This is a genomic window from Ligilactobacillus faecis, assembly GCF_029889745.1.
GTDB lineage: Bacteria > Bacillota > Bacilli > Lactobacillales > Lactobacillaceae > Ligilactobacillus > Ligilactobacillus faecis.
Map to the genome: position 1 here is coordinate 1,210,172 of NZ_CP123639.1, position 194,829 is coordinate 1,405,000.

A 194,829-nucleotide genomic window follows, 5' to 3' on the forward strand; every position below is an offset into this window, starting at 1 on the left:
TGTGTAAGAGACTTGCGAGTTTTAACTCATCTAAGCGCTCATAGAAGGCTTCTTCACCAGCGAGTAAAGTTTGTACGATCTTTTGCTCACTTTCTTTGATGTGTTCTGGTTCAGCAAACAAAGCTTTAGAAAGATGGCTGAACGTGATCGTTTTAGTTTGCTGGTCTAAAGCAAAATAGACATCTTTTAAACTGATCTGATCGATCGGCTTGGCTAATTGATAGCCACCTTGTTTACTAGCGCTAGCTTGAACAAGATCGGCATGCGAAAGTTTGGTCAAGATCTTTTTTAAATACGAATCAGAGACTTGCAAGTTTTGACTCAAAACCTGACTTTTAAGGGGACGGTGGTCTTTTTGGAGCGCTAATAATAAGAGGACATAGACGGCCTGTTCGACGCTTTTATTTAATTTCATAGTTACAAACTTCTTTCTAGAGCTTTTTTGCCTGCATCCAAGATCGTTTGGTAGAGTAGGCGGGCCATTTTACCGGCTAGATGGTCAAGGCGTTTTGAGCTAAAGGGTTTGACTGAAAGCTCGATCTGCCAAGTAACTTTTACTTGACCAAAACGAAGCTCAGTAAACATGATCCGAGTAAAATCTTGGCGCACCGGGGGAAATGAAGAAACGACGCGGTAGTCGATCTGTTGCTTGGAAACGACGGCTGTGATCTCTTCAAAATACCACCCAGCAAGCATAACGATATCACGTTTTGAGCCTGTTTGCCAGCGCTGTGAAGTGCGCCAAGAGGAGCGAAAAACGATCGGTGAAGCTTTAAAGTTCTCAGAACGGTAAAACCAAGCAAAAACTTCTGCTAAAGGAGCGTTGATCGTTTGGACAACTGTGACGGTCTCACTCATGATCTCACCAACTTATGCAATAATTCTTCAGTTACGTCATCAACATGGACTGGTTTGAATTTTTTAGAAAAGAGTCCAAAGCATTTTAATAGCGGAACAAATTTTGACATCGTATCGTTGCGATCATCTCCATAGACGATCGTTGGCGCTACGACTTCAGTCCTGATCAAGCTTTGGCGTAATTTAGTTGCGATCGCAGCTTTGCCTTTGACAAATGAACTTGGTCCTAAGATCCCGCCGATAAAGCCCATTGCTTTTGTTTGGTGAGTTTTGGCTAAAGTAAGCATCGTTTCAGCTGGCAGATCATTAACTTCTTTAAATTTGACAGGATCTTTTTCTGGCCGCCCCACGAGATCAACGATGTAATCGAGCTTGGCGGGTAAATATTTAGCGACTTGCTTGCTATCGGTGACATTTGCTGAAACGTTAATGATCCGGGGATCGGTGAGTTTATTTTTGCCTGAGCGCGAAACGACATAAAAAGTAGCATCTGGATCAGCTTTGAGCCAATGTTTGGTCAAATTACGTCCTAAGTAACCATTTCCCCCAAGTAAAACAACATTTGTCATATAACCATCCTTCTTTCTTACGATTATTTTTTATCTTAAGACAAAGATATATCGTAAGACGCTAAAAGTCAAATCGAAAAGATTTTATTTTGTAAAAAAATAAGCTATATTAGTCAAAAAAGGAGGGAAAGAAGATGAAACAGGGGAAAAATATCATACTTTATCACACCCTATCGAGTTTATATGCGCTTGGTCTCAGTCTTTGGGCGGGGACGATCTATCTTTATATGCATCAAGCTGGTTATAGCTATGGACAGATCAATTTATTTCTAGCTCTTTTTTGGTTAGTCACCTGTCTAACGGAGATCCCGTCAGGTTATTTGGCAGATCGCTTTGGCGCCTTGAAAATGACCTTTTATAGCGCTTTGTTTCGGGGGAGCGGGCTATTGCTCTTAGCCAGCGTGAGGCATGAGCTTATTATTTTAGTATTAAGTGCGTGTTTGACAGCACTTGGCGATTCGCTTTACTCGGGGACGTTGACTTCATGGATCGTAGAACAGACAAAAAACCAGAAGCTCGATCAAGGCAAATTATTCTCAAATAACTATGTCTTAGTTAGTGCAGTAAGCTTTGTTGGTGGATATTTTGGCGCCGATCTCTTAGGAAATATCGAACTGAAATTGCCACTGATCAGCGGGGCTGTGATCTTATTTTTAGTGGGGATCATCGCACTTTTTTGTAAAGATCGTGACCGTCTTGCTGACAAAAATAGCCCAAAGAAACTACCACATTTTACCTTTAAAGGGCTACTTTCCGAGCGAGAACTTTTGAAAACGATGGTCTTATTTTTACCACTGACGTTTATCACTGTTGGTCCGTATAATCAATGGCAGCTCTATTTTCAACACGGAAGAAAAGTCAAAACAGGTCTGATCTTAGTCGGGATCGATCTTTGTGGGATCTTAGGTGCAAGTCTCTTTCCCAAAGTCGCCAAACTAAAACTTTCGACTGAAAAATTGTTTTTAGCACACGTCTTAGTGATCGCTTTGAGTGTTTGCTTACTTGTTCTTAGTTCAAATTATTATTTAGCCGTAGCGTTTATGTGGCTTCATGTCGTTTTGTGTGCTTTAGCTGAGATCTTGCAGACGAAGATCTTACATGAACAGATCCACAATGAATTACGGACGACATGGATCTCAGTCAACAATACGTTAGAAGCGTTAGTTACCACAGCCGCGTTAGCTCTAAACGGCTTTATTGCTGATCGCTTTGGTCTAGGAAATGCGTGGCTTTTTTTGACATTACTTGGTTTCAGTGCCACCTTTATCTGGTACGGTTATCAAAAAAAGCATGCCTAAACAAAAAAACTTGATCTGAGACCCGTCAAGTGAACAACTAAATAATTAAAATTCTAGGCAGCCTGATTCCGGTATTCTTCTGGAGTCAGGCTGTTTAGTTTTATTTGGTAACGTTGGGTATTGTAGAACTTGATATAGTTTTCGATCATTTCTACAAGTTCTCCATATGTTTCACATTTTAGCCAATAATAACATTCTGTCTTGAAATGACTCCAAAAACTTTCCATTGGTGCGTTATCGATACATTTCCCCACTCGAGACATACTTCTTGTAACACCATGCCTTGAGGTCAACCGAAGATATTCCTTTGAAGTATATTGAAATCCACGATCACTGTGAAGAAGTAGATTAGCTTCATTTAAATGCGTGAATGCTTTTTCTAAAGTCTTCATGACAAGCCGATTATCATTTCTTTTACTAATTTCAAAACTTATGATAGATCCATCGTATAGATCTTTGATCGCACTTAAATAAGCTTTTTGTCCTAAGCCATATTCTAAATAAGTGACATCAGTCACCCACTTTTGATTAGGTCTAGTAGCGGAAAAATCACGACCTAAAGTATTTTCTTCGTAGTTTAAATGTTCTGAACGAGTACAACCTCGGCGTTTGCGACGAATTACTGAATATAAACCAAGGACTCTCATTAAGCGACGAATACGTTTGAAGTTATATTGTTTTTGATACTTTCGATTGATAAGAAGAGTCATTCTTCTAGAACCGTAAATTCCATTTAAAGCATGAAATTCTTTTTTTATGATCTCACTTAACCATTCATTTTCCAAAGTACATTGTGATTTTGGAGCAGTTAAATAACGATAATACCCTGAGCGCGATACATTTAAGATCGCACAAAGGATCCAGAGTTCAATTTGTGGAAACTCTTTAAGAACTTCCTGAATAGCTTTAAAACGCAGATTTTTAGGTATAAAGCTTATCTCCTCCTTTCGAGTTCGTCCAATTTTTTTAAAACGATATTTTCTGCTTCTAGATATTTATTACGTTCTTTCAAACGTAGGATCTCAAGCTTGAGACGCTCAGTTTCAGAAAGAGTCTTATAATCACGATCTTTAACTGTTTTACCACGATTATCGTATAATGCCTTTTCGCCATCTACTTCAAACTTTTTGACCCAATTATAGACTTGGGAATAAGAAACATTATATTTATCGATCGCTTTGTGATAATTCTTATTATTAGCAAGTGTATACTGAACTATTTCGAGCCGTTCCTTAAAAGTAGTTTTACGTCCATGTTTCATTCTATTACGACCTCCAATGGTAGCTTTAAAGCCTTTTCCATTAGTATACAAGTTGATCCATTTACGTAAAACCGAAACACTCGAAATATTGTATTTATCACAAATTTTCTTTGGTGAACGTCCATTTTCTAAATATTCTAGAACCGCAGTTGTTTTTAATTCAACTGAATATTCTTTCCAGGTTCTAGACTCTTTTAAGCCATCTAAACCGCCAGCTTTGTATTTTCTGATCCAATTATCAAATGTATTTTTAGAAATGGTATATTTCCGGCAGATAAAGTACTTACTATATTGTCCACTAAGATACTCGGAGACTGCCTGGTATCTTTCTTCAAGTGTATGTTTAGTAGTTCTTCTAGACATAAAAAATCCCCCTAGAGTGATCACAGAATCTTTATTATTTCCGTGTCCACTCTAGGGGAATCATATCAACTCGCCTAAATAGGCGAGCTTTTTTTGGATCAAAATTCGTAATCACTATCTTGCATAGCTTCAACGTTACCTAAGAGATAACCATTCCCGACTTGGGAGAAGAAATCATGATTCGAGGTAGAAGTCGAGATCCCGTTCATCACGACTGGATTGACGTCTTCAGCTGTGTCTGGGAAAAGGGGATCCATGCCAAGGTTCATCAAAGCTTTATTGGCGTTATAGCGTAAGAACACTAAAACATCGTCAGTCCAACCAACTTGATCATATAAGAGGTGGGTGTATTTTTCTTCATTTTCATAAAGATCATAGAGCGTTTCATACATCCATGTTTTGAACTCTTCTTGTTGAGCTTCTGAAAGTTCGTTGAAACCAAGTTGGAACTTGTAGCCGATGTAGGTACCATGGACCGATTCATCGCGTAAGATCAATTTGATGATCTCCGCTACGTTAGCCAGTTTATTATGCCCTAACCAGTAAAGTGGGGTATAAAAACCAGAGTAGAAGAGAAATGTTTCTAAAAAGACCGAAGCGACTTTCTTTTGGAGCGGTGTTCCGTTTTGGTAAAGATCATTGATCTTTTGGGCCTTGTATTGCAAGATCTCATTTGTATCTGTCCAAGCAAAGATCTCTTCGATCTCTTTTGGTGTGTTCAAAGTAGAAAAGATCGAAGAATAACTTTTAGCGTGGACAGATTCCATAAATTCGATGTTATTCAAAACAGCTTCTTCTTGTTGCGTGCGACTGTCAGCTTTTAAAGCTGACATCCCATCTTGTGATTGGAGCGTATCAAGCAGTGTCAAGCCCCCAAAGACTTTAGCCACCACATCTTTATCGGCCTCCGATAATGTCCGCCAGTCAGCAAGATCGTTTGAAAGTGGGATCCGCGTATCGAGCCAAAATTGCTCTGTCAGTTTTTCCCATGTCGCTTTATCGATCTGGTCTTCTAAGTTGTTCCAGTTGATCGCTTTATAATTTTCCATACTAAATAATCCCCCTTAGATCACACAGCTCTCGCATTCGTTGACGCCGACTTCATCTTGGGTATCGGTGAAGGTGCGCACGTAATAGATCGATTTGATCCCTTTATGGTGTGCATAATTACGTAAGATCGAAAGGTCACGTGTCGTCATCTTATCTGTACGACCTGCTTTCCAAGGATAAAGTCCTTCTGGGATCGAAGAGCGCATAAAGAGCGTCAGACTCATCCCTTGATCGACGTGTTCTTGAGCCGCTGCATACGTATCGATGACTTTGCGCATATCCATATCATAGGCTGGAGCATAGTATGGTAAAGTCTCATTTGAAAGATATGGCGCCGGGTAGTAGATCTTCCCGATCTGACGCTCTTGGCGTTCTTCGATCTTATTGATGATCGGATGGATCGAAGCTGTCGTATCGTTGATGTAGGAGATCGAACCGTTTGGTGCGACAGCTAAGCGATTTTGATGGTAAAGGCCATCGCGTTTGATCGCTTCTTTTAATTCTTCCCAGTCGGCTTTAGTTGGGATAAAGACTCCGGCAAATAAAGCTTTGACTTTCTCCGAAGTTGGCGCATAGTCGTGCGTCAAATATTTATCAAAATATGCGCCTGAAGCGTAAGCACTCTTGTAAAAATCAACAAAAGTTTCAGAACGCTCTTTGGCGATCTGATTGGAAGCTTTTAAAGTCCAATAGTTCAATAACATGAAGTAAGTACTTGTAAATTCAAGGGCTTCAGGTGAACCATAGTGGATCTGATTTTTAGCTAGAAAAGCATGTAAGCCCATCGCGCCTAGACCGATCGAATGGGCGGCTTTATTGCCAGCTTGGATCGAAGGAACAACATCGATATTGGAATTATCTGTTACAAAAGTCAAAGCCCGGACCATCGTTTCGACTGAATTTCCAAAATCAGGAGAAGCCATCAAATTGACGATATTTGTCGAACCAAGGTTACAACTAACGTCAGTACCTAAAACTTCATAATCTTGCGTATCGTTTATTTTGGATGGTGTTTGAACTTGTAAGATCTCAGAACAAAGATTGCTCATGATGATCTTACCTGCGATCGGATTAGCTTTGTTAGCAGTATCAATGTTGATCACGTATGGATAACCAGATTCTTGTTGGAGCTTTGAGATCTCTTCTTCAAGTAAACGGGCCGAGATCTTCTTTTTAGTGATCGTTTTGTCAGCCACTAAAGCATCGTATTCAGCTGTGATATCGACATATGAGAAAGGTTTGCCATATTTTCTTTCAACATCATAGGGATCAAAGAGGTACATCGCTTGATCGTTTTTAGCCAATTCGTAAAATTTATCGGGCACGATCACCCCTAAAGAAAGTGTTTTGACGCGGATCTTTTCGTCGGCATTTTCTTTTTTAGAGGCTAAAAAGTCGATGATGTCGGGATGAAAAACATTCAAATAAACGACACCAGCCCCTTGACGTTGTCCTAATTGGTTGGAATAAGAAAAACTATCTTCTAATAATTTCATGACAGGCACGACCCCAGAAGCAGCACCTTTGATCCCTTTGATCGGTGCTCCGGCTGAACGTAAGTTGCTCAATGTGATCCCAACGCCACCACCGATCCGTGAAAGCTGTAAGGCTGAGTTGATCGCGCGCCCGATCGAATTCATATCATCAGTCACTTGCAGTAAGAAGCAAGAAACCAGTTCGCCCCGACGGCTCCGACCGGCATTCAAAAAACTTGGTGTTGCTGGTTGGTAGCGTTGACTGATCAGCTCATCGGCTAATTTCAAAGCTAACGCTTCATCGCCATCGGCAAAATAAAGCGCGTTGACAGCCACACGATCGATAAAGTTTTCAAGATAGTACTGACCATCATCTGTCTTTAAAGCATATTGAGTGTAAAACTTATACGCTGCCATAAAGGTTTTGAAATGGAAATCAGCTTCTTTGAGGTGCGCATAGAGTTTTTCAATGAAAGAAAATTCGTATTTTTGGATAAAATCGGCTTCTAAATAATTATTTTCAAGTAAGTACTCAAAACGCTCTTTGAGTGAAGCAAAGCGCATCGTATTTGGCACGACATTTTGTTCTAAAAATGCTTTTAGTGCTGCTTGATCTTGATCAAGTTGGATCTGACCATTGAGGGGGATGTTCAAACGATTATTTAGGTCATAATACGTAACGTTATTGGTATCGAGGTCTTTAAGACTCAAGTTTATTCACCGCTTCCTTAAAATTTTCAACATCGCGAGGCGTACCGTTGAATTCAAAAGCATAAATGATCGGTGCTTTGAATTTAGCCGCCAAGTCCTTGGCTGTAAAAATAAATAATTCTGCAAAATTGCGATTACCAGTGCCCACGATCCCTTTTAAAAATTGGGCATTGTTGTTGTATTCTAAAAATTCAGTGACAGGGTAGGTGATCTCATCTTCATAAGTCGGAACGATCAAAACAAACGGTTCTGTCACTTCAATTAAAGGATCGACTGGAGTGATCTCAAACGCATCGACGTCTGGACCAAGTTTTTTGACAAAGCGCCGAGTCTGGCCGGTCACACTAAAAAAGGCGATCTTCATTGAATCGCCAGCTTCTTTAGGAGATCAGGTCGAAAACCATTGATGATCGGAGAATGGTCTTGTTCGATCACAGGCACAGTGCTCAAACCTTTTTCTTTTAAATAACTGATGTATTCAGGGTGATCAGAGATGTTATGTTCGCCAAATTCAATGTTATTTTCGAGTAAGAATTTTTTGGTCATCTTACATTGGATACAGTTATCTTTTGTATATAGATCTAAAGCCATTATTAAAAACCCCTTTGAATTGATTGTGTAATTTAGTATACCATAAATCAATAAAATTTCTACAATATCTAGTGCTTGTTTTGCACAACAGGTCGCAGATGTTGTGTTTTTGGCTTAAGGACGCAAAAAAGAGCTCGAAAAATTTTTTCGAGCTCGGTGTAATTATTTTAAATCTTAGTACCAACCGTTTGCAAGCCAAAATGACTTAGCTGCTTGCCAAGAACCGTAACGGTTAGACACATAGTTATCAGCGACACGTTCTTGATTTTCAGGAGAGTAGTCTCCGCCAAGATAAGAATCAGTCAATTGATATTTACCATAGTAGCGCCCGTTTTGCGCTGTGTAAGAACCACCTGATTCGACGTTTGCGATCCATGCTTTAGCACTTGCTTCTGCGTCACTAGCAGGTGCAACAGGTGCTTGCACTTGAGGAGCTTGTGTTTGTTGTTGTGGTTGAGCTTGTGCTTGTGCTTGTTGTGGTTGTTCAACTTCAGCTGTTGGTGTTTGAGCTTGTGCCTGAACTTGTTGCACTGGTTGTGAATTGAAGACGCCGTTGTTACCAACTTCTAAGCGTTGACCAACGAAGATCAAGTTAACGTTTTGCAGTTTGTTAGCTTGTTCGATCGCTTCGATCGTTGTGTTATGTTTTAAAGCAAGTTCAGAGACAGTATCTCCTGCTTGAACAACGATCTCATCAGCATTAACAGCAGTTTGTCCTAAAGTAACTAAGCCAGATAACGCGGCCGCTCCTGTAACAACTTTCTTCATTTCCATAAACAAAACTCTCCTTAAAATTTATACTTTATCTATTCACTGTTCTACTATTTCATTTCTTTACACTAAGCAGTATACCTTTTTTATATAACACATACATTCCGATAAAATTACAATTTGTCACGATTATGTGACAAATATTACGTTTGAAATTTTTAACATAAAAAAATTAATTAAATTTTCCTAGATCTAGCTACTTTTGAGAATCATTTTTTTCAGTTATACTTTTAAGTAAGTATGAAATGAAAGGAAGACTAGAGAAGACTCTAGAAGTATAAGTAGATGCCAAAAATTTTATTAATGAATGCTGGAAGCTCATCAGTTAAATGGAAGTTATTTGAATTGACGGATGAAAGCGTGGTCGCCAAAGGCTTAGTCGAACGGATGCTTGCTAAAGGTTCAAAATTTGAGATCAAATACGGGACTGAAGTTTATCAGGAAACAACGGATAACTTGACTTATGAACGTGCGGCAGAAATGATCTTAGAAAAATTGACTGCGTTAAAGATCACGTCGTTAGCTGATATTGCTTGCGTGGGCCACCGCGTTGTCGCTGGCGGACAAACTTTTAAAAAGGCTACGCGAGTTGATGCAGATGTGATCGCGCAGATCCTAGCTTTAAGCGATCATGCGCCTTTACATAATCCGATGGAAGCCAAATATATCGAATTGATGCAACAAGTTTTGCCAGATGTACCACAATATGCAGTGTTTGATAGCCAATTCTTTGCTCAGATGCCTGAAGAAAATGCGATCTTTAGCTTACCTTATGAATTGACTAAAGAATATGGGATCAGACGTTATGGTGAACACGGGATCAGTCATGAATATCTCGTGCATAAAGCAGCGCAACTACTTGAAAGACCTTTAGAAAAACTCAAATTGATCACCCTTCATTTAGGAAGTGGTTCGTCTGTTTCAGCTACAAAAGATGGTCAAGCTTTTGCCAGCTCGATGGGTTTTACGCCTTTGACTGGCTTGACGATGGGGACACGGGCTGGTGATGTGGATCCATCGTTAGTACCATTTTTGATGGAAAAACTTTCACTTTCAGCTAGCGAAGTTTTAGAATTGTTCAATGAAAAGTCAGGTCTCTTAGGTCTTTCAGGTTATTCTGATGACATGCGCGATATCAAAGAAAAGAGTGCTACTGATGCGCAGTGTCGTTTGGCACTTGACGTTTATGAAAATAAGATCGTTGGCTATACTGGCAGCTATTTTGCTCAACTAGGTGGGGCGGATGTACTTGTTTTTGCTGGCGGGATCGGTGAAAATAATGCTTGGTTACGCCAAGATATCTGTGCTCGTTTAGCTTGTTTAGGTGTTGAATTAGATCAAACGTTAAATGAGCAAGGGCAAGAAGGCGTGATCTCAACGAGCGCTTCCAAAGTCAAGGTCTTGTTGCTGCCAACAAACGAAGAGCTAGCAATGGTCCAACAGATCAAAGCGCAACTTGAAAAATAAGCCAAACAACGATTTTAGATATGCTATAATCATAGTGTGGTGGATAAACACCGGCAAAGACAGGGAACGAAACTGGAGGAAATTATGAAAAATAAGCAAGCAAACGGCCAACTCAAGTTGTTTGCGTTAAATTCGAACCAAGAGTTAGCGCAAAAGATCGCTGATCAGCTCGAAGTCAAACTTTGTGATGCTTCCGTCAAACATTTTAGTGATGGCGAGATCCAGATCAATATCAACGAAAGTGTGCGTGGGGATGATGTCTTTATCCTCCAATCTATTTCAGATCCAGTTAATGAGAATTTTATGGAATTGATGGTCATGATGGATGCTTTGCGGCGCTCAAGTGCTGGTTCGATCAATGCGATCATCCCTTATTATGGGTATGCTCGGGCCGATCGTAAAGCGCGCTCACGGGAACCGATCACAGCTAAACTGATCGCAAACTTCATTACTTTAGCCGGAGCTGATCGTGTGATCGCACTTGATCTCCATGCAGGACAACTACAAGGCTTTTTCAATATTCCAGTCGATCATTTATTAGCGATCTATGAACAAGCTGAGCATTTCAAACAAGCAGGGATCTGCCAAGATGTTGTCGTTGTTGCGCCAGACCATAATAGCGTCAAAGGCGCTCGTAACTTGGCCGATCTTTTGAAAGCTCCGATCGCGATCGTCGATAAACGGGATGAAAATCGGTTAGACATTGAAAATTCAACAGTTATCGGTGAAGTTTCAGGCCACAATTGTATCGTTTACGATGATATGATCGATACTGGCGCTAAGATGGCTGATGCCGCAGCTGCTTTAGCTAAGGCTGGGGCCAAAGATATTTATGCTTGTGCAACGCATGCTGTCTTTTCTGGTAATGCTGTTGAAGAACTCAAAGATTCGGCTTACAAAGAGATCGTTGTGACTGATACGATCGCCTTACCTCAAGCAAAGCAATTTGATAAATTAAAAGTTTTATCTGTGGCACCGATCTTTGCCAAAGCGATCGATCTGATCTATCATAACAATTCAGTCGATTCACTTTTTAACCAAAAAGATAATATTTGATCTATCATTAAGGCTTGCTCAGTGTATTTTGACACTAGCAAGTCTTTTTTTTGAAAAATGTTAAGCTAGTAAAAAATGAAAGGAAGGTCTGATAGATGAGTCTAGGATTTATTTTAGGAAAGGCTTCGACTGATCGCCAAGCGGTACTGCTAGAAGAGATCAGTAAATGTCAAAAAGAAGATCCAAAAGCTAAGATCTATTATTTAGTTCCGAATCATATCAAATTTGATTCAGAAGTTCGTATTTTAGAACATTTAGCTAAGCAAAATGAAGCCCACGATCTGTTTGCAACGACAGCACTCCAAGTTTTGTCATTCTCACGTTTAGCTTGGTACTTTATGAAAGATCGCCCCGAGTATCAAGCCCCGCGTCTTAGTCAAGCCGGTGCTAATATGCTCGTTTATAAAATTTTACGTGAGCAAAAAGAAAAGTTGACGCTCTTTTTCAGTGAACAAACGCGTCCGGGGTTTATCACGAAATTAGCTAAGCAGCTCTTAGAGTTGAGTACGTCTTTGATCACAAGTGAAGATCTAAAACAAAGTTATCAAGCATTGGAAAAAGAGATCTCAGAACAAGATCTTTTAGCTAAATTACATGACCTTTTTGTAGTCTACCATGAATTTGAACAGTTGAGTCAAGGTAAAGTTTTTGGGACAGCGCCGTTATTGGTCGCGCTAAAACAGCACCTTGAAAAAATGGATCTGAGCCATAGTTACTTTTTTCTAGATGGTTTCTCCCAATTCAATGCTAGTGAGATGCAAGTTTTAGAAAGCTTGATGTTACATGCTAAAGAAGTCAAAGTGGCTTTAGTTTTAGATAAAGCTTATGTTGAGAAGGCGCCTGAAACAAGTGAGCTCTTTTATCGAGCAGGCCTGACATATCATCGGTTATATCAAAGTGCGCGGAGTGCTCAAGTCCCAGTTTTACTTGATCAAAAAGCAAAAGTAACGCGGGTCAGCTCAGATCTAGTCGAATTAGAGAAATATTGGATCGCTTCCAATAAACTCATTGGCGCGCAAACACCAGCTGAGCTGAATGGAGATCTACAAGTGATCGCTGCCGATGACCGCGTCGAAGAAGTTCGCTATCTTGCAACGACGATCCGGCAACTTGTTTTAGAAAAAGGCTATCGTTATCGTGACATCTTAGTTTTGAGTCGCCATTTAGATCCGTATAAAAATATTTTAGAACCAACATTCAAGCAATTTGACATCCCAGTTTTTATCGATCTCCAAAAGAAAATGAGCGATCATCCGCTTGTTGAATTTTTAAATGCTTTATTATTAGTTGAGCAACGTGGTTATCGTTATGAAGATCTGATGCGCCTTTTAAAAACAGAGCTTTTGGTGCCTAAAGATCTATCCTTAGCTGAATTTCGTAATGACCTTGATCTAGCTGAAAACCAAGTTTTACGCTTTGGCTATCAAAAAAAAGGTTGGCTTGAAAAAGACTGGGTCTACTCACGGTTTATGACTAATTTAGGGACACGCACAAAACTTGAAGATGAGATCACTCAAAAGATCAATGTGATCCGGCGTTTTGTCAGTCAAGTGTTACCGCCATTTTATGAAAAATTAGCCACGGCCCAAAATGGGCAACAGGCAGCGGAAATTTTATTGGCGTTTTTACAGACAAATGGGGTCTTGGATCAATTGGAAAATTGGCGCCAAGCAGCGCTTGAAAACGACGATCTCAATGCATCTAGACGAGAAGAACAAGTTTGGGGCGTTTTTTGTGATCTATTAGATGAATATGTTGAAACTCTTGGAGAAGAACCATTTGTAGTCAATGATTTTTTAGAACTTTTAAAAGCTGGCTTTGAAGGGGCGACTTATAGTCAAGTTCCAACGACGCTTGATCAAGTCGTGATCTCAGAAACCGGAATGGTCCAACCAGAAGATAAAAAGATCGTTTTTCTTTTAGGTGCGACTGATCTAGTAATGCCAGATGTGGCAGTCAATGAGACGCTTTTAAGTGATAAAGAGCGAAGCGAATTAAGTACACGCCTGACGAACGAACAGTATTTAGCTGATAATACAGAGCAAATTTTAGCTAATGAACCTTTTTTGAACTATCTTGCCTTTTTAACGCCAACAGAAAAGCTCTATTTGAGTTATCCGTTGACGAGTGGCGATGAAGCTGAGTTAAAATGTTCACCTTATGTCGAACGGATCAAAGATGCGTTGGAGCTACCTTTACTGCGGGTCTCCTTTAACAATAGTTTTGAAAATGTCACTGCTCATTTAGGAACAAAGCGAACGACCTTGAGTGAGCTTTTAAGACTAGAACGTTTAGCTTATGAGAAAAGACAAGATCTCAGTGATGAGTGGCGGTATGTCCGTCAAAAGCTTCAGTCTGAGGATCTTTTTGAGCGCTTAGAAGAGAGTCTACGCTATAAAAATATTCCAGAACGTTTGAGTGCAGCAAGCGTCAAAGGTCTATATGGAACAAAGCTCAACACTTCGATCTCACGTCTTGAAGATTTTTATGCTGATCCATATGAATATTTCTTAAAATATGGGCTTGGTTTACGTGAACGTGAGATCTTTGAGCTCAATGCTGCTAATACAGGTGAGTATTTCCATACGCTGTTAGATACGTTCTTCAAGTTGCTTTTGCGCGAACGGCGTGAGTTGAAGCAGCTCTCAGCTAAAGAATTTGATCAGTATTTCACGCGTTCTTTAGAATCGATCGCGCAGATGCCTCAATTTGCGATCTTAGATAGCTCAAATCGCATGCGTTTTTTAACGCGTCAGTTGAATAAAACCGCTAAGCAAGTAGGCTATGCGATCAAGCAACAAAGAAATTATAATGATGTCCAAACACTTCAAACAGAAGTTTTATTTGGGCATATTGGACAAGAAAAAGGTCTAGCAGGATTAGAGTTTTTGACGCCAAGCAAAAAGCTCGTCCAAGTGCGCGGAAAGATCGACCGGATCGATGATCTTGTAGTTGAAGGTAAGCATTATTTGAGTTTAGTCGATTATAAATCAGGGGCCAAAAAATTCGAGCATGCTAAAGCTTACTTTGGTCTGGCCTTACAATTACTGACTTATCTGGATGCTTTAGCTAAAAACAAGCAACTTATCGTCTCAGAGACAGATCCAGACAAGATCGAGCTTGCAGGAGCTCTTTACATGCATTTATATGATCCAACTTTTAAACAAAAAGAGCTCTATACGCGTGACTATGCAACAGAAGTGCTGAAGAAAAATAAATACCAAGGTCTTTTAGTCGATCAAGCTGCAGTTTTAGAAAAATTAGATGCTAGATTGGTCGATGAGACTGGACCGTCTTTGATCTATCCGTTCCGTAAAAATCGGGATGGGACTTATAGAGGCTCAAGTGCTCAAAACCAGCTTTTGACGTTTGAACAACTGCAAGCTTTACTAACTCACAATGAAGAATTGATCAAACAAGCAGCTGAGATGATCTTTGCTGGGCGGATCGATCTAGCACCAGCTCGTTGGAGTGATGGCTCAGCCTTGACCTATAGCCCATATGAGGCGATCATGCAGTTTGATGCAATGTTACCAGAAAATAACTATTATCGGTTACCAACAGAAAATACGGCTGATATTTTACGCTTTTTAGCTGAAGAGCAAGGAAACCAGGAGGAAAAATAATGGCACAAATAACTTTTACGCCTGGACAGGAACGGGCGATCAAAGCGCGGGGACATGATATTTTAGTGGCCGCTTCAGCTGGTTCGGGAAAAACCCGTGTCTTAGTTGAACGTGTGATCGCTAAATTAAAAGAAGGCATCGAGATCGATTCGATGTTGATCTTGACCTTTACTGAAGCGGCTGCCCGTGAGATGAAAGAGCGGATCCAAAAAGCTTTACGTGTAGCCTTTAATGAAGAAAAAGATGAAGCAAAAAAGCATTTTTATTTGCGCCAACTAGCGAAAGTCAATTTGGCTGATATCAGCACGATCGATGCTTTTTGTTTGAAGATCGTCAAAAGTTATTACTATGTTTTAGATCTTGATCCTGATTTTCGTCTATTGACAGATGAAACTGAGCGAACGCTTTTGCGCGAAAGCGTTTGGGAAGATGTTCGGGAACGTTTATACGGAAAAAATGATCCACTTTTTGAACAGTTGACGCTCAACTTTTCAAATGACCGTAGTGATGAAGGTTTGACTGAACTGGTGATGGAATTATTTGATTTTGCCAATGTCAATCCTGATCCTAAAGCTTGGTTGAATAAATTAGCTGATAATTACACGCTAGTTGAAGATGATCTTGATCAAAGTCCTTTTTATTTGCAAGAATTTCAACCTTTTGTCGTTTACGAACTAAAACAGATCGTCGCTAAATTAGAACAAGCTAGCGCGCTTTTAGAAACTGCGCCAAATGAAAATGATAAATTGACTAAGTTGAGCGTCTTATATGCTACAGAAGCAGAAGAATTACTAACTTTGAGCCACCAAGTAAAACAAGGATGTGGTTTTGACGAACTCTACCAGCGCTTGAATGCAGTGAAATTCAAACGTGCTCCAGCTGTCCGGAATTTAGAAGCAGATCAGATCGAAGTAAAAGAGCAAGCAAAACTATTGCGCGATGAAGCTAAAGACCGCTTTACTAAACTATGTGAAACGTATTTTAATAGCGATAAAGCACAAGTGACGCAGACTTTTTCAGCCGCACAAAAATTAGCCCAAAAGGCAAGTGAGGTCGTGGCTTTATTTGCTAAAGCTTATCAGACTGAGAAAAAAAGACGTCATGTTTTAGAATTTAGTGACTTAGAGCATCTAACGTATCAGATCTTACAAACTGTCACAGAACAAACGAACGTTCGCCAATTACTTAAAGAAAAATACCAAGAGATCATGATCGATGAGTATCAAGATACAAATCAGTTGCAAGAAGCGATCTTAACAACGATCTCAAGTAATAATATGTTTATGGTAGGGGATGTCAAACAGTCGATCTATGCCTTTCGTTTAGCTGATCCGACCCTATTTTTAGGTAAATATCGGACATTTGCTTTGCCTGAGACGTCAGGTGAACGGATCATTTTAGCCGAAAACTTTCGTTCAGCTGAAAATATCACGCAAACGACAAACTTCATTTTTTCACAGATCATGGATGAACAGATCGGTGAGATGGATTATGATAAAAGTGCGCAACTTGTTTATGGTTTAAAAGATCACCCTAAACTGACACTTCCGACTGAAGTATTGTTATATACGTCAGAAGAAGATCCGCTTGTTAAAAAGAAAGATGCGCGCCCACAGATGCGTTGGGAGCATGACCCAGAGCAGCTGACAGAAACATTTGAAGTCAATAGTAATTTAGAAGGGCAGATCGCTTTAGTCGCTAAAAAGATCAAAGATCTCCACGATGAAGGCTATGAGATCTATGATCGTGAAACTGGAAAAATGCGCCCGCTAGATTATGGCGATATTGCGATCTTATCTGAGACCAGAAGTGAGCATTTATTATTATCAGAGGAACTCAAGCGTTTAAAGATCCCATTTTATGTGCAAAAATCACAAAACTATTTTCAAACGACTGAGCTACGGATCATGTTAGCCTTGCTTTCTCTCATCGATAATCCGTACCAAGACATCGAACTTGCAGCTGTTTTACGTTCGCCGATCGTTGGCTTAAAAGAAAACGAATTAGCTTATTTACGGATCAACGATAAAACGGGTGATTATTATCAAGCAGTCTTGAAGTTTTATCAAGATGAAAAAAATAAAGCAAAAGAACCTTTTGTGCAAGAGCTCTATCAAAAGGTCGCGCATTTTATGAAACAATTGACTTATTTTCGTGATTTAGCGCACCAAAATGAACTTGCCGAACTTATTTTAGCGATCTACACGGAAACTGGCTTTTTAGATTATGTTGGAGGAATGCCTGGTGGAGCCAAACGCCAAGCTAATTTGCATGCGCTCTATGAGCGGGCCGCTCAATATGAGCAAAGTAGTTTTAAGGGCTTATTTCAGTTTATTCGCTTTATCAAGAAGATGCAGGAGAAAAAAGATGATCTGGCTGAAGCAGTCACGAAAACGACAGATAATGCAGTCAATGTGATGACGATCCATGGAAGTAAAGGTTTGGAGTTTCCAGTCGTCTTTTTGATCGACGCTGCGAAAAAATTTAACACGCGTTTTCTTGATAGAAAATATCTTTTAAGTGAAAAAAGTGGCTTAGCTTTGACTTATCTTGAACCAGACAAACGGATCGAATATGAGACCTTGGTCAAATTACTAGCGCGTGAAGAAGCCAAGAAAAAAAGTGCAGCTGAAAAAATGCGTTTACTTTATGTTGCTTTGACACGAGCGCAAGAAAAACTCTTCATCGTTGCAGGCTATAAAACAAAAGAAGAAGCTGTAAAGGTGCTCGAGCAAGCCAAGCATTCAACGAACCGACTTTTAGACGATGAATTGCGGGCTAATGCTAAGAGCTTTATGGATTGGATCTTACCCGCATTATATCGCAAAAAAGAAATAACTGATGCACTAGCGCTACCAGAGGCTTATTTAACTGAAACTTTAGTCGCAGTAGAAGCTGAGCTGACTTTAAGCTTTAGCACTTATAATGATCTGGTATCTTCTGAGCTTGAAGCTAACAAACTGACACTTGATGAATGGCTCAAGTTACAAGTTCCAAGTAAGACTTATCCTAAGATCGATCAGATCTTAGGGGGGATCTATCCTAAACAAGTCGCAACGAAGACAACAGCTTATCAAGCCGTTTCTGAGATAAAACGTTTATTTGATGATCCTGATCTAGAAAAAATGCAACGCTTATCTTTAAATAAAGAAGCAGGGGCTTTACGTAAAGTCGGTGAATTTAAGACCCCTAAATTTATGACGACAAAAGTTCAAGTTACCCCTGCAGAAGTCGGGACAGCTGTTCATTTGATCTTGCAAAAAATGCCGTTGACAAAAGAGCCGACGCTCCAAAGTGTTAAAGGGCTCTTAGATGAATTAGTCAGAGGTCAGTTAATCAGCCCTGAAGTGGCCCAAAAGATCGAACTAGAAAAGATCGTCTTATTTTATCAAAGTGATTTAGGAAAACAGCTTTTAGCCTCACCCAAAGCAGTAGAACGTGAAGTGATGTTTTCGATGACTTTACCTGCAGGTCAAGTTTTTGCTGAACTTTCAGCCGATCTGACTGATCCGATCTTAGTCCATGGGATCATGGACGGCTATGTCATCACCCAAGATGATGAGGTGATCTTATTTGACTATAAGACTGATAAAGTTTTAGGCAAAACTGGGATCCAAAAGATCAAAGAGCGTTATCAAGGACAGTTGAACCTTTATCAGCTGGCATTGGAAAAGATCTTAGGCAAAAAAGTCACGCATAAATATCTTTATTTATTAGATAATGCCCAACTCGTAGAAATTTGAACATGAAAAAAGAGGCTGTGACATAAGTCTACAAAATAAAGCTGGATGTATGGAAACCTTCGTGTTTCATATATCCAGCTTTTGAATTATAATCAAAGAAAAAAGGTAGCCACGCCCGGCTACCTCACAATTACCCTCGAAAGGATAACATAAAATGATACACAGTCATTATAACATTAATCAGACTATTTTGAACATCTCTTTAGAATATATTCCTGAAAAAAATCATCCAGCTCTCTACATCAATGAACTTGTTGAAAGTTTAGAACTCAAGTATAACTATCAATTTGGACGCCCTCGTGAATATGATCTAGCTGCTATGCTAAAGCTCACTTTACTTGCTTATAGCTATGGTATCTTTAGTAGTCGAAAAATTGAGAGATTTGCTCGCGAAAATAAGCCTGCTGGTTGGTTGATCGCTGATCAAGTCCCTTCTTATCGAACTATTTGTCGTTTTCGGATCTCTGATGAGTTAGCTACCTTAACACAAGAGAGTTTAACTAAATTGACAGCTTTTCTAAAAAAACATAATCTGATTGATGACATTTCTTTCATTGACGGTACGAAGATCCTTGCGGATGCTAATAAGTATTCTTTTGTCTGGAAGAAAAATGTCGTTCGTTTTGATGAGCTCAATCGTCAAAAAGTTGTTGAACTTTTAGGCGAGCTCCACGAAGCTAAAGTTATCGGAAAGATCCCCAAAGGATCTGACCTGACTTTGGAAGCATTAGATGTAATAATTGCCAAGTTTGAAGATTATCTAGTTGCTTTAGATCAAAAAGTCGAAGAAACTAGACAAGTATCGCCGAACCCTGCGAAACAAGAACGTCGAAAATTAAAGGCAACCTACAAAAAACTATTAACGCGTAAAGAAAAAATGCAAAATCACCAAAAACAAAAAGACATCCTTAGAGAACGAAATAGTTACTCTAAAACTGACCATGATGCTACTTTTATGCGTGTAAAAGAAGATCCAATGTTAAACGGACAACTAAAACCTGCTTATAATCTTCAAATTGCTACTAGTAACCAGTTTATTACCGGGTATAAGTTATTTGCTAATCCAACTGATACAAGAACGCTTCCTACTTTTATTGACCATTTGAATGACAATGGCGTACTTGGTTCAACTATCGTTGCTGATGCTGGGTATGGTTCTGAGAGTAATTATCGTTTTTGTGACGATAATTACGGTGATCGCACCGTTTTGATCCCTTATGGGACAATGCTCAAAGAGAATAGTCGCAAATGGAAAACTGATGATCATAAAATCATGAATTGGTCTTATAATGAAAAAGATGACTATTATTTAGACCTTAACGGTGTTAGATTCAATTTTTCAAACTATTCTAAAAGAACTGATAAGTATGGATTTACTAGAGATTTTAAAGTATATACTGCTGAAAAATTTGATGATGATCATTTGATAGATCCCCGAGCCTTAACTAAAAGTGGACACGTAAGGAAGATCATGGTCAATAATGCCTGGGAATATTTTAAAGCACAACAACGAGCTTTACTTTCATCTTCTAATACTGGATCAATCTATGCACGGCGCAAAATTGATGTTGAACCTGTTTTTGGAAGATTGAAGGCTTCTTTGGGATTCAACCGATTCTCAGTTAGGGGGAGCGAAAGAGTCGAAAAGGAAATGGGCATTGTAGTTTTGGCAATGAATATCAACAAATTAGTCACAGTAGTGACCAAGATAAACAAAATACGTAAAGAAAAAGTATCTCAGAAATCAAATTTTCGATTTCTGAGATACTTTTCTCTTATAGAGACTACTTATGTCACAGCCTCTTTTTGATGATTAACGTTCATCTTGGTAGATAAAACGACGTTGGAAAAATTTAACGACTTCAACGATCAAGACCATCAAGACCCCAGCGCCTAAGACGATCAACCATTGTTGGAGCGCAAGCGTTGTTACGTGGAATGTTTGGTTGAAGGCGGGGACAAAGATCGTCATTGCTAGCAAAATAGCTGAGCTGATGACCGCTAAGTTGAAATATTTGTTATTGAATGTTTCTTTTCTAAAGATCGTTCCGTGGATCGATTTTGAGTTAAAGGCATGGAACAACTGTAAGACCCCTAAAGTTGCATAAGCCATCGTCAATGCATCGGCATGGATCTGAGCTGACGTATGGTGGAAAGGATAGTTAAGAGCGATCCAGTAAACACCAAGTGTCAAGAGACCTTCTAAAAGACCTTGATAGATGATACTTGAGCCAACGCCATTTGATAAGAAATTCGACTTACTTCCGCGGGGCTTTTGTTGCATGATGTTCTTTTCACCTTTTTCGACGCCTAATGCGATCGCAGGGAATGTATCGGTGACTAAGTTGATCCATAAGATCTGAACAGGAGCAAAGATCGACCAGTTGAGCATCGTCATCATAAAGAGCGTCAAAACTTCCCCTAAGTTAGCTGAGAGCAAGTATTGGATCGCTTTTTGGATATTAGCAAAGACTTTACGACCTTCACGGACCGCTAAGATGATCGTGGCAAAGTTATCATCAGCTAAAACGATATCAGAAGCATTTTTTGAAACTTCAGTCCCAGTGATCCCCATACCGACCCCGATATCAGCCGTTTTTAGAGCAGGGGCATCATTGACACCATCACCCGTCATCGCGACGATCTTGCCGTGGGCTTGCCAAGCTTTGACGATCCGCACTTTATGTTCAGGAGCAACACGGGCATAGACCGAATAACGGTCAACATTTTGTTTGAGCTCTTCATCTGACATCGCGTCTAGTTCGCGCCCCGTGATCACTCCAGCTGTATCTTCAGGTGTGATGATCCCTAAGCGCAGTGCGATCGCCCGCGCAGTATCTTTGTGGTCACCGGTGATCATCAAAGGTCTGATCCCAGCAGATTTTGCTTCAGCGACAGCATCTTTAACTTCAGGACGTTCTGGGTCGATCATACCGATCAATCCAACAAAGATCAGCTCATTTTCATAATTTTTAGCTGTTTTTTCTTTAGTTGTATCAGTCAAAGGTTTGTAAGCAAAGCCTAAAACTCGTAAAGCTTCTAAAGCTAGATCATGGTTGACTTTTAAGATCTTTTCTTTGTCTGCTTTTGTTAATGGTCGGATCTCGCCATTTTCTTCGATCTGAGTTGCTTGCCGTAAGATCTCATCGACAGCCCCTTTAGTCATCAAATAAGTTTGGCCGTTATTTTCAACTAAGGCAGACATCATCTTGCGCTCAGAATCAAAGGGGATCGAATCAACGCGTGGAAAAGCTTTTTGAACTTGTTTGATATCGAGCCCTCGATCAAGGTAATACTGGATCAAAGCTGTTTCTGTCGGATCGCCCACAAGACCATCTGGTGTTTCTTGGCTATCGTTTGCTAAGATCATGATCTGAGTCAATTTAGACTCTGGCGAGATCTCAAAGGCAGAAGCTTGGACAAGATCTGTTTGTGGCGTATAAAGCTGTTCGACTGTCATCTTGTTTTGAGTCAAAGTCCCAGTCTTATCAGAAGCGATGATCTCGGTCGTACCTAATGTTTCGACTGCAGGTAACTTACGAACAAGCGCATGCCGTTTAGCCATTGCTTGTGTTCCTAAAGCAAGTGTGATCGTTACGATCGCAGGGAGACCTTCTGGGATCGCTGCGACCGCTAAAGAGATCGCTGTAAGTAACATATCTAAGACCGATTCACGCCCAGTTACGACTCCAAAGACAAAGATCACAACAGCAATGACTAAGATCAAGACTGTTAAAACTTTACTCAAATGGGTAATATTTTTTTGTAAAGGAGTCACTGAATTATCGACTTCATCAAGCATCGTAGCGATATGTCCAACTTGGGTATTCATCCCAGTCGCAAAAACAACTGCTTCTGCAGTCCCATAAGTCACGCTTGTGTTCATAAAGCATAAGTTATGTTGTTCACCTAAAGGTGGTTCAGTCTCAGTCATAACAGCGGCATCTTTGTCGACTGGTACGGATTCACCTGTTAAAGCAGCTTCTTCAACTTTAAGTGAGTTAGCACTCAAGAGGCGCATATCAGCAGGAACGATATCGCCAGCTTCAAGTAAGACGATATCGCCAGGAACAAGTTCGTCACTTTTGACTTGTAAGATCTTACCGTTACGGCGGACACGTGAATATGGGGTGGTCATCTCTTGTAAGGCATCGATCGCATTTTCAGCTTTAGCTTCTTGAAAAACGCCAAAGACAGCATTCAAGATCACGACTAAAAAGATGATCAAAGCATCTGAGACTTCGCCCGCAAACATGGCAACTAAAGCAGCGACCATCAAGATCACGATCATGAGATCTTTGAACTGCGCAATGAATTTTTGGAGCAAAGTCGTATGCTTTTTAGCTTCTAAAACGTTAGGACCATATTGGGCTTGGCGTTCTTTAACTTGTGCCTCTGTGAGACCAGTTGCTTGACTAGTCAATTTTTCCAGTGTTTGTTCACTAGTAAGGTTATAATATTTTGTTTTCAATCAAAAGAGCCTTTTCTATAACATGTGAGTAAACATAGCCATGACTAGCAGTGTTTCAAGAAAGATCATAGATTTCCTTTCTTAAAAATAGGTGCTAAAACGAAATAATGCATTAAATATTCGACTCACATCAGAGCTTTCTTGCGAATATTTAGTCTGGCTATATACTATGGAACTGTTTTTGCAGTGAACGTTGACCCCTCCTTAAATTTTTTTTATCGTTTACAAAACAATCGTATCATAAGAAGGAAAGAAAGAGAAATTATCTGAAGGTAAAGAAAGTGTAAATTTAGTGTAAATGTAAGTAAAAAAATAAATCCACATGTGCACACTACTGACAGCGGCCCATGTGGAGCTATTGATATCCAATTAATTGAACTAAAGTTGAGTTATCGACGCAAAACGCGCGCATGCTTTCGCCGGATAAAGACAACTCAATTTTAAGCTCCACTTGGCGAAGTGCCTCGTGTTGCTCAATTATTTAGCAGCTTTTTCTGCTTCTTCACGTTCTTTTAAGAAACTCAAAACAGCTTGGTGTTCTGCACGACGTTTCTTCACGTTCTTTTGGTTAACTGGGCGACGGTCGTTACCTACGCCGACGTGTGTATTTTGTGACATGGACAGTTCCCTCCCTTTATTTAATCAATACATCTTTACATTTTAGCGAAAATTTCTTTAAGTTTCAAGGGTAAATCAAAAGAACCTGCTTGACAGATAGAAAAAGAGCTACTACGCTAAAAAAGTTATCCTTATAAAAATAGAAAGATTGAAGAAAGATGAGTATTTTAGAAGTAAGTGGCTTAACGATGGGATTTGCTGAAAAAGAACTCTATACGGATGCTTCATTTACTTTAAATAAAGAAGATCATATGGGGATCATCGGGCAAAATGGGGCAGGTAAATCGACTTTGATCAAATTGCTTACTGGTCAACTTTTAGCAGATGCTGGTCAGATCAAGTGGCAAAAAAAGACTAAGATCGGTTATTTAGACCAGTATGCTGAATCAGCACATGAACTAACGATCGGAGCTTTTTTGCGCAGTGCTTTTAACGAGCTTGATGAGATCGCTGAAAAACAAGCAAAATGTTATGCAGATTACGCGCAAACACTAGATGAACGTTTATTAGAAAAAGCCGGTAAGTATCAAGAACAACTCGAAGCTGGTGATTTTTATGCGTTAGATGTCCAGATCGAGCGGGTCATGACTGGTTTAGGGATCGATGCGTTAGGCAAAGAACGTCAAGTCAGTCAATGTTCTGGCGGACAACGCTCAAAGATCATTTTAGCTAAACTCTTGTTGGAAGAGCCAGACGTATTGCTTTTAGATGAACCAACGAACTATTTAGATACAGAACACATCGAATGGTTGATCGAATATTTGAATGCTTTTTCGGGGTGTTTTATGGTCATTTCGCATGATTATGATTTTTTAGAAAAGATCACCAATACGATCATCGATGTTTCTTTTGGTAAGATCACGAAGTATACTGGGAGTTTTAAAAAGGCACTCAAACAAAAAGAACTAAAAAAAGAAGTTCAGTTGAAAGCCTATGAAAAGCAACGACGCCAGATCGAAAAAGATGAAGCTTATATCAGAAAGAATAAAGCTGGCACAAGGGCAGCGATGGCGCGCTCACGTCAAAAACGCCTAGATAAGTTAGAACGATTAACCCCTCCAAGTGATAATCTTCAAGCTAAATTTAATTTTCCTTACATTGAACTACTTTCAGCTACGACGCTTAAAGTTGAGAACTTATCAGTTGGTTATGAACGTCCGTTGCTTTCACCAGTGACATTTTCATTAAGTCACGGAGAAAAAGTCGTTTTAAAAGGCTTTAATGGTATCGGAAAATCGACTTTGATCAAGTCGATCTTAGGTCAATTAAAGACTTTTGGAGGAACGGTCCAGTTTGTCGATGCGACTGTGATCAATTACTTTAACCAAGAGCTCAGCTGGGAAGATAAAACTTTGACGCCTCTGCAGCTTTTGCAAAATATATACCCTAAATTAGAACCAAAAACGATCCGGCAACGTTTAGCACGAGCAGGGCTAAATGCTACTAATATTTTGAAACCGTTAGAACTTCTAAGCGGGGGCGAACAAACAAAAGTCAAGTTGTGCTTGCTCGAACTAAAACCAAGTAATTTCTTGATCTTAGATGAACCAACGAATCATTTAGACGATGAAACTAAAGCGGCTTTGAAGCAAGCTTTGCTTGATTTCCCAGGAAATATTTTACTTGTGACCCATGAAGAGAGTTTTTACGCTGGATTAGCAGACAAAATTTTTGACGTTGAACAAGTCAGTTTGCGAAAGTGACTCGTTTGACAAGCTCAGCAGGTATCTGTATCTTAAGAAAGGGACGTAATTATTAGAAAGGATCTTGTGGATCTATGAAGAAAATCAAGTGGATGCAGTGGGGAGTAGCTGGTATTTTAGTTCTCCTTGCTGGGTATAGTATTTTGCATGTGCATCGCGCAGAACAAAAAAATGCGATCAAAGTTGAACGGCAGGCTAAAGTTCAGAAAAAGGAAGACAAAAAAGTCAAAGATCTAAAGAAAGAACAGGCTAAAAATATGCGTTTACCGATCGCATGGGATCAACCTTCTGAACTTTTACCATATCCAGATATCAAACAAGCAGTTCATTCAAAAAAGAAGGCCGAACGGATCTGGTTACTAGTTTCTCCAGAAAAACAACGTGTTTACGTACGTCAAGGACCATATACACTGTATACGATGTATGCTTCGATGGCTCAAAATTTTGCTAGTACCAAAGATTATCAACAAACGCCAACGGGTGAATTCAAATTACAAAAGCAACGTGGGGCAGAATATTTTGATGCGACAAGAAATTACGGGGCTAAATATTGGACTTCATTTAAAGGTCAAGGACTATATCGCTTCGAGTCTGTACCTTTTGATCAAGCAGGTCAGGTGCTCATGGCACAAGCTGAACGATTAGGGAAACGTCCAACAAAAAAGAAAAATATCGAAGCGTATGGAAGTATTCGCTTGAGTGTTCCAGATGCAGAGTGGATCATGAAAAATCTACCGCCAAACACGAAAGTCTTTATTGAAGAAAAGCATCCAAAGCATGACCCGTGGGAATTGATGAAAGACTAAAAAAAGCTTAGTGCACACTAAGCTTCAGAATGTAGACTAAGTCATCAGAGTATGTGCTCTGGTGACTTTTTTTGTATAATTAAAGAAAACGATTACGGAGGTATTTGTCATGCTTCGCAAGAGTGATCCCAATCTCAAACGCCGTGAATATGCTCGTACTTCTCTAGATGATTTGGTCCCAAAAGATCATTTACTCCGTAAAATTGATCAAATTATTGATTTCTCTTTTATTTATGATCTTGTCGAAGATTCCTATTGTAAAAATAACGGTCGTCCTAGTCTTGACCCTGTACTACTCATAAAGATTCCTTTGATTCAAAATTTATTTGGTATCCGTTCTATGCGTCAAACGATCAAAGAAATTCAAGTTAATGTCGCTTATCGATGGTTTCTAGGACTAGGTTTAAATGATCCTGTCCCTCATTTCTCTACTTACGGTAAAAACTATAAAAGAAGATTTGCTGAAAGCCATGTAATAGAAGCTATTTTTGCTCATATTTTGAAACTCTGCTTAGAAAATGATCTTATCGACACAACTGATATTTTTATTGATGGAACTCATTTGAAAGTTGCTGCTAACAGCCGTAAATATACTACTGAAGTTATTGAAACTAAGTCAAAATTTATGAGTGAAGATCTCGAAAAAGAAATAAATGTAGATAGAGCTAAACATCAAAAGAAACCCTTAAAAGAAGAAAAACCTAAAAAAAAACTAGACAAGTAAAAATATCTAAAACTGATCCTGATAGTGGATGGTTTCATAAGGGTGAACACAAACAGGTTTTTGCCTATAACGTTCAAGCTGCCTGTGATAAAAATGGGTGGCTCTTAGCTTATGTGGTCGGTGCGGGAAATATCCATGATACGCAACTTTTTCCTGAAATATTTGAAAAAGTACGGAAGTACGACCCACAATATATTATCGCTGATTCTGGCTATAAAACACCCACGATCGCACACTTTTTACTATCTCAAGGCATAATTCCCATTCTTCCTTATAAACGCCCAAGGGGCAAAGTTGGTACGCTTAGACCCAAAGATTTTGTTTATGATGAATATTATGATTGTTATTTATGTCCTGGCGATCAAATCTTAATGTACTCCACAACTAATCGAAGTGGTTATCGTGAATATAAAAGTGATCCTACAATCTGTGAAAAATGTCCTTTACTGCACAAATGTACACAAAGTAAAAATCATCAAAGAGTTATCGCTCGTCATGTTTGGCAAGATAGTATGGAAAAATGTGAGGATATCAGGCATCAAACTGGCTCAAAATTAAAGTATGAAGCGCGAAAGGAGACGATCGAAAGAAATTTTGGTTCGGCAAAAGAATATCACAACTTGAGATACGCCCGAGAAGTAGGAATTGATAAAATTCTAGCTAAAGTCGGGTTGATATTTGCGTGCCTAAATCTAAAAAAACTGGTAAAAATACTGGGGAAAAACCCTGTTATATTCGTATATTTCAAAGTATATAGTTATAAAAATACATAAAAAAACAAACTCTATCCGATTTGAATAGAGTTTGTCTACGTTCTGAAGCTTAGTGCACACTAAGCTTTTTTTAGTCTAATCTTTGACTACGACTTTTGTTCCAGTCGGTAGATTTTCACTCATCCATTTTGAATCAGGAACACTGAGACGGATACAACCGTGTGAAGCTGGTGTTTTGCCAAGCTTCTTTGCTTCTGTTACATTGTAATCACCATTAGCATCTGTTGGAACAGAATGGAATAGGTAGATGCCGTGATCTTTCCAAGAGATCCAGTTATTTGCGCCTTCATTCAATGAATTGTTGAAAAAAGAAGCACCACGTTCGGGTTCAATGTAAAATGTTCCTGTTGGTGTATAGCTGATAGTCTTTCCTGTTTCTTTGTCACGGTGGTAAGCACCACCAGAAGAATACATCGTGTAAATAACTTTATCGCCAGACATCAAATATGTTCGATTTTTCTTAAGTTCGACTTTGATCCAAAAGTCTTTGACTTGGCTGAGGTCTGGATAAGGCTTTGTTTCTGAGGATTTTTGCCAATCGATCGGAGTGCGCAACGTTGAGTTTTGAGACTTTTGTTTAGTTGCGGTCACTAAAACACTGTTATCTTTAGTCGTGGTAGCCGTTGTCGCCTCATGTGGCAAAGCAACACGATAGATCAAATAGCCACCACAAATGATGACGATCAGTGCTGCGATAAGATAAAAATAGGAACGACGTTGTTTCATGCTAAAGACCTTTCTTTTGTTTGCTAAGTTATTTTTATTATACAAATTTTAGAGACATTTGTCAGTGGCATAAAGAAAACTTAAAGTGTAGACTAGAAGCGAAAGTTCTTTTTCATGAAAGGAAATGATAGGATGAATGAAAGTGCTTGTACTTCGATCTTAGTTGGGAAAAAGGCGACGATCGATGGTTCGACAATGATCGCCCGTAATGATGATACGTTTTTACCTTTGACACCACAGCGGTTTATAATGCAATCAGCTTATCAGGATGAAAAAAGAGTGTGGGCTTCGACGCAAAATAATTTTAAAGCCGCTTTACCGACTTCAGGTCAAAGAACAACGATGACACCAAATGTTGATGTTTCTGGTCTTGGTTATTTTGGAGAAAGCTCGATCAATGAAAAAAATGTTGCGATGTCTGCAACTGAGTCGGTCTATGCTTCACCACGTGCTTTAGCCTATGATCCGTATGTCAAAGATGGGATCGCAGAAGATTCGCTCCAATCTTTAGTCGCTCCGTACATAGATTCTGCGCGCGCAGGGGTGCGTTATTTAGGTGAATTGATCCAAAAATATGGTTCTCCTGAAGGTAATGGGGTCTTATTTGCCGATAAAGATGAAGTTTGGTATATGGAGATCGTCACAGGTCATCATTTTGCAGCGACTCGGATCCCAGATGATGCGTATGTGATCACGGCCAATCAAGTCGCACAACAAGAGATCGATTTTAATGATCCAGAAAACTATATGTGGTCTGAAGGGCTAGCTGAATTTGTTGAGAAACACCATTTGAATCCGGCCAGCTCAGGGTTTGATTTTCGCAAGATCTTTGGGACAGATACTAAAAAAGATCGGCACTACAATACACCTCGTGTTTGGTACGGTCAACGCTATTTGAGTGGTAAACAAGACTTAGGTCCAACTTCAAGCGAGTTACCGTTTATTTGTCATGCTGATCGCTTATTGAGTGTAGCTGATCTAGAGTATGTCCTAGCTTCACACTATAACGAAACGCAATATGATCCTTTAGGAACAGGGAGTGAAGCTGATAAATCACGTTTTCGCCCGATCTCGTTGAACCGTACGCAAAATTCACATATTTTACAGATCAGAAACGATGTTCCAACTGAGCAAGCAGCCTTGATGTGGATCTGCTTAGGGATCCCATCATTTACACCTTACGTGCCCTTTTATACGAATGCAGATGATACTGATCCAAGCTATAGTCAAACTTCGCTTGAGTATGATATCAAAGATGCTTACTGGATGTATCGCACACTTTCAATGCTCGTTGAAGCTCATTACGATCATTTTTCTCAGAAAAATATCGATTACCTCACAAAATTAACAGAAGCTAAATATGCCTTTTTAGCTCAAAGTGATGCAGAAGCTAAAGTTCTTTCAGGGCAAGCTTTAACTGATCTATTGACTGAGAAAAACCATGAATTAGTTGCTTTGATGAAAAAAGAGACGATGCAAGCGATCGCTGAGCTAGTAACGTCTGGCTTAGAACTTTCTAAGCTTACTTTTGACATGGACAAAAATTTATAGTAAAGTGACCAGTGGATTTTTTGTAATTTACGCAACTTTTGTGTAGAATGTTGTCAAGATCAAAATGGGATGTGAGAAAATGGAGATCAAAGTTAGCGACTTTATTACGGCGATCACCGAAGAAAAGTACAAAAAAGATACGATCGTTGCTAAACTTGAACAAGTGGAAAAGTTCGGGCTAGCTGAGAGTTTAGCCCCGATCATTGAAAAAGAAAGTGAAGCGATCAAAGAAGCTCAGTTAGAACAAGCTGAGTTGATGCTCGAAACAACGACTGATCCGATCTATATCCGCTTGGAAACGGGGATCATCAATTTACCGTTTGAAAATATCAATCGGGTCAGCAATTTTTTCAATGATCCTGAACAAGAAGTTCCTGTTAATGTTTATCTAGTCGTCGTATCACCTGCATTAAATGCTTCTGGTTTACATATCATGCAGATCTGTCCTGCTAAAGATTTTGCGGCGGGACAGGGACAAGAAGCGGTTTTGATCGCAGTTGCTGAAAGTTTAAAAACGATCCAAGAAAATAATGCCGCCAAAACGCCGGCTGTTTAAAAAAGAATGCTAAAAAACAAGGTGAGGACTTAAAGATCATCTTGTTTTTTTAGTTAATAAATTTTTTTCTTTTTGAAAATTAATAATTATCATTTTTTATTTTGTGATAAAATCTTGAAAATAAAGGATTTTTGAACTGATTGGCTAGAAAAATTTTTGAAAAATTAAAAAACTGTATTGACAAATGAGATAATTAACGATAATATCAAAACAACAATAAATGAATAACTAAAAAACGTTGATGAGAAGAGTAGCTGTGTCGGAGTAGATTTAACAGAGACCTCTGGGAGCTGAAAAAGAGGATCGAAAAAACCAGTGAAGATGAGCTCGGAGTTTGATTGTTGGTGCAAGCTTGCGGTCCGTTTTAATGCGATATAATTTGAGACTACTGTCATTGAGGTAGTAGTTGATGAGCCTATTTTTGAGAAAAAATAGGAAAATAAGGTGGTACCGCGAGTTTTCGTCCTTTGTAGGATGAAAGCTTTTTTTTTGCTCTAATATCAAATAAATCATAGAAAGTAGTGGTCAAATGATTGAATTTAAAAATATCTCAAAAACATTTGCAACAGCTGAAGGACAAGTCACTGCTGTAAAAAATGTCGATCTGTCGATCAAAGCAGGTGAAGTTTTTGGGATAGTTGGGTTCTCAGGTGCTGGGAAAAGTACCTTGGTCCGCATGTTAAGTGGTTTAGAAGTCCCAACAAGTGGTGAAGTCATCATCAATGGAACGCGGACCGACAATTTAAAAGGGAAAGCATTGCGGGAACAACGCAAAAAGATCGGGATCATTTTTCAACATTTTAATCTTTTATGGTCTCGAACAGTGCTTGAAAATATCGAGTTCCCCTTGGAATTACTTGGAGTCGATAAAGTCACGCGACGTAAAAAAGCTACCCATTTGGCCCAACTAGTGGGACTAGGTGATCGCATCCATGCCTATCCAGCTCAATTGTCAGGCGGACAAAAACAACGCGTCGGGATCGCTCGTGCTTTAGCCAATGATCCCGATATCTTGATCTCAGATGAAGCAACAAGTGCGCTAGATCCCCAAACAACGGATGAAGTTTTAGATCTTCTCGACGAGATCAACCAAAAACTACAATTGACGATCGTGATCATCACGCATGAGATGCATGTGATCCGCCGTTTAGCAGATAAGGTAGCTGTGATGGAAGCTGGGCAAGTCATCGAAGAAGGACCTGTTTCAAAAGTTTTTACCCATCCACAACAAGAATTGACAAAGCGCTTTGTCAGTGCTGAAGTTGATCCTAAACAAACAGCTGATGTTCAACAAGTTGTGGCTAACTTGTTGAAAAAGAATCCTGAAGGTAAATTAGTAGAATTAAAATTTCATGGGCAAGAAGTTGAACGTCCAGTCGTCAATGAATTAAGTAAAAGATTTCCTGAATTAGAGATCAGTATTTTGGAGGGAAATATCCATCAATTAGCTGATAAAGGAACGATCGGTTCGCTCTTCGTTCAATTTGTCGGACCAAAAGAACAGATCAAGGAAGCATTAACGCTCGTAGAAGAATTTCAAGTGGAAGCGAAGGTGATCGAACATGAATGAACAAGGCTTAGCTTCATATTTCGATTTTAGTACCGTCAACTGGCCAAACATGTGGGCAGCGACGTGGGAGACGATCTGGATGACAGTCGTTTCAGTCGTGATCGTGGCGGTCTTAGGGTTACTGTTAGGACTATTGTTATATGAGACATCTGATAGTCAAAGTTTAGCTGTACGCGGCTTGAACTGGATCGTGGCCTTATTTGTAAATGTCTTTCGTTCGATCCCATTCATCATTTTGATCGTTTTACTTTTACCAGTAACACAAGTGATCGTTGGTGCGATCACTGGAGCTAAGGCGGCGATCCCTTCGCTTGTTATCTCAGCGGCTCCGTTTTACGCTCGGTTAGTCGAATTGGCTTTCCACGAGATCGATGGTGGAGTTTTAGAGGCAGCTGAAGCGATGGGCGCGACTAAATGGCAGATCGTCTACAAAGTTTTGATCCCTGAAAGCTTACCAGCCTTAGTTTCTGGGATCACAGTCACGGCGATCTCTTTGATCGGTTATACCGCGATGGCAGGAGCGATCGGTGCTGGGGGCTTAGGTCAGTTAGCTTATACAGACGGGTTCCAATCGTATAACAACGCGATAACTTTAGTTGCAACAGCAGTGATCGTCGTGATCGTCTTTATTTTCCAATTTATCGGTGATCGTTCTGTTAAAGCATTAGATAAACGTTAAAATTTAAAAGGAGGAATTATCATGAAAAATTTTAAAAAGATCTTAGGGGCTACTTTAGCCACAGCAGCAGTAGTTTTTGGGGGCGCGCTTTTTAGTCAACGTGCCCAAGCAGATACAACATTGACGGTGGGAGCTTCTTCTTCACCACATGCTAAAATTTTAGAACATGTCAAACCTGAGTTGAAAAAAGAAGGGATCGATTTAAAGATCAAAGTTTTCAACGACTACATTTTGCCAAACAAAGCTTTAGCTAATAAAGAATTAGATGCAAACTATTTCCAACATACACCATTTTTGACAAACTGGAACAAAAAGAACAATGGGACTTTGATCAATGCTGGTGGTGTTCACCTTGAACCGATCGGTGTTTATTCAAAGAAATATAAAAACCTAAAAGATCTCCCGAAAAATGCTACAGTTTATGTTTCAAGCAATGTCGCTGATTACGGTCGGGTCTTACAGATCTTTAAAGATGCAGGTCTGATCACTTTGAAAAAAGGTACTGATCTGACAAATGCAACTTTTGATGATATCAAAACAAATAAGAAAAATATTCAATTCAAGCATACCTTTGAAGCTAAATTGATGCCAAAACTTTATGAATCAAATGAAGCCGATGCTACAGTGATCAATGCTAACTATGCTGTACAAGCTGGGATCAATCCTGCTAAAACTGCGATCGCTCTAGAAAAGAAATCTTCACCATACGTCAACATCATTGCGGTACGTAAAGGCGATAAGAACAAAACAGCGATCAAAAAATTAGTCAAAGCACTTCAATCTAAATCAACACAAAAATGGATCGAAAAAGAATTTGACGGTGCTGTTTTACCTGCTAAAAGCACAAAATAAGTAGAAAAAGGCTAGGACGATCCTAGTCTTTTTTGTTTTTACTGGGAATATTTTTTCTTTTAGACAAAAGATGATATTATTATAGATAAGAAACCTAAGTTTAATTTTTGAAATGGGGATGGAAATATATGTCTAGTGGTCAGGCGTTAACCAATCTGATCATCATTTTAGTTGTTTTTTATTTTGCAGCCTTTTTTGTGGCGGCTGAATTTGCGATCGTCTCGGTCCGCAAAAGTGCGATCGAAAGTGCACTTGAAGCAGGAAACGGTAATAAGCGTAAGCTCAAGTTAGCCTTAAAGATGGTCACGAATATGAATGAGTATCTTTCAACGACCCAAGTCGGGATCTCAACAACAGGGATCATTTTAGGGTGGATCGGGGCTGATACTTTGACAAAGATCTTGACTGATCTTTTAGGTTTTATGCCGATCAATCATGCGACGACTGTTGCGATCAGTGCTGTTTTAGGGGTCGTGATCTTGACTTACCTTGAAGTGGTCGTAACTGAGATCGTACCTAAAAACATCAGTATCGATATGCCCCTTAAAGTGATGATGTTTATCGTCACACCGTTACATTATTTTCATGTTGCCTTTTATCCGTTTGTCTGGTTATTGAATGCTTCAGCTTCAGGGATCGTGCGCTTAGTTGGCTTAAAACCAGCTGGCGAGGGGCAAGATGTTTTGTCACAAAATGAGATCTTGAATATTTCACGGAATGCGGTAACTGGTGGGGCGATCGATAAAGATGATTTTGTCTATATGCAACGGGCTTTTGAATTCAATGATAAAGTTGCCAAAGATATCATGATCGATCGGACGAGTTTAGAAGTGGTCGATATCACCGATACGGTCCGGGATGTGATCAATAAGTATTTAGATAAAAAATATACTCGTTATCCAGTCGTGGCTAACAATGACAAAGATAAGATCTTAGGTTACGTTTATATCTACGACATGATCCGTCAAGCACAAGTTGATGATTCAGTTCGGATCAGTAAGTTGATGCGGACGATCATCACGGTACCTGAAGTAACTCCGATCCAGAAATTATTACAAAGTATGATCCAAAAGCAGACCCCGATCGTTGTCGTCCTTGATGAATATGGGGGCACTAGTGGGATCGTAACTGACCGTGATATTTATGAAGAACTCTTTGGAACAGTTCGTGATGAAGCTGATGATGTGATCGAAGAAGATATCGTCGATAATCATGATGGAACTTATCGGGTCTCAGGGAAGACGACATTGTATGATTTTGAACGTTACTTCAATGTTTCGATCAAAGATTTTCAAGAGGCTGAAAGTGTCACGATCGCTGGATATCTCTTAGAAAATTACAAGATCAAACTTGGAGCAGTTGTGACGTTAGGCGACTTAGAGATCAAAGTCACTGACTTTAGCCGCAATTATATCGAATGGCTCGAAGTCAAGAATCAAGCTCAAACAGAAGAAACAAAATAGTGTCAGATAAGTGTTCAAGTCAACTTGAGCACTTATTTTTTACTAGTAAAAAGAATAAACGATGAGGTAAAATAAGTTCAAAGACGAGCTATTTTAGATCGAGGAGGAAAAAAATGAAGCAAGTGGCCGCAGCAGTGATCGTTTCTGAAGGAAAGATCTTAGCAGCTAAACGTAAAAAAGAGCGTCTCGGTGGAGGCTTTTGGGAGTTTCCAGGCGGAAAAGTCGAATTGGGCGAGACGGCAAAAGAAGCTTGTAAGCGTGAAGTCAAAGAAGAGCTGGGCGATGAGTGTCAGGTCTATGGACGTTTACCTGTAAAGCGTACTTATCAAATGCCTTATGGAGAATTGACGATCGACTTTTTTTGGACAAAACTTTTGACAAAAAATTTACACTTAGTCGCAGCTAGCGAATATCGGTGGCTCAAACCGACTGAGTTAGCTGAAGTAAAATGGCTCGAAGCTTCTAAAGAAGCACTGGAATTGATCAAACAAACTGATCTAGAAAAGGTGATCTCAAATGGAAAATGAAGCTTTAAAAGAAGCACTTTTAGCAGGACTGATCGATAGCGAGCAGTATGAGGCTAACGATAATTATGGCCCTAAATTGATCACTAATAATGCGACCGAGACTGTGTGGGAATATTTACAGCAAGAACTTTTGACCTGTCAAAAATTTGTGTTAGCGCCTGCGTTTATCACAAGCGAGATGTTAGTTGCGTTAAAAATAACATTAGCGCAATTATCCCAAAAAGGCGTGCACGGGACGATCTTGACCTCGGACTATTTAGGTTTTAATACGCCTGAAATGTTTACGGAATTATTGAAACTGCCAAATGTGACAGTCAAGATCGTTCAGACCCCAGGCTTCCATGCTAAAGGTTACTTCTTTTGGCATAAAGATCATCAAACAGCGTATATCGGGAGTTCAAATTTTACCCGCCAGGCATTATTGAAAAATAGTGAATTGAACCTAAAGATCTCGAGTCAAACTAAAGGACGGTTGGCCCAAGAGATCTTTACCCAGTTAGCGAACTTTGAACAAGAAGCGCTTGTGCTCGATCAGACTTTTATTACAAATTATCGCAAAAATTACGTAGCTCCAGTGATCCAAAGGCCAAAACAGCGACCAAGCAAACTGGCGCCAAATAAAATGCAGACCGAAGCTTTGAAAAAACTCCAAATTTTGCGTACAAAAGAAAAGGCCAAAAAAGCTTTGATCATCTCAGCGACTGGAACTGGGAAGACTTATTTAGGTGCTTTTGATGTTAAAAATTATGCTCCAAAACGCTTTTTATATGTCGTTCACCGCGAACAGATCTTACACAAGACGTTGGAGAGTTTTCAAAAGGTTTTAGGGGGAGCTCGTTTTGATTATGGAATCTATGGTGGAGGACAGCATGAAAAAAAGACGAAGTATGTATTTGCAACGATCCAAGCATTAGCGCGTCCTGAAAATTTAGCGCAATTTGCTGCCGATGAGTTTGATTATATTTTAGTTGATGAAGCCCATCACGTTGGAGCAGCTAGTTATCAACGCTTGATGGCTCACTTTGAGCCAGCTTTTTGGCTAGGGATGACAGCAACACCAGAACGTATGGATGATTTTGATGTTTATCAAGCTTTTGATCATCAGATCGCTTACGAGATCAGTTTAGAAGACGCCCTTGCAGAAGAAATGTTGTGTCCCTTTGATTATATCGGAGTCACTGATTACGAATTTTTAGGGGAGACAGTGTCTGAAAAGGCGACTTTGAGCCAATTGACTGCCCCAGAGCGAGTCAAGCATATTTTAAAACAGCTTGCTTACTATGGAAACGAGACAAGTCGTGGAGGCCTTGTTTTTTGTAGTCGACAAGATGAGGCCAAAGCGCTGGCCAAGGCATTCTCTGCTCAAGGCTATCCGAGTTTAGCGTTGACTAATAATGATAGTTCAAGTGCTAGAAAAAAAGCCGTCCAAAAATTAGAAGCTGGACAACTTAAGTATTTGATCACAGTTGATATTTTCAATGAAGGGATCGATATCCCTTGTGTCGATCAAGTGGTCTTATTGCGTAATACGCAGTCAAAGATCGTTTTTGCCCAGCAATTAGGACGCGGGTTGCGACGTTTTCCTCAAAAAGAAAGTGTTCTCGTGTTGGACTTTATCGGTAATTATAAAAATAACTATTTGATCCCACAAGCTTTGACAAATGACCGTTTTTTAAATAAAGATCGGTTGTTAGCAGATCTGAAAAAGACAGTCGTCTATCACTTGGCAACGATCAATTTTGATCTGATCTCGCGTCAACGGATCTTTGAAGCGATCGCTAGCACTAAACTTGATGCGCTCAAACGCCTGCGTCAAAGCTATGAGCGCTTGAAAAAGAAATTAGGTCGGACTCCATGGCGTTATGATTTCTATCAAGAAAATGAGCTTGATCCGCAGATCTTTACGCAAAATCAAAATTTAAATGGATATTACGCTTTATTGAAACGTTTAAAAGTCGTTGCGGCGCTTCCGAAAAAAGCTGAGCAATATTTATATTTTTTGGAAAACGAACTTCTGAATGGGAAAAGAAAGCATGAATTACTTTTGCTAGAAGCGCTCCTAGCTAAAAATAGTCTTTCGCAAACAGAATTTAGGCAGCTTTTAAGGCAAAATAACTGTTATTGTGATGAACAAGTGCTCGCTTCAGTGCAAGAGATCTTATCTTTACGCTTTTTTGCAGTCAAAGCAGGGAAAACACTTCGGCAAGATCTTTACGGAAAAGAGCCACTGATCGTTGTAAAAGATGCGACTTATATGTTTAATGAAACTGTACGTAACTTTTTACAGCTAGAACTTTTTAAAACGCATTTTATAGATATCATCAAAACAGGTCTTGCTTTGAGTGCTGAATATGCAAGCGAGCGACGCTTCACATTGTATCAAAAGTATACGCGTAAGGATGTCTGTCGTTTACTTGATTGGCGTAAAGACATCAGCGCCCCACTGTATGGTTATCGCGTGGTCGCAGATGTTTGTCCGATCTTTATCACTTATCGACCGCAGACACTAAAGCATGGTTATCAAAATGAGATCACTAATAATGAACAGATCAAGTGGTATACGCGGAGTCCCCGTTCCTTGGCTTCTAAAGAAGTTCAAGAGCTTTTAGCACAAGATGAGCAAGGGCGGGCAAAAGTGCAACTTCCGCTATTTATCAAACCAACGGATGCCTTTCAAGCGGAATTTTATTATGTTGGGCAAGCAACGATCGATCCTAAGTCGGTCCAAGAAGAAGAGTTGCTCAAAAACGGAAAGAAACGTAAAGCAGTCAGCATGAAGTTATGCTTTGAAAAGCCATTGCCGTTATGGCTCCAAGCTGAATTAAAAGCAGCTGAACATCAAAGTCAAGATCGCAGTGATCACGAATATTAGAAAACGATTTTTATAAAATTAAAGATTTTTCCCCAAAATAATGAGTCAAAGGGTTGCAATCGTAAAGATTTTTTTGTAAATTATAAGACAATATCATATTTCAAAATAAAGGAGAGTCTACGATGTCCAATTGGGATACAAAATTTGATAAAAAAGGCTTGACGTTTGATGACGTCTTATTGATTCCGGCAGAAAGTAATATTTTGCCAAATGAGGTAGATCTTAGCGTGCAGTTAGCTAAGAATCTTAAGTTGAATATCCCAATCATCAGTGCTGGTATGGATACGGTGACAGAATCTTCGATGGCGATCGCTATGGCTCGTCAAGGGGGCTTAGGGGTCATCCACAAGAATATGTCGATCGAACGCCAAGCTGATGAAGTCAACAAAGTCAAACGCTCAGAAAGCGGTGTGATCATTGATCCGTTCTTCTTGACACCAACACACAGTGTGGCTGAAGCAGAAGGCTTGATGAGTAAATATCGGATCAGCGGTGTTCCGATCGTTGAATCATTGGATAGTCGTAAATTCTGTGGGATCATTACCAACCGTGACCTTCGCTTTGTCTCTGATCGCAGTGTTGAGATCGGTTCAGTTATGACAAAAACAAACTTGATCACAGCTCCAGAAGGAACTTCTTTAGAAAAAGCTGAGGCGATCTTACAACAACATAAGATCGAAAAATTACCGATCGTAAATGAAGTAGGGCAATTGACAGGGCTGATCACGATCAAAGATATCGAAAAAGTCGTTGAATTTCCTGATTCAGCTAAAGATGAACATGGACGTTTATTAGTTGCTGCTGCTGTTGGGGTAACAAGTGATACGTTTGAACGGGCAACAGCATTATTAGAAGCTGGAGCGGATGCTTTAGTGATCGATACAGCTCATGGTCACTCAGCTGGTGTTATCCGCAAGATCAAAGAGATCCGCGAACATTTCCCAGAGGCAACGTTGATCGCTGGTAATGTAGCTACAGCAGAAGCAACACGAGCTTTGTTTGATGTGGGCGTTGATGTCGTTAAAGTTGGTATCGGACCAGGTTCGATCTGTACGACACGGATCGTGGCTGGGGTCGGGGTACCTCAATTGACAGCGATCTATGATGCAGCTAGTGTCGCACGTGAATACGGCAAAACGATCATCGCCGATGGTGGGATCAAATATTCAGGTGAGATCGTTAAGGCGATCGCAGCTGGTGGGAATGCTGTCATGTTAGGTTCGATGTTAGCTGGAACAGATGAAGCTCCAGGTGAAACGATCATTTATGAAGGTCGGCGCTTCAAGACATATCGTGGTATGGGGAGTTTAGGTGCGATGGACTCAACTCATGGTTCTTCTGACCGCTACTTCCAAAGTGCTGTCAATGAAGCTAATAAGCTTGTGCCAGAAGGGATCGAAGGTCGCGTAGCTTATAAAGGTAGCGTTGCTGATATCGTCTATCAAATGGATGGTGGTCTTCGCGCTGGTATGGGTTATGTTGGAGCTGCTAACTTGAAAGAATTGAATGATAACGCACAATTTGTGCAGATCACAGGTGCAGGTCTACGTGAATCACATCCACACGATGTACAGATCACCAAAGAAGCTCCAAACTACTCAACTCGTTAATAATAAAGAGAGTCTCTGTCAAACAAGAGAGACTGGTAGATACTTCCTACAAAGTACTTTGTGGGAAGTATTTTTTTGTGTCCCGCCTTGATAGAAGCGATCAGGCTCAGGCGCTCAAAAAAGAGCTGTGATAACTTATCTGAGATTTACGATAATGAAGATAAGTTTTTCCAAGGCGCCATGCTTTCGCAGGAAAATTTTTTGAATATACGTTTCACATATGCTGTCATAAATGAGAAGTAACTTTTTTAGGAAAATTTCTGCTATATACTAGCTTCATAAAGTGAGCGAACAGATCAAAGAAATGAGGCAGATCAATATATCTAAGGTAGTGTGGTAGACGCTGCCTTTTTTTGTGGGAAAATTCCCAGCAGTTGAAACTTTGTTCTCCTACTTGAAAGGAAGTCTCACTTTTCTAAAAAATGCTGAAAGCGAATACATTAAATGCTATGCTTAGAGTGTCAAAGGAGTTAAAGCTTTTTAGGAAAGGTAGTGAGTTTAAATGATGGAGAAGATCCAACGCTTTGGGGGAGCGATGTTTACACCCGTGTTACTCTTTTCTTTTGCAGGGATCATGGTCTCGATCGCGATCGTTTTGACTAACCCGTTATTAGTTGGCACTCTCGCAACTAAGGGAACGCTCTGGTATAACTTTTGGAAGATCGTTGAAAATGGTTCGTGGACTGTTTTCAATAATATGGAGCTTTTGTTTGTGATAGGGTTACCGATCGGGTTAGCTAAAACAGCGAATGCACGCGCGGTCATGGAAGCAGTTGTGACGTATTTGACCTTCAATTATTTCATCAATACGATGTTGCAATTATCAGGGTCAAGTTTTGGCGTTAATTTCAAGCAAGCAGCTGGTGGAGACAGTGGCCTAAAGTTGATCGCAGGGATCAAAACGTTAGATACCGGGATCATCGGTGCGATCTTTATCTCAGCGCTAGTCGTGTATTTACACAATCGCTATTTTGAAAAGAAATTGCCAGATTTCTTAGGGATCTTTCAAGGATCGTCTTATGTTGTCGTGTTAGGTTTCTTCTTGATGTTGCCGGTTGCTTTATTGACTTGTTTTATCTGGCCAAAGGTCCAATTGGGGATCGGGTCTTTACAAGCGCTTTTAGCAACTTCAGGTGTCGTTGGCGTTTGGATCTATACTTTCTTAGAACGGATCTTGATCCCGACTGGACTACATCACTTTGTGTATACACCATTTGTTTTTGGACCAGCTGTCGTCGAAGGAGGGATCACGCAGTATTGGTTTGCACACTTAAATGAATTTTCACATTCAACGAAAGCCTTGAAAACTCTTTTCCCAGAAGGTGGCTTTGCCTTACATGGGAATTCAAAAGTTTTCGGTGCTCCTGGGATCGCAGCGGCCTTTTATTTCACCGCTCGGCCTGAAAATCGGAAAAAAGTGCTTTCGATGCTGATCCCTGTTACTTTGACGGCTGTCTTATCGGGGATCACCGAGCCACTTGAATTTACTTTCTTGTTCTTATCACCACCGTTGTTTGCGATCCACGCTGTCTTAGCGGCGACTTTAGCAGCGACGCTTTATACCTTTGGAGTCGTTGGTGATATGGGGGGAGGCTTGATCGATCTCTTGACTAGAAATTGGATCCCAGTTTTTTCAAATCACGCTGGGATGGTCGTGACCCATATCGTGATCGGTTTGATCTTTACGCTTATCTGGTTTGTTGTCTTTAAATTCTTGATCGAAAAATTCAATATCATGACGCCAGGACGTGACTTAGATCAAGAAGCAGATATCAAACTTTATTCCAAACAAGATTATAAAGATAAACAAGCTGGAAAAGCGCCAGCTAGTCAAAGTCAAGCTCAAAGTCCAAATGCGCAGTATCGAAAGCAAGCAGCGATCTATCTTGAAGCGGTCGGCGGAAAAGACAATGTCGAGAAGGTGAACAACTGTGCGACACGGTTACGTTTGACGGTCAAAGATCCAAGTTTAGTTGGATCTGATGCAGCGTTTAAAGCTGGCGGAGCTCACGGAGTGGTAAGAAAAGGTAATGCTTTACAAGTTATTGTTGGTTTAGATGTTCCACAAGTCAAAGAACAGTTTGAAGAATTAATGAAGATCAATGGATAATGGAGGAATAAAAAATGGATAAGAAATTTTCGATCGTGATCGCTGGTGGTGGGAGTACATTTACTCCGGGGATCGTTTTGATGTTACTGGAAAATCTTGATAAGTTTCCGATCCGCCAGATCAAATTTTATGATAATTTAGCTTCTAGACAAAAAGTCATCGCTGATGCATGCGAGATCATCTTAAAAGAAAAAGCGCCTGAGATCAAGTTTGTAGCGACGACTGATCCTGAAACCGCTTTTAGCGATGTCGATTTTGTAATGGCGCATATTCGGGTCGGGCTCTATGCGATGCGTGAAAAAGATGAAAAGATCCCGCTTAAATATGGCGTCATCGGGCAAGAGACTTGTGGCCCTGGTGGGATCGCATACGGGATGCGTTCGATCGGTGGTGTCTTAGAGTTGATCGATCATATGGAAAAATATTCGCCAGATGCTTGGATGCTCAACTACTCAAATCCAGCTGCGATCGTGGCTGAAGCTACGCGTAAATTACGCCCACAAGCTAAGATCATCAATATTTGTGATATGCCAGTCGGGATCGAAGAGCGCATGGCACATGCGATCGGGCTTAAATCCCGCAAAGAGATGGAAGTGCGTTACTATGGTCTAAACCACTTTGGTTGGTGGACTGGTATTTACGATCATGCTGGTAATGATCTGATGCCACAGATCAAAGAACATGTCGCGCAATATGGTTATTCATTGAAAGAAGAACTTGAAGATGAAAGTTCACAACATACTGATCCAAGTTGGATGCATACATTTGCCAAAGCACGTGAAGTTTACGCAGTCGACCCAACGACTTTGCCAAATACGTATTTGAAATACTATCTTTATTCGCAAGATGAAGTTGAACATGCCGATCCAAACTATACGCGAGCTAACGAAGTGATGGATGGACGCGAAAAACATGTTTTTGGTGAATGCGAAAAGATCGTAGCTAAACAAACCGCGGCTGAGACGAGTTTAGAAGTCGATGAACATGCAAGTTATATCGTTGATCTTGCTCGGGCGATCGCCTATAACACTCACGAACGGATGTTACTGATCGTGGAAAATAATGGGGCGTTGAGCAATTTTGAGCCAACTGCGATGGTCGAAGTTCCATGTATCGTGGGGAAAAATGGTCCTGAACCCCTCGTTCAAGGACCGATCCCTCGTTTCCAAAAAGGCTTGATGGAACAACAAGTTGCAGTTGAAAAATTAGTCGTTGAAGCTTGGGCAGAACATTCTTACCAAAAATTATGGCAAGCTTTGACACTTTCAAAGATCATTCCAAATGCAAGAGTTGCTAAACAGATCTTAGACGACTTGATCGAAGCCAATAAAGAGTTTTGGCCTGAGCTTAGTTAAGATAACTTTAGACGATCGTTAGTCTTATGCTATAATTTAGCATAGTCTTAATGATCGGGGGAAAAAGCATGACACTTGAGGAATTGATCACAGATCATCAGAAAAAGCTCGGCGATCTGGATAAAGTCATCTTACGTTATGTGTTAAATAATAAGGAAGTTGTTAGTCAGATCAGTATCACAGATCTGGCGAAAGCGACCTATACTTCGAAATCGACGATCTTGCGACTTGTACGCAAATTGGGTTTTGCTGGCTTTTCAGAATTTAAATATTTTTTAAAAGCTAGCGTCAAAAAAGAAAAGGCACCGACAGAGATGTTTTCTGAGTTGCAGTTAGCCGACATCATTCAGACGATCAAAGGGCTAGAACATGTCGAATGGGAAGCACTGACGGATCATCTGCGCAATGCGAGCACGATCTATTGTTACGGGACAGGTTTTGCTCAGCGAAAAGCGTTAGATGAATTTGCTAAAAATCTTTTACAGTTAGGGAAACGCGCTTTGACGATCCCGAATAAGACAGAACTAGATATGGCGATGGAGATGATCACAAAAGATGATGTCGTGATCATTGCTTCGCTCAGTGGTGAGACTGAAAATATCAAAGAAAATCTCTTTATGTGGACGTTAAAAAATGTCCCTGTGATGAGTATCACACGTTTTGGAGAAAATACTTTTGCTAACCACTCTGACTTTGCGCTCCACTACAAAGTAACACCTTTTTCCGTCTTCAAAGAAAAGAAAGTCGAGTCGTTAGTTGCATTAGCCGTAGTCGTCGATTATATTTTCCGTAAGTTGACAGAATCGATGTTAGAGAAATGAGGTGGAACAAATGCTCACAAGAACTTTTAAGCGCCCAGAATTTTTGCACAAACTTTTGTTAGGTTATTGGGTCACAACGAGTATCATTGATCTGAGACCCGTCAAGTGAACAACTAAATAATTAAAATTCTAGGCAGCCTGATTCCGGTATTCTTCTGGAGTCAGGCTGTTTAGTTTTATTTGGTAACGTTGGGTATTGTAGAACTTGATATAGTTTTCGATCATTTCTACAAGTTCTCCATATGTTTCACATTTTAGCCAATAATAACATTCTGTCTTGAAATGACTCCAAAAACTTTCCATTGGTGCGTTATCGATACATTTCCCCACTCGAGACATACTTCTTGTAACACCATGCCTTGAGGTCAACCGAAGATATTCCTTTGAAGTATATTGAAATCCACGATCACTGTGAAGAAGTAGATTAGCTTCATTTAAATGCGTGAATGCTTTTTCTAAAGTCTTCATGACAAGCCGATTATCATTTCTTTTACTAATTTCAAAACTTATGATAGATCCATCGTATAGATCTTTGATCGCACTTAAATAAGCTTTTTGTCCTAAGCCATATTCTAAATAAGTGACATCAGTCACCCACTTTTGATTAGGTCTAGTAGCGGAAAAATCACGACCTAAAGTATTTTCTTCGTAGTTTAAATGTTCTGAACGAGTACAACCTCGGCGTTTGCGACGAATTACTGAATATAAACCAAGGACTCTCATTAAGCGACGAATACGTTTGAAGTTATATTGTTTTTGATACTTTCGATTGATAAGAAGAGTCATTCTTCTAGAACCGTAAATTCCATTTAAAGCATGAAATTCTTTTTTTATGATCTCACTTAACCATTCATTTTCCAAAGTACATTGTGATTTTGGAGCAGTTAAATAACGATAATACCCTGAGCGCGATACATTTAAGATCGCACAAAGGATCCAGAGTTCAATTTGTGGAAACTCTTTAAGAACTTCCTGAATAGCTTTAAAACGCAGATTTTTAGGTATAAAGCTTATCTCCTCCTTTCGAGTTCGTCCAATTTTTTTAAAACGATATTTTCTGCTTCTAGATATTTATTACGTTCTTTCAAACGTAGGATCTCAAGCTTGAGACGCTCAGTTTCAGAAAGAGTCTTATAATCACGATCTTTAACTGTTTTACCACGATTATCGTATAATGCCTTTTCGCCATCTACTTCAAACTTTTTGACCCAATTATAGACTTGGGAATAAGAAACATTATATTTATCGATCGCTTTGTGATAATTCTTATTATTAGCAAGTGTATACTGAACTATTTCGAGCCGTTCCTTAAAAGTAGTTTTACGTCCATGTTTCATTCTATTACGACCTCCAATGGTAGCTTTAAAGCCTTTTCCATTAGTATACAAGTTGATCCATTTACGTAAAACCGAAACACTCGAAATATTGTATTTATCACAAATTTTCTTTGGTGAACGTCCATTTTCTAAATATTCTAGAACCGCAGTTGTTTTTAATTCAACTGAATATTCTTTCCAGGTTCTAGACTCTTTTAAGCCATCTAAACCGCCAGCTTTGTATTTTCTGATCCAATTATCAAATGTATTTTTAGAAATGGTATATTTCCGGCAGATAAAGTACTTACTATATTGTCCACTAAGATACTCGGAGACTGCCTGGTATCTTTCTTCAAGTGTATGTTTAGTAGTTCTTCTAGACATAAAAAATCCCCCTAGAGTGATCACAGAATCTTTATTATTTCCGTGTCCACTCTAGGGGAATCATATCACATCCTGTTTAGTTATCTCTTTTTACGCGCTGCTGAGCAAGGAAAAGAGCTGAGCATGTTATTAAAAACATTCCCTGAACTAGCTTTAGGAGTCCTTATGGCAGGGATCAATGTTCTTTTGGCAGCAGGACTGTGGCGGATCGCACCGAGTGAACGCCCACTATATTTAAGTTTAGCTTTGATCCAACAGGGGGTGAGCTTGAATTTCTTGGGAATTTTGTTGATCTACTTCTATCAGCGTCAAGCAAATTATCGTTTTTGGCAACGCCCAACTAAAGAGCAGCTGAGCTTATCCATAAGTTTTGGAGTGCTTTTACTACTGACGCTACTTGTTTTACTTTTGCGCTTACGCCTATTGTTAGCATAAGATCGTCCCATAAGTCTTTGGCTTATGGGATGTTTGTTTGCCATATTTTATCCGAAAACGGTTGAGTGTTGATTTGATCTCATGAGCTAGCATAAAATGGAATCAATAGATATATTTTCATTAAAAAGACTGCAGAGATAGAAAGGCGATAGGTACATGGCTAAAAAAGAGATCGGACATCACTTCTTAGCGCGCTTAGGCAAAAAACGTTTGCGCCCAGGTGGGATCAAAGCTACTGATTGGTTGATCGCACACGGTGGCTTTTCCAAAGAGAGTAAAGTTTTAGAGGTCGCATGCAATATGTGCACGACTTCGATCGAATTAGCACAGACTTACGGTTGTCAGATCATTGGTGTCGATATGGATAAAGAAGCTTTAAAAAAAGCTGAACAAAACATCAAAAAAGCTGGCTTGACTGAAAAGATCCACGTGCAACAAGGCAATGCTTTAAAGCTATCTTTTCCAGATAATTCATTTGATATCGTCGTCAACGAAGCGATGTTGACGATGCTTCAGGGAAAGGCTAAAGAAAAAGCGATCAAAGAGTATTTTAGAGTTTTAAAACCAGGTGGGCGGCTTTTGACCCATGATGTTTCGTATACAGCACAACAAACAGAGGCTAAATTACAGCAGTTGAGCCAAACGATCAATGTTCATGTCGAGCCGTTACACGTTGAGCAGTGGCAAAAACTCTTTTTACGAGCTGGTTTTTCGAGTGTGCAAGCGACTTACGGGAAGATGACTTTGATGTCACCAGCGGGGATGATCCGCGATGAAGGCTTGTTTGGAGCTCTTAAGATCGCGCGTCGTGGGCTGAAAAAAGAAAATCGTCCGCAATTTATGAAGATGTATAAATTCTTTAATAAAGTCGGTAAAGAACTGCGCTATATCGCGGTAGTCAGTGTTAAATAAGGCATAGCTGATAAATTGTGTTCAAGATAAAGCTCTTTAGAAAGGTTATTTGAAAATGGACATTATCATTATACTTTGGCTATGTTGGGCGCTACGATTATGATCAAGCAAAACGTCACGGGAAAGCTATTATTAATTTTCGCAAGCGCCGACGCAGGAATTGGATCAACGGGATCTTGATCTATATCATCTGTGTTTTAGGCTTATTTGCCTTTATTTTGTATAAATTTGATCCGATCGGACAGACATTGCGCTACTTTGAAGCGGTGCAACAAGAACAAGTCCAAGCTTCACAAAAAATGAGCGAACGACTCAAAAAAGAAAGTGAAAGTATCGAAAAAGCGCAACAAGAGCTTGAAGAAGCAAGCGAGGCACAAAACGACTATTATCCAGAAGAAACTGAATGATAAAAACGACTGGGAGCTCTTAGTCGTTTTTGGTTACTGATCAAGTTTGCATACTTTAAATTTGAAGTTACGACAATTTTCTCAAAAGGATACAAAGTAAACAAAAGTTGACTAGAAGTCTGCCAGACTTAGTCACAGGGATATCTGTGTCAATTGATAGCGCTTTATTGTAAAATGATAAGTGTTAGAAAGCAGAAAGTAGGATGTTATTTATGGATATTAAGCTGATAGCGATCGATATCGATGGCACATTAGTTGATTCGCAAGGAAAATTAACAAAAAAAGTGATCCAAACGATCAGACAAGCAAAGGAAAAAGGGATCAAAGTCGTTTTATGCACGGGACGCCCATTGCCAGGGGTCAAACCGTTACTACAACAACTAGGTCTAGACGATCAAGATGACCAATATGTTGTTTGCTTTGGTGGGGCAGTCGTTGAAACGACAAGTGGCAAGACGCTTTTCCAAAAAGGGATCACTTACGATGATTTTGTCGATCTAGAAGCGATCGCACGTAAATTGCAACTGCATTTTCATGCGATCAGTACCGATCGGATCTATACCTGTAATAAAGACCTTGGTTACTACACGCTTTATGAAGCCAATCTCGTTTCGATGGGGATCTCATACCGTACTCCAGATGAATTGCGTGACGTGCCCTTAGTCAAAGCAATGTTTGTGGAAGATGCTGCGATTTTAGACCCTGCGATCGCAAAACGTGAATATTTTGCTCCGCTAAGCGAGCGTTTAGATCTGATGAAAACAGCTAGTTTTTATTATGAAGCCTATGCAAAAGGTGTCAATAAAGGCAGTGCACTTGTAAAACTGTGTGAGATCTTAAAGATCACACGCGAAAATGTCATGGCGATCGGGGATGAAGAAAACGATCTGTCGATGCTTGAATTTGCCAAATTAGGAGTGGCGATGGAAAATGGTATCCCAGCCGTCAAAGAGATCGCCGATCAGATCACTGCTGACAATGATCACGATGGCGTTGCATTGGCGATCGAAACAGTTCTTTAGCGATAATTTAAGCGTCCTAGTAAAGGGCGCTTCAGAACGTAGACAAACTCTATTCAAATCGGATAGAGTTTATTTTTTTATGTATTTTTATAACTATATACTTTGAAATATACGAATATAACAGGGTTTTTCCCCAGTATTTTTACCAATTTTTTTAGATTTAGGCACGCAAATATCAACCCAACTTTAGCTAGAATTTTATCAATTCCTACTTCTCGGGCGTATCTCAAGTTGTGATATTCTTTTGCCGAACCAAAATTTCTTTCGATCGTCTCCTTTCGCGCTTCATACTTTAATTTTGAGCCAGTTTGATGCCTGATATCCTCACATTTTTCCATACTATCTTGCCAAACATGACGAGCGATAACTCTTTGATGATTTTTACTTTGTGTACATTTGTGCAGTAAAGGACATTTTTCACAGATTGTAGGATCACTTTTATATTCACGATAACCACTTCGATTAGTTGTGGAGTACATTAAGATTTGATCGCCAGGACATAAATAACAATCATAATATTCATCATAAACAAAATCTTTGGGTCTAAGCGTACCAACTTTGCCCCTTGGGCGTTTATAAGGAAGAATGGGAATTATGCCTTGAGATAGTAAAAAGTGTGCGATCGTGGGTGTTTTATAGCCAGAATCAGCGATAATATATTGTGGGTCGTACTTCCGTACTTTTTCAAATATTTCAGGAAAAAGTTGCGTATCATGGATATTTCCCGCACCGACCACATAAGCTAAGAGCCACCCATTTTTATCACAGGCAGCTTGAACGTTATAGGCAAAAACCTGTTTGTGTTCACCCTTATGAAACCATCCACTATCAGGATCAGTTTTAGATATTTTTACTTGTCTAGTTTTTTTTTAGGTTTTTCTTCTTTTAAGGGTTTCTTTTGATGTTTAGCTCTATCTACATTTATTTCTTTTTCGAGATCTTCACTCATAAATTTTGACTTAGTTTCAATAACTTCAGTAGTATATTTACGGCTGTTAGCAGCAGCTTTCAAATGAGTTCCATCAATAAAGATATCAGTTGTGTCGATAAGATCATTTTCTAAACAGAGTTTCAAAATATGAGCAAAAATAGCTTCTATTACATGGCTTTCAGCAAATCTTCTTTTATAATTTTTACCGTAGGTAGAGAAATGAGGAACAGGATCATTTAAACCTAGTCCTAGAAACCATCGATAAGCGACATTAACTTGAATTTCTTTGATCGTTTGACGCATAGAACGAATACCAAATAGATTTTGGATCAAAGGAATCTTTATGAGTAGTACAGGGTCAAGACTAGGACGACCATTATTTTTACAATAGGAATCTTCGACAAGATCATAAATAAAAGAGAAATCAATAATTTGATCAATTTTACGGAGTAAATGATCTTTTGGGACCAAATCATCTAGAGAAGTACGAGCATATTCACAGCGTTTGAGATTGGGATCACTTTTGTGAAGCATAATGAGCACCTCCGTAACCGTTTTCTTTAATTATACAAAAAAAGTCACCAGAGCACATACTCTGATGACTTAGTCTACATTCTGAAGCGTCCTAGTAAAGGGCGCTTTTTTATCAAAATAGTAGTTTACTCAATAAATAATTAAAGCATGTTGGAACTTAGCAACGAACTTTATGGATCTGAAAGAGATCTGGAAATTTTGTCGTGCTTGCGAAAAGATCAGGAAAATATATCACGATGTAGACACTATTCATTTAGATACTGAAATGTTAAGCTATGTAAAAAAGAAGGGAAACTGTGATGGCAAAAGTATCGATACGATCCTAGATTTCATGGAAAAACTTACTTGTCAGATCTTAAGCGTGATTTAAAGATGTTAGGGATCGATTCGAGAACTGTTTTTCCAGAGGTGGAAAATATATCGGATAGTATCATACCATCTTCAAGCACGCAAACTTCGCGCGATGATCTGCGTGCGATCTGTGAAAGAGCACAGTTGTCTGAAAAGAAGAGTTTTGAGGGGGAAATAAAATGACAGAAAAAGTTAATGTAAATTACGTAAAAGAAGTAATTCACGAATTGTACAACAGTTTAGCAGAACGTCCAGAAAAAAGTTCAGGATTATTAGATATTTTAGATGTATTGAGACAAGTCTATAAAAAGATCGATCAAGAAGAATATCCTGAATATCTAGTCGATCGGCTTGTCAAATATATATATATGGTCGGTTTTAATAACCGGATCCGCTTTTTAGGTGAAGATGGAAAGCTTTTGGTAAAGCTAAGTGATGTTGCTAAAAAGGCAGGTCTAAATAGTAGGTATAGAGCAGACTATTCGGATAAATCACAATTTTACGGTTTTTTTGAAGATTTTCCAAGACGATAAAAAAGCGCTTTGTCAACGGCACTTGGGTCCGTCAAGGATACTGTTTAAATAGAAAAATAGTTTATGCGGTTTGAAGTGAGGGAGAAATATAAAATTTATGATAGTTTAGAATAATATTAGTGATAAAGATTATTTAGAACTAGCAATTTACGCAGTATTAATAGGGAGATATATCATATGTTAAATTGGATTTCAGATAATGGTGATTTAGTGTCTACAGTAATTTTTGGTGTAGCTTCTGTAATTTTTGGTGTTGTTTCAATTCGTTTTTCTTCAAAAAGTGCTGAATTGCAGCGAGTGGCTAATGAGCTTGCTACTCAATCTAAGGAATTATCGGCTATTTCAAATAGCATTAGTGAGATAAGTGCTCCATTGATTGCTCAATTTAGTGATTTTTCGATATATAATATTAGGTATCATGGTGCTCCAATACAAAGGAAAAATATGGAAAAAGATAGGTATTATCAAATTAATTTAGAGTTATCTGGTTGTATACAAGTTAATCATGGTGAAATTGATACGATTTATATAGCTAATGTTTTTAATAATGGTATAGAACTAATAAATATAATTAAAGATAAAAATATTTATAATAATGATGGCATGTCAGTCACGCTAAACCATCTTGATGTTAATCTTAAAGACTTGTCAAGTAGTAAGGAAATAACGCAAATTGATTTTTATATTGTTATAGTAGATAAAACGATGAAAATCAGTATTTTTGCTGTGATTTTAAAAGTGGAAAGCTACATTCAAAAAGGTAAGCCAGAAAAAATCAATGAAAATACATTGCGATATACTACATCCTTTAAGATGCCAGAATCTTTGAATGACACCAATGTAAGTAAGAAAATAGATGAATTTATGTTAATAGAGGATAAATATTTAGTAGCTACAAACAATATTGAGTTTTGTTCAATTAAGGGAAGCAAATACAAGGAGCTGGATAGTATAGATAATATTGAGTATCTAAAAAAGATTTCTGCAATCAGAAAATTTATTAGTGCTAATTTTAAATAAAAGAACAAATAATAATTACAATTAGAGAGACTGTGACGTAAGTCTCTAAAAAACGGTCTCCTTGATGAGGCTGCGTTTATTGATAATATTAAAATCCTTGTTAATGCAATAAATTCTCGTTTGTTTGGAAGAAAAATACTATTATGTTTTGAGCCACAATCGGGTGTGACATGCCTAATGTGATCGAGGTGACGAGTTACGATTTAGACTTAGGCGATAGGCAAAATTAAATATCTGCCGTATCGCCTAGACCTAAAGAACTGGTAGATATGGTTTATGAATGAATTGGGGGATAAAGCTGCCAATAATATTTCCTTGCTGGATAGCCATGGGATGATGATCACTACTGATGACTTGCATCATGCACCTGCATCTTGGAAACGGTTGAATTGAGGGCTGAGATCGTATATAAAGAAGCTGTTTTTCAGGGATTGGGATTGTTGCAGAGATGTCGGTCTAAAGGAGTGGTTGTGGAATGGGAAAACTTGTGCTGGCTTCGGATAAAGTGGGGCAGTTTTTTAATCCCCAAACAAAATACTAGAGTAAGACCAATCATAAGGAATTCTCATGTTAAAAGATTGTGGATTTTGTTCTTAGTTTGTTTTGACAGTAATTATTCGGAGTTTTCTAGCTTGAACAAGAATGACATTATATAATAGTAATAGATTTATGAGCAAGCTCAAAGGTGAGGGGAAATTATGGAAGATAATAAAATTTTTTATGAAGTAAGTAGCTATTTGAGAGAATCTGATTCGTTTAAAAAAATTATTGAAAGAATCGAAGAAATACAATCTATACCTAAAGACAATATTTTTATAATAGATCGACCAATAATGGATTCGGGAAATTATGAATATTTATACGAATTAGGATTTTTAATACTTATAAAGAACTATAAGATTATGTTTGTGACTCTAGATAAAAATCCTAGTAATGATGGCTTTATTGAATATATAGAAGATTTTTTAGAAGATACAGGTGCATTAGCTAGAAAGTATTCTTACACACAATTAATTGGACGAACAAGAGACTGGAAAAAAAGGGGGGTCATAGATAGTTTTTCAATTAATGCTGATAATGTAAAGGAAGTAATAGAGGCAAATAAATTAGGGGATATTGAATCTAGAGTGTCAAATTTAATAATCTCATTATTAACGGGAAGTATCAATGATATATCAACCATCGATAGTAGTACTTTCGAGAGAAAGCAAACATTACTAGAATCTGTAAAAAATAGGATAACATTATTTGATACTAATCAAACCAGATTTGTCTATCAAGAAAATGAAAATCAAAAAGTTATTAGGATACAAGGCCTTGCAGGTGCAGGTAAGACAGAACTATTGTTGCACAAATTAAAGAAGATATATACGGAGAATAAAGATAGTAGGATAGCTTTTTCATGTTTTAATAAGGTTTTAGCCGATAAATTAAGAGGGAGAGTTCCGGAATTTTTTGACTATATGAAAGTTGACGAACAGATAAATTACAATAGGCTATTTATTGCCTCCAGTTGGGGATCGCGGAGTAATCCTAATAGTGGATTGTATACAAAGATATGTAGCCATTATAATTTACAATGGCAACCATTTTCACATATAAAATCAAAAAAAGAAATATGGGAAGATGCTATAGCCGAATTAGAAAAATTAGGGAAGATAGAACCGCTTTTCGACTATATTTTATTAGATGAGAGTCAAGATTTTGAAGATGAATATATAAAATTATGTGAATTAGTAACAAGAAAGAAAGTATATGTTGCAGGTGATATTTTGCAAGATATTTTTTCTATTAATAAAGGGATGGAGAATGCGGGAACAGATTTTATATTAAATAAAGTGTATAGAACAGATCCAAGAACTGTACTTTTTTCGCATGTTTTAGGCTTTGGTTTATACGAAAAAAGAGCAGTACGCTGGTTAAGCGAAAATGAATGGCGAATGTCGGGTTATGATATTAGGAAGTTAAATGAAGGTAAATACCATTTAAGTAGGGAACCGTTCAATAGATTTGGGGAAGATATGGAGGTAAGTAATTATAAGGCAGTTATAGTGAAACAAGTGGTTACAAACCAGATGGACTCCGTAATAGATACTATTGATAAGTTAAAAAATAAATATGAGGAAATCTTGCCGTCTGATATTGCTGTAATATATACAGAATTTGATAGAAATGTAGGTGAACAAGCCCTTGATCTAAAGAAAACTATATTTAAGAAATTTTCTTGGAATTCGGTGATTGCACCGTATGAAAAGAGAATAAATGAGGCTGATGAAGTTTTGATTACTAATATAAATAATGTAAAGGGGTTAGAATTTTCTTTCGTTATCATTGTCAATAATCGAAGAATTAAAGAAATAGATGATGAAACCCTTGCAACAGACATACGATATAGAAATGCGCTATATATGGCATTAACCAGATCTTTTGTCACTTCTACGATTATTTTTTCTAAAGATGATGTATCTAATACATATTTTGAGAAAATATGTAATTTAGCAGAGAAATTAAATAATGATGGGGCACAGCTAGAAATTTTAAAACCAGATAACATTATAAATGAAAAGGAATTATATAATTTAAGTGGTTTAAGAGTTAAGTCACAGTTGGATGTGATAGAAGAATGTTTTGATGAATTGGAAATTGCTAAAAACCTTAGGAACAAATATGCAGATATACTCCCTCAAAGTAAAAAAATTTCAAATGGAACTACTGATAAGGAGATTATTATGGGGGTAATAAAGAAACTTATTGAAGCAGGGGTATAGTGGAGATGCGATTTTATATACATGAAAAACAAAGTAACTTTATTAGAAGTTCGATTGTTAAAAATACATGCAAGACAGATATAAAGAAAAAATTAGATAAAATAAATAACTTCCACTTAAAAACAAAAGATGAAATAATTCTTTTTGTGTTGCATATTTATATTGTTTTATTTGAAGGAAGTTACAGTGGAGATATAAAAGATTCAGGATATAGTTTTGAAATTCTAAAAAAGCAAGGTAGGATTATTGTTTTTCTAAAAGATAAATATTTTTCAGTGCATCTTCCATTTAATATAATATTTGATGAATTTGATAAAATAAGTGATGTGAAAACTAGAGAAGAAAAAATTAGTATAGACATACATGTATTGAGAATATTGAAAATTTTTTGGGGAAAATTAATAGTTGAGGAAAATTTAGGAAAGACAATACTCAACTATAGTGCAACTGTTGAAGATGTTCATGGGGAGTATGTCAGGGATACTAAGTGTAATTGTAACTTTGATGATGTAGAAAAAGCTTTATTTGAGTTATTAGAGTATGATAGTTCGTATATAAGATTTGATATAGATTATGAGCGTGAAAAATACTATAATCATCCACCGTTTCATTTTGATACTGACTATAGGGATTATATTAGTTATAAGATTGGACTGGATAGGAAGATAGATGAAAAAAAATTTTTAGATTTGTTAGAAAAAGAAACGGATTGTCAATTTATATATATTGATAAAAAACCGCCTAAAAGGAATAACTGAAAGTATGATGGATCTAAGATATGTTGTTTGGAAGGGTGCATTAACTATTAGAGTTAAAAAGGTACTGTTTTTTGGAAATAACAGTTCAATAGAAATTGGGGATTGAGGAGAGCAAATGTTAAAAAATTTTAAGTTGTTAAAAACGAAGAAAATCATTGCAATTTTGATCGGTGATGAAGCATTAGATAGAATTGAACATAAGTAAAGGTTTTAGAACATATGAGATAGATTTGAGACTTCCATATTTATCAGGTAGGAATATTTGTGATGTTACGACTAAATTTGGAAAATATATAGATTATGGTAGTAGAAGTAGATGGGAGTATATGTATGAATTGATCATGGGATACAATCTAAAACTATATCGACCATAGTAGCCTATTTTTTCAGCAAGACTAACTTTACTGAACATGGAAAAGAGTATAATCAACTAAATAATAATAGAAGTCGTATGGAATATTACAATATAGCAACAAAGGAAGCTGTACTAAAAATCAATGAGCTACTGAGTCTTAGTGGGAGAGAGTTATTGTTATAAAATATGTAGATAGTGAAGTGGAGTTATCTATGGATAGTATTAAGGAAGTAGGACAGAATTATATAAAAAAACTTTCTGATAAAATAGATAAAAACTTAGTATGATATTGTGTTGACTCAATATAGAACTCTACTAGAAGAAATATTTATATACGCTCTTGAAAAACGAGGAGTTGAAGCAAATACTCGCGGTAATATACGAAGATTATATAGGTTGGTTAAACAAAATTATAATATGGATCAGCTAACTAAAGTCCCTTATTGACCAATCGTTCAGAGGTGACCCTATTTTTTAGTGATAAATCAAAAACTGCGTAATGAATAATATTACACAGTAAAAAGTATAGAGTCGCCCGACAACTTGTGTCAAAGCTGTGGAAGTCTATATGAAAGAAGGAAAAGGCCAAGCGATCGAGTGGCTCAGAACAAAAGATCGAAAGAATATCGAAAAACTTGGACGTATCGTAGTTGCTTGTGGGACTATATGGGAATAGGAAAGAGTGAAAACCAGCCGAGAAACTGGATTTTTTGGTAGAAAAATACTATTCGCTATGATGATTTAAATCGTCAAAAAGCTCAAAAATTATTGAAAGAGATCAAAGAATAGATCGGCAATATTGATTTTACTGATGATCTGACGGTCGATCATTTTGAGGAGATCTGTGCCCGATTAGAACAGCGGATTGAATATTTGAATGAAAAAGTCGAAGAGACTAAGAATGTTTCTCCTAATCCTGCGAAGCAGGAACGATGTACTGCCAAGAAATACTTAAAACAAACACGAGAGCGAAATAGTTATTCTAAAACTGACAATGACGCCACTTTCATGCGTATGAAAGAAGATTCAATACAAAATGGTCAAAACAAACCTGGCTATAATCTCCAAGTCGCTGCTAATAATCAATTTACTTTGGATTATACACTTGCGTCTAATTCAACTGATATGCGTACTTTGATTCCATTTTTAGAAAAGATGGATGCTGATGTTGTCCAAGGTACGATAGTCGCTGATGCTGGTTATGGGTTTGAACCTAACTCCGAGTTTATCGAAGATAAATTAGGAGTGCTTGATTATCTTATTCCATATAATACGATATTAAAGGAAGAAATCAAACGTTGGAGATCAGATGAGCGCAAAATGATGAATTGGCATTATAACGCTGAAGATGATTACTATATAGATCCAAATGTATTGACCAAAAAAGAAAACGTCAGAAAGATCTATATCAATCCACAATGGGAATGTTTCAAGTGGAAAGTAAAAACAAACTTTTCAAATATTGAAAAAAATAAGATCTATCGTAGAAGAAAGTATGAAATCGAACCTATTTTCGGTAATTTGAAGGCTTATTGGGGTTTTACTCGATTTACCGTACGAAGTAAGAAAAAGGTAAATCGTCAGATGGGAATAGCGTTAATAGCATTGAATATGTGGGAAATGTCCACTAGTAGTTCAAAAATATCACCAAATAATAAAAACAAAAAGAAGATCACTCGAATTTTTTGAAAAATTCGGGTATCCGTCAACTGATATGGATATTCCGATAAGCACTTCCTACAAGAAATTGTGGGAAGTGTTTTTTTACGCAAATATACAATCAATTCGTAAAAATAAAAATTGTTGATTAGCAAAACCGTAACAACTTCGTTTTAAGAGTTTGATCTTTCGATTGATACCGCTAAGGGACCATTAGAGTATTTTGAAGTTACACTATTTATTAGATAGATACGATTTTTACGGAAAGTACGAATGGTCGTATCCATCTCTGTATTGGTGCGCTCATAACTATCAAGAACCTCATTCAAAGTAGTAATGTCTTTATTCTTCAAAGCTAAGGTAATATCTTGGTAAGTCTGATAAACTATTTTGAATTCAGAAAATTTATTGATGATCAAGTCGATTGCATTCTGTTGAGTCATATATTCATTGATCCCCCTAAGATAGACAACATTTTTAGGGTCGATCTCATCAGATTTCTTATGGAATAAACGCCACTGTGATTTGAGAATCTTGTATTCTCGACTACGCTTATTGAGTGACCTAGTGAGAGCGATTCGACAACTGTCTAAAGCACGTCCGGCTAGCTGAACGATATGAAACCGATCAATAATAATCTTGGCATTCGGGAAAAGTTGGCGAATGAAGCGCTGGTATTGAGCGTTTAGATCAATGACGACCGATTCCACTTGATCACGTTCAAACTTTGAGTAACGATTTTCAAAATAATTGATAATGGTAGAAGATAGTCTATCTGGGAGTTTAACAACTAACTTATGAGTTTGTGCATCACAACAGATAAAAGAAGTTGTATTTTTAATCGAACGAAATTCATCAAAACAAAGATTCTTGGGCAAAACAGGCACTCGATATTGAGGTTTGATTCGTTCTACAATAGTTCTTCGAACACTACTAGCAGAGCAATGACAGATGCGAGCGATAAGTTCACCGTTCAAACCTTCCCTAGCCAATAACATGATCTGATTTTTTAGTTTACGAGAAAGAGTTTGATTAGGCTTAGTCAATCCAGAGGTCGCACCGAAAGTTGTGCGACAATTTTTACATTGATAGCGTTGTTTACGAAGGATCATTTCATAACGTATACCGTTTAAACTTGGCAAACGTACGTGAGCTTTGGCAAAACCATTTTTATTAACAGTGGCAAAGCCACAATTTCGACAACGATTGATAGGATAAGATAGTACAGCTTTGATCAAAACTAATTTCTCTGTGCCATTATATAAATTATCGATAACATCAATAACTTTGAGATTAGGGTCTTTAATATTTAGAAGTTTTAGTATACAATCGTTATGGGACATTTAAATTCTCTCCTTTACGTGGTTTGTGGTGAATTCATTGTATAACGAGAGGGCATTAAATGTCCTTTTTTTTGCGCAAAAAAACTGGCATGGATGAAAAATTCCATACCAGAAAGTGTATACCCATTTTCGCAGAGCTTCGTGTATCTTATTTTATTACGCAGTTTTTTTAATGTATCATTATCTGGATACATCAAAGAAGAGCCTTAGCGGTAGTTTTTCTTGTGTATCCTACCACGAAAATTCAATTAGAAAGTATAGTATCTATTATGTTTTCTTCGAATTATACTGCAAATTCAATTGATCCGCATCTTAAGTTTGGTGGCGGTTCTATTAGAGGTATCAAATATCTTATTTTTCCTGCTGCTATTGATTTCTTACCCTAAGAATTAGCTAGTTTTAGATGCCATAATTGTGGAGATACTGCTTCATATCGTAAAGGTTTTATTCCTAAACATTTTATAAGAGTTTCTTCTGTCAATGCGACATATCAAACTGCTATTGCTGCTCACTCTAATAGATTATGCTGTCGTAACTGTAATTCTACTTGCCACGTAGGTTCTGTTTGTTCAGTAAAAATATTTTGATCAATTGAAAAAATTGGGGATTTATTATAGGATGATTACTAAGCTAAAAAATGAAGAAATTGAACTAGGATATTATTGCAAATCAAATTAGTCGCAGTTAAGGAAAACTTGGAATTACTTTTATATTATCCAGTTGGAGAGGAATAGTGAACTAACGCTAAAGAATCGCATAATAGCAACAAATAAACCAGCTAAATTTGTCTTTGATGGTCAATTTTAGCTAGTTTTTTTATTTTATCGTTTAGAATTTTTCGGTGTATCATATTAACCTTTAAGGGTAGCTGATTTTACGCTAAAATATTAAACAAAGGAGGTCTAAAATGGTAGAGTTTACTCTTGGATCTCTTGCTAATGATACTTTTAAAATCTTTAAAAGAAAATCAAGTTGAAGTGAAAGTAGAACACTATATACCACTATCTCAACAAGAGATAGCAATATTAACCACATGTCTAAATTAAAGACAAATCGACTGCTGCGTGAATTGATCGAAGGAGGTTATGTAAGTTCCTATCAAAATAAGCGTGGTAAATATGTTATTACTGAAAAAGGTCATAAGGTACTGAGACTTTTTCAAAGAAGAAATGTGTGATAATAATATTTTAATGGGAAAGGTAAATGAATAAGATGAAAAAAGAATTAGAAAATCTCCTTACCCACCAAGAATTCTTGGTGGGTGGGAAACTCAATAAGAACAGACTGGCAGAGCTGGCAAGAACTTACAACCCAACTTTACTTAATGTTTTGATGAGTGATGATAATATCTCACAGCATTTTTTCAGTAAGTTGGAAAATGATGTCTTAGTATTCAAAAAAGATACATTTCTCCAGTTTCTTAATAATAAAGAATTTCTTCCAGACAGTTTTACAGCTTATAAAACTAAAATTGGGTTAGCTACAGAGAGTCAGTATCTTTTAGAAAATAAGAATGTTGTTCTTAATTTTCCTTACAAAGACTGTGTATTGGAAGGTGGGCAGAATAAGGAAGATGCAAAACGACAAGAAATTTTCTTTAATGAGACATTAGCACCAACAGAAATAAATCGACTATTAGATGACAAAGTCTTAACAAACTTCAAACGTTTTGATGAAAATGGGGAGCATAAGCTTGAAAATTTATCTGACACAGATAACCTCATTATCAAAGGAAATAATCTTATTGCTCTGCATAGTTTGAAAAAACGTTTTGCTAGTAAGGTTAAACTGATTTATATTGATCCACCTTATAATACAGGGAATGATAGCTTTAATTATAATGACAACTTTAATCATTCCACTTGGCTGACCTTTATGAAGAATAGGCTAGAAGTAGCTAGAGAGTTGTTGAGTGCTGATGGAATGATTTTTGTTCAAACTGACGATACAGAGCATGCTTATTTAAGAGTTTTAATGGATGAAATATTTGAAAAAAAATATCTCAATACAGTTGTTATAAAATCAAAAGCTTCATCAGGTGCAAGTGGTGGTGGTGAAGATAAAAGGTTGAAGAAAAATACAGAGTTTATTTTGGTTTATGCAAACAATGAAGCTCAGATTAAAATTCAACAAAAGCCGTTCCCGTTAGTTGATTATATTACTGAAAGAAAAGAGTCTGGAAGAACTTTTGCATATACCAATGTGCTTGTGAATTCTGGAGAGTTGGTAAAAATTGGAGAAACTGTAGATGGTCGAGGAGATGTTATTGAACTTTTTAATGTCAGAGGCTATGAAACTAAATCTGTCAAGAAGATAATGAAAGAAGAAAATATTTCTGAAGAAGAAGTTTATAAAAAATACTTGGATAGAATCTATACTACAGAAAATGCTCAAACTTCTATAAGGGATAGGGTAAGGGATGCAGTTGATGACAATGGTTATACAATCGCTAGGTATAGACCAGTATCTGGCAAGAATAGAGGGAAATTAATTGATGTTGGGTTTATTGGAACGACAAAACGATTAGTGAGCTTTTTGAAAGAAACAACATTTATCGATGAAGGAGTTGTTTATAAAACAGAAAAAGCTGGCACACTTTGGGAAGATATTTCTTGGAGTAGTATAAAAAATGAAGGTGGAGTTACGCTTGATAATGGAAAGAAACCTGAAAAATTACTTCAGAGAATCATTGCAAGTGCAACAGAAGAAAATGATATTGTATTAGACTTCTTTGGTGGTTCGGGTTCTACGGCAGCTACTGCTCACAAAATGGGACGACAGTATATCTCTATTGAACAAATGGATTATATTGAAGACAAAATTGTTGAACGTTTGAATAATGTTATTAAAGGTGATGCTACCGGTATCTCTAAAGATGTCGAATGGAAAGGTGGAGGTTCATTTGTCTATGCCGAACTAAAAAACGATGCACAGGATTTTAAAAATACCATCATAAACGTCACTACTACCGAAGAATTACTTGAACTATTTGAATTGGCTAAAGAATCTTCATTTTTGTCTTATCGTGTTGATCCTAAAAAGCTAAAAAAAGACGAGTTTGAAACCCTTTCTTTGGCTGAACAAAAACAAGTCTTGTCTGATATTATTGACAATAACAACCTTTATGTTAATTATTCTGATATTGACGATGGAGATTACCATATCTCAGAATACGATAAACGTTTAAATCATCAGTTTTATCAAGGAGGTCAATAAAATATGGCTTTTACTTATAAAATATATAATGTAGCTAGTGATAATGGTTTTATTGACTTTAAGAGGAACATTCCTGATGAAATAACGACAAACTTAAAGTACCCGCTTCGTCCTTACCAAAAAGAAGCTCTAGGTCGGTATCTTTATTATAAAGATGATGAGAAGCACCACACGGATCCTGAACAAGTCCTTTTTAACATGGCAACAGGTTCAGGGAAAACACTCTTAATGGCGGCTGTAATGCTTGAGAAATATCGCCAAGGAGAAAGAAATTTCATCTTTTTTGTTAATAACGACAATATTTTAACAAAAACAAGATCAAACTTTTTAGCAGGAAACGCCAATAAATACCTATTTGATGAAAAGATTGTCATTGATAATCAAATTGTTACTGTCCGAGAAGTTAGCGATTTCTCTGATAGTCGTGATGATAGTATCAATATTGTTTTTACTACAATTCAAAAACTTCATCAGGATTTAAATACACCTAGAGAGAATAGACTCTCTTTCGAACAGTTCAAAGATATTTCAGTCGTTCTATTGGCAGATGAGTCACATCACTTGAACGCTGGCTTGAATTCATCTGAAAAGGAAGATAACACAAGTTGGACATCAACAGTCGATAACATTCAAAGGGCAGCTAAGAAATCTAGTATATTTGAGTTTACGGCAACCGTTGACTTGACGGATATTAACATCGCTCAAAAATACGAAAAATCGCTTATATTCAAATATGACCTTAAGGAGTTTCGTTTAGATAAATATTCTAAGGATGTTCTTTTCCATCTTGTAGATGGTGATGCTAATAATAGAATGCTTCAAGCTATTCTTATTAGTCAGTATCGCAAGAAGATTGCCTTAAAAAATAATATCAATCTCAAGCCCTTAATTATGTTTAAGTCTAAAGTGAAAAAAGAAAACAAAGGAAACTTAGATAATTTTTTAGAACTTTTAGAGAGATTATCTGTTGAGCAAATCGCTAATCAAAGACAAATCATTAGAAATAATGACTTAGAAAAAGCAGGAATTCTTACAAAGGCGTTTGAGTATTTTGAAAATAATAATATTTCAGATCAGGATTTAATCGAAGAATTGAAAGATGATTTTCGCCAAGAACGTTTACTCTTACTTGACAGCGACAACAAGACGAAGGATAATTTAACGACTATTAACACATTAGAGGATCCACGAAATGAAATAAGGGCAATTTTTGCGGTTGATATGCTGAATGAAGGATGGGATGTGCTTAATCTCTTTGACATAGTTCGTCTTTATGACACTCGTGATGGGAAAATCACTAAAAAAGGGTTTAAAGCAGGAAAAACAACAAATGCAGAAAAACAACTAATTGGTCGTGGAGCACGCTACTATCCTTTTGTGATTGATGATAAAGAGGATGAAAAATATACTCGTAAGTTTGACGATAATGAAACTAAAGAATTACGTGTTATTGAACAACTCCATTACCATTCAGCAAACAACCCTCGTTATATTTCAGAACTAAAACAAGTTTTGAGAGAATCTGGTATTTTTGATGACATCACCCTTGTAAAACGAGAACTAAAGCTTAAAGACTCGTTCACTAAAACAAGGACCTATAAAGATGGTGTTGTATGGATGAATAAGAGACTTTCTCGTGAAGAATACTTAGAGGAAGTACAGGAAAGTTTAGATGAGGTTTATATTCCCAAATCTTTTGAAGTAGAACTTCCAACTTTATCTACATTTGATATTGAAGCTTTTGAAGAAGATGACAGGAACATAAATTCTACAACAGCTATTGATTTCAAACTTGAAAAAGTCATTCCTAAAAATATTGTTCGTACAGCTATCAATCGAAATAAGAAATTTACTTTTGATAATTTAAGAAAATATATTTTTGGTCTCGGTAGTATATCGTTGTTTATCAAGATGTTAAAAGATATTGATTTACGAGTAATTTGTCAGTATAAAAATCCGAAAGAATTAACAGCTGACGATAAACTCTATGTAGTTGAAAAACTTTTGAAATCAATTGAAAAAGATTTAATTCCAACAGAGGAACGTTTTTATGGTTCCGAAAAATTTGAAAAGACACCAATTAAGAAAGTGTTTGAAACATCGATTATTAGGAAATATAGTATTGATGAAAACAGTGAAGCTGAATTTGGTGTTTCTCAAAAAGACAGTAGTGAAACCAAAATCTTTGAAGACTTAGACACTTTAGATTGGTATGCTTACGATGATAATTTTGGAACTAGTGAAGAAAAATATCTTGTTCGCACAATCAAAAGTTTGATGTCTGATCTTGAACAAAAGTGGACGGACATTTACTTGTTAAGAAACGAAAAAGCTGTAAAAATATACAGTTTCGATAAAGGTCAAGCCTTTGAACCAGACTTTTTAATGTTTGCGAATGATAAGAAGACTGGGAATGTCTCTTGGCAAATCTTTATAGAACCAAAGGGACGGCAATTTTTAGACTCAAATCAAACGTTTGAAAATGGTAAAGAAGGTTGGAAATTGAAATTTTTACAACAAATTTCTGAACGAGATAATGCCCGCATACTTGTCGATGATGAGAAACATCGAATTATTGGGCTGCCATTTTACAATGAAGAGATTACTAAAGAAGAAGTTAAGACCACTTTACGAGAACTAGGTTCTTAATGAAGCACTAATAATATTCTGTAAACAAAAGGAATATCCTTTTGATTTCATCGCCTCCAAATCTTCTTCATCAATAAGATGGTCGCAGTCTTTTGCTAATTGTTGATAGAGAATATCTTGGATCTTATCTTATTTCAATATCAATGAAACTAAAGATCAGTGAACCAATCTCTTATAACATGGGATATGACATTCTTTTGCGATGGCATATAACCATGTTTTAGGCAAGACTAAGATGTATTCCCAGTACCGCATCTTTTCATTGAACTTGAAATAGGGATGTTTAATTGCTTTTCTAGCCATATCTGCTTCTTCTTTTAAGATTTCCAAATAACATGAACTTGGTTTTAGTAGTTACTCCAATTCTTTTTGCCTTACTTCGTTTGAAGTGAGGTTTTTCTTTGTTTTCAAAATCTCAATAAAGATATTTCCGACATCTGTTTGAGAAGTTGGAAAGTAACCATTGTGGACTCTCCAATTATGTATATACGTGAAGAAACTGATGTAGTACTGTAAATATTTAGTAGAAGCATTGGCCATAAATATACTGCTTAATCTCGTTGTGTAATGCATTAACACGACCAAGTGATAATGCATTCTGATATTTCAATTCAGAAAAAGTATTCAACAGTAAGTCACCTCTAATTGTTATTCGTTCAATCGTTTCTTCATAATAGAGATGTTCTGTAATTTTCTTGTTGATTATTTTCGCTAATTCAATGGTAGCTTGAATAATATATCAATTATCCGTAATAAATTTTAAGTAGTTAGACGGTTGGGATATTCCTCAATTGATAGTAATCTTCATAAATATTATCTGTATCACTACAAAGAAAAGAGATATTGGCAAAGTAGTTATCAAACAAATCAAAGAATAGCTCAGGAAAGAGTTTTTCAAGATTAGATACCTTACAAGTACGATAACTATGATTATCTATAGTTGTAACTACTGTAGCAAACTTGCTATTCACCACACCGAATTTAGAGGGATTTCTGGCATATCTTGGTTTACGTTCAATCTCTTTGTCAAGAGTTGATGTTAATTCACGGCTCTCTTTTTGTCTTTCACAGATAAAGGTTTCATCAACTTGAACAACACCGGTTAGCTTTGGTACAGGCATTGTTGTTAGGACATGGATTAATTTTAATTGTTACATCCAAACGTTTTTGGAATCAATTCCATCGCAACCATAGTCATTAGTCAGCACGTTAATGATGAGAAACTGTTAATCGTCATTTCAAGAACATTAGTCCAAGTCTCCCAATGCCGGCGTGTCTTCTCTAAGATGGTATCTGTAAAACGAGTAAATCTCCTTCCACACTCCTTCCACTTGAACTGTTGGATATTATTTTTAGTCCAGTTTTTTAACAATATTAAGATAATTAAAATTAGGACAGCTAGAATTCACTCCTAATTCGATCAAACGTAGTAATGGTTAATTTTTAACTCACTAGAAAAGTCTTTGTATTGAGCGATTAAATAGCGTTTAGCAATATTTTTGAATTGAACGAATGGTAAGTGTTCAATAAAGATGATAATATCGTCCAATTCCAAGGCCTTCTTAGACATAACTAGCCCCTCCTGACAATAAAAAGTTCGATTGGCTAAACCATAATTATGTTATAAAAATACCGTTAATTCACAACGAAAGAACTCATAAAATTGGAACAATTGTCTAAACTAGAGCTATCATATCAATATTTGTAACCATCACATCATTTTTTGATAATATAAAATTACTTCTAAGACTAAAAAGTTATTATCGAGATATGATACTATATGATTAGTATACATTAAAATGTTTTTAGGCTCTTTGTTAGCCGCCGTTGTGTGAAGAGTAAATTTTTCACAGGACTTCTTGTGTATTTTCCAGGATCGAATATGAACTATCTTTATGGAACACATCTGTGGAGATAAATCAGTAAATTTCGTCAGTTCTATCTGTGAGTGATGAATTGCTGTCAAAAAGGGATGATGTGGATATATAATATTCACGATCATTGATAGTATACGGTGTTTGGGTAAAACATACAAATACCTTAAATATATTAGTTCTAGAGCGTTAGCATCTTATTTACTACCACGATATTTCTTATCAGACAACTGGATCTTTTTCAGCTTTAGTAAAAGTATAGAGATAGTAATTGGAAGAATAATAATCTTTACTAAACTAGGCTATATCTTTTTACTTGAAAAATAGGGAATTAGTAAATAAGGAAATATGGAGATCTGGAATAGAAAAGGTATCTGAACAAAGGTAAAAAAACTAAGGTGAGATTAAAAATGACGCAAAAAGATATAGAACAGTAAATTTTCTTCAACTTAGCTAATATTATACTAAAGAAGTTGAAAAAAATGAGTATATTGAGGGCTTTTTCTTAGGGCCTGAATTGTCAAATCAAGTTAGAAAAAAACTACTTACTCATTCGTAATATACTTTATGAATACTTCTAGTGGGGTTCTATAGTTTAAACTTTTACGTGGAATATTGTTTCTATAGCTAGCTACTTGTTGGACATAGTCAGTGGGGAAATCACTGAGGTCCATATCTTTTCCTAGTCCATCTTTCCTAAGTAATCCATTCGTATGTTCATTTAGTGCGCGTTGGTTAGGAGCACCTACATCAGCAAAGTAAGTACTGATATCATGCTTATTAAAAATATCTTTCCACTTAGAAAATTCCTTACCATTATCAAAAGTGATCGATTTAAAGAGTCCTTTAGGAGCAACAGAAAGTAAAGCATCAAGTTTCTCAAAGATAGCTTTATCCGTCTTATGGCGTGTACTCAAAATGATGACAGCCTTAGACTTCCGTTCAACTAATGTCATTACTGCACCATGGTGGTTTTTACCTTGGATCGTATCAGCTTCAAGATGTCCAAATTCATTATGGTAGTTGGGATAGTCCTGATGCCGCTCTGAAAGGGACCGACCTAGTCGTCCAGCTTTTCCACGGCGTTCAACGTAACCATTTGGATGTCTTTTTCCTTTCATTGGAAGCAAGGTCACATCTAGAACGTTAGAGCGCTTGAAGATGCGATAAAGCGTACGCATTGAGCAACTGATATGTTTTTCATTACGTCCGATGATCGTATCAGGAGTCCAACCTAGACTAACTTTTTCCTTGATGTACTCAAGCTCATCACTAGGTAATACAATGGGTTTACGGCCGGCTCTAGATTTATTAGCCCGATAGTTTTCATAGTATTCAGAGATCGAATATCCAGCATCTAAGAAACGAAATACTCGATAAATAGTTTCAGCACTACGTTTTAAGTTTTTAGCTACAATATAGGCTTTAACACCTTGATTCCAAAAATTTTGTATGCAGGACAGTTCGCTTATGGTAAGACGATTATAGGTCATTTGTGATTTTCCTTTACTTTTGTTTGTCGATACTCAAAAGTCTATCACAAATGGCTTTTTATTTTTCTAACTTAATTTTACAAACTACGTAAATTTAATATTGTAATTTATGAATGGATAATGGCGATAAATTTTACCTGATGAAAGAATATTTAAAAGATATTGAATTCTTTTTTGGCTTAGCGGGGCATCAAAATGTCTATAAAATTTGGGAACATAATTATCTGATAAATTTCCAAAATTGAGTTTGTTAGCTGGGGTGTCCATATCTTAAATCTCCACTAAAAAATATAAAATAAATAGCGGAAAAATCGAGCTGCCGGACGCTTTAAATGATTTTTCCGCTAGATGTAGGTTGTATTTTCTGATAGGGGATCATACAACTATTAATGCCAAATGCCTAGAATTTTCCCTTTAATATCTAACATTTTTAAGATAAAATAATTACAGGACATAAATGTCACACTCCGTTATTGCTTGTGGTGAATTAATTGGATAACAGGAGGGCATCTGATGTCCTTTTTTTGCGCAAAAATTTTGCATATACCTAAAAATGTATATCTAGATAAACAGGGGATGGAGGGCTTGAAGTGGCGACGTATACCGTAACAGCAGGAAATAGAGTTGAAATAAATTTTAATGGTATTATTCCAGATGAAGCTACAAGAAATAAGATGAAAAGTGTTAAATTCAGGTGGGATCCGGGGCGAGGACTGTGGCATGGACCGTATAATGCTGAAACATTGGCTGTTGCAAAAGAAATATGTGGTATTGAACAAGTAAAGGATTTTAACGCGAGTAACTTCTCGAAGGAGTATGCTTTAAAAGTAAAGATAAGAGATATTATATCTGCTGATCAGAGACAATTGAAAATATGGGTAAAAACTCTTAGGGACAGTGTTAATGATGTAATGAGTGAGGATAACTCATCACGTACAGGTAATTCTGTAAGCCAAAGTCAGGAATCTGTATGGATGGACTGTTTTAAATTTATCGCACGTACACTGTCAGATCTGAATATGGCTGCTAAAGAATTTGAACTAGTCTTTGAATATAGTCTTCCAGGAACAGTTCATGAGAGGCCAGATGTATTTTTACTTACTGATAAAAAAGTAATTTCTTTAGAATTCAAACGAAAACCTGCTCCTCAAGTTGATAACAATAAAGATGATGTAGCTCAGGCTATTAGATACAAAGAATGGCTTATGAATCATCATAAGGTGACGATAGATAAAAAGTTAGAAGTTAAAAGCTATCTCGTGTGTACGCATAGAGATGCTAAACCTGGCGAATTGAGAGGAATAGATATTCTTACAGCTGATAATTTTTGCAGTACCATAGAGCATGAACTTAAAGGAGAATGGCCATGCCAATTTAGTGAAGAATGGCTTTCCTCTTCTAAGAGTGAAATGCCTGATATGCTTAAGGCGATTGAAATAATGTATCTTGAAGGAAGGATTCCATATATTTCAGATGCTAATAAAAATTGTCTTAAGAAGGTACTTTGGTATATTAGCGGTGCAAGGAAGAAAAATAAAAAATTACTTATTTTGATAAATGGTGTACCAGGTGCTGGAAAGACTGCGGTTGCTCAGAGCGTAGTATATGAAGCAAATAGAAATGGAAAAGCTAATGCAGTATATCTTTCTGGAAACGGCCCACTTATAGAAGTTCTTCAATATCAAATTAATCAGGTTGGAAATAATAGACATATGGGTGAGAATGCAATACAAGGTATGAAAGAATTTAAAGCAACCTTCTTTTATCCCAAAGTAGCAGCCCCTGAGCAATCTATTCTTATTTTTGATGAGGCGCAAAGAGCATGGGATGCAGAAAAACTAAGAAGAGGATTCACTGAGCCAGAAGGTCTATTTGAAGTTGGTGAAAAAATTTATAATAGGAGAGGATACGCGGTACTGATTGGGTTATATGGCAATGGACAAGTAATTTATACTGGAGAAGAGGCAGGACTTTCATTATGGGAAGATGCGCTTAATAAACATGGCGATTGGATTGTACTAGCTTCTGAGGAGTTAGCTGATAAGATTCAGGTAACTGGGGAAAGAAAGTTTGTTGATAATGATCTGCTTCTTCCGACATCTTTGAGAGCGGATTTTATTGATTGTAGTAAATGGGTAGAGGAAACTATTTGCTATACTCACACTAATTTGCCAAAAGCTAAGTCAGAATTTGAAAAATTACAACAAACGTCAATGAGATTTTGTGTGACTCGTGATTTTTCCAAGATTCAGGAGCGAGCAGTAGAGATTGATAAAGATCATCCAGAATGGAAGTATGGGATGTTGGTATCTAACTTTGCTGAGCAAAACATTATTAGTAAAGCGCTCCCGGGATGGAATATTGGTTTTAATGGACCCAATGCCGTTTCTGTGGGGGAGTATGGTTCGTGGTTTAATGGTGGTTGTAAAGAGTTAACCAAGGCATGTTCAGTTTATGGCAACCAAGGACTGGAACTTGATTGCCCGATTGTTGTATTTAGTGGTGATTATATTCGATATGGTAATAAGTGGATAACTAGAGGGTATCAGCGTAATAAACAACAAGTAAAATACAAAGATATAGATACTATTGTTGAAAATAACTACAGAGTTCTACTAACTAGAGCACGTAAAGAAATGATTATATTTATCCCAAGAGATGAAATACTTGATGAAACGTACCAATACTTCATCGATATGGGAATGGATGAATTGTAGTTAAATAATTTTAGAGAAGTTCCATGAAGATAGCTTAGACCATCTACATGGAACTTCTAAAAATTTTTAACTTTACACAGTGATTGACAAAGAGCCAAATGAATTTGGCAAAATTAGGATATATGTATTATATTTATACTAGAGTTGAGAGGTATTATAATTAAAGTGATTTTGAGGTGTAGAAAATGCCAATAAAACATATCAAAGTAGTCGGTGCAGCGATCATCGATGGTAACAAAGTATTGACAACAAAACGCAACTCAGATCGCGTTTTAGGTGATCTATGGGAATTTCCAGGTGGAAAGATCGAGCCAGGAGAAACACCACAACAAGCATTGAAACGTGAGCTAGAAGAAGAATTTAAAGACGAAATTTTAGTAGGGCCACAAGTTACTGAAACGGTGGAATATGAATACGATTTTGGAATTGTAGAGCTCACGGTATTTTATGCAAAATTACTAACAAATAATTTTGATCTAGTAGCACATAGTGAAGTTAAATGGCATACAGTTGATGAGCTAGCAAAACTTACTTGGGCCCCAGCTGATATTCCAGTAGAAAAAGCGATCGAGAAAGTTGATTTAAGGAGTATTAATTTTGAATAGTCAGCTAATTGAAAATATTTCAAATACGGTACTTAATAATTTTGTTGATCGGGATAAATATGCTGCAGTAGGTGGCCTCTCAGCTGCTTTAGTTGCAAACGAATCAGATAATACTAATGTTTATCGGATTCTAAAAAATGAATTGCAGACATGTAGTGATTTCACATTTGCAGTTGCTTTCATTACAGAGGCTGGTTTGTCAGGATTTTCGACTGTTTTTCAAGATCTAGCTAAAAAAGGAATCAAAGGACGAATTTTGACTTCAACATATCTTTGGTTCAATCAACCAAAAGTTTTTAAGATGTTAGCGAATATCCCTAATATAGAGGTCCGTATTTATACAGGTAAAGATCACCAAACAACTCAACCACTGCCATTTCACGCTAAAGGTTACATGTTTTCCTATGCAAGTGGTTATAATTCCGCAATTATTGGTAGCTCTAACCTCACTGAGGGAGCTATTTTGAAAAATTTTGAGTGGAATTTGCGAGTAACTTCGCTAGATAATGCGGAAATCACAAAAAATATTAGCGAGCAAATTGAGAATGAGTGGCGGAAAAGTCAACCATTAACGGAAGCATGGATTGAAGAATATGAGAAACTTTATGAAAAAAATCGGCCTAAGCTAGTTCCAGCTGATTTATCTGAAGATCCTGAAGCATACCAAGTAAATGAGCAAATAGTTCCCAATAAAATGCAAAAAGCTGCTCTTGATCAATTAACCGAATTGCGTCAAAGCGGTAAGCAAAAAGGACTAATTATTTCTGCAACAGGCACTGGAAAAACTTACTTAGGTGCTTTTGATGTTAGAAATTTTCAACCAAAACGCTTTTTATTTGTTGCACATCGAGAACAAATTTTACAAAAGTCGTTAGAAAGCTTTGTAAAAGTGATTGGTGGAAGTTCAAGTGACTATGGCATTTATAGTGGAAATAGTCGAGATGGCTTGAATAAAAAATATGTTTTTGCAACGGTTCAAACGCTGTCTAAACCTGAAAATCTAGCTCAATTTTCTAAAGCTGATTTTGACTATATTTTATTTGATGAGGCTCATCACTTAGGTGCAGCAATGCATCAACGCGTTTTTGAATATTTTACACCTAAATTTTGCTTAGGAATGACGGCAACGCCAGAACGAACCGATAATTTTAATGTTTATAAATTATTCAACTATGATATTGCGTATGAAATTCGATTGCAGGATGCTTTAGAAGAAAATATGTTATGTCCATTCCACTACTATGGGGTAGAAGACTACGAAATTAACGGTGAAGTTATTGATGACGCGACAGAATTAACGCGTTTAACAAGTGAAGAGCGCGTTAACTACATAATTAGGCAGACTAAATATTATGGTTACTCTGGTGACAAATTGCATGGCTTAATATTTTGTAGTCGTAAAGAGGAAGCTAAAGCTCTGGCAGAATTGCTAACTCAACGAGGTTATCGATCGGTAGCCTTGACGGGTGAAGATAGCATTGCTCGTCGCGATGAGATAGTTTTACAACTCGAACGTGGTGAAATTGATTATATTGTTACTGTAGATATCTTTAACGAGGGAATTGATATTCCTTGTGTCAACCAAGTTGTAATGTTGCGTAATACAGAATCAAGTATTGTTTTTATACAACAATTGGGACGTGGTCTACGTAAATTTAAAGATAAAGAATACGTCACAATCATTGATTTTATCGGAAACTATAAAAACAACTACTTAATTCCAATTGCTTTAACAGGGGATAAGACGCATAGTAAAGATAGTGCACGTGATTCGGTTGATTTAGAACCAATCTATGGAACTTCTATGATCAATTTTACAAAGATTGCTAAAGAGCGTATTTATAAATCAATCAGTCAATCAAACTTAACTTTGAAAAAGAAACTACATGACGAGTATATGAACGTCAAAAATAAACTAGGACGTATTCCTTTAATGTGTGATTTGCAACGAGATTCGATCGATCAAAGTGTAATTGCAAGTAAATACAAGCAGTACAACGCCTTTTTGTTAGCGATGGACGAAAAAGAATTTACTTTAACGTCTTTCCGAGAACAGTTACTTTCTTTTGTGACAGTTGAGCTTAGCAATGGCTTGCGTAAACATGAATTGCTGTTGCTAAATGCACTTCTTTGCGGCACAGTAACATTGGAGCAATATAACGAGATTTTAAAAGAAGCAGGTTGTTATATAGATGAGGCTGTTTTAGAGTCTGTTGATCGCATTTTAACGTTGGCCTTTTTTGATGATAAATCTAAGCCGAATAAAGTTAGCTACGGTGACACTGCTTTAATTTCACGTGATGCAATAGGTTATCAGTTAAGTAAACCACTGCAAGTAGAACTACAAAATAATGACTTTAAAGTGTTATTTGAAGATGCTATTAGAACTGGATTGCTTAAGGCAGAACAATACGATCCAAGCAAGCAATTTACGATTGGAAAACGGTATGAACGCAAAGACGTCTGCCGCCTTTTGAATTTTAAAAAACGTGTTCCGGGGCAAAATATTGGGGGCTACTTTATCGATAAAGAGCACAATACTTGTCCGATCTTTATCACATACCATAAGAGCGAGAATATTAGTGAAACGATCCAATACGGAGATTACTTTAAGAATCCAAGTGTAATGCATATGTATTCTAAAAATAAGCGTCGAATTGAAGGAACTGAAATTCAAAATCTCTATCGAGGTGTCGATGAAGGTAAACCAGCTTTAGCGATGGATATGTTTGTGAAAAAATCAGATGATGAGGGTACATCATTTATTTATCTAGGGCCATGTGAAATTATGAAGGGCTCCTTGAAACAAGAATTTTCAAAGCGCAAAGACGGTAAGGAAGATCCAATTGTTTCAATGGATCTAAAGTTAGCTACACCAGTTGATGCTGATCGATACTATATGTTGACAGAAAAATAATTATTTTAAGTCATAGATGTAATGTCCATGGCTTTTTACTGTGGTTTAGTAATTCATAGTGCGAAGATATTATATGATTCTTTAATGTTGGAATAAAAGTATGGAGAGAATACGATAAGTATGTTTACCTATATAGAACAATCAAATTTAATAGTTATTGAAAAATAATGATATAAATGATAGAATTGTGTCTTAACATGCGACTAGATTTTGGACTTGTGCGTTCGCAAGTATTGATTAAAATGGGGGATGATTTGCCTCATTCATATCGACCGTAAGAGAAGAATTAATCATATGGGTCATGCCAATTATCGGTTACTGTATAAATGTAAACTATATTGGTGGCATAATGAGTAGTCGCATGTTTTTTAGGAGGAATTATTGTGAGCGTTTTCGAAGGTGTTAAAAATAGAGATGATTTCTTTGAACAGTTAGGGATATCAAAACAACTTGCAACGTATCTACTATATGGAAAGGGAATTGATAATTGCTATAGTACGTTTGTTATTGAGAAGAGAAATGGTGAGCCTAGAGTAATTAATGCTCCCAATAAAGAATTGAAAAATGTACAAAAAAGATTGGTAAATGCTATTTTATTACGGCGTAGTTGTAATGATCAAAGCGAAAAATCTTTAAAAATAGCACATGCCTTTGAAAAAAATAAGAGTATTATTACTAATGCAAAAGTTCATAGAAATAAAAAATTTGTCTTGAATGTAGATTTAGAAGACTTTTTTACTAGTTTTCATTTTGGAAGAGTAAGAGGTTTCTTTGAAAAAGATAATACTTTTAAGGTTCCTAGAAAAGTTGCAACTGTTATTGCACAACTTACATGTTATAAGGGAGTTTTGCCACAAGGAGCACCTAGTTCTCCAATAATTACAAATTTAATATGTAAAATAATGGACCTTAGAATTTTAAAATTATCTAAAAAATTCAACCTAAATTACACAAGATATGCAGATGATCTATGTTTTTCAACAAATGATCAGAAATTTTTATTAAATGAGCAAGTGTTTTTAAGTAAATTAACTCGCGAAATTTGTAAGGCAGGTTTTAAGATAAATAATAAAAAAACGAGATTACAGTTTAGAGATTCCCGACAAAAAGTAACAGGACTAGTAGTAAATAAAAAATTAAATGTACCACGGGAATTCTACAAAAATACACGGGCCATGGCTAATAATTTATATTCAAATAATGAATTTAGTATTGACGGGAAAAAAGGATCAATTAATCAGCTAGAGGGACGATTTGCGTTTATAAATCAAATTGATAGGTGGAATAATTCTCTAGAATTAGAACAGTCAATAACAAATAATATGTTGAATTATCAAAAATTACTTTTACGGTCTAAATATCAAAATAAGGAAATTTTTGGAAAGTTAAATGCTCGTGAACGAGAGTATCAAAAGTTTCTATATTATAAATATTTTTATGGGAATGATAAACCTATAGTAGTTACAGAGGGAAAAACAGATATACTCTATATTAAAGCAGCGTTAAAAAATTTATATCAAAGTTATCCAGATCTTGTAGAAAAGATTGGTAACGATTATAAATTTAAAGTGTCTTTTTTTAAAAAGAGTAAAAATAATAAAGAGATTCCTAGGATAAAATATTTTTTGAATATACCTCAAGATGGTGCAGACTCAATGAAAAATTTATATAACTTTTTTTCGAATAAAAATCCATGTTATCCAAATTATCTAGATTATTTTCAGAAAAAATATAATTCTAAGCCGTTAAATCCCGTTATATTCGTATTTGATAATGAAATAGCAAATAATAAAAAGCCAGCGAAAAATTTTATTAACTATATAAAGATAAGAGGTGCACTTTCAGAATTAAAAGATAAGCAGAGACTTAGAATTATCGGTAATCTCTATATGATTGTTACTCCGCTAGTTAATTCGTTAGAAGAAACTGATATAGAAAGTCTTTTTTCTCCTCAAACTTTAGGACATAAAATTGATGGAAAATCATTTAATAGGAGTGGCGGGAACGAATATTACGGTAAGGAAATATTAGCACAATATGTGTCAAAAAATTATGAAAATATTGATTTTACTAATTTTAAGCCCTTATTAGATAACCTGAATAAAGTAATTATTGATTATAAGAACGGATAACCATATTTCAATAGGGGGTAGTCACAAAGATATATGAGATGAAAAATATATGGATGAAGAGGAAATATCTAATATTTTTTGAATAGCGAAAATTATTATGGGTTTAATTTTTACAGTGATATTTTATAGAGTTAAAAAATTTAACGTATTTATATTATACATGTATAAGGGGTAGGTGTTTTTAATCGGTATGCGAAGTTTTCGTAGTCACAAAGTATTACTGTGGATAAAATGAGACCTCTTAGAAGTGTGTTGATTTTAGTATCTCTTGTTTTAGTACTCGCAGCGTGTAATAGAAATAAAATTGAGAAAAGCCACCAAGAGGTACGACAGGAAAAAGTAGAGAAAGCAAAAAAAACAAGTCGAGAAAAAAATAAAAGATAAAAGTAGTGAAGAGAGTAGCGCTAATGAGCTCAAACCAGATAATGCAGATTCAAATGAGAGTGAAACAGCTAGCGAAGAACAAACAAACGATCAGTCAGAGTTAGCAGAGCAGACTGAAGAAACACGAAAAAGAGGTCGTTTTATGGCTCAGGGGCAAGAGATCCCTGCTCCTAAAGATGTTCCGCCAATTATTGAAAAACTGATCATGGACGGTAATGACGTTTACACAATGATTGACACTCATTTTGGATATCGGCTCTTTGAAACGACTGATGGGGATCTATACATTATTGAGACAGAACTAACAACGGATGAAGGACATGCGAATTTCGAAAAAATGTGTCGTAGTGACCCTAGTAAGTGTTTTGCAGATGGAAATTATCTAGTTTATAAAGAAAAATAAGATAGTTATATTATTGATCGATCTGTTAGAGTTCTTATCCATGAGCCTAAATTTTTCCATCAAAAAAGCAACTTACCGGGATATTTCCCGGGTAAGTTGCTTTTTGCTCATCAGCTTCCATAGCGTTCGTAAGTACACTCGGCCACATATCCTTGAGCTTTAGCCTCTTCAAGTGACATGGCAGTTCCACCACCATATCGATTTAAACCACGACAGTTAGGGTCTAAATGATAGCGCCCGGAGATCGACGAATTGACATAAACAGTTTGCCCACTATTTACGGCATGTGGCGGTTGATAGGCATACGAATAACTAGAGCATGCATCATTTTCAGGGCGTGTGTCAGAGCTCGCTGAAGTAGAGTTTTGCTCAACAGAAGTGGCAGAAGAGCTTGTCTCAGGAATAAAACTACTTTGAAGGCTAGTAGCAGTCCCACTTGTTGAAATTTCCTCAGAGCTACTCGATGTTGAACTTTCAACTTCAGATATATCAGTTTCAAAACTTTCTGACGGTTCACTTTCAACTTCTGTACTTACTTGAGAGTTTTTGACTATGTTTTGTCGCTGTGGTGCTGTTGGAACATGGTTGCCACAGATCAGCAGAAAAAGCGTAATGATACTAGTCAAGATCAACAGGCTACGGGTGATCTCATTAGGTGAAAAGATCCAAAACATAGAGACGCTCATCCAAAAAATGATCGCAATTATAATAAAAAAACTTAATAGCATTATCTATTAGGACTCCTTAGCTGATAATAAAAGACTATTTTACCTTAAATTGTTCACAACACGCAATTTAGTCCCAGAATTTAAGAAAGGGGAAAATTTATTTCATTTATCCAAAGGCGCTTCCCTTTTATTTGAAATAAAATTCTACAAAATATACAATGAAAGCGCAAACAAAATATAAAAAATTTGAACTAATGGAGGATAAACGATGATCGATCTAATGAATTTGACTACTGAAAAGAGAAATAAAGCAACATCTGGGTTGGATAAACTGAGCATTTTAGAAGCACTGCAGCAGATGAATTTTGAAGATCAAAAAGTTGCGCTTGCAGTCAACAAAGTACTTCCAAAGATCGAACCAGTGATCAGAGAAGTGATCAGTTCTTTTGAAGCAGGTGGGCGCTTGATCTATTTAGGTGCTGGGACAAGTGGGCGTTTAGGCGTATTTGATGCAGCCGAATGTGTGCCGACATTTGGTGTTCCTGAGACCCAAGTCGTCGGTTTGATCGCAGGCGGAGCTAATGCTTTGACACAGGCAGTCACAGGGGCTGAAGATGATGAAAAATTAGCGCAAAAAGATCTCGCTCAACTTAGCTTGACCGCTAACGATCTTGTTTTAGGGATCTCAGCCAGTGGGCGGACGCCGTATGTCATCAGTGGTCTAAAATACGCACATGACTTAGGCACTAAAACCGCTAGTTTAGCATGCAATCTAGATGCCAAACTCTCACGTTACGCAGAACATGCGATCGAAGTCGATTGTGGTCCTGAATTTTTGACTGGTTCTACCCGATTGAAAGCTGGGACTGCGCAAAAGCTGATCTTAAATATGATCTCGACGATCGCGATGATCGGGATCGGTAAAGTTTATCACAACTTGATGGTCGATGTTCGACCGACCAATGAAAAATTAGTTGAGCGAAGCAAGCGGATCATCATGCAAGCTACCGATTGTACGTATGAAGTAGCCGAAAAGACTTTACGTTTGGCAGGCCAAAATGTAAAATTAGCGATCGTGATGCTCTTAACGAATTGTTCAGCCAAAGAAGGGAGCGTTAAACTGCAACAAGCAAATGGCTTTGTGGGACGGACTTTAGCTTGATTTTGAAAAAATTTGACTATGGCTAAGCTAAGAAGTTTTTTCTCAATTGCAATAAAAGGCAGCTGCTTTGAAAAATTAGATCTTACTGAAACATAAACTCAAAGTACAAATACTAATTCAGCGATACGCAGTTGAGGGCTTATTTCTTTATCTAAAAAATTTAGAGCAGACGTAAAAAGCCAGTTGGACTCTGATCCAACTGGCTTTTGGGAGCTTAACGCAATGATTTACGGTAACCGGCTGCTTGAGCTTCAGCTTCGGAGTTGAAGTAGACCGCATTTTCAGAATTCATGCGGTAGCCGCGCTGACCTGGTACATGATAGATCTTGCTTCGTGAATTACCGACGATCACACCCTGGGCATTAGCATCTGCTGTATTGAGATCACCATTATTGACTGGTGGATTTGGATTAGTAGGTGCAGTCCCAGTGTTATCGTTATTTTGCGCAGGTGCTTGTGCAACGGTTTGGTTCTCACTTTGGGCTTGTGCTTGGCTAGCTGCTTGTTCGCTAGCTTCTTTAGCACTGCTTTCGCTGGCAGCTTTGGCTAGACTTTCGCTAGCAAGACGTTCACTTTCTTGTTTTTCAGACTCTTTTCGAGCACTGGCTTCAGAACTTGCTCGTGCTTCGCTTTCGCTTTTGGCCTTAGCGAGTGAAGCCTCTTTTTCAGATTCACTTTTAGCTTTGGCGCTTTCTTCTGACTCACGTTTAGAAGAAGCTTTAGCGCGCTCTTTTTTGACTGACTTGCTTGTTTTTGCTTGGTTCGTAGTCGTTTTTTCTGTTTTTTGAGGTAGCGCGCCGATGAGTAAAAATGAGAGGATCAAAACGGCGATACTTCCAGAAAGAAAACGTTTATTAGGCTTTTTTCTCCAAAAATACCAGCTAGAAAAAATGCTGGCTAAAAAAATAAGGGCTAAAAAACTGTCCATACTAAAAATAACTCCTTTATATAAATATATATTCTTAATTTTATCTTAAGTTGTTTATATGTATCAACTTTTATTAACAGAAATTTAAGAATAAAAAAGAGCTATTTTTGCGTATTTGATATATGTAAGCAAAAAGAGGCTGTGACATAAGTAGTCTCTATAAGAGAAAAGTATCTCAGAAATCGAAAATTTGATTTCTGAGATACTTTTTCTTTACGTATTTTGTTTATCTTGGTCACTACTGTGACTAATTTGTTGATATTCATTGCCAAAACTACAATGCCCATTTCCTTTTCGACTCTTTCGCTCCCCCTAACTGAGAATCGGTTGAATCCCAAAGAAGCCTTCAATCTTCCAAAAACAGGTTCAACATCAATTTTGCGCCGTGCATAGATTGATCCAGTATTAGAAGATGAAAGTAAAGCTCGTTGTTGTGCTTTAAAATATTCCCAGGCATTATTGACCATGATCTTCCTTACGTGTCCACTTTTAGTTAAGGCTCGGGGATCTATCAAATGATCATCATCAAATTTTTCAGCAGTATATACTTTAAAATCTCTAGTAAATCCATACTTATCAGTTCTTTTAGAATAGTTTGAAAAATTGAATCTAACACCGTTAAGGTCTAAATAATAGTCATCTTTTTCATTATAAGACCAATTCATGATTTTATGATCATCAGTTTTCCATTTGCGACTATTCTCTTTGAGCATTGTCCCATAAGGGATCAAAACGGTGCGATCACCGTAATTATCGTCACAAAAACGATAATTACTCTCAGAACCATACCCAGCATCAGCAACGATAGTTGAACCAAGTACGCCATTGTCATTCAAATGGTCAATAAAAGTAGGAAGCGTTCTTGTATCAGTTGGATTAGCAAATAACTTATACCCGGTAATAAACTGGTTACTAGTAGCAATTTGAAGATTATAAGCAGGTTTTAGTTGTCCGTTTAACATTGGATCTTCTTTTACACGCATAAAAGTAGCATCATGGTCAGTTTTAGAGTAACTATTTCGTTCTCTAAGGATGTCTTTTTGTTTTTGGTGATTTTGCATTTTTTCTTTACGCGTTAATAGTTTTTTGTAGGTTGCCTTTAATTTTCGACGTTCTTGTTTCGCAGGGTTCGGCGATACTTGTCTAGTTTCTTCGACTTTTTGATCTAAAGCAACTAGATAATCTTCAAACTTGGCAATTATTACATCTAATGCTTCCAAAGTCAGGTCAGATCCTTTGGGGATCTTTCCGATAACTTTAGCTTCGTGGAGCTCGCCTAAAAGTTCAACAACTTTTTGACGATTGAGCTCATCAAAACGAACGACATTTTTCTTCCAGACAAAAGAATACTTATTAGCATCCGCAAGGATCTTCGTACCGTCAATGAAAGAAATGTCATCAATCAGATTATGTTTTTTTAGAAAAGCTGTCAATTTAGTTAAACTCTCTTGTGTTAAGGTAGCTAACTCATCAGAGATCCGAAAACGACAAATAGTTCGATAAGAAGGGACTTGATCAGCGATCAACCAACCAGCAGGCTTATTTTCGCGAGCAAATCTCTCAATTTTTCGACTACTAAAGATACCATAGCTATAAGCAAGTAAAGTGAGCTTTAGCATAGCAGCTAGATCATATTCACGAGGGCGTCCAAATTGATAGTTATACTTGAGTTCTAAACTTTCAACAAGTTCATTGATGTAGAGAGCTGGATGATTTTTTTCAGGAATATATTCTAAAGAGATGTTCAAAATAGTCTGATTAATGTTATAATGACTGTGTATCATTTTATGTTATCCTTTCGAGGGTAATTGTGAGGTAGCCGGGCGTGGCTACCTTTTTTCTTTGATTATAATTCAAAAGCTGGATATATGAAACACGAAGGTTTCCATACATCCAGCTTTATTTTGTAGACTTATGTCACAGCCTCTGCCTACTTATTCTAAAATATAACCATCAGCCAGCTCGTTAAAACTTTGGATCTGGGCTTTTTCCCATTCTTCGTCTTTTTTCAGCTCTTTTGCCATGATGTGTGCGACTTTTGGCGCCATCTCTTTAGCAACACGAGCATCTAAGAAGAGAGCTCTGATCCGTCTAGCTAAGACATCGTCTAATGTTTGCGCCATTTCAGCACGCACGGCCCAGACAACTTGAGCGCCGGTGAATTCATACTTTGGATGGAGTCGTCCAGCGAGGCTTGGATCGTTTTGTTGAAGTTCTAAGATCTGTTCTTGATCACTGCCATAAACGTACATCCAATCTTTGCGCTCGGCTTCAGTCGTTTGCTTAGCACCATGGATCGGTAATGTTTTTGTCTGACAAGGTCTTTCAGGAAGATCAGCAACTTTTATCGCAAGATCGACTGTTTCTTCTGCCATTTGGCGGTAAGTCGTCCATTTTCCACCTGTGATCGTGATCAGACCTGACTCAGAGCTAAAGAGTTTGTGGCTTCGGGAGATCTCTTTTGTTTTATCGCCATCACCTTCTTTAGGTGCAGCTAACGGACGTAACCCAGCATAGGCCGTCAAGACATCTTTTCTTGTCGGTTTTCGAGTCAAATATTTACCAGCCGTCTCTAAGATAAAGTCGATCTCTTCTTCTAATGGACGCGGTTCGAGCACAAACTCAGTCAAAGGAGTATCGGTCGTGCCTAAGATGACTTTGTTATGCCAAGGTACACAAAACAACACGCGTCCGTCAGACGTTTTAGGGATCATGATCGCATCTGTTCCGCCTAAGAAAGATCCATCAACGATCAAGTGGACTCCTTGTGAAGGACGAACAGAAGGTTTATGTTCTTTGACATCCATCGTTAAGATCTGATCGACAAAGATCCCGGTAGCATTGATGATCGCTTTTCCATAAAGATCAAAAGTCTCACTAGATAGTTCATCTTGAACTGTGACACCATTTACTTTAGCAAATTTTTTATGCAACTTAGTCACTTTAGCGTAGTTGAGCACTAGAGCTCCGTATTCAGTTGCAGTTTGCATCAAGTTGATCGCTAATCGTGAATCGTCGAATTGACCGTCGTAGTACATGACACCCCCGATGAGCTTATCTTGTTTGATCTGGGGGATCGCTTGGATGACTTGAGCTTTAGAATAGCTTTTTGAGTGGCCGATATTTAATTTTCCAGCTAAAGCGTCGTAAACTTTCATCCCGATGCCATAAAATGGTTGGTCAAAGAGGCGGTAGTTAGCGATGATGAATTTTTGTTCTTTGACAAGGTGCGGGGCGTTTTGGGCCAGACGTCCGCGTTCATGTAAGGCCTCACGAACTAAACGAATATCGCCTTGAGCTAGGTAACGAACGCCACCGTGGACGAGCTTAGTCGAACGACTCGAAGTTGATTTAGCAAAATCGTTTTGTTCGACTAATACTGTTTTATAACCCCGAGAAGCTGCGTCGACAGCTACACCTAAGCCAGTTGCACCGCCACCGATAACGATCACATCAAAGTCGTTAGGGTGTGCTTTCAGTTTTTGGATGGTCTCTTTTCGTGAATTTAGCAAGTGTATCCCTCCTTAGTCTACTCAAATAAACGGGTTGCCTGGACTGCTTTTTTCCAACCGGCATATAATCTGTCTCGTTGTTTTTGATCCATCAAAACTTCAAAACGCCGCCCTTCAGAGGTGACTTGTTTGAGCTCATTTAAGTCTTTCCAATACCCAACGGCTAAGCCAGCGAGAAAGGCGGCGCCTAAAGCAGTCGTTTCTAGATCACCTGTGCGTTGCACGGGAATATTTAAAATGTCAGCTTGGAATTGCATGAGGTAGTTATTATTAGTTGCGCCTCCATCGACTTTTAAAACAGGGATCTTGATCTGAGTATCATCTGCCATCGCTTCTAAAATATCACGAACTTGATAAGCGATCCCTTGTAAGGTGGCTTTGACGAGATCTTTTTCAGTCGTCCCTCGTGTCAATCCAAAGATCGCGCCCCGAGCTTCTTGATCCCAATACGGCGCTCCCAGACCGACAAAAGCAGGAACTAGGTAAACTTCATCATCATTTTGTGAGGCTAGAGCTAAGGCTTCTGAGTCACTTGCTTTTTCGATGAGTTTTAAGCCATCGCGCAACCACTGGATCGAAGAACCAGCCACAAAAACAGAGCCTTCAAGGGCGTAGTTGATCTCACCGTTGATCCCATAAGCGATCGTTGTCAGTAAGTTATTTTGAGAAAGCTTGGGCTTTGTTCCAGTATTCATCACGATAAATGAACCAGTTCCGTAAGTATTTTTGACCATCCCAGGTTCAAAAGCGATCTGTCCAAAGAGAGCAGCTTGTTGATCGCCTGCCATTCCCGCGATCGGGACTTTTGAGCCAAAGAAATGATAAGTTTTTGTCAACCCGTAGATCTCTGAATTAGAGACGACCTTTGGTAACATTTGGGCCGGGATGTTCAAGAGCTCTAAGATCTCTTGGTCCCAAGTGAGCGTATTGATATTAAAGAGCATCGTACGACTAGCGTTTGAATAGTCGGTCACATGGACTTTGCCGTCTGTTAGCTTATAGACGAGCCAACTGTCGATCGTTCCAAAAAGCAATTCACCTTTTTCGGCACGTTCTTGTGCTCCGGCAACGTGATCAAGGATCCAGCGGATCTTAGTTGCTGAAAAGTAAGAATCGATGATCAAGCCTGTTTTTTGGTGAATGAGATCGGCATAGCCAGCTTCTTTTAATTGATCTGCGATCGCAGCTGATTGGCGCGATTGCCAAACGATCGCATGGTAGATCGGAAGTCCAGTTTCTTTTTCCCAGACGACTGTCGTTTCCCGCTGGTTGGTGATCCCGATCCCTGCGATCTGGTGGGGCTTGACTCCTGATTCGATAAAGGCCCCGGCGATCACTGATTGGACTGAGTTCCAGATCTCGTTGGCATCGTGTTCGACCCAGCCAGCTTCAGGGAAATATTGCGTGAATTCTTTTTGACTCGTACCAACGTGGTTACCAGCATGATCAAAGATGATCGCCCGTGAACTCGTCGTTCCTTGATCGATCGCCATGATATATTGCGCTTGGTTATCCATAAGAAGCCTCCTTTATTTTTAGAAAAATTTTAGTGTGCAAGTGGATCTTGGCTAGAAGGGGTGGTGCTGTTATTATTTTGGAGCTCATAGCGCTTTTGAGCTTCTGTTTTAGTCTGCGTGCCATTGACTGTATCTTTGAAACTGACTTCGACTAATTCGATAAAATCATCGACTGATCTGACTTCGGGATGAGTATTTAAAATAATACTGTAGACAAAAAAGAGGACTGGGACTAAAAGTAGTAGACCAAACACGATGAGCGCACCAGGTCCAAGGTGAGCGGAGTTAGCATAATTGGCATTAGTAACGGGATAATTGAAATTAGGTGTCTGACTAAAACGTTGTTGTTCTTCTGCCATCCGATCTAAGTAGAATTGCTGTTCGATCGGATCTTGGCTTTCCATAAATTTTTTGAGATAGAAATTAGAACGATCCATTGCAAACACCTCACTTAGATATAGGTAAAATGTAAACAAAAATAGAACTAAAAAACTTGATATAATCAACGTTGTAAACGTTTTCTATAACTATTCTAACTAGTCTAAACGCTAAAAGTCAAGTTACCAAACTGCATAAAATCAGCTAAAAAAATAGAACCAAAGCCTAAATACTTTGGTTCTACCACGAACTTGTCTTAGCCTTGCAAAAAAACATGCAAGAAACTTGCTAAGATCCCGCCGCAAAGTGGACCTAGAAGTGGGACCCAAGCATAATTCCAATGGGCGTCAGCTTTATGAGGGACTGGTAAAATGCTGTAAGCTAGGCGTGGCATGAGATCACGCGCCGGATTTAAAGCAAAACCAGTCGTTCCCCCAAGTGTTTGCCCAATGACCATGATCAAAAGCCCAACGATCAGTGGTTTTAGACCTTGAGTGAAATCACCGAGGTTTAATAAGATCAAGATAAAGAAAAAGGTCGCCAAACATTCGCTCAAAAAGTTAAAGATCGGGCGGTCTAACGCGGGACCAGTCGCAAAGATCCCCACACTATTGCCTTCTTTGTTTGAAGTTGCTTGAAATTGAGGATAATAATATAAAATGATCAGCGAAGCTCCGACAAAAGCCCCCAAAGCTTGTCCAAGCAAATAAGGTAAAACTTCGCTCCAAGAAAAAAGTCCTGCACTGGCAAAGCCTAGTGTCACTGCTGGATTCAAGTGACCTTGTGAACCTAATTCACCGGCTAGATAGACGCCAAAAGTAACTGCCATGCCCCAGGCTAACGTGATAAACATCCAATTTTGTCCGCGGGCATAGTTATCTTTCAAATTGACTCCAGCACCACACCCAACGCCAAATAAGATCAAAACTAGTGTGCCAAAAAATTCACCTAAAAATCCAGTCATCAAGATCAACCTCCTTTGATCTTTAAAGGTCGCAGTTGTTCTACTACTTTAGCTAAACTTACACCGGCTTGTAAAAGAGAGGCAGCTGTATAGGCGCCTTCGATCAAAGCAACATCATAGAGGTGGACAGGTTTTTCACTAAATTCGCTAGCCAGTTCTAAATTCATTTTTGCGCTTCCTAGATCATAAAAAGCTAAGATCTCAGAAGCTGAATTTTCCTCGAGTGCCAAACTGATCTTTTCTAAGCTCGTCCCGATCTCATCATCGTCTGTGCCGCCCGCATAAGTCAAAGGAACATCTGGGGCAACTTGGGCTAGGAGGCGGGTGAGACCTTGGGCGATCTGGCTGACATGTGAAACGATCAAGATTCCATAACTCATAAACGTCCCTCCGCTTCTAAAAGAGCCTCAAATAAGTAACCACTTGAAACGGCCCCGGGGTCCAAATGGCCGATCGAACGTTCACCTAAATACGAAGCCCGTCCTTTTTTAGCTTCGAGGTCTTTAGTCGCTAAAACAGCTTGTTCGATCTGTTGTGAAGTGAGCTCTGGAAATTTAGTGACGACGACTTCCCAGACATCGACCAGCGTTTTATCACCTAGTTTAGCGCCGCCACGTTTTTTGATCCCTAAAACAGCAGCCTGTAAAAGTTCAACTAAGTCGGTCGTTTGCTGGCTTGTCTTGGCCATTTCTAAAAAGGCCGTACCATAAAGCGGACCGGCAGCACCGCCAACTTTGCTGATCAAAGACATCGCGATCAGTTTGAGACTGGCTGTCAGCTCTGTTGGATGTTTTGTTTGCAAAGCTTCGGTGACTGCGACCATTCCGCGGGCCATATTATTTCCGTGATCACCATCGCCGATCGGTGTATCGAGTTCACTCAAATAAGATTTGTTTGCGCTTACCTTTTGTGCGAAAAGTTCCATCCAATTATTTAAAGTTTCTACTGTTAGTTCCATTTATCTGACCTACCTTATATCAAAATTTTTACCATGCGATCGTAGCGACAGGATAATTGAGATAGTCGAGCCATTTAGCATCGTCAAGCTCAAGTAAAGTCAAAGAGATCCCTGCCATCTCAAGGGAAGTCATGTAATTTCCTACTTTACAAAAGACCGGTGTGATCTGTTTTTCTTTGAGCCATAAAAAGGCGTCGTGGCTAACGATGTATTGTTCCATCAACGGTGTAGCGCCCATGCCGTTGATCAAAAGGGCATATTTTTTAGTTGGTGTTAAAACCAAAGCTTCATCGAGTTTACCAAGCATTTCGGCGACAAGCTCTTTAGCTGGACGCAATTTTTCACGCCGATAACCTGGTTCACTGTGGATCCCAACACCGTATTCGATCTCATCTTCGGCGAGGACAAAGCCTGGTTTGCCAACTTCAGGGACTGTTGCAGCACTCAAAGCAACACCGATCGTCTTTAATTTTGGTAAGATCGCTTGGGCCAGTTGTTCAAGCTCAGTCAAGCTTGCCCCTTTAGCAGCGGCTGCTCCTAAGAGTTTGTGCATGAGAACTGTACCAGCAACGCCACGGCGTCCTTGGGTATACAAACTGTTTTCGACTGCGATATCATCATCGACGATCACAAAGCGCACATCGATCCCATCCAATTCGGCCAGGTCTTTAGCCATCTCAAAGTTCATCACGTCGCCAGAATAGTTTTTGATGATCAAAAAGACACCATGACCAGTATCACTGGCTTTGATCGCTTCGTAGATCTGATCGGGTGTTGGTGAGGTGAAAACTTGACCGCAAACCGCGGCACTCAGCATTCCTGGACCTACGAAACCAGCATGGGCTGGTTCATGCCCGCTTCCACCTCCACTGACAAGGCCAACTTGACCTTGCATCGAAGCTTTATCGTGGCGGATGACTGCCGTTGTTTCTGGGAGTTGCTCTAAATACTCAGGATAAGCTAACACAAGACCTGCGACCATTTCAGAAACGACTTGACTTGGTTCATTGATGATCTTTTTCATGATAAATTTCCCTCCATTCAATTTATCTGATCTATCATTATTATATAGTGTAAGCGCAAACATAATAATGGACAGATCGCAATTTTTGTCCGGTACGACTTAGGTCCGTAAGGCAAATTCAAGTGCATTGATGACTTTTTGGGCTAACTCATCGTATTCTTTAGCTGATGGTGAAAATAAAACATTGGTCATCGTATAAGTCAGACCTAAACTATACGTCTCGATAAGATCATAGGCTTTTGCTTCTTTAACAAAGCCTTTTTGCTTCAAGACATGTAAGAGCAAGACTTGGAAATGCCAAGCAAGTTCTTTGACGACATCGACTTCTGTTTGACTTTGTAAGATGCTTCGATAAAAATTAGCGTTTTCTTGGATGTCAAAAAAGACGAGTGTGATGATCTCTTGCCACGGTAGATAATCAAGATTATTTTCGATATCATCTTGCATCATCGTCTTGAGCGTCCAAGTCAGTAAGTCATATTTGTCTTCAAAATGATCGTAAAAACTTTGGCGTCGCATTTGAGCTTGGTGCATGAGTTGTGCCACACTGACATGTTCGAAGCCTTTTTGTTCGACTTGCTGTTTAAAGATCTGGGCGATCTTTTGCTTTGTCTGTTTTGACATAGTGGTTCCTTTCTAGCCCTAAGTTAACTTTATTTTACTTGAGTCTATTGGCCTTGTCATTTGATAAGAAAGGTTAAATTTAAATAAAACCATTTCTTATTTTAATTAAAAAATATATTTAAAAATTAAATATCAAATAGTATAATATTAGTTATTTTAAAGGGTAAGGGGATGAGCAGATGTTTAGTAAAATTGGAGAATTGATCTTTGAAAATGAAGCTGTTTCCAAGACTTCAGATTTTAAAATGGGGCTTGAAGTTGAGATGCATCGTGTCGATGGGACTGGAAATTTGAGTGAAGAACCATATCCAGCTGCAATCGGAGATCAAAAGATCAATCCGTGGATCACCAATGATTTTTTAGAGACGATGTCAGAAGTCGTGACTCCAGCAGCTAGTAACGCTTTAGATGCGATGCACTACCTTTATAGCATCAATACGGCTTTGCGGACTGCACTGTCACCAGGGGAATTTTTATGGCCGTTATCGATGCCACCTAAGCTTACACCTGAACGGATCAAGATCGCTCAAGCAGGACCTGAAAAAGAGCGCTATTTCAAAGAATGGCTCAAACATCATCGCGTAGCTGAAGGTGCCCCTTGTGGCGCGCATATCAACTTGAGTATCGATGAACGTCTGATCACAATGGTCTATCAAAAGATGCCTGAAAGATTTGCTGATGAGAAAGCTGTCAGGAATTACTTATATACGATCGTTGCTCAAGGCTTTGTGCGTTATCGCTGGTTATTGACCTATCTTTTTGGCGCAAGTCCGATCGCAGAAGGCAATTATTTTGAGGCTGGTAAAGAATTGAAACGTCCAGTCAGAAGTTTGCGTCAAAGTCGAGAATATGGCTTTGGGTCTAAGTTTACGCCTGATTATACTGATCTGGAGCATTATGTGCAGGTGATCGAGCGCGCTGTCGCCAAAAAAGAGATCTATACTGCTGCACAATTCCACGGACCTGTGCGCTTTAAAGGTGCAACTGAGCTCAAGCAACTCCAAAAAGAGGGGATCGCATACTTAGAGTTGCGCATGCTCGATCTTGATCCGACCAGTTATGTTGGGATCAGAACTGGGACGTTACGTTTTATTCGTTTACTTGCAAGTTACTTTATCATGAGTCCTGCGTTAAATAAAAATGAAGTTTTTGATGCTTTAGAAGTGGCAGAAAGGCGTAATGAGCTTGTCGCTTTAGAGGATCCAACCAAACCTAGTCAATTAGCTGAGGCTGCCACAGCTTTGATCGAACATTTGAAAGTTTACATCGACTTGATCCAAGCTGGGCCAGAATATCAAGAGTTGATCGAAGATATGGAGTATCGCGTCAAGATCCCGATGAACACACCTAGTGCCCGCCTAGTCCGCAACATTAAAGATGGTTCTTTAACTGAATATGCTTTAAAACGAGCTAAAGGTTATCAAAAGTCAGCTCTCTTAGCGTTGCATCCATTCCGTGATTTTGAAGATCATGCTAAACTGTCCGCAAATGAGCTCAAAGCCAAACTCTTTCGTGGTAGTTGGGAACCACAACATAGAGAAGAGATTTGAGATGCTTTTTTGGTCGTGCCCAATGTATAATTGAGAAAAATAGTAGGTAAAAACATGTATTGGATCTTATTTAGCGCACTACTCTTGCGTTTAGCTTTTAAGTATTTTCACAAGACAGATAACTGGCTAGTTCTTCGCTCGTTAGGATTATTGGCAGGGATGCTCATCGTAAACATATTATGCAGTAGTCTTTTGTTATTAGGTATTTTATGGATCGATCAACATTCACAACTTTTAGAAAAGAGTTCGAGCTTCAGCATTTTAGCTTTTGTGACGTTTATTACAGGGATCATTTTATATTATGCTTTAGCGCTTTTTCAGCGGCGCTTTCGCTACTCGAAAAGTATTTTGACGCTGATCGAATACTATATCCAATGGATCCTAGTCTTTGTCACGTTGTATCAGGTGATCTTTGAGGATCAATTCAAAAATGTCGCTCAAATAAAGAAGCTTTCACTATTAGCCCCGACCGATCTGATCGTGGGGCTGTTTCCAGCTCTGATCTCTAGTTGGATCGCGATCGTTTTATATAAGCTCACGCAAAATGAATTATAAAAGCGGTTATAAGTAACTTCTGATGACCTTTGGTGAGTTTAAGTGGTCCTGGACCCAAAAGTATTTTGGGCGATCAGTTTTTGTAGACAGCTAGTCTCGTGAAAATAAGATTTTAAAACAAGTTAAAGCGTAGTATAAAGCTTATTTTGTACAACAGATTTAGCAAAAGAAAATCTTGTAAATTTTAGCTGAAGTTATTTTGGGTGAGTGCCTCTTGTATCAAGCACTTAGCTAAAGTAGCTGAACTCAGATGCAAGTAAGCTTCAATGGAATTAGAAAGGAAGTAAAAATTGTTTGAGATACCGAAATTGATCGCTAGTACGCCCGAACCACTTTTAGAAAGTGTCCCAGAGATATTAGGCGAGTTAGACGAGATCTATGCCTATCATCGCCAATGTTTGGCGCATGGAGCGCAAATGCTTGAGACACTCACTGCTAAACAAGGTGTGGCGCATCTATTAGCTAAAGGACAAAGTAAACGACAAGCTAAGGCTTTGCTTGGGATCGCTGTTGATGTAGCTTTGAAAGCAGCTGAAGATCACGCTAAAGAAACAGGCGAGCTTCCGCTTGTCGCTGGTGTTTTAAGCCCGTATGGGTTGCAAGTCGCTCAAAAAGAATACTTACTGAACAAGGCGCAGTATTTAGATTTTCATCTTGAGACTTTACAAACGCTATTAGAGCAAGGACCAGATTGTTTAGGTCTTGTGTGGCAAACAAAGCTGTCTGAACCAGCTGCTGTTCTTAAATGGTGCACACAAAATGTGCCACGGTTACCCGTTTACGTGACTTTATGCTTAAAAGATGCCAAAACATTGAGCGATGGAACTGATCTAGTTGAGGCGCTCAATGTTTTGGCAAGTTTTGAACAAGTCGTTTCCTTAGTGATCGCCACTTGTCCAGAAAACGAGCTACTGCAAGCGGTAAAGAGCTTTAAAGAGACGACAGCGTTACCTGTGAGCGTGACTAATGCTCGAAAAGATCTAAATGAGCTGACAAAGGTGCTTCAAAAAGGTGTTACGAGTTTAGCTAACCCAACACTTTTACGCTTGCAAGTTGCTAAAAAGAGCCAGTTAAAAATAAGAGGCTGTGACATAAGTAGTCTCTATAAGAGAAAAGTATCTCAGAAATCGAAAATTTGATTTCTGAGATACTTTTTCTTTACGTATTTTGTTTATCTTGGTCACTACTGTGACTAATTTGTTGATATTCATTGCCAAAACTACAATGCCCATTTCCTTTTCGACTCTTTCGCTCCCCCTAACTGAGAATCGGTTGAATCCCAAAGAAGCCTTCAATCTTCCAAAAACAGGTTCAACATCAATTTTGCGCCGTGCATAGATTGATCCAGTATTAGAAGATGAAAGTAAAGCTCGTTGTTGTGCTTTAAAATATTCCCAGGCATTATTGACCATGATCTTCCTTACGTGTCCACTTTTAGTTAAGGCTCGGGGATCTATCAAATGATCATCATCAAATTTTTCAGCAGTATATACTTTAAAATCTCTAGTAAATCCATACTTATCAGTTCTTTTAGAATAGTTTGAAAAATTGAATCTAACACCGTTAAGGTCTAAATAATAGTCATCTTTTTCATTATAAGACCAATTCATGATTTTATGATCATCAGTTTTCCATTTGCGACTATTCTCTTTGAGCATTGTCCCATAAGGGATCAAAACGGTGCGATCACCGTAATTATCGTCACAAAAACGATAATTACTCTCAGAACCATACCCAGCATCAGCAACGATAGTTGAACCAAGTACGCCATTGTCATTCAAATGGTCAATAAAAGTAGGAAGCGTTCTTGTATCAGTTGGATTAGCAAATAACTTATACCCGGTAATAAACTGGTTACTAGTAGCAATTTGAAGATTATAAGCAGGTTTTAGTTGTCCGTTTAACATTGGATCTTCTTTTACACGCATAAAAGTAGCATCATGGTCAGTTTTAGAGTAACTATTTCGTTCTCTAAGGATGTCTTTTTGTTTTTGGTGATTTTGCATTTTTTCTTTACGCGTTAATAGTTTTTTGTAGGTTGCCTTTAATTTTCGACGTTCTTGTTTCGCAGGGTTCGGCGATACTTGTCTAGTTTCTTCGACTTTTTGATCTAAAGCAACTAGATAATCTTCAAACTTGGCAATTATTACATCTAATGCTTCCAAAGTCAGGTCAGATCCTTTGGGGATCTTTCCGATAACTTTAGCTTCGTGGAGCTCGCCTAAAAGTTCAACAACTTTTTGACGATTGAGCTCATCAAAACGAACGACATTTTTCTTCCAGACAAAAGAATACTTATTAGCATCCGCAAGGATCTTCGTACCGTCAATGAAAGAAATGTCATCAATCAGATTATGTTTTTTTAGAAAAGCTGTCAATTTAGTTAAACTCTCTTGTGTTAAGGTAGCTAACTCATCAGAGATCCGAAAACGACAAATAGTTCGATAAGAAGGGACTTGATCAGCGATCAACCAACCAGCAGGCTTATTTTCGCGAGCAAATCTCTCAATTTTTCGACTACTAAAGATACCATAGCTATAAGCAAGTAAAGTGAGCTTTAGCATAGCAGCTAGATCATATTCACGAGGGCGTCCAAATTGATAGTTATACTTGAGTTCTAAACTTTCAACAAGTTCATTGATGTAGAGAGCTGGATGATTTTTTTCAGGAATATATTCTAAAGAGATGTTCAAAATAGTCTGATTAATGTTATAATGACTGTGTATCATTTTATGTTATCCTTTCGAGGGTAATTGTGAGGTAGCCGGGCGTGGCTACCTTTTTTCTTTGATTATAATTCAAAAGCTGGATATATGAAACACGAAGGTTTCCATACATCCAGCTTTATTTTGTAGACTTATGTCACAGCCTCTTATTTTTTTGGTGTTGACTTAAGTAAAAAACGAGAGCCGTAGCTAAAAGCCCATAGATCCCACTGACATAGCCAACTTTATCTAAACTAGCATATTGGACAGTTTGAGCAGCAGTTAGCGATCCAAGTGAGATCCCGATATTAGCAAAGATCGAATTGAGCGAAGAAGCGAGGTCAAGTGATTGAGGATAGTTTTTTTCAGCGATATCTAAAAACAACAATTGTGTTGAAGAACCATAACTTGCAAAAGTTACACAAAGTATCGCGATGATACAAGCGGCAAGCCATTTGAGACCAAGTAATGGTCCAAGCAAAAAAGATAAACAAGTCATCGTGATATAAACGCTTCTTAGCCGTAAGAGCCCACCATTTTCGGCCAAATATCCGCCAAATTTATTCCCAATGATAAAGAAGATCCCCATCCCAAATAACAACCAATTGAGCCAAGTATTATCAAACCCCATCTCATTTGTAAAGAGCGGGCGGATATACGTATAGATCGTGTAGTCAGCTGCACACACGCAGATGACAAATAAGACACCTAAAATAATTTGGGGTTCTTTTAATAAAGTGAATTGGTGCTTCAATTTGCTCTTGTGTTGTGGTGTATCACGGGGAACGAGCCAAAATAATAAGGCTAACGCAAGGACCGTGATCCCACTGATCATCCAAAAGCTATCGTGCCAAGAAAAAGTCGTACTGATCAAAGTTCCAAGTGGGATCCCGATGATCGAAGCTAAGCTAAAACCTGCAAAGACCCAGGAGACGAGACTGGCACGTTTTTCGCGGGGCGCAATGTAATTTGCCATCACTAAAACAAGCGAGATGATCGCACCTGAGACGCTGGCAGTCAAGATCCGTGAGAGTAAAAGCGAAGTGAAATCCGTCGCAAGAGCAGTCCAAGTGTTGCCAAGCAAAAAGACGCTTGTCAACAACAACAAAACTTGGTGACGTTTGAAACGTCCGGTAAAAGCTGTGACTAACGGGGTACATAAGGCGTAAATGATCGCAAAAACTGTGACTAACAACCCTAAAGGTGCAAGTGACATCTGATATTCAGTGGCGATATCAGGTAAGACCCCAACAATGATGTATTCATTACATCCGAGCATAAAAGCGATAAAAACAAAAAGATACGCTTGTAAACGATATCTCATAAATAATACCTCTGACTAAAAAGTCAAACCTTTCTATTTAGAATTGCATTATCAATTCTAAATTCTAAATGATTCGACTTATTTTGACTAGTTAGATCACCAGCCTAATTCAGTAGCATTTTGAGGTAAAGTCAATTTCCCTTGTTTTTGGGCGTTAAAGGCGGCTTCGATGATCGTAAAAGCTTTCTGGAGTTGAGCTTTTGTGATCACAAGTGGTGGTTGGAAACGCAAGATGTTTCCGCGCAAACTGATCATAAGTGCGCCACGTTCAAAAATCGCAAAGATCAGCTGAGTTGCGAGCATTTGCGAAGGTTTTTTAGTCACAGGATCAACGATATCGATCCCACCGTTTAAGCCATACATCCGTACGTCACCGATAAAATCATAAGTTTTCTGGGCTTGCTTGAAAAATGCTTCTGCTAGCTGACCGAGTTCTTTTGACCGAGTTACAAGTTTTTCTTCTTCGATGACTTCTAAAGTGGCTAGCGCTGCGGCACTAGTGACTGGATTACCCGCTGTAGTAAAAAGATGAGCTGGAGCATCTAGAGCTTCTAAGATCTCAGCACGGCCTAAAACAGCACTAAGAGGTAGACCACTAGCCAATGATTTGCCGACTGTGACTAAATCTGGTTCTAGACCAAAGTGTTCGATCGACCACCATTTGCCAGTCCGACCGAGTCCTTGATTGACTTCATCGACGGCAAACAAGATCTGGTGTTTTTTAGCGAATCGATAGACTTTTTCTAAAAAAGTTGGTGGGGCTTTGACGATCCCACCATCGCCTTGGATCGGTTCGATCAAGATCAAAGCGACTTCATCTGGTGGTAAGTATGTCTCAAACGGATGGAGGAATTCTTCAAACATCCGCGTCACAAATTGCTCTTCAGTCTCGTAGTCTTTTTTCTTCCATGGATCAGGAAAGGGAACTTTGATGATCCCAGGTAATAATGGTCCGATCTTTCTTGTCATATTTAAACTGACTGCTGAAGCGCTCAGAGCTCCATAAGTCGCACCATGGTAAGCACCAGTAAAAGTGACGATATATTGCCGTTTGGTATAGGCGCGTGCAAGTTTGATCACTGCATCGTTTGCATCAGAACCAGAATTACCCCATAATAACTTGACTGGACCTGAGATCGGAGCTAAAGCTGTTAGTTTAGCTGTCAATTTGGCGGCAGTTTCGTTAGCAAAATAAGCTGGTGTATATTGGATCAAACGTTTTGCCTGCTCTGTGATCGCTTGTACGACTTTAGGATGTGAGTGGCCTGTATTGGTTGAAGAAGCAGAAGCTAAAAGATCGATATACTCACGTCCAGTAGCGTCTTTTAGGAGAGCTCCATTACCTGAGCTGATCACGATGTCGAAATATTTGATCCGCGATTGAGTGGCCAAATGTTGACTTTCGATAGCAAGTAAGTGTTCATTTTCTGACATATAGCTGTCCCCTCTCTTAAAATAAGATTATTTTAATTATAAATACATTAAAAATAAATTCAAGTTATTTTGCGAAGATTTCATGTTAAGAAAAGAAAAAACAATAGATTTGATGCAACTTTAATTAAATTTTTGCTATAATTAAACTAAAATCCTTGAAGGAAGTGAGTATGTGATGTCTAAAAAGATCGATGTCTTTGCGCATGTTTTGCCACCACGTTTTCGAACGCAAATGTTGGCTAAAGTGCCAGATGTTTTAGAACGGTATCCTTTTATGCAACATCCGCTTTTGAGCGACTTTACTTTGCGCAAACAGCACGCGCGCCCAGAGGAACTTCAAGTTATCTCAAATGTAAATCTCAATCCTGAAGACTATTTTGGACCGAAAGAGGCCGCGCGTTTATGTCGTGAATTGAATAATGAGCTAAGTGAGCTTGTGACGACGCACCCAGAGCTTTTTTATCGTGCAGTCGGAGCTGTGCCACTAAATAATATGAAAGCGACAAAAGAGATCTTGGCTGAGATCGCGACTGCAAAAGAACTTTGTGGGGCACAGATCTTTACCCGCGCTTTAGGTAAGAGCATTGCCGATGAGAGTTATGAAGAACTTTTTGCTACAGCAGCTAAATTACATTTACCGCTCTGGCTGCACCCGATTTTTGACCAACGCAAACCAGATAATAACATCATTTTTAGTTGGGAGTATGAATTGAGCCAAGCGATGCTCGAAATAGTCCAAGCAGGCTTGTTGACTAAATATCCAGAATTAAAGATCATCGTACACCATGCTGGTGGGATGGTCCCGTATTTTGCTGGGCGCATCGAACATATTTTACCAGCTGAGCAGGCTAATGCTTTCAAAGCTTTTTATGTCGATACGGCGTTATTAGGAAATAAAAAAGCTTTAGAATTGGCTGTTGCTTATTACGGCGAGAAGCATGTTTTATATGGGACTGATGCCCCACTTGGGATCGCACCGGCTGGCGCAGGTCGAGCGATCCAGCAGGCGCTAGTAGCTGCTGATATTTCTTCTGCACAGTTAGAGCAGATCTATTTTAAGAATTTTGAAAGAATACTTGCCAAGAAATAAGCAATTGTTAGTAAAGATGTAGTATTCGTAAGAAAGATAAAATGTGAGACGAATATTAGGTCAACGATGAGGTTAAAAATCAGAAACATCAGACAGAGCATTTGTTATCGCTGTGGCACGATCTAGCTCGAGAAAAAAGTTCAGTTTTTGATCTTTTAGCTTTATTGAATCAAAAGGAGACTGGGAAAACAGCCCTAGGCTATCAAAGGCAGTCTTCGCCTTACTGCCAGTGAGTGAGAAGATCGACGTTGCTGGTAGTAAATAAAATTAAGAAAGGAAAAGCTATATTTCTTTCTAAGAATATGATCATTTGAGCTAAATGATCATGTTGGCTCACATTATATATAGCAGGGGATCTGATGAATTTGACTGAGCCACCCTTGATCAAAATGTATGATCTAGTGCTCAAACCAGAAAAACAAGCTGAATATCTTGTTTATGGAAAACGCAATTTAGAACTTTCGATCCAAACAGAACCACAGACTTTAGCAATGCATGCACTTCAAAAAGAAAATGATACTTTTCATAAAGTTGTTTTTGAGATCTATACTGATCTTGCAGCACAAAAGCGTCATCAAAATGCACCGCAGTTCAAAAAATATGCGGCTTTTGCCAAAGATGCTCTAGTCGAGAAAAATGAGACTGAACTTATTCCTGAGTTGTTATTGGAAAAGGTCGATTTTTTGAGCGGTAAAACCCACGCACCGTTACTTGTGCGCCTAGCTCGTTTGAAGATCAAAGATCGACATATGGCAGCCTTTAAAGCAGCTGTTTTTAGTGAGATGCGCCAAGCGATCGCTTTAGAAACAGGTGTTTTAGCGCTGTATGCTACTTCACTAAAAAATGAACCAGATGTCTGGCTTTTTTTAGAGTTTTACCAAAATGAAGTGGCGTACCAAGCACACTTGAAAACACCACATTTTGAAGAATATCTAGCTAAAACAAAAGACGCACTTGAAAAAAAAGAGTTGCAAACATTGCGGGAAGAAACACTTGTCAGTCAAGGTAATATTGATTATGAAAGAAAGCGTTAGGGGGAAAACGTTATGCAAGTCATGCACAAAAAGGTCGAGCTGACTGAATTATTTTATGATCTGGTTTTTGTCTATGCGATCTCGCAGATCACAAAGATCTTACATCATACTGAAAATGAACAGCATCTTTTAGAAAATTTTGTGGTCTTTGCGATCGTCTTAGTCGTCTTTTTGAACACTTGGATGATCCAGACCGTCTATACGAATCGCTACGGCAAAAATACTTTACGCGATATTTTATTTTTCATGCTTGATATGGCGATCGTTTTATTTATGTCAAATTCATTTACGGGACCTTTGGCAAACTGGTTTTATCCGTTTACCTTTGCGACTGGCGCCTTGACGTTGACGCTTTGGCTCCAGTATCTGCTAGTCTATTTGACTGCTAAAGATCCAAATGATCGTCAGATCGGCAAGTTGTATTTGTGGATCTTAGGACTAAAAGCAGCCTTTTTATTTAGCAGTTTGTTCTTTAGCTTGAACTTAGCGATCATCTGGGCGCTTTTAGGGACATTGCTTGGTTGGATCATGCCGAGTTTTTTTACAAAGGCAATGCGCCAACGTCCGATCAATTTTCCGCATTTACTAGAGCGGCTAACGCTGATCACGATCATTGTTTTTGGTGAGACATTAGTTGATATTGCCCCGTATTTTACAGTAAAAACGTTGGATCTGTGGTCAGTTTTGATCTTTGCGATCGTTTCAGCTCTTTTTATGACATATATTGCCCAGTTTGACCACTACATCGAAGAAAAGCGGCATGCTGAATCAGGGGTCTTGTTGATCTATTTGCATTATTTGATCTTATTTGGATTAAGCTTGATCACAGTTGCCTTGAGCTTTATTCATGAGGAACATTTTGCTAAAAGTGTAGCGATCACATGTTTATATATCGGATTAGGGCTCTTTTATCTTGGTATTTTATGTGGTTCGCGCTATAATAAGACGGGCCTCTCCCCAACAAAGAATTTGGCATTTGTATTTGTCGTCTCTCTTGGGCTTGGAGCAAGCCTTAGTTATTGGATGGCAAGTTTTAGTGGGATCGTAGGGGCAACATTTGGAGTCACACTAGCTAATGCGCTGAACTATATTTGGAACTTATGGAAGAAACAAAACGTTGGAGAACAGTAAAAGCCTAGCTAGCTCAGCTAGGCTTTTTTACATGATGATAAGTAAGGATGGCTATGATGGAAGTAAATTTAAGATTGATGCAAACAAGTGATTATGAAGAGCTTTTAAAACTCGTGATCGTAACGTGGGATTACCGTTCTTGGGTCCAGCCTGAACTCGTTTACCCAATGGCAGAATTTTTTTTGAGTGACCTTTTACAACGTTCCGATCATATCGTGATCGCTACTGTTGATGGAACTTTAGCCGGTGTTTGTGCAGGAGATATCATTGATCTCACTAAGTTACAAAGTTTTAGCCGAAGACAAAAATTAAAAGCACTCGGTGAGATCTTACAGCAGACTGAAAAAGATTCGATCTTTGAAAAATATATCCAAACTTTAGCGTTAGATGAAGTGCTTTTGCGAGAGAGCAAGCATGAATTTCCTGCTAGTTTGAATCTGTTGATCGTCAAAGAAGAGTACCAAGGTCTTGGGATCGGAGGTAAACTCTATTGCGATTTTTGTCAATATTTGAAAAATAATGATGTCCATTCTTTTTATCTATATACTGACGATTCTTCTGATTATCGATTCTACGAACATCAAAAAATGGAAAAGTTAGCACAAAAAGATTTTTATTGGAAACCCAAACAACGTGCTGAGCGCGAGACTTACTTTATTTACGGCAAGTATATTTAAATTTTTTTATGATTTAATCTTTACATTTTTGTCGTTTTTTGTTAAATTTAGTGGGCAAAAAAGATTATTCTAGTGAAAAGAAAGGGCTTGATCTTATGTCAATGCTTTTATCGCCTGTAGTGATCGCTTCTTTAAACTTGAAAAATCGAGTTGTGATGTCGCCGATGCGCACATATAGCGTTCAAACGGGAGATGGAAAATTAAATCCACTTCATTTTGCTCATTATGGCGCACGTGCAGTTGAACAAGTCGGTTTAGTCGTTATTGAAGTGACAGCCGTTGAACCCAATGGTAGAACGACCGCCCGAGATCTTGGATTATGGAATGATGAACAACAAAAAGAACTAAAAAAACTTGTCGACTTTTTACATAATTTAGGAACAAAAGTCGGGATCCAGTTAGGTCATGCGGGACGAAAAGCACAAGATAGCGTTAATATCGTTGCACCAAGTGAAACAGCATATAATGAAACGACGGCCTGTCCAACTAAAGCTACTGAAGAAAAGATCCAAGAGATCGAAGCAGCTTTTGTCAAGGCAGTTAAACGTGCAAAGGCTGCAGGAGTAGATATGATCGAGATCCAAGGCGCAAATGGCTTTTTGATCGATGAATTTTTGTCACCGTTAGTCAATCAAAGAACAGATGCTTATGGTGGTGACCTAAGGAAAAGATATCGTTTCTTACATGAGATCGTAACTGCGATCAGGCATGAGTACGATGGATCGTTGTGGGTCAGACTCTCACTTGATGATTACGTTGAAGAAGAAGAGCAAAATAAACTCAACGAATGGCAACAAGTCGGACAATGGCTAAAAGAAGATGGAGCAAGTTGTATCAGTGTCACGACTGGAGGCTTGATCGATAAAAAACCAGATCATATCTATACTGGATGGCAAGTACCATATGCTAGAGCAATGAAAGAAAAAGTAGCGCTTCCGATCGCTGTTAGTGGGATGCTACTTGATCCAAAATTGTGTGAATATATTTTAGAGACACGGCAAGCAGATTTGATCTTAGAAGCGCATGTTTTTGAACAAAATGCTAGCTGGATCGCAGATGCGACTGAAGAATTCCATGAAGGAACTGACAGTTATGCTGATTTTGAGCGGCATTTAGATGAAATTTAAGATAACTATTAGGAAATAGGCGGATTTTATTGAAGCCTATTTCCTATTTTTTAGCTCAAAATCAACTTTTTAAATTAAAGAACGATAAGATAAATAAAATAATTATTGAAATTTAACGATCAAGAAACACATAATTATAAGTAACATCTCTAAATAAAAAAATTTTGTTTTAGACCCTTATTTTTTACATTCGTGGGTAAGCGGTAACAGTTAGATATGAACTGTACTCAACTAAAGCAAGGAAAGGTCAGATGAATGGGTAGATATATATGTAGCTTTAATTATCTAGTTAATTTAAAAATCATACATCATATAAATAATAAATTATAAAATGAGGGGAAAGCTATATTAAAAATATAGTCAGTCGAGCAGATGATATATTTTATTAATTTTGGGATGCCTGCACATAAGTCTGGGATCGAGCATGCACAATTGAAACGCCTCAAATTATTTGAACACTATAAAGAGCCTTGTTGTCTGATCGTGCGTGATTGGGATCAAACATTACATATGACCGCTCACCAAAGTGGTGTCAAAGATGAACAGTTACTCAGTATGTTCGATCATTTTCAAGAGGCACGTTACGTTGCGCCAAAACAAGTCAGCGTTTGGGATCTTGATTTTGGTCTGAAAAACTTGAGTATCAGTGAACAAGAAGAACAAACACGTTATCTCGTCACGCGCGCTAATGGAAGATTAGTCGCGCGGGTCAACTATAACAAAGCTTTAGCTAAGCAAGTCGTTTCGGTCGAATTATTTGATGGCTACGGCAATCTCTACCGTGTTGATCTGTATGATAGTCGTGGCTTTTGTTCTTTACGTCAGTGGTATACACCAGATAATAAGATCGGAAGTGAAGAGTGGCTGACTCCAACAGGCCGGACGGTCTTGCGGACTTTTTACAAATTTGATTTTCAACATAACTTGATCAAAACAGGATGGATCTTACGCGAAGTAAATCAGAAAGTCCATGTTTTTGATACGTTAGACCAACTCTTCGAGTATTTTTTGAATGTCGTTAATGAAAATGGTGAGAATATTTTTATTTTAGACCGCTCATTATTGGCCGATGGTGCTTTGTTACGCCTTAAGCGGCCAGCATACACTGTCATGCATTTACATAACTCACAAGCTGGAGATGCCCAAGATCCATTGCATTCGATCGTTAATAACAACTATGAATATGCTTTAGCTAACCTTGATCGCTATTCGGCAGTCGTATCAGCGACTGAACGTCAAACTAAAGATGTGATCGCACGGTTTCATCCGCAAACTAAATGCTATACGATCCCAGTTGGGGTCGTGCCTGATGCGACGCTTGACGCACCTCATATTTTAGAAACAGAACGGACCTTTGGGAAGGTGATCGCAGTTGCGCGGATCGCACCTGAAAAACAACTCGATGATCTGATCAAAGCGATCGCACTTGTCAAAAAAGAAGTTCCCGAAGTGACGCTCGACCTTTATGGTTATGCTGATCCAAGTAATAATTATTCTGAAAAGCGAATGTTAGTTGAGTTGATCAGTCGCTTAGGCTTGACTGAAGTTGTGCGTTTTAAAGGCTATACGGCTGATTTAGCGCCAGTCCTAGATCACGCTCAATTATTTGGTCTGACTTCACGGATGGAAGGCTTCAATTTGGCGATCATGGAGGCTTTATCGCATGGAGTTGTAGGTGTGACTTATGATGTCAATTATGGTCCTAATGATATCGTGATAGATCAAGAAAATGGAGCGATCGTTCCGTATGGTGATCATCAAACGTTAGCTACTATGATGATCAAGTTTTTCAAAGATCAAACTAAGTTACAGCAGCTAAGTTTAGGTGCTTATAGTTCGAGTAAGCGGTATTCGAGTGCTAATGTTTGGCAAGCCTGGCAAACATTACTTACAGATGCTAAAAAATACTTTGCTCAGGGGGTGGTTCGATGATCTATCTAACAGGGGAAAATGTTTTTACTTTTAATTCAGGTACAGAATTTTCGCAATTCAAACGTTTGCAAGCTTTTAATGAGCATGGATGGCCAACAAAACTTTTATTGCGTAATTACAATCGAATGTTGGCAAAAGATATTGTGGCCCATGGTTTGGAGAGCGCAAATATTTTGAATATGTATGATTATTTTCAAGAAGCTGTTGGATTGCCTCGCAAAGAACGACCACTTCGTTTGCTCAAAAGTATGGCTTTACAAGATTATCATATCGTTGGGATAGATAATAATAGCTCGGAGTTACGTTATCAAGGACGCTTATTGGGAAAGATCGAAGTCATGCCAGAAACGATCGGACTTATCGGAAGTATTGAATATCTTGATACTTTAGGCCATCCGATGGTCAAAGAATTTTGGGATTGGCGGGGCTTTTTATCATTACTTGAAACATACCATCCGGATGGTTCAGTTGCGACAAAACAATTTTTACGTCCCGATGGTTCAGTCGCACTAGAAGTCACTCATATGAACTTAAATGATCAAATTCGACCAACTAGTTGGAAGTTACTTGATTATCATGGTAAGAATTATTTTTTCGATACAGAAGATCAGTTGTATACGTTTTTTTTAAACGAGATCAATGCTACTGAACCAGGGATCTTTATTTCTGACCGGCGGACGCTCGACCAGTGTGTTGCTAATGTTATTTTAGCCCCTAAAAAATTGGCTTATATCCATAGCGTTCCTTTTGCTGATCTAAAAAGAAAACAACGAGGTATTTTGCCGATCTATCAGACTGCCCTTTTTGATAACAACTTTACACAAGTCGTTTTTCCGACGAAAACCGAAGCTGATGATGTTTGGCAGACACTTGGACTTATGACTAGACCGGTAGCTGCTTTTGATAGTTGGGTCGAAACAGTTTCAAAACCAAAAACACTAACAGCACCAAAAATATTGATCTATGTCGGACGTTTAGCCGAAGATAAAAAGATCATCGAGCTTTTGAAGTGTTTTAAATTGATGTTTGCGAGCGATCAAACTTTAAGATTCAAATTACAAGGATATTTTTCAGATCTTGCATATCAAAAAAAAGTCGAGCAGGCGGTCGTAGAGTTCAAGATCTCTGATGTTGTCACATTTGTGCCTTACGCACCAGAAGTTGAGCTTTATCAAGAGGCCACGCTTTTTTTAAATGCAAGTACAAGTGAAGGTTTGGGGATGAATCTGTTAGAAAGTCTGGCGCATGGAGTACCTGTTGTCAGTTATGCAGTCGAATATACGACAGGAGAACTACTCAAAGATGGTGAAAATAGCGTGATAGTCAGCAATAAAACGCCTAGTTTATTAGCCAAAAAGGCTTTGGCACTTTTGAAGTCAGAAGATGAATATCAAAGATTAGCGTATGGAGCTTTGCAGACGGCTAAACAATATGATAAAGCTGCTTTTATCGCGTCATGGGCGCCACTTGTTCAAGCAGATCACGAAGATTTTGGGGGATAAATAAAAGTATGAAAAAAAAGGAAAATTTATTTAGTGAGGGGAAACTCAAAAAGCGCTATAAAATGTATAAAGCAGGGAAAAGTTGGGTCGTTGCGCCGCTTGTCTTTGCCGCTTTTGGTTTTTTTGAGCTTGGAGTGAGCCCAGTTAAAGCTGATCAAGTCGAGACTAAAACAAAAAATGTCGAAGATATGTCAGTTTATACAGTTAGCGCACCTTTAGGACAACAAGAATTTGTTTTGCCTCAGACTGATACGAGTGAAGCTAAGGAGGCGCGCAACAGAGCTACAAGTGATGAAAAAAATCAAATACAGCCTGATAGTAGTGGTGAAGCGGTCGAACAAGATCCAAGTGATACCACGACAAGTTTAGCTGAAGCGCCAACAAATGATAAAGAAGTAACTTCAAGTACTTCTGGTGTTAAGGAAATGCCTGCCTCAGTTGGGTCTGCTAGCGAGCAACCAGTAGCATCAACAACGAAAAAAGAGAACCTGCTTGTTTCTGAGCCGACTGGATCAGTTAGTTCTACTGCACAAGTAGAGCTTTCACCTGTGCCTAGTCCTAGTGCGACTACTACGCCAACATCTGAGAATACTTTAGCACGGGCTCAGGTCGTTTCACAAAAAGAAACGCGCTCAGCTGAGGCGGCTACTTTTAGTCAAGCAGATAGCGTTATGCCCAAAAGTTTAGCTGATCAAGAGTTAACAAAAGACGTGACTAAAGTTGAAGCAGAGCAACTTCAGCGAATTAGAACAGTCAGCTTATTAGCTAAGGAAAAAGAGGTCGTAGCAAGTGCCAGTTTTGTCGACGCAAATGCACAAGCAGAAGTTACGCCTTCAGCAGATCTTCTCGGAGAAAATGGCTCTCAGCTAGTTACGGTCGCAGATGTTACGACAGCTGAAGAATTCCAAAAAGCGTTAGGGAGTAATGGGATCAAAACGATCAATTTACAAGCTGACATCGATTATGGGGCTAAATACTCAGGTACACAGTGGTTTGACCAGATCCGCGACCTAACGATCAATGGTAATGGGCATCAGATCGATTTTAACGATGCACATATCGTTTTTTATACGAAAAGTTCTCAGGCGATGGATCTCACGCTAAATGATCTGACGCTCTATGCTTATTGGGGATGGGGAGCTTTTTCGATCAATTCTAAAAGTGGCGCTAGTTATTTAGATGAAGGTGTCAAACAAACGATCAAGTTCAATAATGTCAATTACTATGGATCACAAACCGTTAATACGAAAACAGCCACCGTTGTGTTAGCGGGAAAAAGTACTTTTGTGTCAGGGCCTAATTATACTTCAAAATTTAGAAACGATGTGGCTGTGCAACCATATCAGCAAAATTTTGAGCTTTCAGCACTAGAAATTGAGCCGAATGCTCAGATAACGCTCCAAACAGATCGTGGTGGTAATATTTATATCAATAATAATGGTACGCCACATTTTACGGTTGGTAAAAATGCAACAGTCAACATCATTCAAACTAATGACGGGACTAAAAGTCAAGGTGAAAAATCATCTGCGTTGATCTATACAAGAGGGGCAGTGACCTTTGATGAAGGTTCAACAGTCAACATCGATATCAAAAATGCAGATCGCTACCGGAGAAACACTGATAGTGTGATCTATATCAACAACGGTTCGTTAACGCTCAAAAAAGGAGCGGTAGTGACCGTTGGAAAAAATTCCGACGGTGATCTCCAAAGAACATTGATCTATTTGAACGGAGCCGATAGTAAGATCGTTTTAGCTGAAAATGCCCAATTAAAACTCACTAATGAAAAGGGACTTAAAACGACAAATGATATCTATATGTATAATGGTGGCGTGATCCGGATCAATGGTAAAGGGGCTAAGTTAGATATCAAAAATAGCGGTGATACAGACTACGGTAACGTTTATATTGGCGGAGCAGGTAACGTTTTTGTCAACGATGGTGGAACTTTGAGCATCCAAAACAAAGCTGAAAAAGAAAATACGTTGCTATATACGTACGGAAGTGCAACACTTTCTTTTGGTAAAGGTGCTAATGTAGAGCTAAAAGGTAGTGGTGCTGGCAAAACGACTTTGATAACAGCAGCCTCTAATTCAAAGATAAGTCTTTATCGGCCAGACGATGTGACATTTGATAATACTTCAGCTGGTTTAGCGTCTAAATTATTTGACTTTTCAGGTGAACTCAAAGCTGATTTTGTTACGATCCAGTCAGATCCGACTGGGGTTAAAGTTGGACCATTTAAGGAAGCGAGTTATTTGCTTGATAAAGCAGGAACTTCCAACTCTACTACTGCAAATGTCATTGGTTTGGATCAGGCAGTCACTTTGGCAGGCAAAAATTTAGCTAACAAGCTTGGACAAGCAAGATTCTTGCAGTATAGTACAGACGGAATGCAAAATACTTTGACGTTGGCAGATGCTGATAAGATAACGCCCAAAACGACTCGTCTCAGTGGGACGACTAGCCCAGATGCCTATGTGACTGTAAATTATTACGAAGATGGCCAATTGGAGCAAATTCCAGAGCTAAATTATAGTCTGACGGCGCCGACTGAAACGACTCCTGATTATTTAGTCAGAGCCGATAAGCAGGGCGCTTGGGTAATCGAGCTACCCGTTAGTTTAGCTGCAGATAAGATCTTAGTTGCAAGTTCGATACATAATTTGACCCCTGCTTATAAGACTGCATTTGTTGCTGGGTCTAAAGTTGCAGTCGACTCGTTAGCAGCTAAAGCAGTTGGCATTGCTGCTGTAGTTGAACATGCTGCAAGTCAAGCTCAAGCAGTAACGCTAAAAGCAAGTGATGTACAAGGAAGTAAAGATCGAGCAACAAGTGTTGCAACCCAAGCGAACGCTTATCAAAGCTTAGCGACGGCTGAACTTATGGCAGGCTCAAAGGCAGCTAGTTACGCCACTGCAGCATTACAAGCTTCTTTAACTGCTAGTGATGCTCAGAGCGCAAACGATCAAAATGTAATGCAAAGTGCTGCAAGCGCCCAGACGTCTTATGCCGAGCTGGCAACTTCTGAAGTGGGCAATGCAACGATAGCAAGTGCCAATGCTAAGCGAGCTTTGAAAAAAGTCGAAGATAACTTAAGTGCCCTTCAAAGTAATGCTACGACTTTTATTAAAGTAAATAGTTCCCTCATAAATTCAAACATTAGCAAAATAGTAGCAGGCATAAATAGGGATAATGCAACTTTGCAAAATGCTCAAATAAAAGCTGGTCCTAAAAAACAAGAGATCAGTAACGCTGCTGAGGCATTAAATTCAGCAGCTAAAGTATTGCAAGAGATCGCAAGGACTGACTCCACTTTCAAAGATGAGGCTCAAACGAAAGCAAGTCAATATACATCTGAAGCGACGACTTTGTTACATGAACTTACAGCAAACGGGTCGTTAGAAGATCTAAGACTAGTTTCAGATGCTTATGATCAAACTTTGAGTGCTGCTAGTGAGCAGGCAAGTGATTTTTCCAAAGCACTTAGCTACTATGCTAATGGTGAATTGAGCTCAGCTGCGCAAAGTATCGCTCAGGCCGATAGTGCAGGGATAACTGAAAAAGTTCAAGCATTAAAGCAACATTTTGAAGCGTTAAATGAATACATGACAGGGCGTTTTCCTAAACAGGTGGCAGCGCTAGATAGTTTAACTGCTCGGGCTAATGTTGCAAGTGCCACTGCCTATATCGAGACAACGGCTTTGCAGAGCAAAGAACAGCAAGCAAAAATTGCCCAGCTTTTTAAAGCAGTCATCGCTGATAAAGCAGCACTTCAAGCTACAAACGCCGAGCTTGTTAGCTTACAGGAAAAATTGACTAAATTTACAGATGGATATCCAGATGATGAAAAATTGACGAGTGTAGCAACTGCTTTGAATAGTGTTGCTTCCCAGTTTGCCCAAGCTAAAGCACAAATGGATACGGCAGAAAGTCAAGCAAGCCAAGCAACGACGGAAGCTACTAAAAGTTTAAAAAATACTGAAAGTACTAAAAAGATCTTTGATATGCAAGTTCAAACTGATGCTAAGACAGCGGCTGAGCAACTGCCTGGATTTATGGTCACTTATTCAAATGAAATGAAAAGCGCACTGAGTTTAGCTGAGCTTGCTGGTAGCTTAGCTAAAAGAGCAAGTACAGCTGCTTTAATAACACTTGGATCAGCTAAAATGGCACTGCAAGAAGCAACTAAAATTTTCACAGAAAATAAGACTAAAGAAATCGCCGAACAGAAAAAAGCTGTTATGCAAGCTGTTACTGAAGTTGCAAATACTCAAAATGAAGTGACTCCCCAAGTTACTGCAGTAACTAGTCAGGCTGAGCAGACTCAGACCCAAGTTGACTCTGCCAAGACGACTTTAACGCAGATCAATGAGATGACAAAAGAACATTTAGCTTTGCCAGAAGTCGCTAGTGAAGTAGCTAAAGCTCAAAGTACAGCTCAAGTTGTTTCAAGGGCAGCCGACCGTTTGGCAGAGTCAGCTCGTGCTGCTATAACAGCGCAAAGTAATGTTGCCACTATGGGATCTGAAGCAAGACAAGCAAGTGCTTCTGTAGATAATGCTTTGAGTTTAGCGCAAAGTGCAGCGACACAAGCTAGAAGCCTAGCGTCTCAAACTGCGATGCAAGTAGCGCTAGATTCCGAAGCAAGTATTGCGAGCCAAGCTCAGGTAACAGCGCATGAAGCAGTGCTATCAGCGCAAAGCAGTGCTAACAAAGCAGAAGATGTTTTGACAAGTTTAGCGACTTTAAAACTGCAAACAGGAAATCTTGCTGCTCAAATCAAACGAGCGGTTACTGAACTGGCTTTAAATAAGCAAAAGATCCAACGTGCGCTGGATCTAGCCGCTGCTAGAAGTTATGCCCAACTTGCAAGTACAGCTGCGAGTCAGGCCCAAGTTACTGAAACAACAGCCGAAAGCGAACTTGAGCGAGCTCGTTTAGCTCAAAGTCAAGCCACTAGTTCAGCTACAGAAGTAAATGCTCTGGCAGGACAAACAAAAGAACTGCTCGCAAAAGTAGCTACGATCGCTACAAAATTGAGCGAATTAACGGCGCCCCATGTTGATAACACAGGGTTTATGCACGAAGTTGCCCAGGCTTCAAATGCCACTGCCAAAGCAAGTCTGGCTGATCTGACAATTAGTCAAGCGACCACGCTTGCTTCAAGTGCTGCCAGTGATGCTTCAAGTGCTTACCAAGCCGCAAGTACTGCGAAAAAGACTGTCAGCTTAGAAGCAAGTACTGCTTCAAGTGCAGCTAAAGAAGCTACAAGTTATGCTGTCGTAGGAGATAAAGACCACGCTTCGAGTGCAGCCAGTGTTGCAAGTCAAGCAAAAAGTCGGGCCACAAGTGCTGACCAGACCGTCAGTCAAGCAACTAAGCAAGCACAAGCAGCAGAAAAGCTCGCTTCACAAGCCGCTCAAAGAGCTCTGGATGCTAAAATGCAAGCAAGTGAAGCCTTGGCCAAGATCGAAACTGCTGATAGCAATGCTTTAGCGTATTTAGCAGCTGGATCATATGCTACTAAGGCTCGACAAGCTTTTGAAAATACAAGGACAGCTGCAGTTCAGATCAATGAGCAGGCGACTCAAGTTGGACAGATGTTTACTAAAACAAATGAACTTTTGGATGCAGCTACCGAAAACGTTGCCCAAACTGAGATGAAAACACCGCAGATCTTAGCTTTGGCTAAAACAGCTAGTGATCTAGCCGCTAAATATCCAGCTGTCGAAGGACTGATGACGGAGGGTACCAAGGCGTCAAGTGCAGCTATGCAAGCTAGTGTTGCTACCAGCGCAGCTCAAGCCTTAACAGCACAGATCCAAACTTTGAAACAAGCAAATGCAAAACATGAGCAAGTCGCTAGCAAAGCCCAACAAATAGCTAGTTTAGCAGTAAGTGCGGCAAGTAGTGCTAATAGTGTAGCTACAAGTCAAGCTAAACTAGGCGCAGTCCTAGAGACTAAGAGCGCCGCCAAAGAAGCTACTAGCGCATCGGAACAAGCAAATGAGATCAACCAAAAAGTTAGTGCAGAAGTCGAGCAGACCCGTAATAGTCAAGTTGCTGCGGATAGTCTAGCTAAAGAAGCTATGACTTATGCGAGCGAGGCAAGTACGTTGTTATTACTGGCTGATTCAGTAGCTTCGCAAGCTGAGCGCTATGTGACTGCTTTAAACCAAGCTAAAGTAGCTGAAGAAGCGGCAACTAAAGTAAATACTGTTAAAGCAAATGTCGAAAAATATTTGCATCAGGCAAGTGAAGCAAACAGTACGGCTCAAGTGCTCACACAAACTGCTAAAGCTAAGAAAGAAACAGCAACCGAGGAGACTGCTCGTTTAGCGAGTCTAGTAGCCGAATTGACGCAAATGGCAAGTGAAAATCCGCAAAATAGCGGAGTCGCTACAATTTTAAAAAAAGCAACGAGTCTTGCAAGTACGGCTAGTGTAGCTGTGAACCAAGTCAACGATCTCGCGACGACTGCAGTAAGTGCTGTTGCCGAAGCAATGGCCAAATATCCTGAAGTTCTAGCGCAAGAAAACTTGAGCAACAGTGAAGCTAGCGAAGCAACTAGTGTCGCAAGTGCTGCTCAAAGTTTCGCCCTCAAGGCAGCTAAAGAAGAGACTGACAGTTTAGTGACAGTAGCTAGTGAGGTCGCTACCAAAGCTGAGCTTACTGAACAGACAGCTGCTAGTGCTGCTGATAAAGCAACTAGTGCAGCTGAACTTACCGCAACGACTGTGGAAAAAATGAAAGTTCCTCAAGCAATGTTAGTCCAAGTTTTAAATAAGTTACAAAATGCTAAAACACAAGCTCAGCAGTATTTAGAAGCCGAAAAATATGGTTTAGCTGCTCTTTTGGCTAAAGAAGCTACATTGCAGGCTAGTCAAGCTGTTGATTCCGCCAAAGGGGAAGTAGAACAGGTTGCTAGTGATACAAGTACAGTTGCAAAAAAGGCACAAGCTCAGGCAGAGCGCAGCACGGGCGCTGAAACTATGCTAACTTCATTAGCTGAGCAGATCGCAAGTTTAGCAAGTAAATATCCGACTAATGCTGACCTAGAGGTTTTGAACGAGCGTGCGGTAAAGACTAGTGAACAAGCAACCGAGGCTATAAGTGAAGCTGTGAGTGTAGCGGCGGTAGCATCTAGTGCAGCCAGTGCTACTAGTGTAAATTATCAAGCTGTTCGTAACACGCAATTACTCGCAAGTGCAGCCTTAAGTGAGGCCACGAGTGCAACGGTCGCAGCGCAAAGTTTTGCTTCTTTAGGGGATGTGACTAAAGTTTCTAGTGCGGCGAGTGTCGCAAGTGTTGCCGCTAAAAAAGCCACTAGTGCACAACAAACTGCGCTAGAAAATAAAACAAAGGCAAGTCAAGCTGCTGTTTCAGCGACTGAAGCAACAACAACGGCCCAACAAAAACAAAGTCTAGTCGCTAATGCTGTTTTTGAATTACAAGAGCTAGCCAGCCAAGCAAAACGTTATGCTAACGCTCTAGCACAGGCGGAGCTGGCCGCCTCAGAGGCTGATCGCGCTGATACTGCTAAAAACAATGCAACTGAGCAAGCTGAACAAACAAGCGAAGCGAGCGCAACGATTGCTAGTTTAGCTGGGCAAGCACAAGCCAAGGCAACTATCGTTCAAAGTTTAGCAACAAAAGCAGAACCGCTCGTGGCTAAGATCGCCAGTTTAGCGGACAAATATCCAACGATATCACAATTAGCTAGCGTTTCAAAAGCAGCTACAGATGCTAAAAAAGGACTTGAAACAAATGCAACTGAAGCAACTAGTGCAGCAAGTGAAGCTTCAAATAATGCCAAAGAAGTTGTTTCCATGGTCGCACTTGCTGATACGGCTAAAGAACAAGCAGATCTAGCTGCAAGCAATGCCGAAAAAGCCTTTAGTCAGGCAACTAGTTATGCTGTTTTAGGCGCTGAGAGCCAAGCCACAAGTGCTGCTAAAAGTGCGAGTGAAGCTGCCACACAAGCAGAGCAAGCTAAAGCTAAAATTACAACTGTTTTAGGAAAAGCCTTACCAAAACTAAAACAAACATCTGAAGCTGCGAAAATAGTTGAGCAAAAGCAAAGCCAAGCTGAAACGACGCTCCAAAAATTAGCAGAGCTTGCTCAGGACGCTGAACGATACGCGAATGCATTCTCACAAGCAGAGCAAGCTGAACTTTTAGCTAAAAAAGCCACAAGTTCTAAGGAAGACGTAACAAAGGCAGCAACGCAAATAAATGGATCAGTTGAGCAAACAGCAGCTGTCCTCCCTGCGACAGACAGTGCAGCTACTAAGACAAATGATTTGGGAACGGATGCAACGAAATTGGCAACTTTGATCACTTCATTAGCGCAAAAAGATCCTGCTGTCTTTGATTCATTGGCGGTACCAAGAAAAAACTCAGAAGCTAAGGCCAAAGCAAATAGTGCAGTCAGTGAAGCCACAAGTGCTTTAGCTCAAGCTCAAAGTGCTGCTAGTGTAGCTAGTGATGAGTATGACAAAGCACGTCAAGCAGAAGACAAGGTGAGTTTAGCGGCTAGTGAAGCTACAAGTGCTGCCACTTTAGCACAAAGCTATGCCGTTTTAGGCGATGCAAATAATGCCACAAGCGCAGCTATGAAAGCAAGTTTAGCTTTTGCTGTGGCCAATGAAGCTAAAAAAGAGGCTACGACTGCTTTAGCTCAAGCCACTCAAGCTCAAAAAGAGGCCACTCGCGCAAATTCTCAAGCCATAGCAGCTCAAGCTAAAGCTACAGAGGCTGTAACTGAGTTAAATAGACTAAAAGAACTCACAACGCGATATGTTAATGCTTTAGCTCAAGCCACTCAAGCTGAGAAAACGCGGGGGAAAGTCCAAGAGTTCAGTGACGAGCTTAAGCCATTTGTAAGTCAAGCTAGTGTTGCAGCTCAGGAAGCTTTAGCTTTAGCTACGAGCGCAAGTAGTGGAGATGCAATAGCTAATGCAGGCGTTAAAGCGCCAGAACTAGTAAACATGCTGACAACTCTTGCAAGTGAACATCCAGATATTTCTGAGCTTGCAAAATTAAGTGAGCAAGCGCAAACGGCAAAAACACAATTCGATACAGAGCTTGCAACGACGCGGTCTGCTGCTAGCGAAGCGACTACTTTTGCAAGTTTAGCTACGACAAAATATTTGGCAGTTAGTGCGGCTGATTCGTTAGTAGATCTAAGTGTCAATGAAGTCAATAGTACTGCTAGTGCCGCTAAAAGTTATGCTTTAGCTGGCGCTGAGAGCCAAGCTGCAAGTTCAGCGCATTTGGCTAGTCTGAGCGCAGCAAAAATAAATGATGTTTATTCTAATGCTTCAAATGCGGCCAAAGAAGCTAAACTCCAATTTGAGCAGAGTTCACAAGCTGAACAAGCAGGAAAAACGAGTGCAACCAAAGCCCGTTCAATGCTTGAAAAACTAAATGATCTTTTGAAGACAGCTAAGCTTTATGTAAAAGCTGATGAACAAGCCAATCTAGCTGAAAAGACAGGGTTGGCGCTTAAAGCGACAAAGATGCAAGTTGATAGTGATGTTGCAAAAGTAAGTATGTCAGCAAGTGCAGCCCAAGCTTTGGCGAAGAATGCAGATGCAAACGCTCAACAAATTGCTCATTTGAAAGCTGAAGCGACCGAATTGACAAAAGCCCTTGGCGAACTTGCAAATAACGTAGCAATACCAAAACTTGAAGAATTAGCTAAACAAGCTCTGACAACTCAAAAACAAGTTGTTGAAGTAGCAAATAGGGCGGATAAGTTAGCAACGAAAGCGACAAATACAGCTAGTGATGTCATGCAAGCATTGAAAACTACGAGTGAAGTTGCGGCAACAGTCACCTCTCTTGGAGCGAAAGCCACTCATTTGGCAAGTACCGCAAGAAGTTATGCTGTGCTAGGTGATGTTGCCAAAGCAACTAGTGTCGCGCAAGCTTTGCTTGAACTTTCAGCTGAAGCCGATGAATTAAAAGAACAAAATAAAGCAACACCGAGTCAAGCTGAGAATAGAGCAAAGGAACTTTCAGAGGACGTAAAAAAGGTGGTTGAGCAACACGATCAAGCTAGTTTAGCAGTTACACAGTTAGCTAAATTAAAAGAACAAGCTAAACATTATGTTCAAGCTGCTCTTTATGCCTCAAGTGCCCAAGAAGAAGTCAAAACAGCAGTTGGGCTAAAAGATAAGCTAGCTAGTTATGCTACGCAAGCTAGTGAAGCGGTCAGTGATGTTTTGAATTTAGCTCCAAAAGCTTCAAGTGCTGCAAAAAAAGCACAAAATTTAGCTTCTAAAGTAAATGAATTAGTGGCACAGATCACTTTATTAGCAACTGACCCTGATAATGAGAAGTTGACTGCTAGCGCTCAACAAGCAAAAGAACTGCAAAAGCTCGCCCAAGGAGCTCTTAGTGAAGCGCTGAGTGCTGCAGAGGTCGCACAAAATAGCGCGCATGAAACGAGTGCACAGTACGCGCTTATCAGTGAGGCTGATCTGTTGGCTAAACAAGCTGTAGCTAAAGCTCAAAGTGGTGCTGATCTAGCTAAGAGTTACGCCGCTTTAGGAAACGATAGTCAAGCTTTAAGTGTTACTACAAGTGTCAAGAAAGCTGGGGCTAAGGTTAGTGCAGCTGAAGCAAAAGCTAGACCGAGCGTAAGTCAAGTTATGCAAAATAAGCAGGCAGTTGCAAAAGAAACTCGCAAAGTTTTACAAAAAGAACAACAAGTAGATTCGGTCGTAACGCAACTAGCTAAATTACTAAGTGACGTCACGCACTATAACCAGGCTAAGATGCAAGCGCAGAGTTTAGCCGAGCTAGCTAAGTTACAGGCTGCTAAACTTTTAAACACGGATCATACGAGCCAGGCTTATAAAGCAGCCCTTGCAGCGACTTCATTAGCTTCCAATACAGCCCTAGTGGCTGAACAGGCCCAAACAAGTAGCGCGCAAGTTCCAACGCTCTTAGCCCAGATCACCTCTTTAGCTGAACAGAAACCAGCTGATCAAAAATTAGCAGAATTTGTCACAAAAGCAAATGAAGCAAAACTTGCAGTAACTTCAGCTTTGCAAGCGATCAACGATGCTAACACGACAACTACGCATTTAGCAAGTGAAGCAGAAAAAAATTATCAAGCCACGAGTCAGGCTGAACAAGATGTTCGAAAGATTGGAGCTCAAGTAACTAGTGGAGCGAGTGAGGCTCAAAGTTATGCTTTGGCGGGGGATCTAGCTCAAGTGAAAAATGTGGCTAAAGAAGTTGATTTAGCGACGAGCCAAGCTGAACTAGCTAGTCAAACAGCTAAAGAAGCTGCTACAAAAGCACAGCAAAATGCTACAGACGCTTTAACGGTAGCTGAAGTAGGGCAAGCACAAATGGTGCAGTTGGAACAAGCATTAGCTAAGTTAAATGAACTAAAAGCGAATTTAGCAGACTATGTCAAAGCACGTGAGCTCGCTAAAGGAGCTAAAGAAATGGCTACAAACGCACAACAAGCTCATGTAAAAAGTACAGAACAAGTGGCTCAGAGCGCTAAAGAAGTCGCGAAGATCCAAGCTTTAGGTGCGATGGCAAACGAGCTAGATACTAAAGTCAAAGCAGAGCTCAGCCAAGTTCCTGTACTAGTAGAGGCGGTCACATCAGCTGCGCAAGTTTATCCAGAAGCAGTCGAACTTGCTGATCTAAGCCAAGAAGCGTTGAGCTTACAAGCAAGTGGAGCTGTGCTTGCAAGCGAAGTTGCTGAGAGCAAAACTTTTGCGTCAGCTTTAGATGAGGAGGTTCAAAAACTACATCGCTCCGCCCAAACAGAGCTAAAACTTGCAAGTGAAGCTACAAGCGAAGCAGTAAGCACAGCTGATGTTGTCCAAAATCATGCTTTGACAGGAACACTGGCTCAAGTGCTAAGTGCGGCTGAACATACTAGTGAAGCAACAATTAAAGCAAGTGACGCTGAAGAAAACACACGTGCGCTCGTAGAGGCTGTTGACCACAAAGGAGATATGGCAGAGTCCCTAGCAAAAGAAGCACAGGCAAAAAAAGTTGAGTTAGAGCAACTTTTAGCGAAATTATCGCAACTGGGCACAAAAGCAAAACAACTTTTAGACCAAGCAAAACATACTGTGCAAGAAAAAGTCGTTGCAGAAAAGCTCAAAGCTACTAAAGGCGAGCTGGCTAACTATCTTAAATTGGCGAGTGAAGCAGTGGTAAAAGCCCAAGACAAAGCAACACAAGCTAAGCACGCTGCTACTAAAGTCAAAGAGCTCGATCCTCGTTTGCTTTCAGTAGTCGAAGATATCTCAGCGCTTGCGAAAATAGCGCCAACTAATGATGGTTTACAACACTTAAAGGCGTTGGCACAAACGATAAAATCTGATACCTTTGAAGTTCCTAAAGAAGCAGAGTTGACTGCCACAGAGGCGTCTGTTCTAGCTGAAGCTACGAAAAAAGCTTATCAAGCTGTGCGTGAGGCTAACTTACGCGTAGAGTTAGCTCCAAATGATCCCCAAAAAGCTTTTGAGGCGCTAGAAAAAGTAAAAGCTCTAACGCCGAAAGTAGTTGAACAAGCTACCAAGGCTTTACAAAAAGCGCAAAGTACACAAGCCAAACGAGATTTATTTGAACAAACTTTAGCACAGTTAGAAGGCATGAAAGCTCAAGCTGAGCGTTATGCACAGGCAGAAGCCAAAGCGCACGAGATCGAGGCGACAGCACTTGAAATCAAAAATCTGGCGAGCGCTAGTTATGCTAGCCAAGCAAGTAGTGCAGCTAGTGTAGCTAAAGCTGCAACTGCTCAAACCGTCACTTTAGCTTCGCAAATAAAAGCTTTGTTAAAAGAGCTCAAAGAAAACCCGACGGAGCTGATGCAAGTCGTTACACAGTTGACTACGAAAGCTAGTCTAGTTGATTTAGAAGCGACTAAAGACCTTGCAGCTGTGACTCAAGCGCTGTCAGACTTTGCCCAAGTTAAAACTACGGCTACTAATGTTGCTAAAGAAGCAGTGCGTGCGGCCAAAACAGGCGCGTTAGAAGCAGTTACGAGTTTGGCCACTGTCGTCAGTGAAGTCGCGCAAAAGAGCGCGCGAGCCCAACAAACAGCTCAGACTAAAGCCGAAATGGCCGGCAAGGCAGCTAAAAATGCGCAGGCGCTCGTGAGTGAGATGACTAAATATTTAGAGCAAGTCAAAGATAAGTTGGCAACTCAAACCCAAGCTAAAGAAAATGAGAAAAAAACGAGTTTAGCAGATCAATTCCAAAGAAAAGCGCAAGAATTAGCGGATCTTTCACGCACAGTCACAAGTTATGCTAAAGATCTGAGCCTGATCTTAAGTGAAGCTGATGTCTTTGCTTTAAAGGCCCAAAAGAGTGCTAAGCAAACGCGTGAGGCAATGGCGTTAGCTGCGAGCTTGTTTACTTCAATGGCTCAAAGCAAAGTGAGTTCTTTAGCTGAAAAACAAGCTCAAAGTATTGCTTCGACAGCCAAATTGACTTTTAAAGAGTTTAGACTTGCACAACAACAAGTAACAGTTGTTGCTGATGAGCATCGTTTAGGCGTTACGACGCTTGGAGTGCTTGAGCAAACATTAAAAGAGGTCGATGCTGAAGCTAAAAATGATGTAAGTAAGGCCTTTGAACTCACTAAAGTAATAGAGCGAGCGCTTGCAAAAGCACGCAAAGCTCAATTTGAACTTCAAAATATTTTGGCTAAAGCTAAAGAAGCTAAACAAAATGTTGTAGCTCATGCGCAAAGTGCAGCTGAATATGAACAACAGACGCTTGCGCTCTTAACTTTGCTGAAAAATAAAGCTAAAACTTCAGCTGAGTTGCCTACCGAAAAACAAAACCAAAAAGAAACTTTAACGTCTGATGTTCCTAACAGTTCAGAAGAAAAGACGCTTAAAAAAGAATCGACTAAACAGTCACCGTTAGTTTTAGCGCAAAGCCCAACTAAAGAAGAGGTAGCTAAACGACCACAAACTAGTGAAGTTGAAACTCGGCCAGTTGTTCTAGTAAAGGAGTCAATTAAAAAAGAACTAGCTGAAGTGGTCAAACGACCGCAAACTAATGAAACTAGAAAGCAGCCAGTCGCTTTAGGAAAGAGACCAGTTCAGGAAAAACTAGGTAAAGTAGCTGAATTACCACAAACTGGTGAAACTAAAGCTCAAGCGACTCCGCTATCAGGACTAGGTGTGCTCAGTGCAAGTTTATTAGGACTTTTAGGTTTAGGTAAAAAACGTAGAAAAGAAAAATAAGGGATGCAAAAAGGCTAGACTGCCACTTTAGGCGGTCTAGCCTTTTTATTTAAAGATCAATTTTGTTTCCGAGCTTTTAATTTAAGTTCTAATTTACGCAAGAAAGGTAAGATCACACCCATGCCAAAGATCAAGAAGACAAAGAAGAAGTTCATCATCAATTCATGTCCAAATTGTTTTGTTCCAAAGTGAGCGTTTTGTGGAATAAAGCCCATCGTAGCACAAACAAACGTAAATAAGAAACACCAGAACCCAACTAGCAAAGCGCCTGTCCGATTTTTGATGAAGATATAATCAGACGAGAATTTGTCTTGTTGCCAGCGAACTGCGATGAAAGCCACAAAGACTAAACATGTCTTGTACGGCGAAACGATCCCATTTAAATTCAACAACCAGTTATAGATCGAGTTGATATCTGGTAAAGTCCCACTCAAAAGTAACAAGACTAGTGCGATCCCAGCTGTCAAAGTATAGCTATGTACAGGACGACCGTTTTTATTTTTCTTTGTGAGCCAAGAAGGCATATATTTTTGATTGACATCGCCTGCAAAGACCCGACTAGCCGCATCGATCAAAACTGCTAACTGAGCTAACATGAAAAATGATTGGACGACGGCAAAGACGTACATCAAGCTGTTGCCCCAGCCGAGTTGTTGGCCTAGTAATTTGAAAGCATAGTAAGGACCATTCATCTTGAAGTCATTTGGGATATTGTTAGCGTCAAAGAAGACAGCTAAAGCTAAAGTCCCAAAGATCGTCAAAGCCCCAGTCATGATTGCTAAAAGCCACATTGAACGGGGAAATTCGACTTTAGGGTTTTTCATGCGACTGATGTAAGGAGCAGCTAGTTCAGCCCCAGACATCGCAAAGATCAAAAGTCCAGTCGTTGAAAAATAATGCAAGCTGAAGTTTGGTTTGAAAGCACTCAAATTGAACGGTTGCGTAGCGATATGCGCTCCGTGTGTCAAAGCATAACCAGTCATCAAAACAAAGAGCATCGACATGACAAACATTGCGCCCCCACCGATCAAAGATAAGATCTCAAGCGCATTTTTGAAGACATTTTCCAAAAGAATAAAGGCTAAAATGATCACAAATGTCAAAAGTCCAAAAGTAAAAGTCGACATATGGCTACTCAAAGTTGCATCACCCAAAATGATCCAACTAAAGGAAACGATGATCGAGTTAGAAACGTCAACGAGATATGGGATCGTTTGGACCCAATACATCCATGAAGTCGCATAACCAAATAAGTCGCTCCCAGTTCCGCGCCGGATCCAAGAAGCAAGACCTCCGGCTTGTTGATCAAACGTCAATCCCAATTGGCTAACGATCAATTCATATGGAATAACGTAGACAAAAAGCATAAAGATCCACGAAACGACAACAGAAAGACCTTGGTTTTGGAAAGGATAAAAAATATTCTCAAAACTGATGATCGTTACAAAGTCAAGTAACGTCAAAACGATCCAAGGTGTATATTTTTTCTTTTCAAGTGAATTTGGGTTTAAAGTATTCATTTTTGATTCTCCTTAGTGTAGTGCAAAATTCTTAGTTATTTTGCACGTGCCCAGGATGTTTGTTTGAATGCACGAAAATTCCACGCTATGCGATGCAAAAAAAGACATAGTTTCCTTTCTTTTTCAAATTAGTTAAAAGGGGAGGCCGCTGTTTTGCATCTTTATTTTTGAACAGCTCCCTTTTGACTGCAAAGTATCGCTTTTTATTTTAAATAAATATTGTTCAAATTACTACCACTATTTTTAAATAATGCAAGAAATATGCTTACTAAGGTGGTACAATGAGTGACAGTTAGCTTTAGAAAGTGAGAAAGATGATGGAGAAATACTTAAAGATCGCAGTTTCTAAAGGGCTTGAAGCAAGTGTGCCAGCACCATATGAGGCTCTTTTAGTAACACCAACATTGGAATTGAGCCAGCTAGCTGCATTAGTTTTGACAAAAGAAGAGGCAAAATTCTTGGCCAAAGAAGCTAAACGCTATGGTTTGCCAGTGTTTGAAACGACACCTAAGAAAGCTAGAGAACTAAAAGCAGATGTTTTACAGGCCGCTTTAGCTTATGAGCAAAAAAACGTGCCACGTTTTTTGACTGATCTGATCAACTATGCTGATGAGCATCCAGTTAGCTTTACGACGCCAGGACACCATAACGGTGAGTTTTATCGGCGTCATCCAGCGGGACAAGTCTTTAAAAAGTTCTTCGGTGAAAAAATGCTTTATGCAGATGTCAGTGATACGATCCCTGAGTTGGGCGATACGTTGACGCATGGTGGCACTCCACTTGAAGCCGAACAAATTGCCGCTCAAGCTTTTAATGCTGATAAAGCTTATTTTTGTACAAATGGAACGACAAGTTCAAACACGATCTGTGCGACAGCCGCTTTAACGAAAGGTGATCTAGTATTATTTGATCGTAATAACCATAAATCTTTGTATAATAGTGCACTAGTCATGACTGGGGCTAAACCAGTCTATTTGAAGACAGATCGTGATCCACTAGGTCTGATCGGGCCTTTACTTGAAAGTGAACTTGATGAAGCAAAGATTCGGCAAAAGATCGCACAGCTCGCTCCTGAAAAAGCAAAAGCCAAACGTCCGTTTCGCTTAGCTGTCTTGCAGTTAGAAACATATGATGGTGTTTTTTATGATGCTAAACACTTACTTGAAAAATTAGGACCGTTGTGCGATTATATCTTGTTTGACTGTGCGTGGGGCGGATACGAACAGTTCGTGCCTTTGATGAAAGAATTGTCTCCGCTTAGTTTAGAATACGGACCAGACGATCCAGGGATCTTAGTGACACAATCGATCCATAAACAACAGGCTGGGTTAGCCCAAACTTCGCAGATCTTGAAAAAAGATGCCCATTTGAAAGGGCAAAAACGCTATATCGATCATAAACATTTTAATAATGCCTATTTAAAATACGTGACGACAAGCTATTCTTATCCGATCTATGCCTCTTTAGCAGTAAATGCTTTTATGGCAGCAAGTCCACTAGTGACCCAATGGTGGGAAGAGACGCTTTGTTTAGGGATCGAATTTCGTAAAAAACTGTTACGTCAAAGTAAACTCTTCAAGCCTCTAATTCCGCGGGAAATTGACGGGGTCTTATGGGAAGATATCCCGACAGAAGAGTTGGCTACAAAGCTCAAATATTGGCGCTTACTGCCAACTGATCTGTGGCATGGTTTCAGCCATGTCGGAACAAAAGAGGCGATCATCAGTCCGTTGAAATTGACGGTAACTTGCCCTGGCGTCGATATTTCCCAGGGAATATATACTCAAAACGGGATCCCAGGTCCGATCCTCGGAGAATATTTAATAGAAAAGCGGATCATTCCGGGGAAATCTGATCTCTATTCGACGTTATTTTTCTTGACTCCAGGTGAAGATGAACAAAGTATGCAAACTCTGTTGGCGGCCTTTTTAGAATTTGAAGAGCTTTATTTAAGTGAAGCTCCGTTAGAAAAGGCTTTACCACGGTTAGTCGCAAAATATCCAAAGCGTTATGCAGGTTATACTTTAAAACGTTTGTGTGATGAGATGCACGCTTATTACAGTGAACATCAGATCTATCATTTACAGCAAGAACTGTTTTTGAAAGAAACACTCGGAGATCATCCCTTGACACCATATGAAGCAGATCAATGTTTCATGCGAAACGAAGGGAAACTTTATCCTTTAGATGAACTTGTCGGAAAGATCGCTTTAGAAGGAGCTTTACCTTATCCGCCAGGAGTCTTTATCGTTGCGCCTGGTGAAAAATGGCAAGCACTTGATGTCGCTTATTTTAAAATTTTACTAGGTGAGATCGAACGCTTTAGTGGTTTTGATCCTGAGATCCAAGGGATCTATTTAGAAAACACAAGCAAAGGTCTCACTGCAAACGGTCATGCTTTGGAAATAAACAGTGCTGACCTATACTCAGAGTAAACGAAACACGTATTGATCTAGTAGCTTTTACCAAATGAGTTTATCGCTTCGGACATGAAAGGCAAAGAAGTTTTAGAGCTTTTAGGAAATGATGTCAAAGTTTCGCTTCATTCCGATGCTTCGGCTTATTTTGGTGGTTATATCGCTGATAACTATTATGCGTTAGCACAAAAATATGCCCTAACTGAAGAACAGCTAGGGCAATTAGCACGGAATTCATTTGAAACTGCTTGGATCAGCGCTGAACAAAAAGTGCTCTATTTGGCAGAGTTAGAGGCCTATTTAAAAGCTAATTGACTTTTTGATAGGCTAAACGCTTAGTCTGATCGTCAGTGTAGATGATGCCACAATACTGAAAACCATTTTTAGTGATCAGATGTTGCATGATCAAATTATCGGGATGAGTATCGATCTTAAGGTTAGCGCACTTTGCTTCACAAAAGGCTAGGGCTTTTTCAAAAACACCTTTGATCTGACCATTGCCAGCGATCCGGTGGATAACACCATAAGGGCGGTCGTTTGCCCACTGGCCTTCGATCTTCTGATAAGTCGGGTCTGCCCCACAGATAAAGGCAAAGACGCCACCTAATGTGTGTTCTGGTGTTTCAAGCACATATAAAACTTGCTTGGCGATATCTTGTTTGATCAGAGCTAAAGGCGGGTGTTTTTTGCCCCACTGATCAGGATTACCATTTTGAGCCATTTGTTTACGTGCATAAGCGTAGATCGCACTGATCGCTTCGAGATCAGCCAAAGTTGCAAGTCGGATATTCATTAGCGGACACTCCTTTTTGAAAAACATTATAACAAGTTAAGAAAAAACTTGCATTTACAAATAGTAAGTGTTATGATCGAAACAACGATCGAAAGGACGGAAAAATACATGAAGAACTTATTTTTAACACAAACAGTTTTTGTTACATGTTGTTGCTCTCGGCGCTACTTTAGCGAAGAGAGTTGATTTGAGCTGTGATCAGTTAAAGTAAGGACTTCTTCGGATAAAGGGCGCAAACTTTCACCGGTTTGCGCCCTTTTTGTGTCTTTTGATCGCAAGAAAGAAGGGATGAAGATGATTTATCATAATGTCAATCAGCTGATCGGGCAGACCCCGTTGCTGCAGTTAGATATTGAAGCGCCAAATGAAGTCAAGATCTTTGCCAAACTCGAGATGTTCAACCCCGGTGGAAGCATCAAAGATCGCTTAGGTGAGCATTTATTAGTCGCTGCTGCTCGTGCGGGAAAGCTGACTAAAGAAACGACGATCATTGAGCCGACAGCGGGAAACACGGGGATCGGTCTTGCGTTAGCAGCCAAACGTCGCAATTTGCCAGTGATCTTAGTCGTACCTGAGCAATTTAGTCAAGAAAAGCAGACGTTGATGCGGGCACTTGGGGCAAAGATCGTACATACGCCAAGCGCTTTGGGGATCAAAGGGGCGATCAAACGTGCTAAAGAGTTAGCCAACGAGATCACGCCGAGTTATTTGCCGTTGCAATTCAATAACCCGGAAAATCCCCGCGCTTATTATGAGACACTTGCACCTGAGATCGCAGCTGAATTTGCTGAAAGTGACCAAAAGATCGCTGCAGTCGTTGCTGGTGCTGGAAGTGGGGGGACCTTTGCCGGTCTGGCTCGTTATTTTAAAGAAAGAGATCCTAAAGTGGTGACAGCAGTCGTCGAACCAGCAGGCTCGATCTTAAATGGAGGGCAGCCACATAAACATCGCACTGAAGGGATCGGAGTCGAATTCGTGCCACCTTTCTTTGCTCAGACTAGACCTGATCGCATTTATACGATCGAAGATGACCGCGCTTTTGCACTCGTCAAGCGCTTGGCGTTTGAACAAGGGCTCTTTGTTGGCAGTTCAAGTGGGGCGGCTTTAGCAGCCTGCCTTGAGTTAGCTAAGAGTTTACCTAAAAAAAGTAATATCGTCACTGTTTTTCCAGATAGCTCAGAACGCTATTTGAGTAAAGCGATCTATACATTTGAGGAGGAAGAAAAATGAAATTTGATTCAAAATTGATCCATGGTGGTACAAGTTATGATAAATATACTGGGGCAGTCAATGTTCCGATCTACCAGACTTCGACCTATAAGCAAACTGAACTTGGGGGAAAGCCACAGTGGGAATATTCGCGCACGGGCAATCCGACACGGAATGCTTTAGAAGAATTGATCGCCCAACTTGAAGGAGGAATCTCAGGTGCTGCTTTTGCATCTGGTTCTGCAGCGATCCACGCTGTCTTTAGTCTATTTTCCAAAGGAGACCATATCGTTGTCGGAAACGATGTTTACGGTGGGACTTTCCGCTTGATAAATACGGTGTTGACCCGAATGGGACTGGAATTTACGGCGGTCGATACCCGCGATCTGCAAGCCGTCAAACAAGCTCTGCGTCCTAATACTAAAGCGTTGTATTTAGAAACACCGACCAATCCATTGATGCATATCTCAGATATCAAAGCTTTAGCGACACTTGCGCATACAAATGATCTTTTAGTGATCGTTGATAATACTTTTGCAACACCATACTTACAACGTCCACTGGAATTGGGAGCTGACATCGTTTTACACAGTGCTTCGAAATATTTAGGCGGACACAGTGACTTAGTAGCTGGACTGACGGTTGTTAAAGATGAAAAATTAGGGCAACAGCTGCATTATTTACAAAATGCGATCGGGGCGATCTTAGGGCCGCAAGATAGTTGGCTGTTACAACGAGGAATCAAAACGCTAGCCGTTCGGATGCGGGCCCATAATGAAAATGCGCGCCAGATCTTTGAATTTTTAGAAAAACACGAAAAAGTCGCTAAGATCTATTATCCAGGCGATCAAAAAGCACCTGCTTATGCTTTGGCTAAAGAACAAATGGATGATTTTGGTGGAATGCTTTCATTTGAGCTAAAAGAAGGTTCTGATCTCAAAGCTTTTATCGAAAGTTTGCAGTTGATCACGTTAGCTGAAAGTTTAGGTTCAGTCGAAAGTTTGATCGAAGTTCCAGCAATCATGACTCATGGTGCGATCCCCCGTGAGATCCGCTTAAAAGACGGGATCAAAGACGAATTGATCCGCCTTTCAGTTGGGATCGAAGATGTCAACGACCTGATCGCAGATCTCAAGCAAGCTTTAGCTAAAGCATAAAACGGAAGTACACGTTAAGTCAGTAAAGAAAAAGACAACTTTTCTAAATAAGAGAAAAGCTGTCGCAAACTTAAGTCGTACCTTTTTTCAGGCTGACTGGTAAAACGTATTCTGACTTAGTCGGACGGTCGTTTAACCGTGCTTTTAAAACGGTGACTGCTGTTTGGGCGATCGCTTCGATCGGTTGAACGATCGTAGTTAAGTTAGGCAAGATATTTTGGATGACCTTAGTTCCGTCGTAACCGACAAGTAAAAGATCGGCGGGGATCTTTTTCCCTAATTCTAAAGCGATCTGCATGATCAAGGCCGCATCGATATCGTTTGAAGCAAAAATAGCTTCTAGATCAGGATGATCGTAAAAGATTTGCGTCAGGATCTGCTTTTTTTCATGATAAGGAATGTTGAAATCAAGGGTGACTGTGATCGGCGTCAGTCCATGCTGGCGCATCGTATCTTCGTAAGCTAAGCGTCGCCGTTTTGCCGGTGAATCAAGTGTGATCGGACCGTTAGTATGGATGATTTTTTTTGCGCCTTGTTCGATCAAATAAGTCGTAGCTAAAACACCACCGGCATAATTATCAGATTCGATCACAGGGATATCGTGATTCATGTTGCGGTCGATCGCGACAACAGGAAGATGCTCATAATTGTATTCTTTGATCCCTTGGTTATGTGTGCCAACGATCAACCCATCGACTTGTTTGCTTAAAAGTTGATTGAGATAATCGGCTTCTTTTTTGGGGTCATTCATCGAATTACCGATCAAAACTTTAAAACCTTCGTTGTAAAGGCGTTTTTCCAATTCAGCGCTCAATTCACCAAAAAAAGGATTAGCGATCGTTGGGAAAAGCAAGCCGATGAGCTGAGTCTTTTTTTGATAAAGTTGGCGCGCGACGACATTTGGTTGATAGTTTAATTCTTTCATCGCTTGATAGACACGCGTGATCGTCTCTTGACTCAAATAACCTCGGTTGTTTAAGACGCGTGAGACGGTTGTTTTGGAGACGTTAGCGCGCTTAGCGACATCTTCTAGCTTAGGACGCATTTTTTCACCTCGTTAGGTCGTTTTGCTTCCTATTTTAGCAAATTTTTTCGCAAAAACTCAAAAAAGCGCTTTGGCTTTTAAAAGTCAAAACGCTTTTTTGGTATTAAAATTCGATCGCTTGTGCTTCTAAACGATAGATCTCAGCTTGGCAGGTGGCTTTTTTGGCTTTGAGCCATAAAGTTGGAGCACTTTCTAAATAGAAACGTTCAGTAAAGACAGCTTCACCGTCATTGATAAAGATCTCAAGCGAACTCGTATCGACAAAGATCCTGAGATTTACAGAATTTGTTGGCGCGATCGTAGCAAAACGTTGATCGCCTTTTGTCAAGGTGAATTTATATGTGTCGCGGTCAAAATCTAAAGTGAGTTGTTCGTTACCAACTTGATCTCGTAAACTAAAGCTAAAGTCTGTTGCTTCTTTTAGGTCAAGTACAAGTTCAACTTGTTTTTCGTTTGTACAGAGAAGTTTTTCCTCCGTGAGTGTTTCTGTAAAAGTTGCGAGTTTTGCGGTGCGGAGCTTTTCTAGCTCTTTTATGGGACTCATATAGAGACGCTCGCCTTTTAATTTGAGTTCGCGGGGCAATGTCAAAGCTCCCGCCCAACCGTCAGCTTTTTCTGGGAAATCACTTTCCCACATATCCATCCAGCCCAAGACGACCCGGCGTCCATCTGGTGTCAAAGTTGTTTGGCTCGCATAAAAGTCGTGCCCAAGATCGATCTCAGTGAACGCACCGTGTGTAAAAGTATTAGTTGCTAGCTCATAATCACCGACGAAATAGCCAGTTTGAAAAAGGTTCAAGTACTTTTCTTTTTGAGGTTTTATCCCTTGTGGTGAGAGCAAGAGAATATCTTTACCGGCTAAATTGAAGAAGTCAGGACATTCCCACATATAGCCTTCGTCTTCTTTAGCTTTAGCAAAAGGACCAAGATATTCCCAGTTTTTTAGATCAGAAGAACGATACATGATCGCTCGGCCAGCGCCATCTTTAGCTTGACTTCCTAAGACCATATAATAGGATCCATCTTTTTCAAAGACTTTTGGATCGCGAAAATGATGCGTATTATCGGCTGGTTCGTGTGCGATGATCGGATTTTGAGCGTATTTAGTGAAAGTGATCCCATCTTGGCTATAGGCTAGATTTTGATTTTGCCAAAAGTGGTCTGGATCACCATCACCGTAATAGTGGTGGCCGGTATAGATGAGATACAGCGTGTCATCTTTGACGATCGCACTACCTGAAAAGCACCCGTCTTCATCAGCTTTTGTATCAGGAGCAAGGGCTAAGGGCAAGCTTTCCCAGTGGACTAGATCTTTACTGCGGGCATGGCCCCAATGCATCGGGCCCCAATCAGCCGAATAGGGATGATATTGATAAAAGATGTGGTAGTAACCTTTGAAATAACAAAAGCCATTCGGGTCGTTGATCCACCCAGCTGGAGCACTGACGTGATACCCTAGGCGATAGCGAGCATTAGTTAATGTGATCATTTTTTGCATAATATTTACCTCGTTTATTTTTCTAATGGTTGTCCGTTAACAAATTCGTTGTCGTTTTTGATGATGAAATAGCCATAAATACCAGTGACTAAGACGATCAAGGCGATGATCTTAAAGGTCGTGCTGTAACCAAAGGAATCACGTAAGATCCCAAGTGGTGTCGATAAAATGACTTGTCCGACTTGAGCTGCGATCTGAAAACCGATCATATAAAGCGTTGCTGAAAGTTTAGTATCAAAGTGCAACGTAAAGTACCGAAAGATCGAAAGGACAAAAAGTGGAACTTCAAGGGAGTGGAGCATCTTGACACAGGAGATCGCGATCGGGTCTGAGATCAAACCACAAAGCCCGATCCGTAAAAACATGATCGTTGTGCCTAACATCAAAGTCTTTTTGACGCCGATCTTATGCATCAAAAGGGGCACAAGTCCTAACATCAAAGCTTCGACGAAAACTTGGATACTGTTCAAAGTCCCGTAAGTTTGCTGCCCAAGCGTAGTTGAGGAAAAGAGACTCGTGTAAAACTCAGGAAACATTTGTTGATCAAAGACATTATAAAAAGTCCAAGAAAACATCACAAAGATGATGATCTGCCAAAGAACTGGCAATTTTAGTAAGGCTAACATGTCTTTTAATTTAGGAGTCGAAGAATCCGTTTTCAATTCATCGATCGCTTTTAAGGCATCGAGTTCTTCTTGGGGACGCCAAAAGAGCAGGTCAAGCAGTAAAAACAGTCCGATCACAGAACCACCGATAAAGTTTAAATTTGGATCTTTGACAAAGATAAAACCGGCGATCAAGGCTGCAAGCGCGTAGCCAAAAGAGCCCCAAGCGCGGGCTTGCCCGTAAGCAAAACCAAAGACACGAGAGAAACGTTCAGTCGTAGCTTCTAAAACACCGACAGCTGAAAGATAAGCAGCTGATAAAAAGATCGCTCCGAGCCAAACACCAAGCAAAAAGTGTGTTTTGATCAAAGGACTATAAATAAAGATGAAAAATGGGGCGATCAAAGTCGCTAAAACAGCATTAAAGATCAAAAGATGCCGTTTGATAAAGAGTTGATCTTGGAGAGTCCCATAAATAAACATCAAAACAAGACTAGCGATCGAATTGATCGAAAAGACGGTCCCAACTTGACTCCCCGAAAGACCTAAGCCATTTTGTTTAGAAGTCAACCAAAGTTGGAAGAAACTCCACCAGATCCCCCATGAAGCGAAAAATAAGAACATCGTTGTCGAACTTTGCAGATACGACGGATTTTTAAGATTTTTGATGGTGAGTTGCCAATTCATACGCAGTACCTTCCTAAGTAAAGTTATTTTTATGTCAACCGGTTATCATATAGTGTTAGCGCTTTCTTATGCGCTGATTTAGTTATAGCATGAGATTCTTATTTGTGTCAACCGGTTAACATAAACTTAATAAAATATATTGAAGCTAAAAATAGATCTTGCAAAACAAATTTAAACAATTTTTATGCCTGCGTTCTCATCGAAGTGTGTACAATTAGTAAGTATAGCGGTCACTTATTTTAAGGGGTTGGATAATAAGTTGCTACGACTTATCCGTTTTCTTTGGAATTTGTTTATGACAGTTGTTTTGCTCAGTCTGTTGAGTTTGGGGCTGGCCTTCTTTTTTGCCCGCCAAAACTTGAGTCCGTTGGTCGAGCGTTTGGAGACGCTGATCACACAAAAGGTACCGACAGATCTGTTAAATACGACACAGATCACTTTACCAAAGATCAAAAATCAAAAACAAGGAGAGGCTCAAACTGACACCCAAAGTCAAACAACAGCTCGCTGGAATGAGGACAGTGCCACGGTCTACCTTGAGGCGACCGATGATCGTTTGCGGACCGCTTATTTAACTGCGATCAAGAACTGGAATCAGACCGGAGTTTTTGACTTTAAGTTAGTTGACGATCAAAGCAAAGCTCAGATCCGCTTAAAACAACATGATGATGCTTCGACAAATGCAGCGGGTGTGACGCATACGGTGATCAATCAACTGACAAACCGCTTAGAAAGCGCGGATGTCTACTTGAATGAGCATTATTTGCTTGATCCGACTTTTGGCTATTCACAAGAACGGATCGACCATACGGCAGAGCATGAATTAGGCCATGCGATCGGACTAGCTCATGACGACGAAAATGTTTCGGTCATGCAGTCGGCAGGATCATTTTATACGATCCAGCCAAAAGATGTCGCAGCTGTCAAACAGTTATATCAAAGTTAGCTCAAAGCAAAACTAGTCAATGCGCTAGTTTTGCTTTTTTGTGGTAGACTTTTTAAATAGTGAGATTTTTTTAGAGGTGATAATATGGTCTTGAAACTAGTTGAAGCATCAGATGCTGATCTAGCTAAAATAAAAAAATTGTATTTAGAAGCTTTTCCAGCCGTCGAAAGAGTTCCGTTTTGGTTGTTAAAACGACGCGCTAAAACACCACTCGCAGAATTTTGTAGTTTATACGACGATGACGCGTGGCGGGGCTTTATTTATACAGTCAAAGATGAACGTCTAGTGTATATCTTCTTTTTAGCGATCGATGCAAGCGAACGCTCTAAAGGCTATGGAAGTGGCTTGATGACTTTGATCAAAGAGCGTTATGCCAACAAGATCATCGGGCTGAGTGCAGAAATGGCCGATGAACAAGCCGAAAATAATGCTGAACGGCTACGACGTCTAAAATTTTATGCTAAAAACGACTTTTTACCAGTCGATTTTTATACTTTAGAAAAAGGGGGCGTCAAGTTTGAATTTTTGACGGAACACGGTCAAAAAGTCGCCCCAATGGCGTACCCAGATCTGATGCATCGTTGTTTAGGGATCTGGCAAAAGCTCTTATTACCAGTTAAAGTGATTTCAAAAGATAGTTGAGGAAATAGATGAAAAGATTAGTTTTAGCCGAAAAACCAAGTGTTGCTAAAGATCTCGCACAGATCTTAGGGGCAACGAAGAAAAATAAAAATTATTATGAAGGACCAAACTACGTCGTGACGTGGGCGTTAGGGCATTTATTGACGTTAAAGATGCCAGAAGATTTAAAAAAAGAATGGCAAACATGGCAAATGGAAACTTTACCGATGTTGCCTAAATATATCGGGATCAAGCCTTTGCCTAAGACAAGGGTACAGTTGAAAACGATCGGCCAATTAGCCAAAAGAAAAGATATCACTGAAGCTGTGATCGCCACTGACGCTGGCCGCGAAGGAGAATTAGTTGCGCGCTGGATCTTAGAATATGTGCGCTTTAATAAGCCTGTCAAGCGTTTGTGGATCTCTTCGCAAACAACTAAAGCCGTTAAAGCTGGGTTTGCTTCGTTACGCCCGGCTAAAGATTATGATAACTTGTATTATTCGGCCTTAGCACGGGCGAATGCTGATTGGCTCGTTGGATTGAACGTGACGCGGGCTTTGACAGTCAAATACCAAGATAATCTCTCAGCCGGTCGGGTCCAAACGCCAACGCTTGCGCTTGTGGCTAAACAAGAAGAAAAGATCGCCCGTTTTATCCCCCAAAAATATTTTATTTTGAGTTTAGAAGCTTTGGGTAAGACGGCTAAATTAAGTCAAAAAGATCCCCAAGCGTTTAAAACTAGAGCACAAGTCGAAGAAAAACTCCAAGCTTTACAAAAGCAACAAGGGAAGGTCACAAAGATCAGCTTCAAAGAAAAAACGATCCCTGCACCTTTACCTTACGATCTGACAGAATTACAACGTGTCGCTAATGAACGCTATGGTTACTCAGCTAAAAAGACGCTTTCTTTAGTGCAAAGTTTATATGAGATCCACAAAGTCGTCTCTTATCCGCGGACAGACAGTAAATATTTATCAAATGATCTAAAGAGTACTTTAAAAGAGCGCTTGCGGGCACTTTCTGGGATGTTTCCTGAAGCAAAAGAATATCTTGGCCAAGCTAAAGTCGTGCAAAAGAAAGCGTTCAATGATGCTAAAGTGACTGATCACCATGCCTTGATCCCAACTGAGCAAAGTCCTGATTTCAGTAAACTCTCAAGTGATGAACATCGGATCTACGGCTTGATCGCGCAGCGCTTTTTAGGGTTATTTACGCCAGCTTATCGCGAAAAGCAAGAAAAAGTCACAGTCAATTTTGGAAGCGATACTTTTATTTTTATCCAAACACAAGTCCTTGAAGCAGGCTGGAAAGAGACGACTACAGAACAAGAGCAAAACGTCGCCTTTAGAGAAGGAGCGGTGATCGCACCGAACTTTAGTTTTAAAGAAGCGTTGACGACACCACCAAAACCGTTGAGCGAAGGCACGCTTTTAGCACAAATGGAACGGTATAGTTTAGGAACGCCAGCTACCCGAGCTGAGATCATCGAAAAACTCGTCAAGACCGAGTTGATGGAACGCAATAATAACAGTTTACGCGTGACGAAAAAAGGCCAACAGCTCTTAGAACTCGTCAATCCCGAACTCGTTAGTCCAGAATTGACTGCTAAGTGGGAAAAACAACTCGAGCAGATCGCCCAAGGAAAATATGAGAGTAAAGCTTTCTTAGCTGAGATCAGAAACGATACGAAACGCCTTGTCCGTGAAGTCAAAAATAGTGAACAAAAATATCAAGACTTCTCGCTGACTAAAAAGAAGTGTCCTAAGTGTGGAGCTTTCTTGAAAGAAAAGAAAGTACGTGACGGGAAATTACTAGTCTGCACAAACGAAGCTTGTGATTATAAACGACGAGCTGAAGCGAAAGTCTCCAACCACCGCTGTCCTGTTTGTCATAAAAAGATGTTGATCGTGACTGGGAAAAATGGTGATTATTTCCGGTGTAAGTACGATGGCACGACAGAAAAGTTGACCGGTGGGAAAAAACAAAAGAAAAAGATGACTAAGCATGAAGAACGGCGCTTATTAAAGAAGATCAATCAAGATGATGAGCCACAAGAAAGTGCTTTAGCTCAAGCTTTAAAAGCTGCTTTAGGAAAAGAAGATTAAAAAAGTGCGCACGATCAAAGTGCGCACTTTATTTTTTGAGCTAATTTTTAGCGAGAAGTAAAAATTTTAACCATAAGACTTTGTACCAAGCTTGTTTGATATTTTCAGATTGGGATTGAGCCTCGGCGATCTTCTCATCGAGTATTTTTTGTAATTTACGGTAGACCTTTGTATTTACCATCCAGTTGTGGAAGCGCGTCGAAAACTTTGAGAGGCTATAAAAGCCAAGCAGAAAGAAGGGGACTTGCGGAACAACTGGAAGTAAGATACCGATCACTCCAAAGATAAAACTAAAGATCGCAAGGAGCAACCATAAAAGACGTTTTACTTGGTCCAACATTGGATCAACCCTTTCTTGATGACGTGAAATGTATTCCCTTTCGCTGGGTGTTTAACAAAGCATATCACACAATTCATTATTTGTCTTGTAAAATGATATAAATTTTTCTTAAGACTGAAAAACACTTGTTCGTTTAAAGTGAGGTAGTTATAATCAAAAAAGAGAACATGATGGGGGAAGCTATGCTAAAAATGATCAAAACAGATTATCAAAAAGCGTGTGCGTTGTTGCGCAAAGGTCAGCCAAAAGCTGCCCAGCTAAAATTTGAAGCAGTCAGGCAAAGAGATGCGACTTACCGTTCAGTCAATTATTTTTTAGCTAAATGTTTGTATTTGAACGGCGCACCAAAAGATCAGTGTATCGCACTTTTAGAAGCACATTTAGCTTTAAAAGAAGCTAAAAATCAAAAAACAGCTGAGCAACTGTTGCTCAAACTTGATCCATTGCGTCTTCCACCCAAGAAATTGCGTTTCAAATTTGTGCGCTGGGCTAAAAATAAGACACCGATCGCGCAAACTTCAGCCAAAAGATTTCAAAAATACCGCTTTTTCTTGAATGGTCTATCAGAGCTCCAAAAAGAGCAGTTCAGTCAAGGTAAGTGGCAAGAATTTAAAATAAAGACGCTCAAACCGTTACGCTTCAAAGATTATTTAGCTTGTACAGTTGCCGATGAACGGACATATTATCGCAAGTACTTGAAAGATCTTCCGGATGCTTATTTGCGGACTCAGTTCAATGATCATTTAGAAAATGACGAATTTTTCAAACAGCGCTTTGAACGTTCGAAAGTCTTTGCCTTACTCCAAGTACCAGGCTTTAAACGCCAAAAGATCGCCGAACTTTTAACGCTGAACGGACTAAACGATGAAACTGTCCGAAAGCACTTACAAAGTTGTGAAGATCTGATCTACTTGAAAAAAGCAGGCGAAGTCTTACCACTTTCAGCTAAACAAAATTTTGCTGATCCCCAGTTATTAGTCGATTTTGGCTATCTTTGTCCTAAAGAATGCCAGCAAACGCTTCATTTAGCAACTAAGTGTCAATATGAGCGCGAATTCAAGGAATTTTTGCAAAAAAAGACACGAAAAAAATTACCTTTCAAAGCAGAAAAGTTTGCGCCGACTAAAGAACAGATCGCTTTTATCGAATGGCTCAAACAAAGTAAGAGAGCAGTCGTCTCTTTGTTAGGTGTTGGTGGAAGTGGCAAGACGTATACTTTAGGTAAGATCTTAGATAAAGAAAAGGCACTGGCTTTAGCACCGACCCATAAAGCGCGATTGAATCTAGCCGCTAATGGTTTTATGCATAATGATACGCTCCAACATATTTTATATGAACTTGAACAAGGAAATGAGACTTGTTTGACTGATTATGATGTCGTCTTAGTTGATGAAGTTTCGATGGCAACGTTAGAAGATCTAGTACATTTAACTAAAGAAGGCGTCGGGAGCGTACGCTTCATTTTGATCGGCGATGAAAAACAACTCCCGCCAGTGACACAAGATGAAGACGCTTTGAGTGTTTGTGGCGATGCGCTCAAACTCATCAAAGAATATGGACAGTGCTTTTATTTTCGAAAAAATCTTAGATGTACCGTGCAAGCGACGAAAGAATTGATCGCTGCTTGTCGTTCTTGTGACCTAGACTACTTAGCCAAGACGCCATATTTTAAAACAGCGCGCGGTAAAGAGATGATCATTGACAAATACCAGCATCAAAGTTTACAAGAATGCCTGATCTTGGCCTATCGCAATCACACCGTTGGGCTGATCAATCAACAATTTTTTCGGATCTTGAGTAAAAATAAAACAAAAGTCGTTCCGTTTTATTTTCAAAATAATTTTGGGCGAGGTGGTTTTTTTGTCGGAGCTCAAGTCGTCTTTTATCATAACGACGATAGTCACCAAAACTATGGATATTCCAATAGCGAATTTGGAAAGATCGTAGGGCTCGAATTAGAAGGTGCGTTTGAACAACGCTTCGTTTATGTCGAAACTGATGTCAAGCAGTATAAGCTCCCGCTTGAGCGAGCTATAAAAGATCTCTTACTTGCCTATGCCTTGACGATCCATAAAGCTCAAGGAAGTGGTGCTAAACGTGTCTATATTTTAGAACCTGAAAATTACGGTCTCGCCTATACTGCAGTCTCGCGTGCCAAGGAAAGTATCATTTTCGTTGGTTGTGAGCGCGAACAATTGATGGCAGGTCTGCAGCGTCCGACTTTACAAAAGCAAAATGTCTCAATTTAAAACTTTCTTCTTATTTTTAAAAAGTGTTAGAATAGTAGTGTTACTATTAATTTAGAAGGGTGGCGGAATTTTAGATGTTTAATAATTTCTTTTTGAAAGAAGTGCTTGAACATTCATTCAATATTCCTGTGCAAGTAACATATGCAAATGGCAAGACCGAACAGTATGGGGATGGCGAACCGCAAGCAAAAATAACCTTCCACCGAGATATTTCGATGAAAGAACTAGTTCATAATGCTTCTTTGACTTTAGGAGAAGCATATATGGACAAAGAGATCGAGATCGAAGGATCGATCCAAGACTTGATCACCTCAGCTTATGAATCAGCCGGGAGTTTTTTAAATAATAAAAAACTCAAACGCTTTTTGCCTAAGCAATCACATACAGAAACGAAGAGCAAGTCAGATGTTCAAAGTCATTATGACATTGGGAACGACTTTTATCGTCTCTGGTTAGATGAGACAATGACTTATTCATGTGCTTACTTCAAACGACCACAAGATACGCTAGAAGAAGCACAGATCAATAAAGTACACCACATCATCAATAAACTTGACCCTAAGCCTGGAAAAACCTTGCTTGATATCGGTTGTGGTTGGGGCACTTTGATGTTGACTGCTTGTAAAGAATATGACCTTAACGTTGTCGGGATCACTTTAAGTCAAGAACAATACGACTTTGTGAACCGACGCATCAAAGAAGAAGGACTGGAAGAGCGAGCAACCGTTATTTTAGAAGATTATCGTGAATTAAAACATGCACCATTTGATTACATTACAAGTGTTGGAATGTTTGAACATGTCGGCAAAGAAAACTTAGGTGAATATTTCAAAAAGATCTCTGAGTATTTGAAGCCAGATGGGATCGCTTTGATCCACGGGATCACACGCCAACAAGGTGGTGCAGTCAATGCTTGGATCAACAAATATATTTTCCCAGGTGGATATGTCCCAGGTTTAACAGAAAATATCGAACATATTTTAGATGCTGGGATGCAGGTGACAGATCTAGAAACATTACGCCGCCATTATCAAAAAACTTTAGAGATGTGGGACCAAAACTTCCGGCGCGTCTTGCCTGAAGTTCAAAAAACACATGATGAGCGTTTTATTCGCATGTGGGATCTTTATTTGCAAGCTTGTGCAGCTTCTTTTGAATCAGGCAATATCGATGTGATCCAATATTTGATCACCAAAGGGCCAAGTGGCAATAACTTGCCACTGACGCGTGAATATATGTATCAAGCTTAGTTTTAAAGGAAAGTCGCTGTGACTTCCTTTATTAAAGAGTTGAGATCCATCATAACGGGCGCGATCATCAGCAAAGAGTATGTGTTGCGGTCAGAGATTATTATGTGGAAGTAGACAATAAGAGAAAAAATAAATAGTTAAAAAGATGGGGCTGGGAAAAAACTCAGTTCTAATAAAGAAAGAGGCTCACGTCGAATTTTTTCAACGTGAGCCTTTTCATATGATCGATCTCTTGCTAATATTAAGTTGTCCAAAAATAATAAAGGAGAGACCTACCATGTATAAAAATTATAACACATCTGAATTAGAATTGGATATCACTTATTCAATGAAATTACCTGCTGATCATATTGCTGTTTTGATCAGTCATTTTGTTGATTCGATCCCCCAAGATATTCTTTTAGAGGACACTTCACATACCGGTCGTCCAGCTTTTCATCCAGCTATGCTTTTAAAAATGACTTTATTTGCTTACCATGAATCCGTCTTTTCTGGTAGAAAGATCGCTAAATTGAATCAATACTATCTTCCAATGATGTGGTTAAGCGGAAATACTTCTGTTAGTTATAAGACTATCAATAACTTCCGGTCAAGTGATCATGCTAAAGAAATCATCGAAAAAGCCTTTGTGCTGTTTACCTTGCTTCTATCTAAAAATGGTATGTTAGATGCCGATGAAGCTTTATTTATTGATGGTACTAAATTAGAAGCTGATGCTAATCGCTATAGTTTTACCTGGAAAAATGCTTCTGATAAGTTTGAAAAGTCGCTTGATGAAAGAGTAGCTAAGACCTATGACGAGCTGATCCAACACCAAGTTGATATCGCTATTTCAAAAGATATGCTGGGGTCCAGTGATGCGATAAAGGAGCTTATTAAGGGGACCGATCTTAAATTAGATGCGATTGAAGAAGATATCGCTACTGAACCTAAAGTCATAAAAGGTGGTTCAAAAAATAAGCGAGCTCGTCGAAGACTAAAAAGCATCAAACGCAAACTCCAAACTGATCTTCTGCCAAGAAAAGAAAGATACGAACGTAATAGGAAGATCTTTCAGGGACGAAATAGCTTCTCAAAAACAGATAATGACGCTACTTTTATGCGTTTAAAGGAAGATCATATGAAAAATGGGCAACTAAAGCCTGCTTACAATTTACAGATCGCGACTAGCGGTCGCTTTGTCCTACATTATGATATATTTCCTAACCCAACGGACACACGGACATTAGTGCCATTTTTAAAATCTTTTACTAACTTAGAACTATTCAAATATATAGTGGCGGACGCTGGATATGGGAATGAAGCTAACTATCAGGCTGTTACTGATATGTTTGAAAAAATTCCCTTGATGCCCTATCCAATGTATCAAAAAGAACAGAGTCGCAAATACAAAAAAGATCCACGCAATATCAAAAATTGGACATATCATGCAGAAGATGATTATTATACAGATCCTGACGGTGTAGTATTTAAGTTTCAAAGATACAGTTCAAGTGTGGACAAATATGGATTCAAAAGAAACTTTAAAGTTTACGTAGCTGATGTTTTCCAGGCCACTAAAGAACTTGAAAACTTAGCTAAGACACCTAAGGGCTATCAGCGAACTAAAGCCATAAATTATAACTGGGAATTTTTTAAAAATAGTGCCGCAGAAGACCTTTCAAGTGAAAAGGGTTCAAAGATCTACGCGAGAAGACGTACAGATGTTGAAACCATTTTCGGAGATATGAAGGGTAATTTTGGCGTACGCCGAGTACATGTTAGAGGAGAGAAAGCAGTTCGAAATGAGATCGGACTGATACTTTTGACGATCAATATATCAAAATTATGGCACCTATTCAAAGAAATAGGGGGAGGATTTTTGAAAAAACGATCCGAAAACAAGCATAAAAGAAAAATACCTGATCAAATTTCTCAAAAACGAGATTTGATCAGGTATTTTTAGTTCAGGCTAGTAGTTTTTTCCCAGCCCCATCTTAGTTTTAAGATCTTTTGCGTAAAAAGAAGTAGCCACCGCCGACAAATACAAAGGCTAAGATGATGACTGCAACTAAAGAGTATGTCTCAAGGAGTGCCACGATCTGTGGCCAAGCCGAGCCGGCCATACGCCCAACGATGATCAAAACAAAGTTCCAGATCAAAGTCCCAAGCGTTGTGAGTAAGATGAAATTACCAAAGCGATAATGAGTCATCCCCGCTGGGATCGAGATCAAAGAGCGTACTACTGGGACAAAGCGCCCAAAAAACAAAGCTGCGATCCCGTGACGTTTAAAAAAGTCAGTTGCTTTATTCAGATCAGCTGGTTTAAAGTGGAGGACTTTACCGATCCGTCCATGTAGTAGCTTTTCTAACCGTTCGACTGATAAAAAGTGACCGATAGCATATAACGCCATCGCGCCAAGAACAGCCCCGATCGTAGCTGCAATGACAGCTCCAAAGATATTCAAACCAGCGGTAAGTGTCAAAAATCCCGTGAAAGTCAAAATGACTTCTGAAGGGATCGGGGGAAATACATTTTCAAGGGCAATCAGCAGTGCGATCGCAAGATAACCATATTGTCCGATCAAGTCGGTCATGACTGTTGTGTCCATTTGATCCTCCGTCGTTAAATGACATGTTTATTTTATTATGATTTTAGCGAGAAAACATTGAAAAAACAATTTTAAAGTCGAGATTTTCCAAAAAATTAAAAAAGATCGAAAAGTCGAACTTTTCGATCCATCAAGCTATTTAAGCCAAAAATATAAAATAACTAAAATACCTAAAACGATCCGATACCAGCCAAAGACTTTGAAAGTATGTTTTTTGATATATTGCATCAAGAATTTGATCGCAATGATCGAAGTAATGAAGGCTGTTACTAATCCGACAGCTAGGATCAAAGCTTCTAGCGGAGTAAAGACGAGCCCAAATTTAACGAGCTTGAAAAGAGCTGCACCAAACATAACAGGGATCGCTAAGAAGAACGTAAATTCAGTTGCGACTGTACGCGAAACGCCTAAGAGCAAAGCTCCGACGATCGTTGCACCTGAACGTGATGTTCCGGGGAAGATCGCAGCGATCAATTGGAAAAAACCGATCAAGATCACTGTGTAATAAGATAACTCAGCGATCGAAGTGATCTTTGGTTGCTTATGCTTATGAGCATCTTCGATCCAGATAAAGGCGATCCCAAAAACGATCAAAGCGATCGCAACACAAGTTGGATTATAAAAGAGACGTTCAAACGTATCATTGAAGGCAACGCCGATGATCCCGGCTGGGAGGCAAGCAATAAAGATCTTGAACCACATGATCATGATATCACGATCCATAAAGCGCCAAACGCCACGTTCGTTTGGACGCGCTTTATGGAACGGCCAGATCTTGTGCCAATAGATCACAACGACAGCTAAGATCGCACCTAGTTGGATCACGACTTCAAACATACTGTAAAAGGACTTGGAAACATCGAGCTTAACAAATTGGTCAAGTAAGATCATATGCCCGGTACTACTGATCGGGAGCCATTCCGTGATCCCTTCGACAAGCCCAAAGAGGAAGGCTTTTAAGATTTCAATCAACATTTTTGAAAATTCCTTTCGTAAAATTACAGATCTTTTTCATTATATGCCATGATCTGCGATGTGACAAGAAAGCTTCTCAGATGGTTTTGCTCTTTAGGTGTGATATAGTTAAGGTAAATTTGATGGATCAAAGGTGAGTAAATGACAGAACAAATTGAGATCAGCAATGCTGAATGGGAGATCATGCGGGTGATCTGGACGCTAGGTCACGCAACAAGTCGGCAAGTGATCGAGGTTATGAAGAAAAAAAAGGCGTGGAAAGAAGCAACGACTAAGACGCTTCTACGTCGCTTAGTTGCTAAAAAAGCATTAGTAGCTAAAAAAGAAAAGCGCGCGTTTCTTTATGAACCCTTGATCGCAGAACAAGCGACGATCAACGCGCAATTAGCTCAAAATTTTGCCAATATTTGTCAAATGCATCAAGGCAAGACGCTAGCTTATTTAGTAGATAATCTGACTTTGACGAAAGCTGATATCGAGCTTTTACAGCAAAAATTGACCGCTAAGCAACTAAATGCGCCGTTGACCCTAGCATGTGATTGTATTCCAAGCGAAGTTACATCAGTTTCAGAGCACGATTGTTGTACACTAGAAAATGATGTTTAGGACAGCCTAATTTTTTCTTTCGGATATTTTAAAATGTGGTATACTAAAAACGGTAACAATAATTATAGAATGGGATGATTGATTATGGATAAAGAACCGATCAAAAACATCAAAAAGATCTTGGTCGGGGTCGATGACTCTGAAGATGCACAACTGGCTTTTCGAGTTGCTATGCGTCGGGCCTTAGACTTGAATGCAACTTTGTGTATCACGTCGATCTTAGAGTCTGATGAGATGAATGTTTTTCAAGCATTGAGTGCTGATTATGTTCATGGTGAACGCCAAGCACTCGAAGAACATGTTGAAGCTTATCGTAAAGTTGCTCTTAAAGCAGGTATCAAGCATGTTGAAGTCGTGATCGCAGAAGGTGATGCAGGCGAAACGATCATCAAAAAAGTGATCCCAAAAGTTGAACCCGACCTCTTGATCATTGGTGCTTTATCTAAAAAGGGCGTAAAGAAATTCTTTGGTTCACAAGCCGCTTATATGGCAAAACACGCACCGATCTCAGTTCTTGTTGTGCGTTAAGAGCCGAAAAAGATGCGATATTAGTATGTAAGGTAGTGATGAAGTAAGATATTTGTTACTTTATCACTGCCTTTTTGGGCTAGATCAGCTTGAATAAAGGGGAAAACTTAGCTAAGATAATAGTAACTTACAGTTTAAGAAAGGGGATATTGAAGCTCAAATGAAAAAACACCGCGAAGAAAAGTCGATAACTTTAGCATTAGCTTTACGTGAACTTTTAAAACATGACCCGATCGAAAAGATCACAGTCGACCAGATCTGCCGTGAAGCGGCTGTCCATCGAAGTACGTTTTATCGCTATTTTCAAGATAAATATGACCTTTTGAACTATGCTTTTGATAAGATTTGGCTGGAAAAGATCGATGAAGATGATATCGTTGATTCGATCATCTTATTGATCTTTAAGGAAAAAGATATCTTTCGGAATATTTCGATCAATAATAATAACAATTTATTATATTGGATCATGGTCGAAATGGTCACCGAAAAGATTTTAGTTGCAAGTCAAAATGACCGTTTGCACAATATTAAATGGATCGAAGAAACCGTGTTGCAGGCTACTGATCCTAAATTAGCAGCCAATATGATCGCGGGGGCTTTTTTGACGCTTTTATTTGAATGGGTCGATAGTAATTATCAAATGGATCCAAAAGAACTAAGTGATTTTGTGCGGCATCTGCACTGATTGGGCTTTGAAGAAATAAATTTATCCATAATCTTTTACTTTCTTTTTAGAATAAGGTACAATATGATTGCTATTAGTATAGTTATTATTATACTATCTACAAGGGGTGTGTCATGTGACTTTTACATCGATGAAGTGCATGGCAGTAGAATAGCATGTCAGTTTTATTGCTAGATTTAGAGTTTTGCACTCATTGATCTAAAAGGGGGCTAATTATGATGAGTACATTGCAAAAGATGACGACAAACTTATGTCAAGTTTTGCGTTTGCACGAATACCGCAACAGCGGCACACCAGAATTGGAAAAACTAGGAGCGATCGATATTTACTACTTGGAAGCGATCTATCAGCTAAAAGATCCAACGATCGGGACGATCTCGAAGCTGTTAGGCCAATCGACACCAAATACGAACTATCATATCAAAAAGCTCCTGAGTTTAGGATTGATCAAAAAAAGGTTAGATGATGAAGATCATCGGGTAACACATCTTTCAGTAACTGAAAAGTATCATGCGGCCTTGGAGTCTAACTCGGAATTTTGGGCTAATTTGCAAGGTCGTTTAGAGGAAACGGTTTCTGCTCGTGATCTTGCTGTTTTTCAGCGGATCATGCGCCAACTAGTTGAAGTACTTGAAGAAGAAACGATGCTAAATGAACTTTGAGAGCTAACGGCAAAGTTTGCTTGATAAACACCAAAACTGAAAAGGCAAAGAGTGTTTCAAAGAGAAGCACTCTTTTTTTGCTTGGCAAGTATTATTTAGATGTACTATGATAAAAGTATCAATAATTTAGGGGGATCTGTATCGTGACAGAAAAATTCCAGTTTGAACCAAGTGAGCCAGCGACTTTAGCTGATCACTATGATCTAGTTATTATCGGCTCAGGAGGAGCGGGACTTGTCAGTGCGCTCCAAGCTCGGGAATTAGGCTTGCATCCAGTCGTTTTAGAAAAAATGCCGACCCTTGGCGGGAATACGATCAAAGCTTCCTCAGGGATGAATGCAGCTGAGACAAACGTCCAGTTACGGCAAGGGATCGTTGATAGTTTTGCTGAATTTTATGAAGAGACGTTCCAAGGTGGTGGACGCCTGAACGATCCGGCTCTTTTAGAGTATTTCACGACACACAGTGGGCAAGCGATCGACTGGCTTCGATTGCATGGGATCTTTTTAAATGATCTAACGCTGACAGGTGGAATGAAGAAAAAACGTGCGCATCGCCCTGAAAGTACTGCTCCAGTTGGAGCATATCTGATCAACAATCTTCTTTGGCTTTTAGCACAAGTCAAGATCCCAGTTTATACAAATACAAGAGTGACTGAATTGTTAAAAGATGAAACAGGGAAGATCAAAGGTGTCAAAGTTGAGCTCTTAGGTAGTGAAAAAATTTTAAAAACGAAAGCTGTCGTTTTAGCGACTGGTGGTTTTGGTGCTTCTAAACAATTACTTAAACGTTATCGTCCTGAATTGGCTGAATATCAAACGACTAATCAAAGTGGAGCGACAGGAGATGGGATCTTTTTAGGCGCTGAGATCGGAGCGCAACCGATCCAAATGGAATTAGTCCAGATCCATCCGACTGTGCAACAAGACACGGAAAAAGTCTTTTTGATCGGTGAAGCTGTCCGTGGTGAAGGCGCGATCTTAGTTGATCAATTTGGCGAACGGTTTACTGATGAATTAGGGACGCGCAGAGTTGTTTCACAAAAGATCACAGCTTTACCTGAAAGGTCAGCCTATTTGATCTATGACCAAGCTGTCAAAGAACGGGTCAAAGCGTTAGCCTTTTATGAAGCTAAAGGGCTCGTGCTTAGGTCAGATACTTTAACAGAACTAGCCGCTAAATTAGAATTAAATGCCAGTGTCCTAGAAGATACGCTTCGTCAGTGGAATACTGCCGTTGAAACTGGGGTCGATGTCCGCTTTGGCAGAACGACAGGAATGACGCATAAGTTAGCCCAAGCACCATACTATGCGATCCATGTAGCTCCAGCAGTCCACTACACGATGGGTGGATTACATATCGACCAAAAAGCACGTGTGCTAGATCGAAATGGGGCTGTGATCCCAGGATTATTTGCTGCCGGTGAAGTTACTGGTGGATTACATGGAAATAACCGGATCGGCGGAAACTCGATCGCAGAGACTGTTGTTTTTGGGCGCCAAGCTGCTCAACAAGCTGCCGTCTATTTAGAAGATTAAAAAAATAGCAGAAAAACAGTAGTTCGAACTGCTGTTTTTTTTTAAGTAACTGAGTGTATAATAAAAAATGATCTGAAACTTGGCAGGTGCTCACTACTGGCAAAGTCTAGTTAAAATAATTTGCTATCTTAAGATAACTATACTATGAGATCAAGCTATTTTAAGGCTAAAGCCACAAGATAGATAAATATAAGAGATGAAGGTAGGGTCTAAAGATTGGAAAATAAACGACTAACGGTGATAAAAAATGGGAAAAAATTATTGCCGCTAGGGGGGATCTTTTTAGGAGCATGTCTTTTATTGCTCCCACAACTTTATACGCATCAGATGCTCTTAGGATCAGATTCGATCTTTCATTATAATCGTTTCTACGATACGTATATGCAGTTAAAAGAGGGGAATTTTCAATATTTTATTTCGATGTATGGTTTCCAAAGTTCAGGGCGGATCGTCAATGCGCTTTACGGTCCGATCATTGCATACATCAATGGTTTTTTGCTCTTACTTGGTAAAACATGGTTCAATTATCAAGTTTTATCAGATCTAGTAGTCTATCTTTTAGCAGGGAGCTCATTATATTATTTACTTCGTCGCGCTAAAGTTCGAGTAGACCTTAGTTTATTTTTGGCACTTTTTTATATGACGACTTATGCGATCCAATATTGGGTCCAAAATCAAGCCTTTTCTGGCTGGGCAGCAGCGCTTCTGCCCCTTAGTTTAGTGCCAGTTGTGACTTTTGTGACAAAGAAAGAGGTCAATGTTTTAGAGTTAGCTTGTTGTACAGCGTTGATCACTCAAACTCATTTTTTGACGAGTTTGTTTGTGATCATGGCTTATATTCCGGCTTTTTTGTATGCTTTTTGGCAAAGTAAGACACGGGGGCGTTTGCTCAAACGATTATTTCAAGCGATCGGACTTTTCTTACTTTTGACTGCCAATATTTGGGGCAGTATGCTAGAGATATATCAAGGTGATCGTTTATTGCCACCATTTATCAATAAAAATATGGCTAGTACAGCGATCGCTTTGACGAGTTATCGGTTAGGTAATTGGTTAGCTCCGTTTGGGATCATTATTTTTAGTGTGCTGTTGATTTTGGGGCTTTTAGGTGGTTGGAAGAAATTATCCCCTTTAAGCCGCTTAGTCAGTCTTGAAGCACTTACTTTTTTGCTCCTATCGTCACGCTTGTTACCATGGCAGTGGTTAAGTACCCACATACCATTTGTTTCTTTATTGCAGTTTCCGTTTCGCTTCTTTGTACCCTACACAGTTTTACTATTATTAGCGTTAGGGACATTTGCAAATGAATTAGCTTTAAAAAAGCAAAAAATCGTCGTTGGTGGCGCTTTAGTGATCACGCTTTTAGGGATGGGTCAAACAGCGCAGATCCTCTTCAAAGAATTAGCGGTTTGGTCTGCGCCAACGAATTTTATGTATGAAAAGAATACGACTTTTACGCAGTCTGATCCTGAAAAGATCAAACAAGCATTTTATAGTCATGATCTTTCTTTAGGACTAGAATATGTTCAAAAATCGACCCCAGATTATCTCCCTGTGCATACTGATACGATCGATCCACGTAAAGTTCATGGCTATCGACGTTATCATGCTCAAGTGATCTCCAAAGAAGCGTTATTTAACAAAGCAGTTAAAAATAATAAACTGATCATCACTTGGCAGGCCGACGCAAATGAACAACGCCAAGTGCCAGTCTTTATCTATCGAAATACTAAGCTTGTTTTAAATGGACGACCATTAGCTAAAGAGCAACTGACGTATACTTGGATCGGAGCTGCAATGCTTAAACAACAAAAAGGCTTCAATAAGCTCGAAGTAACGTATGCAGAAAACAAGCTGACGCTTACGACGCTATGGTTGACGGGTTTAAGTTGGGGGATCGGTGGTCTGATCGGGCTCAAGCGTAAAATTAGAAGAAGGAATTTTTGATGGAAGATAAGAAAACTAGTCAATTAAAGCATAAGGTGATGAATCTTTATCAGATCGAAATGATGCATTTGAAGCAACGGTCACAGTTGATCACCGCTACGCTACCGTTCACTGATAACTTAGCTGACTATCAAACACGATTTTTCGTCAAAGATGAAAATGTTTTAGAACGCTTACAAAACTTTTTGCCAACGCAAAAAGTTGGGATCTTAGATCTAGCAGATCCGCGGCAGATCGGAAGTTTAACGGTCAGTGGCCAAGTGCAAGAAAAGTTCTTATGTCGCAATAGTTACTTATACCCTGAATTGAATAAATATCGGCGCAGTTACTATTATAAAAATACTTGTCAGCAAAATAATGGATATTTTTCTTCAGAGATGATCTATGCCAAAGATATCAAATTTTTACGTGATGCTAAAGAAGATCATGTCCTCACTCGCCCACGCTATGCTGATGTAGCCGTGATCGCTGCGCCTAATGTAGAATTGATCACGCAACTGAGCGGACAAGCGCCAACTAAAGCCATGCTAGAGAAAATTTTACGTGAGCGGATCATTCAGCTTTTACGGGCTTTCAAACAGGCGCAGGTTACCTGTTTGATCTTAGGCGCTTTTGGGTGTGAAAGAGCTCAAAACGATCCAGCCCAAGTAGCGCGGATCTTTAAGCAGTGCCTCTTGAGTTTGGAATTTAAGCATAGTTTTGCTGAAGTTTATTTTGATATTTTGAATAATAAGTACGCCTTGCAAGCCTTTGAACGCGAATTTAATAATTAGAAAAGTCAGAGTGTCTGAAGTTGATAGACTTAGGGTGCTTTGATTTTTTTAATAATCTTATTTTGTAATGTAATCGCATAATTATGTAAAAAAAGTTGACAAAGAAAAGTTTAAGGTGATAAGATAACACATACAAAATAGATAGAGAAAGGAAGTTGGTTATGGTCAAATTAGTAAGGCGCCGGCTCTCGAGTTGGGCTGTTTTAGCGGCAGTCTTATTTATGTTCGTTCAAGTCATTTGTGATCTGAATCTGCCGGCTTTAACTTCAGACATGATCAATAACGGTGTCGCCAAAGGGGATACCACGTATATCTGGAAGATCGGAGGTGAGATGTTGTTGATCGCTGCGCTCGGTCTTGTAGCAGCGGTCGGAAATGTCTATTTTGCTTCGACCCAAGCTCAAAAGGTCGGTGCAAAGATCCGAGCAGATGTCTTCAAAAAAGTTTTGAGTTTTAGCGGGCATGAAGTCGATAAGCTCGGGACTTCTTCTTTGATCACCCGTACGACAAATGACATTTTACAGATCCAAAATGTGATGATCATGTTGCTACGAATGATGCTGATGGCCCCGTTGATGCTCATTGGGGCTAGCTTTATGGCTTACCATAGTGAAAAAAGATTAACGAGTGTTTTTTTAGTTTCGATCCCACTACTCTTGCTCGCGATCGGCTTGATCATGTACTTTGCGATCCCGTTATTCAAAGGACTCCAAAAAAAGATCGACAAGATCAATTTGACTTTTCGTGAAGGGTTGACTGGCGTTCGGGTCATTCGAGCATTTAGACGCGATGCTTTTGAACAAAAACGTTTTGATGAAGCAAATAATGACTATACGCAGACTGGGATCAAAGTTTTTAGTATCGTTTCTTTGATGTCACCTGTGATGACGCTTATTTTAAGCGGAACAAACATGGGGATCGTCTGGTTTGGTGCTAAATTGATCGGCAACATGTCGATGGGGGTCGGTGATCTTGTTTCATTTATGACTTATGCTAGCATGATCATGTTTAGTTTCATGATGCTTTCAATGGTCTTTGTTTTCATTCCTCGTGGACAAGCAGCCGCTACACGGATCAACGAAGTTTTAGAGATGCCTTTATCGCTTACTGAAGCAGATGATCTGATCGCCTCAGATGCACCCAACAGTTTAGCTTTTGAAAAGGTGAGTTTTCGTTATGAAAATGCAGAAGATCTCGCTTTGGAAGATATCGATTTTAAAGCTCAGGCTGGGCAAATGGTCGCAGTTATCGGGGGGACAGGTTCTGGGAAATCGACCTTAGTCAACTTGATCCCACGCATGTATGATCCAACAAAAGGGCAAGTCAAAGTCAATGGTAGCGACATCAAACAGATAGCCCTAAAAGATCTACATGAACATGTGGCATTTGTCCAACAAAAAGCAGTGCTCTTTAAAGGGACGATCAGAAGTAACCTCTTATTTGGAAATGAGCACGCAACTGACGAAGAGATGTGGCATGCACTTGACTTAGCCCAGGCTAAAGATTTTGTGAGCGAACTTCCTGAAGGCTTAGATGCCGTCGTAGAACAAGGTGGCGATAATTTTTCTGGAGGACAAAAACAGCGTTTAGCGATCGCGCGTGCTTTGATGAAAAAAGCGGCTGTTTATGTCTTTGACGATTCATTTTCAGCCCTTGATTTTAAGACCGATGCCAAATTACGCCAAGCTTTGAAAAATGACCCTGAGATCAAAAAAAGTGTTTTAGTGATCGTGGCCCAACGTGTTTCGACAGTTACTGCAGCTGATGAGATCTTAGTTTTAGATGAAGGTCGGGTCGTTGGTCAAGGAACTCACCAAGAACTTTCTGAAAACAACAAAACTTACCAAGAGATCATCGAATCTCAATTGAAGAAAGGGGTTGACTAAGCATGAATGGACATGGAGGAGCACGGTTCGACCCTAAAAATCGGAAGGCAAAAGATTTTTGGAAAACGACTTGGCGTTTGATCAAGTACATGGATCCATGGAAATGGGGCTTAGCTTTAGTTTTCATTTTTGCGATCGGTTCAGTTATTTTCCAAACGATCACCCCAAAGATCTTAGGCCAAGCGACAACTGAGATCTATAGTGGGGTCATGAAAGGTTATCGTCAGATCAAAATGGGACAACACTTGACGAGTTTGCCGATCGATTTTGATACGATCAAACATATTTTGCTAGTTGTTTTATGCCTATACTTGATCGCGGCTGTTTTAGGTTTTGCGCAACAGCTGATCATGGCAAAGATCTCACAAAAGATCGTTTATAGTTTAAGACGTGATCTAAAAGAAAAGATGCAACGGTTGCCGATCTCATACTATGATACGCACTCTAATGGGGATATCATGTCACGTGCTGTTAACGACATGGATAATATCGGGGGGACTTTGCAACAAAGTTTAGCTCAGTTAGTGACAAGCGTCGTCACTTTGATCGCTGTCTTTGTCATGATGCTTTCGATCAGTTGGAAATTGACGTTAGTGGCTTGTATCACGATCCCATTGAGTTTAGTGACTGTTTCTCTTGTTGCGCCACGTTCGCAAAAACATTTTGCAGCGCAACAAAAGAGTTTAGGGCAGCTGAACAACTATGTTGAAGAAGATTATGCAGGCCATACGGTGGTCAAGACTTTTAATCGTTCAGATGAGATGATCGCTGAATTTGAAGCTGAAAATGAACGTTATTATAAAGCTTCTTGGAAAGCCCAATTCATTTCCGGTGTGATCATGCCTTTGATGAATTTAGTCAAAAATATCGGCTACGTCTTAGTAGCTGTGATCGGTGGGGTCCAAGTCGCTAATGGAACGATCACTTTAGGTAATGTGCAAGCTTTCTTGCAATATGTCAACCAGTTCACCCAACCGATCACCCAGTTAGCTAACTTAGCCAATACGATCCAAGCAACGATCGTTTCGGCGGAACGGATCTTTGAAGTTTTAGATGAAGAAGAGATGCAACCTGCAAGTGAAACTTTACCAGATGTCACAACTAAAGCGAAGATCGAATTTGACCATGTCGAATTTGGTTATGAACCTGCTAAACCATTGATGAAAGATTTTAGTTTCAAAGCTATGCCGGGGCAAAAGATCGCGATCGTTGGCCCAACTGGTGCGGGTAAGACGACGATGATCAACTTATTGGAACGCTTTTATGATATCGATGGAGGAGCGATCCGCTTAGATGGGCGCGATACGCGGAAATTTACGCGTGAAGATCTGCGAGGACATTTCTCGATGGTCTTACAAGATATATGGCTCTTTACGGGAACGATCTATGAAAATATTTTGTACGGGCGCAAAGATGCGACAAAAGAAGACGTTATTCGGGCAGCTAAAGCAGCTCACGTCGATGCTTTTGTCCGCCAATTGCCAGATGGCTATGATACGATCTTAAACGAAGAAGCTTCAAACATTTCACAAGGGCAACGACAATTGATCACGATCGCTCGTGCCTTTTTAGCTGATCCGGAGATCTTGATCTTGGATGAAGCTACGAGTTCTGTTGATACGCGGACCGAGGTTTTGATCCAGCATGCAATGGAACGTTTGTTAGAAAATCGGACAAGTTTTGTAGTTGCGCACCGCTTATCGACGATCAAAGATGCTGATAACATCATCGTGATGGATCATGGCTCGATCGTCGAGACTGGCGATCACCATGAATTGATGCAAAAAGGTGGTTCTTATGCTGATCTGTATAATAGCCAGTTTGCAGATGAGATCGCGGCACAAGCTTAGATGGTCAACCACCACTGACTAAAGTCAATGGCTTGTGAGCCGAAAATCCTCGTGGATTTCAGACCACAATTTGCGTAGATAGGGACAACTTGCTTGACCAACCAAGGTTGCAATCAAGTAGCGGTCGTCTAATTACCAACGCCTTTTATGTCCCCAGGTTGCCATAGGGACAGATAAGCTAGGCTAGTTTAGCAATTCCCTTATCAAGAATATTCTTAGCGGCATTCCAGTCACGAATATGATGAATACCGCAATTAGGACACGTCCATTCACGATCAGCCAAGGTTAGTTTCTCGGTGTTATTAGTTCCCATGATAAAACTACAATCATTGCAAGTTTGAGTAGTATTTTTCGGGCTGACAGTCACGAACTGATGATTATACAGCTTAGCTTTATAAGCCAACATGCCGAGAAATGTTCGCCAGCCAACGTCAGAAATACTAAGCGCTAAAGCATGATTCTTGAGCATATTCTTACTACGCAACTCCTCAGCTACTACTAAATCGTGGTTCTTGATTAGTGCAGTAGAGATTTGTTGGAGAAAATTATGTCTTTGGTTCATTACTTTGGCATGGAGTTTAGCAACTAACAAGCGTTGCTTTTGATAATTTTTACTATCGCATAAAGAACGATGTTCTTTTTTGACACGCCGTTGTCGTCTAGATAGAATACGCTGTTCTTTAGCTAATTTGCCTTTAATAGTACGATAATATCGTGGGTTAGGAACTGTGTTACCGTCACTATCGGTTAAGAAATTATCAGTATTAAGATCAATTCCAATATGTCCGTGATTAGCTTTGGACACTTTAACAAAAGATTCATCTGAAGCTAGTTGCATTGATAGAAAGAAGTGATCCGCTGGATCTTTAGTCAATGTCACAGTACCAATTCTAGTCTCACACATTCTCCTCAAGAGACGTGCTTGGGAACCGGCAACACGTAACAATCCTATTTTAGGTACTTTGATATGGCTATTATCTAGAAAACATACTGTACCGTTAGTTAGCAACGCAGTCTTTTGCCCTGGGTATTGACAATTGGTTTGATAACGCCAGCGATAACTCTTTCGATGAAATTTAGGAACACCAGCAGTGTGAACCTTCCGAAAGGCATTCCAAGCTTTTCGGTAGTTCTGAATGGCATTAGCTTTCGCCAAACTGTCAATTCGTTTATCTTCTAAAAATTGATAGTGATTAGACATTTGTTTAGCGTTTTGACGCATAGTTAGTTGCTTAATACGCTCCTGGACTGTGTCAATCGGTAACTTAACTCTGCGAAGTTGCATCAGTTCCTTACCGATCGCAACCATTTCGTTATAGATAAAGCGACTAGCGTCACTGTTAATTTTAATCAACTGCTTTTGTTGGTCACTAGGGTAGCAACGCATTTTCAGGCCATAATGATATTGCATTTTTGCCATTGACTTCATTTAATTTCACCTCCTTAATTGATATAATGATATTGTATCATATGTCAATGATAATAAATATAGGGGTAAATAAAATGAGTAAAGATAAAATCAAAGACGCAGTATATACCAGACGATATATCTATAACTTCCATTTCCATCTAATTTGGGTTACTAAATATCGTCATAAAACTTTTACTACTGATGAGTTATCAAACGAAATGAAGGATATCCTATGGCAAGTAGCCGAGGATAACGAAATCTTAATCGAGAAAATGGAAGTTATGCCTGACCATGTTCATGTCTTAATTAGCTTTCCGCCTAGCAAGGCACCGACTAGCGCCATCAAAGCGCTCAAAGGCAGAAGTGCCTTTATTTTCTTACGTCGACACCCGGAAATTCGGCAGTCTCGATACTGGAGTGGTCATTTATGGTCGCCTAGTTACTACATGAGCACATTAGGTAATATGAGTAAAGAAGTAGTTGAGAAATATATAAACGATCAAAAATACAATGAGATGAAAAAAGCTCCTTACGGGGCTTGACAGGGCCTATCCATTCCATGACTGAAGTCACGGGATTTCCGGCTGAATCTCATTAAAAAGAGACTAGAAAAACGCTAAGGAGTCACCTTTTAAAGGGTGATCCCTTAGCGTTTTTTCTCTTTTACGGTCCTTTACTTAGTTTTAAGGTCTTCGATCGAATCGACCTTAGTCATGTAAGTTGGGACAGCTAGACCAGTTTTTGCACCTTCCAAGTTAACGCGTACATCATCATAGCGTCCTTGAAAGGAACGGGCATAAGCTTGATGCGTTGTCGGAAGCCAAGCGCTAAAAGAAGCGTCAGCTGCTCCTGTGGCGATCGCAATCCACATTGGTTGTGCGTCCATGGGGCGGAGCGTGACGCGATAACCTTTTGTTTTGAGAGCTTGTGCGACGACATTAGCCGAAGCGATCTCTGAATCCCAAGCAACATAAGCCAGCGTGACTGTTTGACCATTTCCAGTCGGGACGTTTTTGAGCCACTCTTTGACTTGTTCAGGATGTTTTTTGAGGTAAGCTTTAGCGGCTGTTGTTGGCTCGACCCCGTTATTGATCTGGAGCATGACTTGAGCCAACTGCTCAGGTGTCCAGTTGAAATTTTGTAAAAACTGATAAAGACCTGGTTTTTCTTGTTTGAGCCCTGTCCGTGCGATCGTATGGATCCCTTCTTTAGCGCCGTAAACTTTTTTAGGATCTTTTAAAAATTTAAGGTCATATTTTGTGAACATCCAATGCGGGACCCAGCCAGTGATAACGATTGGTTGTTTAGCTTTGATCGCCTTATCTAAGACGCTGGTCATCGCTGCTGTTGAACTTGTTTGTAACTGCCAATTATTTTGGGCTAGGCCATACTTTTCTAAAGCAGTCGCAGTATTTCCCATAACACCTGCGCCAGCATCGATCCCAGTGATCGTATAGTTGATCTGGGGACCTAACGCTTTTTGAGGATCGTATTTAGCTTGGGTCGAAGCGCTACATCCGGCTAAAGTCAGGCAAAAACCAAGCAAACCTAGTAAAAGAAATTTCTTTGCTTTTTGCATCTTTTTTCCCCCTTATTTAGGTGTACGTAACGATTGACTCAGACGATCTAAAATGATCGCCAAGATGACGATCGCAAGCCCCGCAGTGAAACCAGCCCCAGCATTATTGCGTCCGACTGCAAAATAGACTTTAGTTCCTAGACCAAGCGTTCCGATCATCGAAGCGATCACGACCATCGATAAAGCCAGCATCAATGATTGTGTCATTCCAGACATGATCGTATTTTTAGCTAGTGGTAATTGCAATTTGAAGAGCTTTTGCCAACTCGTCGAGCCGTATGAATCAGCGGCTTCGATCAACTCTTCTGGAACATTATTGATCCCAAGTTCAGTCATGCGCACAGTTGGTGGCATTGCAAAGATCACCGAAGCGATCACACCAGGAACGGTCCCGATCCCGAAAAATGCTACAGCTGGGATCAAATAGACGAAGGCAGGCATTGTCTGCATGAAATCTAAGATCGGTTGGACGATCAATTTGACGGTCTTATTTTTAGCCATCCAGACGCCAAGGGGGATCCCCAAAACGTAGACAAGTAAACATGAAGTCAAAACAAGTGTTAGTGTTTGTGTCATATCCCGCCAGTAGCCCATATTCCAAATGAATAAAAGGCCTAAGAGCTCAAAAATGAGGAGGCCCCATTTCTTTTGGGCGCGCCGAACATAGTAGGTCGTTACGAGTAAGCAGGTGATAAAGAGCCACACAGGTAAAAGATCAAAAACAGCCTGAAAAGCATTGGCGATCGTTGCAATAAAATTTGAGATCGCATCAAAAAATCCAGTGTAGTGTGAAAGTCTATCGACCCCAGTATTGATCCAGTCTTCAAGTGGGAGTTTTGGAATATCAAACATTAAATTTCAACCTCATTTCCTGAAAGTGCGGCTAAGACAGCCCCCCGAACGATGATCCCGCGTAAACGTTTTTGTTCATCTAAGACGGCAAACGGGATCGAAGTCGTTGAGACATCAGCTAAAAGATCAGTCAAAACCGTATCAAGTGTTGTAGTTGGAACGTCGGTCACTGCGATCGTTGCCAGATCATTTTGACCATTTTTAAGTGCATCTATGATAGCTTGAGCTGTGGCAAAGCCTTTAAAGTGATATTTACTATCGACAAGGTAAATAGAAGAAGTGTGGTTTTCACGCATTTCGCGTAAAGCTGTGCGGGGACCCGCTTTTTCGATGTTGACCATTGCAGGGGTGATCATCACATTTTCAGCCGTTAAGATCCGACTGCGATCGACATCTTCGATAAATTTTTCCACGTAGTCATTTGCTGGCGCCGTCAAGATCTCTTCGGGCGTACCGACTTGGATGAGTTTAGCATTGCGCATGATCATGATGTGATTACCTAATTTTAAAGCTTCATTGAGATCATGGCTGATAAAAATGATCGTCTTGTTCAACTCAGCTTGGATCCGTAACAACTCATCTTGCATCTCTTTACGGTTGAGAGGATCAAGAGCTGAAAAAGCTTCGTCCATCAAAAGGATCTGAGCATCACTTGCTAGAGCACGCGCAAGCCCTACACGTTGTTGCATCCCACCTGAAAGCTGGTTGGGATATTGATCTTCGTAGCCCTTTAAACCGACGAGTGCCAAAGCTTGACGTGCTTTTTCTTGGCGCTTAGCTTTGGGCATACTTTTGACTTCTAGACCATAGGCTACATTTTCGAGCACAGTGTAGTGCGGGAAAAGAGCAAAATTTTGAAAGACCATGCTCATTTTCGTACGCCGAAATGCGAGCAATTCTTTTTTAGTCATTTTAGTTAGATCTTGTCCATCGACAATGATCTCACCAGATGTTGTTTTGATAAGTTGGTTTAGCATCCGTAGAACGGTCGATTTTCCGCTCCCAGATAGTCCCATGATGACAAAGATCTCGCCTTTCTGGACTTGAAAAGAGACACGATCGACACCGACCGTTGCTCCAGTTTTTTGAAGGATCTCCGCTTTACTAGATCCTTTCGAAGCGAGTTTTTGCGCTTTTTCTACTTGGCGACCAAAGATCTTGCTCACATTGCGAACTTCGATCTCAACTGTCATAATTAAACATCCTTCCTGTGATTAAGCATTTACGCATAAAAACGATGTATAGACCGTAACATATGCTTAAAAAACGTGCAAATTGTAAAATGAATTAACAATCGCTTTCTTCAGCTCAAGGACAGGGGATAGAGGAATTTTGAAAAAATATTAAATTTTTCAATAAAAAAAGGCCATCGCAAAGATGACCTTAAAAAATCTTGTGAAGTTCTAACGGTAATTAGCCACGTAGGTGTGCAGCATCAGAATCAAGTTTAGCAAAGCCTGATCCAGCAGCTGGTTTTGGTTGCTTAGCGCGTGCTTCCATCGCTTTGCGAGCCAGAGCCTTGCGTTCTTCTTTACTTAACTTCTTAGCCATGAATCCTTCGCCTCTTTCCGTTAACGTTCTACCCTCGTAGAACTGATCACACCTTCATTATAGTTCTTAGTCAATAAAATACAAGTAAATTGTCTTTGTTGAGCGAGCTATGGTAAGATCTTAGATAATTTGCAAGGAGGGATCATAGTGGAGATCAAATCAACTTTAGAACTTACTGATCCGATCTATCAAGATGCTGTAACGATCAGAAAAAAAGTTTTTATCGAAGAGCAAGGCGTCACACCAGAACTTGAATTGGAAAATGAAGCAGGTCCACGCTATTTTGTCGGTTATTTAGCTAAATCTCCTGTTGTAACAGCACGTGTTTTTGAAGAAGAACCTGGGGTATGGCATATCCAGCGGGTCGCAACTGTAAAAGAAGCCCGAGGTCAAGGTTTAGCTAAAGAACTTTTGCTGGCTCTTGAAGTAGAAGCGCGCAAACAAGGGATCAAGAAATTAACATTAGGTGCTCAAGATCAAGCCCAAGGTTTTTATGAAAAATTAGGTTATCATGTTAAAGGCGCTGGCTTTTTAGACGCGGGGATCGCCCACCATCGGATGGACAAAGATCTCTGATTTGCATTGTACACAAAAATAGTCTAAAATAGCAGTATGCGATGAGTCGAGATAGACCAGACGATCTTTGATGATCGTTTCGTTGCGACGACTAGTGGTCAGTGTCGATAGCAGAGCACATTATACTGCCGGATCGCAGTGTGCTTGGATGAGGACATTGTGGAGTGGACTTATCCTATCCGATTTTATTGGGTACTGCATGAGCCGAGAGTGGATCTGATCCACCCCCGGCTTTTTTTGTAAAAAAGCAGAGGAGGATTTTATTATGGTATGGATCGCTATTATAGTGATCGTTATTTTATTGATCGCTATTTATATCTCACTTTATAACGGACTACAAAAAGCAAAAATTTATACTGAAGAATCTTGGAGTCAGATCGATGTCCAATTAAAAAGACGAAATGACCTGATCCCTAATTTAGTTGAAACAACAAAAGGTTATGCAAAGCATGAAAAAGAAACTTTAGCTGAAGTGATCAAGTTGAGAAATCAATTGGTCTCGATACCTGAAGGCGATCATCAAGCTAAAATGGAAGTTTCTAATCAATTGACAGATACTTTGCGCTCGATCTTTGCTTTATCAGAAAATTATCCTGATCTAAAAGCCAACCAAGAGTTTACAAAATTGATGGAAGAATTGACAAACACAGAAAATAAGATTGCTTATTCACGGCAATTGTTCAATTCTTCAGCGGCAGCATATAACCAACGCTTGGTGACTTTCCCATCAAACTTGATCGCAAAGATCCATCACTTTACTAAAGTTGAATATCTATCTGTGCCAGAAGAACAAAAAGAAGCACCAAAAGTATCATTTGATTAGAGGAAATAGTCTATGTTATATCAACAGATCGCTTCAAATAAACGCAAGACAGTTGTGGTCGTTTTTGGCTTTTTGATGTTAGTAGCACTTATCGGCGCAGCGATCGGTTATGCTTTTGCTGGGAGTGCAACGATGGGGGTCATTTTTGCGCTTGTCTTAGGCTTTGTTTATATGTTTGTTATGCTCGGACAGTCGACTGATGTTGTAATGAATATGAATAATGCTCGTGAGATCACAGATCCAAGTCAAGCACCTGAACTCTGGCATATCGTCGAAGATATGGCTTTAGTCGGTAAAGTTCCGATGCCCCGAGTCTTTATCATTGATGATCCAAGTCCAAATGCTTTTGCGACGGGAAGTGATCCACAACATTCAGCAGTTGCAGCGACGACTGGACTTTTAGCGCGTCTGAACCGCGAAGAGATCGAAGGAGTCATGGCTCATGAAGTTTCACATATCAGAAATTACGATATTCGTCTGCAAACAACAGCTCTAGCTTTAGCTGCTGTCGTTTCGATGTTAGCCAACTTTGGGATGAACTCGATGTTTTGGGGTGGGGCTAGACGGCGAAATGACCGTGAAGAAGGTAATGGGATCTTAGATATCATCATGCTTGTCTTAGCTTTGTTAGCTGTTATTTTAGGACCGATCGCAGCTTCGATGGCGCAAATGGCACTTTCGCGTAACCGAGAGTATTTAGCCGATGCTTCTGCTGTGGAGCTGACACGTAATCCACTTGGATTGATCAATGCTTTGGAAAAGATCTCGACTAGTGCTCCGATGCAAGCGGCAGATCCAAGTAGTGCTTCGATGTATATCGCAGACCCTTTTAAAGGAAAGACATGGGCGCATCTCTTTGACACGCATCCTCCGATCAAAGAGCGGATCAAGCGTTTAGAGAAAATGTAATTGATTCAAAAGAGCGTTTAGCCTGGGCTAGACGCTCTTTTGTCGCTGGCTAGTCTTTGTGATACAATGGGAAGGAACTGAAAAAAGTTATGTCGATTTATCGATGAGGCCGTGTTTGGCCAGAAAGGAAGAATATTCGCATGAAAATGCAATTATCTGAGATCGCCCGTGCCTTAAAGATAGAGCCACACAAAGAATGGGAAGAGATCACGATCACGAGTGTGAGTTTTGATAGTCGTGCTTTACGCCCAGGTGCTTTATTTATCCCTCTTTTAGGTGAGCAAGATGGCCATCGTTATGTCGATGCGGCGATCGAAAATGGCGCGCTGGCTGTCTTATGGCAAACAGATCACAAAGAAGCTGATCTGGCTGTGCCAGCTTTGGAAGTCGCAGATACTTTGAGTGCTTTGCAAGAATTGAGTCGTTACTATTTACAAAAGATCAATCCCAAAGTCGTAGCTGTTACTGGGAGCAACGGCAAGACTACAACAAAAGATATGATCGCTGCTGTTTTGAGTACTCAATTCAATGTCCAAAAAACATTTGCCAATTTTAACAACGAGATCGGTGTCCCAATGACGATCCTTTCGATGGAACCAAATACAGAAGTACTCGTCGTTGAAATGGGAATGGATCGTTTTGGGCAACTCGAACAATTGAGTCGTTTAGCTGAGCCAGATGTTGCTGTGATCACGATGATCGGTGAAGCTCATATCGAATTTTTTGGGACTCGCGCTAAGATCGCTGATGCGAAACTAGAGATCGTAAGTGGGCTCAAAGAAGATGGCGCCTTGATCTATAATGGAGATGAGCCGCTTTTAGTTGAACGAACGACAGATCTGATCCAAGAGACGTTTACATTTGGAAGTGAACCAGGTGATGATCTTCAAGCAATAAATATCGTTAGTGATGCGACAAAATCAAGTTTTCGCGTCACGCTTTGGCCTGAAGTCAATTTTACGATCCCACTTATTGGGGCGTATAACGTAAAAAATGCACTTGCAGCCTTGAGTGTCGGGCATTATTTTATGTTAGATGTCAACGAGATGGCACACGCGTTAGAGCATTTCGAAATGACTAAAAATCGGACTGAGTGGCTCAAAGCTTACAATGGAGCGCAGATCTTAAGTGACGTGTATAACTCCAACCCAACTGCGGCTAAAGAAGTTTTACAAGCTTTTGCAACTGTAAAAACGACAGGAAAGCGGATCGTTGTATTAGGTGATATGTTAGAACTGGGCGCAGATGCAGCAAAAATGCACGCATCTTTAGCCACAGAAATTGATCCGAATATGATCGATACGGTCTATTTGTGTGGCCCTTTGATGGGAAATTTGGCAACAGCACTAGCAGATAAGTTTTCCTTGGATAAAGTTCGGAGCTATCGTCCAGAAGAAAAAGACGCTTTAGCGGCCGATCTTTTAAAAGAACTTGGACCAGATGATGTTGTTTTACTTAAAGCAAGCCATGGGATCCATTTAGAAGAAGTTTTAGCTAAGATTGCTAAGAACGCTTAAAAATGCTATGCTATTATGATACGTGTCAGATCGTTTTCCAAAGAGAGTACGAAAAATAAAACGTATAATAGCGAGTTCTGGTATCCATCAGAAAGATAAAATGTGGAGTGGGTATCAGTCAAAAAGAAGGTGGGGGTTTTAACGAGCTTGTTAGCCTAAACGCCTTGAATAAAAGATCACTGACGAAATGTAATGGCATTTTAATGCCGACGTCAGTCGTTATCAATGATAGTAAATAAAAACAAGAAGGGAAAAACTATATTTCTTTCTAGTAACAAAAGAGCTTTAACGTTCTTAGCGTTATTCCATATTATATAGCAGGAGATTTTTTGAAATTTGATGAACTTGGTCTGACTAAAGACCTGTTAACTGCGATCAAACGCAGTGGCTTTGAAGAAGCAACACCGATCCAAGAAGCCACGATCCCACTTGTGCTCGCACATAAAGATGTGATCGGCCAAGCCCAAACAGGGACTGGGAAAACTGCTGCTTTTGGTTTACCATTGCTACAGCATGTTGATCCAAAAGAACGTGCGATCCAAGCGATCGTGATCTCACCAACACGTGAATTGGCGATCCAAACACAAGAAGAGTTATATCGTCTCGGAAAAGATAAACGAGCTAAAGTTCAAGTCGTTTATGGGGGCGCTGACATCAGACGCCAGATCAAACTCTTGAAAAACCCGCCTCAGATCTTAGTAGGAACTCCAGGGCGTTTACTTGATCACATCGAACGTAAGACCGTTGATCTTAGTCATGTCAAGATGCTTGTGTTAGATGAAGCAGATGAGATGCTTGACATGGGCTTTTTAGACGATATTGAGAAGATCGTTGCTCAGATCCCAAATGAGCGTCAAACACTCCTTTTCTCTGCTACGATGCCAAAAGAGATCTTACGTATCGGTGAAAAGTTCATGACCGAACCTGAGATCGTAAAGATCAAAGCCAAAGAATTGACAACTGATCTAGTTGATCAATATTTTGTTAAAGCGCGTGATTATGAAAAATTTGATATTATGACGCGGATCTTGGACGTTCAAACTCCTGAATTAACGATCGTTTTTGGACGGACAAAGCGCCGGGTCGATGAATTATCAAAAGGACTTGAAGCTCGAGGTTATAATGCTGCTGGGATCCATGGTGATCTTTCACAGCAGCGACGGATGAATATTTTGAAACGCTTCAAAGAAGGAAAGTTGGATATTTTAGTTGCGACTGATGTGGCAGCCCGTGGTTTAGATATCTCAGGGGTCACACATGTGTATAACTATGATATCCCTCAAGATCCAGAGAGCTATGTCCATCGGATCGGACGGACTGGTCGTGCCGGACGGCATGGGGTCTCAGTCACCTTTGTCACTCCAAATGAAATGGATTATTTGCGTGTGATCGAACGTTTGACGAAGAAACGAATGGAACCTTTACGACCACCAACAGAACAAGAAGCTTTTGTTGGTCAGATCTCGTCAGCTTTAGATGAGATCAAAGAATTAGTCGCTAAAACTGAAACTGAAAAGTATGCGACTCAAGCTAAGGAACTTTTAGCTCAATATGATGATGTGGATCTTGTAGCAGCTTTGTTGAATAATATGACAAAAGATGATGCTTCACAAGTTCCTGTCAAGATCACGCCAGAACGCCCGTTACCACGGCGAAAGAAATATTCAAAAGGTAATGGTAAGTACAAGCGTAACGGTGGACGGAGAAACGTTAAAAATAATTACCGTGAATATGGAAAACAAAAAAATTATCGTGATGGTAAAAAGAAACGTCGCGTTGAAACACGAGAACGTGTCTCCAAAAATGATCGTGGTTTTACGATCAGAACGAAAGATTAGTAATTAAGAGGTCAGCTAGCTCGACTAGCTGGCTTTTTTAGGGTATACACTTTCTGGTATGGATGAAAAATTCCATACCAGTTTTTTTGCGCAAAAAAAGGACATTTAATGCCCTCTCGTTATACAATGAATTCACCACAAACCACGTAAAGGAGAGAATTTAAATGTCCCATAACGATTGTATACTAAAACTTCTAAATATTAAAGACCCTAATCTCAAAGTTATTGATGTTATCGATAATTTAAATAATGGCACAGAGAAATTAGTTTTGATCAAAGCTGTACTATCTTATCCTATCAGCCGTTGTCGAAATTGTGGCTTTGCCACTGTTAATAAAAATGGTTTCGCTAAAGCTCACGTACGTTTACCAAGTTTAAACGGTATACGTTATGAAATGATCCTTCATAAACAACGCTATCAATGTAAAAATTGTCGCACAACTTTCGGTGCGACCTCTGAATTGACTAAGCCTAATCAAACTCTTTCTCGTAAACTAAAAAATCAGATCATGTTATTAGCTAGGGAAGGTTTGAACGGTGAACTTATCGCTCGCATCTGTCATTGCTCTGCTAGTAGTGTTCGAAGAACTATTGTCGAACGGATCAAACCTCAATATCGAGTACCTGTTTTGCCCAAGAATCTTTGTTTTGATGAATTTCGTTCGATTAAAAATACAACTTCTTTTATCTGTTGTGATGCACAAACTCATAAGTTAGTTGTTAAACTCCCAGATAGACTATCTTCTACCATTATCAATTATTTTGAAAATCGTTACTCAAAGTTTGAACGTGATCAAGTGGAATCAGTCGTCATTGATTTAAACGCTCAATACCAGCGCTTCATTCGCCGACTTTTCCCGAATGCCAAGATTATTATTGATCGGTTTCATATAGTTCAGCTAGCCGGACGTGCTTTAGACAGTTGTCGAATCGCTCTCACTAGATCACTCAATAAGCATAGTCGAGAATACAAGATTCTCAAATCACAGTGGCGTTTATTCCATAAGAAATCTGATGAGATCGACCCTAAAAATGTTGTCTATCTTAGGGGAATCAATGAATATATGACTCAACAGAATGCGATCGACTTGATCATCAATAAATTTTCTGAATTCAAAATAGTTTATCAGACTTACCAAGATATTACCTTAGCTTTGAAGAATAAAGACATTACTACTTTGAATGAGGTTCTCGATAGTTATGAGCGCACCAATACAGAGATGGATACGACTATTCGTACTTTCCGTAAAAATCGCAGCTATCTAATAAATAGCGTAACTTCAAAATATTCCAATGGTCCTTTGGAGGGTATCAATCGAAAGATCAAACTCTTAAAACGAAGTTGTTACGGTTTTGCTAATCAACAATTTTTCTTTTTACGAATTGATTGTATATTTGCGTAAAAAAAACACTCCCCACATTCTATTGTAGGAAGTGTTTGTAGGAATATCCATATCAGTTGACGAATACCCCTTTTTTATATAACTTTACGTGAGAAGAAGCGATTTAGCAAAAAACTAGCTAAAAAAATAGAATAAAGTTAATTATTTGGATGGAAAATTCTAAAAAAATTGATTTGTTCAATGTTTAAAATGTTAAATATTTGAAAACGCTTAGAGGCAATAGTAAACTTAAAGTGTGAATATTTTATCTCATAAGAATGGAGGGATAATGATGGATATTGTAGATCTAGCGCGTTTTCAATTTGCGATGACGACGGTTTATCACTTTTTCTTTGTGCCGTTTTCGATCGGGACAGCGTTTGTCGTTGCGATCTTAGAAACGATCTATGTTCGGACTAATAATGAAGCGTATAAGAAGCTAGCCAAGTTTTGGGGCAATATATTCCTGTTGAGTTTTGCGGTCGGAGTCGTGACTGGGTTGATCCAAGAATTCCAATTTGGGATGAACTGGTCGGATTATTCGCGGTTTATGGGGGATATTTTCGGGGCTCCGTTAGCTTTAGAAGCGTTGTTGTCATTCTTTATCGAATCGACTTTTATCGGTCTATGGGTCTTTACTTGGGATCGAGCTAAAAAAGGTTTGCACTTATTTTTCATTTGGATGACTTGTTTTGGAACTTTGACTTCGGCACTATGGATCCTTTCGGCGAATTCATTTATGCAACATCCAGTCGGGTATGCGATCAAGGGTGGTCGGGCCGAAATGGTAGATTTCTTTGCTTTGTTGAAGAATCCACAACTTTGGTTTGAGTATGGACATGTGATCTTGGCTGCTTTGACGATGGGAGGCATCATTTTAGCTGGCTTGACTGCATTCCAACTTTTGAAAAAAGATATCTCTAAAGGAGCTAAAGATCTCTATAAGCGTTCGATGCGTTTAGGACTTTGGATGTCACTCATTTTTTCATTAGGTACAGTCTTACTTGGTGATCTTCAGATGAAGTATTTGATCTATGAACAACCGATGAAATTTGCAGCGACAGAGGCGGTTTATAAAACGACTGGTGATCAAGCACCATGGACAGTTGTCGGGATCGCCGATACGAAAAATCATACGGTCAAATATAATATCGATATTCCTGTGATGTTGAGTGTGCTTTCGTATAATAAAACAACTGGGGCAGTCAAAGGGATGGATGAGATCAATAAAGAAATGAAAGAAAAGTATGGTACTGAGATCGATGGGACAAAGATGGATTATATCCCACCAGTCAATACGCTTTTCTGGAGTTTCAGAGTGATGGCTGGTTTTGGAGCTTGGATCATCTTAGTTTCATTGGTCAGTCTTTGGATGCTACGCAAGAAAAAAGAAACACTGTATGAGAAACGCTGGATGTTATGGGTCTTGGCCTTAACGACATTTACACCATTTATTGCGAATACGGCAGGGTGGTTCATTACTGAGTTTGGCCGCTATCCATGGACAGTTTACGGACTCTTTACGATCCAACAAAGTATCTCATCAAATGTTTCAGCTACGTCTTTATTGATCTCTAATATCGTTTACTTTGTACTGTTTACAACGCTAGCGATCGTAATGATCCGTTTAGTTGTACGTCAGTTACAAAAAGATCCAACGGAACTCCAAGAGTCGCAGTTTGCACAAAAGTTCCTTGATCCGTTTGATAAGGGGGCGTTTTAAGATGAGTTTTCTACAGATCTTATGGTTTGTATTGATCGGTGTTTTATTTGCAGGTTTCTTCTTTTTAGATGGTTTTGATTTTGGAGTTGGCATGGCGACTCGCTCGTTAGCGCATAATGAAGAAGAACGGACACAGATCATCGAGACGATCGGCCCGGTTTGGGATGGAAATGAAGTTTGGTTGATCACAGCCGGGGGCGCGATGTTTGCTTCTTTTCCATACTGGTATGCTACTCTTTTTAGTGGGTACTATTTGATCTTACTTGTGATCTTGGTTGGATTGATCATTCGTGGGGTCTCGTTTGAATTTCGGGCTGCCGATGATCCTAAAAAGCAACATCTTTGGAGCACGACTTTAGCCCTTGGAAGTTTACTCGTTCCTTTTTTCTTGGGCGTGATGTTTGTTTCAATGATCCAAGGCATGCCGATCGATGCTCAAGGGAACATGCATGCTAGTTTCTTTGATTATTTCAACTGGCTCTCGCTTGTTGGTGGAGTAGCCTTAGTTCTATTGACATACTTACATGGACTCAATTATATTGCGTTAAAAACGGTTGGTGCGATCCGCGAACGAGCACGTAATTATGCCGAATTTCTATATTGGATCTTATATGCTGGACTTGTTGTGTTCGCGTTGTTATTGTTCTTTAACACAGATTTCTTTGCAGTTCATCCACTTGGGACGAGTGTAACTGTTTTAGCGATCGTATTTTTTGCTATTTTAGGACATGTGGCAACTTTTAAAGGCAATGAGATGCTAGCTTTTATTTCTAGTGGCTTAACGATGGTCGCCTTAGTTGCGATGATCTTTATCGGGATGTTTCCACGAGTAATGATCTCAAGTATCAGTTCTAAATTTGATCTCTTGATCCAAAATAGCTCTTCGACTTCATATACATTGACCGTTATGACGATCGCAACAGTTTGTTTACTTCCATTTATTTTGGCCTATACGATCTGGGCATACTGGATCTTTAGAAAACGGATCGCTTTGCCAGTGATCCAAACCGCGGAGGTCAAATAATGGTCGATAAACTGCTGTTTAAGTTAGCAGGGATAAAACAGATCATGGTAAAGCTTGCAGGGATCACTTTTCTGCAAGCTTTACTTATCATTGGTCAAGCTTTATGTTTGAGTTTGGCGCTAACTCAACTTTGGCTGGGACATTCTTTGAAAAGCCAGTTGAGTTTGATCTTAGGTTTTAGCCTGTGTTTTATTTTGCGTCAAATCACGATCTATCTTGATAGTAAGCTCTTAGATGATTATGCACGTAAAACTGCGCAAAAAATGCGTCAAAAATTATTAAAGAAAATTTTTGTACTTGGACCTGATCTTGTTCAAGAACAAGGAACAGGAAATTTGATCACTTTGACGCTTGATGGGATCTTCCAAGTTGAAAGTTATTTAAAGTTAGTTTTAAGTAAGCTGACGCAAATGGCACTGATCCCACTTTTGATCTTAGTGGTCGCCTTTTATATGGACCTAACTTCAGGTCTCATTATGTTGTTAGTTTATCCTTTGATCGTTTTATTCATGATCATCTTAGGATATGCGGCTAAAGCAAAAGCTGATCGCCAATTTGTGACATTTCAGCGTTTGTCGAACCATTTTATCGATTCATTGCGGGGGATCGATACTTTGAAATATTTTGGCTTGAGTAAACGGTATTCGAAAAGTGTTTATCGCTCAAGTGAGACTTTTCGCAAGACAACGATGCAGACTTTAAAAGTTGCAATGCTGTCGACTTTTGCGCTTGATTTTTTCACGACGCTCTCGATCGCAGTGTTAGCTGTCTTTTTGGGTTTGCGCTTGATCGATCAACAGATCAGTCTCTTCTACGCTTTGTCGATCTTGATCTTAGCTCCAGAATATTTTTTACCGATCAGAAATTTTGCAAATGATTACCATGCAACTTTGAATGGTAAAAATGCTTTTCATGCGATCACTAAGATCATTGCTGAAAAAACAAGGACCCCATTTGATATCAAACTTGTTCCTTGGCAAAGGACTTCGACTTTTGAAGTTAACAGAGTAAGTTTTGCGTATGCAGAACAGACAGCTTTAGAGGAGCTATCTTTTACAGTAACAGGTACTAAAAAAGTCGGGATCATTGGGATGAGTGGCTCAGGCAAATCGACTTTGATCAATCTCTTGAGTGGTTTTACGAGTCCAAGTGCAGGTCATTTTGAAGTCCAAGGACATGAAGTTTCAAATTTAGATATAGACACTTGGAAAGATCAAGTGCTCTACATTCCGCAAACACCATATGTTTTTTCAGATACGCTCCGGAATAATCTTGCTTTTTATACTCCAGAAGTTTCTGATGAAGCTCTTTATAAGGCGATCAAGATCGTCGGCTTAGAACGCTTAGTTAAAGAGTTACCAGCTGGCTTGGAGACAAAGATCGGTAGTGGGAAACGGGCCTTATCTGGAGGGCAAGCGCAGCGGATCGCTTTAGCACGTGCTTTGCTAGATCCAAAGCGCAAAGTGATGCTTTTTGATGAACCGACGGCACATCTAGATATCGAGACTGAATTGGAGTTAAAAGAAAAGATGTTACCACTGATGCAAGATCGTTTAGTATTTTTTGCAACGCATCGTTTGCATTGGATGAAAGAGATGGATCTGATCTTAGTTATGGATGAAGGAAAATTGGTCGAACAAGGAACATATACTGAACTGTTGAATAAAAAAGGATACTTTTGTAAGCTACTAGCAGAAATGCGAGGTGAGTCAAAGCATGTTCAATAAACTACCATTTTTGCAAGCTTTAAAAACTGATCAGTGGGTCAGACCTTTTTTAAAGCACTATCGGAAAACACTTTATTTGGCGATCTTTTTAGGGATCCTGACGTTTATTTGTGCAGGTGGGTTGATGTTTACAAGTGGCTATTTGATCACTAAATCAGCAACACCACCAGAGAATATTTTATTAGTTTACGTTCCGATCGTTTTGACGCGTGCCTTTGGGATCTGTCGCCCCGTATTACATTATCTAGAACGGCTCACTAGTCATAACTGGGTCTTTAAGATGACTTCTGAGTTTCGCAAAAAAATGTATGATGCTTTAGAAAGAGATGCTGTATTTTTTAGTAATAAATATCGTTTAGGCGATATTTTAGGCTTATTATCTGAAGACGTCGCACATATTCAAAATCTATACTTGCGGACACTTTTTCCGTTTTTTACGGTCTGTGGTCTCTATGTTTTTATTATTATTTCGCTTGGGATCATTGCGTGGCCTTTTGCATTATGGATGCTTATTTTATATGGCCTATTGATCTTGGCGCTTCCTTTGTGGTCGGTCATCGTCAATGGTGCTCGGCAAGAATATGAAAAACAAGTCAAAAATGACTTGTATCTAGATCTGACTGATAATGTCATGGGTGTTTTTGATTGGATCTTTTCTAAACGAACAGCTGACTATTTGAAGCGACACCAAGAAAATGAAGCAGAACTCTTGAAAACGCAAGCCAAGATGCGCAGTTTTGAGCGCATTCGTGATTTATTAGGGCAGCTTGTCTTTTTAGTGATCATTTTAAGTGTTTTAGTTTGGGCAAGTTGGGCTTTTGGAAAAAGTGGCAGTGATCAGATCAATTATATCGCTGCTTTTGTTTTATGTGTTTTTCCCTTAGCTGATGCTTTTATCCAACTACCAAATGCAGCGCAAGAAACAAATATTTATTTAGATTCGATCAAACGGTTAAATGCTTTACCTACCCCAGAGATACCCCAAAAAGCACCTGAGATCATAGCACCATATACTCTAAAGATCAAAGATATGACATATATTTATCCTGGTGGAAAAGTTCCTGTTTTATCTGGGATCGATCTGACGTTGATGCCTGGTGAAAAGATCGCGCTTTTAGGGAGAAGTGGCTCTGGCAAGAGTACTTTGGCTAGTTTGATCCGAGGAGATCTAGAGCCGACTAGTGGGAAGATCAAGTTGAATCAAGTACCAGTCAAAGCCTTTGGCGATGAGATCGCGCGTTATATCGGCGTGATCCAGCAAACACCATATCTTTTTAATACAACGATCGCTAATAATATTCGTTTAGGTAATGAAACAGCAAGTGATGCTGAGATCTGGGAAGTTTTACAGCGTGTCGGCTTAGAAAAGCTGATCAAAAAACTGCCCCAAGGACTTGAAACATTAGTCGATGAGGCAGGACTGCGTTTTTCTGGTGGCGAGAGACATCGATTAGCCTTAGCGCGGATCTTATTAAAAGATGCACCAGTGATCATTTTAGATGAACCAACAGTAGGGCTTGATCCGATCACAGAACAGGCTTTGATCACAACTTTTCTAGATGTTTTGCAAGATAAAACACTTCTCTGGATCACGCACCACTTACAAGGGATCGAAGCGATGGATCAGATCATTTTTATTGAAGATGGTCAGATCGAGATGCAGGGAACACCGGAAGAATTGATCAAAAATGAACGCTTTCAAAAATTGAAACGTGCTGATGAAGGACGTTAATAAGTTCGTTTGAGTAAACGAGTGATCAATTTTTTGAGTAACTCTTTTTTAGGTGAAGGTGCAAGTAGCTCGACTTGCTGTAAAGCTTTTTGCGTGAATTTTTGGGCTAAAGTAGTTGCTTGTGCTATGCCACCTAGCTCAACAACAAGTTGTTTGACTTGTTCCATTTCTTGTAAAGTTAGCGTCTGTTTTTTTTCAAGATAAGGAGCAAAAGTTGCTTGATGTTTAGGTAAAAGGACTAAGAGTGGCAAAGAATAGACTCCAGTTGCAAGATCTTCCATGACTGGTTTATTGAGTCTTTTAGCATCAGAATAATCTAAAATATCATCTAACATTTGGAAACTAAGCCCGATGTTTTGCCCGATCTGTTTAGCTAATTTGACTTCAGACGGATCGGCTTGACCAAAAAAAGCTCCTTCAGCACAAGCTAAACTAAAGATCGCGGCTGTTTTTCCATTGATGTTACGTAAATATGATAGGAAAGTTTGCTCAGTATCAAAGCGAGCGTTCATTTGCTGGATCTCACCATTTAAGATCTGACGCATAACGCGGGCGTTGATCTGTAAGTAAGGTGAATCGTAAAGCACTTCAGCGATCAAATCGAAGAAAACAGTAAATAAGAGATCACCAGCATATACAGCGATATCTTTGCCAAAAGCACTCTGAATACTGACTTGACCGCGACGTTTAGGTGAATCATCGATCACATCGTCGTGAAGCAAAGTAGCAGTGTGCAAAACTTCGATCGAAGCAGCAAGCTTTAAAAGACGCTCATCGGCTGGACGAGCCTGAGCGCTCTTTGAAAAGAGAAGTAATAAAGCGGGACGAAGATATTTACCGCCATTATTAGTCATTTCTAATAGTGCTGCTTCAAGTTTGGGGTCTTTAACGACGATCTTTTGACGGATCAGTTGGTTGACTTTGACAAGATCGTCTTTGACTAGTGGATATTGGTGCCAAAAATTTGCTTTCATTATTTAAAGTTCCCTTCGACATATTTATCTGGTTTTATTGTACACTATACTGTGAAAGCTAAACCAGTACAAAGCGAGGTAATTTGAATGTCACTCAAAGTTTTTTTAGAGTTAGTTGAGATCAAAGCCAAAACAGCTAGTATCTTACCTTTCTTACTCGGTGTAGGTTTTAGTTATTATTATTATCATGCTTTTCAATGGCGTTTATCGCTTTGCTTATTTATTGCGATATTTTTATTCAATATGGCTGTTGATGCGTGGGATAACTATAACGATTATCACCATGCTTTAGATACAAAAGTCTATCGCCAAAAGACCAATATCATTGGGCGAGAGCAGCTTTCGCCCAAGCTTGTGTTAGCATTGCTTAGCACAATGGCGGTGATCGCTGGAGGACTTGGGATCTATTTAGTTTTTCAAACAGGTTGGCCTTTATTATGGCTGGGAGTCTTTTGTTTTAGTGTGGGGATCTTGTATTCGGCTGGTCCGCGTCCACTTTCAAGTTTACCCTTAGGGGAAGTTTTTTCTGGCTTTACGATGGGATTTATGATCACCTTGATCAGTGTTTATGTTAACACCTATCAGATCTTTTCGTGGGAGCTAAGTGAACTTAGCAAGCTCTTTTTGTTAGCTTTACCAAATGTGTTATGGATCTCTAACTTAATGCTAGCCAATAACCTTTGTGATCTAGCCGAAGATGAGAAAAATAAGCGCTATACGCTAGTTCACTATTTAGGAAAAGAACGAGCATTAAGGCTCTATACGCTCAAAGATATTTTAGCACTTGTTTTTCTAGCATTAGCCCCTTTTTTAGGTCTAGCTCCGTACACTGTATTACTTGTTTTATTGGCTTTACCTTTTTTTTATCGTCAAAATCGACTTTTACAAGCTAAGCAAGTCAAAAGTGAGACTTTTATCACGGCTGTCAAGACTTTAGCTGTTGGGTCAAGTTTACAAGTCATTTGTTATTTTTTAGGTATCATCATTTGATCAATATATTGAGAGGAGATCTATTATGAAAAAAATCGTTGTTTTAGGAGCTGGTTATGCTGGACTCCAAACTGTTCATCGACTTCAAAAGTTAGTACGAGGTAAAGCGCAGATCACTTTAGTCGATAAAAATGATTACCATTATGAAGCAACAGAGTTACACGAAGTAGCTTCTGGGACTCAACCTGCTCTAAAGATCACCTATCCGCTTGCAGATGTGTTAGATCCAGCTGTTACGACTTTTGTTCAAGCTGAAGTCGTTAAGGTCGATCAAGCTAAAAAGCAAGTTGAATTACGCGATCGAGCTGCATTAGCCTATGATTATTGTGTTTTAGCGTTAGGTTTTGTTTCAGAGACTTTTGGGATCAAAGGCGCTAAAGAAAATGCCCTTGAGATGACTAATATCAAACAGTCTCTTGCGATCTACGATCATATCATGGAAGCAATGCGAAAATATAAAAAGACAAAAGATAAGAAATATCTTCAGCTTATCGTTTGTGGAGCTGGTTTTACAGGTATCGAATTAGCAGGTGCCTTAGCCGAAGGTCGAGCAACTTATGCTAAAGAAGCAGGGGTCGCGCCTAAAGAAGTCAAGATCACAGTTATCGAAGCAGCGACGCGGTTACTGCCGATGTTTAGTGAAAAATTAGCAACTTACGGGGTCAAACTCGTTGAAAGTTTAGATGTGACCTTACTTTGCGGTGCAAAGATCATGGAAGTTGCCCCTGAAAAAGTCATTTATGAAAAAGATGGTCAAAATGAAAGTTTAAATGCAGCCACGATCATTTGGACAACTGGGGTCTCAGGAAGTCCAGTCGTCAATGCTTCTAATCTAAAGGAACGCCGAGGACGCGTTGTTGTCACAAAACATTTGACTGATCCAGATGATGATGAACTTTATCTTCTAGGAGATGTTGCAGCTGTAATGGATGAAACAACTGAGCGACCTTATCCAACGACAGCTCAGATCGCTACGCAAATGGCTAATTATGCCGCTAAAGACCTTGCGGAACGTATCAACACTGGACACCATTTAGCACGACCATTCACGTATCATAGCAAAGGGACTGTTGCTTCAGTCGGAAATACGCACGGTTTTGGAGTCGTAGGTAAGACGGAGATCAAAGGGTATCCTGCTTCATTTGTTAAAAAGATGATCATGAATAAATCTTTATATGAGATCGGAGGAGTCAAAGAGCTCCTAGCTAAAGGGCGGTTTGATCTATATCATTAAAAAAAAGAACGTAGTGGTGAGCTACGTTCTTTCAGAATGTAGACTAAGTCATCAGAGTATGTGCTCTGGTGACTTTTTTTGTATAATTAAAGAAAACGGTTACGGAGGTGCTCATTATGCTTCACAAAAGTGATCCCAATCTCAAACGCTGTGAATATGCTCGTACTTCTCTAGATGATTTGGTCCCAAAAGATCATTTACTCCGTAAAATTGATCAAATTATTGATTTCTCTTTTATTTATGATCTTGTCGAAGATTCCTATTGTAAAAATAATGGTCGTCCTAGTCTTGACCCTGTACTACTCATAAAGATTCCTTTGATCCAAAATCTATTTGGTATTCGTTCTATGCGTCAAACGATCAAAGAAATTCAAGTTAATGTCGCTTATCGATGGTTTCTAGGACTAGGTTTAAATGATCCTGTTCCTCATTTCTCTACCTACGGTAAAAATTATAAAAGAAGATTTGCTGAAAGCCATGTAATAGAAGCTATTTTTGCTCATATTTTGAAACTCTGTTTAGAAAATGATCTTATCGACACAACTGATATCTTTATTGATGGAACTCATTTGAAAGCTGCTGCTAACAGCCGTAAATATACTACTGAAGTTATTGAAACTAAGTCAAAATTTATGAGTGAAGATCTCGAAAAAGAAATAAATGTAGATAGAGCTAAACATCAAAAGAAACCCTTAAAAGAAGAAAAACCTAAAAAAAAACTAGACAAGTAAAAATATCTAAAACTGATCCTGATAGTGGATGGTTTCATAAGGGTGAACACAAACAGGTTTTTGCCTATAACGTTCAAGCTGCCTGTGATAAAAATGGGTGGCTCTTAGCTTATGTGGTCGGTGCGGGAAATATCCATGATACGCAACTTTTTCCTGAAATATTTGAAAAAGTACGGAAGTACGACCCACAATATATTATCGCTGATTCTGGCTATAAAACACCCACGATCGCACACTTTTTACTATCTCAAGGCATAATTCCCATTCTTCCTTATAAACGCCCAAGGGGCAAAGTTGGTACGCTTAGACCCAAAGATTTTGTTTATGATGAATATTATGATTGTTATTTATGTCCTGGCGATCAAATCTTAATGTACTCCACAACTAATCGAAGTGGTTATCGTGAATATAAAAGTGATCCTACAATCTGTGAAAAATGTCCTTTACTGCACAAATGTACACAAAGTAAAAATCATCAAAGAGTTATCGCTCGTCATGTTTGGCAAGATAGTATGGAAAAATGTGAGGATATCAGGCATCAAACTGGCTCAAAATTAAAGTATGAAGCGCGAAAGGAGACGATCGAAAGAAATTTTGGTTCGGCAAAAGAATATCACAACTTGAGATACGCCCGAGAAGTAGGAATTGATAAAATTCTAGCTAAAGTTGGGTTGATATTTGCGTGCCTAAATCTAAAAAAATTGGTAAAAATACTGGGGAAAAACCCTGTTATATTCGTATATTTCAAAGTATATAGTTATAAAAATACATAAAAAAATAAACTCTATCCGATTTGAATAGAGTTTGTCTACGTTCTGAAAGAACGTAGTGGTGAGCTACGTTCTTTTTTGTTAGAGCAAAAGGCAAAATGTGGCAGTAATATAAGTAAAGTGGAGTATAATTAAATTATGGAGAGTAATGTTTAGAGTTTTTTAGTTAATTTTTAAGATTTCCTGCAAAGGAGGTGACGGTGCATTTTAGTGCACTATTGTGATGAAAGTTTGCCTTTTTTCAACTTGTATCGTTGACCTGTTATTTCCTAATGTTGGACAAGCGATGGTCGAAGTTTTAGAACGCTTTGGCTGTGAGACGGTCTTGCCTACCGGGCAAGTCTGTTGTGGTCAACCAACTTATAATAGCGGTTACAGTAAAGAAACGCTTCAGACGTTTTATAACGAGATCGATGCACTTTTGAGCGTTGATGCTGATTATATTGTTGGGCCTTCTGGTTCTTGTGTTGCCATGTTAAAAGAGTACAAGAAGATCTTACAAGATGATCCAAAATATGCTGACAAAGCAGCTCGTTTAGCTGATAAGACGTATGAATTTACACAATTTATCTACCGCGTTTTGGGTATTTTAGATTGTGGTGCACAACTTAAAGCGACAGCAACATTTCACCGTTCGTGTCATATGACAAGGCTATTAGGTGAACGGACGGCTCCTTTTGTTTTATTAGACCATGTTAAAGATCTTGAGATGATCCCTTTACATAATGTTCAATTATGCTGTGGTTTTGGCGGGACTTTTTCAGCTAAAGAACCTGAGATCTCAGAAGCAATGGTCGATGATAAAGTTGATAATATCATCGAAACTAAAGCGCAGATCTTGATCGGAGCGGATCAAGCATGTTTGATGAACATCGGTGGGCGAATGAATCGTCGTGGGGAAAAGATCAAGATCATGCATATTGCTGAAGTCTTGAACCAGAATGTCGATCTAAAGCGGATCAAATATATCAAAGATACTGATCATCAGATCGTACCAGCCAGCGGAAGCGGGGTGTTTTAGATGGGCTTAAAGACAAGTCAACTGCCGTTTGAAACAAGGGTAAAACAAGCCAAGCAAGATAAATTTATGCAGGCTGCTGTTGCCAAAGCTCAAGATGCCCAGTTCGATAAGCGAACGGCTGCAAGAGAAGAACTGGGACACTGGAATGAATGGCGCGCGCTAGGTGAACAGATCCGAAAACATGTGATCAGACATTTACCTGATTATTTAGAAGAGTTTAGTTTAAATGTTGAAAAAAATGGGGGGCATGTCTATTTTGCCCAAGATGCAGATGAAGCAACAGCCTATATCAAACAGATCGTTACCAAAAAACAGGCTAAAAAGATCGTAAAATCAAAATCGATGGTCACGACTGAGATCGATCTAGATCAAGAACTTTTGCAACTTCCAGGGGTCTCTTTGATGGAAACAGATCTAGCCGAATTTATTTTGCAAGAAGATAACTGGGATGAACCAACACATATCGTTTTTCCAACTTTGCATAAAAATCGAGATCAGATCCAGAAAGTTTTTCAAAAGTTAGGTTATACAGGTTCAAATGATCCCGAAGAGATGGCACGATTTGTTCGTGGGTATTTACGCAAATACTTTATGCAAGCTGATCTAGGGATCACAGGATGTAACTTTGCTATAGCCGAAAATGGGATGATAAATTTAGTCACTAATGAAGGTAATGCAGATCTGACGATGGCTCTACCGCAAACGCAGATCGTTGTGATGGGGATGGAACGCATCGTACCAAGTTTAAAAGAAGCTGAAGTTTTAGATAATTTACTGTGTCGCAGTGCAGTCGGACAAAAGTTGACTAGTTACTGTACTTTCAGTACAAAGAAGCTGGCTTCTGAAGTAGATGGACCAGAAGATCTGTACGTTGTGATCTTAGATAATGGGCGTTCAGATGCATTGAACACTGCTTTTGAGCCGATCTTACAATGCATCCGTTGTGGGGCCTGTTTAAATGTTTGTCCAGTCTACCGACACTTAGGCGGGAAAGGTTATGGGTCGATCTATCCTGGTCCAATGGGAGAAGTTTTATCTCCGATCCTTGGAGGCTATGAAGAATTTGGGGAATTACCATATGCATGCAGTTTGTGTGGAGCATGTACCGAAACTTGTCCAGTCAAGATCCCGCTACATGAGCTTATTTTAGAACACCGCAAAGTTGAAATGGATCGCCTACATTTGGACCACAGTTTCACAAATACGCTCTTAAAAACAGTAGGCCTAGGAACACGTTCTTCGATTTTGTTCAAGGGTGCTCTTTTAGGCGAACATACAGCTTTAAAGCCTTTTTCAGATCAAAAAGAAAACAGTGTTGAAAACCTTTATCCAGAAGGAAAAGTTGCTTCGGTCCCTAGAGTTTTTCCAAAATTACTACATGGTTGGGTCGACGTCCGTGATCTCGCAGAGCCACCAAAAGCCCAGGAAAACTTTAGACATTGGTATGCACAACATAAAAGAAAACAAAAGCGAGGTGGAAAAGATGGTGCGCGTGCTCAAAGATAATGATGCTCAAAATCGAGAAAAATTTTTAGAGCGGTTAGCTAAGAAGGCAGATCGGCCCCGTCACACTTTAACAGCTGATCCGTTTTTACCACTAAATGATCTGCCCGAGACGACTTTAGCGGATAAAACACCAGAAGAATTGCTTGAATTAGCGCAAGTAAATAGTGAAAAGATCCATGTTGAGTTTAAAAGGGCAACAACTGTGACGCTTGGTGGATTGTTGGATGAATATTTAATACAAAAGAAAGCAAAGTCATTGTTACTGCCGTCTTTTAAAGCTAACAAGTGGGCCGAATACGGCTTGAGTACTTGGAAAGAACATTTAGCTCTTGAAAAAGTGTATACTTGGAAAGAAGCGCTAGGGCGAGAAAACCTTGAAAATGCTAATAAAAGTGATGTGGCCCTTGGCTTTGCTGATTATCTTTTAGCTGAGTCAGGAACGATCACGGCTGCAAGCACAAAAGAACAAGGCCGTAGTTTTCATTTCTTACCAACGCATTATGTTGCGCTAGTCAAAAAGAGTACGATCTTGCCTAGAATGCGGCATGCGATCGATCGTTATGAACAGGCCTTGCAGCAAGGAACGTTAAAAACTTCTAACATCAATTTTATTACAGGTCCATCAAACTCAGGTGATATCGAGATGGTTTTGATCGTGGGAGTCCATGGCCCGTTAGATATGACGTATGTTGTTTTGGAAGATCTTTAGCCTGACTTGATTATCTAGTTTTTAGCAAGTATGATAAATTAGTAGTGAATGGAACAGCCCTGAAAACTAAGAGGGGGAAAGATCGTGATCAAAGGGATCGGAAATGACATCGAAGAGATCAGGCGACTTGTCGTTTTGCAACAACAACAACCTAAAACAGTCTCCAAGCTGTTAACACCGGCTGAAGTAGTAGCATATGAAAAACTTTCTAAAAAACGTCAAGGTGAATATTTGACAGGACGCTTTTCAGCCAAAGAAGCCTACAGTAAAGCTCTTGGAACTGGGATCGGGAAAGCAGTGAGTTTTCAAGAGCTCGAGATCTTAAATGACGATCTAGGGCGTCCCTACTTTACTAAGCATCCTTTACAAGATGACTGCTCAGCTTACGTCTCGATCTCACATACAAAAGAGTTTGTCGCTACAGTAGTCGTCTTGGAAACGCGCTAATCAAGTATGAGAGAAGATGAAAAAATGGTTGTAGGTCTACATCGTAAAGCCTATATCAAAGTTGATCTTGATGTGATCAGACAAAATATCAAATATGAATTGACTCGCATGGAAAAAAATCAAGAATTATTTGCCGTTGTAAAAGCCAATGCTTATGGCCACGGTCTCGTGCCTGTTGCCAAAGCAGCTAAACAAGCTGGTGCTACTGGTTTTTGTGTTGCTGTGATCGATGAAGGTGTGGCGCTAAGAGAAGCAGGTCTAACTGAAACGATCTTAGTCTTAGGTGTGACTCCAAGCGAGGATGCTCCTTACTTAGCAGAATATGAGCTTTCGACGGCAGTTGGAGATCTTGAATATTTACAGCAAGTGTATCCTCTTTTAAAACAAAGTGGTCAAAAATTACGTGTCCACTTAGCCCTAGATACGGGGATGGGGCGGATCGGTTTTCGTGATCAAGCGAGCTTGCTAGAAGCACTCAATTTTTTACAAGAGCACACGAAGCAATTTGAGTTTGAAGGGATCTTTACGCATTTTTCAACAGCTGACGCTAAAGATACGACCTATTATGAACAGCAATTAGCTCGTTTTGAAGAGCTGATGGAAGTTGTTGAGAAACGCCCCCGCTACGTTCATGTTGCTAATTCTGCTGCTGCTGTTTGGCATAAAGATTGTGGTGGCAATGTCGTACGTTTTGGGATCACGATGTATGGTCTTAACCCTTCAGGAACAGAGCTAGTTTTGCCTAATGAATTTCAGCCGGCTTTAAGTTTTGAAAGCGAATTAGTCGCAGTTAAACGATTAGCGCCAGGAGATGGTGTTGGCTACGGTAAGACGTATACAGCTAAAGAACATGAATGGCTTGGCACAGTACCAGTGGGCTATGCTGACGGATGGTTACGGAGAATGCAAGGTTATCACGTTTTAGTTGGTGGCGAACTTTGTGAGATCGTTGGTCGAGTGTGTATGGATCAATTTATGGTCAAATTACCACATGAATTTCCACTCAAGACTAAGGTGACTTTATTGAGCAGTGAAAAGGACGCTCCACAATCACTGCAAAATGCAGCTACGTATGCAGACACGATCACATATGAGATCTTATGCGGTCTGTCAGAACGTGTACCGCGTTACTATCAAAATTAGTATACATTTAAAGATTTTTGTGGTAAGATTTCCGTGATAATTATTGATCACGGAGGATAAGATCATGGTGGAAGATGATTGGAGAAGAGCAAAGGCCGTGTTGCAATATCAAAACATTGAGGAATTTTGCGAATTTTATGCGATCGATATCAATGAGATCAAAGATCATCCAGAATACGCAGCACGTATTGAAAAATATCATCAAGCTTTGGAAGACTTGATCATAGGCTACGACCAGATGGGATGCTTAAATCAAGAGCTTTGTGGTATTTTTGGAAAATGTGAATGTGATACAGAGTATGGCTCTTAGCACAAGATCGAAGAAAGGCAATTATTTCAACAATGCAGTAGTGAGATCTCGTAGTTTTTTATCCATAGAAAGAATAAATATGGAGTGGATAGTAAGTACAAAAATATAAGAACACTAAAGTATGTCTATATCCAAAATAGATGCTAAGTTAAGTTTTGATCGTTTTTTAGAACTATTTAGAGTAAAAGTCGACTTTAGCTAAATTATAAGTCAGAAAAGATCATTTTAAAGTTTTGGCTAAAGTTGACTAAGATCAAAGCGTTATCTTGATCAGGATATAGGCCTACTTGTGTAGATGATCGTCAATAAATCAAGAAAGGAAATATATAATTCTTTCTAATTATGTAGGATAAGGGGTAAAGTTCTACATAATTCCATATTTTATATAGCAAATCATGGGAAAAGAACTGGTTAAAAGAGGTGACATTTTCTATGCTGACTTATCGCCTGTCGTAGGTTCTGAACAAGGTGGCATGAGGCCTGTTCTTGTGATCCAAAACAATATCGGAAATAAATTTAGTCCAACCGTGATCGTAGCGGCGATCACTTCTAAGATCTCTAAACCAAAAATGGTGACACATGTTGCTTTGAAAGCAGCTCCTAAGGGAAAAAAAGGTTTGGAAAAAGATTCAGTTGTATTATTAGAACAATTGCGTACATTAGATAAACAGAGACTACAAGACAAGATAACGAAGCTAGATGATTCTACGATGAGGTCGGTCGACTATGCACTCAAAGTCAGTGTTGGTCTGATCGACATACATAATCGAAATATATCAGAAAATAAAGATCAAACTAGATCACATACTAAATAAGAAAGACTTTGTGCTTAGTGATCTGAGACCCGTCAAGTGAACAACTAAATAATTAAAATTCTAGGCAGCCTGATTCCGGTATTCTTCTGGAGTCAGGCTGTTTAGTTTTATTTGGTAACGTTGGGTATTGTAGAACTTGATATAGTTTTCGATCATTTCTACAAGTTCTCCATATGTTTCACATTTTAGCCAATAATAACATTCTGTCTTGAAATGACTCCAAAAACTTTCCATTGGTGCATTATCGATACATTTTCCCACTCGAGACATACTTCTTGTAACACCATGCCTTGAGGTCAACCGGAGATATTCTCTTGAAGTATATTGAAATCCACGGTCACTGTGAAGAAGTAGATCAGCTCCATTTAAATGCGTGAATGCTTTTTCCAAAGTCTTCATGACAAGCCGATTATCATTTCTTTTACTAATTTCAAAACTTATGATGGATCCATCGTATAGATCCTTGATCGCACTTAAATAAGCTTTTTGTCCTAAGCCATACTCTAAATAAGTGACATCAGTCACCCACTTTTGATTAGGTTCAGTAGCGGAAAAATCACGACCTAAAGTATTTTCTTCGTAGTTTAAATGTTCTGAATGAGTACAACCTCGGCGTTTGCGTCGGATCACTGAATATAAACCAAGGACTCTCATTAGGCGACGAATACGTTTGAAGTTATATTGTTTTTGATACTTTCGATTGATAAGAAGAGTCATTCTTCTAGAACCGTAAATTCCATTTAAAGCATGAAATTCTTTTTTTATGATCTCACTTAACCATTCATTTTCCAAAGTACATTGTGATTTTGGAGCAGTTAAATAACGATAATACCCTGAGCGCGATACATTTAAGATCGCACAAAGGATCCAGAGTTCAATTTGTGGAAACTCTTTAAGAACTTCCTGAATAGCTTTAAAACGCAGATTTTTAGGTATAAAGCTTATCTCCTCCTTTCGAGTTCGTCCAATTTTTTTAAAACGATATTTTCTGCTTCTAGATATTTATTACGTTCTTTCAAACGTAGGATCTCAAGCTTGAGACGCTCAGTTTCAGAAAGAGTCTTATAATCACGATCTTTAACTGTTTTACCACGATTATCGTATAATGCCTTTTCGCCATCTACTTCAAACTTTTTGACCCAATTATAGACTTGGGAATAAGAAACATTATATTTATCGATCGCTTTGTGATAATTCTTATTATTAGCAAGTGTATACTGAACTATTTCGAGCCGTTCCTTAAAAGTAGTTTTACGTCCATGTTTCATTCTATTACGACCTCCAATGGTAGCTTTAAAGCCTTTTCCATTAGTATACAAGTTGATCCATTTACGTAAAACCGAAACACTCGAAATATTGTATTTATCACAAATTTTCTTTGGTGAACGTCCATTTTCTAAATATTCTAGAACCGCAGTTGTTTTTAATTCAACTGAATATTCTTTCCAGGTTCTAGACTCTTTTAAGCCATCTAAACCGCCAGCTTTGTATTTTCTGATCCAATTATCAAATGTATTTTTAGAAATGGTATATTTCCGGCAGATAAAGTACTTACTATATTGTCCACTAAGATACTCGGAGACTGCCTGGTATCTTTCTTCAAGTGTATGTTTAGTAGTTCTTCTAGACATAAAAAATCCCCCTAGAGTGATCACAGAATCTTTATTATTTCCGTGTCCACTCTAGGGGAATCATATCAGTGATCACAGAATCTTTATTATTTCCGTGTCCACTCTAGGGGAATCATATCATAGAGCATAAGGCCTTTCTTATTTTTTAGGCATTGACTGCGATCACGACTTTATCAAAACTTTGAGCGCTCTCAAGATAACGGTGAGGCTTTTAACTAGCGTGCGGGGAAAGTTTTTGTAGCGGTAAATAAAATTCGGCAGACGGCTAAAGCAACACACAGATCCAAATTTTCTAAATAATAAAGCGACAATGCTACAAATGAGACCATAAGATCTTTAATGAGATTCAGCCGGAAATCCCGTGACTTCAGTCATGGGATGGATAGGCCCTGTCAAGCTCCGTAAGGGGCTTTTTTCATCTCATTGTATTTTTGATCGTTTATATATTTCTCAACTACTTCTTTACTCATATTACCTAATGTGCTCATGTAGTAACTAGGCGACCATAAATGACCACCCCAGTATCGGGACTGCCGAATTTCCGGGTGTCGACGTAAGAAAATAAAGGCACTTCTGCCTTTGAGCGCTTTGATGGCGCTAGTCGGTGCCTTGCTAGGCGGAAAGCTAATTAAGACATGAACATGGTCAGGCATAACTTCCATTTTCTCGATTACGATTTCGTTATCCTCGGCTACTTGCCATAGGATATCCTTCATTTCGTTTGATAACTCATCAGTAGTAAAAGTTTTATGACGATATTTAGTAACCCAAATTAGATGGAAATGGAAGTTATAGATATATCGTCTGGTATATACTGCGTCTTTGATTTTATCTTTACTCATTTTATTTACCCCTATATTTATTATCATTGACATATGATACAATATCATTATATCAATTAAGGAGGTGGAATCAAATGAAGTCAATGGCGAAAATGCAATATCATTATGGCCTGAAAATGCGTTGCTACCCTAGTGACCAACAAAAGCAGTTGATTAAAATTAACAGTGACGCTAGTCGCTTTATCTATAACGAAATGGTTGCGATCGGTAAGGAACTGATGCAACTTCGCAGAGTTAAGTTACCGATTGACACAGTCCAGGAGCGTATTAAGCAACTAACTATGCGTCAAAACGCTAAACAAATGTCTAATCACTATCAATTTTTAGAAGATAAACGAATTGACAGTTTGGCGAAAGCTAATGCCATTCAGAACTACCGAAAAGCTTGGAATGCTTTTCGGAAGATTCACACTGCTGGTGTTCCTAAATTTCATCGAAAGAGTTATCGCTGGCGTTATCAAACCAATTGTCAATACCCAGGGCAAAAGACTGCGTTGCTAACTAACGGTACAGTATGTTTTCTAGATAATAGCCATATCAAAGTACCTAAAATAGGATTGTTACGTGTTGCCGGTTCCCAAGCACGTCTCTTGAGGAGAATGTGTGAGACTAGAATTGGTACTGTGACATTGACTAAAGATCCAGCGGATCACTTCTTTCTATCAATGCAACTAGCTTCAGATGAATCTTTTGTTAAAGTGTCCAAAGCTAATCACGGACATATTGGAATTGATCTTAATACTGATAATTTCTTAACCGATAGTGACGGTAACACAGTTCCTAACCCACGATATTATCGTACTATTAAAGGCAAATTAGCTAAAGAACAGCGTATTCTATCTAGACGACAACGCCGTGCCAAGAAAGAACATCGCTCTTTACAGAATAGTAAAAATTACCAAAAGCAACGCTTGTTAGTTGCTAAACTCCATGTCAAAGTAATGAACCAAAGACATAATTTTCTCCAACAAATCTCTACTGCACTAATCAAGAACCACGATTTAGTAGTAGCTGAGGAGTTGCGTAGTAAGAATATGCTCAAGAATCATGCTTTAGCGCTTAGTATTTCTGACGTTGGCTGGCGAACATTTCTCGGCATGTTGGCTTATAAAGCAGATCTATATGGTCGACAATTTATCACAATCAGCCCAAGAAATACTACACAAACATGTCACAATTGTGGCTTTGTGATGGGTACTAATGGCACGAACAAACTAACGTTAGCTGATCGAAAATGGACGTGTCCGAACTGTGGTATTCATCATATTCGTGATTGGAATGCAGCTAAAAATATTCTGGATAAGGGAATTGCTAAATTATCCTGACTTATCTGTCCCTATGGCAACCTGGGGACATAAAAGGCGTTGGTAATTAGACGACCGCTACTTGATTGCAACTTTGGTTGGTCAAGCAAGTTGTCCCTATCTACGCAAATTGTGGTCTGAAACTCACGAGGATTTTCGGCTCACAAGCCATTGACTTTAGTCAGTGGTGGTTGACGGCTTCATTAAAAATAAAAGATGATGATATAATTGGAAAAAAACAGTCGAAAGGATGGTAGTTATGGATTTTGAATACCAACAGATGTTAGCTGGAGAGTTATATTTAGCGGCTGGGATCGCTCCTGAAAATAAATCGGTGCATGGTAAAAAGATCGCACAAAAGATCAATCAAACACCGATCGAAGACCGCCAAAAGATCATTGCTTTGACTAAAGAAATGTTTGGTAAAACCGGGCAAGATCTCTTTGTAACGCCACCAGTTTACGTTGATTATGGACGCCATGTTAGTGTTGGAGAGCATTTTTATGCTAATATGGATTGCATTTTTTTAGATGTCAATCGGATCACGATCGGTGACAATGTTATGTTAGGACCGCGAGTTGGCCTATACACTGCCGGTCATCCGCTTGATAGTGATGTGCGCAATATCGACCAGTTAGAATTTGGCCTTCCGATCGTGATCGAAGATAATGTTTGGTTAGGCGGAAACGTAGTCGTTTTACCTGGCGTAACGATCGGAAAAAATACAGTTATCGGTAGTGGCTCTGTCGTGACAAAAGATATCCCAGCTGATAGTATTGCAGTCGGTAATCCTGCCAAAGTCATCAAAAAGCTTGGTGCTAAAGAAAAAGAGTATTGGGAGGACAAAAAAGCTAAATATTTAGCTGCTAAAAAAGCAAGTCAAAGGTAATAAAGTCTCTCTGAGAGCTGTTTTTCCAGCTGATCTCAGAGAGATTTTTGATATGTGCTAGTTAACAAGAGCCGTGGTATAATAACAAGCGAACAACAGTTTGAAAAGAGGGGTAAGATGAGATTTTTACATACTGCTGACTGGCATATCGGAAAAAAATTACACGATTATAGTTTAGTTGAAGAACAGTTAGAGGCATTTTCACAGATCAAAAAGATCGCCCAAACAGAACAAGTCGATGCTGTCGTTATTGCAGGAGATCTTTACGATCGCTCGCTTCCAAGTGAAACAGCAGTGACTTTAGTTGATCAGATGCTCTACGAATTGAATCTAAAAGCTAACTTGCCCCTTTTAGTGATCAGTGGAAATCATGATTCTGCAGTGCGCTTAGCGACAGGCAGTGACTGGTATAAACAAACTGATTTTTATGTTCATACCAAACTTTCACAAGCTTTTGAACCGATCGAACTTAAAGATGTGCAGTTCTTTTTATTGCCTTACTTTGAATTACAAGCAGCACGAAACTATTTTGATGAGGAAATAAAAAATATAACTGAGGCGCTGCAAAGGATCGTGGCTTTGATGCAGGAGCGTTTTGATCCAGAAAAAAAACATGTTTTAGTAGCTCATTTTTTTGTAGCAGGCAGTTTACGGACAGCTTCGGAAACATCGCTTGAGATCGGTGGACTCGATGCAGTACCGGCAGAAGTTTTTCAAGTTTTTGATCATGTAGCTTTAGGGCATTTGCATGATAAAGATGCTTCACAAGCCGAACATATCAAATACAGTGGCTCGCTTTTAAAATATTCGATCGCTGAAGCAACACGTGAAAAAGGAGTTTGGATCGTAGACACCGAAAGCAAAACGACAAAGTGGTGTGCTTTAAAACCATTACACGATATCAAACTTTTAAAGGGAACTTTTGCTGAGTTAACAGCACCTAAAAGCTTTCAAAGTATTACAGCTGAGACATTTACAGCGCTCGAACTTACAGATGAACATCCAGTGATCGATGCGATGAGCCGTTTGCGCCAGTATTATCCACGTTTACTAGAATTGAAATGGCAAAAACAGCCTAATTCGCGCTCAAAACAGCGCCAAAAAGTGAAACAACAAACACCATTAGAACTTTTAGCTGGTTTCTTTGAACAAACAACAGGGCAAGAAATGACGAGACTCCAAGCAGACCTAGCTAAAGAATGTTTGGAAAAACTTAGACAGAAAGAGGATGTATGATGCGACCATTAAAGATCGAATTAGACAATTTTGGACCATTTAAACATGAGAATGTTGATTTTGAACGTTTTAAAGAGACGCCTCTTTTTTTGATCACAGGAAAGACAGGTAGTGGCAAAACAACGATCTTTGATGCGATGTGTTATGCTCTTTTTAATGAAACTTCAGGCAAAAAACGGGCTGCGACTCAAATGCGTTCTGACTTTGCAACGACAAAAGAAGAGACTTGCGTCAAATTCACGTTTGAACACCAAGGAAAGATCTACCAGATCGAACGCCGCCCACAGCAGACATTAGTCGGACGTGGCAAAAAAGAAGTAAAACGAGCTGCTAAAGTCGCTTTGACATATGAAGATCAAGCAGGAAAAACACAAGTGATCACTAAGATCCCTGAAGCCAAACGTTTTATTGATGAATTACTCAAGTTGAATGCCGATCAATTTACAAAAGTTATTTTGTTGCCTCAAGGTCAATTTCGTAATTTCTTAGCTGCAGATAGTAGTGAAAAAGAAGAAGTTCTCCGCAATCTTTTTGGCACAGAACTCTTTGAACAGTGGAGTACGGCATTAAAAGAGAAATACAAAGAAGAATATGGTATTTCAGCTACACAAAAACGCGAGCTTGAACTTTTAATGCAACAAAGCGAGTTAGTTGATGAAAATTTGAGAACAGAACAGTGGCTCGAATTGGTGACACAAAAATTAGCTCAGCAAACTGAACAACTTGCTCAATTTCAAGTGGATGAAGCAAAACAAAAACGCCAAGTCAAACAGCTTGAACAAGAACTTACAGCGGCTAAAGAGCTTGAACATCAACGTGAAAGCTTAGCTAAATTACAAGCAAAACAAGCTGAATTGGCTCCTAAAAAAGCACAGATCCAAGAGCAAAAAAAGCAATTACAGCGTTTAGAATGGGCGCAGACGCAAAAAGGTGAGTGGACTTTATTAGCAGATGCAAAACAGAAAATAGCTGATTTAGCTAAAGTATTTCCGAAAAAAGAAAAAGAAAAAGCTCAGCTCACTGCCAAATTACGTACTTTAACTGAAAAAGAAGAGATTCAGGCAACGCAAATACCTTATTTCAAAAAATTAGAATTAAAGATCCATGAACTAACTAAAAGCTTAGAAAAATACCAACAGCTCAGCGAACTCGCAACTAAATGTGAAGATCTGATGTTTAAAAAAACTGAAAAGGAGCAACAAAATAACGCTTTGAGCGCCAAATATGATGAACTTCAAGCTAAATTAGCAGATGTGACTGTGCGCTTAGATGCCTTAGCTGATCTAAATGAGCAAAAGCTCCACCTTGAGCATCAAAAAACAAAGCACCTGACAGAAGAAGCCAAGTACACTGAGATCAAGCAGGATAAAAAAAAGAAAGTAGAGCAAGCTCACGAGTTAAATATTTTGAAACAGAAAAGAGCAGATGCTAAAAAGGCAAAACAAGAAGCAGAAATAAAAGCTAATGAGCTTGAGCAAGCTTATTTAAGTTCCCAGATCGTACAACTAGCTCAAAAATTGAAACCAGGACACCCTTGTCCGGTATGTGGAAGTAGTGAGCATCCTCATTTAGCTACAAAAACGTCAGATAGTTTTGTCAATGAAGAACAAGTTAAAGCTGCTAAGGAAAAACAGCAGCAAACGCTTGCGACGTATGAATATTATGTTAGTGATGTCAAAAATACGACGGCTCGTTTGACGGAATTTAAAGTAGAAGTTACGAACAAAACAACCAATTTTTTAGCTGAGATCAAATGTTTGGAATTATCTCAAGCCAAAGAGTTTTTGACTGCTCAAAAAAAACAGTTAGAAAAAGCTGAAGCAAAACTCAAAAAAGAAACTGAAGAAAAGCGAGCCCTTTTGATGAAACAACAAGCTCTTCAAAAAGAGCTCCCAAAACTAGAAGAAAATAGATCAGATCTGACAAACGAGTTGCAAAGTCTAGCAACGAATTTAGCTTTGGCAAAAGCAGAATTAGCAACTAAAGCGGCTGAGTTACCGGCTGATCACCCTACGAAAGCTCAGGCAAAACATCAACTTGAGCTGTGGCAAACAGAATTATATGAATTTGAAAAAGAACAGACAGAACTTAATGCTAAAAAAATAAAAGCCAAAGAATCTGTTGCGATGCTTACGGCTGAGTTGAAACAATTAAGTCAAGAAAAGAGCACAGTAGAAGCCAAGCAAGCATCACTAACGCAGCATCTCACCCAAAATTGTGAAGCTGTGGCTGAAACACTTGCCTCATTAGCTGAATTATTAGCAGCTAAGAAAGATATCGCAAAATATAAAATGGCGATCACCACTTTTGAAAGTGAATGGCAAAAAAATAATTCTCAAATCGAATTATTACGCGAAGCAGTCATAGGACGGCCTAAAGTCGATCTTACAGAATTAACGACAAGTTTAGCTGAAAGCAAGCGACATTTAGAGATGATCAGAGAAAATATAACTACGCTTGAGCTTAGTTTTAAACGGGAACAGCAGTTGTTCTTCCGAGTTGAACAAGGTTTTGAGAAAAATAAACTTGCTTTAGAGCATTTGGCGCAACTAAAAGAACTAGTTGATGTCGTAACTGGGAAAGGTGAACAAAAACTTGGTTTAGAGCGGTATATTTTACAAAACTATTTGACGCAAGTTTTAGATGTTGCTAACCTGCGTTTAGCACAATTGACTAATGAACGCTATGAACTTTGCTTGAGTGATGAAATTGGACGTGGAGCTTCAAGTACTGGCTTAGAACTCGATATTTACGATGCGAGCGTCTGTAAAAAAAGAAGTGTGCATACTCTTTCTGGGGGCGAGAGCTTTTTAGCAGCTTTAGCACTAGCTTTAGCTTTAGGCGAAGTTATCCAACAACAAAGTGGTGGGATCCAGATCGATGCTTTATTTGTTGATGAAGGTTTTGGTTCTCTTGACCAAGAAGCTTTGCAAACTGCTTTGGCGACATTACAAAATATCGACGGACAAGAGCGGATCGTGGGGATCATTAGTCATGTAACTGAATTAAAAGAACAATTACCTTATCAGTTACAAGTTATTACTCATGGGGAACAGAGTACTTTAAAATATCGAGCATTACTTTAGATTTGAGGAACATTATGCAATATCGGACACATTTGACGACTTCATTTGCGCTTGGCTTACCATTAATGGCGGCTGTCGGTCAAGTTACGGTGATCAATGGGCTCGCATTAGCTTGTGGAAGTCTTCTTCCAGATATCGATCATCCCCGGTCATTTATCGGTAAAAAAAGCCAAGTTGTTAGTAAAGTTGCTAGTAAGACGCTAGGACATAGAGGGGCGACACATTCCTTGATCGTAGCCATCTTAGTCTATTTAGGTACGCTTTGGATCGCGCGTCATTACTTATCGCCAGAAGCCAATTTTGTACCTTTCTGGTTATTTGGAGGCTATTTATTGCATTTGAGCGAAGATAGTTTTTCTAAAAATAGTATCCATTGGTTTTGGCCGTTTTCAAAAGTCAAACGCAGTTCGCGAAAACGGCTTTTTTACTACCGTACAGGACATGTTAGCGAATATTTGATCTTAGGTTTTATGTTATGTTTGCTTTTGATCGAGCTTGATCTCTTGTATTTAGGAAAACTGCAAACGTTATTTTCAAAGGGCTGTTTAGTCTATATCAAGCTCTTTTTAGTCAAATTGCAAACATTGATGGGACTTTAAATTTTAGCCTAAAATTGCTCATTGAGCTTATTGCGATGCTGAAAAGTTAAACGCATGTCAGTCAAATTTCTGCTATAATTACAAGTAGTATTTAGATTTTAATATATTGAAAAAAGGTATCGATAATAGCGTTTTGTCTGTAAAGATAGTGGGCGCTTTTGATAAAAGTTGGCTTTGGGATATGAAAACGAGTAGTAGTCGGTCTACTTAGCATGTGAGAGCCCTTAAACTTATTGTTTTCCAACAAAAAGTTGTGTCTTTTGTTCTCTGCTGGATCGATCCAATTAGGTTGTGATGTAAAGCAACTATCAGTATATAATCTTAGTAAGAAAGATCAATTTGAGGAAAGGAAAAGCTATCAAAACGACCGCCTTCAACTTGAGTGTGGCCTAAGTATAGTAAGCTAAGTCGATGAAAGATCAAGAAGTATTGGTTGTAGCTGCCCAAAAATTAAAACAGCATGAGATCAAAGCAACACCACAAAGGCAGATCATTTTAGCTTATTTGATGCGTTCGACAGAACATCCGTCGATCAATATGATCCACCAGTATCTAAAAAAACAAGATCATAAAGTGAGTTTAGCGACAGTCTATAATACGCTTGAGCTTTTAGCCAAACATGATCTTGTTGTTGAAGTAGCTTTAGATAGTGCGGGGCATGTTCGGTATGATTATTTTGATCAGCCACACTATCATTTGATCTGTTTGAATTGTGGTAAGATCGAAGATGTTTTTGATGATAGTTACTTAGCTTTAGAAAAATTAGCTCAAAAGCAGAGCGCTTATCGCATTATCAGTAGTCGCTATGATGTATACGGTCTTTGTCCTGAGTGCCAAGCTAAGGAATGAATTTTGTGAGCTTGCTTTAATAATTGTGAGAATATATAATAGAGCTTATCAAAGTTCACACTTGATAAATTGCAATGAAGTAGCTTAGTAGGTGCAAACGTCCCTATAACAGAGAGCCATTTATGCTGGAAGGTGGCATATACGTTTGAGCTGAATTACACTATGGAGCAAAAAACGGGTCATTCCGTTATCGATGTTCAAGGAGGCTGGCTTTAGGTCAGCAATCTGGGTGGTAACGCGGAAAACAATTCGTCCCTGATGTTTTGCATCAGGGGCTTTTTTTATAAAAAGGAGGAACTTATGGAAAATATTTTAGAAGAATTAAAATGGCGTGGAGCGGTTAACCAAGTTTCAGACGAAGAAGGTCTAGAAGAATTATTGGCTCAAAAATCAGTTGGCGTTTACTGTGGTGTTGATCCAACTGGTGATAGTTTGCATATTGGACATTTGATCCCATTTATGATGCTCAAACGTTTCCAAATGGCTGGACATCGAGCACATATCATTATTGGTGGGGGGACAGGCTCGATCGGTGATCCTTCTGGGAAAAAATCAGAACGTGTTTTACAAACAATGGAGCAAGTCCATCATAATGAAGAAGCCTTGACTGCCCAAATGAAGAAGTTGTTTGGTAAAGATAATATTACGATCGTTAACAATTATGATTGGTTAAAACAGATCAGTTTATTAGATTTCTTGCGTGATTATGGTAAACTTTTCAACTTAAACACGATGTTGAATAAAGAGGTCGTTGCAAGTCGGCTTGAAGTTGGGATCTCATATACTGAATTTACCTACCAAATTTTACAATCGATCGACTTCCATCATCTTTTACAAGAAAATGATGTCCAACTTCAGATCGGTGGGGCTGATCAATGGGGGAATATTACAGCAGGGATCGATCTGATCCATAAGATGGAAGGCTCAGATACAAAGGCTTTTGCTTTGACGATCCCATTGATGTTGAAAGCAGATGGAACTAAGTTTGGAAAAACGGCTGGTGGTGCAGTTTGGTTAGACAGCGAAAAGACGACACCATATGAATTTTACCAGTTTTGGCTAAATCAAGATGATCGTGATGTGCTCAAATACTTGAAATACTTTACGTTCTTAAGTAAAGAAGAAATCGATGATTTGGCAGAAAAACTAGCCACACATCCAGAACGCCGTGAAGCGCAACGTCGTTTGGCAACAGAAGTAACGGAATTTGTTCACGGTAAAGAAGCAGTAGCACAAGCTGAACATATTTCAAAGGCCCTTTTCTCAGGTGAAGTCAAAGATCTAACAGCTGAAGAGATCGAACAAGGTTTTAAAAATATGCCGACAGTTGAGATCGAAGCGACACCTAAAAATCTCGTCGACTTTTTAGTTGAGACTGGGATCGAAAAATCTAAACGACAAGCGCGAGAAGACATTTCAAATGGAGCGATCTATCTAAACGGAGAACGTGTGACTGACCTTGAATTTATCGTCGATCCAGCAGCTAACTTTGATGGACGTTTTGTGATCGTGCGTCGAGGTAAGAAGCGTTACTTCTTAGCTCGTGTAACAAAATAAAGTTAAGAAAACTCTTTTTAGAAATTTTTTCTAAAAAGAGTTTTTTTTAATGTAAGTGTTTTTAATGGATCAAAAACGAAGGATTTTAATTATCGTAGAATAAATAAAACAAAAAAGCGAACTAAAAAAGCATTCTCTGAAATTAGTTCGGTTTTTATGAAATTATATTTGTAATTTTATACATTTTATTTCAAAATAAGGGTTGACGTATAACTGAAAAGTGAGTATAGTAGTTCTTGTCGTTGAGGTGCGGTAAAGCACTTTGATAACAACAAAAAATATTTAAAAAAAATATTGTTGACATCGAGAATTGATAGTTGATATAATTATTAAGTTGATGCGACGTGAGATATTTTGAATTTTTATTCAAAATATTTGAGTAGATCTTTGAAAACTGAACAAAGTTTCGATAAGCAAATGTGCAGGGTCTCTTATCTAAGCGATAAGAGCAAATAAACATTTTGCGAAGTCAATTCGCTAGTAAAATAAAGAGTCACAAACTTTAAATTGAGAGTTTGATCCTGGCTCAGGATGAACGCTGGCGGCGTGCCTAATACATGCAAGTCGAACGAAACTTCTTTATCACCGAGTGCTTGCACTCACCGATAAAGAGTTGAGTGGCGAACGGGTGAGTAACACGTGGGCAACCTGCCCGAAAGAGGGGGATAACACTTGGAAACAGGTGCTAATACCGCATAACCATGAACACCGCATGGTGTTTATGTGAAAGGTGGTTTCGGCTACCGCTTTCGGATGGGCCCGCGGCGCATTAGCTAGTTGGTGGGGTAAAGGCTTACCAAGGCAATGATGCGTAGCCGAACTGAGAGGTTGATCGGCCACATTGGGACTGAGACACGGCCCAAACTCCTACGGGAGGCAGCAGTAGGGAATCTTCCACAATGGGCGAAAGCCTGATGGAGCAACGCCGCGTGGGTGAAGAAGGTCTTCGGATCGTAAAACCCTGTTGTCAGAGAAGAAAGTGCATGAGAGTAACTGTTCATGTTTCGACGGTATCTGACCAGAAAGCCACGGCTAACTACGTGCCAGCAGCCGCGGTAATACGTAGGTGGCAAGCGTTATCCGGATTTATTGGGCGTAAAGGGAACGCAGGCGGTCTTTTAAGTCTGATGTGAAAGCCTTCGGCTTAACCGGAGTAGTGCATTGGAAACTGGGAGACTTGAGTGCAGAAGAGGAGAGTGGAACTCCATGTGTAGCGGTGAAATGCGTAGATATATGGAAGAACACCAGTGGCGAAAGCGGCTCTCTGGTCTGT

Annotated in this window: 137 protein-coding genes, 1 rRNA gene, 8 pseudogenes and 1 other annotated feature (2 of these 147 only partly in view); of the genes and pseudogenes, 98 read left to right on the forward strand and 48 right to left on the reverse strand. The window is 39.2% G+C overall.

Going from position 1 to position 194,829, the window contains the following annotated elements; all coding sequences use genetic code 11:
• The 3 genes in view from QFX10_RS05725 to QFX10_RS05735 are tightly spaced (at most 2 nt apart) and all read right to left on the reverse strand, a layout consistent with a single transcriptional unit that may run on beyond the window.
• On the reverse strand, window positions 1–415 hold the 5' portion of the coding sequence (locus tag QFX10_RS05725) for an RrF2 family transcriptional regulator (protein WP_280605318.1). Its footprint begins 50 nt before the window's first position; only the first 415 of its 465 coding nucleotides appear in the window; the start codon lies at window positions 413–415; its stop codon lies off the left edge, out of view.
• A 2-nt stretch (window positions 416–417) separates the two neighbouring features.
• Window positions 418–858 carry an SRPBCC family protein gene (locus QFX10_RS05730; RefSeq protein WP_280605319.1) on the reverse strand — a complete coding sequence of 147 codons (441 nt, stop codon included), beginning with the start codon at window positions 856–858 and terminating at the stop codon, window positions 418–420.
• Window positions 855–1,427 carry an NAD-dependent epimerase/dehydratase family protein gene (locus QFX10_RS05735; protein WP_280605320.1) on the reverse strand — a complete coding sequence of 191 codons (573 nt, stop codon included), beginning with the start codon at window positions 1,425–1,427 and terminating at the stop codon, window positions 855–857. The genes QFX10_RS05730 and QFX10_RS05735 overlap by 4 nt, the downstream gene beginning before the upstream one ends.
• A gap of 134 nt (window positions 1,428–1,561) precedes the next feature.
• Between QFX10_RS05735 and QFX10_RS05740 the strand changes: the two genes are divergently transcribed.
• Window positions 1,562–2,725, forward strand: coding sequence for an MFS transporter (locus QFX10_RS05740; RefSeq protein ID WP_280605321.1), 1,164 nt, complete (start codon window positions 1,562–1,564; stop codon window positions 2,723–2,725).
• 53 nt (window positions 2,726–2,778) lie between these two features.
• Here QFX10_RS05740 and QFX10_RS05745 read toward each other — a convergent pair.
• The 6 genes and pseudogenes from QFX10_RS05745 to apf all read right to left on the reverse strand — a co-directional run bounded on the left by QFX10_RS05745 (window position 2,779) and on the right by apf (window position 8,950).
• Window positions 2,779–4,349: pseudogene (locus tag QFX10_RS05745) on the reverse strand (IS3 family transposase).
• Window positions 4,350–4,447: 98 nt separating this feature from the next.
• Window positions 4,448–5,398 (reverse strand): class 1b ribonucleoside-diphosphate reductase subunit beta, encoded by a 951-nt coding sequence (gene nrdF, locus QFX10_RS05750; protein ID WP_280605322.1) that lies wholly within the window; start codon window positions 5,396–5,398, stop codon window positions 4,448–4,450.
• Between the two features lie 15 nt (window positions 5,399–5,413).
• Window positions 5,414–7,585 (reverse strand): class 1b ribonucleoside-diphosphate reductase subunit alpha, encoded by a 2,172-nt coding sequence (gene nrdE / locus QFX10_RS05755; protein ID WP_280605323.1) that lies wholly within the window; start codon window positions 7,583–7,585, stop codon window positions 5,414–5,416.
• The gene (gene nrdI, locus QFX10_RS05760) at window positions 7,575–7,949 is read right to left on the reverse strand and encodes a class Ib ribonucleoside-diphosphate reductase assembly flavoprotein NrdI (protein ID WP_280605324.1); all 375 of its coding nucleotides are present in this window, start codon (window positions 7,947–7,949) and stop codon (window positions 7,575–7,577) included. Before nrdI ends, nrdE begins: the two co-directional genes overlap by 11 nt.
• The gene (gene nrdH, locus QFX10_RS05765; protein ID WP_280605325.1) at window positions 7,946–8,176 is read right to left on the reverse strand and encodes a glutaredoxin-like protein NrdH; all 231 of its coding nucleotides are present in this window, start codon (window positions 8,174–8,176) and stop codon (window positions 7,946–7,948) included. The genes nrdI and nrdH overlap by 4 nt, the downstream gene beginning before the upstream one ends.
• Before the next feature lie 174 nt (window positions 8,177–8,350).
• The gene (apf, locus tag QFX10_RS05770; RefSeq protein ID WP_280605326.1) at window positions 8,351–8,950 is read right to left on the reverse strand and encodes an aggregation-promoting factor; all 600 of its coding nucleotides are present in this window, start codon (window positions 8,948–8,950) and stop codon (window positions 8,351–8,353) included.
• 282 nt (window positions 8,951–9,232) lie between these two features.
• Between apf and QFX10_RS05775 the strand changes: the two genes are divergently transcribed.
• The 5 genes from QFX10_RS05775 to QFX10_RS05795 all read left to right on the forward strand — a co-directional run bounded on the left by QFX10_RS05775 (window position 9,233) and on the right by QFX10_RS05795 (window position 20,649).
• Window positions 9,233–10,414 (forward strand): acetate/propionate family kinase, encoded by a 1,182-nt coding sequence (locus QFX10_RS05775; RefSeq protein WP_280605327.1) that lies wholly within the window; start codon window positions 9,233–9,235, stop codon window positions 10,412–10,414.
• 84 nt (window positions 10,415–10,498) lie between these two features.
• Window positions 10,499–11,470 carry a ribose-phosphate diphosphokinase gene (locus QFX10_RS05780; protein WP_280605328.1) on the forward strand — a complete coding sequence of 324 codons (972 nt, stop codon included), beginning with the start codon at window positions 10,499–10,501 and terminating at the stop codon, window positions 11,468–11,470.
• Between the two features lie 95 nt (window positions 11,471–11,565).
• Complete coding sequence (locus QFX10_RS05785) at window positions 11,566–15,096, forward strand: PD-(D/E)XK nuclease family protein (protein WP_280605329.1); 3,531 nt, start codon at window positions 11,566–11,568, stop codon at window positions 15,094–15,096.
• Window positions 15,096–18,839 (forward strand): helicase-exonuclease AddAB subunit AddA, encoded by a 3,744-nt coding sequence (gene addA / locus QFX10_RS05790; protein WP_280605330.1) that lies wholly within the window; start codon window positions 15,096–15,098, stop codon window positions 18,837–18,839. The genes QFX10_RS05785 and addA overlap by 1 nt, the downstream gene beginning before the upstream one ends.
• Before the next feature lie 157 nt (window positions 18,840–18,996).
• Entirely contained in the window at window positions 18,997–20,649 is a 1,653-nt protein-coding gene (locus tag QFX10_RS05795) for an IS1182 family transposase (protein ID WP_280607238.1), read from the forward strand.
• Window positions 20,650–20,652: 3 nt separating this feature from the next.
• Here QFX10_RS05795 and QFX10_RS05800 read toward each other — a convergent pair whose 3' ends face one another.
• Both QFX10_RS05800 and QFX10_RS05805 read right to left on the reverse strand, forming a co-directional pair.
• Entirely contained in the window at window positions 20,653–23,310 is a 2,658-nt protein-coding gene (locus QFX10_RS05800; protein ID WP_280605331.1) for a cation-translocating P-type ATPase, read from the reverse strand.
• Between the two features lie 477 nt (window positions 23,311–23,787).
• On the reverse strand, window positions 23,788–23,928 hold the full coding sequence (locus tag QFX10_RS05805) for a hypothetical protein (protein WP_280605332.1): 141 nt from the start codon (window positions 23,926–23,928) through the stop codon (window positions 23,788–23,790).
• A gap of 158 nt (window positions 23,929–24,086) precedes the next feature.
• Here QFX10_RS05805 and QFX10_RS05810 point away from each other — a divergent pair, with 158 nt between their 5' ends.
• From QFX10_RS05810 to QFX10_RS05820, 3 genes and pseudogenes are all read left to right on the forward strand, one after another.
• Window positions 24,087–25,631, forward strand: coding sequence for an ABC-F family ATP-binding cassette domain-containing protein (locus tag QFX10_RS05810; RefSeq protein WP_280605333.1), 1,545 nt, complete (start codon window positions 24,087–24,089; stop codon window positions 25,629–25,631).
• 74 nt (window positions 25,632–25,705) lie between these two features.
• Complete coding sequence (locus QFX10_RS05815; RefSeq protein WP_280605334.1) at window positions 25,706–26,437, forward strand: L,D-transpeptidase; 732 nt, start codon at window positions 25,706–25,708, stop codon at window positions 26,435–26,437.
• 109 nt (window positions 26,438–26,546) lie between these two features.
• Window positions 26,547–27,962, forward strand: a pseudogene (locus QFX10_RS05820) (IS1182 family transposase).
• Between the two features lie 47 nt (window positions 27,963–28,009).
• Here QFX10_RS05820 and QFX10_RS05825 read toward each other — a convergent pair.
• On the reverse strand, window positions 28,010–28,660 hold the full coding sequence (locus QFX10_RS05825) for a L,D-transpeptidase (RefSeq protein ID WP_280605335.1): 651 nt from the start codon (window positions 28,658–28,660) through the stop codon (window positions 28,010–28,012).
• A 132-nt stretch (window positions 28,661–28,792) separates the two neighbouring features.
• Here QFX10_RS05825 and QFX10_RS05830 point away from each other — a divergent pair, with 132 nt between their 5' ends.
• From QFX10_RS05830 to QFX10_RS05885, 12 genes are all read left to right on the forward strand, one after another.
• The gene (locus QFX10_RS05830) at window positions 28,793–30,211 is read left to right on the forward strand and encodes a C69 family dipeptidase (protein WP_280605336.1); all 1,419 of its coding nucleotides are present in this window, start codon (window positions 28,793–28,795) and stop codon (window positions 30,209–30,211) included.
• Window positions 30,212–30,290: 79 nt separating this feature from the next.
• Window positions 30,291–30,767, forward strand: coding sequence for a hypothetical protein (locus QFX10_RS05835; RefSeq protein WP_280605337.1), 477 nt, complete (start codon window positions 30,291–30,293; stop codon window positions 30,765–30,767).
• Between the two features lie 529 nt (window positions 30,768–31,296).
• Window positions 31,297–32,337 carry a methionine ABC transporter ATP-binding protein gene (locus QFX10_RS05840; protein WP_280605338.1) on the forward strand — a complete coding sequence of 347 codons (1,041 nt, stop codon included), beginning with the start codon at window positions 31,297–31,299 and terminating at the stop codon, window positions 32,335–32,337.
• Window positions 32,330–33,016 carry a methionine ABC transporter permease gene (locus tag QFX10_RS05845; RefSeq protein WP_280605339.1) on the forward strand — a complete coding sequence of 229 codons (687 nt, stop codon included), beginning with the start codon at window positions 32,330–32,332 and terminating at the stop codon, window positions 33,014–33,016. Before QFX10_RS05840 ends, QFX10_RS05845 begins: the two co-directional genes overlap by 8 nt.
• Before the next feature lie 21 nt (window positions 33,017–33,037).
• The gene (locus QFX10_RS05850; RefSeq protein WP_280605340.1) at window positions 33,038–33,868 is read left to right on the forward strand and encodes a MetQ/NlpA family ABC transporter substrate-binding protein; all 831 of its coding nucleotides are present in this window, start codon (window positions 33,038–33,040) and stop codon (window positions 33,866–33,868) included.
• Between the two features lie 128 nt (window positions 33,869–33,996).
• Window positions 33,997–35,331 (forward strand): hemolysin family protein, encoded by a 1,335-nt coding sequence (locus tag QFX10_RS05855; RefSeq protein WP_280605341.1) that lies wholly within the window; start codon window positions 33,997–33,999, stop codon window positions 35,329–35,331.
• A gap of 113 nt (window positions 35,332–35,444) precedes the next feature.
• Complete coding sequence (locus QFX10_RS05860; protein ID WP_280605342.1) at window positions 35,445–35,858, forward strand: (deoxy)nucleoside triphosphate pyrophosphohydrolase; 414 nt, start codon at window positions 35,445–35,447, stop codon at window positions 35,856–35,858.
• On the forward strand, window positions 35,848–38,730 hold the full coding sequence (locus tag QFX10_RS05865) for a DEAD/DEAH box helicase (protein WP_280605343.1): 2,883 nt from the start codon (window positions 35,848–35,850) through the stop codon (window positions 38,728–38,730). The genes QFX10_RS05860 and QFX10_RS05865 overlap by 11 nt, the downstream gene beginning before the upstream one ends.
• A 122-nt stretch (window positions 38,731–38,852) precedes the next feature.
• The gene (gene guaB, locus QFX10_RS05870) at window positions 38,853–40,340 is read left to right on the forward strand and encodes an IMP dehydrogenase (RefSeq protein ID WP_280605344.1); all 1,488 of its coding nucleotides are present in this window, start codon (window positions 38,853–38,855) and stop codon (window positions 40,338–40,340) included.
• Window positions 40,341–40,842: 502 nt separating this feature from the next.
• Window positions 40,843–42,450, forward strand: coding sequence for an alpha-glucoside-specific PTS transporter subunit IIBC (locus QFX10_RS05875; RefSeq protein ID WP_280605345.1), 1,608 nt, complete (start codon window positions 40,843–40,845; stop codon window positions 42,448–42,450).
• A gap of 14 nt (window positions 42,451–42,464) precedes the next feature.
• Window positions 42,465–43,805 (forward strand): 6-phospho-alpha-glucosidase, encoded by a 1,341-nt coding sequence (locus QFX10_RS05880; RefSeq protein WP_280605346.1) that lies wholly within the window; start codon window positions 42,465–42,467, stop codon window positions 43,803–43,805.
• Between the two features lie 68 nt (window positions 43,806–43,873).
• Window positions 43,874–44,626 carry a MurR/RpiR family transcriptional regulator gene (locus tag QFX10_RS05885; RefSeq protein WP_280605347.1) on the forward strand — a complete coding sequence of 251 codons (753 nt, stop codon included), beginning with the start codon at window positions 43,874–43,876 and terminating at the stop codon, window positions 44,624–44,626.
• Window positions 44,627–44,755: 129 nt separating this feature from the next.
• On the opposite strand, the pseudogene QFX10_RS05890 reads toward QFX10_RS05885, so the two are convergent.
• A pseudogene (locus QFX10_RS05890) lies at window positions 44,756–46,326 on the reverse strand (IS3 family transposase).
• A gap of 123 nt (window positions 46,327–46,449) precedes the next feature.
• Here QFX10_RS05890 and QFX10_RS05895 point away from each other — a divergent pair.
• From QFX10_RS05895 to yidA, 4 genes are all read left to right on the forward strand, one after another.
• Window positions 46,450–46,761: a hypothetical protein gene (locus QFX10_RS05895; protein ID WP_280605348.1), complete on the forward strand. Its 312-nt coding sequence runs from the start codon at window positions 46,450–46,452 to the stop codon at window positions 46,759–46,761.
• Between the two features lie 156 nt (window positions 46,762–46,917).
• A complete protein-coding gene (locus tag QFX10_RS05900) occupies window positions 46,918–47,673 on the forward strand; it encodes a class I SAM-dependent methyltransferase (protein ID WP_280605349.1) in 756 nt (251 codons plus the stop codon).
• A 176-nt stretch (window positions 47,674–47,849) separates the two neighbouring features.
• Entirely contained in the window at window positions 47,850–48,080 is a 231-nt protein-coding gene (locus tag QFX10_RS05905; RefSeq protein WP_280605350.1) for a hypothetical protein, read from the forward strand.
• 212 nt (window positions 48,081–48,292) lie between these two features.
• On the forward strand, window positions 48,293–49,102 hold the full coding sequence (gene yidA, locus QFX10_RS05910) for a sugar-phosphatase (RefSeq protein ID WP_280605351.1): 810 nt from the start codon (window positions 48,293–48,295) through the stop codon (window positions 49,100–49,102).
• A 134-nt stretch (window positions 49,103–49,236) separates the two neighbouring features.
• Here yidA and QFX10_RS05915 read toward each other — a convergent pair.
• Window positions 49,237–50,567, reverse strand: a pseudogene (locus QFX10_RS05915) (IS1182 family transposase); the annotation flags it as partial.
• 530 nt (window positions 50,568–51,097) lie between these two features.
• On the opposite strand from QFX10_RS05915, the gene QFX10_RS05920 reads away from it, so the two are divergent.
• The 5 genes and pseudogenes from QFX10_RS05920 to QFX10_RS05940 all read left to right on the forward strand — a co-directional run.
• Complete coding sequence (locus QFX10_RS05920) at window positions 51,098–51,451, forward strand: bacteriocin immunity protein (protein WP_280605352.1); 354 nt, start codon at window positions 51,098–51,100, stop codon at window positions 51,449–51,451.
• A gap of 177 nt (window positions 51,452–51,628) precedes the next feature.
• Complete coding sequence (locus QFX10_RS05925; protein ID WP_280605353.1) at window positions 51,629–52,471, forward strand: hypothetical protein; 843 nt, start codon at window positions 51,629–51,631, stop codon at window positions 52,469–52,471.
• Window positions 52,472–53,169: 698 nt separating this feature from the next.
• A complete protein-coding gene (locus QFX10_RS05930; protein ID WP_280605354.1) occupies window positions 53,170–55,239 on the forward strand; it encodes an STM2767 family DEAD/DEAH box helicase in 2,070 nt (689 codons plus the stop codon).
• Window positions 55,240–55,244: 5 nt separating this feature from the next.
• Window positions 55,245–55,997 carry an STM2766 family helicase-associated protein gene (locus QFX10_RS05935; RefSeq protein WP_280605355.1) on the forward strand — a complete coding sequence of 251 codons (753 nt, stop codon included), beginning with the start codon at window positions 55,245–55,247 and terminating at the stop codon, window positions 55,995–55,997.
• A 1,072-nt stretch (window positions 55,998–57,069) separates the two neighbouring features.
• Window positions 57,070–58,038, forward strand: a pseudogene (locus QFX10_RS05940) (transposase); the annotation flags it as partial.
• 78 nt (window positions 58,039–58,116) lie between these two features.
• On the opposite strand, the pseudogene QFX10_RS05945 reads toward QFX10_RS05940, so the two are convergent.
• Window positions 58,117–59,354, reverse strand: a pseudogene (locus QFX10_RS05945) (ISL3 family transposase).
• 1,033 nt (window positions 59,355–60,387) lie between these two features.
• On the opposite strand from QFX10_RS05945, the gene QFX10_RS05950 reads away from it, so the two are divergent.
• From QFX10_RS05950 to QFX10_RS05960, 3 genes are read left to right on the forward strand one after another with little or no spacing between them, the layout of a single operon-like run.
• Complete coding sequence (locus tag QFX10_RS05950; RefSeq protein ID WP_280605357.1) at window positions 60,388–60,531, forward strand: winged helix-turn-helix domain-containing protein; 144 nt, start codon at window positions 60,388–60,390, stop codon at window positions 60,529–60,531.
• A 35-nt stretch (window positions 60,532–60,566) separates the two neighbouring features.
• Window positions 60,567–62,570: a DNA methyltransferase gene (locus QFX10_RS05955; RefSeq protein ID WP_280605358.1), complete on the forward strand. Its 2,004-nt coding sequence runs from the start codon at window positions 60,567–60,569 to the stop codon at window positions 62,568–62,570.
• Between the two features lie 3 nt (window positions 62,571–62,573).
• Window positions 62,574–65,219, forward strand: coding sequence for a DEAD/DEAH box helicase family protein (locus tag QFX10_RS05960; protein WP_280605359.1), 2,646 nt, complete (start codon window positions 62,574–62,576; stop codon window positions 65,217–65,219).
• A gap of 767 nt (window positions 65,220–65,986) precedes the next feature.
• On the opposite strand, the gene QFX10_RS05965 is transcribed toward QFX10_RS05960, so the two are convergent.
• The 3 genes from QFX10_RS05965 to QFX10_RS05975 form a co-directional block, all read right to left on the reverse strand.
• A complete protein-coding gene (locus QFX10_RS05965) occupies window positions 65,987–66,340 on the reverse strand; it encodes a hypothetical protein (protein WP_280605360.1) in 354 nt (117 codons plus the stop codon).
• A 299-nt stretch (window positions 66,341–66,639) separates the two neighbouring features.
• Window positions 66,640–66,789 carry a hypothetical protein gene (locus QFX10_RS05970; RefSeq protein ID WP_280605361.1) on the reverse strand — a complete coding sequence of 50 codons (150 nt, stop codon included), beginning with the start codon at window positions 66,787–66,789 and terminating at the stop codon, window positions 66,640–66,642.
• An 849-nt stretch (window positions 66,790–67,638) separates the two neighbouring features.
• A complete protein-coding gene (locus tag QFX10_RS05975; RefSeq protein ID WP_280605362.1) occupies window positions 67,639–68,586 on the reverse strand; it encodes an IS30 family transposase in 948 nt (315 codons plus the stop codon).
• Window positions 68,587–69,176: 590 nt separating this feature from the next.
• Between QFX10_RS05975 and QFX10_RS05980 the strand changes: the two genes are divergently transcribed.
• The 5 genes from QFX10_RS05980 (at window position 69,177) to QFX10_RS06000 (ending at window position 77,744) form a co-directional block, all read left to right on the forward strand.
• Window positions 69,177–71,303, forward strand: coding sequence for a DNA/RNA helicase domain-containing protein (locus QFX10_RS05980; RefSeq protein WP_280605363.1), 2,127 nt, complete (start codon window positions 69,177–69,179; stop codon window positions 71,301–71,303).
• Between the two features lie 185 nt (window positions 71,304–71,488).
• Entirely contained in the window at window positions 71,489–71,908 is a 420-nt protein-coding gene (locus tag QFX10_RS05985) for a (deoxy)nucleoside triphosphate pyrophosphohydrolase (protein ID WP_280605364.1), read from the forward strand.
• Window positions 71,901–74,825, forward strand: a complete 2,925-nt coding sequence (locus QFX10_RS05990; protein ID WP_280605365.1) for a DUF3427 domain-containing protein — start codon at window positions 71,901–71,903, stop codon at window positions 74,823–74,825. The genes QFX10_RS05985 and QFX10_RS05990 overlap by 8 nt, the downstream gene beginning before the upstream one ends.
• A 383-nt stretch (window positions 74,826–75,208) precedes the next feature.
• A complete protein-coding gene (locus QFX10_RS05995) occupies window positions 75,209–76,957 on the forward strand; it encodes a retron Ec67 family RNA-directed DNA polymerase/endonuclease (protein WP_280605366.1) in 1,749 nt (582 codons plus the stop codon).
• A gap of 526 nt (window positions 76,958–77,483) precedes the next feature.
• Window positions 77,484–77,744 carry a hypothetical protein gene (locus QFX10_RS06000; protein WP_280605367.1) on the forward strand — a complete coding sequence of 87 codons (261 nt, stop codon included), beginning with the start codon at window positions 77,484–77,486 and terminating at the stop codon, window positions 77,742–77,744.
• A gap of 110 nt (window positions 77,745–77,854) precedes the next feature.
• Here the strand turns inward: QFX10_RS06000 and QFX10_RS06005 are convergent, their stop codons facing one another.
• Window positions 77,855–78,418, reverse strand: coding sequence for a hypothetical protein (locus QFX10_RS06005; protein ID WP_280605368.1), 564 nt, complete (start codon window positions 78,416–78,418; stop codon window positions 77,855–77,857).
• Between the two features lie 262 nt (window positions 78,419–78,680).
• Here QFX10_RS06005 and murQ point away from each other — a divergent pair, with 262 nt between their 5' ends.
• Window positions 78,681–79,574, forward strand: coding sequence for an N-acetylmuramic acid 6-phosphate etherase (gene murQ, locus QFX10_RS06010; protein ID WP_280605369.1), 894 nt, complete (start codon window positions 78,681–78,683; stop codon window positions 79,572–79,574).
• Window positions 79,575–79,788: 214 nt separating this feature from the next.
• On the opposite strand, the gene QFX10_RS06015 is transcribed toward murQ, so the two are convergent.
• From QFX10_RS06015 to dhaS, 10 genes are all read right to left on the reverse strand, one after another.
• Complete coding sequence (locus tag QFX10_RS06015; protein ID WP_280605370.1) at window positions 79,789–80,502, reverse strand: sunset domain-containing protein; 714 nt, start codon at window positions 80,500–80,502, stop codon at window positions 79,789–79,791.
• 101 nt (window positions 80,503–80,603) lie between these two features.
• Complete coding sequence (locus QFX10_RS06020; RefSeq protein ID WP_280607239.1) at window positions 80,604–82,283, reverse strand: IS1182 family transposase; 1,680 nt, start codon at window positions 82,281–82,283, stop codon at window positions 80,604–80,606.
• Between the two features lie 153 nt (window positions 82,284–82,436).
• Window positions 82,437–84,014, reverse strand: a complete 1,578-nt coding sequence (locus tag QFX10_RS06025; protein ID WP_280605371.1) for a glycerol-3-phosphate dehydrogenase/oxidase — start codon at window positions 84,012–84,014, stop codon at window positions 82,437–82,439.
• A gap of 17 nt (window positions 84,015–84,031) precedes the next feature.
• Window positions 84,032–85,531 carry a glycerol kinase GlpK gene (gene glpK, locus QFX10_RS06030; protein WP_280605372.1) on the reverse strand — a complete coding sequence of 500 codons (1,500 nt, stop codon included), beginning with the start codon at window positions 85,529–85,531 and terminating at the stop codon, window positions 84,032–84,034.
• Window positions 85,532–85,560: 29 nt separating this feature from the next.
• A complete protein-coding gene (locus tag QFX10_RS06035) occupies window positions 85,561–85,968 on the reverse strand; it encodes a hypothetical protein (RefSeq protein WP_280605373.1) in 408 nt (135 codons plus the stop codon).
• A gap of 197 nt (window positions 85,969–86,165) precedes the next feature.
• Window positions 86,166–86,873: an MIP/aquaporin family protein gene (locus QFX10_RS06040; protein ID WP_280605374.1), complete on the reverse strand. Its 708-nt coding sequence runs from the start codon at window positions 86,871–86,873 to the stop codon at window positions 86,166–86,168.
• Window positions 86,874–86,878: 5 nt separating this feature from the next.
• Window positions 86,879–87,253 carry a dihydroxyacetone kinase phosphoryl donor subunit DhaM gene (dhaM, locus tag QFX10_RS06045; RefSeq protein WP_280605375.1) on the reverse strand — a complete coding sequence of 125 codons (375 nt, stop codon included), beginning with the start codon at window positions 87,251–87,253 and terminating at the stop codon, window positions 86,879–86,881.
• Window positions 87,250–87,831: a dihydroxyacetone kinase subunit DhaL gene (gene dhaL, locus QFX10_RS06050; RefSeq protein ID WP_280605376.1), complete on the reverse strand. Its 582-nt coding sequence runs from the start codon at window positions 87,829–87,831 to the stop codon at window positions 87,250–87,252. The genes dhaM and dhaL overlap by 4 nt, the downstream gene beginning before the upstream one ends.
• Window positions 87,832–87,859: 28 nt before the next feature.
• Entirely contained in the window at window positions 87,860–88,855 is a 996-nt protein-coding gene (gene dhaK / locus QFX10_RS06055; protein ID WP_280605377.1) for a dihydroxyacetone kinase subunit DhaK, read from the reverse strand.
• Between the two features lie 99 nt (window positions 88,856–88,954).
• Complete coding sequence (gene dhaS / locus QFX10_RS06060; RefSeq protein WP_280605378.1) at window positions 88,955–89,479, reverse strand: dihydroxyacetone kinase transcriptional activator DhaS; 525 nt, start codon at window positions 89,477–89,479, stop codon at window positions 88,955–88,957.
• Between the two features lie 179 nt (window positions 89,480–89,658).
• On the opposite strand from dhaS, the gene QFX10_RS06065 reads away from it, so the two are divergent.
• The 3 genes from QFX10_RS06065 (at window position 89,659) to QFX10_RS06075 (ending at window position 92,723) form a co-directional block, all read left to right on the forward strand.
• A complete protein-coding gene (locus QFX10_RS06065; RefSeq protein WP_280605379.1) occupies window positions 89,659–91,029 on the forward strand; it encodes a glutamate--cysteine ligase in 1,371 nt (456 codons plus the stop codon).
• 54 nt (window positions 91,030–91,083) lie between these two features.
• On the forward strand, window positions 91,084–91,584 hold the full coding sequence (locus QFX10_RS06070) for an SA1002 family membrane protein (protein ID WP_280605380.1): 501 nt from the start codon (window positions 91,084–91,086) through the stop codon (window positions 91,582–91,584).
• A 290-nt stretch (window positions 91,585–91,874) separates the two neighbouring features.
• Window positions 91,875–92,723, forward strand: coding sequence for a homocysteine S-methyltransferase family protein (locus QFX10_RS06075; RefSeq protein ID WP_280605381.1), 849 nt, complete (start codon window positions 91,875–91,877; stop codon window positions 92,721–92,723).
• Here the strand turns inward: QFX10_RS06075 and QFX10_RS06080 are convergent.
• From QFX10_RS06080 to QFX10_RS06090, 3 genes are all read right to left on the reverse strand, one after another.
• Window positions 92,655–94,310, reverse strand: a complete 1,656-nt coding sequence (locus QFX10_RS06080; protein ID WP_280607240.1) for an IS1182 family transposase — start codon at window positions 94,308–94,310, stop codon at window positions 92,655–92,657. The genes QFX10_RS06075 and QFX10_RS06080 overlap by 69 nt on opposite strands.
• A 136-nt stretch (window positions 94,311–94,446) precedes the next feature.
• Window positions 94,447–95,613 carry an MFS transporter gene (locus QFX10_RS06085; protein WP_280605382.1) on the reverse strand — a complete coding sequence of 389 codons (1,167 nt, stop codon included), beginning with the start codon at window positions 95,611–95,613 and terminating at the stop codon, window positions 94,447–94,449.
• 96 nt (window positions 95,614–95,709) lie between these two features.
• Window positions 95,710–97,047, reverse strand: a complete 1,338-nt coding sequence (locus tag QFX10_RS06090) for an aspartate aminotransferase family protein (RefSeq protein WP_280605383.1) — start codon at window positions 97,045–97,047, stop codon at window positions 95,710–95,712.
• Between the two features lie 175 nt (window positions 97,048–97,222).
• Here QFX10_RS06090 and QFX10_RS06095 point away from each other — a divergent pair, with 175 nt between their 5' ends.
• The 8 genes from QFX10_RS06095 to QFX10_RS06130 all read left to right on the forward strand — a co-directional run bounded on the left by QFX10_RS06095 (window position 97,223) and on the right by QFX10_RS06130 (window position 119,786).
• A complete protein-coding gene (locus QFX10_RS06095; RefSeq protein WP_280605384.1) occupies window positions 97,223–98,137 on the forward strand; it encodes an amidohydrolase family protein in 915 nt (304 codons plus the stop codon).
• Between the two features lie 359 nt (window positions 98,138–98,496).
• Window positions 98,497–99,171 (forward strand): putative quinol monooxygenase, encoded by a 675-nt coding sequence (locus QFX10_RS06100; RefSeq protein ID WP_280605385.1) that lies wholly within the window; start codon window positions 98,497–98,499, stop codon window positions 99,169–99,171.
• Window positions 99,172–99,183: 12 nt separating this feature from the next.
• The gene (locus QFX10_RS06105) at window positions 99,184–100,302 is read left to right on the forward strand and encodes a low temperature requirement protein A (protein WP_280605386.1); all 1,119 of its coding nucleotides are present in this window, start codon (window positions 99,184–99,186) and stop codon (window positions 100,300–100,302) included.
• 53 nt (window positions 100,303–100,355) lie between these two features.
• Window positions 100,356–100,979, forward strand: a complete 624-nt coding sequence (locus QFX10_RS06110; RefSeq protein ID WP_280605387.1) for a GNAT family N-acetyltransferase — start codon at window positions 100,356–100,358, stop codon at window positions 100,977–100,979.
• Window positions 100,980–101,074: 95 nt separating this feature from the next.
• Complete coding sequence (locus QFX10_RS06115; protein WP_280605388.1) at window positions 101,075–102,106, forward strand: oxidoreductase; 1,032 nt, start codon at window positions 101,075–101,077, stop codon at window positions 102,104–102,106.
• Between the two features lie 372 nt (window positions 102,107–102,478).
• Window positions 102,479–104,038 (forward strand): glycosyltransferase family 4 protein, encoded by a 1,560-nt coding sequence (locus QFX10_RS06120; protein ID WP_280605389.1) that lies wholly within the window; start codon window positions 102,479–102,481, stop codon window positions 104,036–104,038.
• Complete coding sequence (locus QFX10_RS06125; protein WP_280605390.1) at window positions 104,035–105,540, forward strand: glycosyltransferase; 1,506 nt, start codon at window positions 104,035–104,037, stop codon at window positions 105,538–105,540. Before QFX10_RS06120 ends, QFX10_RS06125 begins: the two co-directional genes overlap by 4 nt.
• An 8-nt stretch (window positions 105,541–105,548) precedes the next feature.
• Complete coding sequence (locus QFX10_RS06130) at window positions 105,549–119,786, forward strand: pectate lyase-like adhesive domain-containing protein (protein WP_280605391.1); 14,238 nt, start codon at window positions 105,549–105,551, stop codon at window positions 119,784–119,786.
• Between the two features lie 56 nt (window positions 119,787–119,842).
• Here QFX10_RS06130 and QFX10_RS06135 read toward each other — a convergent pair whose 3' ends face one another.
• On the reverse strand, window positions 119,843–121,306 hold the full coding sequence (locus QFX10_RS06135; protein WP_280605392.1) for an APC family permease: 1,464 nt from the start codon (window positions 121,304–121,306) through the stop codon (window positions 119,843–119,845).
• Between the two features lie 314 nt (window positions 121,307–121,620).
• Between QFX10_RS06135 and QFX10_RS06140 the strand changes: the two genes are divergently transcribed.
• Together QFX10_RS06140 and QFX10_RS06145 are read left to right on the forward strand one after the other, a co-directional pair.
• Window positions 121,621–123,741, forward strand: coding sequence for a putative ornithine decarboxylase (locus QFX10_RS06140; RefSeq protein WP_437178582.1), 2,121 nt, complete (start codon window positions 121,621–121,623; stop codon window positions 123,739–123,741).
• Window positions 123,742–123,795: 54 nt separating this feature from the next.
• Complete coding sequence (locus QFX10_RS06145; protein ID WP_367617595.1) at window positions 123,796–124,038, forward strand: hypothetical protein; 243 nt, start codon at window positions 123,796–123,798, stop codon at window positions 124,036–124,038.
• Here QFX10_RS06145 and QFX10_RS06150 read toward each other — a convergent pair.
• Window positions 124,031–124,516 carry an N-acetyltransferase gene (locus QFX10_RS06150; RefSeq protein WP_280605393.1) on the reverse strand — a complete coding sequence of 162 codons (486 nt, stop codon included), beginning with the start codon at window positions 124,514–124,516 and terminating at the stop codon, window positions 124,031–124,033. The genes QFX10_RS06145 and QFX10_RS06150 overlap by 8 nt on opposite strands.
• 294 nt (window positions 124,517–124,810) lie before the next feature.
• Here QFX10_RS06150 and QFX10_RS06155 point away from each other — a divergent pair, with 294 nt between their 5' ends.
• Both QFX10_RS06155 and QFX10_RS06160 read left to right on the forward strand, forming a co-directional pair.
• Window positions 124,811–125,746, forward strand: a complete 936-nt coding sequence (locus QFX10_RS06155) for a PLP-dependent cysteine synthase family protein (RefSeq protein ID WP_280605394.1) — start codon at window positions 124,811–124,813, stop codon at window positions 125,744–125,746.
• Window positions 125,743–126,882, forward strand: a complete 1,140-nt coding sequence (locus QFX10_RS06160) for a trans-sulfuration enzyme family protein (RefSeq protein WP_280605395.1) — start codon at window positions 125,743–125,745, stop codon at window positions 126,880–126,882. Before QFX10_RS06155 ends, QFX10_RS06160 begins: the two co-directional genes overlap by 4 nt.
• 70 nt (window positions 126,883–126,952) lie before the next feature.
• Here QFX10_RS06160 and QFX10_RS06165 read toward each other — a convergent pair whose 3' ends face one another.
• The 3 genes from QFX10_RS06165 to QFX10_RS06175 form a co-directional block, all read right to left on the reverse strand.
• Window positions 126,953–127,927 carry a LacI family DNA-binding transcriptional regulator gene (locus tag QFX10_RS06165; protein ID WP_280605396.1) on the reverse strand — a complete coding sequence of 325 codons (975 nt, stop codon included), beginning with the start codon at window positions 127,925–127,927 and terminating at the stop codon, window positions 126,953–126,955.
• Window positions 127,928–128,030: 103 nt separating this feature from the next.
• The gene (locus tag QFX10_RS06170; protein ID WP_280605397.1) at window positions 128,031–129,425 is read right to left on the reverse strand and encodes a glycoside hydrolase family 32 protein; all 1,395 of its coding nucleotides are present in this window, start codon (window positions 129,423–129,425) and stop codon (window positions 128,031–128,033) included.
• Between the two features lie 14 nt (window positions 129,426–129,439).
• On the reverse strand, window positions 129,440–130,717 hold the full coding sequence (locus QFX10_RS06175; RefSeq protein ID WP_280605398.1) for an MFS transporter: 1,278 nt from the start codon (window positions 130,715–130,717) through the stop codon (window positions 129,440–129,442).
• A 259-nt stretch (window positions 130,718–130,976) separates the two neighbouring features.
• Here QFX10_RS06175 and QFX10_RS06180 point away from each other — a divergent pair, with 259 nt between their 5' ends.
• From QFX10_RS06180 to QFX10_RS06190, 3 genes are all read left to right on the forward strand, one after another.
• Window positions 130,977–131,663 carry a M57 family metalloprotease gene (locus QFX10_RS06180; protein WP_280605399.1) on the forward strand — a complete coding sequence of 229 codons (687 nt, stop codon included), beginning with the start codon at window positions 130,977–130,979 and terminating at the stop codon, window positions 131,661–131,663.
• A gap of 84 nt (window positions 131,664–131,747) precedes the next feature.
• A complete protein-coding gene (locus QFX10_RS06185) occupies window positions 131,748–132,305 on the forward strand; it encodes a GNAT family N-acetyltransferase (protein ID WP_280605400.1) in 558 nt (185 codons plus the stop codon).
• Between the two features lie 8 nt (window positions 132,306–132,313).
• The gene (locus QFX10_RS06190) at window positions 132,314–134,389 is read left to right on the forward strand and encodes a DNA topoisomerase III (protein WP_280605401.1); all 2,076 of its coding nucleotides are present in this window, start codon (window positions 132,314–132,316) and stop codon (window positions 134,387–134,389) included.
• A gap of 40 nt (window positions 134,390–134,429) precedes the next feature.
• Here QFX10_RS06190 and QFX10_RS06195 read toward each other — a convergent pair whose 3' ends face one another.
• Entirely contained in the window at window positions 134,430–134,729 is a 300-nt protein-coding gene (locus QFX10_RS06195; protein WP_280605402.1) for a DUF454 family protein, read from the reverse strand.
• Between the two features lie 182 nt (window positions 134,730–134,911).
• Here QFX10_RS06195 and QFX10_RS06200 point away from each other — a divergent pair, with 182 nt between their 5' ends.
• The 3 genes from QFX10_RS06200 to QFX10_RS06210 all read left to right on the forward strand — a co-directional run bounded on the left by QFX10_RS06200 (window position 134,912) and on the right by QFX10_RS06210 (window position 140,173).
• Window positions 134,912–136,978: an ATP-dependent DNA helicase gene (locus QFX10_RS06200; RefSeq protein WP_280605403.1), complete on the forward strand. Its 2,067-nt coding sequence runs from the start codon at window positions 134,912–134,914 to the stop codon at window positions 136,976–136,978.
• A 74-nt stretch (window positions 136,979–137,052) separates the two neighbouring features.
• Entirely contained in the window at window positions 137,053–138,228 is a 1,176-nt protein-coding gene (locus QFX10_RS06205; RefSeq protein ID WP_280605404.1) for an SAM-dependent methyltransferase, read from the forward strand.
• 277 nt (window positions 138,229–138,505) lie between these two features.
• Window positions 138,506–140,173: an IS1182 family transposase gene (locus QFX10_RS06210; protein WP_280605405.1), complete on the forward strand. Its 1,668-nt coding sequence runs from the start codon at window positions 138,506–138,508 to the stop codon at window positions 140,171–140,173.
• 37 nt (window positions 140,174–140,210) lie between these two features.
• Here the strand turns inward: QFX10_RS06210 and QFX10_RS06215 are convergent, their stop codons facing one another.
• On the reverse strand, window positions 140,211–140,819 hold the full coding sequence (locus QFX10_RS06215) for a DedA family protein (protein ID WP_280605406.1): 609 nt from the start codon (window positions 140,817–140,819) through the stop codon (window positions 140,211–140,213).
• 135 nt (window positions 140,820–140,954) lie between these two features.
• Entirely contained in the window at window positions 140,955–141,794 is an 840-nt protein-coding gene (locus QFX10_RS06220; RefSeq protein ID WP_280605407.1) for an undecaprenyl-diphosphate phosphatase, read from the reverse strand.
• A 141-nt stretch (window positions 141,795–141,935) separates the two neighbouring features.
• On the opposite strand from QFX10_RS06220, the gene QFX10_RS06225 reads away from it, so the two are divergent.
• From QFX10_RS06225 to QFX10_RS06265, 9 genes are all read left to right on the forward strand, one after another.
• On the forward strand, window positions 141,936–142,400 hold the full coding sequence (locus QFX10_RS06225) for a CopY/TcrY family copper transport repressor (RefSeq protein WP_280605408.1): 465 nt from the start codon (window positions 141,936–141,938) through the stop codon (window positions 142,398–142,400).
• An 84-nt stretch (window positions 142,401–142,484) separates the two neighbouring features.
• Window positions 142,485–142,928 carry a universal stress protein gene (locus QFX10_RS06230; RefSeq protein WP_280605409.1) on the forward strand — a complete coding sequence of 148 codons (444 nt, stop codon included), beginning with the start codon at window positions 142,485–142,487 and terminating at the stop codon, window positions 142,926–142,928.
• 160 nt (window positions 142,929–143,088) lie between these two features.
• Complete coding sequence (locus tag QFX10_RS06235) at window positions 143,089–143,613, forward strand: TetR/AcrR family transcriptional regulator (RefSeq protein ID WP_280605410.1); 525 nt, start codon at window positions 143,089–143,091, stop codon at window positions 143,611–143,613.
• A gap of 218 nt (window positions 143,614–143,831) precedes the next feature.
• Entirely contained in the window at window positions 143,832–144,275 is a 444-nt protein-coding gene (locus tag QFX10_RS06240; RefSeq protein WP_280607242.1) for a MarR family winged helix-turn-helix transcriptional regulator, read from the forward strand.
• Window positions 144,276–144,418: 143 nt separating this feature from the next.
• Window positions 144,419–145,813, forward strand: a complete 1,395-nt coding sequence (locus QFX10_RS06245) for a flavocytochrome c (RefSeq protein ID WP_280605411.1) — start codon at window positions 144,419–144,421, stop codon at window positions 145,811–145,813.
• Between the two features lie 216 nt (window positions 145,814–146,029).
• On the forward strand, window positions 146,030–147,760 hold the full coding sequence (locus QFX10_RS06250) for a putative glycosyltransferase family protein (RefSeq protein ID WP_280605412.1): 1,731 nt from the start codon (window positions 146,030–146,032) through the stop codon (window positions 147,758–147,760).
• The gene (locus tag QFX10_RS06255) at window positions 147,760–148,533 is read left to right on the forward strand and encodes a TIGR02452 family protein (protein WP_280605413.1); all 774 of its coding nucleotides are present in this window, start codon (window positions 147,760–147,762) and stop codon (window positions 148,531–148,533) included. The genes QFX10_RS06250 and QFX10_RS06255 overlap by 1 nt, the downstream gene beginning before the upstream one ends.
• Before the next feature lie 161 nt (window positions 148,534–148,694).
• Window positions 148,695–150,419: an ABC transporter ATP-binding protein gene (locus tag QFX10_RS06260; RefSeq protein ID WP_280605414.1), complete on the forward strand. Its 1,725-nt coding sequence runs from the start codon at window positions 148,695–148,697 to the stop codon at window positions 150,417–150,419.
• Between the two features lie 2 nt (window positions 150,420–150,421).
• The gene (locus tag QFX10_RS06265; RefSeq protein ID WP_280605415.1) at window positions 150,422–152,269 is read left to right on the forward strand and encodes an ABC transporter ATP-binding protein; all 1,848 of its coding nucleotides are present in this window, start codon (window positions 150,422–150,424) and stop codon (window positions 152,267–152,269) included.
• Between the two features lie 178 nt (window positions 152,270–152,447).
• On the opposite strand, the gene QFX10_RS06270 is transcribed toward QFX10_RS06265, so the two are convergent.
• On the reverse strand, window positions 152,448–153,698 hold the full coding sequence (locus tag QFX10_RS06270; RefSeq protein WP_280605416.1) for an RNA-guided endonuclease InsQ/TnpB family protein: 1,251 nt from the start codon (window positions 153,696–153,698) through the stop codon (window positions 152,448–152,450).
• Between the two features lie 74 nt (window positions 153,699–153,772).
• Between QFX10_RS06270 and tnpA (QFX10_RS06275) the strand changes: the two genes are divergently transcribed.
• Window positions 153,773–154,222 (forward strand): IS200/IS605 family transposase, encoded by a 450-nt coding sequence (gene tnpA, locus QFX10_RS06275; RefSeq protein ID WP_280605417.1) that lies wholly within the window; start codon window positions 153,773–153,775, stop codon window positions 154,220–154,222.
• Between the two features lie 131 nt (window positions 154,223–154,353).
• Here the strand turns inward: tnpA (QFX10_RS06275) and QFX10_RS06280 are convergent, their stop codons facing one another.
• The 4 genes from QFX10_RS06280 to QFX10_RS06295 form a co-directional block, all read right to left on the reverse strand.
• Entirely contained in the window at window positions 154,354–155,259 is a 906-nt protein-coding gene (locus QFX10_RS06280; protein WP_280605418.1) for a glycine betaine ABC transporter substrate-binding protein, read from the reverse strand.
• 12 nt (window positions 155,260–155,271) lie between these two features.
• Complete coding sequence (locus QFX10_RS06285) at window positions 155,272–156,111, reverse strand: ABC transporter permease (protein ID WP_280605419.1); 840 nt, start codon at window positions 156,109–156,111, stop codon at window positions 155,272–155,274.
• Entirely contained in the window at window positions 156,111–157,304 is a 1,194-nt protein-coding gene (locus QFX10_RS06290) for a quaternary amine ABC transporter ATP-binding protein (protein ID WP_280605420.1), read from the reverse strand. Before QFX10_RS06290 ends, QFX10_RS06285 begins: the two co-directional genes overlap by 1 nt.
• A 220-nt stretch (window positions 157,305–157,524) precedes the next feature.
• A complete protein-coding gene (locus QFX10_RS06295) occupies window positions 157,525–157,662 on the reverse strand; it encodes a hypothetical protein (protein WP_280605421.1) in 138 nt (45 codons plus the stop codon).
• 147 nt (window positions 157,663–157,809) lie between these two features.
• Between QFX10_RS06295 and QFX10_RS06300 the strand changes: the two genes are divergently transcribed.
• From QFX10_RS06300 to cydC, 10 genes are all read left to right on the forward strand, one after another.
• A complete protein-coding gene (locus tag QFX10_RS06300; protein WP_437178583.1) occupies window positions 157,810–158,238 on the forward strand; it encodes a GNAT family N-acetyltransferase in 429 nt (142 codons plus the stop codon).
• Window positions 158,239–158,503: 265 nt separating this feature from the next.
• Window positions 158,504–159,061, forward strand: coding sequence for a LemA family protein (locus QFX10_RS06305; RefSeq protein ID WP_280605422.1), 558 nt, complete (start codon window positions 158,504–158,506; stop codon window positions 159,059–159,061).
• A gap of 12 nt (window positions 159,062–159,073) precedes the next feature.
• A complete protein-coding gene (gene htpX, locus QFX10_RS06310; RefSeq protein ID WP_280605423.1) occupies window positions 159,074–159,970 on the forward strand; it encodes a zinc metalloprotease HtpX in 897 nt (298 codons plus the stop codon).
• Between the two features lie 140 nt (window positions 159,971–160,110).
• Window positions 160,111–161,487, forward strand: a complete 1,377-nt coding sequence (locus QFX10_RS06315) for a UDP-N-acetylmuramoyl-tripeptide--D-alanyl-D-alanine ligase (protein WP_280605424.1) — start codon at window positions 160,111–160,113, stop codon at window positions 161,485–161,487.
• 329 nt (window positions 161,488–161,816) lie between these two features.
• Window positions 161,817–163,325, forward strand: coding sequence for a degradosome RNA helicase CshA (cshA, locus tag QFX10_RS06320; RefSeq protein ID WP_280605425.1), 1,509 nt, complete (start codon window positions 161,817–161,819; stop codon window positions 163,323–163,325).
• A 164-nt stretch (window positions 163,326–163,489) separates the two neighbouring features.
• Entirely contained in the window at window positions 163,490–164,728 is a 1,239-nt protein-coding gene (locus QFX10_RS06325; protein ID WP_280605426.1) for an ISL3 family transposase, read from the forward strand.
• Window positions 164,729–164,999: 271 nt separating this feature from the next.
• Complete coding sequence (locus QFX10_RS06330; protein ID WP_280607244.1) at window positions 165,000–166,430, forward strand: cytochrome ubiquinol oxidase subunit I; 1,431 nt, start codon at window positions 165,000–165,002, stop codon at window positions 166,428–166,430.
• Window position 166,431: 1 nt separating this feature from the next.
• Window positions 166,432–167,454 carry a cytochrome d ubiquinol oxidase subunit II gene (gene cydB / locus QFX10_RS06335; protein ID WP_280605427.1) on the forward strand — a complete coding sequence of 341 codons (1,023 nt, stop codon included), beginning with the start codon at window positions 166,432–166,434 and terminating at the stop codon, window positions 167,452–167,454.
• Window positions 167,454–169,181 carry a thiol reductant ABC exporter subunit CydD gene (gene cydD / locus QFX10_RS06340; protein ID WP_280605428.1) on the forward strand — a complete coding sequence of 576 codons (1,728 nt, stop codon included), beginning with the start codon at window positions 167,454–167,456 and terminating at the stop codon, window positions 169,179–169,181. The genes cydB and cydD overlap by 1 nt, the downstream gene beginning before the upstream one ends.
• A complete protein-coding gene (cydC, locus tag QFX10_RS06345; RefSeq protein ID WP_280605429.1) occupies window positions 169,171–170,913 on the forward strand; it encodes a thiol reductant ABC exporter subunit CydC in 1,743 nt (580 codons plus the stop codon). Before cydD ends, cydC begins: the two co-directional genes overlap by 11 nt.
• On the opposite strand, the gene QFX10_RS06350 is transcribed toward cydC, so the two are convergent.
• Window positions 170,910–171,887, reverse strand: coding sequence for a polyprenyl synthetase family protein (locus QFX10_RS06350; RefSeq protein WP_280605430.1), 978 nt, complete (start codon window positions 171,885–171,887; stop codon window positions 170,910–170,912). The two genes, cydC and QFX10_RS06350, sit on opposite strands and share 4 nt — an antisense overlap.
• Before the next feature lie 87 nt (window positions 171,888–171,974).
• On the opposite strand from QFX10_RS06350, the gene QFX10_RS06355 reads away from it, so the two are divergent.
• From QFX10_RS06355 to QFX10_RS06400, 10 genes and pseudogenes are all read left to right on the forward strand, one after another.
• Window positions 171,975–172,877, forward strand: coding sequence for a prenyltransferase (locus QFX10_RS06355; RefSeq protein WP_280605431.1), 903 nt, complete (start codon window positions 171,975–171,977; stop codon window positions 172,875–172,877).
• A 25-nt stretch (window positions 172,878–172,902) separates the two neighbouring features.
• Window positions 172,903–174,111 carry an NAD(P)/FAD-dependent oxidoreductase gene (locus QFX10_RS06360; protein WP_280605432.1) on the forward strand — a complete coding sequence of 403 codons (1,209 nt, stop codon included), beginning with the start codon at window positions 172,903–172,905 and terminating at the stop codon, window positions 174,109–174,111.
• 116 nt (window positions 174,112–174,227) lie between these two features.
• A pseudogene (locus QFX10_RS06365) lies at window positions 174,228–175,671 on the forward strand (IS1182 family transposase).
• A gap of 164 nt (window positions 175,672–175,835) precedes the next feature.
• Complete coding sequence (locus tag QFX10_RS06370; protein ID WP_280605433.1) at window positions 175,836–176,633, forward strand: (Fe-S)-binding protein; 798 nt, start codon at window positions 175,836–175,838, stop codon at window positions 176,631–176,633.
• Entirely contained in the window at window positions 176,634–178,139 is a 1,506-nt protein-coding gene (locus QFX10_RS06375) for a LutB/LldF family L-lactate oxidation iron-sulfur protein (protein WP_280605434.1), read from the forward strand.
• Window positions 178,117–178,848 carry a LutC/YkgG family protein gene (locus tag QFX10_RS06380; protein WP_280605435.1) on the forward strand — a complete coding sequence of 244 codons (732 nt, stop codon included), beginning with the start codon at window positions 178,117–178,119 and terminating at the stop codon, window positions 178,846–178,848. Before QFX10_RS06375 ends, QFX10_RS06380 begins: the two co-directional genes overlap by 23 nt.
• A gap of 84 nt (window positions 178,849–178,932) precedes the next feature.
• Window positions 178,933–179,295 carry a holo-ACP synthase gene (acpS, locus tag QFX10_RS06385; protein WP_280605436.1) on the forward strand — a complete coding sequence of 121 codons (363 nt, stop codon included), beginning with the start codon at window positions 178,933–178,935 and terminating at the stop codon, window positions 179,293–179,295.
• 24 nt (window positions 179,296–179,319) lie between these two features.
• Window positions 179,320–180,438 carry an alanine racemase gene (gene alr, locus QFX10_RS06390; protein ID WP_280605437.1) on the forward strand — a complete coding sequence of 373 codons (1,119 nt, stop codon included), beginning with the start codon at window positions 179,320–179,322 and terminating at the stop codon, window positions 180,436–180,438.
• Between the two features lie 64 nt (window positions 180,439–180,502).
• Window positions 180,503–180,748 carry a hypothetical protein gene (locus tag QFX10_RS06395; protein ID WP_280605438.1) on the forward strand — a complete coding sequence of 82 codons (246 nt, stop codon included), beginning with the start codon at window positions 180,503–180,505 and terminating at the stop codon, window positions 180,746–180,748.
• 395 nt (window positions 180,749–181,143) lie between these two features.
• Complete coding sequence (locus tag QFX10_RS06400; protein ID WP_280605439.1) at window positions 181,144–181,563, forward strand: type II toxin-antitoxin system PemK/MazF family toxin; 420 nt, start codon at window positions 181,144–181,146, stop codon at window positions 181,561–181,563.
• Between the two features lie 60 nt (window positions 181,564–181,623).
• Here QFX10_RS06400 and QFX10_RS06405 read toward each other — a convergent pair.
• Window positions 181,624–183,194 (reverse strand): annotated as a pseudogene (locus QFX10_RS06405) (IS3 family transposase).
• Between the two features lie 392 nt (window positions 183,195–183,586).
• A complete protein-coding gene (tnpA, locus tag QFX10_RS06410) occupies window positions 183,587–184,036 on the reverse strand; it encodes an IS200/IS605 family transposase (protein WP_280605440.1) in 450 nt (149 codons plus the stop codon).
• A 74-nt stretch (window positions 184,037–184,110) separates the two neighbouring features.
• Here tnpA (QFX10_RS06410) and QFX10_RS06415 point away from each other — a divergent pair, with 74 nt between their 5' ends.
• The 8 genes from QFX10_RS06415 to QFX10_RS06450 all read left to right on the forward strand — a co-directional run.
• Complete coding sequence (locus QFX10_RS06415) at window positions 184,111–185,361, forward strand: RNA-guided endonuclease InsQ/TnpB family protein (RefSeq protein WP_280605441.1); 1,251 nt, start codon at window positions 184,111–184,113, stop codon at window positions 185,359–185,361.
• A 238-nt stretch (window positions 185,362–185,599) separates the two neighbouring features.
• On the forward strand, window positions 185,600–186,229 hold the full coding sequence (locus QFX10_RS06420; protein WP_437178584.1) for a sugar O-acetyltransferase: 630 nt from the start codon (window positions 185,600–185,602) through the stop codon (window positions 186,227–186,229).
• Between the two features lie 117 nt (window positions 186,230–186,346).
• Complete coding sequence (locus tag QFX10_RS06425) at window positions 186,347–187,465, forward strand: exonuclease SbcCD subunit D (RefSeq protein WP_280605443.1); 1,119 nt, start codon at window positions 186,347–186,349, stop codon at window positions 187,463–187,465.
• The gene (locus QFX10_RS06430) at window positions 187,462–190,551 is read left to right on the forward strand and encodes an AAA family ATPase (protein ID WP_280605444.1); all 3,090 of its coding nucleotides are present in this window, start codon (window positions 187,462–187,464) and stop codon (window positions 190,549–190,551) included. The genes QFX10_RS06425 and QFX10_RS06430 overlap by 4 nt, the downstream gene beginning before the upstream one ends.
• 14 nt (window positions 190,552–190,565) lie before the next feature.
• The gene (locus QFX10_RS06435) at window positions 190,566–191,150 is read left to right on the forward strand and encodes a metal-dependent hydrolase (RefSeq protein ID WP_280605445.1); all 585 of its coding nucleotides are present in this window, start codon (window positions 190,566–190,568) and stop codon (window positions 191,148–191,150) included.
• A gap of 411 nt (window positions 191,151–191,561) precedes the next feature.
• Window positions 191,562–191,999, forward strand: a complete 438-nt coding sequence (locus QFX10_RS06440) for a Fur family transcriptional regulator (protein WP_280605446.1) — start codon at window positions 191,562–191,564, stop codon at window positions 191,997–191,999.
• A 65-nt stretch (window positions 192,000–192,064) separates the two neighbouring features.
• Window positions 192,065–192,259 (forward strand) — a binding site (T-box leader).
• A 40-nt stretch (window positions 192,260–192,299) separates the two neighbouring features.
• Window positions 192,300–193,556 carry a tyrosine--tRNA ligase gene (gene tyrS / locus QFX10_RS06445; RefSeq protein WP_280605447.1) on the forward strand — a complete coding sequence of 419 codons (1,257 nt, stop codon included), beginning with the start codon at window positions 192,300–192,302 and terminating at the stop codon, window positions 193,554–193,556.
• A 503-nt stretch (window positions 193,557–194,059) separates the two neighbouring features.
• Window positions 194,060–194,829, forward strand: a 16S ribosomal RNA gene (locus QFX10_RS06450) (it continues 795 nt past the right edge of the window).

What these genes read in the sequence shown, in the direction of transcription:
- QFX10_RS06215 (WP_280605406.1), bottom strand. Translation starts at nt 140,819, where the DNA reads ATGGACACAACAGTCATGACCGACTTGATCGGACAATATGGTTATCTT.
- QFX10_RS05825 (WP_280605335.1), bottom strand. Translation starts at nt 28,660, where the DNA reads ATGAAACAACGTCGTTCCTATTTTTATCTTATCGCAGCACTGATCGTC.
- cydB (WP_280605427.1), top strand. Translation starts at nt 166,432, where the DNA reads ATGAGTTTTCTACAGATCTTATGGTTTGTATTGATCGGTGTTTTATTT.
- QFX10_RS06360 (WP_280605432.1), top strand. Translation starts at nt 172,903, where the DNA reads ATGAAAAAAATCGTTGTTTTAGGAGCTGGTTATGCTGGACTCCAAACT.
- QFX10_RS06240 (WP_280607242.1), top strand. Translation starts at nt 143,832, where the DNA reads ATGAGTACATTGCAAAAGATGACGACAAACTTATGTCAAGTTTTGCGT.
- QFX10_RS06105 (WP_280605386.1), top strand. Translation starts at nt 99,184, where the DNA reads ATGCAAGTCATGCACAAAAAGGTCGAGCTGACTGAATTATTTTATGAT.
- QFX10_RS06440 (WP_280605446.1), top strand. Translation starts at nt 191,562, where the DNA reads ATGAAAGATCAAGAAGTATTGGTTGTAGCTGCCCAAAAATTAAAACAG.
- QFX10_RS05930 (WP_280605354.1), top strand. Translation starts at nt 53,170, where the DNA reads ATGGAAGATAATAAAATTTTTTATGAAGTAAGTAGCTATTTGAGAGAA.
- QFX10_RS06425 (WP_280605443.1), top strand. Translation starts at nt 186,347, where the DNA reads ATGAGATTTTTACATACTGCTGACTGGCATATCGGAAAAAAATTACAC.
- QFX10_RS06070 (WP_280605380.1), top strand. Translation starts at nt 91,084, where the DNA reads ATGTATTGGATCTTATTTAGCGCACTACTCTTGCGTTTAGCTTTTAAG.
- QFX10_RS05740 (WP_280605321.1), top strand. Translation starts at nt 1,562, where the DNA reads ATGAAACAGGGGAAAAATATCATACTTTATCACACCCTATCGAGTTTA.
- QFX10_RS06435 (WP_280605445.1), top strand. Translation starts at nt 190,566, where the DNA reads ATGCAATATCGGACACATTTGACGACTTCATTTGCGCTTGGCTTACCA.
- QFX10_RS05935 (WP_280605355.1), top strand. Translation starts at nt 55,245, where the DNA reads ATGCGATTTTATATACATGAAAAACAAAGTAACTTTATTAGAAGTTCG.
- dhaL (WP_280605376.1), bottom strand. Translation starts at nt 87,831, where the DNA reads ATGGAACTAACAGTAGAAACTTTAAATAATTGGATGGAACTTTTCGCA.
- QFX10_RS05850 (WP_280605340.1), top strand. Translation starts at nt 33,038, where the DNA reads ATGAAAAATTTTAAAAAGATCTTAGGGGCTACTTTAGCCACAGCAGCA.
- QFX10_RS06350 (WP_280605430.1), bottom strand. Translation starts at nt 171,887, where the DNA reads ATGAAAGCAAATTTTTGGCACCAATATCCACTAGTCAAAGACGATCTT.
- QFX10_RS06155 (WP_280605394.1), top strand. Translation starts at nt 124,811, where the DNA reads ATGATTTATCATAATGTCAATCAGCTGATCGGGCAGACCCCGTTGCTG.
- QFX10_RS06205 (WP_280605404.1), top strand. Translation starts at nt 137,053, where the DNA reads ATGTTTAATAATTTCTTTTTGAAAGAAGTGCTTGAACATTCATTCAAT.
- addA (WP_280605330.1), top strand. Translation starts at nt 15,096, where the DNA reads ATGGCACAAATAACTTTTACGCCTGGACAGGAACGGGCGATCAAAGCG.
- QFX10_RS05900 (WP_280605349.1), top strand. Translation starts at nt 46,918, where the DNA reads ATGGCTAAAAAAGAGATCGGACATCACTTCTTAGCGCGCTTAGGCAAA.
- QFX10_RS06085 (WP_280605382.1), bottom strand. Translation starts at nt 95,613, where the DNA reads ATGAGATATCGTTTACAAGCGTATCTTTTTGTTTTTATCGCTTTTATG.
- QFX10_RS05950 (WP_280605357.1), top strand. Translation starts at nt 60,388, where the DNA reads ATGTCTAAATTAAAGACAAATCGACTGCTGCGTGAATTGATCGAAGGA.
- QFX10_RS05860 (WP_280605342.1), top strand. Translation starts at nt 35,445, where the DNA reads ATGAAGCAAGTGGCCGCAGCAGTGATCGTTTCTGAAGGAAAGATCTTA.
- QFX10_RS06415 (WP_280605441.1), top strand. Translation starts at nt 184,111, where the DNA reads ATGAAGTCAATGGCGAAAATGCAATATCATTATGGCCTGAAAATGCGT.
- nrdF (WP_280605322.1), bottom strand. Translation starts at nt 5,398, where the DNA reads ATGGAAAATTATAAAGCGATCAACTGGAACAACTTAGAAGACCAGATC.
- QFX10_RS06430 (WP_280605444.1), top strand. Translation starts at nt 187,462, where the DNA reads ATGATGCGACCATTAAAGATCGAATTAGACAATTTTGGACCATTTAAA.
- QFX10_RS06235 (WP_280605410.1), top strand. Translation starts at nt 143,089, where the DNA reads ATGAAAAAACACCGCGAAGAAAAGTCGATAACTTTAGCATTAGCTTTA.
- QFX10_RS06230 (WP_280605409.1), top strand. Translation starts at nt 142,485, where the DNA reads ATGGATAAAGAACCGATCAAAAACATCAAAAAGATCTTGGTCGGGGTC.
- QFX10_RS06090 (WP_280605383.1), bottom strand. Translation starts at nt 97,047, where the DNA reads ATGTCAGAAAATGAACACTTACTTGCTATCGAAAGTCAACATTTGGCC.
- QFX10_RS06370 (WP_280605433.1), top strand. Translation starts at nt 175,836, where the DNA reads ATGAAAGTTTGCCTTTTTTCAACTTGTATCGTTGACCTGTTATTTCCT.
- tnpA (WP_280605417.1), top strand. Translation starts at nt 153,773, where the DNA reads ATGAGTAAAGATAAAATCAAAGACGCAGTATATACCAGACGATATATC.
- QFX10_RS05875 (WP_280605345.1), top strand. Translation starts at nt 40,843, where the DNA reads ATGATGGAGAAGATCCAACGCTTTGGGGGAGCGATGTTTACACCCGTG.
- QFX10_RS05955 (WP_280605358.1), top strand. Translation starts at nt 60,567, where the DNA reads ATGAAAAAAGAATTAGAAAATCTCCTTACCCACCAAGAATTCTTGGTG.
- QFX10_RS06150 (WP_280605393.1), bottom strand. Translation starts at nt 124,516, where the DNA reads ATGAATATCCGACTTGCAACTTTGGCTGATCTCGAAGCGATCAGTGCG.
- cydD (WP_280605428.1), top strand. Translation starts at nt 167,454, where the DNA reads ATGGTCGATAAACTGCTGTTTAAGTTAGCAGGGATAAAACAGATCATG.
- tyrS (WP_280605447.1), top strand. Translation starts at nt 192,300, where the DNA reads ATGGAAAATATTTTAGAAGAATTAAAATGGCGTGGAGCGGTTAACCAA.
- QFX10_RS05845 (WP_280605339.1), top strand. Translation starts at nt 32,330, where the DNA reads ATGAATGAACAAGGCTTAGCTTCATATTTCGATTTTAGTACCGTCAAC.
- QFX10_RS06260 (WP_280605414.1), top strand. Translation starts at nt 148,695, where the DNA reads ATGGTCAAATTAGTAAGGCGCCGGCTCTCGAGTTGGGCTGTTTTAGCG.
- QFX10_RS05830 (WP_280605336.1), top strand. Translation starts at nt 28,793, where the DNA reads ATGAATGAAAGTGCTTGTACTTCGATCTTAGTTGGGAAAAAGGCGACG.
- QFX10_RS06015 (WP_280605370.1), bottom strand. Translation starts at nt 80,502, where the DNA reads ATGGACAGTTTTTTAGCCCTTATTTTTTTAGCCAGCATTTTTTCTAGC.
- QFX10_RS06195 (WP_280605402.1), bottom strand. Translation starts at nt 134,729, where the DNA reads ATGTTGGACCAAGTAAAACGTCTTTTATGGTTGCTCCTTGCGATCTTT.
- QFX10_RS06190 (WP_280605401.1), top strand. Translation starts at nt 132,314, where the DNA reads ATGAAAAGATTAGTTTTAGCCGAAAAACCAAGTGTTGCTAAAGATCTC.
- dhaS (WP_280605378.1), bottom strand. Translation starts at nt 89,479, where the DNA reads ATGTCAAAACAGACAAAGCAAAAGATCGCCCAGATCTTTAAACAGCAA.
- dhaK (WP_280605377.1), bottom strand. Translation starts at nt 88,855, where the DNA reads ATGAAAAAGATCATCAATGAACCAAGTCAAGTCGTTTCTGAAATGGTC.
- QFX10_RS05730 (WP_280605319.1), bottom strand. Translation starts at nt 858, where the DNA reads ATGAGTGAGACCGTCACAGTTGTCCAAACGATCAACGCTCCTTTAGCA.
- QFX10_RS06135 (WP_280605392.1), bottom strand. Translation starts at nt 121,306, where the DNA reads ATGAATACTTTAAACCCAAATTCACTTGAAAAGAAAAAATATACACCT.
- glpK (WP_280605372.1), bottom strand. Translation starts at nt 85,531, where the DNA reads ATGGATAACCAAGCGCAATATATCATGGCGATCGATCAAGGAACGACG.
- QFX10_RS06160 (WP_280605395.1), top strand. Translation starts at nt 125,743, where the DNA reads ATGAAATTTGATTCAAAATTGATCCATGGTGGTACAAGTTATGATAAA.
- QFX10_RS05735 (WP_280605320.1), bottom strand. Translation starts at nt 1,427, where the DNA reads ATGACAAATGTTGTTTTACTTGGGGGAAATGGTTACTTAGGACGTAAT.
- alr (WP_280605437.1), top strand. Translation starts at nt 179,320, where the DNA reads ATGGTTGTAGGTCTACATCGTAAAGCCTATATCAAAGTTGATCTTGAT.
- QFX10_RS06220 (WP_280605407.1), bottom strand. Translation starts at nt 141,794, where the DNA reads ATGTTGATTGAAATCTTAAAAGCCTTCCTCTTTGGGCTTGTCGAAGGG.
- QFX10_RS06120 (WP_280605389.1), top strand. Translation starts at nt 102,479, where the DNA reads ATGATATATTTTATTAATTTTGGGATGCCTGCACATAAGTCTGGGATC.
- nrdH (WP_280605325.1), bottom strand. Translation starts at nt 8,176, where the DNA reads ATGGCTTTAGATCTATATACAAAAGATAACTGTATCCAATGTAAGATG.
- apf (WP_280605326.1), bottom strand. Translation starts at nt 8,950, where the DNA reads ATGGAAATGAAGAAAGTTGTTACAGGAGCGGCCGCGTTATCTGGCTTA.
- QFX10_RS06140 (WP_437178582.1), top strand. Translation starts at nt 121,621, where the DNA reads ATGATGGAGAAATACTTAAAGATCGCAGTTTCTAAAGGGCTTGAAGCA.
- QFX10_RS06375 (WP_280605434.1), top strand. Translation starts at nt 176,634, where the DNA reads ATGGGCTTAAAGACAAGTCAACTGCCGTTTGAAACAAGGGTAAAACAA.
- QFX10_RS06290 (WP_280605420.1), bottom strand. Translation starts at nt 157,304, where the DNA reads ATGACAGTTGAGATCGAAGTTCGCAATGTGAGCAAGATCTTTGGTCGC.
- QFX10_RS05985 (WP_280605364.1), top strand. Translation starts at nt 71,489, where the DNA reads ATGCCAATAAAACATATCAAAGTAGTCGGTGCAGCGATCATCGATGGT.
- QFX10_RS06210 (WP_280605405.1), top strand. Translation starts at nt 138,506, where the DNA reads ATGTATAAAAATTATAACACATCTGAATTAGAATTGGATATCACTTAT.
- QFX10_RS05780 (WP_280605328.1), top strand. Translation starts at nt 10,499, where the DNA reads ATGAAAAATAAGCAAGCAAACGGCCAACTCAAGTTGTTTGCGTTAAAT.
- nrdI (WP_280605324.1), bottom strand. Translation starts at nt 7,949, where the DNA reads ATGAAGATCGCCTTTTTTAGTGTGACCGGCCAGACTCGGCGCTTTGTC.
- tnpA (WP_280605440.1), bottom strand. Translation starts at nt 184,036, where the DNA reads ATGAGTAAAGATAAAATCAAAGACGCAGTATATACCAGACGATATATC.
- QFX10_RS05815 (WP_280605334.1), top strand. Translation starts at nt 25,706, where the DNA reads ATGAAGAAAATCAAGTGGATGCAGTGGGGAGTAGCTGGTATTTTAGTT.
- QFX10_RS06325 (WP_280605426.1), top strand. Translation starts at nt 163,490, where the DNA reads ATGTCCCATAACGATTGTATACTAAAACTTCTAAATATTAAAGACCCT.
- QFX10_RS06265 (WP_280605415.1), top strand. Translation starts at nt 150,422, where the DNA reads ATGAATGGACATGGAGGAGCACGGTTCGACCCTAAAAATCGGAAGGCA.
- QFX10_RS06110 (WP_280605387.1), top strand. Translation starts at nt 100,356, where the DNA reads ATGATGGAAGTAAATTTAAGATTGATGCAAACAAGTGATTATGAAGAG.
- QFX10_RS06225 (WP_280605408.1), top strand. Translation starts at nt 141,936, where the DNA reads ATGACAGAACAAATTGAGATCAGCAATGCTGAATGGGAGATCATGCGG.
- QFX10_RS06170 (WP_280605397.1), bottom strand. Translation starts at nt 129,425, where the DNA reads ATGCAAAAAATGATCACATTAACTAATGCTCGCTATCGCCTAGGGTAT.
- QFX10_RS06380 (WP_280605435.1), top strand. Translation starts at nt 178,117, where the DNA reads ATGGTGCGCGTGCTCAAAGATAATGATGCTCAAAATCGAGAAAAATTT.
- QFX10_RS06420 (WP_437178584.1), top strand. Translation starts at nt 185,600, where the DNA reads ATGGATTTTGAATACCAACAGATGTTAGCTGGAGAGTTATATTTAGCG.
- QFX10_RS06185 (WP_280605400.1), top strand. Translation starts at nt 131,748, where the DNA reads ATGGTCTTGAAACTAGTTGAAGCATCAGATGCTGATCTAGCTAAAATA.
- QFX10_RS06165 (WP_280605396.1), bottom strand. Translation starts at nt 127,927, where the DNA reads ATGCGTCCTAAGCTAGAAGATGTCGCTAAGCGCGCTAACGTCTCCAAA.
- QFX10_RS06040 (WP_280605374.1), bottom strand. Translation starts at nt 86,873, where the DNA reads ATGACTGGATTTTTAGGTGAATTTTTTGGCACACTAGTTTTGATCTTA.
- QFX10_RS05880 (WP_280605346.1), top strand. Translation starts at nt 42,465, where the DNA reads ATGGATAAGAAATTTTCGATCGTGATCGCTGGTGGTGGGAGTACATTT.
- guaB (WP_280605344.1), top strand. Translation starts at nt 38,853, where the DNA reads ATGTCCAATTGGGATACAAAATTTGATAAAAAAGGCTTGACGTTTGAT.
- QFX10_RS06305 (WP_280605422.1), top strand. Translation starts at nt 158,504, where the DNA reads ATGGTATGGATCGCTATTATAGTGATCGTTATTTTATTGATCGCTATT.
- QFX10_RS05855 (WP_280605341.1), top strand. Translation starts at nt 33,997, where the DNA reads ATGTCTAGTGGTCAGGCGTTAACCAATCTGATCATCATTTTAGTTGTT.
- QFX10_RS05970 (WP_280605361.1), bottom strand. Translation starts at nt 66,789, where the DNA reads ATGTCTAAGAAGGCCTTGGAATTGGACGATATTATCATCTTTATTGAA.
- QFX10_RS06035 (WP_280605373.1), bottom strand. Translation starts at nt 85,968, where the DNA reads ATGGATCGTTCTAATTTCTATCTCAAAAAATTTATGGAAAGCCAAGAT.
- htpX (WP_280605423.1), top strand. Translation starts at nt 159,074, where the DNA reads ATGTTATATCAACAGATCGCTTCAAATAAACGCAAGACAGTTGTGGTC.
- QFX10_RS06315 (WP_280605424.1), top strand. Translation starts at nt 160,111, where the DNA reads ATGAAAATGCAATTATCTGAGATCGCCCGTGCCTTAAAGATAGAGCCA.
- QFX10_RS06200 (WP_280605403.1), top strand. Translation starts at nt 134,912, where the DNA reads ATGCTAAAAATGATCAAAACAGATTATCAAAAAGCGTGTGCGTTGTTG.
- QFX10_RS06400 (WP_280605439.1), top strand. Translation starts at nt 181,144, where the DNA reads ATGGGAAAAGAACTGGTTAAAAGAGGTGACATTTTCTATGCTGACTTA.
- murQ (WP_280605369.1), top strand. Translation starts at nt 78,681, where the DNA reads ATGATCGATCTAATGAATTTGACTACTGAAAAGAGAAATAAAGCAACA.
- QFX10_RS05960 (WP_280605359.1), top strand. Translation starts at nt 62,574, where the DNA reads ATGGCTTTTACTTATAAAATATATAATGTAGCTAGTGATAATGGTTTT.
- QFX10_RS06280 (WP_280605418.1), bottom strand. Translation starts at nt 155,259, where the DNA reads ATGCAAAAAGCAAAGAAATTTCTTTTACTAGGTTTGCTTGGTTTTTGC.
- QFX10_RS06125 (WP_280605390.1), top strand. Translation starts at nt 104,035, where the DNA reads ATGATCTATCTAACAGGGGAAAATGTTTTTACTTTTAATTCAGGTACA.
- QFX10_RS06175 (WP_280605398.1), bottom strand. Translation starts at nt 130,717, where the DNA reads ATGAATTGGCAACTCACCATCAAAAATCTTAAAAATCCGTCGTATCTG.
- QFX10_RS06255 (WP_280605413.1), top strand. Translation starts at nt 147,760, where the DNA reads ATGGAAGATAAGAAAACTAGTCAATTAAAGCATAAGGTGATGAATCTT.
- QFX10_RS06270 (WP_280605416.1), bottom strand. Translation starts at nt 153,698, where the DNA reads ATGAAGTCAATGGCAAAAATGCAATATCATTATGGCCTGAAAATGCGT.
- QFX10_RS06000 (WP_280605367.1), top strand. Translation starts at nt 77,484, where the DNA reads ATGGCTCAGGGGCAAGAGATCCCTGCTCCTAAAGATGTTCCGCCAATT.
- QFX10_RS06295 (WP_280605421.1), bottom strand. Translation starts at nt 157,662, where the DNA reads ATGGCTAAGAAGTTAAGTAAAGAAGAACGCAAGGCTCTGGCTCGCAAA.
- QFX10_RS06065 (WP_280605379.1), top strand. Translation starts at nt 89,659, where the DNA reads ATGTTTAGTAAAATTGGAGAATTGATCTTTGAAAATGAAGCTGTTTCC.
- yidA (WP_280605351.1), top strand. Translation starts at nt 48,293, where the DNA reads ATGGATATTAAGCTGATAGCGATCGATATCGATGGCACATTAGTTGAT.
- QFX10_RS06395 (WP_280605438.1), top strand. Translation starts at nt 180,503, where the DNA reads ATGGTGGAAGATGATTGGAGAAGAGCAAAGGCCGTGTTGCAATATCAA.
- QFX10_RS05865 (WP_280605343.1), top strand. Translation starts at nt 35,848, where the DNA reads ATGGAAAATGAAGCTTTAAAAGAAGCACTTTTAGCAGGACTGATCGAT.
- QFX10_RS05920 (WP_280605352.1), top strand. Translation starts at nt 51,098, where the DNA reads ATGACAGAAAAAGTTAATGTAAATTACGTAAAAGAAGTAATTCACGAA.
- QFX10_RS05805 (WP_280605332.1), bottom strand. Translation starts at nt 23,928, where the DNA reads ATGTCACAAAATACACACGTCGGCGTAGGTAACGACCGTCGCCCAGTT.
- QFX10_RS06355 (WP_280605431.1), top strand. Translation starts at nt 171,975, where the DNA reads ATGTCACTCAAAGTTTTTTTAGAGTTAGTTGAGATCAAAGCCAAAACA.
- QFX10_RS05975 (WP_280605362.1), bottom strand. Translation starts at nt 68,586, where the DNA reads ATGACCTATAATCGTCTTACCATAAGCGAACTGTCCTGCATACAAAAT.
- QFX10_RS06115 (WP_280605388.1), top strand. Translation starts at nt 101,075, where the DNA reads ATGTCAATGCTTTTATCGCCTGTAGTGATCGCTTCTTTAAACTTGAAA.
- QFX10_RS05810 (WP_280605333.1), top strand. Translation starts at nt 24,087, where the DNA reads ATGAGTATTTTAGAAGTAAGTGGCTTAACGATGGGATTTGCTGAAAAA.
- dhaM (WP_280605375.1), bottom strand. Translation starts at nt 87,253, where the DNA reads ATGAGTTATGGAATCTTGATCGTTTCACATGTCAGCCAGATCGCCCAA.
- QFX10_RS05885 (WP_280605347.1), top strand. Translation starts at nt 43,874, where the DNA reads ATGACACTTGAGGAATTGATCACAGATCATCAGAAAAAGCTCGGCGAT.
- QFX10_RS06330 (WP_280607244.1), top strand. Translation starts at nt 165,000, where the DNA reads ATGGATATTGTAGATCTAGCGCGTTTTCAATTTGCGATGACGACGGTT.
- QFX10_RS05775 (WP_280605327.1), top strand. Translation starts at nt 9,233, where the DNA reads ATGCCAAAAATTTTATTAATGAATGCTGGAAGCTCATCAGTTAAATGG.
- QFX10_RS05840 (WP_280605338.1), top strand. Translation starts at nt 31,297, where the DNA reads ATGATTGAATTTAAAAATATCTCAAAAACATTTGCAACAGCTGAAGGA.
- cydC (WP_280605429.1), top strand. Translation starts at nt 169,171, where the DNA reads ATGTTCAATAAACTACCATTTTTGCAAGCTTTAAAAACTGATCAGTGG.
- QFX10_RS05965 (WP_280605360.1), bottom strand. Translation starts at nt 66,340, where the DNA reads ATGCCTGTACCAAAGCTAACCGGTGTTGTTCAAGTTGATGAAACCTTT.
- QFX10_RS06145 (WP_367617595.1), top strand. Translation starts at nt 123,796, where the DNA reads ATGAAAGGCAAAGAAGTTTTAGAGCTTTTAGGAAATGATGTCAAAGTT.
- QFX10_RS05925 (WP_280605353.1), top strand. Translation starts at nt 51,629, where the DNA reads ATGTTAAATTGGATTTCAGATAATGGTGATTTAGTGTCTACAGTAATT.
- QFX10_RS06095 (WP_280605384.1), top strand. Translation starts at nt 97,223, where the DNA reads ATGTCTAAAAAGATCGATGTCTTTGCGCATGTTTTGCCACCACGTTTT.
- QFX10_RS06130 (WP_280605391.1), top strand. Translation starts at nt 105,549, where the DNA reads ATGAAAAAAAAGGAAAATTTATTTAGTGAGGGGAAACTCAAAAAGCGC.
- QFX10_RS05895 (WP_280605348.1), top strand. Translation starts at nt 46,450, where the DNA reads ATGTTATTAAAAACATTCCCTGAACTAGCTTTAGGAGTCCTTATGGCA.
- QFX10_RS05785 (WP_280605329.1), top strand. Translation starts at nt 11,566, where the DNA reads ATGAGTCTAGGATTTATTTTAGGAAAGGCTTCGACTGATCGCCAAGCG.
- QFX10_RS06100 (WP_280605385.1), top strand. Translation starts at nt 98,497, where the DNA reads ATGAATTTGACTGAGCCACCCTTGATCAAAATGTATGATCTAGTGCTC.
- QFX10_RS06285 (WP_280605419.1), bottom strand. Translation starts at nt 156,111, where the DNA reads ATGTTTGATATTCCAAAACTCCCACTTGAAGACTGGATCAATACTGGG.
- QFX10_RS05835 (WP_280605337.1), top strand. Translation starts at nt 30,291, where the DNA reads ATGGAGATCAAAGTTAGCGACTTTATTACGGCGATCACCGAAGAAAAG.
- QFX10_RS06005 (WP_280605368.1), bottom strand. Translation starts at nt 78,418, where the DNA reads ATGTTTTGGATCTTTTCACCTAATGAGATCACCCGTAGCCTGTTGATC.